Origin of the sequence: Nitrospira moscoviensis (assembly GCF_001273775.1) — a bacterium.
Lineage (GTDB): Bacteria > Nitrospirota > Nitrospiria > Nitrospirales > Nitrospiraceae > Nitrospira_D > Nitrospira_D moscoviensis.
Window position 1 is genome coordinate 2,508,693 of the sequence record NZ_CP011801.1, and the last position, 227,219, is coordinate 2,735,911.

210 protein-coding genes (2 of these 210 cut by a window edge) are annotated in these 227,219 nt (G+C 64.6%); 79 read left to right on the forward strand and 131 right to left on the reverse strand.

All coding sequences use genetic code 11. The annotated features are described in order from the left end of the window. Together NITMOv2_RS12320 and NITMOv2_RS12325 are read left to right on the forward strand one after the other, a co-directional pair. Positions 1–1,035, forward strand: partial view of a hypothetical protein gene (locus NITMOv2_RS12320; protein ID WP_053380153.1) — the 3' portion only. The gene continues 288 nt to the left of window position 1, outside the view; 1,035 of the gene's 1,323 nt are visible here — the last part of the coding sequence; its start codon lies beyond the left edge, outside the window; it ends in the stop codon at positions 1,033–1,035. 31 nt (positions 1,036–1,066) lie between these two features. Then, a complete protein-coding gene (locus NITMOv2_RS12325; RefSeq protein ID WP_053380154.1) occupies positions 1,067–2,605 on the forward strand; it encodes a hypothetical protein in 1,539 nt (512 codons plus the stop codon). A gap of 81 nt (positions 2,606–2,686) precedes the next feature. Here the strand turns inward: NITMOv2_RS12325 and NITMOv2_RS12330 are convergent, their stop codons facing one another. The 8 genes from NITMOv2_RS12330 to treZ all read right to left on the reverse strand — a co-directional run bounded on the left by NITMOv2_RS12330 (position 2,687) and on the right by treZ (position 14,326). Beyond that, positions 2,687–3,277: a Slp family lipoprotein gene (locus tag NITMOv2_RS12330; RefSeq protein ID WP_053380155.1), complete on the reverse strand. Its 591-nt coding sequence runs from the start codon at positions 3,275–3,277 to the stop codon at positions 2,687–2,689. Between the two features lie 46 nt (positions 3,278–3,323). Then, positions 3,324–3,971: an outer membrane protein gene (locus tag NITMOv2_RS12335; protein ID WP_053380156.1), complete on the reverse strand. Its 648-nt coding sequence runs from the start codon at positions 3,969–3,971 to the stop codon at positions 3,324–3,326. Positions 3,972–4,334: 363 nt separating this feature from the next. Next, positions 4,335–5,636: an MFS transporter gene (locus NITMOv2_RS12340; RefSeq protein ID WP_053380157.1), complete on the reverse strand. Its 1,302-nt coding sequence runs from the start codon at positions 5,634–5,636 to the stop codon at positions 4,335–4,337. A 151-nt stretch (positions 5,637–5,787) separates the two neighbouring features. Next, complete coding sequence (locus tag NITMOv2_RS12345) at positions 5,788–7,098, reverse strand: SAM-dependent methyltransferase (protein WP_053380158.1); 1,311 nt, start codon at positions 7,096–7,098, stop codon at positions 5,788–5,790. Between the two features lie 108 nt (positions 7,099–7,206). Next, positions 7,207–9,357, reverse strand: coding sequence for an amylo-alpha-1,6-glucosidase (locus NITMOv2_RS12350; protein ID WP_053380159.1), 2,151 nt, complete (start codon positions 9,355–9,357; stop codon positions 7,207–7,209). 83 nt (positions 9,358–9,440) lie between these two features. Further along, the gene (locus tag NITMOv2_RS12355) at positions 9,441–10,229 is read right to left on the reverse strand and encodes a DUF72 domain-containing protein (protein WP_053380160.1); all 789 of its coding nucleotides are present in this window, start codon (positions 10,227–10,229) and stop codon (positions 9,441–9,443) included. A 40-nt stretch (positions 10,230–10,269) separates the two neighbouring features. After that, positions 10,270–12,294 (reverse strand): amylo-alpha-1,6-glucosidase, encoded by a 2,025-nt coding sequence (locus NITMOv2_RS12360; RefSeq protein ID WP_053380161.1) that lies wholly within the window; start codon positions 12,292–12,294, stop codon positions 10,270–10,272. Positions 12,295–12,415: 121 nt separating this feature from the next. Further along, positions 12,416–14,326 carry a malto-oligosyltrehalose trehalohydrolase gene (gene treZ, locus NITMOv2_RS12365; protein WP_053380162.1) on the reverse strand — a complete coding sequence of 637 codons (1,911 nt, stop codon included), beginning with the start codon at positions 14,324–14,326 and terminating at the stop codon, positions 12,416–12,418. Between the two features lie 192 nt (positions 14,327–14,518). Between treZ and NITMOv2_RS12370 the strand changes: the two genes are divergently transcribed. Then, a complete protein-coding gene (locus NITMOv2_RS12370; RefSeq protein ID WP_053380163.1) occupies positions 14,519–14,980 on the forward strand; it encodes a DUF3015 family protein in 462 nt (153 codons plus the stop codon). A 48-nt stretch (positions 14,981–15,028) separates the two neighbouring features. Then, the gene (locus tag NITMOv2_RS12375) at positions 15,029–16,018 is read left to right on the forward strand and encodes a hypothetical protein (RefSeq protein WP_053380164.1); all 990 of its coding nucleotides are present in this window, start codon (positions 15,029–15,031) and stop codon (positions 16,016–16,018) included. Between the two features lie 93 nt (positions 16,019–16,111). On the opposite strand, the gene NITMOv2_RS12380 is transcribed toward NITMOv2_RS12375, so the two are convergent. Further along, on the reverse strand, positions 16,112–16,651 hold the full coding sequence (locus tag NITMOv2_RS12380) for an MEDS domain-containing protein (protein ID WP_053380165.1): 540 nt from the start codon (positions 16,649–16,651) through the stop codon (positions 16,112–16,114). 120 nt (positions 16,652–16,771) lie between these two features. On the opposite strand from NITMOv2_RS12380, the gene NITMOv2_RS12385 reads away from it, so the two are divergent. Beyond that, positions 16,772–17,392, forward strand: coding sequence for an MEDS domain-containing protein (locus tag NITMOv2_RS12385; RefSeq protein ID WP_053380166.1), 621 nt, complete (start codon positions 16,772–16,774; stop codon positions 17,390–17,392). Positions 17,393–17,436: 44 nt separating this feature from the next. Here NITMOv2_RS12385 and NITMOv2_RS25040 read toward each other — a convergent pair whose 3' ends face one another. From NITMOv2_RS25040 to NITMOv2_RS12450, 14 genes are all read right to left on the reverse strand, one after another. After that, a complete protein-coding gene (locus NITMOv2_RS25040; protein ID WP_420799874.1) occupies positions 17,437–17,529 on the reverse strand; it encodes a hypothetical protein in 93 nt (30 codons plus the stop codon). 185 nt (positions 17,530–17,714) lie between these two features. Beyond that, entirely contained in the window at positions 17,715–17,963 is a 249-nt protein-coding gene (locus NITMOv2_RS12390; RefSeq protein ID WP_145976310.1) for a ribbon-helix-helix domain-containing protein, read from the reverse strand. A 64-nt stretch (positions 17,964–18,027) separates the two neighbouring features. Further along, the gene (locus NITMOv2_RS12395; RefSeq protein ID WP_053380168.1) at positions 18,028–19,125 is read right to left on the reverse strand and encodes a hybrid sensor histidine kinase/response regulator; all 1,098 of its coding nucleotides are present in this window, start codon (positions 19,123–19,125) and stop codon (positions 18,028–18,030) included. Positions 19,126–19,150: 25 nt separating this feature from the next. Beyond that, a complete protein-coding gene (locus NITMOv2_RS12400) occupies positions 19,151–19,624 on the reverse strand; it encodes a response regulator (protein ID WP_053380169.1) in 474 nt (157 codons plus the stop codon). After that, entirely contained in the window at positions 19,621–21,573 is a 1,953-nt protein-coding gene (locus tag NITMOv2_RS12405) for a PAS domain-containing sensor histidine kinase (protein WP_053380170.1), read from the reverse strand. Before NITMOv2_RS12405 ends, NITMOv2_RS12400 begins: the two co-directional genes overlap by 4 nt. Before the next feature lie 3 nt (positions 21,574–21,576). Then, positions 21,577–22,119, reverse strand: a complete 543-nt coding sequence (locus tag NITMOv2_RS12410) for a methanogen output domain 1-containing protein (protein WP_053380171.1) — start codon at positions 22,117–22,119, stop codon at positions 21,577–21,579. A gap of 127 nt (positions 22,120–22,246) precedes the next feature. After that, positions 22,247–24,280, reverse strand: coding sequence for a response regulator (locus tag NITMOv2_RS12415; RefSeq protein ID WP_053380172.1), 2,034 nt, complete (start codon positions 24,278–24,280; stop codon positions 22,247–22,249). Between the two features lie 173 nt (positions 24,281–24,453). Beyond that, positions 24,454–26,625, reverse strand: a complete 2,172-nt coding sequence (locus tag NITMOv2_RS12420; protein WP_053380173.1) for a response regulator — start codon at positions 26,623–26,625, stop codon at positions 24,454–24,456. 113 nt (positions 26,626–26,738) lie between these two features. Continuing rightward, the gene (locus NITMOv2_RS12425) at positions 26,739–27,743 is read right to left on the reverse strand and encodes an ATP-binding SpoIIE family protein phosphatase (RefSeq protein ID WP_053380174.1); all 1,005 of its coding nucleotides are present in this window, start codon (positions 27,741–27,743) and stop codon (positions 26,739–26,741) included. An 87-nt stretch (positions 27,744–27,830) separates the two neighbouring features. After that, positions 27,831–28,235, reverse strand: a complete 405-nt coding sequence (locus NITMOv2_RS12430) for an anti-sigma regulatory factor (RefSeq protein WP_053380175.1) — start codon at positions 28,233–28,235, stop codon at positions 27,831–27,833. Next, positions 28,216–28,599, reverse strand: coding sequence for an STAS domain-containing protein (locus NITMOv2_RS12435; RefSeq protein WP_053380176.1), 384 nt, complete (start codon positions 28,597–28,599; stop codon positions 28,216–28,218). Before NITMOv2_RS12435 ends, NITMOv2_RS12430 begins: the two co-directional genes overlap by 20 nt. 133 nt (positions 28,600–28,732) lie before the next feature. Then, positions 28,733–29,587, reverse strand: a complete 855-nt coding sequence (locus tag NITMOv2_RS12440; protein WP_053380177.1) for an STAS domain-containing protein — start codon at positions 29,585–29,587, stop codon at positions 28,733–28,735. 168 nt (positions 29,588–29,755) lie between these two features. After that, entirely contained in the window at positions 29,756–32,575 is a 2,820-nt protein-coding gene (locus NITMOv2_RS12445) for a PAS domain-containing protein (RefSeq protein WP_053380178.1), read from the reverse strand. A 123-nt stretch (positions 32,576–32,698) separates the two neighbouring features. Further along, on the reverse strand, positions 32,699–33,121 hold the full coding sequence (locus tag NITMOv2_RS12450; RefSeq protein ID WP_053380179.1) for a response regulator: 423 nt from the start codon (positions 33,119–33,121) through the stop codon (positions 32,699–32,701). Between the two features lie 180 nt (positions 33,122–33,301). On the opposite strand from NITMOv2_RS12450, the gene NITMOv2_RS23940 reads away from it, so the two are divergent. The 4 genes from NITMOv2_RS23940 to NITMOv2_RS12460 all read left to right on the forward strand — a co-directional run bounded on the left by NITMOv2_RS23940 (position 33,302) and on the right by NITMOv2_RS12460 (position 34,427). Continuing rightward, entirely contained in the window at positions 33,302–33,478 is a 177-nt protein-coding gene (locus tag NITMOv2_RS23940; RefSeq protein WP_187299194.1) for a hypothetical protein, read from the forward strand. After that, positions 33,468–33,785 (forward strand): type II toxin-antitoxin system PemK/MazF family toxin, encoded by a 318-nt coding sequence (locus NITMOv2_RS22775; protein ID WP_083447978.1) that lies wholly within the window; start codon positions 33,468–33,470, stop codon positions 33,783–33,785. Before NITMOv2_RS23940 ends, NITMOv2_RS22775 begins: the two co-directional genes overlap by 11 nt. A 115-nt stretch (positions 33,786–33,900) precedes the next feature. Continuing rightward, a complete protein-coding gene (locus NITMOv2_RS12455) occupies positions 33,901–34,128 on the forward strand; it encodes a DUF433 domain-containing protein (RefSeq protein WP_053380180.1) in 228 nt (75 codons plus the stop codon). A gap of 2 nt (positions 34,129–34,130) precedes the next feature. Beyond that, entirely contained in the window at positions 34,131–34,427 is a 297-nt protein-coding gene (locus NITMOv2_RS12460; protein ID WP_238590347.1) for a DUF5615 family PIN-like protein, read from the forward strand. A gap of 23 nt (positions 34,428–34,450) precedes the next feature. Here the strand turns inward: NITMOv2_RS12460 and NITMOv2_RS12465 are convergent, their stop codons facing one another. The 11 genes from NITMOv2_RS12465 to NITMOv2_RS12515 form a co-directional block, all read right to left on the reverse strand. Next, positions 34,451–34,837, reverse strand: a complete 387-nt coding sequence (locus NITMOv2_RS12465) for a response regulator (RefSeq protein ID WP_053380182.1) — start codon at positions 34,835–34,837, stop codon at positions 34,451–34,453. 15 nt (positions 34,838–34,852) lie between these two features. Beyond that, positions 34,853–35,302 (reverse strand): response regulator, encoded by a 450-nt coding sequence (locus tag NITMOv2_RS12470; RefSeq protein WP_238590348.1) that lies wholly within the window; start codon positions 35,300–35,302, stop codon positions 34,853–34,855. 18 nt (positions 35,303–35,320) lie between these two features. After that, positions 35,321–37,627 (reverse strand): ATP-binding protein, encoded by a 2,307-nt coding sequence (locus tag NITMOv2_RS12475; protein WP_053380184.1) that lies wholly within the window; start codon positions 37,625–37,627, stop codon positions 35,321–35,323. Between the two features lie 14 nt (positions 37,628–37,641). Then, positions 37,642–38,283 carry a biliverdin-producing heme oxygenase gene (locus NITMOv2_RS12480; protein ID WP_053380185.1) on the reverse strand — a complete coding sequence of 214 codons (642 nt, stop codon included), beginning with the start codon at positions 38,281–38,283 and terminating at the stop codon, positions 37,642–37,644. 213 nt (positions 38,284–38,496) lie between these two features. Further along, positions 38,497–38,796: a DUF5985 family protein gene (locus tag NITMOv2_RS12485; protein WP_202967215.1), complete on the reverse strand. Its 300-nt coding sequence runs from the start codon at positions 38,794–38,796 to the stop codon at positions 38,497–38,499. A 10-nt stretch (positions 38,797–38,806) separates the two neighbouring features. Next, positions 38,807–39,064 carry a DUF5985 family protein gene (locus tag NITMOv2_RS12490; RefSeq protein ID WP_053380186.1) on the reverse strand — a complete coding sequence of 86 codons (258 nt, stop codon included), beginning with the start codon at positions 39,062–39,064 and terminating at the stop codon, positions 38,807–38,809. Positions 39,065–39,086: 22 nt separating this feature from the next. Continuing rightward, complete coding sequence (locus NITMOv2_RS12495; protein WP_053380187.1) at positions 39,087–39,467, reverse strand: hypothetical protein; 381 nt, start codon at positions 39,465–39,467, stop codon at positions 39,087–39,089. A gap of 8 nt (positions 39,468–39,475) precedes the next feature. Continuing rightward, the gene (locus NITMOv2_RS12500) at positions 39,476–41,533 is read right to left on the reverse strand and encodes a response regulator (RefSeq protein ID WP_053380188.1); all 2,058 of its coding nucleotides are present in this window, start codon (positions 41,531–41,533) and stop codon (positions 39,476–39,478) included. After that, positions 41,505–42,725, reverse strand: coding sequence for a sensor histidine kinase (locus NITMOv2_RS12505; protein WP_083447981.1), 1,221 nt, complete (start codon positions 42,723–42,725; stop codon positions 41,505–41,507). The genes NITMOv2_RS12500 and NITMOv2_RS12505 overlap by 29 nt, the downstream gene beginning before the upstream one ends. Positions 42,726–42,731: 6 nt before the next feature. Then, positions 42,732–48,926, reverse strand: a complete 6,195-nt coding sequence (locus NITMOv2_RS12510; protein WP_420799899.1) for a HAMP domain-containing protein — start codon at positions 48,924–48,926, stop codon at positions 42,732–42,734. 350 nt (positions 48,927–49,276) lie between these two features. Further along, complete coding sequence (locus NITMOv2_RS12515) at positions 49,277–50,482, reverse strand: hypothetical protein (protein ID WP_053380191.1); 1,206 nt, start codon at positions 50,480–50,482, stop codon at positions 49,277–49,279. A gap of 179 nt (positions 50,483–50,661) precedes the next feature. Here NITMOv2_RS12515 and NITMOv2_RS12520 point away from each other — a divergent pair, with 179 nt between their 5' ends. The 5 genes from NITMOv2_RS12520 (at position 50,662) to NITMOv2_RS12540 (ending at position 54,969) form a co-directional block, all read left to right on the forward strand. Continuing rightward, the gene (locus NITMOv2_RS12520) at positions 50,662–51,840 is read left to right on the forward strand and encodes a sensor histidine kinase (RefSeq protein WP_083447982.1); all 1,179 of its coding nucleotides are present in this window, start codon (positions 50,662–50,664) and stop codon (positions 51,838–51,840) included. Between the two features lie 190 nt (positions 51,841–52,030). Beyond that, positions 52,031–52,549 (forward strand): hypothetical protein, encoded by a 519-nt coding sequence (locus tag NITMOv2_RS12525; protein ID WP_053380193.1) that lies wholly within the window; start codon positions 52,031–52,033, stop codon positions 52,547–52,549. Beyond that, positions 52,546–53,151 (forward strand): hypothetical protein, encoded by a 606-nt coding sequence (locus tag NITMOv2_RS12530; RefSeq protein ID WP_053380194.1) that lies wholly within the window; start codon positions 52,546–52,548, stop codon positions 53,149–53,151. The genes NITMOv2_RS12525 and NITMOv2_RS12530 overlap by 4 nt, the downstream gene beginning before the upstream one ends. 92 nt (positions 53,152–53,243) lie before the next feature. Beyond that, complete coding sequence (locus NITMOv2_RS12535) at positions 53,244–54,590, forward strand: DUF2254 domain-containing protein (RefSeq protein WP_053380195.1); 1,347 nt, start codon at positions 53,244–53,246, stop codon at positions 54,588–54,590. A gap of 79 nt (positions 54,591–54,669) precedes the next feature. Then, entirely contained in the window at positions 54,670–54,969 is a 300-nt protein-coding gene (locus tag NITMOv2_RS12540) for an STAS domain-containing protein (protein WP_053380196.1), read from the forward strand. A gap of 51 nt (positions 54,970–55,020) precedes the next feature. Here NITMOv2_RS12540 and NITMOv2_RS12545 read toward each other — a convergent pair whose 3' ends face one another. The 9 genes from NITMOv2_RS12545 to NITMOv2_RS12585 form a co-directional block, all read right to left on the reverse strand. Further along, positions 55,021–55,578, reverse strand: coding sequence for a Slp family lipoprotein (locus tag NITMOv2_RS12545; protein WP_053380197.1), 558 nt, complete (start codon positions 55,576–55,578; stop codon positions 55,021–55,023). Between the two features lie 27 nt (positions 55,579–55,605). After that, positions 55,606–56,163, reverse strand: a complete 558-nt coding sequence (locus NITMOv2_RS12550; RefSeq protein WP_053380198.1) for a Slp family lipoprotein — start codon at positions 56,161–56,163, stop codon at positions 55,606–55,608. 122 nt (positions 56,164–56,285) lie between these two features. Then, a complete protein-coding gene (locus NITMOv2_RS12555; protein WP_053380199.1) occupies positions 56,286–56,609 on the reverse strand; it encodes a hypothetical protein in 324 nt (107 codons plus the stop codon). A gap of 387 nt (positions 56,610–56,996) precedes the next feature. Beyond that, complete coding sequence (locus tag NITMOv2_RS12560) at positions 56,997–58,046, reverse strand: opacity family porin (RefSeq protein ID WP_053380200.1); 1,050 nt, start codon at positions 58,044–58,046, stop codon at positions 56,997–56,999. Between the two features lie 284 nt (positions 58,047–58,330). Continuing rightward, positions 58,331–59,374: a YsnF/AvaK domain-containing protein gene (locus NITMOv2_RS12565; protein ID WP_053380201.1), complete on the reverse strand. Its 1,044-nt coding sequence runs from the start codon at positions 59,372–59,374 to the stop codon at positions 58,331–58,333. Between the two features lie 293 nt (positions 59,375–59,667). Then, positions 59,668–60,117, reverse strand: coding sequence for a DUF2382 domain-containing protein (locus tag NITMOv2_RS12570; RefSeq protein WP_053380202.1), 450 nt, complete (start codon positions 60,115–60,117; stop codon positions 59,668–59,670). Positions 60,118–60,174: 57 nt separating this feature from the next. Then, positions 60,175–61,989, reverse strand: a complete 1,815-nt coding sequence (locus tag NITMOv2_RS12575; protein WP_053380203.1) for a glycoside hydrolase family 15 protein — start codon at positions 61,987–61,989, stop codon at positions 60,175–60,177. 23 nt (positions 61,990–62,012) lie between these two features. Further along, the gene (locus NITMOv2_RS12580; protein ID WP_053380204.1) at positions 62,013–63,761 is read right to left on the reverse strand and encodes a glucosamine inositolphosphorylceramide transferase family protein; all 1,749 of its coding nucleotides are present in this window, start codon (positions 63,759–63,761) and stop codon (positions 62,013–62,015) included. A 163-nt stretch (positions 63,762–63,924) separates the two neighbouring features. Beyond that, positions 63,925–64,140 carry a hypothetical protein gene (locus tag NITMOv2_RS12585; protein ID WP_053380205.1) on the reverse strand — a complete coding sequence of 72 codons (216 nt, stop codon included), beginning with the start codon at positions 64,138–64,140 and terminating at the stop codon, positions 63,925–63,927. 194 nt (positions 64,141–64,334) lie between these two features. Between NITMOv2_RS12585 and NITMOv2_RS12590 the strand changes: the two genes are divergently transcribed. Beyond that, positions 64,335–65,633 carry a DUF389 domain-containing protein gene (locus NITMOv2_RS12590; protein ID WP_053380206.1) on the forward strand — a complete coding sequence of 433 codons (1,299 nt, stop codon included), beginning with the start codon at positions 64,335–64,337 and terminating at the stop codon, positions 65,631–65,633. 8 nt (positions 65,634–65,641) lie between these two features. On the opposite strand, the gene NITMOv2_RS12595 is transcribed toward NITMOv2_RS12590, so the two are convergent. After that, entirely contained in the window at positions 65,642–65,974 is a 333-nt protein-coding gene (locus tag NITMOv2_RS12595) for a hypothetical protein (protein WP_145976311.1), read from the reverse strand. Positions 65,975–66,040: 66 nt separating this feature from the next. On the opposite strand from NITMOv2_RS12595, the gene NITMOv2_RS24680 reads away from it, so the two are divergent. Beyond that, positions 66,041–66,169 carry a hypothetical protein gene (locus NITMOv2_RS24680; RefSeq protein ID WP_274519463.1) on the forward strand — a complete coding sequence of 43 codons (129 nt, stop codon included), beginning with the start codon at positions 66,041–66,043 and terminating at the stop codon, positions 66,167–66,169. A gap of 44 nt (positions 66,170–66,213) precedes the next feature. On the opposite strand, the gene NITMOv2_RS12600 is transcribed toward NITMOv2_RS24680, so the two are convergent. The 9 genes from NITMOv2_RS12600 to NITMOv2_RS12640 form a co-directional block, all read right to left on the reverse strand. Then, on the reverse strand, positions 66,214–66,960 hold the full coding sequence (locus NITMOv2_RS12600; protein WP_083447983.1) for a PRC-barrel domain-containing protein: 747 nt from the start codon (positions 66,958–66,960) through the stop codon (positions 66,214–66,216). A 51-nt stretch (positions 66,961–67,011) separates the two neighbouring features. Continuing rightward, positions 67,012–67,479, reverse strand: coding sequence for a hypothetical protein (locus NITMOv2_RS12605; RefSeq protein WP_053380208.1), 468 nt, complete (start codon positions 67,477–67,479; stop codon positions 67,012–67,014). A 94-nt stretch (positions 67,480–67,573) separates the two neighbouring features. Beyond that, entirely contained in the window at positions 67,574–68,716 is a 1,143-nt protein-coding gene (locus NITMOv2_RS12610) for a site-2 protease family protein (protein ID WP_053380209.1), read from the reverse strand. Between the two features lie 96 nt (positions 68,717–68,812). Beyond that, positions 68,813–69,271, reverse strand: a complete 459-nt coding sequence (locus tag NITMOv2_RS12615) for a PH domain-containing protein (RefSeq protein ID WP_053380210.1) — start codon at positions 69,269–69,271, stop codon at positions 68,813–68,815. Between the two features lie 133 nt (positions 69,272–69,404). Beyond that, a complete protein-coding gene (locus NITMOv2_RS12620; protein ID WP_053380211.1) occupies positions 69,405–70,568 on the reverse strand; it encodes an AI-2E family transporter in 1,164 nt (387 codons plus the stop codon). Between the two features lie 221 nt (positions 70,569–70,789). Further along, a complete protein-coding gene (locus NITMOv2_RS12625; RefSeq protein ID WP_053380212.1) occupies positions 70,790–71,095 on the reverse strand; it encodes a DUF3175 domain-containing protein in 306 nt (101 codons plus the stop codon). A gap of 41 nt (positions 71,096–71,136) precedes the next feature. Next, a complete protein-coding gene (locus NITMOv2_RS12630; RefSeq protein WP_053380213.1) occupies positions 71,137–71,358 on the reverse strand; it encodes a hypothetical protein in 222 nt (73 codons plus the stop codon). A gap of 26 nt (positions 71,359–71,384) precedes the next feature. Further along, positions 71,385–72,503: a BON domain-containing protein gene (locus NITMOv2_RS12635; protein WP_053380214.1), complete on the reverse strand. Its 1,119-nt coding sequence runs from the start codon at positions 72,501–72,503 to the stop codon at positions 71,385–71,387. A gap of 142 nt (positions 72,504–72,645) precedes the next feature. Then, a complete protein-coding gene (locus NITMOv2_RS12640) occupies positions 72,646–74,121 on the reverse strand; it encodes a BON domain-containing protein (protein WP_187299195.1) in 1,476 nt (491 codons plus the stop codon). Between the two features lie 314 nt (positions 74,122–74,435). Here NITMOv2_RS12640 and NITMOv2_RS23505 point away from each other — a divergent pair, with 314 nt between their 5' ends. From NITMOv2_RS23505 to NITMOv2_RS23950, 6 genes are all read left to right on the forward strand, one after another. Beyond that, positions 74,436–75,497, forward strand: coding sequence for a YsnF/AvaK domain-containing protein (locus NITMOv2_RS23505; RefSeq protein ID WP_053380216.1), 1,062 nt, complete (start codon positions 74,436–74,438; stop codon positions 75,495–75,497). A 251-nt stretch (positions 75,498–75,748) separates the two neighbouring features. After that, positions 75,749–76,702 (forward strand): universal stress protein, encoded by a 954-nt coding sequence (locus NITMOv2_RS12650; RefSeq protein ID WP_053380217.1) that lies wholly within the window; start codon positions 75,749–75,751, stop codon positions 76,700–76,702. Between the two features lie 113 nt (positions 76,703–76,815). Further along, entirely contained in the window at positions 76,816–76,938 is a 123-nt protein-coding gene (locus NITMOv2_RS24685; protein WP_274519464.1) for a hypothetical protein, read from the forward strand. Between the two features lie 95 nt (positions 76,939–77,033). Next, the gene (locus tag NITMOv2_RS12655) at positions 77,034–77,447 is read left to right on the forward strand and encodes a hypothetical protein (protein ID WP_053380218.1); all 414 of its coding nucleotides are present in this window, start codon (positions 77,034–77,036) and stop codon (positions 77,445–77,447) included. After that, positions 77,444–78,856 (forward strand): hypothetical protein, encoded by a 1,413-nt coding sequence (locus NITMOv2_RS23945; protein WP_053380219.1) that lies wholly within the window; start codon positions 77,444–77,446, stop codon positions 78,854–78,856. Before NITMOv2_RS12655 ends, NITMOv2_RS23945 begins: the two co-directional genes overlap by 4 nt. After that, the gene (locus NITMOv2_RS23950; RefSeq protein ID WP_187299196.1) at positions 78,853–79,737 is read left to right on the forward strand and encodes a mechanosensitive ion channel family protein; all 885 of its coding nucleotides are present in this window, start codon (positions 78,853–78,855) and stop codon (positions 79,735–79,737) included. The genes NITMOv2_RS23945 and NITMOv2_RS23950 overlap by 4 nt, the downstream gene beginning before the upstream one ends. A 44-nt stretch (positions 79,738–79,781) precedes the next feature. Here the strand turns inward: NITMOv2_RS23950 and NITMOv2_RS12670 are convergent, their stop codons facing one another. Together NITMOv2_RS12670 and NITMOv2_RS12675 are read right to left on the reverse strand one after the other, a co-directional pair. Beyond that, positions 79,782–83,240, reverse strand: coding sequence for a DUF3971 domain-containing protein (locus NITMOv2_RS12670; RefSeq protein WP_053380221.1), 3,459 nt, complete (start codon positions 83,238–83,240; stop codon positions 79,782–79,784). 152 nt (positions 83,241–83,392) lie between these two features. Further along, positions 83,393–83,641: a hypothetical protein gene (locus tag NITMOv2_RS12675; protein ID WP_053380222.1), complete on the reverse strand. Its 249-nt coding sequence runs from the start codon at positions 83,639–83,641 to the stop codon at positions 83,393–83,395. 157 nt (positions 83,642–83,798) lie between these two features. Between NITMOv2_RS12675 and mntA the strand changes: the two genes are divergently transcribed. Both mntA and hepT read left to right on the forward strand, forming a co-directional pair. Beyond that, positions 83,799–84,161, forward strand: coding sequence for a type VII toxin-antitoxin system MntA family adenylyltransferase antitoxin (mntA, locus tag NITMOv2_RS12680; RefSeq protein WP_145976312.1), 363 nt, complete (start codon positions 83,799–83,801; stop codon positions 84,159–84,161). Continuing rightward, positions 84,158–84,598, forward strand: coding sequence for a type VII toxin-antitoxin system HepT family RNase toxin (gene hepT, locus NITMOv2_RS12685; RefSeq protein WP_053380224.1), 441 nt, complete (start codon positions 84,158–84,160; stop codon positions 84,596–84,598). The genes mntA and hepT overlap by 4 nt, the downstream gene beginning before the upstream one ends. A gap of 121 nt (positions 84,599–84,719) precedes the next feature. Here the strand turns inward: hepT and NITMOv2_RS12690 are convergent, their stop codons facing one another. Together NITMOv2_RS12690 and NITMOv2_RS12695 are read right to left on the reverse strand one after the other, a co-directional pair. Then, positions 84,720–87,422: an AMP-binding protein gene (locus NITMOv2_RS12690; RefSeq protein WP_053380225.1), complete on the reverse strand. Its 2,703-nt coding sequence runs from the start codon at positions 87,420–87,422 to the stop codon at positions 84,720–84,722. 260 nt (positions 87,423–87,682) lie between these two features. Next, positions 87,683–88,063, reverse strand: a complete 381-nt coding sequence (locus NITMOv2_RS12695; RefSeq protein ID WP_053380226.1) for a hypothetical protein — start codon at positions 88,061–88,063, stop codon at positions 87,683–87,685. 200 nt (positions 88,064–88,263) lie between these two features. Between NITMOv2_RS12695 and NITMOv2_RS12700 the strand changes: the two genes are divergently transcribed. From NITMOv2_RS12700 to NITMOv2_RS23955, 3 genes are all read left to right on the forward strand, one after another. Next, entirely contained in the window at positions 88,264–89,082 is an 819-nt protein-coding gene (locus NITMOv2_RS12700; protein ID WP_053380227.1) for a hypothetical protein, read from the forward strand. Positions 89,083–89,248: 166 nt separating this feature from the next. After that, positions 89,249–89,581, forward strand: a complete 333-nt coding sequence (locus tag NITMOv2_RS12705; protein WP_053380228.1) for a hypothetical protein — start codon at positions 89,249–89,251, stop codon at positions 89,579–89,581. A 119-nt stretch (positions 89,582–89,700) separates the two neighbouring features. Continuing rightward, on the forward strand, positions 89,701–89,865 hold the full coding sequence (locus NITMOv2_RS23955) for a hypothetical protein (RefSeq protein WP_187299197.1): 165 nt from the start codon (positions 89,701–89,703) through the stop codon (positions 89,863–89,865). Positions 89,866–89,877: 12 nt separating this feature from the next. Here NITMOv2_RS23955 and NITMOv2_RS12710 read toward each other — a convergent pair whose 3' ends face one another. From NITMOv2_RS12710 to NITMOv2_RS12740, 8 genes are all read right to left on the reverse strand, one after another. After that, on the reverse strand, positions 89,878–90,261 hold the full coding sequence (locus NITMOv2_RS12710) for a response regulator (RefSeq protein ID WP_053380229.1): 384 nt from the start codon (positions 90,259–90,261) through the stop codon (positions 89,878–89,880). 100 nt (positions 90,262–90,361) lie between these two features. After that, positions 90,362–90,538: a hypothetical protein gene (locus NITMOv2_RS23960; RefSeq protein WP_187299198.1), complete on the reverse strand. Its 177-nt coding sequence runs from the start codon at positions 90,536–90,538 to the stop codon at positions 90,362–90,364. Positions 90,539–90,730: 192 nt separating this feature from the next. Further along, the gene (locus NITMOv2_RS12715; protein ID WP_053380230.1) at positions 90,731–93,661 is read right to left on the reverse strand and encodes a PAS domain S-box protein; all 2,931 of its coding nucleotides are present in this window, start codon (positions 93,659–93,661) and stop codon (positions 90,731–90,733) included. Positions 93,662–93,837: 176 nt separating this feature from the next. Then, on the reverse strand, positions 93,838–94,077 hold the full coding sequence (locus NITMOv2_RS12720; protein ID WP_053380231.1) for a hypothetical protein: 240 nt from the start codon (positions 94,075–94,077) through the stop codon (positions 93,838–93,840). Positions 94,078–94,261: 184 nt separating this feature from the next. Then, a complete protein-coding gene (locus NITMOv2_RS12725) occupies positions 94,262–94,786 on the reverse strand; it encodes a MamS/MamX family magnetosome protein (RefSeq protein ID WP_145976313.1) in 525 nt (174 codons plus the stop codon). A 30-nt stretch (positions 94,787–94,816) separates the two neighbouring features. Continuing rightward, the gene (locus NITMOv2_RS12730; RefSeq protein WP_053380233.1) at positions 94,817–95,113 is read right to left on the reverse strand and encodes a hypothetical protein; all 297 of its coding nucleotides are present in this window, start codon (positions 95,111–95,113) and stop codon (positions 94,817–94,819) included. Positions 95,114–95,159: 46 nt separating this feature from the next. Then, a complete protein-coding gene (locus tag NITMOv2_RS12735; protein ID WP_053380234.1) occupies positions 95,160–96,212 on the reverse strand; it encodes a hypothetical protein in 1,053 nt (350 codons plus the stop codon). Between the two features lie 66 nt (positions 96,213–96,278). Continuing rightward, positions 96,279–96,686 (reverse strand): BON domain-containing protein, encoded by a 408-nt coding sequence (locus NITMOv2_RS12740; RefSeq protein WP_053380235.1) that lies wholly within the window; start codon positions 96,684–96,686, stop codon positions 96,279–96,281. 595 nt (positions 96,687–97,281) lie between these two features. Here NITMOv2_RS12740 and NITMOv2_RS12745 point away from each other — a divergent pair. Next, positions 97,282–100,050 carry a PAS domain S-box protein gene (locus NITMOv2_RS12745; protein WP_053380236.1) on the forward strand — a complete coding sequence of 923 codons (2,769 nt, stop codon included), beginning with the start codon at positions 97,282–97,284 and terminating at the stop codon, positions 100,048–100,050. 48 nt (positions 100,051–100,098) lie between these two features. Here NITMOv2_RS12745 and NITMOv2_RS12750 read toward each other — a convergent pair whose 3' ends face one another. Beyond that, positions 100,099–100,548 (reverse strand): SRPBCC family protein, encoded by a 450-nt coding sequence (locus NITMOv2_RS12750; protein ID WP_053380237.1) that lies wholly within the window; start codon positions 100,546–100,548, stop codon positions 100,099–100,101. Positions 100,549–100,614: 66 nt separating this feature from the next. Next, positions 100,615–100,974, reverse strand: a complete 360-nt coding sequence (locus tag NITMOv2_RS12755; RefSeq protein WP_053380238.1) for a hypothetical protein — start codon at positions 100,972–100,974, stop codon at positions 100,615–100,617. 168 nt (positions 100,975–101,142) lie between these two features. Between NITMOv2_RS12755 and NITMOv2_RS12760 the strand changes: the two genes are divergently transcribed. After that, positions 101,143–101,709 carry an MSMEG_3727 family PQQ-associated protein gene (locus NITMOv2_RS12760; protein ID WP_202967216.1) on the forward strand — a complete coding sequence of 189 codons (567 nt, stop codon included), beginning with the start codon at positions 101,143–101,145 and terminating at the stop codon, positions 101,707–101,709. Positions 101,710–101,848: 139 nt separating this feature from the next. Next, entirely contained in the window at positions 101,849–103,468 is a 1,620-nt protein-coding gene (locus NITMOv2_RS12765) for a PQQ-dependent dehydrogenase, methanol/ethanol family (protein WP_053382078.1), read from the forward strand. A 122-nt stretch (positions 103,469–103,590) separates the two neighbouring features. Here NITMOv2_RS12765 and NITMOv2_RS12770 read toward each other — a convergent pair whose 3' ends face one another. Together NITMOv2_RS12770 and NITMOv2_RS12775 are read right to left on the reverse strand one after the other, a co-directional pair. Next, a complete protein-coding gene (locus NITMOv2_RS12770) occupies positions 103,591–103,848 on the reverse strand; it encodes a hypothetical protein (protein WP_145976314.1) in 258 nt (85 codons plus the stop codon). A 37-nt stretch (positions 103,849–103,885) separates the two neighbouring features. Further along, entirely contained in the window at positions 103,886–104,422 is a 537-nt protein-coding gene (locus NITMOv2_RS12775) for a hemerythrin domain-containing protein (protein WP_053380240.1), read from the reverse strand. A gap of 274 nt (positions 104,423–104,696) precedes the next feature. Here NITMOv2_RS12775 and NITMOv2_RS23510 point away from each other — a divergent pair, with 274 nt between their 5' ends. The 4 genes from NITMOv2_RS23510 to NITMOv2_RS12795 all read left to right on the forward strand — a co-directional run bounded on the left by NITMOv2_RS23510 (position 104,697) and on the right by NITMOv2_RS12795 (position 107,195). After that, the gene (locus NITMOv2_RS23510; RefSeq protein WP_053380241.1) at positions 104,697–105,035 is read left to right on the forward strand and encodes a hypothetical protein; all 339 of its coding nucleotides are present in this window, start codon (positions 104,697–104,699) and stop codon (positions 105,033–105,035) included. Continuing rightward, the gene (locus NITMOv2_RS12785; RefSeq protein ID WP_202967217.1) at positions 104,989–105,336 is read left to right on the forward strand and encodes a hypothetical protein; all 348 of its coding nucleotides are present in this window, start codon (positions 104,989–104,991) and stop codon (positions 105,334–105,336) included. The genes NITMOv2_RS23510 and NITMOv2_RS12785 overlap by 47 nt, the downstream gene beginning before the upstream one ends. Before the next feature lie 349 nt (positions 105,337–105,685). Next, positions 105,686–106,756: an AI-2E family transporter gene (locus NITMOv2_RS12790; RefSeq protein ID WP_053380243.1), complete on the forward strand. Its 1,071-nt coding sequence runs from the start codon at positions 105,686–105,688 to the stop codon at positions 106,754–106,756. Between the two features lie 103 nt (positions 106,757–106,859). Further along, complete coding sequence (locus tag NITMOv2_RS12795) at positions 106,860–107,195, forward strand: hypothetical protein (protein ID WP_053380244.1); 336 nt, start codon at positions 106,860–106,862, stop codon at positions 107,193–107,195. Between the two features lie 146 nt (positions 107,196–107,341). Here NITMOv2_RS12795 and NITMOv2_RS12800 read toward each other — a convergent pair whose 3' ends face one another. The 4 genes from NITMOv2_RS12800 to NITMOv2_RS12815 form a co-directional block, all read right to left on the reverse strand. Then, the gene (locus NITMOv2_RS12800) at positions 107,342–107,719 is read right to left on the reverse strand and encodes a type II toxin-antitoxin system VapC family toxin (protein WP_053380245.1); all 378 of its coding nucleotides are present in this window, start codon (positions 107,717–107,719) and stop codon (positions 107,342–107,344) included. Continuing rightward, a complete protein-coding gene (locus tag NITMOv2_RS12805; RefSeq protein ID WP_053380246.1) occupies positions 107,716–107,964 on the reverse strand; it encodes a type II toxin-antitoxin system Phd/YefM family antitoxin in 249 nt (82 codons plus the stop codon). The genes NITMOv2_RS12800 and NITMOv2_RS12805 overlap by 4 nt, the downstream gene beginning before the upstream one ends. Positions 107,965–108,095: 131 nt before the next feature. Next, a complete protein-coding gene (locus tag NITMOv2_RS12810; protein ID WP_145976315.1) occupies positions 108,096–109,142 on the reverse strand; it encodes a hypothetical protein in 1,047 nt (348 codons plus the stop codon). Between the two features lie 104 nt (positions 109,143–109,246). After that, positions 109,247–110,644: a glucose-6-phosphate dehydrogenase gene (locus NITMOv2_RS12815; protein WP_053380248.1), complete on the reverse strand. Its 1,398-nt coding sequence runs from the start codon at positions 110,642–110,644 to the stop codon at positions 109,247–109,249. A 292-nt stretch (positions 110,645–110,936) separates the two neighbouring features. Between NITMOv2_RS12815 and ndhC the strand changes: the two genes are divergently transcribed. The 15 genes from ndhC to NITMOv2_RS12895 all read left to right on the forward strand — a co-directional run bounded on the left by ndhC (position 110,937) and on the right by NITMOv2_RS12895 (position 127,177). Further along, positions 110,937–111,407 carry an NADH-quinone oxidoreductase subunit A gene (gene ndhC / locus NITMOv2_RS12820; RefSeq protein ID WP_238590349.1) on the forward strand — a complete coding sequence of 157 codons (471 nt, stop codon included), beginning with the start codon at positions 110,937–110,939 and terminating at the stop codon, positions 111,405–111,407. Then, positions 111,391–112,134: an NADH-quinone oxidoreductase subunit B gene (locus NITMOv2_RS24785; protein ID WP_083447989.1), complete on the forward strand. Its 744-nt coding sequence runs from the start codon at positions 111,391–111,393 to the stop codon at positions 112,132–112,134. Before ndhC ends, NITMOv2_RS24785 begins: the two co-directional genes overlap by 17 nt. Beyond that, positions 112,109–113,884, forward strand: coding sequence for an NADH-quinone oxidoreductase subunit C/D (gene nuoC, locus NITMOv2_RS12830; RefSeq protein ID WP_053380249.1), 1,776 nt, complete (start codon positions 112,109–112,111; stop codon positions 113,882–113,884). Before NITMOv2_RS24785 ends, nuoC begins: the two co-directional genes overlap by 26 nt. Before the next feature lie 100 nt (positions 113,885–113,984). Next, positions 113,985–114,449: an NADH-quinone oxidoreductase subunit NuoE gene (nuoE, locus tag NITMOv2_RS12835; RefSeq protein WP_053380250.1), complete on the forward strand. Its 465-nt coding sequence runs from the start codon at positions 113,985–113,987 to the stop codon at positions 114,447–114,449. Positions 114,450–114,533: 84 nt separating this feature from the next. After that, positions 114,534–115,853 (forward strand): NADH-quinone oxidoreductase subunit NuoF, encoded by a 1,320-nt coding sequence (gene nuoF, locus NITMOv2_RS12840; RefSeq protein ID WP_053380251.1) that lies wholly within the window; start codon positions 114,534–114,536, stop codon positions 115,851–115,853. Between the two features lie 40 nt (positions 115,854–115,893). After that, positions 115,894–118,641 (forward strand): NADH-quinone oxidoreductase subunit NuoG, encoded by a 2,748-nt coding sequence (gene nuoG, locus NITMOv2_RS12845; protein ID WP_053380252.1) that lies wholly within the window; start codon positions 115,894–115,896, stop codon positions 118,639–118,641. Further along, a complete protein-coding gene (gene nuoH, locus NITMOv2_RS12850; protein WP_053380253.1) occupies positions 118,641–119,594 on the forward strand; it encodes an NADH-quinone oxidoreductase subunit NuoH in 954 nt (317 codons plus the stop codon). Before nuoG ends, nuoH begins: the two co-directional genes overlap by 1 nt. A gap of 85 nt (positions 119,595–119,679) precedes the next feature. Next, complete coding sequence (nuoI, locus tag NITMOv2_RS12855) at positions 119,680–120,219, forward strand: NADH-quinone oxidoreductase subunit NuoI (protein ID WP_053380254.1); 540 nt, start codon at positions 119,680–119,682, stop codon at positions 120,217–120,219. A gap of 83 nt (positions 120,220–120,302) precedes the next feature. Next, positions 120,303–120,806, forward strand: coding sequence for an NADH-quinone oxidoreductase subunit J (gene nuoJ / locus NITMOv2_RS12860; protein WP_053380255.1), 504 nt, complete (start codon positions 120,303–120,305; stop codon positions 120,804–120,806). Beyond that, on the forward strand, positions 120,806–121,105 hold the full coding sequence (gene nuoK, locus NITMOv2_RS12865; RefSeq protein WP_053380256.1) for an NADH-quinone oxidoreductase subunit NuoK: 300 nt from the start codon (positions 120,806–120,808) through the stop codon (positions 121,103–121,105). Before nuoJ ends, nuoK begins: the two co-directional genes overlap by 1 nt. Before the next feature lie 101 nt (positions 121,106–121,206). Continuing rightward, the gene (nuoL, locus tag NITMOv2_RS12870) at positions 121,207–123,105 is read left to right on the forward strand and encodes an NADH-quinone oxidoreductase subunit L (RefSeq protein WP_053380257.1); all 1,899 of its coding nucleotides are present in this window, start codon (positions 121,207–121,209) and stop codon (positions 123,103–123,105) included. A gap of 71 nt (positions 123,106–123,176) precedes the next feature. Further along, on the forward strand, positions 123,177–124,736 hold the full coding sequence (gene nuoM / locus NITMOv2_RS12875; protein WP_083447990.1) for an NADH-quinone oxidoreductase subunit M: 1,560 nt from the start codon (positions 123,177–123,179) through the stop codon (positions 124,734–124,736). Beyond that, positions 124,733–126,208 carry an NADH-quinone oxidoreductase subunit N gene (locus NITMOv2_RS12880; protein ID WP_053380258.1) on the forward strand — a complete coding sequence of 492 codons (1,476 nt, stop codon included), beginning with the start codon at positions 124,733–124,735 and terminating at the stop codon, positions 126,206–126,208. The genes nuoM and NITMOv2_RS12880 overlap by 4 nt, the downstream gene beginning before the upstream one ends. 316 nt (positions 126,209–126,524) lie before the next feature. Continuing rightward, positions 126,525–126,761 (forward strand): FitA-like ribbon-helix-helix domain-containing protein, encoded by a 237-nt coding sequence (locus NITMOv2_RS12890; RefSeq protein ID WP_053380260.1) that lies wholly within the window; start codon positions 126,525–126,527, stop codon positions 126,759–126,761. After that, entirely contained in the window at positions 126,758–127,177 is a 420-nt protein-coding gene (locus tag NITMOv2_RS12895; RefSeq protein ID WP_053380261.1) for a type II toxin-antitoxin system VapC family toxin, read from the forward strand. The genes NITMOv2_RS12890 and NITMOv2_RS12895 overlap by 4 nt, the downstream gene beginning before the upstream one ends. A gap of 40 nt (positions 127,178–127,217) precedes the next feature. Here the strand turns inward: NITMOv2_RS12895 and NITMOv2_RS12900 are convergent, their stop codons facing one another. The 7 genes from NITMOv2_RS12900 to NITMOv2_RS12930 form a co-directional block, all read right to left on the reverse strand. Further along, a complete protein-coding gene (locus tag NITMOv2_RS12900) occupies positions 127,218–127,886 on the reverse strand; it encodes a S16 family serine protease (protein WP_053380262.1) in 669 nt (222 codons plus the stop codon). Between the two features lie 12 nt (positions 127,887–127,898). Then, the gene (ku, locus tag NITMOv2_RS12905; RefSeq protein ID WP_053380263.1) at positions 127,899–128,771 is read right to left on the reverse strand and encodes a non-homologous end joining protein Ku; all 873 of its coding nucleotides are present in this window, start codon (positions 128,769–128,771) and stop codon (positions 127,899–127,901) included. A gap of 102 nt (positions 128,772–128,873) precedes the next feature. Further along, complete coding sequence (locus NITMOv2_RS12910; RefSeq protein WP_083447991.1) at positions 128,874–129,803, reverse strand: YihY/virulence factor BrkB family protein; 930 nt, start codon at positions 129,801–129,803, stop codon at positions 128,874–128,876. Positions 129,804–129,806: 3 nt separating this feature from the next. Beyond that, positions 129,807–131,879: a DUF748 domain-containing protein gene (locus tag NITMOv2_RS12915; RefSeq protein WP_053380264.1), complete on the reverse strand. Its 2,073-nt coding sequence runs from the start codon at positions 131,877–131,879 to the stop codon at positions 129,807–129,809. 153 nt (positions 131,880–132,032) lie between these two features. Beyond that, positions 132,033–132,731 (reverse strand): hypothetical protein, encoded by a 699-nt coding sequence (locus tag NITMOv2_RS12920; protein WP_145976316.1) that lies wholly within the window; start codon positions 132,729–132,731, stop codon positions 132,033–132,035. Continuing rightward, positions 132,695–133,114: a phage holin family protein gene (locus NITMOv2_RS12925; protein WP_053380266.1), complete on the reverse strand. Its 420-nt coding sequence runs from the start codon at positions 133,112–133,114 to the stop codon at positions 132,695–132,697. Before NITMOv2_RS12925 ends, NITMOv2_RS12920 begins: the two co-directional genes overlap by 37 nt. A 3-nt stretch (positions 133,115–133,117) precedes the next feature. Further along, positions 133,118–133,369: a hypothetical protein gene (locus NITMOv2_RS12930; RefSeq protein WP_053380267.1), complete on the reverse strand. Its 252-nt coding sequence runs from the start codon at positions 133,367–133,369 to the stop codon at positions 133,118–133,120. Between NITMOv2_RS12930 and NITMOv2_RS12935 the strand changes: the two genes are divergently transcribed. Next, the gene (locus NITMOv2_RS12935; RefSeq protein WP_053380268.1) at positions 133,368–133,637 is read left to right on the forward strand and encodes a hypothetical protein; all 270 of its coding nucleotides are present in this window, start codon (positions 133,368–133,370) and stop codon (positions 133,635–133,637) included. The two genes, NITMOv2_RS12930 and NITMOv2_RS12935, sit on opposite strands and share 2 nt — an antisense overlap. Here NITMOv2_RS12935 and NITMOv2_RS12940 read toward each other — a convergent pair. From NITMOv2_RS12940 to glgC, 3 genes are all read right to left on the reverse strand, one after another. Continuing rightward, entirely contained in the window at positions 133,614–134,108 is a 495-nt protein-coding gene (locus NITMOv2_RS12940; RefSeq protein ID WP_053380269.1) for a hemerythrin domain-containing protein, read from the reverse strand. The two genes, NITMOv2_RS12935 and NITMOv2_RS12940, sit on opposite strands and share 24 nt — an antisense overlap. A 240-nt stretch (positions 134,109–134,348) precedes the next feature. Next, positions 134,349–137,249 (reverse strand): malto-oligosyltrehalose synthase, encoded by a 2,901-nt coding sequence (gene treY, locus NITMOv2_RS12945; protein ID WP_053380270.1) that lies wholly within the window; start codon positions 137,247–137,249, stop codon positions 134,349–134,351. A gap of 190 nt (positions 137,250–137,439) precedes the next feature. Then, a complete protein-coding gene (gene glgC, locus NITMOv2_RS12950) occupies positions 137,440–138,681 on the reverse strand; it encodes a glucose-1-phosphate adenylyltransferase (RefSeq protein WP_053380271.1) in 1,242 nt (413 codons plus the stop codon). A gap of 313 nt (positions 138,682–138,994) precedes the next feature. On the opposite strand from glgC, the gene NITMOv2_RS12955 reads away from it, so the two are divergent. From NITMOv2_RS12955 to NITMOv2_RS12965, 3 genes are all read left to right on the forward strand, one after another. Continuing rightward, complete coding sequence (locus tag NITMOv2_RS12955; RefSeq protein ID WP_053380272.1) at positions 138,995–139,699, forward strand: BON domain-containing protein; 705 nt, start codon at positions 138,995–138,997, stop codon at positions 139,697–139,699. A gap of 185 nt (positions 139,700–139,884) precedes the next feature. Next, the gene (locus NITMOv2_RS12960; RefSeq protein ID WP_053380273.1) at positions 139,885–141,153 is read left to right on the forward strand and encodes an MFS transporter; all 1,269 of its coding nucleotides are present in this window, start codon (positions 139,885–139,887) and stop codon (positions 141,151–141,153) included. Positions 141,154–141,419: 266 nt separating this feature from the next. Continuing rightward, entirely contained in the window at positions 141,420–142,736 is a 1,317-nt protein-coding gene (locus NITMOv2_RS12965; RefSeq protein WP_083447993.1) for an MFS transporter, read from the forward strand. Between the two features lie 31 nt (positions 142,737–142,767). On the opposite strand, the gene NITMOv2_RS12970 is transcribed toward NITMOv2_RS12965, so the two are convergent. The 3 genes from NITMOv2_RS12970 to NITMOv2_RS12980 all read right to left on the reverse strand — a co-directional run bounded on the left by NITMOv2_RS12970 (position 142,768) and on the right by NITMOv2_RS12980 (position 144,742). Next, complete coding sequence (locus tag NITMOv2_RS12970) at positions 142,768–143,403, reverse strand: superoxide dismutase (protein WP_053380275.1); 636 nt, start codon at positions 143,401–143,403, stop codon at positions 142,768–142,770. Between the two features lie 148 nt (positions 143,404–143,551). After that, complete coding sequence (locus NITMOv2_RS12975; RefSeq protein ID WP_053380276.1) at positions 143,552–144,055, reverse strand: FKBP-type peptidyl-prolyl cis-trans isomerase; 504 nt, start codon at positions 144,053–144,055, stop codon at positions 143,552–143,554. Positions 144,056–144,166: 111 nt separating this feature from the next. Further along, entirely contained in the window at positions 144,167–144,742 is a 576-nt protein-coding gene (locus tag NITMOv2_RS12980) for a Spy/CpxP family protein refolding chaperone (protein ID WP_053380277.1), read from the reverse strand. A gap of 334 nt (positions 144,743–145,076) precedes the next feature. Between NITMOv2_RS12980 and NITMOv2_RS12985 the strand changes: the two genes are divergently transcribed. Further along, positions 145,077–145,520, forward strand: coding sequence for a DUF4383 domain-containing protein (locus tag NITMOv2_RS12985; RefSeq protein WP_053380278.1), 444 nt, complete (start codon positions 145,077–145,079; stop codon positions 145,518–145,520). Between the two features lie 88 nt (positions 145,521–145,608). Here NITMOv2_RS12985 and NITMOv2_RS12990 read toward each other — a convergent pair whose 3' ends face one another. The 6 genes from NITMOv2_RS12990 to NITMOv2_RS13015 form a co-directional block, all read right to left on the reverse strand. Beyond that, the gene (locus NITMOv2_RS12990; protein ID WP_053380279.1) at positions 145,609–146,469 is read right to left on the reverse strand and encodes an MBL fold metallo-hydrolase; all 861 of its coding nucleotides are present in this window, start codon (positions 146,467–146,469) and stop codon (positions 145,609–145,611) included. Between the two features lie 88 nt (positions 146,470–146,557). Next, on the reverse strand, positions 146,558–147,229 hold the full coding sequence (locus NITMOv2_RS12995) for a phosphoribosyltransferase (protein WP_053380280.1): 672 nt from the start codon (positions 147,227–147,229) through the stop codon (positions 146,558–146,560). Positions 147,230–147,288: 59 nt separating this feature from the next. Next, positions 147,289–148,032: a BON domain-containing protein gene (locus NITMOv2_RS13000; RefSeq protein WP_053380281.1), complete on the reverse strand. Its 744-nt coding sequence runs from the start codon at positions 148,030–148,032 to the stop codon at positions 147,289–147,291. A 108-nt stretch (positions 148,033–148,140) separates the two neighbouring features. After that, positions 148,141–148,671, reverse strand: a complete 531-nt coding sequence (locus tag NITMOv2_RS13005; RefSeq protein ID WP_053380282.1) for a DsbA family protein — start codon at positions 148,669–148,671, stop codon at positions 148,141–148,143. Positions 148,672–148,705: 34 nt separating this feature from the next. Beyond that, positions 148,706–149,218: a DUF2231 domain-containing protein gene (locus tag NITMOv2_RS13010; RefSeq protein WP_053380283.1), complete on the reverse strand. Its 513-nt coding sequence runs from the start codon at positions 149,216–149,218 to the stop codon at positions 148,706–148,708. Positions 149,219–149,391: 173 nt separating this feature from the next. After that, positions 149,392–150,171: an SRPBCC family protein gene (locus NITMOv2_RS13015; RefSeq protein ID WP_202967218.1), complete on the reverse strand. Its 780-nt coding sequence runs from the start codon at positions 150,169–150,171 to the stop codon at positions 149,392–149,394. Positions 150,172–150,559: 388 nt separating this feature from the next. Here NITMOv2_RS13015 and NITMOv2_RS13020 point away from each other — a divergent pair, with 388 nt between their 5' ends. Beyond that, entirely contained in the window at positions 150,560–151,156 is a 597-nt protein-coding gene (locus tag NITMOv2_RS13020; RefSeq protein WP_053380284.1) for a hypothetical protein, read from the forward strand. A gap of 115 nt (positions 151,157–151,271) precedes the next feature. After that, positions 151,272–151,817 carry a DUF4142 domain-containing protein gene (locus NITMOv2_RS13025; RefSeq protein WP_187299201.1) on the forward strand — a complete coding sequence of 182 codons (546 nt, stop codon included), beginning with the start codon at positions 151,272–151,274 and terminating at the stop codon, positions 151,815–151,817. 90 nt (positions 151,818–151,907) lie between these two features. On the opposite strand, the gene galE is transcribed toward NITMOv2_RS13025, so the two are convergent. The 12 genes from galE to NITMOv2_RS13085 form a co-directional block, all read right to left on the reverse strand. After that, positions 151,908–152,894 carry a UDP-glucose 4-epimerase GalE gene (gene galE, locus NITMOv2_RS13030; RefSeq protein ID WP_053380286.1) on the reverse strand — a complete coding sequence of 329 codons (987 nt, stop codon included), beginning with the start codon at positions 152,892–152,894 and terminating at the stop codon, positions 151,908–151,910. 98 nt (positions 152,895–152,992) lie between these two features. Beyond that, complete coding sequence (locus tag NITMOv2_RS13035) at positions 152,993–155,221, reverse strand: family 1 glycosylhydrolase (RefSeq protein ID WP_053380287.1); 2,229 nt, start codon at positions 155,219–155,221, stop codon at positions 152,993–152,995. Then, positions 155,181–156,341, reverse strand: a complete 1,161-nt coding sequence (gene glf, locus NITMOv2_RS13040) for a UDP-galactopyranose mutase (RefSeq protein ID WP_053380288.1) — start codon at positions 156,339–156,341, stop codon at positions 155,181–155,183. Before glf ends, NITMOv2_RS13035 begins: the two co-directional genes overlap by 41 nt. A gap of 4 nt (positions 156,342–156,345) precedes the next feature. Beyond that, entirely contained in the window at positions 156,346–157,539 is a 1,194-nt protein-coding gene (locus tag NITMOv2_RS13045; protein WP_053380289.1) for a glycosyltransferase family 1 protein, read from the reverse strand. Positions 157,540–157,973: 434 nt separating this feature from the next. Further along, positions 157,974–158,255 carry a hypothetical protein gene (locus NITMOv2_RS13050; RefSeq protein WP_053380290.1) on the reverse strand — a complete coding sequence of 94 codons (282 nt, stop codon included), beginning with the start codon at positions 158,253–158,255 and terminating at the stop codon, positions 157,974–157,976. 72 nt (positions 158,256–158,327) lie between these two features. Further along, on the reverse strand, positions 158,328–158,909 hold the full coding sequence (locus tag NITMOv2_RS13055; protein WP_053380291.1) for an MEDS domain-containing protein: 582 nt from the start codon (positions 158,907–158,909) through the stop codon (positions 158,328–158,330). A 23-nt stretch (positions 158,910–158,932) separates the two neighbouring features. Then, on the reverse strand, positions 158,933–159,478 hold the full coding sequence (locus tag NITMOv2_RS13060; protein WP_053380292.1) for an MEDS domain-containing protein: 546 nt from the start codon (positions 159,476–159,478) through the stop codon (positions 158,933–158,935). Between the two features lie 209 nt (positions 159,479–159,687). Then, on the reverse strand, positions 159,688–160,830 hold the full coding sequence (gene galK, locus NITMOv2_RS13065) for a galactokinase (protein WP_053380293.1): 1,143 nt from the start codon (positions 160,828–160,830) through the stop codon (positions 159,688–159,690). 217 nt (positions 160,831–161,047) lie between these two features. Then, entirely contained in the window at positions 161,048–162,193 is a 1,146-nt protein-coding gene (gene galT, locus NITMOv2_RS13070; RefSeq protein ID WP_202967219.1) for a galactose-1-phosphate uridylyltransferase, read from the reverse strand. Next, the gene (locus NITMOv2_RS13075) at positions 162,190–164,025 is read right to left on the reverse strand and encodes a glycoside hydrolase family 2 protein (protein WP_053380294.1); all 1,836 of its coding nucleotides are present in this window, start codon (positions 164,023–164,025) and stop codon (positions 162,190–162,192) included. Before NITMOv2_RS13075 ends, galT begins: the two co-directional genes overlap by 4 nt. 26 nt (positions 164,026–164,051) lie before the next feature. Then, complete coding sequence (locus NITMOv2_RS13080) at positions 164,052–164,777, reverse strand: ferritin-like domain-containing protein (RefSeq protein WP_145976319.1); 726 nt, start codon at positions 164,775–164,777, stop codon at positions 164,052–164,054. 147 nt (positions 164,778–164,924) lie between these two features. Beyond that, on the reverse strand, positions 164,925–166,103 hold the full coding sequence (locus tag NITMOv2_RS13085; RefSeq protein ID WP_053380296.1) for a hypothetical protein: 1,179 nt from the start codon (positions 166,101–166,103) through the stop codon (positions 164,925–164,927). Here NITMOv2_RS13085 and NITMOv2_RS24690 point away from each other — a divergent pair. Next, positions 166,102–166,236 carry a hypothetical protein gene (locus NITMOv2_RS24690; protein WP_274519465.1) on the forward strand — a complete coding sequence of 45 codons (135 nt, stop codon included), beginning with the start codon at positions 166,102–166,104 and terminating at the stop codon, positions 166,234–166,236. The genes NITMOv2_RS13085 and NITMOv2_RS24690 overlap by 2 nt on opposite strands. Positions 166,237–166,243: 7 nt before the next feature. Here NITMOv2_RS24690 and NITMOv2_RS13090 read toward each other — a convergent pair whose 3' ends face one another. After that, positions 166,244–167,764 carry a RecQ family ATP-dependent DNA helicase gene (locus NITMOv2_RS13090; RefSeq protein ID WP_053380297.1) on the reverse strand — a complete coding sequence of 507 codons (1,521 nt, stop codon included), beginning with the start codon at positions 167,762–167,764 and terminating at the stop codon, positions 166,244–166,246. A gap of 338 nt (positions 167,765–168,102) precedes the next feature. Here NITMOv2_RS13090 and NITMOv2_RS13095 point away from each other — a divergent pair, with 338 nt between their 5' ends. Then, on the forward strand, positions 168,103–169,338 hold the full coding sequence (locus NITMOv2_RS13095) for a zinc-dependent alcohol dehydrogenase (protein WP_053380298.1): 1,236 nt from the start codon (positions 168,103–168,105) through the stop codon (positions 169,336–169,338). Between the two features lie 34 nt (positions 169,339–169,372). On the opposite strand, the gene NITMOv2_RS13100 is transcribed toward NITMOv2_RS13095, so the two are convergent. Beyond that, a complete protein-coding gene (locus NITMOv2_RS13100; protein WP_083447996.1) occupies positions 169,373–170,530 on the reverse strand; it encodes an alpha/beta hydrolase in 1,158 nt (385 codons plus the stop codon). 463 nt (positions 170,531–170,993) lie between these two features. On the opposite strand from NITMOv2_RS13100, the gene NITMOv2_RS13105 reads away from it, so the two are divergent. The 3 genes from NITMOv2_RS13105 to NITMOv2_RS13115 all read left to right on the forward strand — a co-directional run bounded on the left by NITMOv2_RS13105 (position 170,994) and on the right by NITMOv2_RS13115 (position 175,483). Next, entirely contained in the window at positions 170,994–171,794 is an 801-nt protein-coding gene (locus tag NITMOv2_RS13105) for a potassium channel family protein (RefSeq protein WP_053380299.1), read from the forward strand. A gap of 324 nt (positions 171,795–172,118) precedes the next feature. After that, positions 172,119–172,514 (forward strand): HPP family protein, encoded by a 396-nt coding sequence (locus tag NITMOv2_RS13110; protein ID WP_187299202.1) that lies wholly within the window; start codon positions 172,119–172,121, stop codon positions 172,512–172,514. Between the two features lie 92 nt (positions 172,515–172,606). Continuing rightward, positions 172,607–175,483 carry a molybdopterin oxidoreductase family protein gene (locus NITMOv2_RS13115; protein ID WP_053380301.1) on the forward strand — a complete coding sequence of 959 codons (2,877 nt, stop codon included), beginning with the start codon at positions 172,607–172,609 and terminating at the stop codon, positions 175,481–175,483. 53 nt (positions 175,484–175,536) lie between these two features. On the opposite strand, the gene NITMOv2_RS13120 is transcribed toward NITMOv2_RS13115, so the two are convergent. Beyond that, positions 175,537–175,791, reverse strand: coding sequence for a SemiSWEET family sugar transporter (locus tag NITMOv2_RS13120; protein ID WP_053380302.1), 255 nt, complete (start codon positions 175,789–175,791; stop codon positions 175,537–175,539). Positions 175,792–175,794: 3 nt separating this feature from the next. Continuing rightward, positions 175,795–178,074, reverse strand: a complete 2,280-nt coding sequence (locus NITMOv2_RS13125) for an amylo-alpha-1,6-glucosidase (RefSeq protein WP_083447997.1) — start codon at positions 178,072–178,074, stop codon at positions 175,795–175,797. A gap of 331 nt (positions 178,075–178,405) precedes the next feature. On the opposite strand from NITMOv2_RS13125, the gene NITMOv2_RS13130 reads away from it, so the two are divergent. Further along, positions 178,406–179,362, forward strand: coding sequence for a hypothetical protein (locus tag NITMOv2_RS13130; RefSeq protein WP_053380304.1), 957 nt, complete (start codon positions 178,406–178,408; stop codon positions 179,360–179,362). A gap of 90 nt (positions 179,363–179,452) precedes the next feature. Continuing rightward, complete coding sequence (locus tag NITMOv2_RS13135) at positions 179,453–180,808, forward strand: DUF2254 domain-containing protein (protein WP_053380305.1); 1,356 nt, start codon at positions 179,453–179,455, stop codon at positions 180,806–180,808. A 15-nt stretch (positions 180,809–180,823) separates the two neighbouring features. Here the strand turns inward: NITMOv2_RS13135 and NITMOv2_RS13140 are convergent, their stop codons facing one another. From NITMOv2_RS13140 to NITMOv2_RS13170, 7 genes are all read right to left on the reverse strand, one after another. Continuing rightward, entirely contained in the window at positions 180,824–183,451 is a 2,628-nt protein-coding gene (locus NITMOv2_RS13140) for a heavy metal translocating P-type ATPase (RefSeq protein ID WP_238590350.1), read from the reverse strand. A gap of 277 nt (positions 183,452–183,728) precedes the next feature. After that, positions 183,729–184,133: a coiled-coil domain-containing protein gene (locus NITMOv2_RS13145; protein WP_145976320.1), complete on the reverse strand. Its 405-nt coding sequence runs from the start codon at positions 184,131–184,133 to the stop codon at positions 183,729–183,731. Between the two features lie 117 nt (positions 184,134–184,250). After that, complete coding sequence (locus NITMOv2_RS13150; protein ID WP_053380307.1) at positions 184,251–184,553, reverse strand: YHS domain-containing protein; 303 nt, start codon at positions 184,551–184,553, stop codon at positions 184,251–184,253. Between the two features lie 67 nt (positions 184,554–184,620). After that, positions 184,621–185,400 (reverse strand): hypothetical protein, encoded by a 780-nt coding sequence (locus NITMOv2_RS13155; protein ID WP_053380308.1) that lies wholly within the window; start codon positions 185,398–185,400, stop codon positions 184,621–184,623. A gap of 33 nt (positions 185,401–185,433) precedes the next feature. Next, on the reverse strand, positions 185,434–186,831 hold the full coding sequence (locus NITMOv2_RS13160; RefSeq protein ID WP_202967220.1) for a hypothetical protein: 1,398 nt from the start codon (positions 186,829–186,831) through the stop codon (positions 185,434–185,436). Between the two features lie 167 nt (positions 186,832–186,998). Continuing rightward, positions 186,999–187,727 carry a hypothetical protein gene (locus NITMOv2_RS13165; protein WP_053380309.1) on the reverse strand — a complete coding sequence of 243 codons (729 nt, stop codon included), beginning with the start codon at positions 187,725–187,727 and terminating at the stop codon, positions 186,999–187,001. Between the two features lie 10 nt (positions 187,728–187,737). Further along, a complete protein-coding gene (locus NITMOv2_RS13170) occupies positions 187,738–187,956 on the reverse strand; it encodes a hypothetical protein (RefSeq protein ID WP_053380310.1) in 219 nt (72 codons plus the stop codon). Between the two features lie 279 nt (positions 187,957–188,235). Here NITMOv2_RS13170 and NITMOv2_RS13175 point away from each other — a divergent pair, with 279 nt between their 5' ends. Both NITMOv2_RS13175 and rfaE2 read left to right on the forward strand, forming a co-directional pair. Further along, the gene (locus NITMOv2_RS13175; RefSeq protein ID WP_053380311.1) at positions 188,236–188,754 is read left to right on the forward strand and encodes a DUF4142 domain-containing protein; all 519 of its coding nucleotides are present in this window, start codon (positions 188,236–188,238) and stop codon (positions 188,752–188,754) included. Between the two features lie 16 nt (positions 188,755–188,770). Continuing rightward, complete coding sequence (gene rfaE2 / locus NITMOv2_RS13180) at positions 188,771–190,270, forward strand: D-glycero-beta-D-manno-heptose 1-phosphate adenylyltransferase (protein ID WP_202967221.1); 1,500 nt, start codon at positions 188,771–188,773, stop codon at positions 190,268–190,270. A 151-nt stretch (positions 190,271–190,421) separates the two neighbouring features. Here rfaE2 and NITMOv2_RS13185 read toward each other — a convergent pair whose 3' ends face one another. Further along, positions 190,422–190,832: a N,N-dimethylformamidase beta subunit family domain-containing protein gene (locus tag NITMOv2_RS13185; RefSeq protein WP_145976321.1), complete on the reverse strand. Its 411-nt coding sequence runs from the start codon at positions 190,830–190,832 to the stop codon at positions 190,422–190,424. Between the two features lie 130 nt (positions 190,833–190,962). Between NITMOv2_RS13185 and NITMOv2_RS13190 the strand changes: the two genes are divergently transcribed. The 6 genes from NITMOv2_RS13190 to NITMOv2_RS13215 all read left to right on the forward strand — a co-directional run bounded on the left by NITMOv2_RS13190 (position 190,963) and on the right by NITMOv2_RS13215 (position 198,345). Beyond that, positions 190,963–191,784: a glycosyltransferase family 2 protein gene (locus tag NITMOv2_RS13190; RefSeq protein ID WP_053380314.1), complete on the forward strand. Its 822-nt coding sequence runs from the start codon at positions 190,963–190,965 to the stop codon at positions 191,782–191,784. Then, positions 191,781–192,818, forward strand: a complete 1,038-nt coding sequence (locus NITMOv2_RS13195) for a radical SAM protein (RefSeq protein WP_202967222.1) — start codon at positions 191,781–191,783, stop codon at positions 192,816–192,818. The genes NITMOv2_RS13190 and NITMOv2_RS13195 overlap by 4 nt, the downstream gene beginning before the upstream one ends. 95 nt (positions 192,819–192,913) lie before the next feature. After that, complete coding sequence (locus NITMOv2_RS13200) at positions 192,914–194,029, forward strand: glycosyltransferase family 9 protein (RefSeq protein WP_053380315.1); 1,116 nt, start codon at positions 192,914–192,916, stop codon at positions 194,027–194,029. A gap of 305 nt (positions 194,030–194,334) precedes the next feature. Beyond that, the gene (locus NITMOv2_RS13205) at positions 194,335–194,682 is read left to right on the forward strand and encodes an MTH1187 family thiamine-binding protein (protein ID WP_053380316.1); all 348 of its coding nucleotides are present in this window, start codon (positions 194,335–194,337) and stop codon (positions 194,680–194,682) included. Positions 194,683–195,116: 434 nt separating this feature from the next. Then, positions 195,117–196,721 (forward strand): alpha-amylase family protein, encoded by a 1,605-nt coding sequence (locus NITMOv2_RS13210; RefSeq protein ID WP_053382085.1) that lies wholly within the window; start codon positions 195,117–195,119, stop codon positions 196,719–196,721. Further along, a complete protein-coding gene (locus tag NITMOv2_RS13215) occupies positions 196,690–198,345 on the forward strand; it encodes an alpha-amylase family glycosyl hydrolase (RefSeq protein ID WP_083448000.1) in 1,656 nt (551 codons plus the stop codon). Before NITMOv2_RS13210 ends, NITMOv2_RS13215 begins: the two co-directional genes overlap by 32 nt. 73 nt (positions 198,346–198,418) lie before the next feature. Here NITMOv2_RS13215 and NITMOv2_RS24475 read toward each other — a convergent pair whose 3' ends face one another. The 13 genes from NITMOv2_RS24475 to NITMOv2_RS13280 all read right to left on the reverse strand — a co-directional run bounded on the left by NITMOv2_RS24475 (position 198,419) and on the right by NITMOv2_RS13280 (position 215,600). Then, entirely contained in the window at positions 198,419–199,516 is a 1,098-nt protein-coding gene (locus tag NITMOv2_RS24475) for a catalase family protein (RefSeq protein WP_053382087.1), read from the reverse strand. A 391-nt stretch (positions 199,517–199,907) separates the two neighbouring features. Next, the gene (locus NITMOv2_RS13225) at positions 199,908–204,710 is read right to left on the reverse strand and encodes a cupredoxin domain-containing protein (protein ID WP_053380317.1); all 4,803 of its coding nucleotides are present in this window, start codon (positions 204,708–204,710) and stop codon (positions 199,908–199,910) included. Positions 204,711–204,880: 170 nt separating this feature from the next. Further along, a complete protein-coding gene (locus NITMOv2_RS13230) occupies positions 204,881–205,576 on the reverse strand; it encodes a response regulator transcription factor (RefSeq protein ID WP_053380318.1) in 696 nt (231 codons plus the stop codon). A 30-nt stretch (positions 205,577–205,606) separates the two neighbouring features. Next, positions 205,607–206,464 carry a hypothetical protein gene (locus NITMOv2_RS13235; RefSeq protein WP_145976323.1) on the reverse strand — a complete coding sequence of 286 codons (858 nt, stop codon included), beginning with the start codon at positions 206,462–206,464 and terminating at the stop codon, positions 205,607–205,609. 400 nt (positions 206,465–206,864) lie between these two features. Then, on the reverse strand, positions 206,865–208,067 hold the full coding sequence (locus tag NITMOv2_RS13240) for a baeRF3 domain-containing protein (protein ID WP_053380320.1): 1,203 nt from the start codon (positions 208,065–208,067) through the stop codon (positions 206,865–206,867). A gap of 163 nt (positions 208,068–208,230) precedes the next feature. After that, the gene (locus NITMOv2_RS25045; RefSeq protein ID WP_053382088.1) at positions 208,231–208,659 is read right to left on the reverse strand and encodes a cupin domain-containing protein; all 429 of its coding nucleotides are present in this window, start codon (positions 208,657–208,659) and stop codon (positions 208,231–208,233) included. A 561-nt stretch (positions 208,660–209,220) separates the two neighbouring features. Then, positions 209,221–209,625, reverse strand: coding sequence for a glycine zipper family protein (locus NITMOv2_RS13250; protein WP_202967223.1), 405 nt, complete (start codon positions 209,623–209,625; stop codon positions 209,221–209,223). Between the two features lie 139 nt (positions 209,626–209,764). Continuing rightward, positions 209,765–210,931 (reverse strand): zinc-dependent alcohol dehydrogenase, encoded by a 1,167-nt coding sequence (locus NITMOv2_RS13255; protein WP_053382089.1) that lies wholly within the window; start codon positions 210,929–210,931, stop codon positions 209,765–209,767. 89 nt (positions 210,932–211,020) lie between these two features. Further along, positions 211,021–212,010 carry an SRPBCC family protein gene (locus tag NITMOv2_RS13260; protein WP_053380322.1) on the reverse strand — a complete coding sequence of 330 codons (990 nt, stop codon included), beginning with the start codon at positions 212,008–212,010 and terminating at the stop codon, positions 211,021–211,023. Between the two features lie 2 nt (positions 212,011–212,012). Beyond that, complete coding sequence (locus tag NITMOv2_RS13265; protein ID WP_053380323.1) at positions 212,013–212,474, reverse strand: TIGR03067 domain-containing protein; 462 nt, start codon at positions 212,472–212,474, stop codon at positions 212,013–212,015. Positions 212,475–212,641: 167 nt separating this feature from the next. Beyond that, a complete protein-coding gene (locus NITMOv2_RS13270) occupies positions 212,642–212,887 on the reverse strand; it encodes a DUF2630 family protein (protein ID WP_053380324.1) in 246 nt (81 codons plus the stop codon). A 95-nt stretch (positions 212,888–212,982) separates the two neighbouring features. Beyond that, positions 212,983–214,443, reverse strand: a complete 1,461-nt coding sequence (locus NITMOv2_RS13275) for a cytochrome B6 (protein ID WP_145976325.1) — start codon at positions 214,441–214,443, stop codon at positions 212,983–212,985. A gap of 137 nt (positions 214,444–214,580) precedes the next feature. Next, positions 214,581–215,600 carry an SDR family oxidoreductase gene (locus tag NITMOv2_RS13280; protein ID WP_053380326.1) on the reverse strand — a complete coding sequence of 340 codons (1,020 nt, stop codon included), beginning with the start codon at positions 215,598–215,600 and terminating at the stop codon, positions 214,581–214,583. A gap of 238 nt (positions 215,601–215,838) precedes the next feature. Here NITMOv2_RS13280 and NITMOv2_RS13285 point away from each other — a divergent pair, with 238 nt between their 5' ends. The 3 genes from NITMOv2_RS13285 to NITMOv2_RS24695 all read left to right on the forward strand — a co-directional run bounded on the left by NITMOv2_RS13285 (position 215,839) and on the right by NITMOv2_RS24695 (position 216,826). Next, a complete protein-coding gene (locus tag NITMOv2_RS13285) occupies positions 215,839–216,192 on the forward strand; it encodes a DUF6883 domain-containing protein (RefSeq protein ID WP_053380327.1) in 354 nt (117 codons plus the stop codon). A 36-nt stretch (positions 216,193–216,228) separates the two neighbouring features. Further along, positions 216,229–216,438: a DUF4926 domain-containing protein gene (locus NITMOv2_RS13290; protein WP_187299203.1), complete on the forward strand. Its 210-nt coding sequence runs from the start codon at positions 216,229–216,231 to the stop codon at positions 216,436–216,438. Between the two features lie 253 nt (positions 216,439–216,691). Then, positions 216,692–216,826, forward strand: coding sequence for a hypothetical protein (locus NITMOv2_RS24695; RefSeq protein ID WP_274519466.1), 135 nt, complete (start codon positions 216,692–216,694; stop codon positions 216,824–216,826). A gap of 410 nt (positions 216,827–217,236) precedes the next feature. On the opposite strand, the gene NITMOv2_RS13295 is transcribed toward NITMOv2_RS24695, so the two are convergent. Beyond that, positions 217,237–217,581, reverse strand: coding sequence for a hypothetical protein (locus NITMOv2_RS13295; protein WP_145976326.1), 345 nt, complete (start codon positions 217,579–217,581; stop codon positions 217,237–217,239). A gap of 381 nt (positions 217,582–217,962) precedes the next feature. Here NITMOv2_RS13295 and NITMOv2_RS13300 point away from each other — a divergent pair, with 381 nt between their 5' ends. The 4 genes from NITMOv2_RS13300 (at position 217,963) to NITMOv2_RS22815 (ending at position 225,789) form a co-directional block, all read left to right on the forward strand. After that, the gene (locus NITMOv2_RS13300; RefSeq protein ID WP_145976327.1) at positions 217,963–219,681 is read left to right on the forward strand and encodes a hypothetical protein; all 1,719 of its coding nucleotides are present in this window, start codon (positions 217,963–217,965) and stop codon (positions 219,679–219,681) included. Further along, the gene (locus tag NITMOv2_RS13305) at positions 219,678–220,217 is read left to right on the forward strand and encodes a hypothetical protein (protein ID WP_053380330.1); all 540 of its coding nucleotides are present in this window, start codon (positions 219,678–219,680) and stop codon (positions 220,215–220,217) included. The genes NITMOv2_RS13300 and NITMOv2_RS13305 overlap by 4 nt, the downstream gene beginning before the upstream one ends. Positions 220,218–220,355: 138 nt before the next feature. Beyond that, positions 220,356–221,435: a DUF3015 family protein gene (locus NITMOv2_RS22810; RefSeq protein ID WP_187299204.1), complete on the forward strand. Its 1,080-nt coding sequence runs from the start codon at positions 220,356–220,358 to the stop codon at positions 221,433–221,435. 118 nt (positions 221,436–221,553) lie between these two features. After that, the gene (locus tag NITMOv2_RS22815) at positions 221,554–225,789 is read left to right on the forward strand and encodes a beta strand repeat-containing protein (protein ID WP_187299205.1); all 4,236 of its coding nucleotides are present in this window, start codon (positions 221,554–221,556) and stop codon (positions 225,787–225,789) included. Positions 225,790–225,835: 46 nt separating this feature from the next. On the opposite strand, the gene NITMOv2_RS13330 is transcribed toward NITMOv2_RS22815, so the two are convergent. Then, positions 225,836–226,201: a PIN domain-containing protein gene (locus tag NITMOv2_RS13330; protein ID WP_083448004.1), complete on the reverse strand. Its 366-nt coding sequence runs from the start codon at positions 226,199–226,201 to the stop codon at positions 225,836–225,838. 209 nt (positions 226,202–226,410) lie between these two features. Here NITMOv2_RS13330 and NITMOv2_RS13335 point away from each other — a divergent pair, with 209 nt between their 5' ends. Continuing rightward, on the forward strand, positions 226,411–227,219 hold the 5' end (the start) of the coding sequence (locus NITMOv2_RS13335) for a ShlB/FhaC/HecB family hemolysin secretion/activation protein (RefSeq protein ID WP_053380335.1). 898 nt of this gene lie beyond the right edge of the window; the window shows 809 of its 1,707 coding nt (coding positions 1–809); the start codon lies at positions 226,411–226,413; the stop codon falls past the right edge of the window.

Genomic DNA, 227,219 nt, shown 5'->3' on the forward strand with positions numbered 1-227,219 from the left:
TGCCGCAACCTGTATTCGTATTGGGCGTCCATGAATCTGGACCATACAAAGATCCTGGTGTATTGCGATCACAAGCCCTACATCCTCGATTTCGATCCCCGGACGCTCACCGTGCGAGGCCCCAAGTATCCGGCCCTGCCGGCCGGAGTCGAAACTCAAGGTGAAATCCTATGGAGCTCCGTGCACGCCGATCTGATCTTCTATCAAGTCGGGCGCGTCCTCCACCGGCGGGACGTCGCGACGGGGCAGGGCGGCATGGAGACGGATTTCTCCGCGGTGCTGGCTCCGCATCAGATCGCCTGGCAACTGAGCAAGAGCGACGACGACGACGTCTTCGCCTTCACGAAGGCCGCCGGCTATTGCCGCTACGAGGGGTACGCCGTGTGGAGCCGATCGCAGCGGCGCTTCCTGGCGAACGAGGATCTCCAGCCGATGGATGAAGTCCACATCGACAAGACCGGACGCTATCTGGCGATCGACGCGATCCTGTCCGTCTGTGCGGGCGGAGCGGATCCGCCCGTCCACGACTCGCTCCAGTGGATCATCCTGGATCTGGTCACCGGGACCCGGACGCCGCTGTACGACAATCCTTCGGACCTGCCGCCGGGCCATTACGCCCTCGGACGCGAATCCATGGTCGGCTCCGGCTGGGCGGCCTCACCGCTTCAGTGGCGCTCGCTGGCGACCGCCTCGAGCACGCTCAGGCGGCCCCGCATTTTGTACGACTTCGGCGGCGTCCGGTCGGGCGCGCACCACTCCGCGCTGGCCGACAACGAGCATTGGGTGCTCACGAGCAGCTACAGCGGGACGGCGGCCTCGGCTTCCCGGCCGTTCGAAAACGAGATCTATCAGACGGCGACCGACGGATCCGGACGCATGAGACGGCTCGTCCATCATCGGTCCCATAACAACGACGGCTTTTGGGATACGCCGCGGGCCAACATCAGCAAGAACGGCCGGTTCGTCGTCTTCACCAGCAACTGGAACGGCCTCCGGCGCGACGCCTACATGGCGATCATTCCGCCCGCGCCGTGAGGCGCGTCATTCATGGGGAGAGGGCGCTCGTTTGGCGGTTCACGCGCATACGTCCGATTTCCGAGTCGGTGCCTGGGCCGTTGTCGGCATCGCGATCGCCTTCGTGCCGATCGTGATTGCGGCGATCCCGCCCCTCGCCGACTACCCGAATCACCTGGCGCGCGTCCACATCCTCTCCAACCTTCCTCGCGTTCCGGAACTGGCGGCCTACTATCGCGACGTCACGAGCGCGCAGCCGAATCTGGCCTTCGACTTCGTGGTGGGCCTGCTGTCCCGCGTCATGCCGTTGGAAACGGCGGGAAAGGCCTTCCTCGCCCTCACCATTCTCGCGATGGTCGGGGGAACGTACGCGCTTCACCGGGCGCTTCATGCGCGCGCCTCCGTCTGGCCGTTCCTGTCTCTCTTGTTTGTGTACAACCGGCTGTTCCTGTGGGGCTTCGTCGCCTATCTCTTCACGCTGGGCTGCGCGCTGGCGGCGTGTGCCGGATGGGTCGCCTTACGCGGGCAGCCCGTGATCCGTTTGATCGCCGCAACCGTCCTGGCCACGCTCCTCTATCTCGGGCATCTCTACGCGTTCGGCGTCTACGCGCTGTGCATCGCCGGTTACGAGCTCACCGTGCTGTGGGATCGACGCCGCGACCTGCGGCGGGCGCTCGCCGCGGCCGCGATGGCGGCGGTACAATTTGCTCCGGCCGTGTATCTGTTCTTGTTCGTGAGCCCTACATCCGGCGCAGCCGGGGCCACCGAGTGGGGGCCGATGTGGCGGAAGGTCGCCGCACCGCTGAATCTCCTGCACAACTATCACCTGGCATTCGACGCCGCGTGCCTGGCCCTCTTGGCGGCCGTGGTGCTGGTGGGGCTTCTCCGGCGCAACCTGACGTTCAACCGATTCATGGCCGCGCCGCTCGCGCTGCTGTCGATCACGTTTCTGCTCATGCCGGATGAGCTGTTCAGCAGTTACGGCGCGGACAAACGGCTCCCCATCGCCATCGCCCTGGTGGCGATCGCGGCCTCCGAGTGGCGCGCATGGAGCCGGCTCACGGCTGTTGCGCTGGCGGCCTTGTTCGTGGTGCGGGTGGCGCTGATCGCCGAGGTGTGGGCCCAATCGAACGGGGTCTATAGCAATTATCTGGCGGCGATCGACCGCGTGCCGTACGGCGCCAAACTCCTGGTCGTCGTCGCGCATCCATCACAGATCAGTTTACCGCCGATCCCGGCGTTCGAGATCGCCAACCTGGCCATCGTGTATCGCCGCGCATTCGTGCCGAGCCTCTTTACCTTCCCCCGAGAAGCCGGGCAGGCGGTGGCTTTTTCGCCGGACATGCAGAACCTTGTCAAGGCGACCCCCTACCATATCGTTCGCCCGGATGACCTCACGCTGTTGAACGACCCGGACTATGCCCGTCGCGCGGGACCATTCCGGCCGGAGTTAGTCTCTCAGTACGACTGCGTCTTGATCATCAACGGAAGGCACTTGCCGATCCCGCCTCCCGACGGCGAACCGCTGTATGAAGGACCCGACGTCGTACTACTGAAGGTGAACGGGGTTTATGCCGAACAGGCCTCATGATGCGCAGTCAGGACCTCATCCCTCTTTAGTGCTCCTTCGCCCATCAGATTCTCTCTTCACTTTTTACTTTTGACGTTCCCTTTAGAATCCCGTGCCGATGCCGACACCACCGAAGCTCCCGCCGCGCCCGCCGCCGAAGCCGAAGCCCAGCCCGCCGAAGAGGCCGACCACCGGCGACGCCCGCCGCCGGCGGTGGTACTCGCTCGCGTCCCACACATGTACGTGCTTCACGGCGACCGTCGGGTACCGATAATCGGAGTCATCCAGCGGTTGCACGCGCTCGCCGGTCACCTCGCCGACCACGGTCACCCGCGTGCCGGGCGGATACGAAGCCGGATCGAGCCCGCCGCGGTCGAATGCGAGAAAGCGGCCTTGGGATTCGCTGCGCCGCCAGGCCGGCGGATCGTCGCCGTCCTGCACCGGGAGTTGGAGGATTTCGAGCTGTGTGCCGTCCTGCAGCCGCTTGGCCGACAAGACCTCTCCCCCCAGCACCACCGTTTTGCCGTTGTAGGAAGCCGGTGAGGCCAGCAGCTGCGGAAAGGACACGGACGAATCGATTTGCGATTCCAGCTCCGGCGGGATGACGGCCGGGCCGCTCGAACAGGCGGCCGAAAGCAAAAGAAAAAGGCTGAGGTTAAGGTTAAGGAATGAGTCACAGCGGCGCTGTTCCATATTGCCCTCGCTCAACCTTAAACCTCAACCTTAGCCTTAACCTCTGTTAAAAATGGTAGCTGATTCCGAACACCACATGCTGCGCCCGGTAGTCGCCGCTGAATCCCCCGCCGGCGGGAAAGGCTTGATCGAAGACCAGATTGCCGCGCGTGTACTTGTATTCGGTGAAGACGGCGACATAGGGCGTGACGAAGGCCCGCAGGCCGGCGATCAGATTCATGCCGAACCCCACGTCGCTGTCGCTTCTGGTCGTGGGCGAATCGCCGAGGCGGGCGATCAACGCCGCCCCACCGATGCCGGCGTAGGGCTGGAACGTCTGCCCCGGATAGCGGAAGAGAATGTTCAGCCCCACGTTCGTGATGCCGAGATGCGCTCCCGGGATATGTTCTCCAGTAAACGGATTATTGAAGGCCTTGAGATGCGGCGAGCTGTGAAACGCATCCAGTTCGATGCCCACCGCGCCGTTGCCCGGATACACGCCGATTTTGCCTCCGTACACAAGGGCATTCTTGAGGTCGAAATCCGGCGCGGTCCCTCCCCGGAGAATGCCCGTTCCTTGAATATCGTCCAACCGGTCCGCGAAATTGACGCCCGCTTGGCCGGCGACGTACCACTCCGCCCCGCCGGGCTCGGCGGCGAGCAGGCCCAGACCGACCGCCAGAACGCATAGATAGCTCAGCCCTTTGGTCGCCATGGGTGGCTCCTTCTAAGCATGCCGGTGCAAGAGCAGCGCCATTGGTGCCGCGGGGCACCCCTGGCGGAAGAGCTGAGTTTCTCCGGGATACACCCCGCTTCATGGACGGGGTGCCATCCCCCCAACCGGCGCAACCTGTCTCGCGGGTCGGGCAGAATGTCCCCGCCGGGCCGGACTCCTGCGAGGGTTTACCCAGTAGCGTCCGTGGATCGCTGGAGCAAACTGGGTGGACGCCCAGTATCCCTCGTGCTGCTCGCGCGCTGCGCCACGGAGAATTGTCGTTATGGCGGACTCTCACCTCAACGCCATTCTGGCGGCCCTTCCTGAACAGAAGCGTGAGCGCATCGGGGCTCGTCAACGCGGTCACGAGGCCTTCCTCAGCAGGGCCGGCTGCTGAGCCGCTTGCTCCGTCAGACGGCGGCACCAGGGGATGACCGCCACCGTAATGGCCGCAGCCGCGAGTTGCACGCCGGCGATCCCGAGCAGGCTGATCGAGGGACCCAAGGCGTCGGCCGCCCAGCCGAACACCGTCATCCCGATCATGGCGAAGGCCATCGAGCCGGTGTTGAAGACCCCGAACACGCGCGCCAGCAGCTCTTTCGGCGTTCGCTCTTGCAGCGAGGCGGACACGAGCGGCGTGATGAGCCCGGAGCTGGCGCCGATCGCGGCGATCAACGCAGCCGCCGCCGCGACGGAATCGCTCGCCGGCAGGACGAGCACGGCCGCCCCGCCGGCCGCCGCCGCTCCGGCGACCAGCCAGAGACGGCGGCAAATCGGCGGCTGCTTGTTCCAGAACAGCCAGGCGGTCGCCGCCAGAATGCCGAGGCTCAGCGAGGACCAGAGCCAGCCGAGGGCGACCGCGCCGACGTGTAAAATGCGATCGCCGACCACCGGCAGCAAGTAGACGAATCCGGTGGACCCGAGCGAGAACACCGACGCGACGATCATCAGCAGAAACAGCAGCCGGTGCCGGATGAAGATGAACCGGATCCCCTCCGACAAATCCTTCACCGCCTGCCTCCACAAGCTGTCGCTCGTGCGCCGGAGTTCCACGTGCGGCACGCGGAGCGGAATCTTGCAGAGCGCCGCGATGAAAAACCCGCCTGCGTTGACGTAGAGCGCCCGCGGGGCGCCGATGGCGGCGATCAGCACGCCGCTCAGCGCCGGCCCGAACAGCTGCCCCATCGTCATGGCGCTCTGCATCAGCGCGTTGACGCGGGTGAGCTGCTCCTTGGCCACGATCAGCGGCACGGCGGCGTTCAGAGCCGGCCCAAAGGCCATCGAAAACACCGCCGTGATGAAAACCAGCGCGTACAACCGCGGCAGCGTCAGCCGGTCGAACGCGTAGAGGAGCGGAATCGCCGCGAGCAGTCCGGTACGCGCCAAGTCGATGACGATCATCGCCCGCCGCTTGCGCACGCGGTCCAGGTACACGCCGGCGAAGGGACCGAACACCAGCGGCGGGATGGTCTGCAAGACGCCGATCAGCGTCATATCGAGCGCGGATTCGGTCATCGCGTACACGAACCACAACAGCGCCACTTTGCTGACGCCGTCGCCGATCTGGGACACGACTTGGCCCGCGTACAACCACCGCACGTTCCGATCGCGCAGCAAGGCCTGCCATCCGGCCGTTTTCTCGCGTATGGCAGTGAGGGAGGCCATATGAAGATTGGTCTATCTGGTCCGAGGTCTCTCTGGTTTGTCTGGCGCAAGGGTTTTCTAGTTTATCTGGTACGAAAACCAGACAAACCAGACAAACCAAACAAACCAGACAGACCAAACAAACAAAATAGACCAGACAGACCGATCCCGCTCACGCCGCCTGCGGCGTTTCGTGACGGGCGGCGGGAACCTGCCGGTACCAATCCTCCCGCGTGAGCGGCAGGTCCGTCCGCCCGTCGACCGCCTTCACGCAGAGCGTCTGATAGAGACTGAGCCGCCCCCGCCTGAACAGATAGGCCGCCATCGCCATATAGATACGCCACACCCGATAGGTGACTTCGCCGACGATGCGCGCGGCTTCGTCGTGGCGCTCTTCGAGCCGGCGCCGCCAGGCGTCCAGCGTGAGGATATAGTGCTCGCGCAGACTCTCCACGTCCCGCACTTCGAGGCCGCTTCGCTCCGCGCCGCGGACGATCTCCTGAATCGGCAACACCTCCGCGTCGGGGAAGACGTAGCGGTCGGCGAACGGCCCCAGCCGGGGGTTGCCGTCCCGGGTGCCGATGCCCTGGTTGAGAAACACGCCGCCGGGCGTCAGGAGCTCCATCGCGCGCCGGTGGTAGACGTCGAGTTGCGCCCGGCCGACGTGCTCCACCATGCCGATGCTGACGATCTTGTCGTACAGCGCGTCGCCTTGCACGTCGCGATAGTCGCGCACATCGATGCGGCACCGGCGCGCGAGCCCGAGCTCCTCGACCCGCTGATTCGCCGCTTCCGCCTGGCGCCGGCTCAGGGTGATGCCGTGCACCGACGCGCCGTAGTTCTGCGCCGCGTACAGCGCGAAGCCGCCCCAGCCGCATCCGATGTCGAGCACACGGTCGCCCGGCTTGAGGCGCAGCTTGCGGCAGAGATAGTCGAGCTTCTGCGTCTGCGCGTCGTCCAGCGCGTCGTCCGGCCGGCGGTAGTAGGCGCAGGAATAGAGGAGCCGGCGGTCCAGCCACAAGCGGTAAAACTCCACCGGCACGTCGTAATGGTACCGCACGGCATGCCGGTCGCGGCGCTTGCCGTGCCGGCGGCCGTCCAGCACGAGCGCCCGCGTCTCTTCCGGCAGTCGTTTCAAATGCCGCTGGCTCCAGGCCGCGGCGCCGAAGCGCAGCCAGTCGGCGGGCGTCCAGCGCCGCTCGAGCAGGCGATCGGCCAGCGGAAGCAGCGCGGCGAGATCCCCTTCCACGTCGATATCGTCGTAGATGTACGCTTCGCCCACCGCCAACTGGATCGGCAGGCGCAGCATGCGGCTGATCGATTCGGGATGGCGGAACACGATCGTGGCGGCGGGCCGCTCATCGGACCGGAGCTCCCACGCCGATCCGTCCCAAAAACGCGCCGCCACGTTGCGTGAACCGGCCTCGCGGACCAGACGCTGCACCAGCGCAAGCCCGGAGCGGATGGCGAATGAGGAATCCATGGAATGAGATCGATTTTGTCTGTCTGGTCTGTCTCGTCTGTCTGGTCCGTGCGGACCCCTAGATAGACCGAATAGACCAGACAGACCGAACAGACCAGACAGACCGCCTTACTGTTTCTCCACTTCCACCGTCAGCGTGCCGGCGATGTTCAAGACCTCCACATCCACACGGCCGTCGGCCTTGCGCGAGAACCGGAGATCGGCGGCGCCCTTGCCGACCTGCAGATGGCGGAGATCCAAACGCCCGATGAAATCCGGCAAGAAGGGCCGGACCACCCGGAGCCGGTGCTCCAACGCCTCCGGCTCCAGCCCGAGCAGGGTTTCGATCATGAACGGGACCGAGCCGGCCGCCCACGCCTGCGGATGGCAGGCCACCGGATACCGCACCGGCACGCCGTACTCCTCCCGCCCGAAGCCGGTGAAGAGCTCGGGCAGCCGGAAGTCCTCGAACTCCCGCGCGGCGTCCACCAGGCCGGCGAAGATCCGGCCGGCCGCCTCGTCGAACCCGTACCGCCGGAACCCCGCCGCGATGAGCGAATTGTCGTGCGGCCACACCGTGCCCAGGTGATACCCCATCGGGTTGTACCGGCGTTCCTTGTAGGACAGCGTGCGGACGCCCCAGCCGCTGAACAGATCGGGCCTCATCAGCCGGTCCACGACGCGCCCCGCCTTCTCCTCGTCGACGATGCCGGTCCACAGCGCCTGGCCTGCATTCGACGACAGGACCCGGCAAGGCCGCCCCCCGGTTTCCAGCGCCAGCGCGTAACAGCCCTCGTCCTCCATCCAAAAGTCGCGGTTGAACCGCCGGCGCAGCTCGCGCGCCTCTTCGCGCAGCAGGGCCGCCCGATCGGGCTCGCCCACGCGCTCGTACAAGTCGGCGATGGACCGTTTCGCCAGATATACATACCCCTGCACTTCCACCAGCGCGATCGGCGGCTCCGCGAAACGCCCGTCCGCGGTGACGATGGCGTCGCCCGAATCTTTCCAGCCCTGGTGGAGGAGGCCCTTGTCGCTGTGGCCGAGATAGCTGACGTAGCCGTCGCCCGCCGCGTCGCCGTACCGGTCGATCCATTCCAGCGCGCGCTCGACGTGCGGGCGCAGCTCGGTGAACAGCGAGAGATCCCCCGTCCAATCGGCGTACCGGCTCATCAGGATGATGAACAGCGGGGTGGCGTCGATCGTGCCGTAATACGGCGTGTGCGGGATCTTGTTCATCCGCGCCAACTCACCCACGCGCAGCTCGTGCAGGATCTTGCCCGGCTCCTCATCGCGCCACTCGCTGACCCGGTCCCCCTGATACCGCGCCAGCAGGCGCAGCGAATCGGCGGCGGTCTCCGCGCCGTAGGCCAGCGTCTGGAGCGAGGTCACCAGAGAGTCGCGCCCGAACAGCGTCGCGTACCAGGGCACGCCGGCGGCGAAAAATTCGTCGCCGCCGATCGTCGTCCGCAGCATGACCAGGTCCATCAGCGACCGCTTCATGATCCGGTTCACCGCCTCGCTGTCCGTATGCACCTCGGTTTCCCGCATCATCCATTCTTCGCACTCGGAGCGCATCACCCGCACGACCGTCGGCAGATCGCGGCGGATGTTCACCTGCGCGCACACCGTAGCCGGCACCCGGTCGGATTCGGCGATGGCGAGGACGATGCGGATGACGTTGATCTCGTTCGGCTGCAGCCTCAGATGAAACTGCACCGCGCTGCCCTTCACGTCCGGGGGAAGCGGATCGAAATGCACGGCCAGACTGCGGGTCACGTGGTCGCCGCCCTCATAGGAGAAGCACAGACACTTGTCGCGCCACCCGGGGCGATACAACTTGCCTTTCACCTCGCGCAACAACCCGCGGATCTCGAACACGTCCTCGAACCCGGCGCGGAACCGCATGGCGAGCGGGAACTCGACCGGCTCGTGGCCGAAGTTCTGGATCTCCAGCCGCTCCTGCAGCAGGCACTGCTCGGAATCGATGACCCGCTCCCATTTCAGCCCCACGGTTTCGCGCGGCACCGCTCGCCCGTCCGCCATGCGGAAGTCCGGCGTCGTCAGCCGGAACATGGCCCGCGCGCCTTCGGATGCCCGCGCGCCCAGCGGTTCGGGATGGACGTCGCCCACCAACAGCTCGTAGCCGTTGAGGTACCGGCAATCGTGGTAGTAGAGTCCGAACCCGTGGCCGGAGGTGAACGGAATTTCCCCTTCTTCGGGGGCGAGAAAAAAGACGTTGCCGTGCTTGATCACCACGGCTCTCGCGATGCTGAACGCCACGGACGGTCCTCCTGTTTGGTCTGTCTGGTCTATCTGGTCTGTCCTGTCTATCTGGTCTGTCTGGTCTGTTTGGTCTATCTGGTCTATCTCGTCTGTCTGGTCTGTTCCACTAGGGCCTTGAGCTCCGCGGCATTCTTGGCGGCGTAGCCGGCTTGGTCGTTGTCGAAATACACGTACACCGCGGCCTGCGTGCGGCGCCAGCCGCGGATATGGGCGGCCCAGGCGGCCAGCGCGTGCGGAGCGTAATCTCCCTCGTACTTCTTCCCCGGCCCATGGAGGCGGACGTAGACGAAGTCGGCGGTCACCTCGACCGGGGAGACGAATCCATCCAATTCATAGATGCAAAAGGCCGCGTTGTGTTTATTGAGCAGCCGATAGACCGCCGCATCGTGCCAGCTCGGATCCCGGAATTCAAACGCATAGCGGCGGCGCGGCGGCAGCGCGTCGAGGAAGTCCGCCAGCCGCTCGATGTTGCGGGACCAGCGGGGCGGAAGTTGAAAGAGGATCGGTCCGAGCTTTCGGCCCAGCGCCTCGGCGGCGGGCAGGAGGCGTTCCAACGCCGGCTGCGGATCCTTCAAGCGTTTCCGATGGGTGATGTACCGGCTCCCTTTCACCGCGAAGCAGAACCGAGGAGGCGTGGCGCGGCGCCAGGCGGCAAAGGTCTCGGGCGTCGGCAGGCGGTAGAAGCTGTTGTTGATCTCGACGGTATCGAACCGTTCCATATACCACGCCAGCATGTCCGCGGCCCGCAAGTCCGGCGGATAAAACGGCCCCCGCCAATGTGTGTAATGCCAGCCCGATGTCCCGATGCGGATGTCGCACGGGGAGTGATGCGTGATGGGTGATGAGTGATGAGTTAAGGACTTATTCATAAGATTCGTCCTGCAGGCAAAGACCGGCGCTCATCACCCATCACCCATCACTTCTCGTCTTCAGATACGCTCTCAACACTTCCGCCACGCTCCAGGCCTGGGCGATGCAGCCGCGGGGATGATAGGGCGGCTCGGCGTCGAAGATTTCGCTGATCGTGCCGATGCCGGCCTCGCCGAGATGGGAGTGGAATGCCGCGAGCAGGCGGTGCGCGCCGGCGGGATCGCCGTCGATGCGCAGCCGCGCGTCCAGATAATGGCCGATCAGCCACGGCCACACGGTGCCTTGGTGATAGGCGGCGTCACGGGCGCGCAAGTCGCCCGAGTAAGTCGGCTTGTAGTCGGGGTGATCCGGTGTCAGCGTGCGCAGTCCGAAGGGGGTCAGCAGCTTGTCGGTCACCGCGGCGACGACCGGCGGCCAGCGCTCCTGCCGCAACACGGGAAATCGCAGCGACAGGGCGAAAATCTGGTTGGGCCGCAGCGCCGAATCGTCGCCGGTCTCGCCGTCCACCACGTCGTAGAGATAGCCGCCCGCGTCGTACCAAAACCGGCGATGGAACGAGGCCGCCGCCTGTTCCGCCATCTCACTCCACTGATCCGGCCGTTCTCCCAACTGCCCGCCCCACTCGGCCATCAGCCGCAACGCGTTGTACCACAGCGCTTGAATCTCGACCGGCTTGCCGCGGCGCGGCGTCACCACCCAGCCGTCCACCTTCGCGTCCATCCAGGTGAGGGCATAGCCGGGCGCACCGGCGTGCAGCAGCCCGTCGCGTGGATCGACGCGGATATTGAACCGCGTGCCGTTCCGATGGCGGCGCAGCACGTCTTTCAGGGTCGGGTACAGCATCATGAGGGTGTCCCGGTCCCCGGTCACGGCCAGATAACGCTCGAGCGCATGGAAATACCACAGCGTGGCGTCCGCCGTGTGGTACAGCCCTTGGTGCGCGCCTTCCGGGAAGAGGTTCGGCAGGAGGCCGTCCTTTATATAGCGGGCGAAGGTGTGGAGAATCGCCCTCGCTTCTCGGTAACGGCCGGTGCAGAGCGTCAGCCCTTCCAGGCTGATCATCGTGTCGCGTCCCCAATCGCCGAACCAATGGTAGCCCGCGATGATCGTCCGCGCCTCGTCGCCTGACGCCTGGGCCAGGGCCTGTTCCTCCGGACGGGCTCCCGGCAGCACGATGAACTGGTCCGCCGCCAGGTGCAGCTGCCTGGTCACCTCGTCCCGCGCCAAATCGGGCGCCAGCGCCGTCAGCCGGGCGAGGCGCCGCCGTTCGGCCTCGAGCATGCCGGCGCACTCGAGCTCCAACAGGTCCCACGGTTCCACGCTGGCGATGAGGCTGACGCCGCCCCCGGCCGACAGGTCCACGGTGAAATAGCCCGGACTGAACAGGTCTTCGACATGCTCGGAGCCGCGATCGCGATCCACACGATAGGAGACGCCCGCGCTCACCAGATCGCCGGCCACGAAGACGCCGCAGCGGGGTTGCAGCGACAGTTTCAGCGGCGGAAGGCCGTCCGGAAGCCCGACTTCATAGCGCCCGGCGCGAATGGTGACGGTGAAGGGGGCGGCAGGCCCCTCGGAAAGATGCGCGTCGTGCAGGCGGCAGCCGACGAACGGCCGCAGGTGCAGGCGAATCGGCGGTCCTTCGGTCAACGCGTAGTGGACATACACGGTGTTCTGTCCGTGCGGCGCGGCGATCCGCTTTTCCAGGGTGGAACCACCCAACTCGAAAGTCCAGACCGGCTGCTGGCGGTCACGCTGCACGTCTTTCAGATACCGGAACCCGTCGGCGTCGATCCGCCCGTCGGCATATTCCGCGCCGGACAACAGCACCATGTCGGCTCCCTGCTCGACCGTTTCATCTAAACGCGGCACGATTACCAGCCGCCCGCGCCCCGGGATATCCGGAACAAAGAGGCCGTGGTAGCGGCGCGTCGCGATGCCGAGCAGCGAGCCGGATCCATAGCCGCCGAGGCCGTTGGTGACGAGCCATTCCTTGGCCAACAACGAAGCCGGGTCGCCGACGGCCGCACCGGAGGGCTTCAGCTCGGGAAAAGTCGTCGTCATGGTCTGTCTGGTCTGTCTGGTCTGTTTGGTCTGTTTGGTCTATCTGGTCTGTTTGGTCTGTCCGGATCTTCGGCACTGGATAGACCAGATAGACCGCGCACCAGATAGACCGTCTTCTAGACTACCGTTTCACCGCCGCGAACAGCGTCGCGCTCCCGCCCTTCAGCCGCCATCCTGTGTCGCTCAAGGGATTGACGACGCCCGATCCGCCGTAGCGCGGGTCGTCGCTCGACCAGAGAAGCCGCCATTTCCCGCCGGACACCGGCGCGAGCAACGGCTCGGGCGCCGGTACGAAGGCGAGGTCCGGACCGAGATCCACGAGCAACAGGCGATCGTCGTCCGTCTCGGTGCAGTAGCGCAGCGCCAGGGCCTGCGGCCCGAGCACCGCGCCGTCGAGCGACGAACGATCCTGCCTGGCCAGCACCATGTCCTCCCGCCGGAGGCGCAGTAAATCCTTGTGCAGGCGGTACACGCCGGCATGCCGCACTCGTTCGGAGAGATCGAGCTTGGAGCGCTCGAACGTCGCGGGATCGCAGGGATCGGGAATCGCCGCCTGCGCCTCCGGCGTGGCGTAGGAGGGAAACTCCGACAGGAACCGTTTGCGCCCCTGGTAGACGGCCTCCGCCAACCGGGGATCGGCATGGTCGCAGAAGTACAGGAACGGACTCGAGGCGGCGAACTCCTGCCCCATGAAGAGCAGCGGCGTTTCGGGAGCCAGGAGGAACAGCGCCGTCAAGGCCCGGTACCGGTCCGGTCCGGCCAAGGCCGTCAGGCGGTCGCCGCGTACGTGATTGGCGATCTGATCGTGATTTTGCAGGAAGAACACGAACGCGCTCGCCCGCTCGTCCTTGACGGCGGTGCCGCGCGGCTTGTCCTGCCATTCGTAGCGCTGGCCCTGATACACGAATCCCCGTTTGACGATCGACACCAGCTCCTGCGCCGTGCCGCGATAGTCCGAATAGTAGGCGTCGCGGCGCCCCGTCAGGGCGACCCGGCCGATGTGGTGAAAGTCGTCGCTCCAGACGCCGTCGAGCCCCCACCCGCCGCGGTCGATCGGCCGCACCGTCTGGATGAGCTGGGATTCGCATTCGGCGGTCAGCAGTACGGTGCGGTCTCCGGCCGCGGCCCGCGCCTGCTGGGACAGCTCCGCCAGGATATGGACCGGGCTGTCGTCGTAGATCGCATGCACCGCGTCCAGCCGCAGCCCGTCCAGCCGATATTCGGCGAGCCAATAGCAGGCGTTTTGCACCACGAAGTCCCGCACGCCTTCGGCGCCGGGTCCGTCGAAGTTCACCGCCTGCCCCCATTCCGTGGGGTGGCGCGCGCTCGCGTACTGCTCGCTGTACAGCGGCAGATAATTGCCGTCCGGGCCGAAATGGTTGTAGACCACGTCGAGGATCACCCCCAGCCCCCGCGCGTGCGCCGCGTCGACGAACCGCTTCAACGCCTCGTGGTCTCCGTAGACATGCGACGGCGCGAAGAGATCCACGCCGTCATAGCCCCAATTCCACCGGCCGGGAAACTCGGCCAGCGGCATCAGCTCGATCACCGTCACGCCGGCGTCCCGGAGCTCGTCCAGCTCCGCCTGCGCCGCGTCGAGCGTGCCGGCCGGTGTAAAGGTCCCGACATGCAGTTCATAGATGACCTGTCCCGGCATCCGGAGGCCCGGCCACTCGTCGAGGCGCCAGCGATAGGCGCCCGGGTTCACGATGAGCGAGGGACCGTGCGGGCCCTGCGGCTGAAAGCGCGAGCAGGGATCGGGGTAGGCCTCGCCGTTGTCCAGTCGATACCGGTATGACATGCCGGCCGCCGCAATCGGCACATGGCCGGAGAAATACCCCCGATCGTCTTTGGTCAACGGAAAGCTTCGGCCGTCTTCTTCCAACACCACGTCCACGCGCACCCGCTTGGGCGCCCAGACCCGGAAGCGCACGCCCCCCGGCTCCACCTGCGCCCCCAGCGTCATGCGCCACTGCGGCTGAGCTATGGTCGGTGCCGTGATGTCGACGGATTGCGAGGTCGAGATAGGCATTCCTCACATCTAACATTCCGGGCTGGTCGTCAAAGCCTCGGGACTTCCCTGGTTCAAACGGAGGGTTCGAACCTCGAACTTCACCAGGGTCCTTCCCAGGGGTAACGGAGACGAAGAACCGGTATGTCTGATGGATAGAGGAAATAAGGTAGGGATCGAGCACGAACAAGAACCCATCAGAGGAGGAAGACTATGACCAACGGACGCTGGATCCTGATCGCGGGAATCGTTGGGGCGCTGACCGGGTGCGATGCCACAGTCGAGCTGACCAAAGCGCCGTTCGACGCCACGACTGCGCTGTCCGGCGGTGTCACCGACGCCACCCACGAACTTGTGCAGCCGACGACGGAGTTCACGTCGAGCACGACGCCGGGCGCCGACGGCCCCAACTCGCCGGCCCGGGCGCGCAAGAAACTGGAGCTCTTCGCGAAATATTCCGTGGAGAATTTACGCACCGACGTCGCGCGCGGCGACGGCGAATATCTCGCGTCCCTGGCCGCGTTGGCCGGCGTACCGCAGGACCGGCATGAGGACTTCCGACTGCAGATGCGCCACGCCTATTCGACGCTGTTCGATGACACGCTCAGCGGACCGGAATCGTCCGCCCGCCTCATCAACGCCGCTTGGGCGATGGGCCTGGGACAGGGCCGCTAGCCGACGCAAGAGTCGCCGCCGGGAGCATAGCGGCAAGAAAGCCGATCCATGGCCGCCGATCGCCGCCGCCTGGCGGCCGCCCTGTGCGTCGCCGTCGCGCTGAACGCCGGCTGCGCGCTCCTCAGGACCACGGTTCAGGATCAACCGGTCAACTTGTCCGAAGCCTGCGCGGCGGAGACCTCCCCGCGGCGCGATCTCCCTTCGCCGCCGCTACGTGAGCCGGGCGAACCGCCCCGGGAACCCGAACCCTCCGGTTATTCGCCGCAGGCGCTGCGCACCGCCGGCATCCTGGGCCTCACGCCGCTGCTCCGGCGGATGGCGGAGTTGGAAGCGGCCGAGCCGGACTCGGGCAACCGCGCCCTAAGACTGTTGGCGATCCGGCAGCGCCTCCTGAGCCGTCTCTTCCTCATCACCGAGGAAATCATCAGGGTGGAAGCCGAAGTCAGCTGCGAGCAGGGCCGCGTGCAGGAACTGACGGACCAGCTTCAGACGCTCAAATCCAATCGTTCCACGATTCAAACGCTCGCCACCATCATAGTGAGCGGCGTCGCGTCGATTACCGGCGGCGCCATCCTGCTCGGCGGCAGCACCGTCTCGGAAGACGTCATCGCCATCGTCGCCGGCTCCTTCGCCGCCGCTCTCGGCACGCTGACGATTCTCCAAACCGGCGAGCAGAAGTTGGACCATGAGCGGAATCTGCTGAAAGAGATCCGGGAGGGGCGCGGAGCAGGGCGCCAGCTCGTGCCCGAATCGGTGTGGCGCCTGTTGACGACCGCGCCGAAAGACGAGCGGAGCCTGCGGGATCAACTGCTCGATCACTGGAGCCTGACCCTAAGGGAACTCGGCAAGGGCCGGCCGGACGAACCCGAAGGCCTCGTCTATTTCGGAAGCGGAGGAACGTACGCCCTGGACCAGTTGCGCACGAGGAGCGCGCTTCTCCGAGCGCTGACCGGCACGCTGCGGCGCGCCCATGTCTACGTGGAATTCCTGTCGCGCGAGGTCTTCGATCGCGACATGGCGCCGGCGCGCGGCGAGTAAGCCGGCGTCTATTGGGTGCGGAGGTCTATCTTGTCTATCTGGTTCGACAAGACAGACCAGACAGACGAGATAGACCGTATAGACAAGACTGCCTCACGCCTCCATCGCGACCGGGCAGGAGTGAGACGCGGTCGTGAGGAGCCGGTCATGCGCGGCGCACACGTCCAGGAAGGCGTCCGTCCCGGCGCCCGGCGCGAAGACGCCGAGCGGATACGCGCACAGCAGCGAGAACGGGCGCGTCGCGCCCAAGCGGTTCCAGAGCTCTTCCAGGTGCAGGGCCGCGCCGATGCGGCCTTGTTCCGCCAGCACGGCGACCATTTCTCCGAAGATGCGGACCGGCCCCTCCTGCGACGCAGTGTCGACGAGCTCGCCGAACACGGTCAGAAATCGTGGCTCGCTCGGCCGGCTCTCGACCACAATCCGCGCCAGCATTTCATGGGCGTCGAGCAGGAGCAGCGTGCCTGCCGACGGCCGCACGCCGAAGGCCATCGCCTTGTCGAGTTCTTCCAGATGGCGGGCCGTGGCGATGACGACGACGCCGCCCCGGGCCTGGAGTCCGGTGAGAATGAACGCCGACACCGCTTCGATCAGGAAGGCGTCATCCTCGTAAAACTTGACGGCGTGGGACGGCATGATCCCCCTACCGGGCAATTTCATCGGCGGCGAGTGGTCGAGTGTACGCGTTACGACCGTCCAAATCAGCTGGGGTGCTCCCTAGTTGATGGCCCCGACGGCCCATGATACAGCCCCGGTATGCATCCATCCGCCCAGCCCTCGTGTCGCGACAGAGAGAGCACCCGCCGGCTCGGCGTACCGGGACTGCCGCAGGTGTCGTGGGGCGAACATCTCTGCGTGTTCTACCGCTCGAAGGTCGAATTGCTGGACCTTGTCGTGCCGTTCATCCGAGCGGGGCTCGAGGATCACGAGTTCTGCATGTGGGTCACGGGCGGCCCGATTCAAGAGGGGGATGCCTTCCGCGCGCTGGAGCGCGTCATGCCCGACGCGCATCGCTATCTGGCGGCGCGGCAGTTGGAAATCGTCCCCCATACGCAGTGGTACTTGACCAACGGACGCTTCGATACCGACAAGATTCTCCAGAACTGGGCATCGCGCGCCGACTACACCGCGCGCCGGGGATTCGCAGGGCTCCGGGTGACCGGCAATCCGTTCTGGCTGGCGCACAAGACCGAGTGGGCGGCCTTCGACCGGTACGAAGGGCAGGTTCAACAGGCCATCGCGCACCGGCCGATGATCGCCCTCTGCACCTACCCGACGGCGAACTGCGACCCCGCGCAGATGTTGACGACGCTCCGGCATCACGGCGCCACACTCATGCCGCGCGGCCGCGCGTGGAAACGGATCGACCTCGCCTGAGTAGCTCTCCTCACGACGTGCGCTTCAGAGAACGTTGATCGGCTTCAGCCGAGCCTCTGCATGACGTCTTCATAGACGGTTTTTCGGTGCCGGACAGCTAAAATGATAAGCTCTTCCTTCTCCATTTTATACACCACACGATAATCCCCGACTCGGAGCTTCCAATACCCTTTCAACGTTTTTCGAAGTGGATTCCGTACTGGTGAGGTTGAAGCGTGAGACGTGATTGGGTGGCGTCAGCGATCCGGCGACGCAGGTTTTGGGGAATTTTTGGAACATCTTCTTCGCCTACCAGAGGATGATAGCGAAGAGTGAACGGCACTCAGTGCCTCGACCGTTTGGGTAGTCCCCAAGTCTGCGTATGCGTCCGGGAGTTTTTCTTATCAAAGGTCGCCGATCGGCGATCGGCCAGTTGGCTGAGCAAGCGATCTTCTTCCGCTTCGAGCGCATCTTTCACGAGATCGCGGACTTTCAATGAAAGGGGAATTCCTTCACGCCTGGCCCAGCGCCTCAGACCTTCATAGATCGGCTCATCGAGAACCACGTGGACCCGAGGACTTGCTGCTGCCATAGAGTCTCCTCTGAGCGGTTGTGGGCGCAGTGTATCACCGGAAGTGGATCGCCTCAAGTCGCCCTCACCCTTCCAGCGGCAGCGTCAGCGTGACGGTCGTGCCTTGGCCGACGGCGCTGCGCACCGTGAACCACCCGCCCATGTCGTCCATGCGTTGGCGCACGCTGAACAGGCCGAAATGTTCGCCGCCGGACGCGGCTTCCAGAGCGGCCGGGTCGAATCCGCGGCCGGCGTCCTGCACGTCCACGTGGAGCCGTCCGGCCTCGTCGAGGCGCAGGGTCACCGTCGCGCGGTCTGTGCCGGCGTGTTTGGCGACGTTGATCAGCAGTTCGCGAACGGACTGGAAGAGCAGCACCGCCCGATCGTCGGGCAGCGGCACCTTCTCGACCGCCGACCGCACTTCGACCGCCAGCCCGTGCAGCGGCATCTGCTCGGCCAGCCATTTGAGGGCCGCCGGCAGCCCCAATTCCTCCAGCACCGGCGGACTCAACTTGGCCATCAGCGAGCGGGTATAGGTGATGGCGTTCCTGAACAGGTCGTCGATCTCCCGCAGCGGCGCGGCGGCCTCGAGAGCGGTCGCGAGCCGCGGGCGCAATTGCGCCACCTTCATCCGCCCCAACGCCAGCATCTGGGCCAGGTAGTCGTGAAGCTCCGCCGCCAGCTTCTTGCGCTCGCGCTGCTCGGCCAAGGTGAGCTCCGATGCCAACGCGCGCAGCCGGGTGTGAAACGCCTCCAGCTCCCGCGATCGCTGCTCGGTGGCCTGCCGGGCGGCGTCCCGCTCTCTCCGAAGGCGGCGCTGATCCAGCGCCCGCCGCACCGCTTCGCCGAGCCGGCCCAGCCGGTCTTTCATCAAAAAGTCGTCCGCCCCGTTGCGGATGAGCTGCACCGCTTCCTCCTCCCCGATCGCGTGCGACACGACGATGAACGGGACGTCCAGGCCGCTCTCGTGCAGGCATTCCAGCGCCGCAGCCGAACTGAACCGCGGCATGGCGGGATCCGAGATGATGAGATCGGGCGGATCGGCTTCGAGCCGGCCGCGGAATTCTTCGGCCGTCTCCACCCGCCGCCACTCGGTATCGTAGCCGCTTTTCTTCAGCTCCCGGACGACCAATTCGGCGTCCAGCGGTTCATCTTCGGCGATCAGCACGCGCAGGCTACCCATGGCTTCTCCTCCGTTCGCGGCGGAGTCATCCGCCTCCGCCCTGCCCGCCTTCGGCGCGCCATTCCGCCGGCACCTGATTCAGCAGCATCCAATAGAGCCCCAGTTGCCGGACCGCGTCGGTGAATTGCGGAAAATCGACGGGCTTGACCACGTAACTGTTCACGCCCAGATTGTAACTCTTGATCAAATCCTGTTCCTCGCGCGACGACGTCAGCACCACGACGGGGATGTTCCTGGTGCGGGGATCCGATTTGCACTTCTGCAAAATCTCCAGTCCGTCCACCTTCGGGAGCTTGAGATCGAGCAAGATGAGCCGCGTGTTCGCGCACTCACCGCTCCCCGCGTAGCGCCCGGTCGAGAAGAGGCATTCCAGCGCCTCTTCGCCGTCCCGCACCACCTGAATCCTGTTCGCCAGGTGGTACTTCCGGAACGCCCGCAGCGTCAACTCCACGTCCTCGGGATTGTCTTCGATCAACAAGATCTCCATGCCGTTCGTCATGCCGCCGCCTTTCGTAGCGAGAAATAAAAGGTTGCGCCCCCGTCCACTTTCCCTTCGCCCCACACCCGGCCGCCGTGGCGGTGGACGATGCGCTGCACGATCGCCAACCCGACGCCCGTTCCGTCGAAGTCCTCTTTGCGGTGCAGCCGCTGAAACACCCCGAACAGCTTGTGCGCGTATTTCATGTCGAACCCCACGCCGTTGTCCTTCACGTAGTAGACGGCCGCGTCGGCCTGGACGTCGTCCGGCAGCCACCCGACTTCGACGCGCGCCGCTTTGGCGTACCGGGTGTACTTGAACGCGTTTCCCAGCAGATTCGTCCAGACGAGCTTCAGCAGCCGCTGATCGCCGCGGCACGGCGGCAAGTCGGCCATCCGCAAATCGATCGTTCGGCTCTCGTTCAGCCGCTGCAGATCGTCCGCCGCGTCGCGGGCCAGCGCCGTCATGTCGATCGACCGGAGCTGCATGCTCTGACGGCTCAGCCGTGACAGTTCCAGCAAGTCGTCGATCAGCTCGCCGGCTTGGGCGGCTGCCTTGCGGACGATCGTCAAGCAGCGCTGGCCTTCGGCGTCCAATCGGGGCCCATTGTCCTCCTCTATGATGCGGCTGAAGGCGTCGATCGTGCGGAGCGGCGCCCGCAGATCGTGCGAGACGGAATAGGAAAAGCTTTCCAGTTCATTGTTGGCTTCGGCCAGCGCGATCGCTTGCTTCACCATCGCCTGGTTGGCCGCCGTCAAGGCCGCGTCCCGCTCCAGCAGCGTCTGCTCCCCGCGCTTCTGCGCGGTGATGTCGCGGGCGATCTTGGAGGCGCCGATGATCCGGCCCTGCGGGTCCACCACCGGCGAGACCGTGAGCGAAATGTGCAGATCCACGCCGTCTTTCCGCCGGCGGACGGTGTCGTAATGCTCGATCTTCTCCCCCCTGACGAGCCGCCCCAGAATGTGCGGACCTTCGTCGTGCCGGTCCGGCGGGATCAGCCGGCTCACGGGCTGTCCGATCATCTCTTCGGCGGTGTAACCGTACAGCCCCTCCGCGGCCCGGTTCCAACTCGTGATGACGCCGTGCAAGTCCATCCCGACGATGGCGTCGTCGGACGACGTCACGATGGCCGCTAAATTGGCGAGCGCCTGCTCCGCCTGTCTGTTCTCGGTGATGTCCATCAGCATGTTGACGGCGCCCGTTATGGTCCCGGCCGCGTCCCTGATCGGCTCCAAGTTCGGGATCACGTGGCGCCTCGTACCGTCCGGCCGTTCGACGATGACTTCTTCGCCGCGCACCGCGCGGCCTTCCCGCAAGCCGATGGCCATGGGACATTCCTCTAACGGCAGCGGCGTCCCGTCCGGCCGGTGGATCTTCCACGATCCGCACCACCGATCCTCGCCGACCTCCGGTTCCCGCCCCCACAGGGCGGCCGCCGCCTGATTGTAGAGCGTGATGCGGCCTTCCCGATCGCAGGTATACACCGCCGCCGGAAGCGCATGAATGAGCTGTCGATACCGGTCCTCGCTGTCGCGCAGGGTCGCCTCGGCCTGCTGGCGGGCCAGAATTTCGCGCTTGAGGCCCGTGATCTCCTCATTCAGCCGCAGGAACCCGCGCGCGGCTTCGCCGTAGGGCGCGACGCGCAGGCAGACCGTCGTCGCGCTCTTCGACGTCCCGCGCTCCAACAGCCCGCCGTACAGACGGCATCGCGCGAATGCGCCTTTGGCCTGCCGGATGTGTCCCGCAAACGGCAGCGGCGCCGCCGTGCGGCAGGAACGGTCGAGGAGCTCCCGCACCTCGGCGTCCGTCGTTCCCACGAACCGGTTCAGCGGCAGCCCGATGAGCCGCTCCGCGGCGGTGTCGACCAACGCGGCAAACGCCCTGTTGGCCCGGACGATGACGCCGTCGGCCGACACGATGACCAACGGATCAGGCACGCACTCCAGCAGCGCAACGATGGCTTTGGACATGGCTTAGATCCCTTTGAAATACTCCCGCCCATTCGTTTGTTCGGCGCCGGACGTCGGTTGCAGGTACACGACCACGCGGCAACCGGGATCGTGTCGCGCGATGGTGTGCTCCAGCGCCACTTTGGCATAGCCCAAGTTCTCCGCCGCGATCGAGCCGAACACATTGGAGGTCATCATACAGAGCGCCGGCCGGTCCAACACCTTGTCGCCGAACGGACATCGCCGGTTGCCCAGGACGATTTTCTCGTCGCTTTCCTCGATGACATAGAAATCGCCCTGGATCCGCCGCTTCAGATCGACCAGGACATCGCGCACTTGCTCGCGGCTCAGGTGGGACACCTGCAAGGCTTCTTTGTAGTCGGCGTTGATCTGGTCGCCGATCTTCTGTCCGACCACGCTGACGAAGCCGGAGGCCTCTTCGAGCCCGACGACGTCTTGCAGCGTCCCGCTCAATTCACGGATCAGCATGCGAGTGAACAGATCCCGCTCCAGCGGAATATGCAGCCCTGCGACAAGGGCTTCCGACTGATTATTGGTGGAAGACATCGGCACTCCTTTCTGGTCTTTCTGGTCTTTCTGGTCTGTTTGGTCTTTCTGGTCTGTTTGGTCTGTCTGGTCTGTTTGGTCTGTCTGGTCCTGGCACCAGATAGACCACGCACCAGATAGACCTTCTTCATTTTCCCGCCAGCACGCCTTGGATCGCCCGATGGAGCTCGTCCACCGCCGCTTCTTTCGTCAGCAGCACATGGGCGCCCGCGCGCCTCATCGCCTCTTGATTCTCGCCTTCGGCGTTCACGGACAACCCGATCACCGCCGTCTGCGGATGTTCGGCTCTCATCCGCGCCGTCGCCTGGATGCCGTTCATCCTCGGCATGTTGATGTCCATCACCACGACGTCCGGCGCCAGCCGTTCGGCGCCGGCGACCGCCTCTTCCCCGTCGGCCGCTTCTCCGACGATCTCCACGTCGGCATACGTCTCCAGCACGCTGCGCAGTCCCTGCCGGACCATGGCATGGTCGTCCACGAGCAGCACGCGGATCCTCGCAGTGTGGAGCTTTGAGTCAGAAAGCGTTGAGCGTTGAGGTACAGCCCTTAGAGCTCCTGAATGTCTTACTTCGTTCCCGAGCTCAATGCCCAATGCTTTCCCACTCAATGCTTCCTTGCCGCCGAGCGGCAGCGTGAGCGTCGCCGTCGTTCCCTGCCCGGGCCCGCTGTCGAGGTGGAATGAGCCGCCGAGCGCGCGCATGCGCTCGCGGATGCTGAACAGGCCGAACTTCGACGCGACGGTCATCGAAGGGCCATCCGCGGCCAGGGCCTCCGGATCGAACCCGACTCCCCGGTCCTGCACCTGAATGCAGAGCTCCCCGTTGCGCTGCGCCAGCGACACCGTCGTCTCCCGGCACTGCGCATGCTTCGCCGCATTCATCAACAGCTCGCGCACGGACTGAAAGAGCAGCATCTCTTGATCGCCCGGCAGCCGGTTCCAGGCGCCGTCCGGCGCGGACACCGCGACCGCGAGGCCGTGCCGGCCCATCTGCTCGCCCAGCCACTTGACCGCCGCCGGCAACCCGAAATCGTGGAGCACCGGCGGGCTCAGGTCCGCCACCAGCGTGCGGGTGTACCGGAGCGACTCGTCCAATACGTCTTCGGTCTGGGCGATCAGGCCGGCGCAGCGGGGCGGCACATCGGCGATCCGCTTGGTCTGCGACAGCTTCAGCCGCCCCAGCACCAGCATCTGCGCCAGATGATCGTGCAGCTCCGCCGCCAGCCGCTTCCGCTCGCGCTGCTCGGTCACGTTCAGCTCCGTCGCCAGCGCGCGCAGGCGCTCCTGCGACTGCATCAATTCCTGCGTGCGCTCATCCACCAGCTGCTCCAACTGCCCGGCGAACGACCGCAGTTGATCCTCCATCCGCCGGCGCGGGGTGATGTCGGTGGCGATAACGCACAGGGCGTAGGGCCGCTCGTCGGCGTCCCGCAGCAAGAACCTTTGCGATAAATACGTATGGAGGCCGTCCGGCTGCTTGAGCTGCTCTTCCGCCACCTGGAGCCGGCCGGTCTCCCACACCCGCTCGTCACGGGCGCGCATCGGCTCGGCCGCGGCGGGCGGATACAGGTCGCCTTCCATGCCGCCGACGACGTCCGCCCGCTCCACGCCCAGGACCCGGGCGCACTGCTCGTTCATGAAGAGGATGCGCCCGCTTCGATCCTTGATGACGATGGCGGACGGCGCGCGGTCCAGAATCGCGCGCAATTGTCCTTCGCTCTTGCGCATCCCGTTCAACGTCAGCTGCAGTTGCTGCTCGCTGCGATACAAGCGCACGAGCGCTTTCACCGTCGCCAGCAGCTCATCCGGCTCGACCGGCTCGACGAGATAGCCGTCCGCGCCCAGCTCCAGCCCGCTGACCTTGTCCTCGCGCCGCACGGCAAACGCGGAGATCAACAACACCATCGTCGACGCCGTGGCTTGGTCCCCTTTGAGCGAGCGGCAGACTTCCAATCCGTCGATATCGGGCAGCTTCACGTCCAGCAACACCAGTTGCGGCCGGACCTCCTGCGCCAGCCGCAGCGCCTCGGCACCGCCGGCCGCGTCGACGACCCGATAGCCCGCCCGGCGCAGAATGCGTCCCTTGGCGTACCGCGCCGCTTCGTCGTCATCGACGTTGAGAATCGTGACGGCGCCGGGGTCGTAGGGATTGCGCTCGTTCATACCGGCTGTTCCTGCATGGAGATCCCCCACACCTGCGCCTCCCCCCGCGCCTTGCTTCGTCTGTCGTATCACTTCATCAGCGGGTCGAAAATCTGGAACAACGAGTGCTCGCCATCGAACAACGGCTGGCATCACAGCCTAACCGGCGCTGCGCCTCGCTCCAAAACCGCACACTAGCTTTTCGCGGTCTGCATCCCGATCAACGCCTCCTCCAGCACCCGTCTGATCGCCGCCGCCGAGAGATCGTTCTTGCTCAGCACCGTGCGGGCGCGCGCGAGGCGAGCGTCCTGGTCCGGGATCGGCGCCAGCGAGGTCACCACCGCGACGGGAATGGCCGCCATCGTCTGATCGGCCTGCAGCTCCGCGAGCACCTGAAAGCCGTCGGCCCCCGGCATATTGAGATCCAGCACAATCAGCGCCGGCTTCAGCCGGCGCGCCAGCGCGAGCCCTTCTTCGCCGCCGGCCGCTTCGGCGACCACACAGCCCGTCCCGCCGAGATGGCGGCGCAGAATGTAGCGGTCCGCTTCCTGATCGTCGATGATGAGCACGAGCGGCGGGCCGTGAGCGGCGATCCGGGCGACGCCGGTCGCCCGTTCCAGCCGCTCCAACAGCCAGTCTCGACGCACGGGCTTGAGGCCGTAATCGTCGGCCCCGAGCGCCAGGCCTTTGCGTTGGTCTTCCACCGACGAGACGATGAACACCGGAATGCCCTTCGTCTCCTCCCGCCCCTTCAATTCGGCCAGCCACTGCCAGGCCGACTCGTCGGGCAGCAGAATGTCGAGCACGACGGCCGCCGGGCGGTGCCGCCGCAACTGTTCCCGGGCCTGGAGAATGCTGCCCGCCGGGATGATCTGGAAGACCGTGCGGCGCAAATATTTTTCATACAGCAGTCTCGTCTCCGGCTCGTCCTCCACCACCAGCACCGGGATACGGTCCGCCTCCGGCTCCACCACCGGCGGTTCGGACAGGTTGCCGTCATCTTCAGCGGCGGCCGCATAGGTCACGGGAATGACGGCGACGAACCTGGAGCCGGCGCCGAGGCGGCTGGTCACACGCACCGACCCGCCGAGCAGCTCCGCGAGCTTGCGGCAGAGCGGCAGCCCGAGTCCGGTGCCCTTCACCTTCCGCTGAATCGGATGGTCGATCTGGGAAAACTCCTCGAAGATGCGCTCTTGATCCGCTTCCGCGATCCCGATGCCCGTGTCCGCCACGGAAAACGCCACGGCGTGCCCGTCGTCGACCGACTCGGCGCGCACGCGCACCTCGCCCCGCTCCGTGAACTTGACGGCGTTCGAGATGAAGTTGCGGAGAATCTGCGAGACCTTGCCCTCGTCCGTCCGCATCGGCGGCAGCCCTTCGGCCTCCTCGAACACGAGGGCGACCTCGTTCGACACGAGCAGCGGACGGAGCATGCCGCGGAGCGCGCTGAACAGCGTCGCCACGTCGAACGGCGCCGGCCGCACCTCGATCTTGCCCGCTTCGATCTTGGCAAGATCCAGGAGGTCGTTCACCAGCTCCAGCAGGTCCTCGCCGCTTTTGCGGATGTAGCGGACTTGCTTCTCCTGCTCGGCCGTCAGCTCGCCGTCGGCGCGGTCCAGCAAGAGTTGGGATAGCGCCAGCACGGCGTTCAGCGGCGTGCGGAACTCGTGGCTCATGTTGGAGAGGAACCGCGATTTCATTTCATCGGCCCGGCGTAAATGGCCGGCCTTTTCGTCCAGCTCGGCGTAGAGCGCCACGACGCCGCGATTCGTGTCTTCCAATTCGCGGTTGAGCCGGACCAGCTCCTGCTGCCGCTCGTGCAGCTGCTCCAGCGCGTGCAGCAGCTCCTGGTTTTGCTGCCGCACTTCCTCGATGGGATTTTGCGGGACATGCGTCTCGATCTCCCGGCCGAGCCGTTCCACCGCCTTGGCGGTGAACAGAGCCGCGCGCTTCGGCAGGAGCTTGGCGAGCCGGATCGCCGGGCGGCCGCCGATCGGCTGCACCTCGCACTGATCCATTAGACGGCCCGCCGCCTGCAGCGCGACGGACCAATCCTCCGGCGGCGGGGGAGCCGCGGCCCGAGGCGCCGGGGATTTGGAGCCGGCCGGCTGTTTGCGGCCCTGGACCGGCTCCGCGATCCGCACGATGAGCACTTGCGGGACCGTCTCGCCCTCCAGGAGAAACTCGACCTGCGTCAGGGTCTTCTGATGCCGGAAGACGCGGACGATTTCCGAGACCGCGGTGGCGATGCGCGTCCGATCCTGCTCGTCGAACGAGAGCTCGGCGGCCACCCGTCGAGCCCGCTGCCGCGCCGTCACCACGTCGTCTTCGTACTTCACCGTCAGGCTGGTGATGAGATGAGGCATGGTCGATTATGGTCTGTCTCGTCTGCCTGGTCTGCCTGGTCTGTCTGGTCTGTCTGGTCCGGTCTTTCGACGAGATAGACAAAATAGACGAGATAGACCAGATAGACCGTTTGTCAGCCCTTCTCTTTGATCACCACCACCGTGGCATCGTCCCGGCCCCGCGTATGGTCGCGGTACAGCACGCCCGCCATGAGGCTGGGATCGCGCGCGAGCAGTCCCGGATACTGGTTCGCATCCCAATGCGTGCCGATCCCGTCGCTGTGCAGCACGAGGACGGACTGCGTGCGCCAGGGATGCGCAAATTCGGAGACCTTGCGGTGCTCATGGCCGAGGATGCCGTTATAGGACACCAGATGGCGCCGCTCGTCTCCGTTCAGTACCTGCGCGGCGATGTTGCCCACGCCCGCGAAGCGCACGACGCCGGCCGGCCCGTCCAGCACCGCGACGCCGAACGCCGCGCCCCGCGTCGGCCGCGCGGCCTCGTGGGCCGCCTGCACCAACTCGACCGGCCCCCGGCTCCCCTGCGCCGATCGGACCGCCTCGATGATCGACTGCGCGGCGGCCGACGCGAGCGGCCCATGCCCCAGCCCGTCGGCCACGGCGCAGACCCACCCGTCGGCGAACCAGCCCACGAACCAGCCGTCGCCGCAGACCGTCTCGCTCGGCTTCGGTTGCTGCACGACGCCGACGAGCTGGGCGTACGGCGTCGGGCTCCGCGTGCCGCGCGGCACGACCCGGGCGACGATCGCCGTCCCCTTCCCCGGCTGCGAATAGAGGTCGAACTCCGCAGCCGTCCGGAGCACGGCGCCCAGGCCGGTGCCGGGACTGCCGGCGGTGGAGTAGCCGTCGCCGAGCGCGCGCGCGACGTCGCCGATGCCCGGCCCCCGATCCAACGACAGCACTTCTACGCCTTCCTCGCCCGCGGCGCCGAGACGGCGCAGGAGCAATTCCCCGCCGCTCGCATGTTTGACCAGGTTGGTGGCCAGCTCGGTGACGACGAGCGCCAGGTCGCTCGCCGCCGTCTCATCCATGCCCGCTTCATGCGCCAGATTCGCCGCCGCCCGGCGGGCCGCGGCAGGCTGGCTCGCCTCTGTCACCTCGATCCGTAGTTGAGACATGCCTAAGTCTGATGTGGTGATTTCGTGATTTGGTGAAGTTTCGGAGTTCACTTCACTCAATCACCACATCACCACATCGTACTTTCTTCATTTCCATCTCACGATCATCACGGTCGTACCCTTGCCCGGTTCCGATCGGAGATCGAAGTCGTTGACCAAGCGCTTCGCCCCCCCGAGGCCCAGTCCCAGGCCGCCGCCGGTGGAAAACCCGTCTTTCATCGCCTGCTCGATGTCCGCGATGCCGGGTCCCCGATCGGCAAAGACGATCCGCACGCCGCGCCGCAGGCCGTCGTTGAAGGTTTCCAATTTCATCTCGCCGCCCCCGCCGTGCACGAGCGTGTTCCGCGCGAGCTCGCTCGCCGCCGTGACGAGTTTGGTCTGATCGACCAGGGACAGGCCTTGGGCGACCGCGCAGTCGCGGACCAGTTGCCGCGCCTTGATGATGTCGTCGACCGACTGGAGGGCGACCGACTCAGCGCGCAGGACGGCCATTGGTCGCGACCTTTCCGGCCGTCTTGAGCAGCGTCATGCCGGCGTCCACGTTCAGCGCCGTCCGGACGCCGGGCAACGCCATGCCCAGTTCGACCAGCGTGATCGCGACCGCCGGCCGCATGCCGACGACCACCGTTTCGGCGTCCAGCACCTTCGACATGGCGGCGATGTTGCCGATCATGCGGCCGATGAACGAATCGACCACCTCGACCGAAGAAATATCGAGCAGCACGCCCCGCGCCCGCTGCTTGACGATTTGTTCGGTCAATTCATCCTGCAGGGCCATCGCCACGCGGTCGTGCATGTCGACCTGAATGGTCACGAGCAGGTACGGGCCCATCTTCAAGATTGGAATGCGCTCCATCGTCGAACCTCTGTTAAGCCCCGTTTGTTTGGTTTATCTGGTTTGTTTGGTTTGTCTTGTTTGTTTGGTGCGTGCTTTCCGATCAACCAGACAAACGAGACAAACGTTCGGTCAACCAGACAAACCTCTCGCGTCACGCCGTGACGGCCTTCGTGACGCTCGCGCCGGTCCGCTGCAGCGCGACTTGAAACGCGTCGGCGAGCGTGGCTTTGGTGATGATGTCGTTCAGATTCACGCCCAGGTGCACGATGGTTTGGGCGATCTGCGGGCGGATGCCGCTGATGATGCAGTCGGCGCCCATCAACCGCGCGGCGGCCACCGTTTTCATCAGATGCTGGGCGACGAGCGTGTCAACGGTCGGCACGCCGGTGATGTCGATGATCGCCATGCGGGCGTTCGTCTCCACGATGCGCTGCAGCAGGCTTTCCATGACGACCTGCGTGCGGGCGCTGTCCAGCGTGCCGATCAACGGCAGCGCGAGGATGTCGTCCCAGAGCTGCACGACCGGCGTGGACAACTCCATCAATTCTTGTTGCTGCCGAAGAATCACCCCTTCGCGGCTCTGCTGATAGACCTCCGTCGTATAGAGGCCCAGGTTGTCCAACAAGACCGTCAGGTCCCACAGATCCTTGACCAACTGCTGCGCATCCTCCGCGCCCCGCTGCCGGATGGCGTCGAAGAGCGGCTGTTTGAGCGAAAACACGAAGGTGGCGGTTTCCGTGGGGTTGAAGCCCTGCTGCGCCCGCGACCGGGACACCTCGGCCAAAAACTCCTTGGCGGGCTTCCACACCGGAGCGGCGGTGTCCATCGTGTTCTGGATGGCCTCCGCAAAGAGGGTCAGGAATCGCCGGGACTGGTCACGGAGGTCCTGTTCCTTCAGCAGATCCCGCCGCAACGTGGCGGAGCTCAACTGGTAGGCGATCCATTCCTTCAGGATCTGATCCTCCCGCTGGCGAATATCCATGGCGATCGAAGTCTGCTGTTGCATGACAGTCCTCCCTCTCTGAGTAAATGTGATCTTAATGGGGGATCCCTCTCTGCCGAACCCGGTCCCACTGCGCAGTGAGCGCCGGGTGCCCACGCAGAAATTTCAAAGGGATGCGATAAGCTGCGGGATTGTAGAAGATTGCCGGTGGAGCCGCGCCTAGGAAGACCCCTAGTTTTGCGATCGTTGTGGAAATTGAAGGCTGAGTGTCGAGTTGCCGGAAGGGGCGCCTACCTGTTGCCTCAAGGGCAACAGGACGGCCGCCGTCGTACCCTTGCCCGGGGCCGATTGAATGTCGAACGAGCCGCCCATCGCGCGCATGCGCTCTTGGATACTGAAAAGCCCGAATTTGGAGGAGAGACCGCCGCTAGGTACAGCAGCAGCAGCAGCAGCAGCAGCAAGATCGAAGCCGGCGCCCTCATCACGCACCTCGATCCGTAGATATTGCTCGTCATAGTCCATGCTGACGGTGGCCTGGCCTGTGCCGGCATGTTTCCAGGAATTGATCAGCAGCTCACGCACCGACTGAAACAGGAGCACCGCTTGATCGTCGGGCAACTTCAGCCCCCTGCCGTCGCCATCCGGGACCAAGACCGTCACCGTGAGGTCGTGCTTCTTCATGGACTCGCCCAGCCACTTCAGGCCGGCGGCCAGCCCCTGGTCATGCAACACGGGCGGGCTCAGTTCCGCGACCAATGTGCGCGTATATTGGAGGGCCTCCGTCAGCACGTCGTCCACCTGTTTCATCAGGTCTACACAGGCCGGAAGCGGAAAGGCGAGGCGCTTGCCTTGTCCCAGTTTCATCTTCGCCAACACCAGCATCTGCTGCAAATGATCGTGCAGTTCCGTGGCGATCCGCTTGCGCTCCCGCTGCTCGGCGAGATTCAATTCCGTCGCCAGCGCGCGCAGCCGGTCCTGAGAGTGCGTCAGCTCCGCCGTCTTGTCGTTCACGGCCTGTTCGAGTTCGACGTTCCACCGCTGCAAGCGCTCCTGCGCCTCGCGCAGCGCCGCTTCAGTCCGCTTGCGCTCACTGATATCTCTCCACGTGATCATCCCGCCCACCAATCTGCCCTGCCGGTCCCGGATCGGACCCGCGTTGCACAATAGGATGAGTTTGCTTCCATCGGGGCGCGCCAACACCCATTCCTCATCGATGACGACCTCACCGTGCTTCGTCGCTCTGGTGAGCGGCAGATCCTCATTATGCGCAGGTGTGACGCCGTCCGCTTGAAAAATGCCCCATCGCTCGCTGTGCTGCTCGGCCGGAATCCCTTCGATGGCTTCGGCTGAACGTCCGGTCAACAGGCGACCGTAGTCGCTCACGTGGCGGATCGTGACATCCGGCGCGTCGGCGATCGTCAGCCCTTCGGGAATATATTGGAGAATCGCCTGGAGCAGCCGCCGGCCTTCTTCCGCCTCCGCTTCGGCCCGCTTGCGCTCCGTGATGTCCAGATTGACGCCGGTGAACCGTATCGGCTCCCCTACCTCGTTCCGCTCGATCCGGCCCAGCCCCGCCAGCCACCGAACGCCGCGACTGGGATGCAGGATGCGAAACTCCACATTGTAGTCCTGGCCGCCGTGTTGGAAAACCTCGCGACCGTACCGCTCCATCCGCTCGCGGTCATCGGGGTGCACCAGCGTGAGCCACTTCTCATAGCTCACCGGTTCATCCGCTGCCAATCCGTACAACGCGCGGTATTCCGGCGACACGAAGGCCGACGGGCCGGTCGTCATCTTCCAATCCCACACACCGGAACCGCTCGCCCGCTGCGCCAACGACAAACTCTCCGTCACTTGCTTCAATGCGTCCTCGGCCCGTTTGCGCTCGGTGATATCCAGCGACACGCCGCTGAACCGCACCGGCGCGCCGGCTTCGTCATAGATGAACCGGCCGTAGAGAGACAGCCACCGAGGCTCACTGCTTTGCGGCAGACAGACACGATGCTCGACGGCAAACGGCGTTCGGCCGCGTTTGGCCTCCTCGGCGGCGGCCAACACTCGATCTACATCGTCGGGGTGCACGCGGCTCCGCCATTGCTCTATCGTATGAGGCTCATCGCCCCCGCCATATCCCTGCAACGCCGCATGACGCCGGTTCCATATCGCCCGGCCGGTGCGCAGATCGACGTCCCAACTCCCCATGTCGGCGCCTTCCAGGGTGAGCCTCACCCGCTCCTCGCTCTCACGCAGCCGGTCTTCCGCCGCCTTGTGCTCGGTGATATCCTGCACCACGCCCGTCATGCGCACGGCCTTGCCGTCTTCATCGTAGAAAAACCGGCCCGTCGCGCTCATCCAGCACACGGTCCCGTCCGGATGGATGAAGCGGTACTCGTCCTCATAGTGCGTCTCGCGGCGGGTCATCAGGTCGTCCAGCTTCCGCCAGACGCGCCCGCGGTCGTCGGGATGCAGCACGTCGGTGAAGTCCTCGACTTTACCGCCGAAGCTTCCCGGCTTCATGCCGGCCAAACGTTCGTGGGCGCCGAACCAGTCGACTTGGCCGGTGAGGATGTCCCAATCCCAGATGCCGCAGTCCGCCGCCTCGGTCGCCTCACGAAGCTGCCGCTCCGTGCGTGTCAACTTCTGGATGAGCCGCCGGTTCTCCCGCTCCTGCTCGGCCAGCCGAACCAACGCCCCGACGGTGCTGACCAGTTCCTCTTCTTCCACCGGTTCGATGAGATAGGCGTCGGTTCCGCATTCCAATCCCTTGATTCGATCCGAAGCGGCGATGCGGACGGCGGAGGTGTGGAGGATCTTGATGTGCCGGGTCGCCGCGGCGCGCTTGAGCCGCCGGCAGACTTCGAAGCCGTCGATGTCGGGTAGATGGACGTCGAGCACGACCACGTCGGGCTGGGTCTCCGTCGCGACGGTCAGGGCTTCTTCGCCGGTGACCGCTTCAAGAACGCGGTAGCCCTTTCCGCCGAGCACCCTGCTCTTGACGTAGAGGGCGCCGGGATTGTCGTCGACAATCAAGACCGCCGCTATCTTGTCCATCTCCGAAATCGCGCCCCACCCGCCGGTAACACTGCGAGGAAAGGATGGAAAGTGTACTGCGCGGGCCAGTATAAGTAAACCCCATGAGCCAGGAACTAGGAAGCTCCCCAGGCTAAGGCCGTGTCATCCGGCCGGCATCGCGGGGAGCGCGCGCCGTTGGAGCGCCTCGCGAACGGCTTGATCCAGGCTCGCGGCGGTAATCTTCCCTTTGGCAAGATATTGACTGGCACCCAAAGACTTGGCGCCGTGTTGGAGTCCCGGCCAAGTCAACACCGACATCATGATGACGGGCCGCTTCGGCGGGCGCTTCTCGCCGATCAATTCGCGCAGGACGGCATAGCCCGACTGCTCGCGGCCCGACTCTTCCTTCAAGCGCAGGTCGAGCAACACGCAGTCGGGATTGAGGGATTCGGCAAGCGCCAGGCCGGCGGCGCGGTCGGGCGCTTCATGCACCTCGTAATCCGGCGAAGCCTGCTCAAGGTAACGCCGGTAGGTGTACCGGTCCGTCTCGCTGTCGTCGATGATCAAGATTTTGATGGATGGCATGGCTGACCTCACAGGCGGGATCACATTCTCATACAGGGAGCATGGGAGAATCGCCTACCCGTAAGAACCCGAGCAGGATCCCCTCACCTCGCTCTCCCCCACCCCACCGCCTCCCTGATCGTCCGGTCCAGCGCCGCCATGTCCGTTGCGCGACAGCGATAAAGCTGCTACCGTGTTGGCATGACACAGATTGCCAAGCAATTGGACCAAAAGCTGAGCACCTGGAGGCCGGAAGTGGCCGCTCAGGTCGAACAAATGGTGTCCGAGGTCATCGAATTGGCGGACACCGACACGCTGGACCTTCTGCCCTCCAAAACCGTCGTCCAAGAAGTGCTCGATACACTGGATGAAAGCTAAGCCGGGCGAAATCTGGCTGGCTGATCTCGGACTGAGTGCCAAACGCCGTTCTGTTCTCGTCGTTTCTCGTCACGATCCGGATGCCCCTCGCGCCCTCATTGTTTATGTTCCCTTGACGACTCAGCATCGCGGGAGCCGTTATGAGGTTCCTGTCGGCAGTCTTCCGTTCCTTGATGCCGCCTCGGTCGTGAACGTCCAAGGTATCGGCGCGATTGTCGAACCTCGATTGGAGCGGCGGCTTGGGATTCTCCCTACCGCGGTTCTTGCGCAGGTCCGAGACGCCATCCGCTTCGCGCTCGAACTATAGCCCTCACCGTTCCTCTTCCCTATGGGGAGAGGCGCCCCACCGCCGCCCTGATCGTCCGGTCCAGCGCCGCGGCCGGCGCTTGAAGTTTCAGTTTCGCTGCGTTACGCTTGCCCCCATGTCGTTAGAAGATCGCATTACGATCGATCCCGCCAAACGCGGCGGTAAGCCGTGCATACGAAATTTGCGTATCACCGTGTACGACGTCTTGGAGTATCTCGCCTCCGGCATGAGCGAGGCGGAAATCCTCGCGGACTTTCCCGATCTCACTTCAGAGGACATCCGAGCTTGCCTGACCTTCGCCGCTAACCGCGAGCGGAAGCTCGTTTCGCTGCCATCGCAGTGAAGTTGCTGTTCGATCAAAATCTTTCTCATCGGCTCGTGAAGGCCCTCTGCCATGATTACCCAGGCTCTGAACACGTTCGGAATATCGGCCTGGGTGAAGCCGCGGACGAAGCCGTCTGGCGCTACGCCGCTGAGAATGGCTTCATCCTGATCAGTAAAGATGCGGACTTTCATCAGAGAAGCTTTCTATTCGGCCATCCCCCGGAAATTGCTCAACCTCGCTTATCCAGCGGCGCCTCACACTTCGCCGTCCCGATGTCGCCAAATTTGCCGCCGATCCTGAAGGGTCCTTTCTCGTGATCGATTAGCGCGCGCTCACCAGCCTACCGTCCCACCGCCCGCCTGATCGTCTGGTCCAGCGCCGCCGCGTCGGTCCGGCCCTTGATCAGATAGCCGCTCGCATGGAGCATTTCGGCGCCGCGTTGGAGGGCATCGCCTCCCAGCGAGGTCAGCATCAACACCGGCACCTTCGGGGGCGGCTCGGGGCCGACCAGTTCGTACAGCACTTCGTAGCCGGACTCGCTCTGCAGCTTGAGGTCGAGCAACACGCAGTCGGGATGAATCGCCGCCGCCAGATCCAATCCGGTCTTGCCGTTCGCCGCTTCGTGCACTTCATAGTCGGCGGACGCCTGTTCGAGATAGCGGCGAAACGTGTACCGGTCCACTTCGTTGTCGTCGATAATGAGCACTTTGATCGGGCGTTCAGTCATGGCGCACGCTCTCTTTCACCGGACTTCCGCTCTGCCCCGGGGGGGTAACAACATGGCCTTCTCCCAATACTCGGTGAACGTGCGGAGCGCCGCTTCGAATTGCGAGAAGTTCACCGATTTGACCATGTAGCCGTTGGCGCCTTGCTCGTAGCAGTAGGTCACATCTTTCGGGCTGGACGACGTGCTGAAGACGACGACGGGGATCGACCGCAACAGCGGATCGCGTTTGATGTGGGCGAGCACTTCGCGCCCGTCCGTGCCGGGCAGGTTCAAGTCCAGCAAGATGACCGAGGGACGATTCTGTGCCGGCGCCGATGAGACGTCATGAGTGAGCCGATCCAAACAGGCCAGCACTTCCTCTCCGTCGCGGCACCGTATGAGCGCCGCCGCCGTGGCCCGGTTGAGCACGCGCGCGAGCGCGGTGAAATCTTCGTCGTTGTCTTCGACGACCAGAATGCGTTCCATGCGACGCGGTTCCATGCGTCACCTCTGCGCCGGAAGCGACAGAAAAAAGGTCGATCCCCGACCCGGTTCGGAATCGACCCACATGTATCCCCCGTGCCGCTCCAGAATTTTCTTCGCGATCGTCAAGCCGACCCCTGTGCCGCCCCCGTACTGATCGCGCGCATGCAGCCGGCGGAAAATCTGAAAGATGGTGTCGAAATGTTTCTTGGGAATGCCGATGCCGTTGTCCTTCACGTAGAGGATCACGTCGCCGTCACGCAGCTTTCTTCGGATCGATTCCGGCGCGCGGTCCGGCGCGGCGCTCCCGACCTCGATCCATTTCTCCGGCTTGTCGTTGTACTTCATGGCGTTGGTCATCAGATTGGCGAAGACTTCCTGCAGCATGACCGGATTCACCGACACGGGCGGAAGCGAGTCGGGCAAGCGGACCGCGACGCCCAGTTCCTGAAAGCGCGGCGTGAGCGACTGCGCCACCCGCTTGACCAGCGCCAGTAGATCCGTCGGCTCGGATTCCAACTCCTCCCGCCCCAGCCGGGAGTAATGCAGCAGCCCGTCGATGAGCTCGTCCATCCGCTCGGTCAGCTTCATCATCGTCTTCAGCTTGCCCTTGCCCTCCTCGTCGAGCTTGTCGCCGTAATCTTCCAGCACGAACCGGGCGTAGTTGTGGACGCCGCGGAGCGGCTCTTTCAGATCGTGCGAGGCGATGTAGGCGAAGGCGTCCAATTCGACGTTGCTGCGCGTCAGCTCCTCGTTGGCGCGGGCCAGCTCTTCGGCTTTGCGGAGGACCACGTCTACGATCGCGCGGCGCAAGTCGGCCGCCGCCACCAATTCGCTGTCGCGCCATGGTTTGGACACGCCTTTGACCGATTCTTTCCATAAGGCGAACGAGGTGCGCGGCATCAGCTGCGCCACGCCGTTGATCTGCGAGACATCGACCGGCTTCCGCGGATCGCCCGCCCAGTCGACCGTGCGCTCGACCTCCGGACGGAACCAGACGATGAAATGGGGCTTGTGCATGAACAGCCTCAGCGCCAGCAGCCCCGCCGCGTGAGCTTGATAGGCCGCCGCGGGCGGATAGAGCGACGGCAGCCGATCCGTCGCGAACTGGTCCTGCCCCATCGTCAGGGAGAGCCACTCGAACAGGTCGCGCAACCGGTCCTCCTCCGGCGCGTCGCCGAGCCGGTGCACATGGCCGTCGACGAACACCGCCGCGCCGGTGGCCCCGAAATACGACAACAGATTCGGCTGATGGCGCAGCAGGCCTTCCTGGAAATTGACGTGCTGAAGCATGGACTCCACCAGCTTGGCCTGCACGGTCTTCATCTCGCTAACGTACTCGCGGTCTTCCAACTCTTCCTTGGATGCCATGGTCAGCGACATCAAATGCGCCAGCACTTCCGCCGTGACGCGCGTCGGGTAGGCCACGTGTTTGGGCCCGCGATGGTGCATGCAGGAGATCAGTCCCCAGAGCTTGCCGTTTTTCAGCAGCGTCAAGACCATCGTGGACTGCACCCCCATGTTCTTGAGGTAGCCACTGTACATCACCGAGACGCTGCGCATGAGCGAATAGCTGAGGTCCAAGGGCTTCTCGGGTCGCTTCGCGGCGATCAGCGGAACCGGCTCGTAGCTCACATCGGGCAGATGGCTCACCCATTTTTTCGAAAAGAGCCGCCGCGCCGGCTCGGGAATATCCGTCGCGGGATAGTGCAGGCCGACGTAGCTGTCGAGCCCTTCCTCGCGATCCTCGGCCAGCACCCAGCCGCTGCTGTCGTCCAGAAACTTATAGGCCAGCACGCGGTCGTAGCCGGTGAACCGCCGGATGCGGGAGACGGCCAGATCGAAGAAGGCTTGCAGCGACTCGGTGCGTTGCAGCTCCGCGATGCTCGCCCGCACTTCGGTATACAGTTCTTGCAGCGAGACGGGGCCGTCGGGAGCGGCCGGCTCCAATTCCAGGATCAATTGGCCCTCGTCGTTGCGATGGACGAACACGTGCCACTCTTGCGTCCGACCGGCAGGCGGGGTGGTCAGGAGACAGACCGGCGGGCAGATCAGGGTCCGTTGGGTTGCCACGGCGTTGCGCAAGCGCCGCGTCTGCTCGCGGCCCAACACCCGTTCGACCGGCTGCCCCACGGCCGACTCCGGCGTGATACCCAGCCGTTCGTCGGCGTTCGCGCTGATCTGCGCCACGGTCCAGCTCGGCTCGTCCACCGCGATCAATACGCCGTGCGGCTGGATGGCCCCGCAAAACTGGATCTGCTCCTTGTCGCAGTTGCCGAGATCGACGTTCTGCGCCGTGATCATGCCGCCGCTCTTCTCCGTCTCCATCGCTCCTCCCGCAGTCAGCGTTGAGTCGGAACGCGTTGAGCATTGAGGTTCCGCTCAAGGCTTCGTGCGTCCAGCCATCGTTCGAAGCCCGTGAACGTCGCGCACGCCGCGTCGATGATGTCCCGCTCCTGCTGTTGGCTGTGCGCCACCTCCGCCAAGAGATCCAGGAAGGAAGCCCACATCGTCCGCACGTGGTCACCGTAGCTCTGGAAGAACCTCGTGCAGCGGCTTACCTCCGGCCCAAGCGATTGGCCGAGAAAGCGAAGGACCATCTGCCCGCCGAGCGTCGCGCCTTCGACGACATACAGCGCGCCGACGACCTGCGCCTCACCGGCGAGATTCGGCACCGCGGCGCACCGGGGCAGGGCCGCCAAGCCGACTTCCGTCTCCCCGAGCGCGATCAGATCCGCCGCGAGCCAGTGTGCTTTGCATCGGCGCGCGACTTCTTCGCGCAGGGCCCCGGCCGTCGCCAAGCGCATCGCCGCTTCCAGCGGCGCGTAAAAACCGTAGAACCGCCGGAGCAGCAGCCGGTAGTCCTGGAGGGTCAGCTGCGGATCGAGTAGAGGAAGGCGGGATTCCAACCTGTCATGGACGGACTTGGTCGCGGCCTTCAGCCGCCGATGTATGGTGGTGTCTTCTGAGGCGGCAATGGCCATCCAATCCCTCCCTCTCATGCAGCTGAAAAGATGTATATTGCAGGACCGGCATGCGGATAATGACCGGACAACAAGCCGGGAATCTACAAGCGAGTGAGGATAAACATGGGCATACGTGTCGTCGACTAGGGGGACCCCTAGTTCACCCAACTGCCGAACGTTGAGACGAGCTGTCAAGGCCGCGAATGGTGAGATTCAGATACCAGCCCGCACTCAGGCGCGTTGGAAGAGCGCCTTCCGGATGGATGCCCGGTTCTTGTCGATGATCGCCGCGATGATCACCACGTAGGAGAGAAGCCGGATGGCATAGATGAGGGGCTCGGACTCGGAGTCCACGAGATAGCTGGCAAGCAGGGCCCGCGTGAGAGCCGCCAAGGCGAACGAGCAGGCGAAGAAAACGAAGAAGCGATCCCCCGTCACCTTCCAATAGCGTAAAAAGAACGCCCCGACGACAAGGTCCCCCATCATGACGGCTCCGAGGAGGACTTCTTTCACGCTTTCTATTTCCATCATCGAACGAACCTCACTCCGCTTCGAACACCAGCCCGCGCAGCAGCACGCCGAGCGCCATCAGGGAGACGGCGTAGCGCATGACGCTGAAGTCGACCGCGGGATAGGCCAGCTTGTCCACCATCAGAAAGACGTTGTTCACGGTCGAGACGATGAAAAAGAGGCCGCTCCAGAACAACAGCCGGTAGCGGTTCCGCCCGTAGGCCTGCAAGAGCAACCAGGCGCAGAGGGCGGAGGTCAGCGCGCAGAGACCGTAGATGATCGAGGCCATGTGACTCCTCCCGATTCCTTGCTCACTCCTCCGAGGACAGCTTGAAGGCCCGCGCGAACCCTTCGATGCGGGTCCGCGCCTTCGCATGCACGAGATTCGACACGGGCACCAGGTGCTTCGTGTAGTAATAGGCGAGCCGGTCCACCATCTCGCGCAGATCGCCGGTCTCCGGCCGATAGCGATAGACCGCCTGCTTCGATTTCACCAGCAGCCCCTGCGCGCAGAGGCCCTCCAACACCGGGCGGCAGCTCTCCTCGGTGATATACAGCCGCTCCGCAACCTGCTTGCAGGCCCACCACGTGTCCGGGCTGGACCGCAGCAGGAGGACGGCTTCAAGCTGGGCGATGGAGTCGATCCGTTCGAGGATGAATCGGCCGACATCCGGTGGAATGACGGACTCCACGGTGCTCCTTACGGTTCGGCCATCGGCACGGCTCCGCCGGTCAGAGTCTGAGACACCCCGTTCCGTCCCTCTCCGCCGGACGCCCCATCCGCGGGACGGCAACGCAGAATCGTGCCGTGCAGGTGCTCGACGACCGCTTCCTTGCTCAAGTAGGCGGCGGCCCCCGCCTTCTTCATGGTCTGTTCATAATGTCCGCTGTTGTGCATCGACAGGCCGATGACGACGGCGGACGGATGCGCGGCGGTGATCCGGGCGGTGGCCTCCACCCCGTCCATCTGCGGCATATTGACGTCCATGATGATGACGTCGGGCCGCAGCCGGTCGGCCATCGCCAGGGCTTCGAAGCCGTTTCCCGCCTCGCCGACCACCTCCATGTCGGGGTAGCCCTCCAAGACACTCCGCAACCCCTGGCGCACGACGGTGTGGTCGTCCACCAACAAGACGCGAATCTTCGCGTCTTGAAGCTTTGAGCCGGAAAGCATTGAGCGTTGCGGTCCAGCGCTGAGAGTGCCGGTATTACTTGCTTCGTTCCCCAGCTCAATGCTCAACGCTTTCCCACTCAACGCTTCACTGCCGCCGAGCGGCAGCGTGAGCGTCACCCTCGTGCCGGCGCCGGGAGCGGAGTCTACGTCGCACCGTCCGCCCAACACGGCCATCCGTTCCCGCACGCTCAACAAGCCGAACTTGGACGACATCGGGGTGGGGCCATGATCGGCGGCCGCCACGTCGAAGCCCTTGCCGTCGTCCCGCACTTCGATGCAGAGATCGCCGGCGCGCCGGTCCACCGTCACGACCGCCCGGCCGCAGCCGGCATGTTTCGAGGCGTTCATCAACAGCTCGCGCACCGATTGGAACAGGAGCACGCTCTCCTGCTCCGGCAACCGCAGCTGCTCGTCTCCCGACCACTGCACGGTCACCGTCAGATCGTGCCGCTGCATGTGCTCCCCCAGCCATTTCAGCGCGGCCGGCAGGCCGAAATCGTGGAGCACCGGCGGGCTCAGATCCGCCACCAGCGTGCGCGTGTAGGTGAGGGACTCGTCCAGCACGGCCGCCGTCTGCGCGATCAAGTCGGCGCAGGCGGGGTTGGACTCGGTGAGCGGCTTCGCCTGCGAGAGTTTCATGCGGCCCAGCACGAGGAGCTGCGCCAGATGGTCGTGCAGCTCGGTCGCCAGCCGCTTCCGCTCGCGCTGCTCGGTCAGGTTCAACTCGGTGGCGAGCCCCCGCAGGCGCTCCTGCGACTGCACCAGCTCGCGCGTCCGCTCCTGCACCCGTTGCTCCAATTGAGCGGCCAGGCCCCGCAGCGCCTCGTGCGCGGCCTGCCGTTCGGTCACGTCCCGCACGATGCCGGTGAACAGAAACTGCCCGCCGACCGACACTTCGCTGACGGCGATTTCCACCGGAAACAGGCGCCCGTCCCGGCGGCGGCCTTTCAGCTCCCGCCAGACGCCCACCACACCGGGCTGGCCGGATGCGAATCCGTAGGCGGACGCCCAGTCCTCTCCCGCCTTCGGCACGGGGATCAGCGCGGAGACATGGCGCCCGAGGATGTCCTCCCGCCGATAGCCGAACATGCGCTCCGTGGCGGCGTTGCAGGAGCGGATCACGCCCGACCCGTCGATCGTGACGATGCTGTCGACCGCCGTCTCCACCAGGGACCGGTACCGGGCTTCGCTGTCGCGCAGGCGCCGCTCCGCCTGATGCTTGTAGAGCGCGATCTCGATCTGGGTGACGAGGTCGCGTTCGTCGAAGGGCTTCAGAATGTAGCCGAAGGGTTCCGTGAGGCTGGCCCGCTTCAGCGTGTCGCGGTCCGAATGGGCCGTCAGAAAGACGACCGGCATGTCGGCAAACGCCTTCAAGCACTCCGCCGTCGTGACCCCGTCCAGCGGACCGGCCAACCGGATATCCATCAGCACGAGATCGGGCGGGTTGGCTTTCGCCATGCGGACCGCCTGTTCCCCCCGCGAGGCGGCGCCGACGACTCCGTAGCCCGCCCGCTCCAGTTTGTCGGCCAGATCGGCCGCCACGACCGCTTCATCTTCAACGATCAGTATATTGGCCTGCGCCATCCAGCACCGCCTTGGCTTCAGGTGGATGTTCCGGCTCGCCGCCCGCGGCGAACCGCAGTTCGAAGGTGGTTCCCGGCCCTTCATGCAGCACCAGTTCCGCGTCCAGCTGGTCGCTCAGCATCCGGATCAGTCGCAGCCCCAGCGAAGACGTCGCCCGCCAATCCATCCCCGGCGGAAACCCGCGGCCGTCGTCCTGAAACACCAGGCGCGCGCGGCCGTCGTCCATGCGGGCCAGCTCGATGCGGATGGCGCCTCGGTCGCGCCCGACGAAGGCGTGCTTGAGGCTGTTGGTCGCCAGCTCGTTCAGAATCAATCCGCAGGGAATCGCCATGTCCACGGGCAGATGGAGGGGCTCCACCTCCAACCGCAGTGCGATGGATTCGGACTGCTCGCGATGGGCCTGAAACAGCTCCCGCATCAGATTCCTGGCGTAGGCGCCGAGCTCGGTCCGCGCGAGATCCTCCGATTGATACAACTTTTCGTGGACCAGCGCCATGGAGCGCACCCGATCCCGCGCGTCGCGGAAGAGGACCTGCACGCCGGGGTCCGGCTGCCGGGCCGCCTGCAAGTCGATCAAGCTCGAAATGACCTGCAGATTGTTTTTCACGCGGTGATGGATTTCCTTCAGGAGGATTTCCTTCTCCCGGAGCGACGCCTTCAATTGCTTGAGCCGGTCTTCGATCTCGGCCTCCATCGCGCGATTCATGGTGGCGAGCGTGCGGGTTTTGCGGAACAGGTCCACGAAAACCGCCACCTTGGAGCGGAGGATCAACGGATTCACCGGCTTGCTCAGGTAGTCCACCGCCCCGGCTCCGTAGCCCTGCAGGACATCCTGATCCTCCCGATAGTAGGCGGTGAGAAAAATGATCGGGACGTGCTGCGTCCGCTTGCGCTGCTTGATCATCTGCGCCAGGTCGATGCCGTTGATGTCCGGCATGCGGACGTCCAGGACGATGACGGCGAAGTCTTCCCGGACCAGCGCCAGCAGGGCCTCGTCGGCCGTCCGCGCGCGGAACAGGCGATAGTCGGGCGCGGAGAGCACGCTCTCCAGCACGTCGAGATTCCGCGCGTCGTCGTCGACGAGCAGGATGTTGGCGAGGTCTTTCATGGTCTGTTTGGTCTGTTTGGTCTGTCTGGTCTGTCTGGTCTGCGCACTAGATAGACCAGATAGACCTCGCACCAGATAGACCATCTTTTGTCATCTGTACAGCCACACCCGCAGCATCGACAGCAGCTGCTCCGTGTTCACCGGCTTGGCGACATAATCGGAGGCGCCGGCTTCGAGGCATTTCTCCCGATCGCCTTTCATGGCCTTGGCGGTCAGCGCCAAAATCGGCAGCGACCGGCGCTGCGGGTCCTTCCGGATCTCGCGGATCGTCTGGTAGCCGTCCATCTCCGGCATCATGATGTCCATGAGGACGACGCTCAGATCCGGCGTCTCCTGGATCAGCGCGATCGCCTGCCGCCCGTTGGTCGCGCTGATGACCTCCATCTCCTGATTCTCGAGCACGGTCGTCAATGCAAAAATATTCCGCGCGTCGTCGTCCACCACCAGAACTTTGTGCCCGCGCAGCACGTCGTTCGAATGGTGCAGCCGCGCCAGCAGCTGCTGTTTCGCCTCCGGCAGGTCGGCGACGACCCGGTGCAAGAACAACGCCGTCTCGTCGAACAGCCGTTCGGGCGACTGCACGTCCTTCAGCACGATGCTCTTGGCCACCGTCTTGAGCCGCCGTTCTTCGTCGGGGCTCAGGTCCTTGCCGGTGAACACGACGATCGGCACGTCGCCGAGCGCGGGGTCCGCTTCGATCTGGTCGAGCAGCTCGAAGCCCGTCATGTCCGGCAGCCGCAGATCGAGCACGCAGCAGTCGAACGACTCCTCCCGCAGCGCGCGCAGCGCGTCGGCGCCGGTGCCGGCGCTGACGATCTCGATGTCGTCGTGCAGCAGGAGCTCGGTGATGCTCCGGCGTTCGACTTCGTCGTCCTCCACGACGAGCAGCCGTTTGAGATGCGGCGTGATGAAGCTCCGGATGCGCTCGAAGCAGGATTCCAGCCCCTCGGTCGTCACCGGCTTGACCATGTAGGAAAAGGCGCCGTGCGCCAGCCCGTGCTGCCGCTCTTCCTCCAGCGAGATGATCTGCACCGGAATGTGGCGCGTCTTGGGGTTCAGCTTCAAATTGTTCAGGACGGTCCAGCCGAGCATGTCGGGCAGGAAGATGTCGAGCGTGATCGCGGCCGGCCGGTATTCGGCGGCCAGCTCCAGCGCCTGCGCGCCGCGCGTGGCGACGATGCCTTTGAAACCCTTGTCCCGCGCCAGGCCGAGCAGCACGCGGGCGTAGTGCGGATCGTCCTCCACGATCAGCAGCGTGAGATCGCCCGCGGCGATGCTCTCGCGATCGTCCGGGATTTTGTCTTCGGCGACCGGCAGCACCGGAATGGACGGCGTGGGTCCCGCGTGCACCGGCGCCGCCGTCGCCGGACGGATGTCGGCCGAGGCCGGTCCCGTGTACACGAGCGGCAAATAGAGCGTGAACGTGCTGCCCTGCTGCGGCTCGCTGGCGAGCCGGATTTCGCCGCCGAGCAGCGTCGCCAGCTCCCGGCTGATCGCCAGGCCCAGTCCCGTCCCGCCGTACTTGCGGCTCGTGCCCGCGTCGGCCTGCTGGAACGCTTCGAAGATGAGCTTCTGCTTTTCCGGAGCGATCCCGATGCCGGTGTCGGAGATCGACAGCGCCATGACCGTGTGGGCGCGGCTCAGTATCGGATGGTCCGCGCTCCATCCGTCCGCCGCGATCCGCACGTGCATCGCCACGTGGCCGTGCGCCGTGAACTTGAAGGCGTTCGACAGCAGATTCTTGAGGATCTGCTGAAGCCGTTTCGGGTCGGTGGTGAAGGCGCGCGGCAGCCCGGGGTCGAAATCCAGGAGGAACGGCAGGCTTTTCGATTCGGCGATGTGCCGGAAGTTCCGCTCCACGCTCTCGCGGAGGGCGCTGAAGGTCATTTCCTCCGCCTCGACCGTCACCGTGCCCGATTCGATCTTCGACAGGTCCAGGATGTCGTTGATCAAATTCAGGAGATCCGAGCCGGCGCTGTGGATGTTTCTCGCGAATTCCACCTGCTTCGGCGTCAGATTGCCCGCGGTGTTGTCGGCGAGCTGCTGCCCGAGGATCAGAATGCTGTTGAGCGGCGTGCGCAGCTCGTGCGACATGTTCGCCAGGAACTCGGACTTGTACTTGGAGGTGAGCGCCAGCTCCGCGGCTTTTTCCTCCAGCGCGCGGCGGGCCTGCTCCACCTCCTTGTTCTTGCGCTCGACTTCGGTGTTGCGCTCGGCCAGCTGCTTCGCCTTGCGCTCCAGCTCTTCGTTGGTCTGGGTCAATTCTTTCTGCTGCGACTGCAGCTCCGCCGTGAGCTGCTGCGACTGCTGCAGCAAATTCTCCGTGCGCATGGTGGCTTCGATCGTGTTCAGCACGACGCCGATGCTTTGGGTCAGCTGTTCGAGGAACGTCAAATGGGTGACCGTGAACGGCCGGAGCGACGCCAGCTCGATGACGGCCTTGGTCTGCCCCTCGAACAGCACCGGCATCACGACGATGTTGGCCGGCACCGACTCGCCCAGGCTGGAGTGGATCACGGCATAGTCGGGAGGCACGTTCGTCAACAAGATGCGCTGTTTTTCGACGGCGCACTGGCCGATGAGCCCTTCCCGGACGCCGAACCGATCCTTCGGCCGGCGGCGGCTGGCGTAGGAGGCGAGCAGGCGCAGCGACGGCTGCTCCCCCTCGACGATGTCCATCTGATAGATGGTGCCTTCCTGCGCGTCGACGAGCGGCGCCAATTCCGACAGCAGGGTCTGGCCGACCGTGAAGAGATCCCGCTGGCCCTGCAGCATGCGGGTGAACTTCGCCACGTTGGTCTTGAGCCAGTCCTGTTCCTGGTTGCGCTCCGTCGTCACCCGGAGGTTGTCGATCATCGTGTTGATGTTGTCCTTCAACTCGGCGACTTCGCCGCGCGTTTCGACCTGGATCGACCGGGTGAGGTCGCCTTTCGTCACGGCGGTGGCGACTTCGGCGATGGCGCGCACCTGGGTGGTGAGGTTCGCGGCCAAGAGATTCACGTTGCCGGTCAAGTCCTTCCACGTGCCCGCGGCGCCCGGCACGTTGGCCTGGCCGCCGAGCCGGCCTTCCACGCCGACCTCCCGCGCCACGTTGGTGACCTGCTCGGCGAACGTCGCCAGCGTGTCGGTCATGTTGTTGATCGTCTCGCCGAGCGCCGCGACCTCGCCTTTGGCTTCGACCGTGAGCTTCTGCCGCAGATTGCCGTTCGCCACCGCGGTGACGACCTTGACGATGCCGCGCACTTGATCCGTCAGGTTCGTCGCCATGACGTTGACCGAGTCGGTCAGGTCCTTCCACGTGCCGGCCACGCCCTGCACGACGGCCTGCCCGCCGAGCTTCCCTTCCGTACCCACCTCGCGCGCCACCCGCGTGACCTCCGCGGCGAAGGCGTTCAATTGGTCCACCATCGTGTTGATCGTGTTCTTCAATTCGAGAATCTCGCCCTTCACGTCCACGGTGATTTTGCGCGACAGGTCGCCGCGCGCCACCGCGGTGGTCACCTCGGCGATGTTGCGGACCTGCGCCGTCAAGTTGGCTCCCATGGCGTTGACCGAGTCGGTGAGGTCTTTCCACGTGCCGGCGACGCCCGGCACGACCGCCTGCACGCCGAGCCGGCCTTCCGTGCCGACTTCGCGCGCCACCCGCGTGACCTCGGAAGCGAACGACCGCAGCTGCTCCACCATCGTGTTGATCGCCTCTTTCAATTGGAGAATTTCCCCGCGCACGTCCACCGTGATCTTGCGCGACAGGTCCCCGTTGGCGACCGCGATCGTGACCTCGGCGATGTTCCGCACCTGCGCCGTGAGGTTGGAGGCCATCGAATTGACGTTGTCCGTGAGGTCCTTCCAGGTCCCGGCGACGCCCGGCACGACCGCCTGGCCGCCGAGCTTCCCCTCCGTGCCGACCTCGCGCGCGACGCGCGTGACCTCCGCGGCGAACGAGCGCAGCTGCTCCACCATCGTGTTGATGGCCTCCTTGAGCTGCGAGATTTCGCCCCGCACGTCGACGGTGATCTTCTTCGAGAGGTCGCCGTTCGCCACGGCGATCGTCACTTCGGCGATGTTCCGCACCTGGTCGGTGAGGTTGCCGGCCATTTGGTTGACCGAGTCGGTGAGCTCCTTCCAGACGCCGCTCGCGCCCTTCACCTGCGCCTGCCCGCCGAGCTTGCCGTCGGTCCCCACCTCGCGGGCCACACGCGTGACTTCCGACGCGAACGACCGCAACTGCTCCACCATGCTGTTCGCCGCCTCCTTGAGCTGCAAGATCTCGCCGCGCACGTCCACGATGATCTTCTTCGACAGGTCCCCGTTGGCGACCGCCACCGTGACTTCGGCGATGTTCCGCACCTGCGCGGTCAGATTGCCCGCCATTTCGTTCACGCTTTCGGTCAATTCCTTCCACACGCCGCTCACGCCCTTGACCTGCGCCTGGCCGCCCAGCTTGCCTTCCGTGCCCACCTCGCGCGCGACGCGCGTGACCTCCGACGCGAAGGAGCGCAACTGCTCCACCATCACGTTGATGGTTTCCTTCAATTGGAGGATTTCGCCGCTCACGTCCACGGTGATCTTGCGCGACAAGTCGCCGCGCGCGACGGACGTCGCCACTTCCGCGATGTTCCTGACCTGGGCGGTCAGGTTGTTCGCCATGGAATTCACGTTGTCGGTCAGGTCCTTCCACGTCCCGCCCACGCCCGGCACCACCGCCTGCACGCCCAGCTTCCCTTCCGTGCCGACTTCGCGGGCCACGCGGGTGACCTCCGCCGCGAAGGCGTTGAGCTGGTCCACCATCGTATTGATCGTGTTCTTCAACTCCAGAATCTCGCCCTTCACGTCCACGGTGATCTTGCGCGACAGGTCGCCCTTCGCCACGGCGGTCGCCACTTCGGCCAGGTTGCGCACCTGCGCCGTGAGGTTCGAGCCCATCGCGTTGACCGAATCGGTCAGGTCCTTCCACGTCCCGCCCACGCCCGGCACCACCGCCTGCACGCCCAGCTTGCCCTCCGTGCCCACGTCGCGCGCGACGCGCGTGACTTCCGCGGCGAAGGCGTTCAATTGGTCCACCATCGTGTTGATCGTGTTCTTCAACTCCAGAATCTCGCCCTTCACGTCCACGGTGATCTTGCGCGACAGGTCGCCGCGCGCCACGGCCGTGGTCACCTCGGCGATGTTCCGCACCTGCGCGGTCAGATTGTTCGCCATGGCGTTGACCGAGTCCGTGAGATCTTTCCAGGTCCCGCCGACGCCGGGCACCTGGGCGTTCACGCCCAGCTTCCCTTCCGTGCCGACTTCGCGCGCGACGCGGGTCACTTCCGAGGCGAACGACCGGAGCTGCTCGACCATCGTGTTGATGGTTTCCTTCAACTGGAGAATTTCGCCCCGCACGTCCACCGTGATTTTCCGCGACAGGTCGCCGCGCGCCACGGCGACGGTCACTTCGACGATGTTGCGGACCTGCGCCGTCAAGTTGGACGCCATCGAATTCACGTTGTCCGTCAGGTCCTTCCAGGTCCCGGCGACGCCCGGCACGACGGCCTGGCCGCCCAGCTTCCCTTCGGTGCCGACTTCGCGCGCGACGCGCGTGACTTCGGACGCGAAGGAGCGCAGCTGCTCCACCATCGTATTGATGGCTTCCTTCAACTGGAGAATCTCCCCGCGCACGTCGACGGTGATCTTTTTGGAGAGGTCGCCGTTCGCCACGGCGATCGTCACGTCGGCGATGTTCCGGACCTGCGCCGTCAGGTTGCCGGCCATTTGGTTGACCGAGTCGGTGAGCTCCTTCCAGACGCCGCTCACGCCCTTCACCTGCGCCTGGCCGCCCAACTTGCCCTCCGTCCCGACTTCGCGCGCGACGCGGGTGACTTCGGAGGTGAACACCGACAACTGCTCGATCATCTTGTTGACCAGCTTGGCGCTGCGCAGAAACTCGCCTTCCAGCGGCCGCCCGTCTTTTTCGAGCGCCATGGCCTGGCTGAGATCGCCCTTGGCGACCGCCCCGACCGCGCGGGTCACTTCCGTCGTCGGCGACACCAGGTCGTCGATGAGGGTATTCAGAGAGGCGATTTCGTCCGCCCAGCCGCCCGTGACGCCGGGGACGGAGAACCGCTGCCGGAGCCGCCCTTCTTTGCCGACGACCCGGCAGACCCGGACGGTCTCATCGGCGCGGCGCTCGCTGATGGTCAGAATATCGTTCATCGTATCGGCCATCTTCCCCAGCACGCCGGTCCAGGTCGACGGCAAGCGGACGGTGAAATCCCCGTTGCGGTACGCGGCCATGACGCTCAACATTTGTCCAAGCTGCGCCGATACCTCGGGGTCGTAATATCCGTTGGGGTCGCCGCCTTTGGGCGCGGCACGGCGGGCCTTTGTCCGTTCGACAGTCGACTGCTTCATGAAGCCCTCCGGGGATGCGTATGAGGTTCAGGAGACGAGAGGCAACGAGGCCGGCGGCCAAGGTACTCTCTAGAGCAGCCGGTGAGACACTAGGAAAGTCCCTAGTTTTGGGCTGCCCGGCCTTCGTCGGCTGACCATGGCCATGGTGGCCGATCAGCGCTTCGACCTCCCCTTCCCCCTCCTTACGAAGGAGGGGACTAGGTTGGATGCCGTGCCGCGCCCAAAGCGTGATTGTGAGATAGGTTCTACTTGGCGATGGCGATGCCCGGCACCGGCGCATTCAGCGGCTGCACCATCATTTGATAGACGTGGAACAGCATCGTAAACGCCTTGGCGTTCCAGAGGTCGGCGGGATGCTGCCCGACCGGACGTTTGATGCCGTAATAGCGGCCCTCGTACCGCACCGCCACCGCCGCCTCCGGCAGCGGACGGTCGGACTCGACAATGTCCAGCGTCAGCGCAGGATTGTGGCGGACGGCGCCGCTCCGGGGATCTTTCTCGACCGGAAATTCCACCGGCTCGACCGCGCTCCGCGCCAAAAACTCCAGAATCGAATTGAAGCTGCGCAGCGTGATTTCGCCCTGAAAGGGATAGTCCCCGCCCGGATACCCCGGCCGGATGTCGACCATGACGTCGTTCGGCGGCCACTCCCGCAGGTGCTCGCTCAATTTGCTCCGCTCGCCGGCGGACAGGTCGTCGGGATGGTAATTGGAGATCAACACCCGCATGCGGCTCAGGCGATAGCGGTCGCCGGCCGCGCGGCCCCAGGCGTAGCCCTTTTCCAGCGCCTGGAGCACATCCTCCGGGCGCAGGTCCTGCATCCGGCCGATCCATTTTTCCTCGAACATCACCTTGTCGATGTGGAGATGATTCGCTTCGTACATCGATGCGAGGTGCAGCACGCGCCGGCGAAACTCCTCGTACTGAGGCCGCCGCGCCGGATCGTTGTACAGCACGCGGGAGCGCCCGTCGATTTCCAGCCGCATGGAGGCGCCGACCATGCGCAGCGCCATGCCGAGATCCGTGCCGATCTCCAGCAGCTTGAGGAACCGCATCTCGTCCAGCGGCGTGAGCAGGCGCGTGGTGAACTCTTCTCCGTCGATCGGCACGATCGTGACGGTCGGGTTCTCCGCCACCGTCGCGTTGAAGAGCGGACCGGCCAGCCCCCGCGCATCGCCTTCGGGCGGAACGACGCCCGCCGTCACGCGAAAGTCGAACGTGGCGGCCACGCTCGCCACCTTCGTGAAATGCAGCGGCTGATAGAACCGCGCCCGCACGATGTTCAGCAGCAGTTGCTCGCTGCTCACCTGCTGGACCGTCTCGTCGTAGGCCAGCACGGCCCGATGCAGCGCAATGGGCGAGAGGCAGGCGGAGAGGAGACACGGCAACAAGAAACAGGCGACAGGCAACAGGGTGCGGCCTTTTCCCCTTGTGTTGTTCTCCTTCCCCACCGCTACCTCATACCGTCCGACTTTCCACCTGTGTACTTTTGAGTTTTTCCTTTCGCCAAAGCACTAGGTGAGCCCCTAGCCCGGGCTAGGGCGAAGAACCGGCGACAGGACAACGGCGCCGCTTCACTCAATCTTTACGTAGTCTGCCCTATCTTTTTCCTTCGGGTTCATTTATTTTTATGCCTCTCATGCCGCCCGACCCGCCACCGTCGTTGCGCGACCTGCTGCAGCGCGCCGAAGCGCTCCTGCACGAAACCGGCCTGTCCAAACTGTCGCTGCAGGCGGAAGCCGAAGGCCTGCGATACGACATCGCCGTGGAGCGCACGCAGCCGGCGTTCAAGACGACCGAGATGGACCTGCAGGCCGCGCTCGACGCCGCCCACATGACCGTCTGGGAATGGGATGTCGCCGGCGACAAGGTCCGCTGGTCGGCCGGGGTGGAGAAACTCTTCGGGGTAGCGCCGGGCGCCTTTCCCGGTGACTTCGACGCCTACCGGTCCTTGGTCTTCCCCGACGATCTCCCGGCCGTGCAATCCGCGCTGGATGCGGCGCTGGAGCACAACGCGCCCTACTCCGTCGAGCACCGGATCCGCTGGCCTGACGGTCACATCCGCTGGCTGCACTGCCACGGGATCGTCCTGCGCGACGATCGCGGGCGGCCCCGCCGGATGTTCGGCACCGTGGCCGACGTGACGGAGCGGGTCCGCGGCGAGCAGGCCTTACGCGACCGGCTCGCCGCGTCGAACGCCCGCCTCCTCTCCGCCCAAGAAGAAGAGCGCCGCCGCCTCGCCCGGGAGTTGCACGACCACCACTGCCAGCAGATCGTCTCCCTGCTTCTACAGTTGGAGATGCTGCGCAAGACCCACCCGCACCTCGACGCCCTCTCGCCGATCGTGCAGGACTTGAAAGACCTCTTGCAGGACATCCGCTATCTCGTCCAAGGACTCCATCCCCCGCTGCTGGAACGGCAAGGCCTCGCCGCCGCGCTGCAGCACCATATCGAGGCGTGGCGCGCCCGCACCGGCCTGTCGATCCGGCTCACCGTCGCGCCCGTCGACCGGCTCTCCGCCGACCAGGCGCTCTGCCTGTTCCGCGTCGTCCAGGAAGCGCTTCACAACGTGGTCAAACATGCGGAAGCGTCGGAGGTCGCCGTCGATCTCCGCACGACACCCACCGCCGTCCTGCTCACGATTCAGGACAATGGGCGCGGGTTCGACGTGGACCGGGTCCTCTCCACGGCCGCCGGACTCGGCCTGCTCGGCATGCGGGAGCGCGTGGAGCAGCAGCGCGGCACCCTTACCTTCACCTCCGCACCCGGCCACGGGACGACGGTGACGGCGCGGCTGCCGATCAATTAGTCTGTCTGGTCTATTCGGTCTATTCGGTCTATCTGGTCTCTTTCGTCTATTTGGTCTATCTCGTCTGTGGTATCTATCCCGTCTGTTTTTGAACGAGACAGACCGAACAGACCTCGCACAAGATAGACCGGCGACCCCTCGGCATCTCCCTAGTGCTGCTCCTACGGAGGACCTCTTATATCTGGATATCATGTCTCCGATCGGCCTGGTCACTCGATTCGCCTCCGGCTTGCTGGTGGGATTGGCTCTGCTCTCCGGATGCGGGCACGATCCGGCGACCTACGGTTCGCATCAGCGGCTCTCCGCCGCCCCGGATCGGGTGCTGGTGGTGGGCAACCAGCCCAGCGCGGTCAGCACCGCCCTCACCTGGCTCCAGTCGCGGGGACTGCTGGCGGTCGGAACGCCGATGCCCTGGGATCTGCCGGGGACGGAACAACTCATCGTCGATCAAGCGCATACCATCCGGGCGCAGGTCATCGTCTGGGTTCAGCAGACCGGCGACCTGCGCGCGCCGATGGTGTCCGTCCGCGGAATCGACGTCGAGACGCAAGCCGTGCTGTGGAGCGGCCAGGCCCGCGCCACCACGTACCGGTCGACCCCCGCGCCCCATCGCATCGCCTGGCTGACCTGCCACGCGTTGCACGCGGCCTGGGGCGAGCGCGCCTCCGACGACCGCCAACCCGGACTCGCCGGAGACCGTTGCGAATGATGGCCGGATTGCGGCGGCTCTTCCGTCTGACGATTGTGCCGGTCCTGGCCCTCGCGGTGCTGGGCTGCAACATGACGTCCGGTTTGGTCAGCAGCCCCCGCACGCCGACGGAGCAACTGTTGCTGACGCAGTCGCTGCTCCGCAGCCTCGACCAAATCTCGCTGCCGCTTTTTCCGGGAGCCACCGTCACCATCGATACCGCCTGGCCTCCGACACATGCCGACTTCGGGGGCGACCTGACGTTTGCCGCATCGGTCCTGACCTCCTGGTTCGCGCAGCAAGGCGCGGTCATCGGCGGAGCCGCCCCGACCTATCGCGTGCGGGTGCTCCTGCACGCGTTCGGGCTGGAGAAGCAGGACGTGTTTTTCGGCATCCCGCCGATTCAAAGTCTGCTGATCCCGTTCGCCTTACCCGAGCTGACGCTCTATCGGAACGTCCGGAACCGCGGCTATACCCGGCTGTCCATCGAGATCGCCGACGCCGCCAGCGGCCGTCTCGTCGGCGCGCCGTCGGTCGCCGAAGCCACGGTCTCCCATCAACGCTACACGTTGCTGTTCCTGCTGTCGTGGCAGACCACCGATCTGATGCCGCCGCCGCTGTAGCGTTGGTCTATTTGGTGCAAGGTCTCTCTGGTCTATCTGGACAGACGAGACGACAAGATAGACTAAACAGACGAGATCGACCTTCTAAGGAGATGTTCACCAAACTCTCTTCCCTCTGGGATCGCATCCGCGGCAGCCTGTGGTTCGTCCCGTCGTTGATGGCCGCCGCGGCGGTGGTCTTGGCGTTCACCTCGCTCTGGGCCGACCATCATCTCATCGGGAAGCACCCGAGCGGCCCCTTCGCCTGGTTGTACGGCGGCGGCGCGGACGGGGCGCGCGATGTGCTCTCCACGGTGGCCAGCTCGATGATCACCGTCGCCGGCGTCATCTTTTCCATCACGGTGGTCGCCCTCACCTTGGCCTCCCAACAGTTCGGTCCGCGCCTGCTGCGCAACTTCATGCGCGATCCGGGGAATCAGATCGTGCTGGGCACGTTCATTTCCGTTCACCTCTATTGTCTGATCATCCTGCGCGCGGTGAGGACCGAGGAGGCGGGCGGGTTCGTCCCGCACCTATCGGTCTCGGTCACGTTGCTGCTGGCCATGGTGAGCGCGGGCGTGCTGATTTACTTTTTCCACCACGCCACGTCCTCGATCCGCGCATCCAGCGTCATCGCGGCGGTCGCGGCGGACCTGGATGAGGCCATCGATCGGTTGTTTCCCGAGCGGGTGCAGCGCCCGGGACCGGAGCCGGTCCCGCCGCCGGACACGGCCGCGCCGATCCGGCCGGAGATCGACCGGGATGGACGGCGGATCGTTGCGCCGACCAGCGGCTATCTGCAGGCGTTGGACACGGACTGTCTCGGCACGGTCGCGCGGGCGGACGATCTGATCATCCGGGTGGACTGCCGGCCGGGCGATTTCCTGACCTGCGGGACCGCCGTAGCCCGGGCGCATCCGGCGGAGCGCGTCACGGAAGCGGCCGTGAGCCGCTTGCAGAGCGCCTTCATTCTCGGAGACGAACGGACCGTCGTGCAGGATGTCCGCTTTCCGGCGCACCAACTGACGGAGATGGCGGTGCGGGCGTTGTCGCCGGGCACCAACGATCCCTCGACGGCGCTGGCCTGCATCGACCGTCTCGGGGCGGCCTTCATCCGCTTCAGCCGGCGGCGCGTGCCGTCCCCCTATCGTTATGACGAGGATCACCGGCTGCGGCTGATCCTCGCGCCGGTCACCCTGGCGGAGCTCATCGAGGAGACGTTCAGCCCCATCAGGCAGTACGGCCGCACCAGCGCTCCGGTCACGATGCGGCTGCTCGACGCCGTCATCACCGCCGCCCCGCACGTGACCTCGCCGGACGCCCGCGCCGCGCTGCACGCCCAAGCCGTCATGGTTCACCGGGGCAGCCTGGAGGGGCTGCCGGAAGAGCGGGACCGCCGGGAGGTGCTGAAACGATACCAACAGGCCCAAGAGGCCCTAACAAATAGCATGGCAGCATAATATCCTAGGCATTAACACTAGAGTCTAAAGTCTTGTACGAAAGGACCGATAGAAATAGGGAAAAAAGGAAGGGGGCCGCGTGACGATTACCGCATACCCGCACAGAGAGGGGATCCGCCTCGCATTGGAAGGCAAGCTGAACTTCGACGCCCGGCGGGTGTTTCGGGAGGCCGTCGAATCCCGAACGGAGCCGCACCTCTACTTGGACTTTCGGGGCGTCACCTATTTGGACGGCTGCGGGCTGGGCCTCCTGGCGGTGCTGGCCAAGAAGGCCGCCGGCGCGCGCCAGATCCTCACCATCCTCGGGCCGCAGGATCTGGTCGCCGACATTCTCGGCCTGGCCAACTTCGGTCGCCTGTTCACGATCACCAGTTTCTAGCCTTCTTACTGTTACCCGTACTCTTACCTTTTTTACTTTTACCGTTCTGACTTACCAGTACAGCCCCCGTCCGTAATACGGCCCGTATCCCCAGGCGTAGGGCGCCCGATATCCATAATAGGGCCGCAGTTGGTCGCGATCCCAGACCGTAATGTGCTTGATCGCGAGCTTCGGGACCTGCTGCTCCACCTGGTCGATTTTGACCGTCGTAGTGCCCAGCACTTCTCCGACCACGGTGACGAGTTTCTCTTCCTCATCTTCTTTCTGAAGCACCGCCGGATCCACCACGTTCTTCCCGCCCATGTCGACAGCGACGAAACGACCCCTCGACCGCTCCCCTCGCGTTTCGGGGACGAGGTCGTCCGAGAGGGGATACTGGAGGATCTCGAGCCTGGTCCCCTCGTTCAGCCGTTTCGCCCCCAGCACCTTCCCGCCGGCCAACATCAGCTTGCCTCGATGGGCCTCCGGGTTATCCTTCACCTCGACGAACCGCAAGTCACGGTCGACCTGGCCTTCCAGGCGTTCCGGAATCACATCCTGCCCGCTGCACCCGCCGATCGCGAACAGCGCCGGCATACAAAAGAAGATCACACCCTGTTGCCATCTCATGCTTCACCTTCCTTGTCGCTCGTCGTTTCACCAATAATAGGGATAGCCATAGTACCCCCCATATCCCCACCGATAAGGTGGGTAATACCCATAGTACGGCCAGTAGCCTCTATTGTCCCGGTCCCAGACCGTAATGTGCTTGATGGCCAGCTCGGGAACCGGCTGCTGCACCTGGTCGATTTTGACGGTCGTAGTGCCCATGACTTCTCCGACGACGGTCACCAGTTTTTCTTCGTCGTCCTCTTTTTCGAGCACGACTGGATCTATGACATTCTTGTCCCCAAGATCGATTGCGACAAACCGACCTTTCGACGGCTCGTCTTCCGTTGCCGGAATCAAATCCTCCGAGAGTGGATATTGGAGAATCTCGATTCTGGTGCCTTCTTGAAGCCGTTTCGCCTTGAGCACCTTGCCGCCGGCCAACATCAGCTTGCCTCGATAGGCCTCGGGATTCTCTTTCACCTGCACATAGCGCAAGTCCTTCTCCACCCGGCCTTCCAGATGCTCGGGGATCACCTGTTCCCGCGAGCAGGCGGCGGGCGACAGGAGGACCAGCGACGCCATCAGCAGGACCGCGATATTCATGATGCCTCCTCGAATGGTCTGTCTATCTGGTCTATCTGGTCTGTCTGGTCTGTCTCGTCTATTTGGTCTGTCTCGTCACCAGATAGACAAGAGAGACCTCGCACTAGATAGACCTTCCGAGATCAGCACGGCGGCTTGTACGCGTCCATCAACTCGATATTGACGGTGGCCGGATAAAACTCACCGAAGCGGTTCAGGACCCACCCTTTGCGCTCGTTCATCTCTTCGATCAGAATCGGCTGCGCGACATATTCGGAACAGACGGGCGACACCACGACGAACCGATGCGAGGGCGTCGCGTCTCCCCGCCAGTAACAATCGTACTTCTGTATCTGCACCACCTGCTCGCCCTTCGTGGTCGACACGGTCGTTCTGTTCGGCGCCTCCGCCGGGCAGGTCGGATTGCCGTTCAGCACCAACATCAAAAACAACGCGATCGCATTCATCTAGAATAACCATCCTTCTCCCCGTGCAGTGCCGTGTTCCTGGGCATCTTCGCGTAGAGGAACCGCCCATCTGCCGATATCCGACTGGCAATGCAAGAGCGGTTCCGGGTTCGAGCCCCGCCGCTCGACTGGAAACCGGCTCTAGGACGGCGTTTCACCCTGAACGGCCTTGTCGGCTCCCGCGCGGGTTGTCCCGGCAGGATGACAACTTATCCGGCTGGCCCGCAGGATGCCCACAAAAGATTGTGCGCCGAGCCTTCGGCGGCCAGGCTCATGGCTAACCGCCTGGACGTACTGTCGGCATAGCCTCGGGAGCCCGAACGGCTCCCGAGGCGTGTCTTCACGCGACTTCGCGATTTTGAGACGGACCGTCGCGAATAATGCGGGCTAGAAGTGGACGGCTAATCCACCCACGACATGACTGATCAGCATCGTGCCGTTGAGGCCGGCCGTCGGCCCTGAAAATTGATCGAACTTGAGGTTCACGTAGTTGAATTTATACTCGGCGAACAGCGCGATGTGGTCGTTGAAGAAGTACTTGACGCCGGCCAAGGCATTCAGGCCCGCGCGCGCGTTCTCCGTGCTGCGCCCGAACTGATTGTTCGTCTCCGCGAAGAAGACGCCCAATCCCGCTCCGATATAAGGCTGCAGGGGACAGACCGAATTTTCATGCAGCGGCGAGTAGTCCGGGTCGTCCCGGTCTCTCTTCCGATCGCCGCAGCCCAGCTTGGTCCTCGCGATCGCGTTCAAGCCGAGCACGGTCAGGCGCAGATGGCTGCCCGGTGTGAGGCCCGATTGGATAAGATGAGGATTGGAATTGTAGCCTTCGATTTCCAACCCCAGCCAGTTCAGCCGCCCCGGGTGGAAGTAGCCGATCTTGAGACCGTAGACCGCCGAGTTCTGAAGATTCTGGTCCGGGTACCCCTGTCCTGCCAGCGCGCCGCTCCGTTCCATGTTGGCGCTGGTGGACACGTTGCCCAGCGTGGCGCCGCCGAAACCGCCGATATAGACCTCGCCCTCCCGATTACGCACCTCTCTCATCTCCTCTCGCATCCGCTCGCGCTCCTCGGCGCGCGCTTGCGCAATGAGCCGATCGGTGCGCGGCGTGCCGCCGCCCATCCGAGGATCTTCGCGCGGGAACGCCTCCTGGAGCTCGGCGGCCATCCGTTCGCGCTCCTCCGCAGTCATGCGCGCGCGCCCGCCCGCCTCACCCGGCTCCGCCGCCGGCCCTGACCCCGCCGCGCCCGACTCCGTCGGGCTGATGACGATCGGGTCGCGCTCGGGATCCCTGCTCGGCGACGGAGTGATGATGACCTGGTCGCCCTCGCGTTCCGTGCTGCGCTGCGCCTCGCTGACCGAGGGACAAAGCATGGTCCCCACAGTGATGAGGGCGGCGGCGCCGAAACACGACAGGGTGAAGCTGGTGTGGAACGTCATAGCCGGTGCTCCTTTTGTTGAGGGGTGTGTCGCGACAAGGAGGATGCAAAAGCAATTCCGAGTGCGGACCGGGCGGGAAACGTCACTCAACGGTGAGAAAACCGGGGGACCGCCGAACCGGTCTCATCCTTTCCCCTAGGGCTTCATCTGATCCTGCGAGAACGGCTTGTCCGAAGAAGAGACGACTTATCCACCGGGACTCGTCTGTTTGGTGCAGGGTCTATCTGGTCTATCCGGTGCGAAGACCAGACAGACCAGATGACCAGACGGACCAGCTAGACACGTCAGGCCGCGCGGCGTTCCTCGCCGGAGACCTTCCGCTTGCCGCGCTCCCAGGCATAGCGTACGGCATCCTTGAACTGGTCCCATGTGCCTTGATTCCGCTCTTCCCATCGCCGCCGAGCCTCGGGCTCAAGCTGCGTCCAATCGGACGATTCCAGGTTGCGGCCGCTTCCCAACGTCGATCCGAAGCGGTACGCGTACCCGTAGTGCTCATACGGAATGGCGCCGGCGCCGTAGTTCTGCGTCCAGTGCAGCCGGTAATCTTCTTCGTCCTCCGGCGATCCCGCTCCGGCCTGCGCCCCCGCGCCCTCCCGCTCGACGCGCACGTCGGCGCGCCGCACGGTGTCGCGGATCGTTTCATCACGCTCGCGCACGTCCTTGTGGATCGCCACTTCCTCGACGATGCGAGCCTGCTTGCTCACGACCGGCTCTTCGTCGGTCTCCGTCATTTCGATGGTCTCGTTCTGGAACAGTCCCGTCTCGGCCGTCACCGGCCGATCCATGGGACGGCGCTCGACGTTCACCGCTTCGTCGCGAAGCCGGACCGTCTCCTCCACTGGCCGTTCGGTCACCTCCCGATACACACGGACTTTGCCCCGGCGCACGTCACGCTTGCCCACGCGCAGCTCCTCTTCCGCCACCGGCACCGTGGCGCCTGTAGCCGTGGCCGCGCCGGCTCCCGCCGGCGCCGAGGCGGCCGTATCCGCCCGGCCGCTGCTGCGCCACTCGGCGGTCCGCTCGTCGATATCGACGGCGCCGTACTGCGACAGAATATCGACGATCTCCTCGGTGCGTGCATCGTCCGCCCGCACGCTGACCAGCGTGCCGCCGCGCCGGATGCCTTCTTCATAGGACCCGCGATCCTCGCCGAATCCGAAGGCTTCTTTCAGGGATTCCCAGAAGCCGCGGTCGGATTCCCCCGCGGACTCTTGCGCCGACTGGTCGTAGAGCTTGATGTCCGACACGGGGATATGGATGGTCCCCAAGGCCGACTGCGCCCGCAGCGCCTGCGTGCGATTCTCAAATAATCCGACAATAGTGTTCATGGTGTTCCTCCTTGTGAAGGATGTCGCAAACGCCCTCCAGCTTCGTTCTCGGACCCGTGCCTTCCTGCGACGTACCGCACCGGGAAGCGAGCCGTCTCGGCGGCTCGGGGGTCGGGCGGGTGAGAAAGGCACTGGAGGTAGCTATCCGTTCGCAAGATCCATACGAAGGCGAACGGATCACACGAAGTGCGGTATGTACCTCCTCGGTCGTCCCGGGTCCTGCGGCCTTGCTGGGCGAGCTTTTTCACCATCCTTCTGGTCATGTGTTGTTACAACGGCGAATCGAAAGGCGATCATTTATGTCTTGTCTCAGATTCTTGCAACTCCGCCGCGCCGACGCGCTCGACCGTCACCCGTTCGCGGCGCAGCGTCACGGGCATTCGCCGTTCTTCCGAGGCGGTGCGCCGCGTCACGCGAATTTCCTCTTTCAACTTCAGTTTCATCACCACCACCGGCACCTCTTCGAACACCGGAATCACCAACGTGTCGCCCTCTTGCCGCGCGCCCGCCGGCCGTTCGACGAATCGGTCGATCGCCACGCGCTCCACCAGGACCTCCTGCACGCGCGCCGTCCCGCTGACTTCCTGGTCTTCCGTCTCCACCGTCTTGGCGATCCGGACGCGCCCCCGCTCGCGGCGCCGCGTCTTCACGATCGCGTCCTCGATCGCCACCGGCACGATGATGGAGGCCCGGGAGGTCCGCGGCTGCTTGGCTTCCCCGGCAGGGCTGTCGCGTGCGCTCATGACAGCCGGTAAAAAGTGCAACGGATGTGCCGCGCGGGCGGTGGGATGTGCGACGACTCAGGCGGCGCGCGCCTGCTGCGCGCGGTGGAGCGTCACGCCGCTGGAGATGACGCCGATGTGGCTGAAGGCTTGCGGGTAGTTGCCCAGGAAGGCGCCGGTCGAGGGGTCGATCTGCTCGGGCAGCAGGCCCAGGGGATTCGCGCGGGCGCAGAGCGCATCGAACAACTCGCTCGCCTCGTCGATCCGTCCCTGCAAGGCCAAATTGTCCGCCAGCCAGAAGCTGCACAACAGAAAGGCGCCTTCCCGGCCTTCCAATCCATCGGGTGACTGGTCCTGGTGGTAGCGATAGAGCAGTCCATCGCCGGCGCCCAGACGGCGGACGATCGCCTCCGTCGTGGCCGCCATCCGCGGATGGTCGGCGGGAAGGACACGGCGCAGCGGCAGGGCCAGCAGGCTCGCGTCGAGCCCGCCGCCGCCGAGATGCTCGGTGAGCGACTCGAGCGCCGGATCCCAGGCCTCGGTCACAATGGCGTCCCGGATGGTCTCGGCCTCCCGGCGCCAGCGTTCCACGTCTCCGGGAAACCCCGCCTGCTCCGCCATCCGCGCCCCCCGATCCAACGCGACGTGACACAGCGCGGTGGAATAGGTGAACCGCCGGCCCGGCGTCCGGACCTCCCAGATGCCGTGGTCCGGCTCGCGCCAGAGTTTACCGGCCGCCTCGATCAACTCGCGCAGCTTGGCCCACAGGGCTTCGGTGATGGTGCCGTAGTGGCGGGACCATTGAAAGGCGCAGTCGATGATTTCGCCGAAGACGTCGTGCTGTCGCTGCTCCGCCGCGCCGTTCCCCCAGCGCACGGGCGCGGAGCGGCGGTAGCCGGCCAGCACCGGATCGATCGTTTCGGCGGGAGGGCAGCGGCCGTCGAGGTTGTAGAGGACCAGCGGACGGCCGTTCCGTTCCACGGCATCGAGCACCCATCCCAGAAAGCCCGCGGCCTCGTTCGGCAGCCCCACGCGCAGGAGCGCATAGACTGAAAAGGCGGCGTCGCGTGTCCAGGCGTAGCGATAATCCCAGTTGCGCACGCCGCCGATTTCTTCCGGCAACGACGAAGTCGGCGCGGCGACGATGGCGCCGTTTTCAAAATGATCGAGCAGCTTGAGCGTCAGGGCCGACCGCCGGACCATGTCCGCCTGCGGTCCCTCGTACTGGAGATGCGCCGACCAGCGGCGCCAGGCTTTGCGGGTCGCCGCCAGCAATTCCTCCGCGTCGATGGGATGATGGTGGTAGTGGCTCGCCCCCCAGCGCAACAGAATCGGCACCCGCTCCCCCGCCTTCAGATCGAGGACCGTCTCCAGTCCCGCGAGCTCGACGCCGGCCCATAAGTGAAGGCCCAGATCGGCCTGCCGGAGGCCGCGCAGCGCCAGGCCGTCGCTCCGCCGCTCGACCTCCGCGCCGCCCCAGGGGTCGAGAGAGATGCGCAGCCGCACGCGGCCGCGGACGACGTGCGCGTGCCGCAACAGCTCGCCGCGCGCGGCGGGCGCGTCCTCCGTCAAGTCGGCGCCCGTGCGGAACAGCATGGCGTCGGTCACCCGCACCAAGCCGGTCTTGCTGCGCATCTCCGTCACCAGCACGGCGCTGTCGCGTTCGTAATATTGCCTCGATTCCAGCAGGCCCTCCGGCGCCACCGTGAACGCGCCGCCGTTCGCCGCATCGAGGATGCGGCAACACAGCGGCGCCGAATCGAAGCGTGGCAGGCAGAGCCACGCGATCGCGCCGTCGCGGCCGACCAGCGCCGCCGTCGCGCCGTCGCCGATCAAGCCGTAGTCTTCCAGCGGCAGATAGCCGCCGAGGAGGTTCAGCGGTTTCCAGTTCACTTTTACTTTTTACTTTTTAATTTTTATTTCTTCACCGCCCAACATCCGTCGATCGCTTCCATGTCGCCCACCCGCGTATAGGTGTGCGCGCCCTTGAGTTGGAGCAGACCGGCCGGATCGATCGTGGCGATCGTCTTCTGCTCGTACCGCTCGCCGTCGAGCTGAGTGATCTCGTGCACCGAAAAGGAGGCGCCGTACGTCGGGCAGGCGCTTTGCGTCGGGCGAAGGAGACGGCCGCCCAGACGGAGGATCGGTCCGGCGCTCCGGGCGTCCGCCGCGCTGAAGCTGATCGGACTGGCGGGATGGAGCACCCAGTCCCCGGTCAAGGTCGCCGCGGTGAAGAGCAGTCCGAATGCGCTGCAGCCTTGCGGCTCCGTGATGGTCGTGAAGAACCACCATTGTCCGCCGTGGTACAGGGGCGTCGTATCGACCGCCCGGAGGGGCAGCAGCACTTTCTCCAGCGTCCACTCGGAGGGAAAGTTCTTCGCCCGGTAGAGCTCCACGCAGCCGTGGCTTCCGGTTTCAGGCAGCATGAAGATCTCCCCCTCGTGCGAGAAGACCAGCGGATACGAGAGGTGATAGGGCCGCGTGAGGCAGGGAGTCAACGCGCCGACATCGCCCGTCTCCGAGATCTCTCCCACCGAGATGCAGGCCTGTTTCCGGTCGTACTCGTAATCCTCCACGAAGATCCAGCGCCGTCCCTCCCGCTCGAAGAGGATGGGATCCGCATACGAGCGGCCGGCCGGCGCCTCGCACCAGCGAAAGGACGCAAGCGCGCCGGTCCCTTCCTCAAACAAGGGCGTCTTGGACAGGCGAACCCCGATGCGCCAGTGCAGGCGCGTCCGGGATTGCAAGGGATGCAGAACGGCCGCCGTGACCTTTCCGGCCAGCTCGCCGGAGAGCCACCTGGTCATCTCCCAATTGTCCGGCATGCGGTAGAGTTTCCGACGTCCCCGATAGGGCGCTTCCGGCAGCATGCGCGACCGCACGAAGTCCCAGCCGTGCCGATGCAGCTCATACAGTTTCTGGATCACGAAATGCGTCGTGCCCCAGTAGGGCCCGTAGCGATTCTTCGCCACGGAGAGCCCGTGCTCCGTCGCGAACAGTCCCTTCGCCAGCACCATCCCGCCGTCCAACTCTTCCGTCAGGACCTGCAGAATGACGCCCGTGTGGGGATGGCGCTCCACGAGCTCCCAAAAATGCGGCGCGCCGCCGCGGTAATACTCATTGTCCCCGTGATGGAACGACCAGACGCCGTACCGCGCGGCCTTGAGGATGTCGCCGCGGATGATGTTGAAGCCGAACCGGAGCAGGACGTCCGGCTCATGGCTCCGGATTGCGGCGACGGCGTCCTCCGGGAAGCGATGCGTGAATTTGTGCGTGATCGGCTCCACCGTCATGGAGGGCACCCCGGCCAAGACGTCGGAATAATCGCACAGCGCCAGCGGATCGTCCGAGATCCCGGCGTGCGCCTGATCCCACAACGTATAGCGGTAATAGAAGAGCTGCCGCCTGGCCGCCTTGTTCCTGGCGAGTCTCGCGAGGCGAGCCGCAATGGACCGCGGCCGCTGAGGCTCCGCGGGCTTGGATGCCGAGCCGTTATAGACGACGAGGCACAACTCGGCAAAGTTGCTGGACCGGATGTCGTCCACCACCCGCGCCATGCAGGCCAGCAGTCGAGGGGTATCGAGCAAGAGACCGATGCGGAGCTTCGGCCTGTCCGCCGGCGAGACACGATAGAGCCGGGCCAGCGGCGAATCGGCGATCCTCATACTTGTCCAATAGCCGACGGAGTCACGCCCGACCCACTGGGCGGTTCCCCAGGGAAGAAGCGCCTCGGCCCTGGCCGAGCAATTTGGTGATTGAGTGATTGGGCGAGTTTGCGAAGAGTTTTCGCTTCTCACTTCACCAAATCACTCAATCGCCAAATCGTACTTACTCGGCGCCCGTTTTCGCCTCTTCCGTTTGGTAGATCTCTCGGGTCTGCGGCAGGTAGCCCAGCAACAGCGTGAAGACGAACAGGGCGAAGAAGAGGACAAAGATGATCTTGAAGGTCCCCGTAAACCGGGAGGTGGTGACGCCGAAGGCGAAGATCGCCGCGACCCCGGCGATCAGCAGAAACAACGCATCGAGCAGATAGATCTTATTCATGGAGCTCTCGACTATCGGCCATCTGTTCGTAATCTTGCGATATCCGTACCGGCGGCGTTCCTGGCATATCCTCTGCTTTCATCGAGAGGTGCTCAATCCCAACTCTTGGCTTTTGGTGTGGCCCTTTCACTTCACCAGACAGCCTGTCCGTCCGCCGGACAACAAGTCTGACGAATCCAGCGCTCGGCGCCGGCATGAGACAACTGTTGATTCAGGTTCCCCGCGGCAGTGGATCGATCGTGTTGCAGGCGGCCCGGCGGCGCGAAGGAACGGACCTGCTCCTCGTTGAGGCCAGCGACGGCGGACAGGCGACCGACCTCGTGGTCGTGCACATCGCCAACAGCCGGGTGGACCAATTACTGGCCGACGTCCAAGAGGTCGACGGCTTGCGCATTTCCCTGATTCCCCGCGGCGTGATGACGCTTCAGCCGCCGGCCGAACGCGCCGCCCGGCAGGTCGTCGACGTCACGCCGCGCAGCGCGTTGGAGATTGTTCTCGGCGGACTGCAAAGCGTCGGCTCCTGGACCGGCTTCCTCGGCTACGCGGCGGCGGCCGGCGTCGTCGTGTGGATCGGCCTGTTCACCAACACCGTCTATCTGCTCACCGCCGCCATGCTGATCGCGCCCTATGCCGGTCCGGCGATGAACGCGGCGATCGCGACCGCGCGGGGCGACGCCGCGCTGCTCGGGCGCAGTCTGCTGCGCTATGGAGCGTCGCTTTCGCTGACGATCGCGGTCGCCGCCGCCCTGAGCCGGCTGTTTCGCCAACAGATCGCGACCGACCAGATGGTCGCCGTCAGCCAATTGTCCTCCGCCGCCGTGCTGCTCCCGCTCGCCGCCGGCGCGGCCGGCGCCTTGACCCTCGTGCAGTCCGACCGCAACAGCCTCGTGTCGGGCGCCGCGGTCGGCCTGCTGGTGGCGGCCTCGCTCGCGCCGCCGGCAGGGCTGATCGGCATGGCGGGCGCGGTCGGCGAATGGGACATGGCGATCAGCGGGGCGTTCCTGCTGGCGCTCCAGTTGATCGGCATCAACCTGTCCGGCGCCGCGGTGTTCCGGTGGTACGGCCTTTCCCCGACCGGCGTGCGCTATCGCCGAGGCCGGCCCTGGGTCGCCCGCGCCACGGCCGCCGTCAGTCTCGCGGCCCTGGCCGCGTTGGTGGTCTGGCAGTTGTGGGATCGCCCGCAATTGCAACGGTCGAGCCGCGCGGAGCGCGCGGCGGAAACCATCAAGCAGGTCGTGGACGACAGCGGCTTCGCCGCGCTGGCCGAAGCCGACGTCCGCTTTACCCGCGCCGACATCCGGGGTCAGCATACGTTGCTCGGCGTCCTCTACGTCCAGCGCACGGCCGGCGACTTATCCGACGGAGATATCCGGGAGCGCCTGCTGGCCTCCATCCACCGCCGCCTTCGGCAGGAAGACTTCGCCGCCACGCCGCTGATCGACGTCACCGTACTGCACGCTCCCGATCGGGGAGAGCGCTCGGCTCGGCCATAAAGCAGAGCCTATCCCCATTGATAGCCCCAGTCATCATCGTCGTCATCGTCATCGAAGCCCGAAGCGCCGGAGCGGTCGGAGTCCTCTTCCCATCCCCAGTCGTACCAGCCGTACCGGTCGTCATCCTCGTCCCGTTCCGAAAACATGCCGGGGCTGTCCGTGTCGTCGTCGAGAGCCTCATCCCGATTGTCATCGGCATACGGGCGCGCCTCCCCTCCTCTCCCTTCTCTGAGAGGAGGAGCAGACTCGGGGGCGAGCTGCACCCAGGCGGGCTGAGCGAAGAGGGACGCGAACGGTAGCGGCAGCAGGACGGTCATCAAGAGCACAGCATAGAGTTTCATTCTCTGCCCCCGTGATGGTCTGCGTTGGTATGCCGTGTGCTTACACTCTCCGTTCGGAGCTCCACGATGGCACTCGCTCAACTCGGCATCGCCGACTTGCTTGGACCGCTCTTGAGCGCTTATCTGGTCTATTTGGTCTATTTGGTCTATCTGGTCTATTTGGTCTGTCTGGTCTGTCTGGTCATGACCGAATAGACGAGACAGACCAGATAGACGAGATAGACCTTTTTACTTTCCAGTCACGCCGCGTCTTTGCTGTAGTGCTTGAAGAGCTGCACTTCGTACTCGGGCGTGATCACCTCGGACGGATCGTAGGCCGGCGCGGACTCGATGGCGAGGCGCGTGAGCCCCACCTTCACGTGGCGCGCGGCCCAGCTGATCTCTTCGATGCGCCCGGCCTGCATCAGCACCTTCTTGCCCGGCAGCCATTTCCGCGTATCCACCTCGACGTACCGCACCACCCAGTCCTCGTCGTCGACGACCACGTCTTCGAGATGGCCGATTTCGCCGTCACGTGCGCGGATCGCGTAGCCCGTAAGCTCTTTCGCGCTGCGGAGGTGGGGATGCTCGGGTTGCGCCGCCGCACCGGCCTTCTCGATCGTCGGCGGCACGGTTCCCGGATAGGGCACCGCGGTTCCCCAGGGCCCCGGCACCGTATCCCAATAGGGCGCGAGCCGAAAATGCCGGTAGTACGCCTGTTCGTACGCGCGCGATACCGGCTTCGCCCGGTCGATGGGCGGCGACTGTTCGATCTGCTCCCGGGTCAAATTGACGTGCAGCGTCCCCTCGGCGTCGTCGATCTCCCGCACGGAGACGGGCGCGATGAGCACGTAACGGCCCAACAGCCAGCCCCCGGTTTTGACGACCAGATAGCGCACCTGCCAATGACGGTCGTCGAGGTACAGATCTTCCACGGATCCGAGATCGCCGTCGGTGGCGTGCAATGCCAAATCCGCCAGTTCGCGAAACCGCCGCAGCTGCTTCACGGCCTTCGTCCCTCTTCCACTTCTAACCGTTCATTCCTCCCCGCTCATTCCTCACCGCGCCGCCGTCCAGAGGGTCCGGCCGTTCGGATCGAACAAGCGCAGCACCGGGCTTCCGTCCTTCAGCAGATGGAGCCGGGCGCGGGGAATGTCCCCCTCATCCCGGAACGTCAATTCGGGCTGGCCGTCGGGAATCAGGTCGAGCGCCGCCCGCCGCCGGCAGTCTTCGTCATACAAGACCATCGAGGGATGCCCGTCCTGCTCGCTGAGGCCCAACGTCACCCGCATCCGACAATGCGCATCGCCCAACACCAGCATCGGCCGCCGACCGTCCCACAGAAACAGTTGCCCTCGTGTCACGCCGTCCTGTCCCACCAGACGGAATTCCCCGGCCGTGACGACGGAGCCGGCCGCGGGCTCCGCCCCGGCCCAGGGACCGTCCGCGACAGACTGTACGAGCGCGCCACCCACCACTCCTCCGAGCAACGCCATCAGCATCGGCCAAGCCGCATGAGGTTTCATGATTCCTCCCTCGTGTTCTTATGATCGATTCCGGGCCGTCTGATTCTGCTTCACACCTCCACCTTTACTTTTACCGTTTCACTTTCCACTTGTTCTATGCCGCTTCTTCCATCTGTTCCAGATCCATCCGGAAGGCCACCAGTTTCATGAGGTCTTTCAGCACGAGGATGCCCACGAGTTTGTCGCCGTCCAGCACCATCAGCCGGCTGGAGCCGGTCCGATTCATCCGGGCCAGCGCCGCCATGGCATCGGTGCCGGCCTGCACGGTGTTCTCCGGCGAGCAGGTCCTCATGACATCCGCGACCGTCTTGCGCGCCCACTCGGCGCGCGGCAGCGCCCCCACGTCTTTCGTCGTCACACAGCCGACCACGGTGGACCCCCGCAGCACCGGAAACATGTCGTACAAGTAGCGGTACAGATAGTCGTCGACCAGCGATTGGACCGGCAGATCCGGCGAAACCGTGACGGGATCGCGCGACATGAACCGCCGCACCGGCTCGCCCTTCAACGCGCCGCGCACGAGCAGATGCGCGTAGGCCTGCCCCGCGGCGTTGTACAGGAAGAAGCCGATCAGCACGTACCAGAACCCGCCCACGAAGCGGCCGGTGAAGACGCTGAGCGCGCCCAGGACCATGAGCACGATGCCGAAGCCGCTTCCGAACCGGGAGGCCACTCGCGTGGCCCACTGGAGATTGCCCGTCCAAGCCCAGAGCGCCGAACGGAAGACCCGCCCGCCGTCCAAGGGAAAGGCGGGAACCAGATTGAAGACCGCCAAGAGGACGTTGATGAACGCCAGGTACCCGGTGATCCCCGCCAGGGGTTCCGGCCAGCCGATCGCCCGCCCGCCTTGCATGACGGCGTAGAATCCCGCTGCGAGGAGCAGGCTCGACAGCGGTCCGGCCACGGCCATCCAAAATTCCGACCGGGGACCCGGCGGCTCTTCATCCATGTGGGCTACGCCGCCGAAGATGAACAGCGTGATCCCTTTGATCGGGATGCCGAACCGCCGCGCGACCAGCGAATGGGCCAACTCATGGAAGATCAGCGACGCGAACAGACCCGCCGCGCCGACCAGCGCCATCCCCCAATAAAAGGAAGCCGGCAGATGCTCGTATTCGAATGGAAAATAGCCGGTCGCCAACGACCAGGTGATGAGCAAGGCCAGAAAGAGCCAGCTCATGTCCGCTTGGACGTGAAAGCCGAACAGCCGGAACAGCGTGGTCGTTCTTCCGAACATGTCCGATCCTACGAGCGCCTACGACAATTTCGCAAAAGCCGCGCCATTGGCTGGTCTGTCTGGTCTGTCTGGTGCGTGGTCCTTGCCGTCCGCCGACTAGAAAGACGAGACAGACTTCGCACCAGACGGACGGCTCTGCCGTCTCGCCGCATCGATCCGCTGCTTGGCGCCGTAGGGATCGCTCAGCCCGCGCAAGCGCAGCGCGGTCTCGCCTCGGGATCGCACCAGGACCGTGCCGATCGCCAGAAAGTCGGCGATCGGCCCTTGCCGAATGTCCACCTCCTCGATGTGCTCCAGCGCGACCGCTCCGATTTCCCGGCCGGTGTAGCCGTTGCGCATGATGAGGCGGGTCGGGGTCAGCTCATAGCGGGCCCATCGCCGGATGATCGCCGCCGTCGCGAGCAACACCAGCGCGCCGATCAGCCAAGCGCCCCATCCCGGCACGCCGAACCGCCAGAACAGGAACGCGCGCCACGCGACCATCGCCGCGATGAAATACAGCCAACTGAACTGGCGCCACGACGGATAACTGGACCAGAGGATCGGCTCGCTCATAGGTTGATGGGCTCAAGGTTGTCTGTCTGGTCTGTCCGGTCTGTCCGGTCTGTCCGGTCTGTCCGGTCTGTCCGGTCTGTCCGGACCATGGACCAGATAGACGAGACAGACCAAATAGACAAAATAGACCTCCTCACCGCCTCTCCGCCCAGGCTTCCCACCGGGGCAGCACCAATTCCTGAAACAGAATCTTCACGGAGGCCGCCGCGGGAATCGCCAGCAACAGGCCGAGAAATCCGCCCACCGCGCCGCCGATCAACACCACGATGATGACCGTGACCGCGCTCAGGTCGTTCGCGCGCCCCTGGATCCACGGCGTGAGCCACCAGCTTTCCAAAAACTGGACGGCGAGGTACGGGATGCTGGGCACGAGCGCGACGGACACCCAATCGACCGCCGCCCCGGCGTTCGCCGCGACATCCAGATACTTGAGCAGGATGGCGAGCGGCCACCCGACGACGGAGACGTACGGAATGATGGAGAGCAGGCCGGTCCCCGCGCCGAGCAGAAACCAATAGGGTACACCGGTCCAGGCCCATCCCACGGCGTACATCACCCCGGTGATCAGCGCAATGAGAACGCGGCCACGAAAAAATCCCGTCACCGCTTCGTCCATCTTCCGCAGAATATCCATGGTCGCCCCGCGTCGACTGGCCGGGATGAGCGGGGTGACCGATGCGGCAATCCGCTCGAACCGCCAGGCGAACACGAAAAAGTAGATCGGCATGAGCATCGCCGTGATGGCGAAGTAGGTCGTGGTCCCGATGACGGCGCCGATGAAACCCAGCGCCTGCCCCGTCCCGGCAAAGACCGGTTGAAACACGCGCTGCAGCAGGGTGATGGGATCGTCCTGAAACCCCGAGGCCCACGACATGATGGTGTCGGACAACCCGGTTGCCTCGATTCCGTACCGTTCCGCCAGCGTCTGGAGATACTGCGGCGCCTTGCGCGCCAACGTCTGCGTCTGGATGACGAGCAGCGGACCCAGCCAGGCCAGAAACGCCGCCGCCGCGAGCACAAGCAGGACCAGCAGCATCGTGATGGTGGCGGGCCGCGGCACCGACCAACGGTCCTCCAGCCGGGTGATAACCGGATTGACCAGATACGCCAGCGCCAGCGCCAGGAGCACCGGCATGAACACGCCGCGCAACTCGTACATGAACCAGACGAGCAGCGCGCCCGTCAGGATCACCAGCAGATCGAGGATCGCTTGCACTTCCCAGAGATGGGGACCCTGCGCGCCTGCCGTCCGCTCCGGCGGAGTCACCGGAACCAGCCGCCGTTCGTTGCTCGCCATGACAGAAGGCTCGCCCTGCGAGATTCATACCGGCCGGCATGCCTCTGGCCGTAAGGAAGTGCCGAGTGGCGAGTGCCGAGGTCCGAGTGCCGGGACCTCAACCCTGAAACCCGCCGCTCGAACACACGTCTGAAGCCATGGAAGCGGACGAAATGTCCCGCAGGCGGACAAGGTGGATCGACAGGATGGGGGAGTACTGTCCAACCGGCCCAGCGGCTGCGTTACGCATGGCCGAAGATTTTTCGGAGCTCAGGTTTGGCCCGTTCCAGAATCCGTTTGCGTGCGGGGCTCAGGGTCTTCCCGGCGCGATTGATATAGAAGGTCAGCATCGACATGGCCGACTGGTACGGCGTACCTTTGCGCCGGGTGCTTTGTTCGGAGGAGCGTTTGAGCGACTCGGCAATCTTCCGCGGGCTCTTCCTTTGAAAGACGCCGGGTTCCAGATCCAACGCATTGCTGCGCTTCATGACGTCGGCCGACCAGTATCGGCGTGTGCCGGCCCGGCTGCGGGAGCGCGCGGTTCTCATACCTTTGAGAAGGAACCTGAGAAGGACAGCGTGACTGCTATTTACCGGCCCGATCCAGGCCCGATGCCGCTCGGATGCGGAGCCCAACGGCCTTGGGAGGGCGCAGGACCTGCACCAGGGGGGCCGATCTCGCGCTCGCGCACCGTCTCCTCCTCGCCGTCGCGGTACGCGGTCGATTCCCGATCGTATCGATCGCCGGCGCACGAGGTCAGGACTCCGAGGGTCAGAACCAGCAGACTAGTGATCGCGATGACAGATCGCATGGCTCTCCTTTCTTTCCTCTTCACGTTTATGAACCGGCCTCGCGGTCTTCCGGCTGGTCCGGCTGTACGCGAAGCTCATTGTGGACCGACGTCACGCCCGGCGTCCACGCCATGATGGAGGCATGGCGCTTTTCGGCGGCCGAAGCCACGGCGCCGCGCAGGGTGACGTGGCCCTGCCGCACCTCCACGCGAATACGGCCCGCGTCCACGAAGGAGTCGGCCTCCAACGTCCGTTCGATCGTGCGCCGGATATTCCGATCCTGTCGCTCGTCGGGCACGGCGCGCGCCGCTTGCGGGCTTCCTGCGCGGCGCACCGCGAGCTCGTTCCGCACCGATTTCACGCCCTGCACCCACGAGAGCATCGCCGCCTGCTGTCGTTCGCGGTCCGACCGGGCCGTGCCCGACAGGGTGACATGCCCATCGTCCACCCGCACGTCGATGTCCGCCGCATCGACCAGGGTACTGCCGGCCAATGCTCGTTCGACGAACGCGGCGATCTCCGCGTCGGCCCACCCGCGCCGTTCGCCGCCCGGCGCCCGCGCGTTCTCCGGTGCATCCCACCACTGCACGTCGTCCCACATCAGATGGAGAGTCCCGGCGAGCTCCGGCATATCGGCGCCGCGGGGCCCGCGCGCGAGCAGGTGCAATTCCGTCCGGCCATCCGGCCCGTCGATGAGCAGAAACCGGCACCGTCCCTTGTCGTACACCATCTCGGAATCTTTCCACACGGTACAATCGGGCCCCCATCCGGCCAGATACGCTTCGGCGCGGCGGCGCGTCGAGCCCGGCGGCGCGTCGACTGTGACGCGCGCCGCGATGCCGCCGCTCATGAACGGCCGTTCGCCGCGGAACCGCTGCATCAGCACCGTATAGGTATGGCCCTCCGCGCGGACCGAGCCGGTGACGAGCCCGCTGTTGGCTCCCTCGCGCACCAGCACGGTGGCCGTGCCGAAACCGGACAGGCGGGCGCGGCCTGCTCCCGCCTCGGCGTCTGCTCCGCGAAGCAGATGGCCGTTCATCGCGGTCACCTGAAACAGATCCCCGCCCCCGGCGGAGCCGGCATGGGCGACGCCTACGCCGGCCAGGAGAATGAACGTTGCCAGGACCGAGCCGATCCTCGTTCCCTCACGCTCCTCGGCACTCATATCCCCATACTCAGCTGTCCCGCGCTCAGCTGTCCCACTCTCCCACAGTCCCGCTCTCCCCACGGCCGAACGGGAGGGCCGAGCGAGAAAGGGCCGAGGGCCGAGTTCTCGGCACTCGAATCTCGGCCCTGTCCTGTGAGGCCTACGCTTCTTCAGTCTCGAGATAACTCACCACCCGCTCGGCGCCCGCGTCGAACGCGTTGTCGATCGCCGCTTGCCGCGCATCCTGATCTTCCACGGTCCCGAAGAGATAGGCCACGCCGTCCAGGACGCTCACCTCCACCCGATCCGCATCGACATACGGGCTCCAGGTGAGTTGGCTTTCGATGTCCTGCTGCAATTCCCGATCAGCCCTGGAGATGCCCGGCTCCATGGGCTCGATGTCATAGAACACGATCGCGTCGATATCTTGCCGCTCTCCCTTCGGGAGGCTTTCGTCGGTCTTCAGGCGGTTCTTCACGTCCGACACGCCCTCGAACTGCATGGCGATCTCTTCGGCCGCGTTCTTCGCGTCATCATCCGCGACCGTTCCGCTCAGCGTGACGACGCCGTCCCTGACCTTGACCTTGGGACGGCTATGGACGATGCGCGGGTCAAGCCCGTACGCGTAGGTGATCGCCCGCTGGAGCTCCTTGTCGCTGAGCGGTTCCTGCCGGCGCACCTGAATGTCGTTGCGCACGGACGTGACGCCCGGCACCCAGGCGGAAAAATAGGCGTGGTTTTTCTCCGTGGGAGTTTGTGCCGTCCCGGTCAACGTCACCCGCCCGTTTTTGACCCGCACATCGATGTCCTCGGCCTCCACCAGCGTGTTCGCCCTCAGCTCGCGCTCGACCATCCTATTGATCTCCTTGTCGGACCACCGCCCGCCGGCCGGCTCGGGGCCGCCCCACCACTGCACGTCGTTCCACACGAAGTGCATCGTGGTCTCGTAAGGCGGAAGATTGGCCGTATCGCGTTCCGGTGAATGGGCGAAGAGATGCAGTTGCAGGCCTTTCAAACCGGCATCGCCGCTCTCGCGGATCTGTTGCCGGATGTCCTCGTTGCCCTCATAGTCGCCCTGCCACCGCTCGCCTCGGATGAGCTGCCGTACTTTCTCCTTGCCCGGAAAATCGCGGATCTCCCCCGTCTCCGGGTCCCGTACTTTTTCGGTCAACATGAAATGGCACCGGTAGCCGTCATAGAGGACTTCGGCATCCTTCCACACCGTGCAGGGACTCCCCCAGCCGGCCAGATAGGCGAACGTCTGCGGAAGGAACGGCCCGCCTTGTGCGGTCAGCCCGTGCAGCATCACGTTCCTGGCGATGCCGCCGCTTTGGAACGGACGATCGCCGTTGAATTCGTTCATCAGCACCGTATAAGTGCGGCCTTTGGCCCGGATGCTGCCCATCACCATGCCCGTGTTGCTCCGCTCCCGCACCAACACCGTCGCCGTCCCGGGGCCGGACCAGATGCGCCTCCCGCGATACCGCATGGAGTCGCCGGTCCGCCCCTCGCCGCCGATCAGCATGCCGTTGTGGGCCGTGATTTCATAGTACTCGCTGTAGCGGGACGGATAGGGCGACGAGGCGGCCTGCACCGCCGTTCCGGCCAGACACCCGACCGCCGCGAGAGTGACCATTGAGCTGATTCGCCTGCCATACGCATGCATAGGTCTGTCCCTCCTTTCCAGAATCCGAGAATGAAACAAATTTGCAATGCCTGTACCGCCTGGCTCGTCTTCCGGCTGGGAAAACGCCTCGGATGGAACGCGCCGGCACAGGCGGACGCTCGCCAAGCGGCGACATACTGTCACGCCGGAGATGAGCTGTCCTCGGCGCGGCGTCAGGAGCGACGCGCGTGTCATTGATAAATCGGCTCGCCGCAGAGGGCATATCGCTTGCAAATTTTTCACGGAGGGAGCCACACCATCATCACCAATGAGAGGAGACGAGCATGGAGCTGTCATACAAAACGGTCGTGTCGGTCACACTCATCGCCTTTGCCTGGGCCGGCTGCGAAAGCGCCTCCGCGTCCAGCCGCTCGGACGGAGGTTCACTGCGCCTGGCCTCGGCATCGGCATCGGAATCGCCGAAGGAGAAGCCGAGTCGCAAGACCCGCCAAGAGAAACACCGCGCGTCCGCCGCGCCGTCCGCGTCCGGCATCGACGGACAGTCCGTCAGTCTGCCGGCGCGGATCCCCATCGTCGAAGAAGAGCTGCACGTCGGCACCCGCCAGGTGGAAGGGAACAAGATGCGCATCACCATCAACCCGGTCGAAACCCCGGTGAAGGAGTCGGTCCGGGTGAAGCGCGAACAGATCGTCATCGATCGCGAGCAGGGCGGCGGCGGAGAGCCCTCCCTCGGCGAACAGGCGTTTCAGCCGAGAACGATTGAATTGGTCGAGATGGCCGAAGTGCCGACGGCCGGCATCCAGCCGGTCATCACCAATCTGATTACGATCCGCAAAGAAGAACAGGTGCGGAGCCAGACCGTGCAGGACAAACTTCGCGGCACCAAGGCGGAGGTCTCGCGCGAGCCGCAGCAGATGGCGTCGTCCGATCTGCCGGCTCCGGCCGGCATGGCGCAGGAGAGCGCGGCGGCCCGCGCCTCGGAGCCTTTGTCGCTGCCGTCCTCCCAATCGATGAGCTTCCCCGTCACCGTGGCGGAAGTGCGGCAGAGCCTGGTCATCGACAAGCGGGAAGTCCCGGCCGAGAAGGTGCGGATTTCCATTCAACCGACGGAACGGCCGGCCGAGCAGACGGTCCAGCTCCGGGAAGAGCGGATCGTGATCGAGCGCACGCCGATCAGCGAGACGATCAACCGCCTGCCGCGCGACATCTTCTCGCCGCAGAGCGTCGACATCACGCTGATGAAGGAGGAGCCGGTCGTGTCGAAACAGCCCAAGGTGAAGGAGTGGCTCACGGTCCGCAAGAACGTCGGCGAGCAGGAGCGCACGGTTGAGGCGAAGCTCAAAGAAACCAACGTGGCTCTCATCGCCCCGGAGGAATCCCGGTAACGATGATAGGGGACTGGCTCCGGCGCCGAGCCGGTGCCTGTCCCCTTTCCCCGCCCGCTGTCCCCTTTCCCCGCCCGCCCCTTCTGCATGTGAACGGTTGAAGTACAAGATGTCGCCATGGAGACAGTCTGTCCGCTCTCGATGCCCATCGGCACGACGAGCCCTACGGGGATAGCAAGCCCCATGGGGACAGGCACCGGCTTCCGCCGGAGCCAGTCCCCGTGGCACGGCCTGTGCCTTGTCGAAGCGGTATGGAACCGGACCCTCTCTCGTTGCGTCGCATCCTGCTCGCGACCGATTTCAGTCGCGGCGCAGGCCGGGCGAAGGACTACGCCCTGTTTCTGGCGCAAACCTACGGGGCAACCGTCCTCGTGCAGCACGTCTCGCAACCCTATCCCACCTTGTCGGCCGATGCCGTCGCGGACCCCTATCTCCTGGAACCGATCCGCGAACAGGTGTCGAGGGTCTTGCACGAGCTGACGGAACAGATGGGGCAAACCGGCGTACAGGCCACGGGCCAGCACACCGTCGGCATCGCCAGCGAAGAAATTATTCGCACGGCCCGCGAGAACGGAATCGACCTGATCGTGATGGGCACGCAAGGCCGCACCGGCCTCGACCACGTGCTGCTCGGCAGCACCGCCGAACGGGTGGTCAAGGGCGCGCCCTGTCCGGTCGTCACGGTCCGGCCGCCGGCCGCCGGGAGAGAACAGGACACGGTCTCCGTCCAGCGCCTCCTGGCGCCCCTCGATTTTTCCGATTCCTCCTTCGACGCGTTGGAAACGGCCCTGCTCCTCGCCCGCCGCTTCGCGGCGCCGATCACGTTGCTGCACGTCTTGGAATGGAGCTGGCTGCGGCTCAACTTCACCGTGGCGGAGTTGGCGGAAGACGCGCAGGTGCGCCGGGACATCGAGGCCCGCGCCGGACGGTACGCCGATCTGCTGCGCGCGCAGGGGGTGACGGTGGAGACCGTGATTCGCGGAGGCGGAGGGCCGGCCGATTTCATCGTCGACACCGCCGAGGCGCAGCGGTCGGACCTCATCGTCATGGGCACGCACGGACGGCGCGGGCTCCAGCGCGCATTGATCGGCAGCGTCGCGGAGAGCGTGCTGCGCCGCGCGCCCTGTCCGGTCTGGACGGTGAAGCAAGCGAAATTTTCGCCGGGGCACCGGCGGGTCTTCGGCCCCATAGAACAGGCGGCGTGACGTTGGGGAAGTTCGCGGTTCCGCGTTCGAGGTGCGAGGTTCCGGACAGCGTCGAACTTCGAACCTCGAACTTCGAACCCTGAGCTGCGAACCACGAACTCGGAGAGTGCACCATGTCGATGCCCACCTGGGCGCTCCTTCTCTTGGTGCTGCTGTTCGGCGCGGCGCTCTCCGGCTGCCCGCCGCCGCACAAGCCGACCCCGATCGCCGCCGATTGCCAGCCGTGCCGCCGGTGAACGTGCACCATGCGCGACGGGGCGGGACCGGCGAGAAAAGCGCGACGGGCAGCATCGCATTCCGATCTCACCTCGCACGTCACGCTCCTCTACCGATGAACGGCCGATTCTCCGCGCTCCTGCTCGGATTGCTTCTCGCCGCCGCTCCGCCCGCTCTTGCGCCGCACGGGGCGGCGGCTGCAGAATCGGTCGATCGACGCGGCGGCACGATGGATCGCAGAGACATCACGCTGCTGGTGATAGAGGCAAGCCGGCTCCGGACGGCGCTCTTAAACAGGATCAAAGCGACGGCGGATCAGAAGGCCGATGACCCGGATCTGATCCCGCTGCAACAAGTCTTGCTCCGATTGCAGATCGCCGAGGAGAACGTGGAGCTGAGCCTCGGCAGACTCGACACGATGCCGGAGCGTGTGGATGACCCGCACGCCCTGCCCCAGGCCGTCGAGACCTTGAAGGAAGCCATCGACGACGCGCAGGCCTTCGCGCAAGCGGAAAACGAGGGCCGATGACGGAACGAGTCCCCAGGCTCAAGCCGGCGTTGGAGCAGGAGCGGCTCGGGCTCTGGATGGGAGACGAGTTCCAGCTCGCGACCGGCGACGCCGCGGAACAACTTTCGCCGGTCCTGCGCTGGCACGTGGGCCATGAGGTCGTCGCCGTCCCGCGCCGCCCGGACCGCGGCGCCCCATTTATATGGACCGCCGCTCCCTCCATCCTCGAGCACGTCGTTCTGTCGGACGACGGCGCGGCCGTGACCGGCCCGCAGGGCGGCTCGCTCGAACTGACGCTGGTACCGCGGCTGCGGTCCAATCGGGCCTATTATGACGACTCCACGACGCGCTACTTCTCCGGCCGCCCGCTGCGCCTGCGCGGGACGATGCACCCGCGCGACGGCGCGCCCCGCTTCATCGCCCGCACGATCTGGCCGGAAGACAGCCTGATCCGCCCCGACCGGCTGCCGCTCCGCCCGTTGGACGCCGAGCGCCGGCTGGCGCAACTGATCGACGCCCAGATGGAGGCCGTGGCCGACCCACTGCCCGCGCGGCTGCTGTGGGCGCGTCAGCCCGGCACGGCTGTGCGTTGGGCCGACCGGCCGGTCCTGGCGTTCGTGCTGAACGGTGCGCAGGCCGACGACGACGAATCGCACGGCGGCCATCTCTCCATCGCCACCGGCCGGCTTGGGCCGCGCGGCGAATGGGCCGATTGGATCGTGAACAATTTCTATCCGTTGGACGTGGTCAGCGAGAAAGGCATTCTGGCCGGCTTGGTGCCGATGGACAATTATCTGAACGATCTCAACAGCGGGCAGGCGTACTACCGGCCGAGCTCTATGACGGTGCTGCTGCTGCGCGACGATCGCACCGCCGCCCGCGTTCAGTCGGCGATCCACGACGTCTTCCAGCGGTTCTATGCCGATCCCGGCCGGTACCACCACGCCGCCATGAACAGCACCGGCATGCCGATGGATGCGCTCCGTTCGGTGGGATGGCGGGTGCCGCCTCTCGGGCGGACGGGCCTCCTGCTCGCCTGGCCGGCCTGGCTCTACGTTATGCTCACCTCGCGGGATCGGGAGGCGGCCGGCTCGCTGTACCGGTATCTCATGGAAGAAAAGACGCGCGTGTTTCCCCGGGCCGCCTTCGAAGCGGCGACGCTGGATGTGTTGCGCCTGATGGAACGCCGCACCGATCCGGGACGGCGGCTCACCGAGTACGAGCGGCTGCTGCAGGAAGACGGGCTGGCGGTGCTCTTCGTCCGCATCCCGCAGATTCCGTCGAGCCGCGCCTTCGGGACCGCGCCGGTCGCCTCCTTCGAGCAGTACCGGCAGCGCGTGCCGGCCGACCGCGCGGCGTGGGAGACGGTCGCCCTCGAGCCCCGCCGGTTTCCCGAGCATCTGCGCGGGCGCCGGGGAGGAGGTGCATGATGGAAGCCGTCGGCGAGCATTCCGGGGCCGGCTTGGCCTGGAGAACCCTGGCAGGCCTGTGGGAAAGTTTCCTCGAGCGCCTGCCGCTGATCGTGATCGGCCTGCTCGTTCTGGCGCTCTTCGTCCTCGCCGGACGCGTCCTCAAACGGGCGATTGTCGCGGCCGGCCGGAGGACGCGGCTGCATGAAACGCTCGCGGATCTGCTCGGGCGCTTGGCCTCCGCGGCCATGGTCGTGCTCGGCCTGTTCGTCTCGGCGGTCGTGATCTTCCCCGCGTTCAAGCCGGGCGATTTGGTCGCGGGGCTCGGGATCACCTCCATTGCCGTCGGCTTTGCGTTCAAAGACATTTTGCAAAATTTTCTCGCCGGCCTGCTCCTGTTGTGGCGGCAGCCGTTTCGCATCGGCGACCAGGTCCGCACCGGCGAGACGGAAGGCACGGTGGAAGAGATCAACACCCGCTCGACCAGGATCAAAACCTATGACGGGGAATTGGTGACGGTGCCCAACATGGAGGTCTACTCGCGCGCGATTCTGGTGCGCACCGCCTACGGCATCCGGCGCTCCCGCTTCACCGTCGGCATCGGCTACACGGATTCCATCGAGCAGGCGCGCGAGACGATCGAACGCCTCCTCCATGACACAGAGGGGGTGCTGCCGGATCCTGCGCCCTGGGTGCACGTGACCGAATTGGCCCCTTCGTCAGTCAATTTCACCGTGTACTTCTGGACCGACGCCCGGCAGGACCGTGTGCTGCAGACCAGCGACCGCGTGGCGACGGGCATCAAGCTCGCACTGGACCGGGCGAAGATCGATATCCCCTATCCCCATCAGGTCGTGTTTTTCCACGACGCCACGGAGCAGCAGCAACGCAAGACGGCGTAAGACCCCAAAGGTCGACGCCTCATATGCGAACGACCCCGCGCTGCTCACCTCTCGCCTAACGCCTTCCGGCCCGAACCCGGTTCTTCCTCTTCAGCAGCGTCGGCCTGCGTAAACAGATCGGCCGGCAGCGTCACGGCGTTGAGCAGAATGTCGTAGGCCAGCTTGCCGAATCCCATCAGGCCGCTGGCGAGCGTCGCTGCGGGCAGGGTCTGGATCTCCGGCTCTCCCAGCGAGCCCTTGACCGCGAACAGAGTCGTCCCGAATCCCCGGCGCTCGCCGGCAAAGAGGCGGCCGATCAGCGGCAGGTTGCGGAGAAAGTTGGAATAGGATTGAAGCGGGCTCGCGGCCATGGCCAGATCCAGCTGATCGGCCGCCAGATCGTACTCGCCGGACGCGCTGATCTTGAGTGCGGGACCGTCGAGATAGAGCTGCTTCACGGTGACGATGCCCCGCTCCACCGACAGGACTCCCGTGATTCGATCGAACGGCAGCCCCTCCCGTTCCAGATTCACCCGGCCTTGCACGAGCGCCGGCAGGTTCACGATCTTGAGCAGACCCGCCACCAGCGGCAGGCCCTTGATGCGTCCATCCTCGATGGAGAATGGAATGTCGCCCTGGCTCTTCACGGTTTCAGGCGCCGGCGCAAGGTCCCGCAGCGTCGCGTGCGCCTGTCCACGCAGCGACAGCCGTCCGGTCACACCGTCGCGCCCTTCGCCCGTCAGGCCGAGGATCGATCTGATCGGAACGCCGCTGAGCCGCAACGATCCCTCCGCCGCCGCGGTCCGGCGTTCTTGCGGCTCGACGGCCAACCATCCACCGATCCGTCCCGGATCCGTCCCCGCCTTGAAGCGTTCGATCCGCACGATCCCGTGTTCGATACGGAGGCGGCAGGCCACATCGATCAGGCGCAAGCTTTCATAGGAGACGCGGACGATGGCGAGAGACGCCGTGAGGTCGAGGTCGTCGATCCACGACGGCAGCCGGCCGCTTTCGGATGTCTGCCTGTCGTGCTTGTCCTGGGCCATCAGCCCGCTCACGTCGAGCCCGGACGACGTCACGTCCACGGTGATGAGCGGGGTGCGCTTCCATGACCGGACGAGGCCCGACAGACGGAGATCGCTGGCGCCGAGGGTCCCGCCGGCGTGGTCGATGCGGATCCGGTCCTGGTCGAACGTCAATCCGACCGTCAGGGCCCGCACCGGCGCCGCCAATCGGTCGACGATCGCGACGCCGCCGTCCAAACGAAGCCCGCCGTTCATGCGCCACGTGGTCCAATCGGTTCCCCGTCCTTTGATATCCACCGCTGCGGACAGCCGGCCGTCCGTCAGCGGGCCCAGTGAGATCCAGGCCGGCAACCGGCCGACTGCGAGGGGGTGCGATCGGATCGACAGCGCAAACGTCGGCGCGCCGGCGAGATGGATCGAGCCGCGCGCCGACAGCCGGGCGGGCGGCAGCACGAGGTCGAACTTCTTCACGGCCAGACGCCGTTCGCGCGACAGGTCGGCGGCGACCTCCACCGAAGCCGGCGCGCCCTGCGGTTTGTGCACCACCCCGTCGATCGCGATCGCCGCTTCGTCGAGATCCAGCCGGCCGACGATCTGCGGCGCCGCCACCGGCCCGGAGAGCCGCGCCATAAGGCGCGCGGGCCCGTCGGCCAGCGGCGCGGCGCGGCCGCCCGGCAGGAATCGATCCACCAGCTCCTGCATCTCCGCCTCGGCCCTGACAACGACGTCGTGCCAGCGCGGCACGTCGCCCAGCGCAATCCGTCCCGCCATCTCCACCGGCATGGTTCCGAGTCGCCCGTGCAGCCGCTGCACCTCCATATGGTCCGGCATGATCACGACTCGCCCGTTCAGATGCCGCACCGGCAGCGGCAGGCCGCCGGCCCGAAAGCCGACGTCCCGCGCCGTCACGTCGGCCTCGACGAGCTGCACGCCGCCGCCGGAGAGCGGGCCGGCCAGGCGCAGGACGAAATCCAGATCGCCGTCGATCTCCTCCACGGCGCTCAGGACCCGGCCGACGGTCGGCGACGGCACGACGGCCGGGAGCAGCGCCGCCAGATCCATCGCGGCGGCTTCACCCGTCGCGGTGAAGTCCAGGCGCGGCGCGCGCCGTAAATCGGAGAGGACCAGCGCGCCGTTCATCACCTGGACCGGTCCATACGAACCAGTGAGGCCCTCCACCGAGACGCGGTCCGTGTCCAGCACGATGCGCGCCGACAGGTCCTGGACAGGGATCCGTTGCGGGCCCATCAGAAAGCGGCCCTCCAATAGCGCCAGCTCGCCGGTCCCTGCGACCACCGCCCCGTCGTTCGCCGGAGCGCGGATCGTCGCGCCGAGCAATTCCACCGTCCCGCCCGGCTCACCGGCCGCCACGAGCTCCTGCCAGCGCGGCGGCAGCCACTCCATCGGGATCACCGCGAGCAGCTGCTCGATCGTCACGGGAGACGACGCCACCGCCAGCTCGTAGCCCGGTTCCTCGCTGCCGAGTCCAGTCGCACGGCCGGACCCGCCCAGCGCCACGGCGCCGGCCTCCACCTCGAACCGGTGAAGCCGCGCGTCGTAGCCGGCCGGTCCCGGCGCCACGGTCCACTGCGCCGCGACGTGCGCGGTGCCTGTGAGCGCCTCCGCTTGGGACGGCGGGAGGAACCACGTCGCGATCCGCCGGAGATCGACCGCGGCGGCCTGCCCCGCCCCGTCGAACCGGAAGGACGGAAGTCCTTCGGCGAGACCGTCCGGCTCGACCGGCGCGAGCCGGCCCAGCAGGGTGAACGTCGAGAGCGGCCCGCCGGCAGGCAGCACCGCCGACACCCGGATCGCAGCCGTCTCATCGACCGAGTCGAACGAGAGCGACGCCTGGAGGTCGCTGATCGTGAACGGTGTTGACCCGTCGCTCCGTGATTCGTCCACCACCGTGACGGTTCCCTGCATCAGCCGTATCTCGTTCACCGGCAGGACCCGCGATTCGTCGGATGGCGGCTTCGGCGGCGTCCGGTCCATCGCGCCGGCGAACGGCACGCGCCATCGGCCGGCGCGGTCCCGCTGCACGAGCAGCCACGGACTTTCGATGACCACACGCTCGGCGTCGACATGCCGCCGGCGCAAGAGCGGCCAGAGAGGCAGCGCCAGCTCCACGCGGCCGGCGCGGAAGACGGGCTCAGACGAGCCGGGGTCGCGGACGGCCACCCCGGTGAATTCAAGACGGACCAGCGGAAACAGCGAGAGCCGCAGGCGCTCGGCCTCGACGTCGCGGTCCAGCCACTGTTCGAGTTGATCGAGGAGCACCGGCTTGAGCACGATATCCGAAACGAGCGGGAGCAGCAGCGCGAGCGCGGCGGCGACCAAGAGAGTCAGTCCGAACAACCACCGCAGCGCCGCGCCGAGGCGGCGGCGTGGGCGCGCGCCGGCGGGAGGAACGGCGGCGACCGGCGAGGCCGCTTCGGGATCGCCCCGCTCAGGCGGCCAACGGGGAGCGGGGCGGCGAGAAAGCGAGGAGGAAGGCATGGCGACTTTCAGCCTCCTTTTAACAAGCTTGGCGGAGCAACGACCATGCCGCGGAGAATGACCGGCAGGGACAACTTGTCCGAAGAATAGCGCGGGTCAGTTGTCGTACAGTGAAGAGACCGGAAAGGAAGCCTGCATGCGCCGTCTATTTCCTACTCTGTCGGCATCCTCGTTCTTGTTGGCGCTCTCCCTTCTCCTTCTTCGGCCGCCACCTGCTGCGTAAAATAGGGCGCAAAGACGAAGGTTTGGACGACCGTCCAGTAGGCGCTGTCCCCCCAGTCGTAGGAGGCCCAGGAGACGAGACCGAGCCGCGACGTCTGCGGGCGGTGCTCTTGAGATTCGGCGGCCTGGGCGGTGCGATCAGAGGGAACGCGCCGGTGCCTGTTCGTGGAGCGGGTCATGCGGTTCCTTCCCACTTAACGGGATCGAACGTCAGCCGCGGAGCATTGAGGACGTGTGCGGCGGCCGCTTGACCGCATCGCCGACGATTGATAGTCTCGGCTCGTGCAACCCTCGGACATCAGCGTCGACCAGATCCGTCACGCCTTGAGCCCTTTCATGGGCCGGACGGATATTCGGCTGATCATCCTGTTCGGCTCGGTGGCCGCCGGCGTCGCAGGCCGCGACAGCGACATCGACCTCGGTATTCTGGCGAGCGCGCCGTTCGACGTGACGGCGATGACGCAGGAGATCGCCGGCTATTTGGGCACCGCCCGCATCGACGTGGTCGACCTCCGCCGCGCCTCGCCGGTGCTTGCTATCCAGGCGTTGCGCGCAGGGCGCCTCCTCTACGAAGCGCATCCCGGCGACTACGCCACGTATTACTCGCTGGCGCTGCGACGCTATGTCGATACGGCCAAACTTCGGGCCGCCCAACAAGCGGTCATCGCAGACTTCCTCGCCGCTCGAGGGCTGGCGTGACGCCCGCCGATCCGGCCGTCGTCCGCCGCAAGCTCTCGCTCATCGTCAACAATCTACAATCGCTGGAATCGGTCCGACACATCGCTCCGGCGCGATACCGGGAAGACCTGTTTCTTCGGAAGGGGACGGAGCGTCTCCTGCAGGAGACGATCGAGGCCGCCATCGACATCAACACGCACCTGCTGGTACGCGGCGGGTACGCTCCGCCGGACGACTACTTTCGTGGGTTCTTGCTCCTGGCCGAACAGGGCATTCTCTCTCCCGAGTTGGCGGTGTCGCTCGCGCCGTCAGCCGGCCTGCGAAACCGCCTCGTCCACGAATATGACGATCTGGTTGACGCCATCGTGCTGGATGCCGTCACCAAACTCCTACACCTGTATCCCCAATATGTCGCCGCCATTGAACGTCATTGTCGGTCCCTGACACCGCCCATATAAAATGAACTGCAGGTATCGCGGCGGATCGGCTGATACAGCTCCTCGATAGTCGCTGAAAAGATCCGAAGAGACCCCGTCTCAAAGACGGCCTCCGACTGTAATCCAGGTGATATTTGGAACCTCAGTCAGGCGCGTCGATCGAGCCTGATCGGCTTGCCAGCGCGGCGACATGCGCATGGAGGGCATCGGTGATGCGGTCGTGCGGCCGACGTCCTGTCCCCTGCCGCTCCAACGCGGGCGGAGCGACCGGCGGTCCGAATCGGAGGCGCAGCGGACGGAAGCGCGGCCGGCGGGATCCCGGCGGCAGCGCCTCGTAGCCGCCTTCGATCCACACCGGCACGGCCGGCATGGGACGGGCTTGGAGCAACAGGCCGACACCGGGCTGAAAGGGTTTCAACCGGCCGTCCGGCGAACGCCCGCCCTCCGCGAACCACACGAGCGGATGGCCTCCATCCAAAATCGCCGCGCCGAACGCCAGGCTCGTCAACGCGCTGCGCCCCTGCTCGATCGGCACGACGCGCGTCGCCCGGCTCACGAAGCGCATCACGGCATTGCGGAACATGATGCCCGTCCAGCCGCTCCAGTAGGTGTGGTCGAGCACCGGCCTCGGCAACGCGGCGATGAGCGCCAACGGATCGAGCACGCTCGTATGGTTGGGCACGAGGACACACGGCCCGGTGCGCGGCACGTGCTGCACTCCTTGCATGGTGAGTCCGAAGGCCCGCGTCATCACCAGCCGCGCCAGGCTGAGCAGCGCCGCGCCGAACGTTCGCTGCATCGCCCCTGGCGGCGCGAGCCAGCGCCGCTGCCGTTCGTCCAGCAACTCCAGCGGCCGCCGGAGCCGGTCCAACAGATCCTCCCCGGCTCCCGCCGCTTCCCGCGCTTCGACCGCTTCGCGCAGCAGATCGCGCACCGTTTCGATTCGGCCGATTGCCTCGTCGGAGAGATCAAGGCCGGTCTGCTCGCGCAGCTCCAGCGTCAGGCTCAGCCATTCCAGCGAATCCACCCCCAGATCCAGATGCAGATGCGTATCGGGCGTGAGCCGGGCGTCCGGGAATCTTCGCGGCAGCCAGTCCCACACCCGTTGCCCCTCCGGTTGCTCCAGCACCTGCCGGTCTTCCGGCGCCATCTGTTCGACCGGCATGGGGCCCTTCTGCCGCACCACGCCGCCCTGCCGCTTGACCTGCGTGTAGAGCTCCCGCAGCTTGTGGCGGCGAATCTTGCCCAACCGCGTGCGGGGCAGCGGCTCCAACGTGATCGCGTAGTCGCCGAGACGGCGGTGCGACGGCAGCGTGGCGGACAGGCGTTGTACCTCCCGGCGGATGAGCGGCTCCAATTCCCATTCCCCGCCGCGCGTGGCGCTTGCCTCGGGGACGACGAGCGCGACCAGGCGGTGATGCTCCTCCAGCACGCCGGCCTCGCGGATCGACTCGCTGTGCTCGAGCACCGCTTCCACCGATTCGGGGTTGATGTTTTCGCCGCCCGGCAGCACGATCATCGAGGACACCCGGCCGCTCAAATAGAGGGCGCCGTCTTTGAGCGAGCCCAGATCGCCGGTCTTGAAATATCCGTCCTCGGTAAAGGCGTCGCGGGTTTGGTCGGGCAGATGCCGATAGCCGGCAAAGACGCTCGGCCCTTTCGCCTGCACCTCGCCGTGGGGCGACGCCGGATCGGACTTGGCGATCCGGAGGTCGATGTTCGGCAGCGGCACGCCGGCGCTCGCGAACTGTCTGGCGCCCGGAAGATTGAACGTGAGGATCGGCGACGTCTCGGTCAATCCGTAGCCGCTCGCGACTTGCCAGCCGAGACCTTCGAGCTTCCAGGCCACGTCCGGATCGAGGGCCGCGCCGCCGGACGCGACCATCCGGAGCCGCGGGGCGAACCGGCGGTGCAGCGGGGCGAACAACCGGCGGCCGACACGCCACCCGAACCGGCGGCGCAGCGCGGTCGACAGCGCGCGCGCCAAACGGAACAGCCCGTTCACCAGGCGACCGGACCGCTGCATGCGGGTCTCGATGGCGGTCACCAACGCGGTGTAAAACCGCGGCACCGCCACCACGACGGTGACCTGCCCTTCGGTGAGCGACCTGAGGATTTGCGGACCGACCAGCGAGTGCGGCAGCACCACCGGCACGCCGCTCGCCAGCGGCGTCAACAGCCCGACCGCGAAGGGATACACATGGTGCAACGGCAGCGGCAGCAGCAGGCGATCGTCCGCCGAGAGCAGGTGCTCGTTCAGCAGCGCCCGGAGATTCGACGTGATGTTCCCGTGCGTGAGCGGCACCCCCTTCGGCAGGCCCGTCGTCCCGGAGGTATAGAAGAGGACGGCCGGATCGTCACGATCGACCGCCGGGAACCTCCCGCCGGCGGCGATCGGATACCGCCGGATACTGCGCTCCTCCCCTTCGTCGGCGTCCAGGAGGATCAGACCGCACGCCGGACGCGTGACGGCTTTCGTCAGCCGTTCCGCCAGCGACGTCACGGTGAAGATCCGGCAGGCGTCGCTGTCGCGGAGGATGTGGCGCAGTTCCTCCTCGCCGGCCTGGGTATCGACGGGAACCGGCACCGCCCCCGCTTCGATCAACGCGAAACAGGCGACGATCCATTCGGGGCTGGCGGGCGCGCAAAGGATCGCGTGATCTCCGCGGGCGACTCCCTCCGCCGCCAAGCCGGCCGCCAGACGTGTCGCTGCATCGAGGAGATCCCGGAAGGACCAGGTGCGGCTCCCCTTGCGATCGAAGGCCACGACCGCCGGCCGCTGCTCATAGGCGACCAGAGAACGGATCAGGTCCTGAAGCGTCTCGCCGTGGAAGCCTGGATCCATCCCGTTTCCCTTCCTCCCGATCTGCTGAGGACCGGGCCGGAGCCGGATACGATCTTGCCCCTCGCGCCCGCTTCTTTCAAGGCCTCCTTCAGCCGGTGAGTGCGGCGCGGCCAGGGGCATCTTCTGGTGCGGCTCCGCTTAGATCACAGGGAGAAGGAAGTGATCCGAGGTAGAAAGAACAATGTGTGCCATGAAGCGGGCAGCTTTTCCATGGCCTCGTCACTATTGACCAATGACCAGTGACCAGCGACTTCTTGTATTCAGGCGGCGTAGCGGAGCGCGATCGTGAAGACGAGGGCGGCGATCAGCACCCAGAACGGCAATTGGAAGACCCGGTCCATTGCGGGCGCGTCGGGCGGTTGCCAGTCCGGTCGCTTGGGCACGTGCAGCGGATAGCCCACCAGCAGCAGCACGGCCGCCACGCCGAAGCCGAGCGCGGCAAAGACGGGAATCGAGAGGCCCCAATCCATCGGCTCCAGCGGCGTCAACCAGATCCCCGCGGCCCAGGCGGACAGGAACAGGAGCAGAAACACCGTCCAGAATTTCGCCCAGGGTCCCGTCGGACGCATGCCCCACCTCATCACCGCCCCCACCGCCGACGCCACGGCGAAGGCGATCGCGAATTTGAACAGCAGAATCATGTCTCGGCCCGAATGGTTGGTGCCATATCCATGCCCGCTCCATCTCGTCTTGCGCCGGGACGCTTTGTCCGCCGCCGCGCAGCCTGCTCGCGACCGGGGCGACACTGACCTCGGCGCGCCTACACGGAAAACGGAACGATTCTATGGCGGCACCTGCTTTGCAGCGTGCAACAGTATCCAACCACTCGAGGAGGTTCGTCATGAAGTTACTGACGTCATCGTTCGTCGGTGTCTCGGGCCTGTTCTCGGCACTGTTGCTCGTGCTGTCTCCGGCGCCCGCCGAAGCGGCCCCTTGGCTGGCGCCGGCGGCCGACGAGCGCATCTCGGCGGACTGGGTGAAAGACGTGGCGCAAGCCTTCAGGAAGAACCGGTTCAAAAACGTGTTCATGAACCAGCCGTTCGGCTGCGACCAATGCCGGATCATCCACTTCTTGAACAATGCGGCGGAAGCGCTGGACAACGACCGGCCGAAGCTGGCCAAGAGTTTCATCCATCGGGCGCTCGCTGTCCTGGAGGACGGCAAGGACGAAGGCTGGTACACCGACGCCGACGTCCGCCCCATCAAGCGCCTCATCATCGAGAAAGCGAATCAAGGACTCAAGGAAGCCGGCGCCGCGCAGCTCGCCCTGTCGCCTCCGCGTGAGCGCGGAAAAGACCCGCGGTACGAACGGGGCGACGATCCGTTGTTCAGCCGCTCGGATCGGTCCAACCAATATGGGGGCGGGCAGGAGCGGTGGAGCGGGTATACGGAAGAGCATACCTACGGCTTGACCGAGCGGCTGGATGTGGATCGTGATCGGCAGGCACAGCGGGACTCGCGCAGCGCGCGCAGCCGGCAGTCCGACGAAGGGCGTTTCGATCGGTATTACAGCGAGGATTTCTCGTTTGAAGAGCAGGACGCCGGTCAGCGGGCCGGCCGGGACCGGGCGTCCCATCGGCGAGGCATGACGCGCTTCCCGGAGGAAATGACGACTGAGGATGCACTGAATGCTCTGATGGAACAAGACCAACAGGGATAGCAGGCTGTTGATAAAGGCCGCCAGCGGTGTTCTCGACTTGCGCGAATCCTTAGCGTAGCGCGCACTGTCTGCGGCCTTGCCTGCGGAACGGCGCGTCTCGGCGCGCCGGGGCGGGCGAGAACTGCCGCCGCCTTTCTGAACAGCCTGAAAGAGAAAGGACGCTGCCATGCGAGTTCAATCCCACGCCGTGACGATCGCCGTCTTTCTCGCGGCCGGAACGGCCGGCGCCGCGTTCGCCGACGAGGTATCGTGCCGGTTCAAAGCGGAGACGGATCGCGCGGAGCTCACCATCGTCTGGGACGGGAAAACCGGCTGGAGCGGCACGATCGAACGGGGCGACAGTCAGACGGTGTCGATCCGCGAGGGGCCTTTTACCGTCCTCTCCAAGGTCTACAATCCCAACCTCAAAACCAAAGAAGACGTGCGCACGCAGGCCCACACGCGCATGTGCCGCGAACAGACGGCCCTTTCCGTTCCCTTGTTCCCCGAAAGCCCGTAAGCGTCGGCCGGCGGGGTGTCCCCCGCCGGCCCACTCCCGGCCCCTCCGTTACCGACTTTTTACCGGCCCCTTACATGGCTTCACCTCGCGGGAACCCGAGTTGTGGTACACCACGGGGCATGGAAAGACGTGCCGGCTTGCGCGAGGAAGTGATCGCCCGTCTGATGACGCGCCATGGGCTGACCGCCGAAGAAGCCGGCTTGGCTTGGGAGCGCTATCTTCTGTCTCTCCGGGCCAAACAGCGGGCCCGCGAGGGAGCGGCGGCGGATACCGAAGACAACTAGCGGGGCGCGCCGTCAATGGACGGCCCTGGACCGGTTGTTGACCGACTCCTTGATCTCTTCATAGAGCTGTTCCACCGCGGCTTCCTTCGTGATCAAGGTGGTGGCGCCGGCCGCCGTCATCGCCTGGCGATTCTGATCCGAGGCATTCACCGAGAGGCCGACCACGACGATGTGCGGATACATCTTCTTGATGCGCGCCGTCGCTTCGATCCCGTTGAGTTTCGGCATATTGATATCCATCACGACCACGGCGGGAGACAGCTCGCGCACCAGTTCGAGGGCCTCTTCTCCGTTCGACGCTTCGCCTGCCACCTCGAAATCCGGATACAGTTCCAGGAGACTCCGCAGGCCCTGCCGGACCATCGCATGATCGTCGACCAGTAAGACTCGTATCATGCCCTGCTCCCTCCCCGGTAAATCGGCTCCGGTCCATTTGTACTACAGTTCGTCCCGGAGAGAGACTCGGAATAGCCCGCATGCGCGGCGGCGGGGCGCGTCATGCTCGGCATTTGGCGTGCGGCTGCGGCTTCACCTCCCGGGGCCGCGACGGCGGGGACGCGACGACTTGAATGTTCCGAATGGCGCCGCAGTTGATGCAGCGGAACCCGGTATAGAGCAGCGATCCGTACATGTGTTCGAACACTTCGAACCCTCCACAGCGCGCACACGTCATGGGTCCTCCTCGATTGGGCATCGGTGCCCCGGCCCGGCGTCGCAACATTGGAGTCGTACACCAAGAGACAAGGCAGCGGGCCGCACCTTAGAGAAGAACCTCGCAATCAGCTACTGGGGACACCCCTAGGTATTGGACCATGGGGGTGGGGACGCTGTAGGAGCTACATGGCCCCCGGCTATGCGGACCTAGTCAATGAAAGGGTGCTCTCACCGCCTTTTGAATCGCCCCGTGCAGCTGCTCGACCGCCGCTTCTTTCGTGAGCAGCAGCGCGGCGCCGGCCCGGCTCATCGCTTCTTGATTCTCGCCGCCGGCGTTCACCGACAAGCCGATGACGACCGTGTCGGGCCGGTCCGCCTTGATGCGGATCGTGGCGTCGATGCCGTTCATCTTCGGCATGTTGATGTCCATCACCACCACCGTCGGACACAACTGCCTCGCCAAGCGCACCGCCTCCTGACCGTCGGCCGCCTCGCCCACCAGCTCGATATCGTGATAGCCGTCCAGCACCGCCCGCAGTCCTTGGCGGACCATGACGTGGTCGTCGACCAGCAGCACGCGAACTTTCGCGTCTTGGAGCTTTGAGTCAGAAAGCGTTGAGCGTTGAGGTCCAGCGCTTAGAGTTCCGGAGTCGTTCCCAAGCGCAATGCCCAATGCTTTCCCACTCAATGCTTCCTTGCCGCCGAGCGGCAGCGCGAGCGTCGCCGTCGTTCCCTTCCCCGGCGTCGAGTCAATCTCTAACGATCCGCCCAATGCCTTCATGCGTTCGCGGATGCTGAAGAGGCCGAACTTTGATGAGAGCCCTCCGCTAGGCGTCCCAGCAGCAGCAGCAGCAGCAGCAGCAGCAGCAAGATCGAAGCCCGGTCCTTCATCGCGCACTTCAATCTGCAACCGCCCATTCCACTGCTCCATCGTGATGGTCGCCTGCCCTGTGCCGGCATGCTTCCAACTGTTGATCAACAATTCGCGGACCGATTGGAACAACAGCATGGTCTGGTCTTCCGGCAGCTTCAGCTCGCGCTGTTCCGGGACGCGGACCGTCACGGTGAGATCGTGCTTCCTCATCGATTCGGCCAGCCATTTCAATCCCGCCGCCAAGCCATGGTCGCGCAAGACGGGCGGGCTCAGCTCCGCCACCAGCGTGCGGGTGTACTGGAGCGCCTCGGTCAATACGTCGTCCACCTGCTGCATCGCGTCGACCACGGCCGGCAGCGGAAACGCCAGGCGCTTCCCCGTCCCGATCTTGAGCTTGCCCAGCACCAGCATCTGTTGCAGGTGATCGTGCAATTCGACGGCGAGGCGCTGCCGCTCCCGCTGCTCCGCGAGGTTCAATTCCGTCGCGAGGGCGCGCAGCCGCTCCTGCGATTGCACCAATTCGGCGGTCTTCTCCTTGACCGCCTGCTCCAGCTCGACGTTCCAGCGCTGCAACCGATTCTTCGCTTCTTGGATGTCGGTGATGTCGAAACTTGCTCCGACGTAGCCGAGCAGCTCGCCGCTTGAAGAAAAGCGCGGTTTGCCGACCGAGCGCATGCGGCGATACTGCCCATCATGGCGAAGAAAACGGAACTCCCGGTCGAAGAGCTCGCGTTTCTCGACCGCCTGGAGATAGGCTTGCAGATAGTCTTCGCAATCTTCAGGATGGACAAAACGAGCCCAATCGAATCGTGCCACATCGACTTGTTGCGACACCCCTACGAACTCTAGATAGGCGCGGTTGACGAATTCCGCGCCCTCCTTGCCATTCATCCACACCAGCACCGGTGCACTGTCGGATAAAGCTCGGAACCGGCTTTCGCTCTCCCGTAGGGCACTCTCCGCTTTCACCCGTGCGGTGACTTCCTCCGCCGCGAGGAGAATGCCGCCGATCTCCCCGTCGGAAAGGCGCCATGGGCGGACTTCCCACTTGACGTATTGCATGCTTCCGTTCAAACCCTCGAACGGGTCCGCGTCCGCCTGCAAGACCTCCCCGGCTAATCCGCGACGATGAGCCTCCTTCCACCGCTCCGGCAAGTTCGGAAACAGCTCATAATGAGACCGTCCGATCGGATTCTCGGCAATGTGGTAGTCCGTCATGAATCGGCGACTCACGGCTAGATACCGCATAGAGCGGTCCAGCATGGCGATGGCCGCCGGCGCATGCTCGATAAACAGCTTCAGCCGTCCTTCGCTCGCGCGCAGGGCTTCCTCCGCCTGTTTGCGCTCGGTGATGTCCGTAAAGACGTTCACTGCGCCGGCGACGTCGCCCGCCTGGTCCCGGGTGGCCCTGATGCTGACCAGCACATGGCTGCGCGACCCGTCCGGCCGTTCGACGATGACTTCCTGGTTGCGACAACGGGCACCGGTGCGTAGCGCGTCGGCCATCGGCGTCCGCTCATGCGGCAGTGGCGATCCGTCGGGCAAGAACAGCTTGAAGGAGCCGCAGAACCGCGCTTCGTCGTCCCCGAGCCTCGGCGCGCGCCCCCAAATCCGCGCGGCTTGCCCGTTATAAAACGTGATGCGGCCGTCCCGATTACAGGCATACATCGCCGCCGGCATGATGCCCACCAGACCCCGGTAGCGCTCTTCGCTCTCGCGCAGCGCGTGTTCGCTGCGATGCCGCTCAATGAGAAGCGCCGTGGTCTGCGTGACCCGCTCGACCAACCGGCGGTCATGGGGCCGGGGCTCGGCAGGGATCGAATAGTAGGCGGCGAACGTCCCGAGAATCGATCCAAGCGAGGAGAGGATGGGGGTGGACCAGGACGCGCGGATGCCCAGGGAGACGAGCATGTCGGCGTAGTTCTGCCACAGCTCGCTCCGCGTGACGTCGGGGACCGACACCGGTTCTTTGGTGGCGACGGCCCGGCCGCAGGAGCCGGTGTCTCGTGTGAGGGCGGAGCCGTCGGCCGACTCGCGATAGGCTTGGGGGACGCGGGGGCCGGCGCAAAACTGAATCGTTCTGAGCCGGTCGTCGACCAGCCAGACGGACGCGATCAGCTCGGGGCCGGCCAGATCTTCGACGACCGTGAGTAACCCGTCCAGCGCCGCGCCGATTCCTTCGCCACGGGCCAGCCGCGCGAAGGCCTCCTTCTCGGCAGCGAGCAGGAGACCATCCTCTTGTCGCCCGGCATCCCCCTGCAGAGACATGATGTCCGATTGCTCCAGATGAGCACGCCAGGCCTGGGACAGCAGGTACCAGGCAAACCTCGCAGTTGCGTGTCGAGCACACAGACCACCCTGGTCTGCCTGCGAAAGGCGGGTACTATATAAGGAAGGAGGAGTGGAGGGGGACTAGGGAGCCCCCTAGGGGGGAGGAGTCCGGATCACCGCCGTCCCACCCCGGAACCGTCGTCGTTGGGATAGGCGTCGGTTGAGGCATAGGGCGCGTTGGGATTGGGACGATCCCTCTCGCGATACTCCTCTCCCGAGACGGACGGCCTTGCCTCGACGTTTTGGAAGCTGTACACCGGCCGCTGGCGGGCCGGCGGGTCGTCGTAGGCACAGCCGGGCAGCAGGGTCGCGCCTACCGCAAGACACGCATGGATGATGACGATGGTTCTCATCTGACGATCTCCTTCCCTGTGCGGGTCACTTGTTGTCCTTGACCCAGGCACCCTCGGAATTTTGTGACACTGCTTTTCCACCGCCATGCCACGCGGTGGGCCGGTTTCATACGGCAGGGCGCGCTTCCTTACGGAAGGGACACGGATGCCGTGTCCCTTCCGCTCAACCCGGCCCGCGCGCCGGTCAGTAGTCTTCCTCGGACCGGCGTTGCGCCTGACGCTCAAACTCTTCCGGTTGACCGCGGCTCCGTTGAGAATGGAATTGCCGGCTCCGGCGGCCGCCCATGTCTTCCTCCGACATCAGCTGCCGTTCGATGTGGACGGTTTCGTCGTTGGCCTTCAGCTTGTGCGCCATGAAGACCTGCTTGTCACCGATGTCGATCGTGCGTCCCCAGGCCGTGATCCTGTCGCCTTTTTGAATATCGAGATCTTCCAAATGTTCGACGTTGCCGAGATCGACGATCTTCTTGCGGCCCCGATCGGTTTCAAGCTGCACGACCAGATTTTCCTGATCCCGGCCCTGCAGGCCCACGGTCTTGGCGCGTTTGACCGTGCCGGAAATCTTTTGCCAATCCGACGACCGCCGGCTCTGCTGATCCTCCTGCATCGCGGACTGGCGATTCGACCGGGCATCGGCCGTCTGGGCGGCGCCGGCCAGGACCGCCGCCGCCGCGATCAGCCCCATGCCCCAACTCCACGTCTGTGTCATGGTGTGCCTCCTTTCCGGTGACCTTCGGCGTCAGACGTCGAAGAACCCGCTATCGCCCGCGTCGTCATACAATTGCGTCGCGTCGTATTGGTCGTCGTCATCGTAGGTCCGGGACAACTCAGGGTTCCCGGAGTACCCGGTCCCTTCATAGTAGCCGTACCCCGAATCGTAATAGTCGAAGTACCAGTCGTCGTCGTACAGCCCATCGTCATAGAATCCGCCGGAATAGGCCGACGCGGATGTGACGAAGAGCGGCGCGCCTAGGAGCGCGAGGACGAGCGCGACCGCCTGCGGACCGAACCCTGTAAAGCGTTGAAACAGATGCATCTGAGAGCTCCTTTCGCCTTCGTTCGTGATGGTTCTCACGAGTGCCCTATCTCTGGCTCGATTGCATCGATGAGCCGGAGGACTGGGTGGACCGGCTGGAGGACTGACCGCCGGAGGATTTGGAAATGGAGGTCACCGAGCCGTCCGGCTTGACCTGCGCTTCGATCTGATCCCCCACGGTGAAGCCCCGGTTCATGTTCTCCGCCACCAGGAAGTGGACCTCGCGCCCGGACGGGTCCCGCACGACATAGAATCCGTCCCGGTCCACCTTGAGCACCTCCCCTTTCACGATCACTTCGCCGCTGATCGACTGCGCGCCCCGTTGCGCGCGCTGCCCCTGGCTCCCCGGCATGGCGGACATGAACTGCCGGTCGATCTGCGCCGTCCGGCCGTCGGTGCTGACCTGCTCGGCGATGAGGAACGGCTTACCGCTCACGCGGAACATCGGCCCTTGCACCGTCAGTTGCTGCCCGCTCTTGATCGAGAGATCGCGCAGCTCCTTTTTGGCGCCCAGATCGGCGATGATCTGCCGGCCGTCCTGGGTCTTGAGCCGCACCACCTGGTGCTTCTTCTCCATGCCCTTGACCTTCAGCTCTTTGACGTCCTGCACCTGGCCGCTGACCTGTTGCGATTCATGCCGAGCCGGTTGGGACTGCTGCGACGATTCCTGCCGTTTGATGCGGATCGTCTGCCCGTCGGCTTGAATCTGCTGGGCAAACAGCACCTGCCGATCGTTCACCCGGACGACCGGGCCGCGGGCGGTGATCCAATCTCCGCTGCGCAGCTCCAGGTCCCGCAAGTCCTTGGACGGCCCCAAATCGGCGATGATGCGGCGGCCCCGCTCGGTGGCCAGCACCGCGGCAAGATGTTCCTGGCGCGCGCCGCGAAGATCGACCTTCTTGATTCGCTCGATTTCCCCGCTGATCTGCGCCCAGCGGGAGTGCGACGACGACCGTCCCGTCTGCGAGGATTCCTCGAAGCGCGACTGGCGGTCGCCGCCGGATTGGCGTTCGGATTGCTGCATGCGCGCCTCCGCCGTCGCCGCGCAGAGCGCGACGGCGACCAACGGCGCGGCCACGTGGAATAGGTGCATCTTCATCGGACATTCCTCCTTACATGAATGATACGGTGCGACCGGCGCCGGTCGCAGCGTGGTCTTTACCCGTCACTCGTCTTCCTGCGTCTTGAGCTTGCTGATGACTTCGACGGCGCCGGCGTCGAAGGCGTTTTCGATCGCATCCTCAACGGCGCTCCGATCCTCCACCGTTCCTCGGAGCGTCACCGTGCCGTCCTTGACCGACACGTCAATCCGGTCCGCATCGACGAACGGACTCCAGGCCAACTGGCTTTCGACATCTTGCTTCAGTTGCCGATCGGCCGCGGCCCGCCGGCCCGGATAACGCTCGTAGCCGCCGGGATCCGCATCGTACGTATAGTCGTAGCGGTCCTCGTACCAATCGTACCCCGGGCCGTCATCCGCCTCGTAATCCCAGTACTGTGCGGGGCTCGCCGGGGTCGGCACCAGCATCGCCGCGGCCAGCACCGCGGGCGGCACCGCTTTCCAGATGCCCATACAACCTCCTTTCCGAAGAACCGCGATGGGCCTGATTCACGCGGCCCTCTTGCGGACGTACGAGAACCGCTCGCTGCCGCGAGACGAGAGGGACGGACAGACGGTGTGGGCCTATCGCGCGATCGAGGCATTGGTCCGATGGGCGGGTAATGCGTCACGGTGAAGCATGAGAAGGAACTTCGCAACCGCCGTACCAATGCGCCACGCCCGTGCTCTTCGGGACAGCCAAGGCCGCCTCCGGACCATCCGCACGGCCCCGACCCCTGGTCCATACGGGGAATGCCGAGCCTCGCGCCGATCGGAGGACAAACTGTTCCATGGAATCCGGCATAGCGGGCATGTCCGGCCCGACAAAGTGTCTCCGACGGAACCGACTGTCCCGCAAAGCCCGGCGCCTCAACGGCACCGATGTTGCCTTTGGTCCCCTTTACCGAACGGTTGTCGCTTCGGTAGGATCTTGGGGTCCTACCTTGCTAGGAACAGCCCTAACATCTGTATGTTGCGCTCGGGCCCAAACCGGTCGGCGGAGCTGTCGTTTTCTACGAGAATATGAAACACCGTTGCGCACGTCGCTGCCGATAGAGGATAGCCACCGATGTCGAACGACCCTCATCGCCCCACCGTCTTGAACGTGGACGACCATGACGCCGCGCGCTATGTCCGGAGCCGGCTCTTGACGGACGCCGGCTGTCGCGTCTTCGAGGCCGGCACGGGAGAAGAAGCGCTGCTGCTCATTCCCACCCTCCGGCCTGCGCTCATCGTGCTCGACGTGAGACTCCCGGGCCCCGACGGGCTCGCGGTGTGCCGGGCCGTCAAAGGCGATCCCGCCACGGCGCACATCATGGTGCTGCTGGTCTCCGCCGTGAAGAGTGCGGCCACGGACCGCGCGGCGGGCCTGGACTCCGGCGCCGACGCGTATCTCGTCGAGCCGATCGAGCCGATCGAGTTGATCGCGACCGTCAAGGCGCTGCTGCGGTTGGCCGAGCGCGACGCGGACTACCGGCGGATGGAGCAGGCGCTGCGCGAGAGCGATGTGCGCTATGCGGCGATCGTGGACTCGGCCATGGACGGCATCATCACGATCGGCGAGGACCAGCGGATCGTGCTCTTCAACAAGGCGGCCGAGAACATGTTTCGCTGCCCCGCGGCCGAGGCGGTCGGCTCCCCCGTCGACCGGTTCATTCCCGAACGGTTCCGGCGCGACCACGAGCGGCATGTCCGGCAGTTCGGCTCGGGCGGCACCACGAGCCGGGCGATGGGGCGGCTCGGTTCCGTGCGGGGACTGCGGGCGGACGGCGAAGAATTTCCGATCGAAGCGTCGATCTCGTCCGTCCACACGGACACCGGCCGGTTGTCTACCGTCATCCTGCGCGACATCACCGCCCGCATGCAGACCGAGGAGACGCTGCGGGCGAGCGAGCAATTTCTGCGGCGGGTGCTCGACAACCTGTTCGCCTTCGTCGGCGTGATGACGCCCGACGGCACCCTCATCGAAGCCAATCGCGCCCCGCTCGACGCGGCCGGTATTCCGGCGACGGAGGTGCTCGGACGCAAGTTTTGGGATTGTTATTGGTGGAATTATTCGCCCGAGATCCAGGCGCAGCTGAAGGACGCTGTGGAGCAGGCGCTGCGCGGGCGGATCGTCCGATACGACGTGCCGGTCCGCATGGCGCAGGGCCGCCTGATGTGGATCGACTTTCAGTTGGCCCCGCTGCGGGACCCGGCGGGCCGCATCACGCATCTGATTCCCTCGGGCATGGATATCAGCGCGAGACGGGAGGCCGAGCAACGCCTGGGGGAGAGCGAATCGTTCCACCGACAGACGTTGGAATCGATTCCCGGCATGGTCTTTACCAACCGGCCCGACGGCTCCTGCGATTACGTAAGCCAGCAGTGGGTCGACTTCACCGGCGTCCCGGCGGCCGAGCAGCTCGGATCGGGCTGGGTGCAGATGCTGCATCCCGACGACCGCGAGCGGGCCATGGCGGCCTGGCGCGACGCGGTAGAGGGTCGCGGCCGATACGATCTCGAATACCGAGTGCGCCGCAGAGACGGCCGGTACAAGTGGTTTAAGATCAGCGGCCGTCCCATTCGAGATGAACAGGGCGGGATCGTCCGCTGGTTCGGCACCGGGATGAATGTGGACGACCTCAAGCAGACCCAGGAGGAATTGCACCGGTGGAAAGACGAGCTGGAGCTCCGCGTGCAGGAGCGAACGCGCCAGTTGATCGACTCGCAGCGACGGCTGCGCTCGCTCGCGTCGGAACTGACGGTCACCGAACAGCGGGCCCAGCGCAAGCTCGCCAAGGATCTCCACGACTATTTGGCGCAACTGCTCGTCGTGGGCCGGCTCAAAACGGGCCGGCTCAAGAAAGAGGCCGGGCTCCCGGCGAAGGCGGAGACCATGGCGGCCGAGCTCGATACGATCTTCGAGCAGGCGCTCACGTACACGCGCACGATGATCGCCGAACTGAGCCCGCCGTCGGTCCAGGAATCGGGATTACCCGCCGCCCTGGCGTGGCTCGCCGAGCGGATGCAGAAGGACGGACTCTGGGTCGAGGTCCAATCGGACGACCGGCCGACCGCGCTCTCGGAAGAGCAGGCGGTGCTGCTGTTCCAGTCGGCGCGGGAGTTGCTGATGAACGTCCTCAAGCACGCCGGCGTGGATCGCGCGACCGTGCGGCTCACCGTGCGGGAGAGCGAGGAGGTGCGTCTTTCGGTGGAGGACCGGGGCAAGGGGCTGGGGCCCCGCGCGCTGCAACGAGCGTCGGAACCCGGCCATCTGGGGCTCTTCGCGGTGCGGGAGCGCATGGAAGCGATGGGCGGCCGACTCGAAGTCGCCTCCTCGCCGGGCGAAGGGACGACGGCGACGCTGGTGCTGCCGCTGGGCGGCAAGGAAGCAGTGAGTGGGAAAGCATTGGGCATTGCGCTTGGGAACGACTCCGGAACTCTAAGCGCCGGACCTCAACGCTCAACGCTTTCTGACTCAAAGCTCCAAGACGCGAAAGTTCGCGTCCTGCTGGTCGACGACCATGCCCTTGTCCGCCAGGGCATCGGGACGCTGCTGGACACCTATACGGACGTGACGGTCGTCGGCGAAGCGGGGGACGGATTGGAGGCCGTCGCGATGACCGAGCGCCATGAGCCCGACGTGGTGGTGATGGACTTCACCATGCCGAAGATGAACGGGGCGGACGCCACCAGGCGGATCAAGCGCAGCCGCCCGCGCACGGTGGTCATCGGGCTGTCCGTCACCGATCAGGAGCACGTCCGGCGCGAGATGCTGGCGGCCGGCGCCGTCGCGTTCGTGTCCAAGGATTCCGCGCCCGACGAGCTGTACCGTGTGATCATGGCGGCGGTATAACGGGATTCGCGGAGAGCCGATGCCGCGCGGACGCTCCTCTGATAGCGATCACGAAATCGTGCCGCGCCAGGCGCCGGTCTCCCGGCCGCGCGACTCGATGAATTGTTTGAAGCGCTCCAGATCCCCCTCCACCCGCCGGCTCACCAAGCCCGCCGCGTCGCCCACATGTTCGAGGAAGCCCTGCGGCTCATACTCCAGCTGCACCATGACTTTGGACTTGTCGTCCGACAGGCGATGGAACGTCACCGCCCCGGCGTTCATCGCGCCTCCCCGGCTCGTCCAGGCGATGCGTCGATCCGGCACTTGCTCGGTGATCTCGGCGTGCCATTCCTCGTCCTTCCCGCCGACGTTGGCTTTCCACTTCAGATGCTTGTCGTCAAGCTGCGTCACCTCCTGCACGCCATCCATGAACTTTGGGAAGTCCTCGAACTGCGTCCATTGGTTGTAGGCGGTGCGGACCGGCACGTTGACTTCGATGGATTTTTCGACGACGGACATACGGCAGCTCCTTTCGCGAATGGGGTTGATGGCCGGAGTAACCGGATTAAAGAGGACGCCCGACCGTCACGCCGCACGGAGGGTGGAAGGCGAGGACTCTTTCCGCCCGCCGTCGCTCTCACGCGGGACGCTTCGCCGGCGCTCTTCCGACAAGAAATAGCCGGCGAGAAGGAGAATGCCGAGGACCATCCAGGGATGGTCGGCCATCTTCGCCTCAAGCCGCCGCCGCGTCTCGCCCCATGACTCCATGAGCCGCTCCAGGGTACGGTCCGCGGCCTCCTCCAACTGCGTTCTGATGTCGTGCACCGAACCCTTGGCGCGATCGATGGTGGAATCGATCTTCGCTTCGACTTGATCGAGGTCCTGATCGATGGCCTCGTGCACGCTTGTCCTGACTTCGTCCCGCCTCTCGGGCTGCTTCTCCATGGCGTCCTCCATGAATATTCGCTTTCGTCAATGCTAAGTCGGTTCGCCGGTCTCCACAACGAGGCGACTCCCTTGATCGGCTGACCGGAAGCCGGGGTCGCTCCCCGCAACCGAGCTTAGGGTCTCTCCTAGTATCCACTAAGCATTCTTGAGCATAAGGCTATTCGTATGGCTGTTCGAACACCGATACTGTTTTGCACCGCGATGATCGCTGCGGCGCTCATCGCCGGCTGCGACTACGTACGGCTGCTGCGCCCGAGCGTGCTCAAGCAGCTTGATCCCGACGTGGCCGCCTTGGTCAACGAGCTGCCGGAGGTGGACCGGCAGAACAAAGCCATCATCGGCCGGCTGTTTCCGCATGGCGGGCTGGCCCATGCCCGCGAAGCAACGGACGGCCCGATGTCCGTTGAAATCCGAATCCCCGAAGGGCAGTTCGTCTGGGAGCCGGCGATCATCGTCATGCCGCGCCCCGGCGACCTGCAATTGGACTTCCTCAACGAGGATTCGTTTTCCCACCATGCGGCGCTGCTGCCCAGCAACGGCGATCGCCAATACTTGCTGCTCCCGACCCATACGCGCGGGAGGGCCACGATTCGATTGGACGGCCCCGGGTATTACTGGTTCGGGTGTCCCGTGGCGAATCATGCCGGCCGGGGCATGCTTGGTTTGATCCTGGTCCGCGGCGATGTCCCGGATGGGGCCAGGCTCGATCGCCCGGTCCAACCCAGGCCGTAGCCGACGCCTGCTTATGTTCATGCGCTTGTCATGCTTTGCCCTGGCCATCCTGATCGCGGGGGCGACGGCGGATTGCGGCGGGTCGCGCCCCGACTATCCGTTGACGCAACACAGCCGGCCCCTCGGCTCATTGAGCGCCATGAAAGGGACCGCGCCGCCCGTGGCGGCCGGCGTGACGTTTCAGCGGCTGCTACAGGCCCGCTCGGAGCCGCACAACTGGCTCACGTATTACGGCGCCTACGACGGATGGCGGTACAGTCCGCTGGATCAGATTACCCGCGACAACGTCGCGCAGTTGCGGCCGGCCTGGACATTTCAATTCGGTCAGATCGGTCTCACGGCCACGCCGGCAACCTATGCCTTCGAGGCCGCCCCGCTCGTCGTGGACGGCGTGATGTTCGTCTCCGGATGGGACGGATACGTCTGGGCCCTCGATGCCGCCACCGGCGCGGAACTCTGGCGCTACAAGCACGAGATCCCCCTCGATACCCCCCTGTGCTGCGGAAACGTCAACCGCGGCGTTGCGGTCACCAACGGGAAGGTGTTCTTTGCGACGCAGAACGGCTACCTCGTCGCCCTCGACGGCGTTACGGGAAAACCGGTGTGGATCCAACCCTTCGCCGATGTGCGCGCGGGGGAGAGCGCCACGCTGGCCCCGCTCGTCGTGAAACACCTGGTGATCGTCGGCGATTCAGGAGCGGAGTACGGCGTACGCGGGCACATCGATGCCTTCGATGCCGACACAGGACGGCGCGTCTGGCGCCGCTACAACGTGCCGAAGCCCGGAGAGCCCGGTTCGGAAACGTGGCCGCGGAACGGGGACGCCTGGGCGCGGGGCGGGGGGACGGCATGGATCACCGGTACCTATGATCCTGAGCTGGACTTGCTCTATTGGGGAACCAGCAATCCCGGGCCGGACTTCGACGGGAGCGGGCGGCCGGGCGCCAACCTGTACACCGACAGCGTGCTGGCGCTCGATCCCGATACGGGCGCCTTGCGATGGCACTACCAGTGGACGCCGCACGACGTCTGGGATTACTCCGGCGTGAACGAGAATATTCTCTTCGACCGGGACGGCCGCAAACTGTTGGCCCATTTCGATCGGAACGGCTACCTGTTCATCCTCGACCGAACGAATGGCGCACTCGTCCGGGTTACCACGTTCGGCCGCGTCACCTGGGGCGAGATCGACGAGCGAGGAGCCGTGACGGTGAAGAACATTCCCACCGAGCAGGGAACCGACATCTGCCCCGGACCGGCGGGCGCCAAGGAGTGGACGCACGCCGCATACAGTCCTCGGACCGGCTGGCTCTATACGCCGGTCATCGATGCCTGCGCGACATTCAAGCTTGTGCCTGGAACATTCCGGGAAGGACTCCCCTACTGGGGCGGCGAAGTGACGACCGCCGGCCATCAACACGGCGGAGCGATCAAGGCCTATGACCCCTCGACGGGCCGGGAGGTGTGGTCCTGGAAACATGACAAACCGATGGTGAGCTCCGTGTTGGCGACCGCGGGCGATCTCGTGTTTGCGGGCGCTCCAACCGGCGAGTTCTTGGCGTTCGACGGACGGACCGGCAAGCTGCTCTGGCGCTATGCGACGGGAAGCGGGATACACAGCAGCCCCGTCGCCTACAGCGTCAACGGGAAGCAGTACATCGCCGTTCCGGCCGGCTGGGGCGGATGGTTGAAAGGCTTTGCGCCGGGGTTGCTCGGCGCCCCGCGCGGGGATGCGCTCTTCGTCTTCGCATTACCCTGACAGCCGGCAGGTCGATTGCACCGCCCCGGCGTACAAGCAGGAAAGTGCCGAACTGCGAGGGCCGAGAAAGCCCACTCGGCCCTCGGCACGTTCTTGCTCGGTCCTTTCTCAGGACGCTTGGCCTACTTCCCGCCTTCGTGTCCCGGCGCCTGCGCGTGCTGCCCGGAGCTCGGCCCGCTGGGGCCCGCGCCGCCGGTCTGTTGCTCGCCCATCGGTCCGGCTTGCTTGGACTGCTGTTGCTGCTGCCCGTTCGGCTTCTGCGACCGGCTCTGCTGCTGTTGCTGCTGCGGCTTCTGCTGTTCCTTGTGCTCCGCCGCGGCCATCGAGGCCGTCCCCGCGATGAACAACCCGATGATCACCGTTCCGATCGTCCGCTTCATGTTCATATCCTCCCTGTGACTGTGTGAGACAGCCGGTCTACGCCGCTTTTTTCCGCTGCTGCCCGCCGCCCATCTTGCGCATCAGCTTTTCCCGCATCTTCGTCGCCTCCCGGCCGACTTCGCTCCAGTCGATGTCCGCTTTTTCGGCCTGCGGGAAGGTTTCGTTTTCTTCTTCTTCGATGTGGTGCCGGACCATTTCGCTCAGCACCTTGAATTTGGCCGCGTACCGCTCGTCTTTCGGCTTCATCTTGTGCAGCTCTTTGATGAGCATCGTGGCGACGTGGTGCTCTTCGAGCGCCTCGTCGATCATCTCGTCGTCGCCGACGCCCTCCCGGATGGCGGGATAGACGACGTCCTCTTCCAGCTTCGCGTGGATCTCCAACATCATCAGCGCTTCGTCGGCGATCCGCTGCCGCGACCGATTATCGGCCTCTTCAAATCGGCTGAAGAGATCCTGCACCGCCTGATGGTCTTCCTTCAGCATCTCGATGGGATTCTCCGTCTCCATCTCCATGCCCTCGTCCATGCCGTCCTCTTCCTGCCGCTCCTGTCGCTGCTTTCTTCTCGTTGCCATCGGTAAGCCCTCCAAACGGTGGATAATCGGTTTCCCCTGGGGCGGTGCAAGAGCTTCGCCACTGATTCGCCGCTTGACGCGGTCATGAATCGCCGAGAATGGCCGTGCGCCGCGCAGGCTCTCGATCGATTCGGCAAGACAAGTTGTCTTGCGTCGGACAAAGCGCACCAGCCCCTTCGCGTGTCCACGAGCGGCCGCTCACCGGACACGCGCCCCTGCGCGCGAATAGTGTGTGCTGTGCCACCGGACCCGGCCTCGAACTTGCACCGGAGGTGTGCATACCAAGGAGGTTCCCTATGGCGAAAGCAGCGAAGCGGTCTCGATCCTCTCCTCGTTCATCCCGCTCGTCCCGTTCGTCCGGTTCCTCTCGCTCATCCCGGAACGGCGGTTCCGGCAAGCGGTCTTCGCCCGCGAAGCGCGGCGCGCGCGCCACCAGAAAACTCGCCAAGAAGTCTACGAAGAAGCCGTCGCGGGAGGCGGGCGCAACACGGCGCGGGCGCAAGTCCGCGGGGCGGTCCCGGCAGGGAATGCGGGCCGCGCGCGGCTCCCGGCCGGCCGGCGGCCGGGTGTCGAAGAGCCTGAAGTACTCCAAGTGGATCGAGTCTCCCGATGAGCACGAAGACCGGCCCGGACAGTCATTGGCGACCCGCAGTCATGAGGTCATTCGACAGTGGGCGGAGGGGCGGCAGGCGGTGCCGGCGACGGTGGAAGGCACGGAGCATGACGACCGGCCCGGTGTGCTTCGCTTGAATTTTCCCGGATACGGCGGACGGGACTTGAAAGAAGTGGGCTGGGAGGAGTGGTTCGGAACCTTCGATCAGCGCGGCCTGGTGTTCATCTTTCAAGAGCACAAGAGCGACGGCGCGATGAGCAACTTCTTCCGCCTGGACAATCCCGAGCGCGAAGACGGGTAGGAGAAAGAGGCAGCGGGAAGCAGGGCATGATGCTGTTGCAGGGGCCGTGATTTTTCTGGTGATCGCCTTGATCGCCGGCGCGCTCGGGCTCACCGGCGTCTACGCGGCGCGCCGCCGGCATCGCAAAGGTTCTGTTCCACATGTTCCTGTTTCTGTTCCTCGTCACGCTCATCGGCGGGCTGCTCATCGCGAAGAAGGTCTTTTACTGGGGGGGCACCGTTCTCGATCTGGGGAGGCTGGTCATGGGGCCAGACGCCTTCTCCTGCCGGGGTGTCAGAGCAGATGAAGAACCAATGCCTGATCGCGGGGCTTGTGGAGGCCCGGGGAGACGCGAGCACGCAGGCGTCGCATGTTGCGTAGGGCCGTCCCGCACCTGCCGGAATCCGCGCCGGGGAACTTTTCTCGGAAAGCGCTGACCGCCGCAGGCATCGGAGCGGCCTTTCTGGCCGGTCTCCTCGTCGGGTGGTACACGGTCCGGCTCCTCCTCCTGTTGTTCGCCGGCGTGCTGGCCGCGGTGCTGCTCGATGCTCTCACCCGCCTGGCGATGGCATGGACGCCGCTCCACAGGAGGACCGCGGCCTTCGGACTGACCGTGGTTCTCCTGATGACGCTGGCCGGGGCCCTGTTCTGGTTTGAATGGTCGCGGATCTCCGAACAGGTGGACCAGCTCATGCAACAAACATCGTCGGCGATCGAGCAGGTCGCAGGCTACCTGGAAGGCTCGGCGTGGGGACGCGCGGTCCTGAACCACGGATCGGAGCAGAAGGCGGTGGCGCAAGCGGGGCGTCTGATTCCGCAGATCACCCAGTTCTTTTCCTCGGCCTTCTCGGGGATTATGGATCTGGTCGTTATCGCGTTCGTCGGATTTTATCTGGCGGCCACCCCTCACGCCTATGTGGAAGGTTTGGTGCGCTTGGCGCCGCAACGGCAACGGAGCCATTTCCGGGACATCCTCGGCGAAGTGGGGGAACGGCTTCGCTGGTGGCTGGCCGCACGCTTCTTCACCATGGCGGTGGTGGCGCTCGTGGTCGGGGTCGGGCTCTGGTTCCTCGGCATCTCGCTGGCTCTCACGCTCGGACTCCTGGCCGGTCTGCTGGACTTCATTCCGGTCGTCGGCCCGCTGCTCGCCGCCGTGCCCGCGCTGCTCCTGGCCGTCTCGCAGGAGCCGACGCTCGCAATGTGGGTGGGCGCACTCTATGTGGGCTCTCAAATCGTGGAAGGCTATCTCATCATGCCGCTCATTCAACATCGGGCGATCTCGATCCCGCCGGCGCTCATCATTGCGATGGTGGTGCTGTTCGGCACGCTGTTCGGCATGCTGGGGGTTCTGCTCGCCGCGCCGTTGACCGCGGTCGGGATGGTTCTGATTCAGCGGTTGTACGTGGAAGACCTGCTCGGCGATCGACACGAGGCGGCATGAAAGTACGAAGGGGTGATGGTGATCGTGAGATTTGGTGAAGTGAATAGGCTTAAAAGTACGGAAGTCGAGATTTGGTGATTCGGCGAAGTGAACGGAGGCCTACATGGCGACACCGAAAAGACAACGCCGCCGGGCCGGAGCCGGCCCCAAAGGGCGGCGGGTCAAGCATCCGATCGAACAACGGAGCCCCAACCATCAAGCCACCGGCGGCTACGATCCCGACGACTATCACGGGTCCGGCCCCGTCCCCGTGGGTCACGCGCCCGTGCATGCCGAGCGCGAGGCCGCGCCGCGCATTCCAATGGGCGTCGACATGGAGGAGAATCCGGCCGGCAACCCGGGTGACGTGCCCAATACCCAGCCGCGCGGCTCCGATCTGGAGCGCGAGGCGCTGGGCGACAGCGCGAAACCGGACGAGACGCTCAAAAAAGCGTCCTGAGAAAGGGCCGAGCAAGAACGTCCCGAGGGCCGAGTCGGCCTTCTCGGCCCTCGCACCTCGGCACTTTCCTGCTTCTACGCCGCCGCCTGCTTCACATCCACGTACGGCTGCCGCACCGCCGCCGTCGTATAGCCGGAACTGACCCGTCACAGGAGGCGGACAAGTTTCGAGTACGGAGGCAAGCGCGTGTCGGCGGTCAACAGTTCGAATCTTTCGGAAATGGCTTGAGCGACCAACATCCGGTCAAACGGATCTCGGTGGTGAAGCGGGAGTTGCGATAGCGTTATTGAATGGTCTACCTGCATCGGGAGTTCGAGGAATCCACTTGCGGCGATTCCATCTTTCAGATCGCGTGGATCGGCTTCGAGTCTACCGATGCTGATTTTGATGACGGCTTCCCAGAGCGATACCGCGCTGACATAGACGCGGTGTGCTTTCTCAATTGCTTTTCGCCTTTCGGCGGTCAGCGCTTTGGATTCGGCGAGATACCAGAGATACATCTGGGTATCGAGCAGAATGTTCATTCACGTCCTTCGAATGTCTTTTGAACGGCCTCCGGTAAGGGAGCATCAAAATCCTTTTCAATGCGGAGTTTCCCTTTGAGATAGCCCGGCCTACGCTGCGGCACCTCTTCGCCGACGGGGACCAGTGTGACAATCGGCGTGCCGGCCCTGGCGATGACGACCGTCGTTCCCTGTGTCGCCTCCACAATCAATTGTGACAGGCGTGTCTTGGCCTCATGAATATTGACCACGTGAGCTTTCGGCATAGTGCAGTCCTCCGAGCTTAGCTAAGGTTAGCCATCATAGCACCTCCCGCTGGTCCGGCTCAAACATTTAGCTCTGGCTTGTTCGGTTGTGCCTCGGAACCAGACAAACCAGACAAACCGACGAACGTGCTTCATTGGTCATCTTCGAGCGCCTGCCGGATCAGGATCTCCCGCAACAGCGTTTCCAGGTCCTGATGCATCAATTGGATGCTGGATTCGAGTTGCTGCAGCATGGCTTCGCGGGCATAGAGATCCTCGCTGGAGTAGGTTCCGCCTTCGCCGAAAAACAGCTCGATTCGGGCTTTTTCTTGCGCGGAGCCGGGCTCGCCCAGCCGCCCTTCTTCCCGCCACGCTTGCAGCATCACATCCCGGAGACTATGGCCCTTCGTGTCCCGGATGCTCGGCTGGGTCAGGAAGCGCCACACCCGCTCGGAAAAGAACACATTCTCTTTGTCGCCTTGCCAGAAGGCTGCCAAGTGATTGTGCGGATGGCTGAACTCCTGCTGCGCCTTGGTAAAGTTGGCCGATGTGCCGAAGAACACTTCCAGCACGCCGCCGGCCACCGACGTGATGTTGCCCGCGTCTCCCGCCTGCACGGCCATGCCGATGCCGCCCGAGAGGATATTGGCCAACCCGCCGAAGATGACGCCGAGAATGGTTTGAAACATCGTTCGACTGGATTGACGCGCCTTCAGCCGATCCTGCACCTCGTCCGCCCGATGCACTTCGCATTCGATTTCGGCGACCAGGCTCGACACTTCAAGCGTCGCCAACTGGAGGCGAGCCAGCAGTTTTCGACGAATCCGCTCGATGTCGGCCGGCTCGGCCTGCTCCCGCTCAAGCCCGGCCAATCGGTTGAGCAGCGGGAGGAGGTCCATGACATCGGCGATGTGCACCGAGATGGGCGAGTAGAATTGCACGGCCGCGGTTCTGTCCGGCGGCTCGGCGGCCGACCGAGGTCGGTCCATGTCGCTCAAGGGCATCTTGCGCAGTTCCGACGAGGCCGGCAGACAACGGCGGTCGAACTCGGACGCCGCCTTGGGCGGCACAGTGGAAATACAGCCTGTGACGGCCAGATAGGTGGCACAGGCTATCGCCATCCGAGCCATCATGTACCGCCCGTAATCCGCGATCTGCCCGTCGCGGGACGTCGTCTTGCCGTTCCGCCCGTTTGTCACAACGACCCCCCGGAGGCGCACAGGCCCGAGGGCCTGTGCAATCCCGATTCCTACCGACAGCGTCGTGAAAACGGGACATCGAGATGAGGCGAGGGAAAGGATGGTCAGGCGGCGGACAATCTGTCCCGCTCGTCCGGCGCGGCGGAGACGGAGGGGCCCGCGCTGCCGGCGGGATATTCATGCAGCGGGCTTCTCCCCTCTTCCCACGCGCTCAGGATCGGCTCGACGATCCGCCAGGACTCTTCCGCTTCGTCGTCGCGGACGGAATGGCTGTGATCGCCGGCCAGCACGTCGAGGAGCAGCCGGCCATAGGCCGGAATCTGCTGCGGCGCCAAGTCCGTGTCGAGGACGATCGGACGCACGTCGCAGGGGGCGTTCGTTTCGTTGAGATTCAGGTGCAGGACCAATCGGTCGGTATCGAGCGGGAGGTGCAGGCGGTTCGGCTCCACCGGACCGTTCCTGTCGAACGTGGGATACGAGGAAGGCTTGAAGTGCAGCACCACTTCCCGGCGATCCCGCCCGAGGGCCTTGCCGCTGCGCAGGAAGAACGGCACGCCCGCCCAACGCCGATTGTCGAGGGACAGCACGACCTCCGCAAAGGTTTCGGTCGCGCGCGCCGGGTCGACGCCCGGCTCCTCCGTGTAGGCCGGGACCGCGCGCCCGCCGATCCGGCCGGGCCCATAGCGGGCCCGCACCGTGCGCCGGGCCGCCTCATCGGCGGACAGCCGTCGGACCGCGCGCAGCACCTCCACCTTCCGATCCCGCTGATCATGCTCGTCCAGGCTTGCGGGGGGCTCCATCGCCACCATGCAGAGCAGCTGCAGCAGATGGTTTTGGATCATGTCGCGCAGCGCCCCGGCGCGGTCGTAGTAGGAGGCGCGGCCTTCGAGCGCCAAGGTCTCGTCCCAGACCACCTCCACGCGATCGACATGATCGCGATGCCACAACGGCTCGAAGAGGCGGTTCGCGAAGCGAAGGCCCAACACGTGTTGCACCGGTTGCATCCCCAGAAAGTGATCGATCCGGAAGACGGCGTCCTCCGGGAACGACCGATGGAGCAGCCGGTTCAACGCCCGCGCCGATTCAAGACTGTCACCGAAGGGCTTCTCGACCACCACCCGGCTGCCGGAGGGCAGCGCCTGTGACAGCGCCTCGATGGCCGGCGCGAACAGCGCCGACGGCAGCGCGAGATAGGCCGCGACCGGCCCCTCGCAGTCCCGCACGGCCGCTATCACCGCCTGCCGGTCCGCCACATCCGCGCAGCGGTAGGCCAGAGAGCGCAGCAGGCGGGCTCGGACGTCCTCATCGGCGTCGCTGTATCGCTCCAACTGTTCGGCGGTATGTTCCCGGAACTGCTCCTCGGTCCAATCCTGATACGACAGGCCCAGGATTCTGAACGGCTGCGGCAATCGCCCCATGTCGAGCACGCGGGCGAGAGCCGGCATCAGGTAGCGGCCTGTGAGATCCCCGGTGGCTCCGAAAATGACGAGCGTGTGAATCATTCAACGCGACTCTCTGCAGGACGGGTTCAGACCGCCGTAGCCGCTCCTGCCATAACCATACCGGCCGAAGCGTTCTGTGGACTCCGTTTTTCACCGGACCCAGGGGGCCCGGAGACTTTAGGAGGGAGAACCGACCCAGACAATCTGTCTGAGGGAGGACAATCTGTCGCGCCTGCCGGGCGATTCAATACCCCACAGGAGCGAGAAACCGCAGCAACCGCGCCGCTCCTCGCCGCCGGGCCCCTCCCCGCCGGTGGCTCGCGGTTTGCCTTAACGGAAACAAGGAGAAAGGGTGTGCGCTGTGGCGATCGAGGGGAACGAACTCGGGCAGCTCGGATTGTACACGCTGGCCGTGCTGGCGGTGGTGGCCGTCATGCTGGGGCTGCCCGCCCTCCTCGGCGAGCGGCACTGGAACAAACCGGAACGCCGGCACGAGATCGCGACGGCCGTGCCCTATGAGTCGGGCATCCGCCCGACGGGGAGCGCGCAAATCCGCCTGCCGATCCAGTATTACCTGATCGCCATGTTCTTCGTGATTTTCGATCTCGAATCGGTCTTTCTCTATGCCTGGGCCGTCGCCGTGCCGGAAACGGCCTGGCTCGGCTTCATCGAGGCGGCGATCTTCGTCGGCATTCTCCTCGCCGCGCTGGCGTACCTGTGGCGCATCGGGGCGTTGGATTGGAGCGTGCGTTACCAGCGGCCGCCGATTCATCGGCTCCATCGGCTGAAGGCCCGAGAGGAGCGCGATGCCCTGGTGGCGTAACGGCCGGTTGCAGGGCGCCACGATCCGGGACGGCGGCGACGGCTCCTTGACCGACGTGGTGGGCCAATCGGTCCTCTTCGCGACGCTGCAAGACCTGCTGGCATGGGGGCGCAAGAATTCCCTGTGGCCGCTGAACTTCGGCCTGTCGTGCTGTTACGTGGAGATGGCCACGAGCATCACGAGCACCTACGACATCGCCCGCTTCGGCGCCGAAGTCGTCCGCGGCTCGCCGCGGCAGGCGGACGTGCTGGTCGTGTCCGGCACCGTGTTCGTGAAAGTCGCGCCCATCGTCAAACAGCTCTATGAACAAATGATGGAGCCCCGCTGGGTCATCTCGATGGGGTCCTGCGCCAATTCGGGCGGCATGTTCGACGCCTACTCGGTGGTGCAGGGGGTCGACAAGTTCCTCCCGGTGGATGTCTATATGCCGGGCTGCCCTCCGCCGCCCCATGCGTTCATGGAATGTCTGCTGCTGTTGCAGGAGAAGGTCGGACGGGAGCGGCGGCCGCTGAGCTGGGTGTTCGGCCCCCGCGAGGTGCAGCAACCGATCATGCCGTCGAGGCGGGATCTCAAGCACGAGGCGCGGACGACGCAGCGCACCTACCGGTCGATGGATGTCTTGCCGAAGCTCGATCTGCTCTCTCCGCAGTTCGCCGTCGCCCGGCCCCAGGACGCTCCCTTACAGGAACGGAAACCCGCCGATGACGAGCACAGCCCCGGCCGGTGAGCGGCCGACCATCGTCGAGGACGTCGGCGGCCGGTTCGGCGCGGACCACATTCTGGCCGTTCAGCCGACGCCGGACGGCATTCCCACGATCTGGGTGGCGCGAGACCGCCTGCGGGACACGCTTACGTATCTCAAATATGACGCGCCCCAACCCTATCGGATGCTGTTCGACCTGAGCGCGACGGACGAGCGCGCCCGCCGCCGTCTCGACGGCCTGCCGATCGGCGCCTTCACGGTCTTCTATCACCTCTTCTCGCTCGAGCGGAACGAGGCGGTCCGGGTAAAAGTGGCGCTCGACGGCGAGTACCCGACCATGCCGTCGATCATGGACCTTTGGCCGAACGCGGATTGGTACGAACGCGAAGCCTACGACATGTTCGGCATCCGGTTCGACGGGCATCCCTACCTGCGGCGTCTCCTGATGCCGCCGTGGTGGTCGGGCCACCCGCTGAGGAAGGAACATCCGGCGCGCGGCACCGAGATGGGGCGGTTCCAACTGCCGCCTGAGAAGCTCGCCATGGCCCAGGACGCCCTGCAATTCAAACCGGAAGACTGGGGCATGAAACGGACGCACGAGGATCCGGACTTCGATTACATGTTCATCAACCTCGGCCCCGCCCACACCGGCACGCACGGCGTGCTGCGCCTGGTCACCCAGTTGGCGGGCGAAGAGATCGTCGACATCGTGCCGGACATCGGCTTTCACCATCGCGCGAAGGAAAAGATCGCGGAGCGGCAGACCTGGCACACCTTCATCCCCTACACCGACCGCGTCGATTACCTCCAAGGCACCCTTAACGAGCTGCCCTACTGCCTGTCGGTCGAACGGCTGGCGGGCATCGACGTGCCGCCGCGCGCGCAGGTGATCCGCGTGATGATGTGCGAATTCTACCGCCTGGCGAGCCATCTGGTGTGGTACGGCACGTTCGCGCAGGACGTGGGCGCGCTCTCGCCGGTCTTCTACATGTTCAACGACCGCGAACGGATTCACATGATCACGGAATCGATTTGCGGCGGCCGCATGCATCCCAATTGGTTCCGGATCGGAGGCGTCGCGCAGGATCTGCCGGAGGGCTGGGACGACCTGGTGCGGCAGTTCGTGCAGTATCTGCCGGCCCGGCTCGACGAGTACGAGCGGCTGGTCATGGACAATCCGATCTTCAAGGAGCGGACGGTGGGCATCGGCGCCTTTTCCCTCGACGACGCGATCGAGTGGGGCGCCACCGGGCCGATGCTGCGGGCCTGCGGGCTGGCCTGGGATCTCCGCAAGGCGCAGCCCTACTCCGGCTACGACCAATTCGAGTTCGACGTGCCGGTCGCGTCCCACGGCGACTGCTACGACCGCGCGGTGGTCCACGTCCTCGAGATGCGGCAGTCGCTCAGGATCATCCGCCAGTGCCTGGACCACATGCCGGCCGGCCCGTACAAATCGCTCCATCCGCTGGCGACGCCGCCGCTCAAAGAGCGGACGATGCAGGACATCGAAACCTTGATCCACCATTTTCTCGACGTGAGCTGGGGTCCGGTGCTGCCCCCCGGTGAAGCCGCCGTGCCGACGGAATCGTCCAAAGGCCAGACCAGCTATTACCTGACCAGCGACGGCGCGCAGGTCTCGTATCGGACGCGCATCCGGACGCCGTCGTTCGCGCATATTCAGATGGTGCCGTTCATGTCGCGCGGCGAGCTGCTGCCCGACCTGCTCGCGATCCTCGGCAGCGTGGACTTCGTGCTCTCGGACGTGGACCGGTGAAGACGGTCTATCTGGTCTGTTTGTCTATCTGGTCTATCCGGTTCCCCGGGCCAGACAGACGAGACAGACCGAATAGACCAGACAGACCAAATAGACTCTTATGTTGTCCGACATCGAACGCCGTGAGATCGAGAACGAGCTCGCCCACTATCCCGACAAACGGGCGGCCTGTGTGGAGGCGCTGAAAGTCGTGCAGCAGCACCGCTCCTGGGTGTCGGACGAAAGCCTGCGGGACGTGGCGGCCTTGTTGGGCATGACGCCCGACGAGCTGGACGGGGTGGCGACCTTTTACAATCTGATTTTTCGGAAACCGGTGGGCCGCCACGTCATCCTGGTCTGCAACAGCGTGAGCTGCTGGCTCACGGGCTACGACCGGGTGCGCGGGCGCTTGGAAGAGCGCCTCGGGGTCCGGTTCGGCCAGACCACGAGCGACGGCCGGTTCACGCTGCTGCCGATCGTCTGCCTCGGCGCCTGCGACCATGCGCCGGTGATGATGATCGACCGGGACACGCACGGGAACCTCACGCCGGACGGCGTGGAGGAGATTCTGAAGAAGTATACATGAGACGTGATGCGTGACGGGTGAGGAGTGATCGGCAAGAAACCGTTCCTCACTCGTCACTCATCACTGATCACTCGTCACTGCTTTATGGAGCGCCCTCTCACGCAACGGTTTCGGAAGGACGGCGGGCCGCCGGGGATCTCGGACTACGAGAAGACCGGCGGCTATGAATCGGTCCGCCTGGCGCTGAAACGCCATGACCCGGCCGACGTTCAGCGGATGGTCACGGAGGCCGGCCTGCGCGGACGGGGCGGCGCCGGGTTTCCGACCGGGAAGAAATGGAGCTTCGTGCCGATGGGCGAAGACGCGCCGAGGCCCAAGTATCTCGTCGTCAACGCGGACGAGATGGAGCCCGGCACGTTCAAGGACCGCGTGCTGCTCGAAGGCGATCCACATCAGATGATCGAGGGCATGCTCGTGGCCGGCTACGCGATCGGCGCGGAGGTGGGCTACATCTTTCTCCGCGCGGAGTATCACGAGGCGGCCAAGCGGCTGGAACGGGCGATTCATGAAGCACGCGCAAAGGGCTACGTCGGCCGACGGATTCTCGGATCGGAATTCAGCTTCGACGTCTATCTGCACACGAGCGCCGGCCGTTACATCTGCGGCGAGGAAACCGCGCTGCTCAACGCCCTGGAAGGCAAGCGGGCCATCCCGCGGGCCAAGCCGCCCTTTCCGCAAACCGCCGGGCTGTGGGGGCAGCCGACCGTGGTGCAGAACGTCGAAACGCTCTACAACGTGCCGCACATCATCACTCACGGGACCGACTGGTACCGCGCCCTGGCGAAAGGCAAGGACGGCGGCACCAAAATTTATGGCGTCAGCGGCAAGGTGAAGCGGCCGGGCTGGTGGGAATTGCCGATGGGCACGACCGTGGAAGAACTGTTGTTCGACCATGCGGGCGGCATGCGGGAGGGACTGCGTTTTCGCGGGCTGCTGCCCGGCGGCGCCTCCACGGCGTTCCTCGTCGAAGAGCATCTGTCGCTGCCGATGGATTTCTCCTCGATCCCGATGTCCGTCAGCCGCATGGGTACCGGCACGATGATTGTCCTCGACGACCGCAGCTGCCCGGTCGGGCTCATGGCAAATCTTGAACGGTTCTTCGCGCAGGAATCCTGCGGCTGGTGCACCCCCTGCCGGGAAGGGCTGCCCTGGGTCTTCCGGGTTCTGGAGGCGATGGAAGCAGGCCGCGGCGTCCCGGCGGACATGGAAGTCCTGTCCGCCCATCCGGGGTTGCTGGCCTTCGGCCATACGTTTTGCGCGCTGGCCCCCGGCGCCATGGACCCGCTGTCGAGCGCCTTGAAATATTTCCGCGAGGATTTCGAGCAACACGTGAGCCAGGGGCGCTGCCCCTGGAATGCCAAATTACAAATGCACAATGTAAAAATTGGTGCCGGCACATTTTGAATTTTGAATTTTAAATTTGGCCTTTTGCATTCCGATCCCCATGGCCACGATTTTTATTGATAACAAACCCCATACCGTCGACGGCGGACAGAACTTGCTCGCCGCTTGCTTGAGCGCCGGGCTCAACCTGCCCTACTTCTGCTGGCACCCCGCCATGGGATCGGTCGGCGCCTGCCGGCAGTGCGCGGTGACACAATACAAAGACGAGCAGGACCGGGAGGGCAAGCTGGTGATGGCCTGCATGACGCCGGCGGCGGACGGCACGCGCCTCTCCATCGACGACCGCGCCGCGGCCGAGTTCCGCGCCGGCGTGATCGAATGGCTCATGATGAACCACCCGCACGACTGCCCGGTGTGCGACGAAGGCGGCGAATGTCATTTGCAGGACATGACGGTCATGACCGGCCACAACTACCGGCGCTATCGGTTTCCGAAGCGCACGTACCGCAACCAGTATTTGGGCCCCTTCATCAAGCACGACATGAACCGCTGCATCCAGTGCTACCGCTGCGTCCGGTTTTATCGCGACTACGCCGGGGGACGGGACTTCAACGTCTTCGCCTCGCACGACAACGTGTACTTCGGGCGGTACGAAGAAGGGCCGCTGGAAAACGAATTCAGCGGCAATCTGGTGGAGGTCTGCCCGACGGGCGTGTTCATCGACAACACGCTGTTCCAGCACTATACGAGAAAATGGGACCTGCAATCGGCCCAATCGATCTGCCCGCACTGCAGCCTCGGCTGCAACACGACCCCCGGCGAGCGCTACGGGATTCTTCGCCGGATCGCGAACCGCTTCAACCGTCATGTGAACGGATATTTTCTCTGCGACCGCGGGCGGTTCGGCTACGGCTATGTGAACGACGACGGCCGGATCAGGCGGCCGGCGGTCCGCGTGAAGGCCGGCGATCCGGCGAAGCCGGAGGGAACGCCGACCGTGGTGGCCTACGCGGCCGGCCTGCTGCGCCGCGCGCGGGGGCTCGTCGGCATCGGCTCGCCCCGCGCCTCGCTGGAAGCGAACGTGGCGCTCCGGTCGCTCGTCGGAGCCGAACGCTTCTCCCTCGGCCTGACCGAGCGCGACAGCCGGCTCCTGTCCACGATCCTCGACATTCTCCGCGCCGGCCCGGTTCCCGCCGCCTCGCTCCGTGAGGTCGAGGAATCCGACGCCGTGCTCGTCCTCGGCGAAGACGTGCTGAACAGCGCGCCGCGGCTCGCGCTCGCGCTGCTGCAATCCCTCCGCCAACAACCGATGGCGCGCGTCGATCGATTGAAGATCCCCCGCTGGGACGACGCCGCCGTGAGCAACGTGATTCAGGGCCGCAAGGGGCCGCTCTTTCTGGCGAGCCACCGGCGCACCTGGCTGCACGACTATGCGACCGGAGACTATCTCGCCGCGCCGGACGACGTGGCGCGCCTCGGTTTTGCGGCGGCGCATGCCGTCGACGAGCGGGCGCCCTCCGTGCCGGACCTGTCCGGCGCCGCCGGTTCGCTCGCCCCCCGCATCGCCGACGCCCTCATGGGCGCCGAGCGGCCCGTGATCGTGGCGGGCGCCGGGGGCGGATCGCGCGCCACGATCGAATCGGCGGCGAATCTCGCCTGGGCGCTGCACCGGAAAGGCAAGCCCGCGCGGCTCGCCTTCATCGTCCCGGAGTGCAACAGCCTGGGCCTCGCCATGCTGGGCGGCCGGAGCCTCGACTGGGCCTTCGATGCCATGCGCAAGGGAGAAGCGGACACGGCCATCGTGCTGGAGAACGATCTCTATCGCCGGGCGGACGAGCCGCAAGTCGGCCGGTTTCTGAGCGGCGCCCGCGGGCTGATCGCCGTCGACTCGCTCGACCATCGCACCGTCGCTCACGCCCACGTCATCCTGCCGGCCGCCACGGCGCCCGAGTCGGACGGGACGCTGGTCAACAATGAGGGCCGGGCCCAGCGGTTCTATCAGGTCTTCGTCCCGGAAGGAGACATCGCCGAAAGCTGGCGCTGGCTGCGCGAGCTGGCGCGCGCCGTCCACGCGCGGCACGATCACAACGGACCGGCCTCCTGGCGCGACTTCGACGATGCAGTGGCCGCCGTCGCCGAGACGGTCCCGGAATTCGCCGGCGTCAAGGCCGCCGCTCCACCGGCCGGCCTGCGCTTCGCGGGCGAGAAGATTCCCCGCCAGCCGGAACGGTACAGCGGGCGCACCGCCATGCTCGCCCACCTCACGGTGCACGAGCCGCCGCCGCCCGCGGATCCGGATACCGCGCTGGCGTTCTCGATGGAAGGCTATCGGGGCGGCCCCGTACCGTCTCCATTGATCCCGCAGTTTTGGGCGCCCGGCTGGAATTCGAATCAAGCCTTGCACAAGTACCAGGACGAAGTCGGAGGACCGCTGCGGGAGGAGCGGCCCGGCGTGCGGCTGATCGAGCCCGACGCGGCGGCGACGCCCCCCTGGTTCACCGGCGTCCCGAAGCCGTTCCAGCCGAAATCCCATCAATGGTTGGTCCTGCCCCTCCCGCAGATTTTCGGCGGCGAGGAGTTGAGCGCGCGATCGCCGGCCATTCAGGAGCGCATGCCGGCTCCCTTCCTACGGTTGCATCCCGCGGATGCGGCGAAGCTGGGGCTGCAGGACGGCGCGGCGATCATCCTGACCCTCGATGGACGCGCCCATCCGGCCACCGTGGCGATCGACGCCGTTACGCCAAGCGGGACGGCCGGCGTCCCGCCGCTGCCCGGCTTCTCGGCGGCCGGACTGCCCCGCTGGATCGACCTGCGCGAGGCGATTCGCGTGGAACGGAGGGCGGCGTGATGGATTGGGGCCGCACCCTGCCGACGATCGCGGCCATGCTCGGCGGCGTGCTGACGTTGAGCGCGCTGATGATCTGGGCCGAGCGCCGCCTGCTCGGCATCTGGCAGGAACGGTTCGGCCCGAACCGCGTCGGCCCCGGCGGGATTCTCCAGTCGCTCGCCGATATGATCAAGATCTTCACGAAGGAGGACTGGCTTCCCCCCTTCGCCGAGAAAGCGGTCTTCGTCTTGACGCCCGCCATCGTCGTGGTGACCACGCTCATGTCCTTTGCCGTCGTCCCGATCATGCCCGGCGTCGTCGTCGCCGACATCAACATGGGCATCCTGTTTTTCCTCGGCATGTCCGCCCTGGCGGCCTACAGCGTCATCGTCGGCGGCTGGGCGTCGAACAGCAAATTCGCGTTTCTCGGCAGCCTGCGCGCGACCGCGCAATTGTTGAGCTACGAAGTGTTCATGGGGTTGTCGCTGATGGGCTCCGTCCTGCTGACCGGCTCGTTCAACCTGACGGACATCGTGGAGGCGCAGCGTGACCTTTGGTTCATCGTCCCGCAGTTTTTCGGGTTCATCGGCTTCTTGATCGCCGGCCTGGCGGAAACGCATCGCACCCCGTTCGACGTGCCGGAGGCGGAAACGGAGCTCGTCGCCGGCTACCATGCCGAATATTCCGGGATGAAGTTCGGCATGTTTTTCGTCGGCGAATACGCCAGCGTCCTGTTGCTGTCCGCCATGATCGTGGTGCTGTATTTCGGCGGATGGCACGGCCCGCTGCTGCCCCCCGCCGTCTGGTTTCTCCTGAAGACCGCCGTGTTCGTCATCCTGATCTTTTTGATCCGCGCCACGCTGCCGCGGCTGCGCTTCGATCAGTTCCTGTCGTTCGGCTGGAAAGTCGTGATGCCGCTCGCGTTGATCAATCTGCTCGCGACGGGAGGGGTGGTGCTGTGGAGAACCAACTAATGTCTATCTCGTCTGTTTTGTCTATCTGGTCTGTCTCGTCCCACGCACCAGATAGACCAGATAGACCGAATAGACCGGACAGACCATGAAAGTCCTTCGTTCTATTTTAGATTTGCTCCTCGGTCTCTGGATCGTCTTCAAACGGACGTTCCGCAAGCCGATCACGGTGCAGTATCCCGACGAGCAACCCTACTTGCCGCCCCGCTGGCGGGGACGGATCGTGCTGACCCGCGATCCGGACGGCGAGGAGCGCTGCGTCGCCTGCTACCTTTGCGCCGTCGCCTGCCCGGTGGACTGTATCGCCCTGCAGGCGACGGAAGATCCGGCGGCGCACGACCGCCGCTATCCGGAATTCTTCCGTATCAATTTCTCGCGCTGCATCTATTGCGGCTACTGCGAAGAGGCCTGTCCGACGTACGCGATCCAGCTCACGCCTGACTTCGAGCAGAGCGAGTACGCGCGCCGGCACATGGTGTACGAAAAGGAAGATCTGTTGATCGCCGGAACGGGCAAATATCCGGGGTACAACTTTTATCGGGTGGCCGGCGTCAAGATCCGCGACAAGGACAAGGGCGAAGCGGAGAACGAATTGCCGCCGGTCGACGTGCGGAGCTTGATGCCGTGAAGAGTACCGAGACGCGAGCGCCGAGGTACGAGCGGACCGCGCATCCACTCGGTCCTCGGCCCACGAACCTTTCCTGCTGACCCATGGAACTGCTCTTCTACCTCGCCGCCGCGGTCTCGGTTCTGGCGACCGTTCGCGTCATCACGCATCTCCACGCGGTGCATGCACTGCTCTACCTCGTCGTGTCCCTGATGGCCTTGGCCGTGATCTTCTATTTGCTCGGAGCCCAGTTCGCCGCCGCGCTGGAAATCATCATCTACGCCGGTGCGATCATGGTGCTGTTCATCTTCGTGGTCATGCTGTTGAACCAAGGCCCGCGCACCATGGAGCAGGAGCGCCGCTGGCTCCGCCCCGGCATGTGGATCGGTCCCGGTCTGCTGGCTCTCGTCCTGTTGGCGGAAGTCGTCTTCATCATCGCGGCGGGAGCGGCCCCGCCGGAAGACCTGCACATGATCAGGCCGAAAGCCGTGGCGATCAGCCTCTACGGTCCCTATGTGATCGGCGTGGAGCTGGCCTCCATGCTGCTGCTGCCGGGGCTGATCGGCGCGTACCATCTCGGCCGGCGACTGACGAAGGACAGTCCCTGATGCTGACCACGCATGCGCTGATCCTCGCGATGATTCTGTTCTGCACGGGACTGGTCGGCCTGCTGGTCCGCCGCAACATTCTCTACATGCTGCTGTCCATCGAAGTCATGCTCAACGCGGCCAGCCTGGCTTTCATCGCCGCCGGCTCCCGCTGGGCGCAGCCGGACGGCCAGGTGATGTTCATGTTCATCCTGACGCTGGCGGCGGCGGAAGTCTCCGTGGCGCTCGGCATCGTGCTTCAGATTTCGTACCGGTTCAACACCCTGGACGCGGACGCCATCAGCGAGATGAAAGGGTAACGGGAAGGGTTGCTTTAGTTTCTTTGGTTTGTCTGGTTTGTCTTGTTGTGAACCAGAAAACCAAACAAACCAGATAAACCAAAGAACCAGACAAACCAGTCATGCTTCAACTACTTTCTCTCATCCCCGCCTTGCCGATGGCGGGCTTTCTGTTGCTGGCGCTTTTGGGCGGCCGCTTCTCGCGCCGCCAGATCGCCTGGACCGGTGCGGGGTCGGTCGGCATGTCGGCCTTGATCACCGGCCTCGTCGCCGTCGCCTTTCTGCGCGCGCTGCCCGAGACGATCTCCTACCGCCAAACATGGTGGACTTGGGTGGACACGTCAGGCCTGACGGCCGGCCTCTCCTGGCACCTCGACGCCTTGTCGCTCCTGATGGCGCTCGTCATCACCGGCGTCGGGTTGTTGATCCATCTCTACTCCACGGGATACATGATCGAGGAAACCCACCAGGACTATCGCCGCTTCTTCGCCTACATGAACCTGTTCGTCGCGAGCATGCTGACGCTGGTGCTCGCCGACAATCTCCTGCTGCTCTATCTCGGCTGGGAAGGCGTGGGGCTCTGCAGCTATCTGTTGATCGGCTTCTGGTATCGCCGGCCGGAGAACGGCGCGGCGGCGCAAAAGGCCTTCATCGTGACCCGCCTCGGCGACACGGCCTTCGCGATGGGGCTGTTCCTCCTGTTCACGGAGTTCAAGACCCTGTCGATCCAACAGGTCCAGACGCTCGCGGTCGAGGCCTGGCCGATCGGCTCCGGCCTGGCCATCGCCGTGGCCGCGCTGCTCCTCGGCGGGGCCGTCGGCAAATCGGCGCAGTTGCCGTTACAGGTGTGGCTGCCCGACGCCATGGCGGGCCCCACGCCGGTCAGCGCGCTGATCCACGCCGCCACGATGGTCACGGCGGGCGTCTATCTCATCGCGCGCATGCACAGCCTGTTTACGCTGGCGCCGCCGGTGCAATATGCGGTCGCGGTCATCGGGGTGCTCACGCTGCTCCTCGCCGCCTGCAGCGCGCTGGTGCAGCGGGACATCAAGCGCATTCTCGCCTATTCCACGATCAGCCAGCTCGGCTACATGTTCCTCGCGCTCGGCGTCGGCGCCTGGTCGGCCGCCCTGTTCCACTTCATGACCCACGCCTGCTTCAAGGCCCTCCTGTTCCTCGCGGCCGGCGCAGTGATCGTGAGCCTCCACCACGAACAGGATATTTTCCGCATGGGCGGCCTTCGCCGCCGCCTGCCGGTGACCTTCTGGACGTTCCTCATCGGCGCGGCGGCGCTCTCGGGCGTGCCGTTGATCACCTCGGGCTTTTACAGCAAAGACTGGATCTTGTGGTCCACCTTGTCCTCGCCGCTGGGCGGCCCGTGGCTCTGGGCCGGCGCGGCATTGGGCACGCTGTTGACCGGCCTCTATAGTTTCCGGCTGATCTTCCGCGTCTTCTTCGGCGAGGTCCGCACGGCTCCCCATGCGGCCCCCGGCACGGCCATGACGCTTCCATTGATCGTGCTGGCGGCGCTCTCGCTCGGTGTAGGGTTTTTGGAACTACCCACCACCCTCGGCGATGTGCCGTTGTTCAGCCGTTATCTCGCCCATGCATTGCCGACGATCGAAGCGCTGCCGGGCTCACAGGGCCCGAGCGAAGCGACCGAACAGGCCGCCGTCACGCTGGCGTCGCTGCTCGGCATCGGGCTCGCGGCCCTGTTCTTTCTGCGGCGCCCCGGCCTCACCGAGGCGATGGCCGGCAGCGCCTGGGGACGGACGGTGAGCGAGGTCTGGCTTCACGGATGGGGATTCGACCGATTCTACAATCTCGTCATCGTCCGGCCCTGGCAGCGGCTGACGCGCGGGCCGGGAGACGTCGTCGACCGCTTGTACGAGGCGCTGGCCGAGGCCCTCCGCTGGTCGCACGAGTCCTTCTCGCGCACGCAAACCGGCCGCGTGCGCTGGTATGCGATGACCGCGGCGGCCGGCGCATTGTTGTTGATGGGCCTCTTCGTCTTGAGATAAGGGACCTGCGCGGGACTAGAACAACCAAATAAACCAGACGAACCAAACAAACCGAACAGACCGGCTTCATCATGATCCTCTGGTCGCTCATTCTGATCCCGCTCCTCGCGGCGCCGCTCGCTTGGTTGGCCGAGAGCCGGTCGCGGGAGGCGCCCCGCCGGATCGCCGCCGGCGCCCTGGGACTCGAGCTGATCCTCTCGCTCGCGCTTTGGGGACAGGATCAATCCCTGCTCGCCGCCGGAGACGGGCGGTGGCTGCTCGCGAGCCGGGCGGAATGGATTCCCCGCTGGGGCATCGGCCTGCATCTGGCCCTCGACGGTCTGAGCGTCGTCCTCATAGTGCTGACGGCGTTTCTCGGGCTGATCGCCGTGGTCGCATCCTGGTCGGAGATCCAGGAGCGGGTGGGGTTTTTTCATTTCAATCTGCTCGTCGTCCTGAGCGGCGTGACGGGCGTCTTCGTCGCGCTCGACCTGTTCCTCTTCTTCCTGTTCTGGGAGCTCATGCTGGTCCCGATGTATCTGCTCATCGCCATCTGGGGACACGAAGGCCGGCGCTACGCCTCGTTCAAGTTCTTCCTGTTCACCCAGGCCGGCAGCCTGCTCCTGCTGATCGCCATCATCGCGCTGGCGTTGCTCCATCAACAGGCGACCGGGCGGCCCAGTTTCGACTATGCCGACCTCGCCGGCCTGGCGATTCCGCCGCGCACGGCCTGGTGGTTGATGTTGGGCTTCTTCGTTGGATTCGCCGTGAAACTCCCCGCGGTGCCGCTCCACACCTGGCTGCCGGACGCGCACACCGAGGCGCCGACGGGCGGCAGCGTCGTACTGGCGGGGCTGTTGTTGAAGACGGGCGCGTACGGCCTGCTCCGCTTCACGATTCCCCTGTTTCCCGACGCCGCGCGCGATTTCGCGCCGATTGCGATGGCGCTCGGCGCTGCGGGGATTCTCTACGGAGGGGCGCTGGCCTTCGCGCAGACGGACTTCAAGCGCCTGGTCGCCTACAGCAGCGTCAGCCACCTGGGCTTTGCGCTGCTGGGCATCTTCGCCATGACCGACCTGGCGCTCCAGGGCGCCGCCATGCAGTTGGTGGCGCACGGCGTGAGCACGGGCGCGCTCTTCCTGCTGGCGGGTGCGCTCCAAGAGCGATTGCACACGCGGGACATGCGCCGCATGGGCGGCTTATGGGCCTCGACGCCGCGGCTGGCGGCGCTCACCCTGTTTTTTGCGGTGGCGTCGTTGGGCTTACCCGGCCTGGCGAATTTCATCGGCGAATTCCTCGTGCTGTTCGGCTCCTTCGCGCGGCAGCCGATCTTCACCGTCATCGCGGCCGCCGGACTGGTGATCGCGGCGGTCTATTCGTTGGCGCTGCTGCAGCGCGCGTTTTTCGGCCCGCTGGGTGACGACCACCCCCTGCCCGATCTGTCGCGCCCGGCCTTCACCGCGCTGCTGGCGATGGCCGCCGTTCAGCTCTGGCTCGGATGGTATCCCGGCCCGGTGCTCTCGACGACCGAACCGGCGATCCGGTTTCTCATTCAGGCGCCAAACCGCTCGCTGATCCACACAACCTCCCGCGACTCTCCCTCAAACCTCGAACCTTCGAACCTCGAACTCGTTGAAGCGGAGCGCCCATGACCGCCGACGATCTCCTCGCGCTCCTGCCCATTCTCGTCCACGGAGGGCTCTGCATCGTGACGATGCTGGCCATCGCCGTCCGGAGGCACCATGCGACCATCGCCGTCCTGGCGGCCGTATCTTGTCTGCTCACGCTCGCCAGCCTGCCCGTGGCAGCCGCCGCAGCGCCGCACGCGGTCACCGCCCTCGTCATGATCGACGGCTACGCGCTGCTCTACATGGGACTGTTGCTCGCCGCGACGCTCGTCGTCATCGCCCTGTCTTATGGGTATCTGCAGCTCCATTTCGAAGCGCATGAAGAATTCGAGGAGTTCTATCTGCTGGTGCTGCTCGCCACCTTCGGCGGGCTCGTGCTGGTCTCGGCCCGGCACTTCGTGTCGCTCTTTCTCGGGCTGGAATTGATCGGCGTGTCCCTGTACAGCCTCATCGGCTACCTGCGGATCCGCCGCGGGCCGCTGGAGGCGGCGCTGAAATATCTGCTGCTGTCCGCCTCCGCCTCGGCCTTTCTGCTCTTCGGGATGGCGCTCATGTATTTCCAGACCGGAACGATGGCGTTCGGCCGGATGGGCGGCGCGCTCGGCGGAGAGGCGCCGGCGCTCTGGCTGGCCGGGTTCGTGCTGGCGCTCGTCGGCCTCGGATTCAAGCTCGGGCTCGTGCCGTTCCATCTGTGGATTCCCGACGTCTATCAAGGCGCCCCCGCCCCCATCACCGCCTATGTCGCGACGGTATCGAAGGGCGCGGTCTTCGCGCTGCTGCTCCGCTTCGTCGGCGACGTGCAGGCGCTGCAGCACGGCGCGCTCGGCGCGCTGTTCGGCCTGCTCGCCGCCGCGTCGATGATCGCCGGAAACGTCCTCGCGCTGCTGCAACACAACGTGAAGCGGCTGCTGGCCTACTCGTCGATCGCGCATCTCGGCTACCTGCTCGTCGCCCTGCTGGCCGGCGGCTCGCTGGCCCTCGAAGCCGTCACCTTCTATCTCATCGCCTACTTCATCATGACGCTGGGCGCCTTCGGCATCGTGGCGATCCTCTCCCGCGAGGACCGCGACGCCGATATGTTGGAGGATTATCGGGGCCTCTTCTGGTCCCGGCCGTGGCTCGCCGGCACGTTGACGTTGATGCTGTTGTCGCTGGCCGGCATTCCGGTGACGGTGGGGTTCGTCGGCAAGTTCTACGCGATCACGGCGGGCTTGGACGCCAGGCTGTGGTTCCTGGTGCTGCTGCTCGTCGCGAACAGCGCCATCGGCGTCTACTACTATTTGCGGCTCATCGTGGCGATGGTCGAACAGCCGGTGTGGATCGCGGGCCGGCCGGCGTCGCAATTGGAGATGGAGACTGGTTGGACGACGGTGCTCTCACTGGGATTGATGGTCTCACTCCTGCTCTGGCTGGGCCTCTATCCTGAACCGATGATCGACTTCATCCGCACCATGGTCGGCCCCCTCGCCAGCCCCGTCGCCGCCATCCCGTCTTAAGGCCGGCTCCCAGGTCTGTTCTTCTCTCTATATAATGGATAGTGGTATTGGACGTTTCCAACCTTCAATTGTTAATCCTTTACACTATCTTTGAATATCTAAGCCATTAAATCGGTGTGCTTAAATTCATGAAAAATCAGGATGGTGCAGGCTATTAGCAGGATTACCGGAATCTTAGAGAGATCGTGGCCGACACCGTTTTCAGGGAACATGCTTGAAATCTCGCGGAGGTAAAGATATAGCCGTTGCAGAGCATGAGTCTCAGTGCTAGCATTGTGCAAGCAGAAGTCCATCGAGGCTGGAAGGAGGCACACCGATGGCTCAGGTTCTTGTTCGCAATCTGACCGACACCGTCGTCGCGCGGCTCAAAAAGCGGGCCCGAAGCCGTGGCCGGTCGCTCCAGGCGGAGGTCAAAACGATTCTCGAGGAAGCCGCCAAAGAAGCCCCTGAGGATTTCTGGAAGGAAGCGGATCGAATCCGTGAACAGCTTCACCGATCAGGGCGGAAGTTCAGCGACAGCGCCGCGCTGATCCGTGAGGACCGGGACCGGTGACCGCATACGTACTCGATGCCAGCGTCGTCGTAAAATGGTTCGTTCCGGAAGATTACAGCGAGTCGGCACTGCGCTTGAAAGACGTCGATGTTCGACTCCATGCCCCCGCCTTCCTCGCATTGGAAATCGGCAACGTACTGGCCAAGAAGCGACGCCGTGGCGAGCTTTCCCTGGCAGAAGCGGAAGGTATCTGGCGGGCATTTCGTCGGGCGCCGATCCGCCGACATGCCGATGACGCGTTAGTGCTTGCCGCCTTCGATCTGACGCATCAAACTGGAACCAGCCTTTACGATAACTTGTATCTGGCTCTCGGGGTCAATCTGAACATTCCGTTCGTGACGGCCGATCGAAAATTCTATCAAGCTCTCCATACCTCGCCGCACCGCGACCGCCTCCGTTGGATCGAAGACTTATAGACGGACTTGTGCCGCCGGTGCCGCCGGCGGACTCAACATCTCAGTTCAACGCATTTCCCGTCAACGCCTGGTAGGCCTGCTGCACGGAGCCGACCGGGCTCACGTGCATCAGAAACGGGGTCTGCCAGTCCGCTTCGGCGGGATCGAACTCGTCGGGCACGAGGACGCGGCGGATGTGGGCTTCGTGGGCGGCGGCGAGCTTCAAGGAAAGGCCGCCGGCTTTGCTGATATGTCCGTCCGGCGCGATGCCGCCGGTGATGATGCGGTCCTCCAAAATCGGATCGTTCTTCGCGAAGGCGATGACCGATAAGCCGATCATCGCCGAGAGGCTGTCGCCATAGACGGTGACGTCGTGGGGCGCCGCCAAGCGGACGGTCCAGGAGTCCGGTGAAAGCCGGGCCGCCCGCGCGGCGCGATAGATCGCCTGCTGCACCGAGGTCTGGGCCTTTGGAGAAAACTTGCCGCCGCCGCTGGGAAACTGCACCATCAGCCCGCTCCGGTCGGCGCGCTCTTCGAAGCGCAGCGTGACCCGCGTGACCACGCCGACTGGTCCGGAATCCGACAACGTCACTCCAAGAATGGGGATCAAGCGTTCATGCCGGACGAGGGGCGCGCCGATCGATCCCTCCGCCACAGGCATCGGACCGAGCAGCGCGCCGCACAGCATCACGGCGGCGAGACTATTCCATCTGGGCACCTGCGCCGACATGCCGCACCCCCTTCACGCGGTCTTCCGCTTCGCTTCCCGCTCCGCTCGGCCTTTTTTGCCCTGCGCCCCGGTCCGCCGGTCTTTGGCTTTTTCCTCCACGCTGCGCTTCAGGAGCGCCATGAGGTCGACGACTTCGCCGCGGGCCGGCCGCTCCTCTTCGGCTTCCGCCGGCTCCGTGATCGTCTCCGTTTGGCCGGCCTCGATCCGCTTTTCGATCAGCGCCATCAGATCTTCGTGATAGGTGTCCCGATAGCGGTCGGGCTGCCAGGCTTCCGTCATCCCGTCGACCAGCTTCGTCGCCATTTCGATCTCCCGCGGCGAGACGCCCACGGCCGCGAGATCGCGGGACGGCAGGTCGAATTCGTCGGCCGCGCGGATTTCGCCGGCATACCGCAGCGTGTTCATGACGATGACGTCGTCCATCGGCAGCAGGGCCGCGACATATTGCCTGGTGCGGATGACGACGTTGGCGATGCCCACCTTCCCCGTCTCCCGCAGCGTCTCCCGCAGGAGGGCATAGCCCTTGTGCCCGCGCTTGTCGGGCGCGAGATAGTACGGCGTTTCGAAGTACAGCGGCGCGATCTCTTTCCCGTCGACGAAGCTGAGAATCTCCACCGTCTGCGTCGCCTCGACGTTGGCCCGCTTGAAATCCTCTTCGGTCAGCACCACGTAGCGGTCTTTTTCGTACTCGTAGCCTTTGACGATATCGTCCCACGACACGTCCTCGCCGGTCTCCTTGTTGTACCGCTTGAACCCCACCGGCTTCATCGCCCGGCGGTCCAGCATCGTGAGGTCGAAATTGTTCCGCTTCTCGGCCGAGTACAACCCGACCGGAATGTGGACCAGCCCGAAACTGATGGCGCCTTTCCACAATGTGCGAGGCATAGATCTCCTCGGAACGTGATCAGTGATGAGTGATGGGTGATGAACAGTCGAAACGACTCCCCACTTGTCACCGATCACTGATCACTCATCACTCATCACTGATCACGCCGCCTGCCGTTCCTCGCCGGCGCGTTGGCGCTCCGCCGCCGCGTGCTCGATTTCGGCGTTGATTTCTCCGCCGATGAGCAGCACCAGGCCGCTCCAGTAGAGCCAGAGCATCAGGACGATCACGCCGGCGATCGACCCGTACACCTTGTTATAGTCGCCGAAATTGTCGACGTACATCTTGAATCCGAGCGACACGACCAGCCACATGGCGACCGCGAACGCCGAACCGGGTGAGACCCACCGCCAGTCCTGTTCGATGTCCGGGCAGACATAGTAAACCACGGCCACCGCCAGCAGCATGAGCGCGACGACTACGGGCCACTGCAGCACCTTCCAGGCCCAGGTAAAGGCGGCCCCCAATCCGACGAAGTCGGCGATCCACTCCCCGATCGGCCCGCCGTAGAGAATGAGCGTCATCGATAGAATCACGAATCCCGCCAATCCGATCGTCAGGAGAATCGCCGTCAGTCTCACCCGCCAGAAAGGCCGGGAATCTTCTTTCACATCGTAGACGATGTTCAGCGCTTCCATGATGGCGGTCACTCCGCTGGAGGACGCCCACAGCGCGCCCACCCCCCCCAACGACAGGATGTTGGCTCCGCTGCCTTCGGCGACTTGGTGGAGAAACCGCTCGACCATCGACAAGGCGTCTTTCGGCAGCACGTTCTGAAGATAGCTCATCAGTTCGGGCATGTAGTTCTGCACCGAGAACAGTCCCATGGTCGCGGTCAGCACGATCAAGGCGGGAAACAGCGCCAGCAGGATGTAGTAGGAGAGCTGCGCGGCGCGGCCGAGCAACTCGTCCTTTTGACTTTCGCGCCACAGGCGCCGGCCCAGTTCCATGATCGACAGGCCGCCGAGCTTCCATGGATTGTAGGCGCCGGACCCGCTGGTCAACGAGGCGGTTTGGGACGTGCGGGTCATGCGTCACCCCACCGCGCCTTGCGCGAACCCCGGAAGAATCGCCTTGAAGAAGGCGTTCTGCACCAGGTTCCCGATAATCTGCCACGTGCTGGCCTGCGGATCTTCCAGTTCGCCGGAGACGTCGGTCTTGGTCGCCACTTCATCGCGCGGCCGATTTTCCAGCAGGCCGAGCACTCCGCCGACCACGGCTTGATACATCTTGTGCGTCAGGGCCTTGTCCTTGTCTTTCTCCGGATCGTACACCTCGACGTCCCGCAGGAGCGGCTTCACGTAGCCGTCGATCCGGTTGTCCCGCACCGACAGCTCGCTGAAGAACGCGAAGACGCCGCCGTGGGTATCGACGTTGCCGTAGGCTCTCAATACGTCGTTCAACGCCGTCACCTTGGTCTTGACGATCTTCACCTTGAGATCGAAATCCGGCGCCGGCTTTTCGGGCCGGAACGTGCCCATGACCACCGTCGGCCCGCTCCCCATGAACTTGCCGGTCACTTTGACCGCCCCGGTGCCTTGCTCCGGCCTCGTGTCGAAGTTGTCCATCTCGGCGTGCATCTCGGCCATGTAGACTCGGTAATCGGGAGACGCGGCTTTGTTCACGAAGCCCATCTCGCTGTTGAGCACTTGCCCGTGGCCGACCCGTATCTGAACCGTGGGATCCCGCTGCGCCTTCTTGGCCTGCTCGGCCACCTGTCCGGCGCGCGCCGCTTCCTCGGCCTTTGTCCCGGGCCGGTGCACATAGTCGATCTTGGCGTCTTCGAGGAGAAACCGATCGAGGAGAAGCTTGGCCTTGGCATGGGTGTAGGTCACGCGGCCGCTCAGATCCAACCGCCCTTGCCGGAGTTGCACGTTGAACGGCTCGGCCACGTCGCGCAGGCCGGCGAGGCGCAGATCTTCCACTTGCACCTGCGCGTCGACGCCCGGCAACGGTTGGGCGAAGAAATCGGCCCGTCCCTCCAGCGTAATCCTGGCCGACTTCTCCAGCCGGCCGACCGCGCGAATGTCCGAGGGAAATTCCGGAGATTCCGACGGTCTGTTGTGTATATTCGACGCGGTGACATCGAGATCGTGAATGCGGAGCGCATCGCCGTCGACCCTCGGCCGGTAAATCACCTCGCCGTCTTGAACGGACGCCTCTTTGATCGTGATGGGAAACAGCGCGGTGATGCGATCCTGCCACGCCTCGGCTTCGACGGCCGTCTCGCGGACATCCTTTCGGATCTTCCCGGACTCCGGGTGGGCCGCATAGTCGATCTTCGGCGCCTGGATCGCGATGCGCCGAACCGTCACCGCCTGGCGCGCCGGCCCATACTCCACATGGGCCTCCGCCTCCACCGTGCCGGCCTTCACCGGGGCGTCCGCTTGCCCGATAGCCTTCAAGGCCGGCCGCACGTCCAGGCCGGATAGCTGCACGTCGGCCTCGACGGCCGGCGTGGGCTTGGCCAAGGGATCGGCGCCTCCGTCGATCGACACCTGCGCCTGCTCCAGCGTGTTGGCGCGTACTTGCAGCTTCGCCGGGTAGCGTTCATCTTCGCCGGGACGGTTGGTGAGATTTTCCGCCGTCACGATCAGCCCGTGCACCCGCACCGGCTCCTCAACCGGAGGCCCTTCATAGGTGACCTCGCCGTCGTGCACGAACAATGCGAGGCGGAAGGGCGCCAGATCTCGAACTTGGTCCTGCCAGACGGCGGTTTGTTTCGGAGCGCCGCCTCCCAGCAGGGCGTCGACCTGTTGTTTCGTCGCCGACAGCGCCGGTCTCTCCAGATACACGTCAGCCCCCAGCTTGCCCGTGAATAACGGCAGCAGCCGCGCATCGGCCCGTACTTCCGGCACGTCCGCCAGCGGCGGCTCCGGATGCGCTTGCAGCCGCACGACCACGTCGCGCAACTCGGCGGCCAAGGTAAGCGGATGGAGATCCAGCTCGCCGATCGTGATCCGGTAATCCGGCAGCGCCTCGTTCGCCAATCCCTCGGCATAGCGGCGCAGGGGGTCCTCCGCAAGGCGGGCCCCGATCGCGACCAGCAGCACCAGCAACGCCGCGGCGATGCCGGCGATGATCCATCCCCGATGTCGTCTCGGCATCGTGCTTGTCCCTTCGCTCACACTCGCGCGCTGCTCGGGGAAAATCGGGGTAAAAGGGGTAACGGGATAGAGGGGTAGAGGTGGTGGGACGGAGGGTCAGAGCAAGAGTATCCCCTTATCCCGCTATCCCGTTACCCCTGAGCATGTCGGCGGTCAGCTCGCGAGTTTCATCCGCTCGCGAGCCGGCTCCTGGCGCGAGGGCGAGGAGGCCTGCGGCCGTCGGGTGATCGCGTCGATCAGGGACTGGGCGACAATGTGCGCCAGATCCTGGATGAACGACCGGCCGGTCTGGAGCGCCGCCTCTTGGAGACGAAGCCGCTCCTTCGCAAACTGCTCCGTGAAATCGCTCCACAAGGACGCCACCTGCCTCATCGCGTCCGTTCCCGGCGGCGAGCCCTGCCGCGGCCTTTCCGCCCGGCGCTCAGCCGCGTCTTGGTCCGATTCCGTCTGCGCGGGGTAATACGGATAGACGCCGCGCCGGTGTTCCCAATCTGCCTCCGACGGCATCACGTCGGCGCCCTTCGCGCGTTCCGGGTAGTAGGGATACACGCCGGAGTTCCTCCGGCGTGTATCCATCCAGCCGGCGAGAAATCCGATCGCAATGGCGCCGCCCACCAACAGCCAGGGCCGCCGGCCGGCCTGCACGGTCGGGTCCAATTGTTCCGACGTCGATTCCATGAAGTCCACCACGGTATTCTTGGCGTGAGTGATGACATCGATCGCCGCGGACCTCGTGCCCTGGACTTTTTCTTCGACCCGCTGCTCCAGCAGCTCCAGCTTCTCGGCCAACGCCATCCGCGTGCGGAGGATGTCCTTCACGTCTTCTTCGACATCACTTGCTCTTTGATCCATTGCGCATCTTCCTTAATGGCGTACAACGTTCGGCGCGGCATCGCATGCACGCTCCCCGCCAAAGAGCGCGCGCGCACGAGCAGGACGCCGCCGATCCCGGCCAGAATCAACCCGGCCAGGCCGTAGGAGGCCCACAGCGGCAGCCCCGTCCATTCATGCAGACCGTGCACCAACATCAACAGGAGAAACAGCCCGCCGATGGCGAGCAGCCCCGCGCCGATCCCGAAGCCCGACGCGGCGCGTCCCGCCTTGCTCACCTCGAGCTTGACTTCATCGCGCAACAACTGCGCCTCCTGGCGCATGAGGGTCCGGAGATCTTGCAGGATGCCGGTCACGATATGGACCAGCCCCGATTTGGGCGTGAACGGGGATTCGACCGCCATGCGTCACCTCATGCGTCTGGCCAAGAGAAAACCCGCCCCCATCCCGAGAAAGATCGTGGGCCAGGGATAGCGTTGAATGAGCGCTTCGATATCGTGCACGAACCGGCCGAGGGACCATTCGCCCCGCCCGTCCGCCGAAGGCCGCAGCGAACCGGCGTCGGAAGAGCCGGAGGCAGCGGGCGCGGCGACCGGGGCGGTGACGGGGTCCCAGGGACGATCGCGGGTGGCGCCGGAGCTGTCTTGCGTGTCCATCATGAAAGATCTCCTTGCCTCTGTCGCCGCCGCGCCGCCGAACAGCCGCGAAGATCGATCGACCGCCCAGACGACCTCGGCGGGGTCGCCGCGGGACGTCCGCTCAGGCGGGTCGCCCGTGACCGCCAGTGAGACCAACCCGGTGAGCAGCAGCAGACCGGACGCGGCTCGCCACGGCGCGTCCGCCCACGATCGTGAGCGGACGGCGGAACGGCGGCGGCGCGCCGGTCCGGCCGGCGCCCGTCGATCAGGCCGCCAATCGGTGTTGTAATTCTTCCTGCCACTCACGCGCGTCCTGTCTGAGCCGCATGAGACCCGCCGTGCCCAGCAGCGCCTGAGCCACGGGAAAGAGTTCCCGCTCTTCCGTCTCCACGTGGCGCTGGACCCGCTCCATCAAGGCGTCGATCTGCGCGGTCAACCGGTCGTCGTAAGCCCGGCTCTCTTTCACTTTGGCCAGATGATCCTTCAGGCCGCGGTGTTCCCGCAGCGCGGCGCGCACGAGCGCGGCGCCCTTCTTGTGCCCCTGCCGCTCCACGGCCCGCTCCACCGCCGGATAAAAGACCTCTTCCTCGATCCGGTTGTGCACTTCCAATTCGCGGATGATGCGATTGGCCAGGAAAAACCGGTCATCCCCTCCGGCGGTCTGAAATCCCTCGTACTGGCTCTGCAAATCTTCATGATCGTCCTGCAAAAACGCCAGCACGTCGCGATCCCTGCTCTTGACCGTCGCCCCCCCGTTCATCGGCGACCCCGTCTCCGGCGGACGACCCCGCCGTGCGGTCTCCGCGCCTTTCCTCTTCCCACCCGCGGCCCGTCCCATCTCTTAGACAGTACCACGCGACCGGGATACACCAACTGGATTGATCCCTAGTCAAGTCCGACGATTTGTTGATAAGGCGCAGTCGCCAGGAGGTTGTTGATGCGGTACGTCGCAGGGAGGCACAGGTCCGAGAACGAAGCTGGAGGGCTTTTGCGTCAACCGCTAAGAGATTCGCTCCAAGAGCGCCAGAGGACAGTCCTGAAACACCCGCGCAAGCGGCAGCACCCGGCGGCCGCTCACCGACTCGACTGTGAGGATGTCTCCGGTGAGCACGTGCCGGTACGAACCCAGCGTCGGCCAGGGAGGCACGGCGACCCAGCTGTCCTCCCAGAGGCCGGCGCCCACCGGCGGATTTTTCACATCGGCGGTCAATGTTGCGAGCAGGCGCGGCACGACCGTCACGACGGCCTGGTCGTCCAGCACGCGCGCAAAGGCACAGACATGCTGCTTCCGGCTTCCCCCGCTCTCCAGCGGCAGGTACTCGCCTTGCTGGAACAGCGCCGCCCGACGTCGCCGATAGTGGAGCCCCGCTGCGGCGACATACCACTTCAACCGGCCGTCTCTCGGATGCTGAGCCAGCGCGCGCACCTCTTCCGACCGCCCGGGTGCCGCATCCGACAGGAGCGGGGCCAGCTCTCCGGCCAGGGCCGTCCGCACACCGTACTCGACGGGCCGCCGGTTGTCGGGATCCACCAGACTCAAATCCCAGAGCTCCGTGCCCTGATAAAAATCCGGAATCCCCGGCGCCGTGACTTTGAGCAGCAATTGCGAGAGGCCGGTGAACAGCCCGTAATGCGCGATCCGCTCCTGGAACGGGAGAAAATCGTCGAAGAACGCCTGCGAGGCCGACCGGTCCAGCACGGCCCGGACGAACTCCCGCATCGCGGCATCGTAGCCGTGACTCGGATTCACCCAACTCGTATGCACCTTGGCTTCGTGGATCGCCTTTTCCATATACCGCTGGATCCGCTCGCAAAACGTCCGGTAGGCCTCTTCGCCCATCGCATGCAGCGGCCACGCGCCGACCAGCGTCTGATAGAAGAGATACTCGTCGTTGCGATCCGGCTGGCGTTCGCCCTCCGCGTCGCCGCGATGCTTGCGGTTGAGGCGGCGCCAGCGGGCGACGTGCGCCTTCCATTCCTGCGGCATTTCCGACAGCACGGCCAGCCGCGCCCGGACATCCTCGCTGCGTTTGGTGTCGTGCGTCGTCGACGCCGAGAGGGCGTGCGGCCACCGGGCCTGCCGCTCGCGCATGCGCTTGTGAAACTCATCGACCGACAGACCGAACTGCTCCGGCTCCCCGCCCACTTCGTTCAGCGACACCAGCCGGTTGTACCGGTAGAAGACGGTGTCTTCGATGCCTTTCGCCGTCACGGGACTGGTGGTCTGCTGGAACTTCATCACGAAGCGGATCTGCTCCTCGCGGTCGCGCGGGGTGCGGGCGTCGCTCTGCTTCAGCAGAATGGCTCGGATGAAGTCGAAGACCTGCCCGCTCAACGCCGGATTGCGCCGCTTGGCGCGGGCGACGGCCATGTGGATATAAGCGCGGTCGCGGTCGGCCACCGGCTCGGGCCCGTCCGTCGCATAGGTGCGGTACACGGGGAAGCAGGCGATGATCTCGCGGATGGCGTGCGTCAAGCTGTTGAGGGTGAAGTCGCGGGAGCGGCGGTCGCGCTCGGAGATGACATTGAGCTGATGTCCCAGCACGTTGATTTCGCTCGACATCGACACCCGCATGATCAGGCGTTTGCTGGCGTAGACGAGGTCGGCGTAGGACTCCTCGCGGCCGATGACGCGGTGGTAGAGCTCCGTAAAGGCGCGCTCGTTGGCGCTTTGCACGAACAGGTTGTTGACCACGTGAATGAAGTCGTAGCCCGTCGTGCCGTGCACCGGCCAGGTCTCCGGGAGCGCTTCGTCGCGCCCCAAAATCTTTTCGACGACGAGGAACAGGGGCCGCTCTTCGCCGGCGCGCTCCAGCTCCCGCTCCGCCCAGGCCTGGAGCTGCCCCAGATACCGGCCGGGGTCGTAGAGGCCGTCGACATGATCGATCCGCAGGCCGTTCACCGCCCCCTCGCGGATGAGCTGGAACACCAGCTGATGCGATTCGCGGAAGACGTCGGGATTTTCCATGCGGACCGCGGCGAGGTCGTTGATGTCGAAAAACCGCCGATAATTGATTTCCTCGGACGCCACCTTCCACGACGCCAACCGGTAGGCTTGTTCGTTCAACAGGGCGTCGAGCAGGTCGAAACTCTCCGAGCGGCCGCGCTCGCCGTTGAAGCGGCGCACGTTCTCGAGCACCAGGTCGCGGATCTTCCCGCTCCCCTCCATTAAGGCGGCCAGCCGTTTCTTGATGATCTCCTTCTCGCGATACCGTTCGGCGATCCGCTCGGGATCGCGCTCCTCGCGGCCCGGCAAGTTCCGGATCGCCGTCAGGATGCTTTGCAGCTCCATGACGTCGGCTTGGGCGGCGTCCTCTTCCGTGCCGACGAGCGTGTCCAGACGATGCGACAGAATCCGGATCCACGACTTGGGCGCGACCGGCAGCTCGTGCTCGCCGTAGCGGAGGAGGAACTGCCCGTCCTCGTAGACCACCGCGATCTCCTGATCTTCCAGCACGGCCCCGTACTGGTCGGCCAGGATCGGCAGCAGGACTTTGTCGTCGAGCTCCCGCTTGATCGGATGCCAGTCGATGTCGAACGCTTCGGCATACCGGGAGCTGGGGCCGTTTTCCAGTACGTCGCGCCACCAGCGGTTCAGCGCCTTGCCGATGCCCATGTGGTTGGGCACGACGTCGAGGACGACGCCCATGTCGCGCTCGTGCAGCGCGTCCACGAAGCGGCGGAACTCCGCCTCCGTCCCGATCTCCGGATTCAGCGCGGTCGGATCGATGATGTCGTAGCCGTGCGTGCTCCCGGGCATCGCCGTCAGAAGCGACGAGGCGTAACAATGCGTGATGCCCAGATCGTGCAGATACGGCACGATCGCCGTCGCATCGGCGAAGGTAAACCCGCCGTTGAATTGCAGCCGGTAGGTGGCGATTGGAATCCGGGGCGGCGGCATGATGATGTCGAAGCGGCCTTCTCTTTCTCTTATGAGGTGTTCTGTGTCTGATACTGCGATTGACCGGAACGCTCAAACACGCCGAAGGCAAGGCCGCAGCCGATGTCCGAGCCGAGGCGTAGCCTTGCGCTACGTCGCAGGCTCTGGACGAGGCGAGAACGCCGCCATCGGCGTGTTTCAGCGTTCCACTTCATGAGACCTGGCGGAGGCGCGCCCTCTCCCCCGCCACCGCCTCCTTCGGAATCACCACCAGCCCGGACGGCGAGACATGACAGGACCCGTCGGCCGCGCCCGTGTCCGAGCCGATGTCCCGGTCGGCCGGCACCGAGCTGAATCGGTCGGCGATGACGCGCCGCAGCCGGCTGTTCGCGCCGATGTGCACCCCGTCGAGAATCACCGAATCCTCCACGAGCGCGCCGGGCTCGATGTGCACGCCGCGCCCGATGACGGATCGCCGCACCTGCGCCTCGACGATCCGGCAGCCCTGGCCCACCATGGCCTCGTCCAGCTCGCTCCGCACGACCGACGCCATCGGTCCGTCGTAGGTGCCGGCCAGGATCGGCCACTCGGCGTTCCGCAGATCGAAGACCGGCCGCTCGCCCAACAGATCCATGTTGGCCCGCCAATAGGCGTCCAGCGTCCCGACATCGCGCCAATAGCCCGGCTCTTCATGCGGTTTCACGCCGGGCACGCGGTTCCGGAGAAAATCGTAGGCGAAGACGCGATGGGTGCCGATCAGCTCCGGGATGATATTGCGGCCGAAGTCGTGGGACCCGGGCCGTGATGCGTCCCGTTCCAGCAGCCGGATCAACAGATCCGTGCGGAACAGATAATTGCCCATGGACGAGAAGGCGCGCGACGGGTCCTGCGGCATGGGTTTCGGCCGCTTCGGCTTTTCCTCGAAACCCACCACCCGCTGCGATCGATCCACCTCGACGATGCCGAACCCGCTCGCCTCCTCGACCGGCACCGGGAGCGCCGCCACCGTCACGTCGGCCTCCGTCTCCAGATGAAAGTCGATCATGTGAGTCAGATCCATGCGGTAGATGTGGTCCGCGCCGAACACGGCCACCAGCCCGGGCCCGAAGTCTTCGATCAAATTGAGATTCTGATACACCGCGTCGGCGGTCCCTTCATACCACCCTTCCCGCGACCGCATCTGCGGGGGAACCACCGTGATGAAGTGCTGCCGGAGCCGTCCGCCGATGCGCCAGGACTCGCGCAGATGTTCGATGAGGGACTGAGACTTGTATTGCACCAGCACGTACATCGCGGAAAGACCGGAGTTCACGAAGTTGCTCAGCACAAAATCGACGATCCGGTATTTCCCGCCGAACGGCACGGCCGGTTTACTCCGGACGGCCGTGAGCGGCATCAGCCGCTCCCCCTTCCCTCCGGCCATGATCATGCCTAGGACCCGTACCGATTTCATGCCGTCCGTTGCGCCCTACACCGCCGGTCCTCCGCCGCCGATCGCGCCCTACGCAGTGTCGAAGCACGCGTGACGATAGCAAACGCCCTCCAGGGAGCTAACTAGGCGCACCCCTGGACCGCCGGCGCGGCGGCCCGAGAGGGCAATCGACGGGGGCCGAGCGGGAAAGGACCGAGGGCCGAGGCATCCGCTCGGGCCCTTTCTCGCTCGGCCCTTTCCTGCTTGTCCCTTTCTTGCCCGCCTCCTTCCCAGGGAACCCCCTAGTGTGATTCGTCCCAGGGATTGGCGACGATGAGACACCGCGGGGGCTCCCATGCTCGGATGGCTCATCGGTGGAATGCTGGTCGTCTGTTTATCCACCGGGGCATCGGCCGCCGAAAACGGAGAGCGCCAAGACCGCAGCCAGAAAGAGCCGGCCGCCGCCCCGGATTCCAAAAAGAAGACCGAGCACGAAGGAAAGCCGGCGGAGGCGCCCGCCCCCAAACCGCCGTCCGACGAGAAGAGTCAGAAAACGGAGCCGCCGCCGCAGAAACAGGAACCGAAACCGGACGAGACCGGGAAGAAACCGGTCACGTCGATGCCCTTGACCATCAAGCTGGCGATGATGGCGGATCCCGTGCTGTTTCCGTTCGAGATCGAAGTAGAAATGGACGGCCCAAAAGCCGTTCTTTCCGGCGCCGTGTCCTCGGAGGACGAGAAAGCGCGGGCCGGGGAGGTCGCGCGGAAGGTGGAGGGGGTGGAATCCGCCGTCAACAAGTTGTCGGTGTCCCCCGGACTGCGCGCATCGCTGATGAAGCGGCAGGATGAGGCGATCGCTCAGTTGGTGAAAGAACGGCTGAACAGGAGCGAAACCTTGAAGGCCGTCGGGTTCGACGTCAAATCGGAGAGCGGCGTCGTGACGCTGAGCGGCAAGACGCGGTTCCAGGTCATCGCATTGGAGGCGGCGGAAGCGGCCCGTCACGTGCCGGGCGTCCGCGCCGTGAACACGGCGGCGGTGCAGCTCACGGCGGAACGATGACGCTGGTCCATCTGATGCGCGGTCTTTCTGGTTTTTTTGGTGCGTGGTTTATCTGGTGCGACAACCAGACGAACCAAATGAACCAGACAAACCAAACAAACCCTAACTAGACAGACCAAAGAGACCAGACAGACCAGGCAGAGAGAAGAGAGGAGGACAGCGTTACACGTGACGCTCGATTGGCGATGGTGCCGCAGAGTGGTGCGCGGCGCACGCGCCGGTGGCTGCTCACCGGCGACTTCACCCTGGTGTGGTGGGGCCAGGTGGTGTCCCAGATCGGCGACGGCGTGTCGAAACTCGCGCTACTCTGGTTCGTGTACTCCATCACCGGCTCTCCCCTCAAGACGAGCGTCATCGGATTGCTGCAGACCGTGCCGGCCATCGTGCTCGCCCCGGTCATCGGGGTGGCGGTGGATCGCCTGCCGAAGAAGCTCCTCTTGATCGTGTCCGATCTGGTGCGCGCCTTCGTGCTCGGCCTCATCCCTTGCTGGATGGCGGCCGAAACGTTCACCGTCTCGCATCTCTACATCCTCGTCACGCTGCATGCCGTCGCGACGGCGGTGTTCGGACCGGCGCTCACGGCGGCGGTGCCGTCCCTCGTCGCTCCGTCGCAGTACACGTCGGCGAACGCGCTGCTCCAGAGCACCACGAGCCTGGGCATCATCATGGGGCCGGCCTTGAGCGGCATCGGCATCGCGGCGCTCAGCTCTCAGAATGTGCTCTGCCTGAACGCGGCGACCTACGTGGTGGCCGCCGCCTGCTTCGTGCCCATCCGCTTCGTGCGGCCCACGCTGCGCCTGGTCAAGGAGCCGGCGGTCACGTCGATGCTGCACGATTTGGCCGACGGCGTCCGCTATGTGATGGCGGGCCAGCCGGTCTTCGTCCTGCTGACGGCGACCGCCGCGCTGTACACGTTCGCCACCAGCGCGTTCACCACGCTCTTTCCCGTATTCGGCCGGAAGCTGCTGGACCTCGGCCCGGTCGAAGTCGGCTACCTCTGGTCGATGCTCGGCGTCGGCCTGCTGATCACGTCGCTCGCGCTCACCGCCATCAGCGCGTGGAGCATCAAGCGGCGCGCCGCGATGATCATCGTCTCCAGCGCCCTCAGCGGCGCGGCCCTCATGGCGATCGTCGGCGCGAAGCAGCAGGCGACCGCCGCGCTGCTGCTGGGCCTCGTCGGCGCCGGCATCGGAGTGCTCACGCCGGTCGCCTGGAGCGTGCTCCAGGAAATGACGCCGCCGCACTTGCTCGGGCGCGCCCTCGCCTTCTACACCATGGGGGCCATGACGTCCGCGATGGGGGGGATTTCGTTCTTCGGATGGATGACCGGACGGCTCGGCGAAGCGCCGGCCCTCCTGGCGATCGGCGCCGTGATGTTCGCGACGGCGATGACGGCGGCGCGGCTCGCCGCGCGGCTTCCCGAGGATCGTGACGGCGACGGCGGACTGCCGTAAAAAGAGAACGACCGTGGGATATAGCCCACGGCGCTGCAGGAGCCGAGAACTAGCGGCTTCCCCAGCGGACAGCGCGCGCTGCGCGTGCGACAATGCCGGTCGACGGACAACTTGTCCCTGATGAAAAAACCCTTACAACTATGACGGGTTGGAGGAGCATTCCACCGGACAATATGGCGCGCCGTTGCGCCTGAACCCGGACCGATCAAGGCAAGCTCTGTGCATTGTGTACCGGCACCACTCTGAACCAAGGAGACCCGCGACACATGGCACCTAGCGTTTCGTTGGACGTGACAGCCTCTCCCGCGCCCGCTTCGCGCGCCCCCGGGTGGGAATTGCTCCGCACCCGCGACTTCGGATGGCTCTTCTGGGGCCAGTTGACCTCGCAAATCGGCGACAGCCTCAACCGCGTCGCGCTGCTCTGGTTCGTCTATCAACTGACCGGCTCGGCGCTGAAGATGGTCGTGATCGGATTGCTGCAGACGATCCCCCCGCTCGTCCTGAGTCCCTTCATCGGCGTCTATCTGGACCGGGTGAGCAAGAAGCGGGTGATGCTGTGGGTGGACGCCGCGCGCACCGTGCTCGTGCTGTTGATCCCGCTGCTCTACGCGGCGGGCGAGTTGACGCTCGAGCGGCTCTACGCGTCCGTCTTTCTGCTCGCCCTGGCGTCCACGTTCTTCGGGCCGGCGCTCTCGTCGGCGGTCCCGCAGATCGTCCGGCGCGATCAGTTGACCGCCGCCAACGCTCTGCTGCAAACCACGACGAACGTAGGCATCCTGGTCGGCCCGCTGGTCAGCGGCATCGGCATCGCGCTGATCGGCTCCCAGAACGTGTTGTATGTGGATGCCGCGACGTTTTTCATTTCCGCCCTCTGTCTGCTGCCGATCCACATGCGTCCGCCGCGGCCCGCCTCCGAGGAAGCCGGCCGGCCGGCGTGGGGCCGGGAGCTGCTGGCGGGGCTGCGCTTCGTGTGCGTGGAGCAGCCGACCATCCTCAATCTGATGCTCGCCGCCGCCCTCTACAGCCTCGCGGCGAGCGCCTTCGCCTTCATGCTGCCGGTCTTCGCCGAACAGAATTTGAGCGCCGGCGCGATGGAGGTCGGCGTCTTGTGGTCCGCGCTCGGCGCCGGCATGCTGGCCGCCACGACGTGGCTGGCGTCGCTGTCGCAAGGGGATCTGGCCGGGCGCTTCACGATGATTTTCCGGTCGATGGTCGTGGGGGGGTTCGCCATGTGCGGGCTCAGTCTGTTGACCGCGCCCGTCGTCGCCGGAGCCTTCATCCTCATCATCGGCGGGAGCACGGCGCTGTTCATGCCGATCGTCTGGGGCGTGCTGCAGGAAGTGACGCCCGAACATCTGCTGGGGCGGGTGTTCACCACGTTCAGCACCGGCTCCATGGCGTCCGCGATGGCGGGCATGGCCGGGTTCGGGTGGGCGGCGGACGCGATGGGCCCGCATGTCAGCCTGCTCGGGATCGGCCTCGTGCTCCTCAGCACCGCTTGCGTCGCGGCGTTTTCCAGCCGGCAGTTCCGAGGGCTGACGGTGGGAAAGGTACGAGAGATGGGTTCGCACAGCGTTGAGTAAGACAGCATTGAGCGGCTTTCCGGCTCAACGCTTACGCCGCTTGCGCTTGCCTGGCCTGTTCGCCGGTGAGGCGGCGATCCACCGCTTTCCAGTCGATGTTGGTGAAGAAGGCCTCGATATAGTCTCCGCGCTTCGACGGCGGGTAATCGAGGAGAAAGGCGTGCTCCCACACGTCCATGATGAGGATGGGAATGAAGCCCGCGACGTTGCCGTGCTCGTGGAGCGTCGTCCACTGGTTCGAGAGCCGGCCGCCGGCCGGATGCTGCCAGCAGATCGCCCAGCCCACGCCCCGCATCTTGCCCACGCTGACGAAATCGGTTTTCCAGCGGTCGTAAGAGCCGAAGGATTCTTCGGCGGCGCGCAGAAAGGCGGAATCGCTCGGCGGCTTCGCCGCGGCCTCTTTGGTCAAGTTGCCGAAATAATATTCATGCAGCACCATGCCGTTGTATTCGAAACCCAACCGGCGCGTCAGCTCCGAGTAGGCCGGCATCTCTTCCTGGTCCACGCGGCCGTCCTTGAGGAACTCGCCGATGTCGTTCGTGAGCGCATTCGCCGCCTTGACATATCCTTCGTACAGGGAGAAATGCATCTCGAGTGTGCGGTCCGAAATGCCCTGCAGCCCGTGCAGATTGAAGGATTTCACTTTGTATGGCTTGTCGCGTTGCATGGGTCCTCACAAAAGCAGTCATCAGTCATTGGTCACCGGTCATTGGAAAAGAGAGGAACGGCAGAACAGTCATCGGTTCTTAGTCATCAGTCACTGGACGCCCCCACACCTCTTCACCAATGACCAATGACCGGTGACCAATGACCATTCATCCCATTCCCCCTGGCGGCTGCACTTCGAGGATTTTCACGTCGATGATGACGTGCTTGCCGGCGAGCGGGTGATTGAAATCCACCTCCGCTTCGGGCCCCGACATGTCGACGACGACGAACGGGACGCCTTCGGAGGTCGTCAGCACGCTCCCCGGTTTCGTGTCGGCCGGCAGCTTGTCCCTGCTGATCGTGGCTTTCTTCGATTCATCGTACGGCCCGAACGCTTCATCCGACGACAGATCCACCCGCTTTTCCTGGCCCGGCTTCAACCCGGTGAGCGCCTTCTCCAGATTCGGGAGCATTTGTTGCCGGCCCGGCACGTACTGGCTCACGTTCTTGGGGATGATGATCCGCGACTCCGGCACCGTAATGGTGTATTCGATCAATACCGTCGCCCCTTCGGCGACGGGAGTGTCGGCGGCAGCCCGCACGAGCAGCGGCATGGCCGCAAGCCCCCCCACGAGCACCGCCATGGCGCCGACGATCGTCATCTGTCGCATATGGGCTCCTTTCCTCCAAAGATCGAAGTTCGACGTTCGATGTTTTCCGGATTCGAACTCGAACGTCGAACGTCGAACCTCGGACTTTCCCCCAACCTCGAACTTCCCAATTCAATGCGGCGCCATCCGTTCGGGTTCCGGCTGCGGGCCCGAATCGTCCGGCCGGCCGGACTGGGCGACCTGGCCGGCCGCGTGGGTTTGGCGCCACTGCGCGTATTGCTCCGGGCGCAGCACGTCGGTCGCTTCGCGAAGCGCCGCGATGCCGGCCATGCGCAACTTGCTGTGCTCTTGATCGGCGCGTTGCACGGCGGCCTCCACGGCGGACAACGAGCTGTGCCGGTCGTGAATCAGCTTGAGCGCGTCCATCTCGGACTGTTGGTAGGCCGCTTCCCGCTTGGACTTGGTCTCCGCGTAGCGCTGTTGGATCGCCTTGATCTTCTCCGTTTGCTCCTGGGTCAGCTGCAGCGGTTTCGCTTGGTCCAGCACGCTGCGGATGGAATTGCCGGCAAAATCGTGGTCCGGCCGGTCCGTGGCCTGCGCCGCCGATTCCAGCAGTTTCTGGATCTGCTGCTCGCTCGGCGGATCCGCCGCGATCGCCGGGCTTCCGGTGAACAGTCCGGCGGCGATTCCCACAGCCGCCAGCGTTGGCAGCCCCGCGCATTTGCCTTGTGTGCCGGTCCTCGTCATGGCTTGGATCCTCCTTCGCGGATGGACGGACAAAACGTCTTTCTCCTGCAGAGCAGCAAACGATATGCCCCGCGAAGGTTCCATGGACCTTTCATAACCCCCGCGTATTGCTCGACCCGGAGCCGGTCCTGCTCATCCACCGCCGCCGGCTCCCGCGTCGCCCCAGCCAATCTGTCCACCGGGAGACAGGTTGTCTTAAGGCGCGACGACACGGCTCTCGTCCTTTCAGGATTCCTCCCCGCGCTGTCGGTGCGGCGCTTGACCGCCCGGCGGCAGTGGCGCAACGCTTGCATTTTTTTGGGCCGTGACCACCTAACACACATGGAGGTGCAGGATGACGGTGCAACGGTTCGCCGCAGTGATCGGGACCCTCTTTCTCGCGGTGGGCATCCTGGGTTTCATTCCGGCCTTCCGGAGTCCGGGCCCCGGTGAAGGCATCGGCGCCACGGTCCAGACCGGGTACGGCTACCTGCTGGGACTGTTTGCGGTCAACGTGCTTCACAACTTCGTCCACCTGGGCGTCGGCATCTGGGGACTGGTCGCCTCCGGGACGATGCTGAGCGCCATCCGCTTCGCCCGCGGGCTGGCGATCTTTTACGGCGTCCTGGCGGTCATGGGGCTGATCCCGGGACTCAACACCTTGTTCGGGCTCGCCCCCCTGTTCGGCCACGATGTCTGGCTCCATGCGGGCACGGCGCTGCTCTCGGCTTACTACGGCTACTACTGGACGCCGGCCGCCGTCGAAGTCGACCGGCGAGAGACGAGGCGGGCGGCGTGAAACAGTCTGTCTGGTCGTCTGGTCTGTCTTGTCTGTCTGGTCGCTCCCCTCTACAACCAGATAGACCTCCGCACCAGATAGACCAATCTCACGCCGCCGCTTGGCGGGAGAGGCGGAACGTATAGGTCTCGCCGTGCCGCAGATAGTGGAGGCGGTCCTGGAATCCCGCGGCGTCGATGGCCTGCTGAAAGTCCGTCAGCGGCGACTTGAAGACGTCGTAATCGTTGTAATGGATGGGGATGGCCCGCAGCGGCCTGACGAGCTTCATCATCCCGACGCCCTGCTCGGCGTCCATCGTCACCAGGATGCCGAGCACCCGCGTCCCGCCCAGATGGAGCAGCGCGAGGTCGATCGCCGGATACCGCCGGGGGATTTCTTTCAGATCGTCGAAGAGGAGCGTGTCGCCCGTGATGTACAGGCGGAACGGCTGCGCCTGCGGAGAGTGGAATTCGAGGAGACTGCCCATCACGTCCGGCAGCAGGAGATCGGCGAACGGCGGCCCATGCCGTCCCGGCAGCGCGGTGATGCGCAGCCGCGCCTCTCCCTTCTCGACCGCCACCGACGCCCAGGTGTCGAGCGGCTTGCTCTGCCGAAACCCCCGGCGCTGCAGCGCCGTCGCCGCCTCGCGCGTCGTGACGATGGGCAGCGACTTGTCCAGCTCGCGCTCCGCCACCTGATCGAAGTGGTCGCCGTGGAAATGCGACAGCACGACCAGGTCCAACGGCGGCAACTCGCCGATCTCCATGGCAGGATCGGTCAGCCGCGTGCTGTGCAGGCCGTAGCCGATCGACACCCGCTCATGGCGATGGATGAACGTGGGATCCGTGAGGATCGTCACGCCGCCGAAACGAATGAGCACGGTCGCGTTGCCGATGAATTGGAGGGACCCGGTTTCCAGATTCGCCGACCGCTCCTTCGACGGCAGGATCAGCAAGGTCTCGGTCTTCATACAGACACTGCTCCTCCCATGTGCATAGCCGGACGTCAGACGCCCGCCGCGTGAAGAAGCCGCTCGGCGGCGGCGGACGGCGCCTGCGTCATGCCGCGTCCTCCTTCCATGGGGGGAGCGCCGCCGCGTCGGCCAACAGACGGCGCACTTCCTCGTCGGTGGTCTGCTCGAACCGTTCGTACCATTGCCCGACGCCGAAGAAGAGCGCCGGCGTCCTGGCGCAGATCACCTCGTCCGCCTCCGCGCGCAATTCGTCGCAGGCCTCCGCCGACGCGACGGGCACGGCGACGATCACGCGCGCCGCGCCCCGCTGCCGGGCGGCGGCGACGGCGGCCCGCATGGTGGATCCGGTCGCCAATCCGTCGTCGACCAGGATCACGGTGCGGCCGCGGATTTCGACCTCCGGTCGCCCTCCGGCGAACACCCGCTCCCGCCGGGCCAACTCCTGCTGCTCCCGCGCCGAGACTGCGGCCAGCATGTCGGGCGTGATCCCCGCCTGCCGGACCACCTCCTCGTGAAGCACCCGTACACCGCCGGTGGCGATGGCGCCCATGGCCAGTTCCTCATAGCCCGGGACGCCCAGCTTCCGGACGACCATCACGTCGAGGGGAACCGCCAGAGCCTTGGCGATGTCGAATGCGACCGGCACCCCGCCGCGAGGCAACCCGAGCACCACGACATCGCGGCGGCCGCGATAGCCGGCCAATAACGAGGCCACTTGGACGCCGGCTTCCCGCCGATCGCGAAATACCTCGTCCATGGGGTGTCTCTATCTCGCAGCGCCCGAAAGCGGTCCGGATGCGTCACGGGTCCCGGCGTCTACGCGACGGCTTCGCGCGGCCTCCCGGCCTCAGGACGCGCCGATCCGCGGCCTGCGCCGTTTGATCCGGTCCCGCCGAACAGGCGAGCCAGCTCGCGGTTCGTGATGCTCCTCGCCAGCAGTCCTATGCCGGCGGCCGCCAGCGCTACGGCCGGGAACGTCCTCCGGCTGACACCGTAGAACAGCGCTGCGGTTCCCGCGACGCCGGTGAGCAACCGGGCAGCCGGAGACCAGTTGGCTTGCAGCAGTTCGAAGCGCGGACCGCCGGCTCGGCGCCCGACTCCTCCTTGCAAATCGGGAATGCGGCCCGGCTCCTCGTGCGGCTCCAATTGATTGTCGACGCGCGTCACGCCCTCGACGCGGTCCACCGCGGCAAGGATCGGCGCGACTTCCTCCGCCAAGACCGGGCCGCGGAGCCGCACGACACCGCCGGCCGCGCTCACGTCGATGGAAGCCGGATGCCGCATCGCCATCCCGAGCGTCGACCGCACCCGTTCCTCTAAGACCCGGTCCGCCACCGGTCCGCTCCGCTTGATTCGGGACATCACGGACGCCGCCACGCCCCGCGATCGATTGCGCAGGTCGCGTCCTGCCGTCTCCGCCGCGTCCCGGGTTTTCTTCGACCAGTGCACCGCCTTGTCTCGCAGCAGCGCGCGGCGGCGGCGCCCGCGATCCGGGTCGAATAAATACATGAGGCCGGCCCCCAAGCCGGCCCCGCCCAGCAACGAGAATCCCCGATTCATCGCCTCCTCCTTTGAGCACCGGGTCACTGGTCATCAATCACCGGTTTTCGGTCACTGTCGCCAGTGACGGATGGCTATTGACGAATGACCATCCGACTCACGCGCAACTCACGCGGCGCGCCGCACCGCGCGCGCGACCTCATCTTCGTCCTGATAGCGCATGTCGTTCAAAAAAAAGGTCGGCGTCCCGGTCACTCCCAGCCGCCGGCCGCCGTCGAGATCCCGCTGGACGCGGGCCGCATACGCGCGCCGCGCCATCTCCTCCTCGATGCGCTTCACGTCCAGTCCGAGTTTTCCGGCGTAAGTGAACAGATCGCCGAGATCGAGCGTCTCCTGATAGGTGAACAGAAAGTCATGGATCGGCCAGAATCGGCCCTGTGCTGCGGCGGCTTCCGCGAATTCGGCGGCCTGCTCCGCGAGCGGATGCTTGTGCACCAGCGGGAAATGCCGGAACACGTACCGCACGCGGCCTTCGTGGCGGACCAGCAGGCGGGACATCACCTGCTGCGCCCGCGCGCAATAGGGGCATTCGAAATCACAATAACCCACGACCGTGATCGGCGCCGTGCCGGCCCCCGCCACGTGATCGTCCGGCTGGATCGCGAGCAACCGGCTGTCCACCCGGTTTGACACGCTCATGCCGCCCTCAGCCGGCGCAGCCTTCCCGGCCGGATCATTCTCCCACCGCCGAGGCGAAGGCGTGTTCCAGACGCTTGTCCCCCGGCGGCCGGATCTCGTCGGGCGTGCCGGACAACTCCGTGCCGCGCACCCGCATGCCGTGGTGATAGACGAGATGTCCGCCGTACCAGGCTGAGGCGAACAGCCCGACATTCCCGATCAACGACAACAACAGGGGCAGCGGCCCCGGCGCCCGCCGGTTCCGGCGCATCAGCAAGTTCAACCCGGTGAGCGCCAGCAGGCCGAGGTTCATCGCGCCGTGTACGGTTCCGATTTTTTTGGCCGTGCTGTCGCGCGGGATGGTGCTGTAATCGGCCGCCCCGGCGGCGCCGGCGGCGAGGCCTCCCAGCAACCCGCCCATCATCGTGTAATATGCGGCGTCGGCATACGAATGGTCGCCCGTCCCCGCATGCATCAGGTCCAGCAGGAAACTGAACGGCAGCAGACCGGCCGGCATGACGATCAATTGGGGATGCAACGGATGTCCCGCGAAAGTCGCTTGCGGCATAGACTGGTCCTTTCGTCTGTCTGGTCTGTCTGGTCTGTCTGGTCTGTTTGGTCTGTCTCGTCTATTTCGTCTGTCTGGTCTATTCGGTCTGTTTAGTCTTTCTGGTTTATTTGGTTTGTTTGGTTTGCCGCACCAGATAGACCAGACAGACCGCGCACCAGATAGACTGTTTTTCACCCTTGATAGACTCCCGCCTCCATGCTTTCCTTGAAGCGCTGCAGGTCCTGCGCGATCTTGCTCTCCGGATCTTCCCCCAGTAATTTGGCAAGCGCCGCGCCCAGGCGGCCGGCCGGAGGTGCGTACTGCAGCGTCACGGTAAGCTTGGTGCGCCGGCCGTCGCCCGTCGGCTCGAACTCCACGGAACCCGCATGGTCCACGTCGGCGCCGTGCAGCGAGCGCCAGCCGATCCGCTCGTTTTCGATGTCGTTGATGATCTCGGCGTCCCACTCCACCGCCGGTCCGCCCGGGATCGTGCGCACCTTCCAATGCGACATCCGGTCGTTGACCGCCTCCACGGACTCCAGATGGCTCATGATCCTCGGGAGGTTCGCGAGTCGGCGCCAGAACCGATACAGCTCCGCCGGCGGCCGGTTGATCTCGATGACGCGCCGGATCTTGGTGGCGCGATCCGTCTCCACCTTGCGCCGGCCCAGCCGGTTGGTCGGACGGCCGTCCCCGCCGGTGTCGAGCCCCATCGCGTCGAAGATGGCGCAGTAGCCGCTGATCCCGCGGTGCAACAGCGCCGCGCCGATCAGTGACAGGCCTGCTCCGGCCCAGGACCGCCTGGGCAGGCCGCCGGCCAAAAGACCGCCGCCGAGCAGCGCGGAGACGATCCGCTGCGTGTCGCCGATATTCTGCCGCGATGCCGAAGAGGCGCGCTCCTCGCTCCACCCCATATCCTGCGTGTTCGTCCGGTATCGTTCTTTTCCCGTCTCCGTGAATGTGATGGCCATGTCCCCTCCCTCGTCCTTCCTCCGGTTCTTTTCGGACAATCGTGCAAGAGGCGGACCGAGCTGGGAAAGTACGACTTGGTGATTTGGTGATCCGGTGAAGTGAAACCGAGGAGATTCTGAACTGGGAACGTACGATTTGGTGATTTGGTGAAGTAAGAAGTTCGGTGAGGTAAAAACCACGGACCTTTCTGACTTTCACGAAATCACTCAATCACCACATACTTTCCGTCAGGTGCACTTGGTACTTCACCAAATCATACTTGCTTGCGAACGGGACATTCTGTCTCCGCGCGGACATCTCTTCCGCCGCCGTCGCCGAGGCTGCTCAGGGAGTTTCCCAGTGCAGCGATGGCCTGCGCCTCCCGTACAACCAAAGGAAGGAGCCACGATGCCGGATCCCGTCACCCTTGTTCGGAGCTATCTGTTGTATTTCGTCCTGCCGCTGTGGCTGCTTGCCGGTCTGACCGACTACATCCTGCACAAGCGCACCAAGATCGAGCACAACGCCGGCACGAAGGAATCGGTGCTGCATCTGCTGCAATTGGGCGAAGCCGGCGTGCCCGTCGTCCTCGGCTTGTTGCTGGAGATCAATGCGCTGATCCTCCTGGTGATGCTGATTGCGCTGATCCTCCACGAGGCGACGGCCTTGTGGGACGTCACCTACGCCCATACGCGCCGGTATATCGGTCCCCTGGAGCAACACGCTCACAGTTTCATGGAGGTCTTGCCGATCATGGCGGTGTCCTTCGTCACGGTGCTCTACTGGAGCCAGTTCCTGGCGCTCTTCGGCCTCGGCCCTGAGACCGCGCGTTTTGAAATCAGGATGAAGTCGGATCCGTTGCCGCTCGGCTATTTGGTTGCGCTGTTCGCGAGCATCGGCCTCTTCATTGTGCTTCCCTACGGAGAAGAACTATGGCGGTGCATCGCCGCCGCGCGCCGGGCCCGGACCCGCGAGTTGGGCCCCCGGACGCGAAGGGCCGCATGAGCAACCGGTCCGTAACTTGCAGTGCCGAGCGTTGCCGATGATCGGGGCGTTACAGGAGACACTCCCACGCCGCGCGCGTGGGAGGTGGTTTAATCTGTCACCACGGAGGGACACGATGAGAGTACCGGCTGGTATCGCAGTGATGATGGCTGGAAGCGTGATATGGGGCTGCGCCGCCGCCCAACGCGCCATGCCGAGCACAATGTCGAACGAGAACGTCATGGCGGTGTTCAACACGATCGACAGGAGCGAGATCGAAGCGGCGCAGTTGGCGAAGCAGAAGTCGTCGTCGCCGGCCGTTCGCGACTTCGCCGAACGCATGATCGCCGAACACACCACCATGCTGGAGCGGCGGCGGGAGTTGGCCGGCCGACTGAACATCAGTCCGCAGCCCCCTCAACTCGCTTCGGCGCTGAAGGAAACCCACCAGGAAACGATGGAAGAACTGCGGAAGCAATCCGGGCGCGACTTCGACCGGGCCTACCTGGAGTACCAGGTGAAGATGCACGATCAGGCTGAGAAGCTGGCGCAGGAGACCGGCGAATCCGCCGAGAACTCGCGCATCAGGCAGCACTTGATGGAGGCGCGGGCCAACATCGAGAGCCACCTCGCGCAGGCGAAAAGCGTCCAGCGCCAGGCGGTCGCGCAGCAACAGCAGTAGGGATAAAAACGGGGTAACGGGATAGCGGGGTACCGGGGTAATGGAAAAAAGACGGGGGTAAGGGGATAGAGTCCTATCCCGTTACCCCTCTTACCCGTTCTCTCTTACCTCGCGGTGCTGCATCCAGCGCCAGGCGGAATCGATGATCCCGTCCAGCCGCTGGCGCGTCGGGCTCCAGCCGAGTTCCTTCTTGATGCGGTCGGATGAGGCGATCAGCACGGCCGGGTCGCCGGGACGGCGCGGCGCCACCTCGGTGGGAATCAACCGGCCGGTGACCAGTTGCGCCGTATCGATCACCTCACGCACGCTGTACCCCCCGCCTCCGCCCAAATTGTAGACCGGACTCGGCGGCGCGCCGGTCTGCAGGGCTCGCAGCGCCAGCACGTGCGCATCGGCCAGATCCTCGACGTGAATGTAATCGCGCACGCAGGTGCCGTCCTTCGTCGGATAATCGGTCCCGAACAGCCGGACGACGGGCGCGCGCCCGGCCGCCACGTTGAGCACGCACGGAATCAGATGGGTCTCCGGCTCATGCCGCTCGCCGTTGAGCAGGCTCGCGCCGGCCGCGTTGAAATACCTGAGACTGACCGAACGGAACCCATACGCACGCCCGTACCATTGCAGCGCCCGCTCGAACGCGAGCTTGGTCTCCCCGTAGGGATTCGCCGGCTGCAGCGGATCCCGTTCCTCGATCGGCTGCTTGGCCGGCTCGCCGTAGACCGCGGCGGTGGACGAAAAGACGAGGCGGCGGACGCCGCACAGCTGCATCATATCGAGGAGCGACAGGCCGGCCTGCACGTTGCTGCGGTAATACTTCGAGGGGTCCTGCATGGACTCCCCGACGAGGGAATCGGCCGCCATGTGAATGACCGCCTCGATACGGCGCTCCTCGAGCACGCCGCGGAGCGCCCGCGCATCGAGCAGATCGGCTTCGACGAACACGGCGTGAGACGGAACGGCGTCGCGATGGCCTTTCGACAAATTGTCGTAGACCACCACCGAATAGCCGTCGCGCAGCAGCGCTTCCGTGACGATGCTGCCGATGTAGCCCGCTCCGCCGGTGACCAGTACGCGCATGAAGCTTCTCCTGTTTTACGATGAGCGTTGAGTACGCACGCGTCGGGCGCTGAGGTCCGGAGCTGGAGCTTACTGCTGAATGCTCTTTGGCTCAACGCTTATTTGCTCGTTCTCTCGCGCGAGGCGCAGGCCGACCGCCCGTTCGCCTCGTCCCGCCGCTCGTGCAGATACCGCTCTAGCGACTCTTCCCATGCCCGCAGCAGCAACCCGCGCTCGCTGCCCAGCGCGCTGTACCGCGGCCTGGTCGCGGCCCACCCGAGCGCCGACGCGTCGCATTCCTCGACCAGCGACGGGTCCAAGCCGGCCATCGTCGCCGTAGTCTGCGCGAGCCGGCACCAGGACACGGCGCCCTGGTTGGCCACGTGCCAGATCCCCTGTTCGCCGTCGATCACAAGATCCAGGCTGGCATGCACGAGATCGGGCACGTAGGTCGGCGACACGACGGCCGCGCCGGCGCGCACGCTCCGGCCTTCCATCAACTCGTCCAGGACGTTCGCCACGAAGTTGTACGAATCCCACGGACCGAAGAAGGCGCTGGTGCGGATGATGAGCGCCGACGGCATGGCGCGCGACACCAGCCGCTCGGCTTCGGCCTTGCTGCGCCCATACATGTTGAGCGGTCCGACCGGATGGCTTTCCAGATAGGGCTCGGCGCGCGCGCCGTTGAACACGAGGTCGGACGAATAGGTCAGATAGCGGATGCCGGCCCACTCGCAGGCGGCGGCCAGCCGCTCCGCTCCGATGGTATTGTCCCGCAGGCAGCGGTCGCAATCGGCTTCGGCGTCATCGACCCGCACATAGCCCGCCGCATTGATCACCGCCCACGGGCGCAAGCCCTCGATCAGCCGGCGGACGTCCTCGGCGTCCGCGATATCGAGATCTCTGCGGGACAAACCGACGCAGTCGATGGCCCGCTCCCCGCAGAGGCGGGTCAAGGCCCGCCCGAGCGTGCCGTTCGCGCCGACGACGAGCAACGGCCGGTTCTGCGCGGGCGAAGAGGAAACGGCCTCGCGATGAGGTGCGCGGTTCGTGCCTGCGTCGGTGCCGCCGACGGAGGGAAAATGAAAACGCGAAGGCCGGCGCCACCATCCGGGCGCCGCCATCAGCGGATGGTCGAACGTCCCGTTCGCGCTCAACGCTTCCATCATGCCGGCCAAGGCCGTGCGCCGCGGCTCGCCGCCCCGCACGTCGAAGACGCCGGGCTCGTAAAACCCTGCGTCCACCGTGACGAGGCTGTTCCAATCGAAGGCGCCCAGGAGGGACCAGACCGTCACGGCGCGGACGGTCGCGCCGCGGCGCGCCGCCGATGCCGCGTCGTTCCAGGCCTCGAGCAACCACCGCAACTGGTCTTCACGCGTGCAGCCGAGATGCGCTTCCGTCACGGCGACCGGAATGCCATAGCGCCGCCAGGCGTCGGTCAGCACGGCTTCAAAGCCCGTGATGCCCCCCTGCCAGGCATGGACGGCCGAGATGTCGGCGTAACGATGGCGGCCGTTTCCCCCGTGCGACCAACCGGGATAGCGTTCCATCCGTTCATCGAGCAACCGATCGCTCGTCAGATAATAATTGAGTCCAATGACGTCCGGCGGGCAGCCGGCCTGCGCGAACCAGGCCAAGTCGGCATCGGTCGCACCGTGGCGGGCAAGATACCCGGCCAGCGGATGAGCGGGTCCGATAACACCGGTCAGCAGATCGAGACTGAGATAGCGCCGGTGATTTTCCAGCTCGGCCTGGTAGGCCAAGAGCGGCGTACTGTACGTGCGGCCCGCGTCTTCTGTTTGAATCAGCTGCGCGCCCGGCGTCTCGGCGCGGATGGCGCGCATGGCGAGAATGACGGCCCGGCATTGCACCGCGAGGGCCTGGACGAACGAGCGATCGTCCGTGCCGTGGGGATACCAATGGCCGTAGAGACCGCTGAAGCGCGCCGTGGTCAGCGGCTCGTTCACCGGCGTATAGGCGGAGACCCAGGGATAGCGGCGCGCCACGGTGCCGGCGAATTCAGCCAGCCGGGCGGGAAAGTCGGGATCGACCAGCGACGTGTCCCGCGGCCCGCTGCCGTGATGGACGAGGCCGACGATGGGCCGGATGCCGAGCTCACGCAGGCGGTCGAGCCGCCGATCGGCCCAGTCCCACGACGCGCGGGACAGACCGTCGGGCGCGGTCAGCTCCCACAGCACCGGATACCGGATCGCCGTGATGCCCAGCGCCGCGAATCGATCGAGATCGCCGATGCGGCTCTTATGTCCGTTCCTCGTCAGCTGCTCGAAATACCGGTCGCCGACGCGGTTAACCGTGCACTCGACGCCCGCCCACAGTTCCATGGCCATTGTGCGGCACCTCCACCAGTTCCTGGCGTCGCTTGCCGGTCAGCTTGCTGCACAAGGACAACGACTGCGCGACGACTTGATCCATGTTGTAGTACTTGTACGTCGCCAGCCGGCCCACGAAGTGGACGCCGGGCGTGACCGCCGCCAACGCTTCATAGTGCTTGTACCGCTCCGCGTTCTCGGGGCGCGGCACCGGATAATAGGGGTCGCCCTCCGCCTGCGGATACTCGTACACCAGGCTGGTCGAGCCATGTTCCTGGCCGGTGAGGTATTTGAACTCGGTCACTCGGGTGTACGGATACTCGTTCGGGTAGTTGATGACCGCCGCCGGCTGATAGACCGGCTGCCGGATCGTCTCGAACCGGAATTCCAGCGACCGATAGGGCAGGCGCCCGAACCGATAGTCGAAATACTCGTCGACCGGTCCGGTGTAGATCATCTCCCCGTACTGCACCTCCCGTTGAATGTCCCGATAGTCGGTGTTGAGCACGATGGTGATGTTGGGGTGAGACAACATCCGCTGAAACATGCGGGTGTAGCCCTGCCGGGGCATCACCTGGTAGGTGTCGGTGAAGTACCGATCATCCCGATTCGTGCGCACCGGGACGCGCGCCGTCACCTGGGCGTCCAGCTCGGAGGGATCGAGCGCCCATTGTTTCCGGGTGTAGTTCCGGAAGAACTTCTCGTACAGCTCGCGGCCGACTTTGCCGACGATCACGTCTTCCGACGTGCGGGGCTCGGGAATCGCTTCCGCCTTGGAGGCGAACCACGCCTCCAACTCGAACGACGTGAGGCTCAAGCCGTACAGCCGGTTGACGGTATCCAGGTTGATGGGAATCGGGAACAACTGCCCGTCCACCGAGGCCAGCACGCGATGTTGATACGGACGCCAGGCGGTGAAGCGGGACAGATAGTCGAACACGTCCTTGCTGTTCGTGTGAAAGATATGCGGCCCGTATTTGTGGATGAGCAGTCCCTGGTCGTCATACTCGTCGTACGCGTTGCCGCCGATGTGCGGCCGCTTGTCCACGATGAGCACGCGCTTGCCGAATCCGGCCGCCAACCGTTCCGCCGCGACGCTGCCCGCGAAGCCCGCTCCGACGATGAGATAGTCGTACATGGCGTTACGCGGCCTCCGCCGTCAGGCCGGGCGCCACCGTCACGCCGTCGATCAGACACTGCATGCGGCTCCAGGTTTTGTCCCAGGAACGCTGACGCAGCACGGCGTCCACCCTGCGCAGACGGAGTAGCGGATCGTCCAGCAGGCTCTCCTCCACCGCCGCCACGAACGCCTCCGGCTCGTCGGCGATGCGGACCAAGCCGGGCTCCCCGTAAGTCCGCACCACGTCCCTGATCGATGTAGAGACCACCGGCTTTCCCGCCGCCAAATATTCCGGCGTTTTCGTCGGGCTGATATAGCGCGTGGACTCGTTGCGCGCGAAGGGCATCAACGCCACGTCCCACCCGCCGATGTACGCCGGCAGGTCTTCGTACCGCTTCGGGCCGAGATAGTGGATGTTCGCCGCGCGGGGCAGCGCTGCTTCATCGACCTTGGTGACCGGTCCCACCAGGACCACCTGCCAGCGCGGGCGCGCCTGGGCCAACGAAGCGAGGAGCGGCAGATCCAGCCGCTCGTCGATGACGCCGCAATAACCCAACCGCGGACCGGGCACCGCCTGCTGGTCGTCCGGCTGCCGGAGTCCCGCGCGCGCCGCGGCGAAATGCTCGACGTCCACACCGCTGGGAAAGCAATGCACGTCGTCATGCAACTCGCGCTTGGCTTCGTACAAGCTCAGGCCGCCGGTGAAGACGAGATCGCTGGAGTCGAGCAACTCGCGCTCCAGGTCTATGAGCTCGGGCGGCGCTCCCGCGAAGGCGGAGAGCTGGTCCATACAGTCATAGATTCGTGCGACCGGCTGCAGATGCCGCGAAAACGGCAGCGCCATGGGCGTGTAGTACCAGCTGAGATAGTCTTCCAGCCCTGCGCTCTCGATCAGGCCGTTCAGCAGATCCCGCAACAGCGCGTCCCGGGACCCGTTCACCAGACCGGCGGGCAGATGGGGCGTCGCCACCCAGACGTTGGGATGCGGCTGCGCGATCGCCAGCCGCGCCGCGCCGCCGTCCTGCGCGCAGCCATTTTGCGCGCAGCCGTTTTGATAGACCGGCTCTTCGAAGAAGAACACTCGCCGCTGTTTGGCCGCCCGGGTCAACAAATGCTGCGGGCGTTGATAGACCCAGTTCCATCGCAAGTGCGAGAGACACAGCACATCGGAATGCGACGAGACGCGCGCGCGGAGATACGTCGGTGGACAGTCCATGGTCAGGGCTCCCTTTCGTGACGAATGAGGATTGAGGTCGTGCCCGCACGCGACCACACCCCGGCCTCCCCGCGAGTGGAGGGGCGCTGACGGCGATGTCGTATGCGGGCCTTGGAACGTGCGTGCGACGCGGGCTCAGGGGGGCCGGTCGCTCGCTATGAGAGAGGTGGTATCAGGCTATACACATCCTAAGAAGCGGTCCTCGATACGCTCCCAATTGTCAGGATACTCAAGCACAAGCCGGACCATTCTCTTCCCTTACACACTCATCGATACAAAGGACGGAGGATAAGATTTCTATCGCCTACCCGTATTATCGCGTGATTGCGCGGCTGCGTTAACTGCCGAGGTCCCTAGACTGACCCTTTTCATGGGTAGGTTGACAGAAAGGATTGCGCTCAGGCGCTGGACCTCTCCCCCGGCACCTGCTCTGCTCAGCGGAGGCTGATGACGACCAACCGGACAAACACCGCGGCCCACGCCAGCATGAATAAAATCGGCAACCCGATGGGGGAGAGTTGAGCGATCTTCCGAATCCGCTCGGGGGCTTGAATAGGTGGAAAAAGCTGAGCCATCCTGTCGCCGCTATGGACGCGGGCGTACTCCTCATAGAGCCGGCGCAGGTGGTTGACGTTCGCCAAGGAGGTAAACACGCTGAGGGAGGTGAAGACGCCGGGCCAGTAGCGCGGCGACTGGAACCAGCCAGAGCAAGACATCCTGCCCCTGGTCGTACAAGTGGTTTTTGGACTGCCCGGTGACCGTCAATCCAGAAGAACACGAATGCCGCCCTAGACCCCGGTTGTGACGGTCTTCCAGCCTGCGGCGGAGGGGACCAGCGCGGAGGGATGAGCCGCCATGATGTCGAACATATCGGTCGGTGAACAGCGGGACGCGGCATAGGTGCACAGGGCGACGACGCGGCTCCGCGCCAGCAGGTCGGTCGCGTCCCGTTCATACTCCATGAAAGCGCGGCGCTCCTCTTCCGAATTCAGCCACGCCGGATCGCCAGTAATCCGCAAGCCGGCATAACCTTCCGATTCGGCTCTGCGCATGGGGACTTCCCACTTCGCGAGCATGCGCGCCTTGTCGAACCGGCCGTTCTCCAAGTACCACGCCTCGTGCGGCACCAGTTGGAGTTGGCCGCTCCGCACATAGCGGGCTGCATCGCATCCCAGGCGCGCCAGGGCTTCCTGGGCCGACGCCGGCGTCACCGGCGCCGTAGTGACCCAGACGCAGAGTTCGCGCGCCTGCAGTCCGGCATGCACATACGCCGCCGTCACCTGGGCAAGCTGAGCGGGGAACCGATAAAACAGGCACCGATGCGAGCCCCACCCAATTTCTCCGGCACGGTCAAGACCACAGTACGGCATTGGCTTGCCTTCCTTTCCTCGCGTTATCCGGTCCGCTCGATCGCCTCGCCGAGGCAGACGTGGCTGTGCATGGCTAGGACGTCCACCAATTCTTCCGCCGTCTGGGCCTCAACGCCATACCCGCACAACACCGTGGAGAACCGATACTGCCGGATCAGCTCATTCCACCACTGCTCTAATTCGAGCGCCGCTTGCCGAAAACCCCGATTCCAGAGCACCGTAACACCTTCCCCGTACAGCCGAATCGGGCGTCCCGATTCTTGGACCTGCGTGAGGAACGGCGTCACCACCGCGAGATAGCGGTCTTTGTCCAAGACGCCGCCGGCACAAAAGCCGGAGAGATACTCCTCCGCGTCCATGTCGAGGTAAGCCGTCTTTTGGATGGCGGAGCCCTGTACCAGGGCCCGGCGCAGAGCCTTGCGGTGCTCTTCCGTCGCGACCACGACGACCGTTTCGCCGAGCGCCACCCCCTCGAGGACGAAGTCGTGGACTCGCTTGGTCAAGAAATCGCTGTGCTGATAGAAGTACACACCATGTCTGCGCATCGCCGGGGCCGTCAGGGCGTTCATCGAAATGTCCTCACTCAACTGTGTAGGCATCTGGGTAAGGGAGCAGTCTACTCGACGGGTTCCGCTCCGTAAATGGCGCTGGACTAAAACTAGGGCATTTCCCAGTCATGCCACGCCGGCGCATGACCGTCTTCTCTCCAGACCCTTACCACGTTACCCCCTTGTCCCGTTACCTCGCGTCTTATCCGGTTACCCCGCTCCCCCTTCCCCTACGGCAGCAGCACGGCGGCCTCCCGCCCGCAATGTCCTCGGTATCGTTCGGCGATGCGGCCGGCGACCTGCCGGCCGGCTCCCGCCTGGGCGGCAATGACGACGGACCCGCCGAAGCCGCCGCCGGTGAGCCGGGCGCCGTACACCGCCTCCTCCGCATCGGCCAACTCGACCAGCAGATCCGTCTCCGGAACGGACACCGCGTAATCATGACGCAGGGACTCGTGCGAGGCCTTCATCAGGGCGCCGAATCCGCGCATGTTGCCGTCCTGCAACAGTTCGACGCCCGCCAACACGCGGTCGTTCTCCGTCACGACGTGGCGCGCGCGGGCGTCCAGGGGCGGCGGCAGCTCGGCGATGCGCGACAACACCTCCTGCCGCCCCGCGCCTTCCAAATCCCGCATGGAACGGAGTCCCAACAGCGCGCAGGCGGCTTCACACTCCCGCCGGCGCTCTGGATAGGATCCGGTCTGGTGGCTGTGCCGGACGCCCGAATGGATGACGATCCATTCCGCCGAGGGAGGCAGCGGCACGTGCTCGTACGCGAGCGTCGCCGTATCGAGAAAGAACGCGGAGCCGGGCCGCCCCAGCGCGCAGACCATCTGGTCCATGATGCCGACCGGCGCACCGACGAATTCGGTTTCGGCGAGATGCGCGAGCCGCGCGACGTCCGCGTCCGACACATCGAGACGCAGTGCATTGCGCATGGCGTGCAGCAGGGCCACGAGCAACGCGGCGCTCGACGCCAGGCCGGCCCCCGGCGGTACCGAGGAGACCACGCGTACGTCCATGCCGGACAGCGCGTGCGTCCCGCGCGCCAAGGCCGCCGTGGCCGCCTGGACGTAATCGACCCAGTCCTGCCTCCGCCGCTCCTCGCCGAGCCGATAGTCGCGATGGGCCTGCGCCGGCTCGACGTTGCCGCTCCATACGCGCACCGTCCGGTCCTGCCGCAGAGCCACTTCCACGTGAGTCTCCTGTGGTAACGGCATCGGCAGCACGTAGCCGCCGTTGTAATCGGTATGGTCCCCCATCAGATTGACCCGCCCCGGCGCATAGGCCAATGCGTCGGGCAGACGGTGAAACAGCTGCGTGAAATCGGGATACGCTGCGATGTCATGTGCGGTGGTGGCGTGGTGGCTCATGGTTGTCTCGTGTGTTGGTCTATTTGGTCTGTCTGGTCTATCTCGTCTGTCTCGTTTGTCTGGTCTATCTGGTTTGTTTGGTTTATCTGGTTGTCGAACCTACCCCGCTACCCCCTACCCCTCTACCCCTTCCCTATCCCTGTCTCGTTTGTCTGGTCTATCTGGTTTGTTTGGTTTATGTGGTTGTCGAACCTACCCCGCTACCCCCTTACCCCCTCTACCCCGTCCCTACCCCCTCTACCCCCGACACCCCTTCTCCAAGATCCACCTGCACCGCCTGCAGGTCCGCCGCTTTGGCTTCCGGTAAGGTGTCGGAGGTAAAGACCCCGGCGCCCAATTCGCTCCCGGCCAGATACTTGAGCCGGCCGGGCATGCGATAGGCTGGATAGCATTCAATGTGGAGGTGGGCTTCCGGATGAGCCTTCCCGTCGGTCGGCGCCTGATGGAAGACCATCACGTAGGGCATCGGCTTGTTCCACAGCCCGTCGTACTTCAGCAAGACGGTTTTGAGCGCCCGGGCGACGTCCCGGCGCTCGCCGGCGGCGAGCGCCGCCAGCGACGGCGCCGCGCGGCGCGGCGCGATCCAGGCTTCGTACGCATAGCGGGCGAACGACGGGACGAAGCCCACCGCCTCGTTGCCGGCGAAGAGCATCCGGCGTCCATCGCGCAGCTCGGCGTCGATGTGGGCCTGCAGCAGGCCGGCGCCGTGATCGCGGTAATAGTCGGCCTGCCGCCCGAGCTCGACCGCCGCCACGGGAGGGATGAACGGAAACGCGTAGAGCTGGCCGTGCGGATGGTGGAGTGTGACGCCGACTTCGACACCGCGATTTTCGAACGGCATCACATAGGCGATGTCCGGACGGCCGCCCAATTCCCGGTAGCGATCGGCCAACGCCTCGAGCACCACGTCGATATGGTCGACGGGCAGGGCCCCGAGCGAAGTCGAGGGGTCCTGCGTGTAGACGACGACTTCACACACGCCGAGCGCGGGCCGTGTCGGGGTGAGGGACGCCGGCGCCTCGGACGCCTCCGGGTGCATCGTCGGGAAGCGATTCTCGAACACCGCCACGTCGTAATTCCCCGCGGGCACTTCGGTCGGTTGGGCGGGATCGGCCGTCGGCGCCAGAGGATTGTAATCGGGCGGCGGCAGAAACGTCCGATGCTGGCGGTGGGCGGCGTAGGCCACCCACTCGCCCCGGAACGGATGCCAGCGGAAGTGGGCGGCGCTGTCGATGCGGTCCGGCGACGGGCTCGGCGCCCCGTCCGCCGTGACGGGCTCGCGGCCGTAGAGGATGAGCCGCCGCCCGTCGGCCTTCGTCCGGACTTCCTTGTGGAGCATGCGCTCCGCGCTCCGCATTCTCATGCCGCCGGCCCTCCGGGCGTCAGCTCCTGCGCCGCGCGCCACTGGCGCCCGCGCGTCGCTTCCGCGATCCGCTCGATCGGAAACTTCGGCCGGCGGTCCGCGTACAGCAGCCCGTTCGCCTCCTGATAGGTGTCGGCGAACTGCGTGTAGCAAAAGCCCGCGAGCAACTGGAGGTCGTGCACGACGTGCAGCAAGTCGACATAGCGCCGCTCGAGATCGTCCGCCGTCTCGCTCCGGGAATAGCCCCAGGTCCGCTCGTCGCCCTGAATCGCGATGCCGCCGAACTCCGACAGGACGATGGGATGGTCGGCGTGCGGCGATCCGCCCTGGAGCAGCAGGATGCGGCCGCCCGGCCGCTCGTGCTGAAAGAGTCGCACCCGCATGTCGGTGGTTTCGTAGCGCCGCGCCATGCGGTGCGGATCGTCGTCATAGTCGTGAATGCCGATGATATCGGTCGCGACGCTTTCCCAGCCGTCGTTGCCGACGACCGGTCTGGTCGGATCGAGCGTTTTGGTCAAATGGTAGAGCGCCTGCACATAGTGCCGTTCGGGCTCGTTGTCCGGCAGGTTCGGCACCCCCCACGATTCGTTGAAGGGCACCCAAGCCATGATGCAGGGATGGTTGTAATCGCGGCGGAGGATCTCTTCCCATTGAAGCTTCACCCGTTCGACCGACTTTCTCGTAAAGCGATAGGCGCTGGGCATCTCCTCCCACACCAAGAGGCCGAGCCGATCGGCCCAATAGAGATAGCGCGGGTCTTCGATCTTCTGGTGTTTGCGGACGCCGTTGAATCCCATCAGCTTGGCCAACTCCACGTCGCGCCTGAGCGCCGCGTCGTCGGGCGGCGTCATGCCGGTGTCCGGCCAATAGCCCTGGTCGAGCACCATCCGCAGCTGCACCGCCCGCCCGTTCAACGTGACGCGGTCGCCCTGGATCGCCACCTCGCGCAGAGCCGCATAACTGTCGACGGTATCGATCACGTCGCCGTGCTTGCTCAACAACTCCAGCCGCACGTCGATCAAGGTGGGCGAGCCGGGGCTCCACAGCAATTGATTGCGGGAGTCGTCGATGCCGGGATCGGAGAGGGCGATGCGCCGGTGCACCTCCCCGATGGACACGCTGTACACGTCCTCGGCGAGCAGCCGGCCGCCGACCTTCAAGGTGGCGCGGATCTTGGCTCCCTCGGCCTCCCGGCCCGCCGTGCCCACATAGAGGCCGATTTCCCAGCGGCTCAGATTGGGGGTGTACCGGACGTCGGCGATGTACGTCGCCGGGAGCCGCTCCAACCACACCGTCTGCCAGATGCCGGTGGTCCGGGGATACCAGATCAGATGCGGCTCGCGCTGCCAGTCCTGCTTGCCGCGCGGCTGCTGCAGGTCGTCCGGCAGATCGACGGCGCGCACCACGAGATCGCGCGACTCGGTCCCCCGCCCCGGTCCCTGCAGCAGGTCGGTCACGTCGAAGGAAAACGGCGTATAGCCGCCTTCATGCGAGCCGAGGCACCGTCCCCCGAGCCACACGGTGGCCAGATAGTCCACCGCGCCGAAATGCAACATCCACCGTTCGCCCGGACGCAGCTTCGGAGGCGCGATCGAGCGGCGGTACCAGCAGGCCCGGAAAAAGCCTTGCTCCTCGATCCCGCTCGCCGGGGTTTCCGGTGCGAACGGCACGGCGATCGTCCGCCGCCACACGACCTCCGAGGGGTGCTCCCATACGCCGTACGGGTCGATGGAAAAGTCCCATTCGCCGTTGAGGCACAGCCAGTCCGTTCGGCGGAGCTCCGGCCGAGGATACCCGATTCGCCCTTCTTCGCAATCCTCTTCCCGCGTCACACGTCACTCATCACCCATCACTCTCTTCATGTCGCTTCGCTCACGCACATCTGCTCCATCCACTGCCGCAAGGCGGCGAGATGCCGGTCTTCCTCCTCGAGCGCCTGACGGAACCGGGCCGCCATGTCGTCCTGACCCAGCTCCTTGGCGACCTTGATCAGCAGCACCCACCCGTCGTTGTCGGCCAACTCGGCCACATGGATCGCATGGAGGCTCTGCGCGATCGTCATCCGGGGATCACTGATGATCTGGAACAGTCCGATGGAGGCGACGGCATTGGTATCCGCCATCGGCGTCACGCAGGTCGGGTCGGCGCCCAGTTGGCGTAGCGCGTCCCAGCAGAGACCGAGGTGCGCGGCCTCTTCGGCGCGGAACTGTTGCAGCTGGTCGATCGACAGCATCGTGGCTTCGTCTTTCCGGATCATGAACTTGCCGATCAGCGCGTCATAGAGGCGGGTTCCGGTCCGCTCGAAGGCCAGCCGGCCGCCGAGCTTGTCGATGAGCACCTCCGCGTGCCGCCCCATGAGTTTTTGCATCCCCGCCTTCGCCGCCCCCTTCAGGGTGCCCGGCACCGGTACCGTGCCGATCGGGTCGGCCGCCGACAGATAGGATGTCCGGTACTCGGCGAGCGTCTGCTCGCTGCCCGGCGAGCTCGGCAGAAACTCGCGCGTCGCCTCCGCCATGGCTTCGGCGCCCTCCGGCGCCATGTCGATGCCGGTCTTATTCATGCCCATGGATTGTGGACTGTCCATTGCCGTCTCCTCCTCTCTTGAGTGAGGTCGTCTGGTCTGTCTGGTCTATCTGGTCTATTTGGTCTATCTCGTCTATCTGGTCTGTCTGTCTCGTCATCGGACGAGATAGACAAGATAGACGGAACAGACGAGATAGACCTTTTCTGGTTACGCCGCTTCTTTCAATCCTCGCCGAGTCGTCAGTTCGCCGCCCGGGGCCCAGCTCCATCCGGCCGCGACGGTTTGCGTGGGCGAGCCGTCCTGGTTCAGCTGCAGCCGGTACTGAAGCGAGCGGTCCGGCTCCTGGCTCTTGTCGACGAAGCGCGTCCCGTCGGCGCGCAGGTTCAGCTCATCGCGCAGCACTTGCCGGACGTACTCCCGGTTGCTCTTGTACGCGATCGGCTCCGGCAACGTTTCGGGAAGGATCTCCGCCGGATCGCGCCGCTCGATCTGCTTGCAGACCTCCATCGCGTATTGAAGATGACCCAGCTCGTAGTCCAGGAACCGTTCCCAGATCGCCTTGACGTGCGGATGCTCTTCCTGCGTCACGCAGCTGTAGTAGTTGTAGACTTCGTTCGCTTCGTGCAAAAGCCACTTCTCGATCCAGCTTTCCGTCGGATCGATGATCGACTCGTACTGCGTGACGTGCTGCTCTTCGATCGACGCGATCTCCGCATAGAGCTGCCGGGCCAGCGGGTCCGCGAACCAGGGCCCGTAGTGCATGTAGTAATCGTGGGTCTGATGCTCGCCGGCCATGATGGTATAGGCGTGGAACTTCGTGAGCGGCTGCGCACGTTTCTTGTCGTAATGCTCCCGCAGATCGTCCAGGGGATCCCGATGTTCGTCCGCCGTCGGCCGGCCCGGCACGATGTCGGTGTACCCCTGCGTGATCGTGTTCGCGTCGATCCCTTGCAACCGGTCGAGCAGCGCCGAGTACCGGTACAGGTGGTCGAAGTCCTCCAGGAGGCCGAAGCGGAGGACCTGCGCGATGTAGGGGTCCGGTTCCACACGCGCCAGCGAGGCCGTGACTTCGATCGCCACCTGCTCGTAGCCGATGGTGGTTTCCAGCGGCGATTGGTCGGCCGGCAGCAGCCAGTTGACCATCGTCTGCTGGTGCTGCTCTTTCCGCCGGATCTTGGCCAACGAGGCTTGCAGCTCTTTGTTCATCCTGGCGCAGGAATGCCCGAAGCGGATGGATTCGGACTCGATGCCGTTCATCAGGATGATGCGGACGCGCGTGAAGGCGTCGACGTTCATCTTGCTGATCGGCTTTTGCACCAGATCCTTCCACGTGAATTTCTGCTGATCGATCGGCGTGCCTTTGTCGCTTAACAGATTGACGGCCATGGAGCCTCCTCAGTGGTTGGTCTGTCTGGTCTATCTCGTCTATCTGGTCTGTTTCGTCTATCTCGTCTATTTGGTCTGTTTGTCTGTCTCGTCTTTGGACCAGATAGACCAGACAGACCACGGCACCAGATAGACCGACGTTAGACGGCTATCGCCGTGCCCGTTTGCAACTCCCGCACATCCACCGTCCGATGCGCGGCGCCGGTACGGCAGTTGTCGCAGCGCCCGCAATCCTCCGGCAACTCGTGGCCGAAATACCGGGTGAGAAACCGCACACGGCATTCGGTGGTCTGCCCGTATTTCATCATCGCATCCAGCCGGTCGCGGTCCGACTGATAGCGCCCCTCATACTCGGTCAAGTACCGGACGAACTCCTCGTCATCGGCGAAGCGCCGCACCGGCTTCAGACGCCGCCCCCGTTCGATGAGGCCGCTGGATTCCAGCAGCGCGGCGATGACTTTCACTTTGTTCTGCGGCAGCCCCGTCGCCGCCGTCAATTCCTTGAGGCTCATGCCGGCGGGCTTTCCTTCGGTCTCGCCGGCGCGCAGCAACGCGCGATAGGCGGCGGCGGAATCCTCCCGCCGCGGATACTTGCCGCCGAGAAAATACGCTTGCACCCGCCGGTCTTCCAGGCGGTAGAGCAGCACGGCCCAAGCCGGCTTGCCGTCGCGCCCGGCCCGCCCCGTCTCCTGCACGTAGCTCTCCGGCGAATCGGGCAGGGAATAATGAACCACCATCCGGAGGTTCGGCTTGTCGATGCCGAGCCCGAAGGCTTTCGTCGCAACCACCAGCCGATACCGATCCTCCATGAACGCCTGTTGCGTCCGGTGCCGGTCCTTCGCGCTCAGTTTTCCGTGATACAGTCCGGCGGCCACGCCGGCCTGCTTGAGCCGGCCGAACAACGCGACCGCCTCGCGGATCGTCGCGACGTAGACGAGGCCGGGCCCGTCGCGGGGACCGCCGCGCAGCAGTTCCATCAGACGCTCGTCCTTCTCCGCTTCGTTGACCGTCCGGCGAACCTCATACATCAGATTCTCGCGATAGCTCCCGACGTTGACGACCACGGCATCGGGAATGTCCAATTGCCGGAGGATGTCGGCGGCGACGGCGGGCGTGGCCGTGGCGGTCAGGGCCAGGACCGGCGGCCGGCCGATCTCCCGCACCGCGCGCCGGATCGCCAGATAGGCCGGACGGAAATCGTGTCCCCATTGCGAGACACAGTGGGCCTCGTCCACCACCATCAGCGACACCCCCGTCCGGCGGAGCATCGCGAGCGAGTCCTCCTGTTCCAACCGTTCCGGCGTCACGTAGATCAACTCCGGCTCGCCTTCCCAGATATCGTCCACCGTGTTCCGTTCGTCCCGAGCCGAGAGCGTGCTGTCCAGCTTGGCGACCGGGATCGCGCGGCCTTCGAGCTTGTCCTGCTGATCCTTCATCAATGAAATCAACGGCGACACCACCACCACGGCATGCGGCAAGAACAACGCGGGGAGCTGGTAGCAGAGCGACTTGCCGCCGCCGGTAGGTAGAATCCCGAGCGCATCCCGCCCCTGCATGACGGCGTCGATCAACGCTTCCTGGCCGGGCCGGTAGGCCGTCACGCCGAGGCGCCGTTTGGCCTTGCGCACGTTCTCAGGAGTCCAGGGGAGCGCTTGATTCATGCGAGACGACCAGATGACGACACTTCACGGCGTGGGCGCGGATGAGGTGGTGCAAGACTGCCGCCACCGAACCGCGGCGCCGAGCCCGCGAAATTCCCGCTCGGCGCCCTTCGGAGTCGCCGCAAGGAGTGCTCCGGCCCCGACAGTCTGTCCAGTCGGAGACAAACCGCGCGGATACGTGAACATCCACGCCCGTGTCGAACGATACGCGCATGGGGCGACCGGTGCGAACTGGTAGAACCGATGGTCTTTCGGCGGTTGGTCTATAGTCTTCACGCCTCATCGCAAGGCACGGATTCTGCTCCACACCTTCTCATGCAATTGCACTGGAGGAACATATGAAAGCGGTGGTGTTTCACGGCATCGGCGATATTCGCCTTGACGACGTTCCTGAACCGCGGATCCAAGGCCCCACCGATGCGGTGGTGCGGATCACTGCGAGCGCCATCTGCGGCACGGACCTGCACATGATCCGCGGGACGCTGCCGGGGATGAAACCGGGCACCATCCTCGGCCACGAAGCCGTCGGGGTCGTCGAAGAAGTGGGGCACGACGTGCGCAATCTCCAACCGGGCGACCGCTGCGTGATTCCCTCGACCATCGCCTGCGGCTCCTGCTCCTACTGCCGGGCCGGCTACTATGCGCAGTGCGATCATGCGAACCCGAACGGCCCGCGGGCCGGCACCTGCTTTTTCGGCGGGCCGGCGTCATCGGGACCCGTGCAGGGCCTCCAGGCCGACTACGCGCGCATCCCTTTCGCCAACGTGGGATTGGTCAAGCTGCCGGACGCGATCGACGACGACCGTGCGATCATGCTCTCGGACATTTTCCCGACCGGCTACTTTGGCGCGGACATCGCCGAAATCGAGCCGGGCGACACCGTGGCCGTCTTCGGATGCGGACCCGTCGGGTTGTTTACGATCGCGAGCGCCAAACTTTTGGACGCCGGGCGCATCTTCGCGGTGGACTGCATTCCGTCCCGCCTGGACATGGCGCGGGCGCAGGGCGCCGAAGTGATCGACTTCAACGCGGAGGATCCGGTCGAGGCCGTCACACGATTGACGGGCGGCATCGGCGTGGACCGCGCCGTCGATGCGGTGGGGGTGGATGCGATGAGCGCGGAACGGGGCCCGGCGGCCGAACAGGCGCGCCGGCAGGCGCAACAGTTCCAGCAGGAAGTCCAGCAGATCACCTCCGACACGAATCCCAAAGGCGACAACTGGCACCCGGGCGACGCGCCGTCCCAGGCGATCAGCTGGGCCGTGAAGGCGCTGGCCAAGGCCGGCACCCTCTCGGTCATCGGAGTCTATCCCGAGACCGACCGCTTCTTCCCGCTGGGGACGGCGATGAACAAGAACCTCTCCATCAACATGGGCAACTGCCATCACCGCCGGTATATCCCCATCCTGGTGGAGCTCGTCCGAAGCGGGAGCATCGACCCGGCGGACGTGCTCACGCAGGTCGAGCCGTTGACGTCGGCCGTCGACGCGTACAAGGCGTTCGACCGCCGGCAGCCGGGATGGATCAAAGTCGAGCTGAAGCCGGGGGCTTCGGCGGAACCCCGGGCGGCTTAGCTACCGCTGCCGGTGCCGGTCTGCCCGACACTCTCTATTCCCGCCGGTACCCCGAAGCCGACGAGGAACGCAGAGGCTGTTCCACTTCATCGAAGCTCTGATTGAGGTCCTTCGCCGCCAGTTGCACGGCTTGCCGGGCATCGGGCACGACGGCTCCCATGCCGAAAAATTCGTGCGTGACGCCTTCGAAGTTCCGGTACGTCACCGGCACGCCGGCTCGCCGCAGCCGCTCCGCATACCGCCGGCCGTCCGAACGCAGCGGATCGATCCCGGCGGTAATCACCGTGGTCGGCGGCAGGCCGGCCGGATCGGCCTCCACCAGCGAAATGCGCGGATCGCCGGCGTCGGACGGGCTCTGCAGATACTTCTCGAAGAACCACTGCATCATGGCTTTGTTGAGCGGCCTGGCATCGGCGTTTTCTTCGTACGACGGAGTGGAGAAGTCGTACCCGGTGACGGGATAAATCAGCACCTGATGCACCGGGAGCGGCAGGCGGCGCTGGCGGGCCATCAGTGAGACGCCCGCGGCCAAATTGCCGCCGGCGCTCTCTCCCGCCACGGCCACGAGCCGGGGATCGCCGTCGATCTCCTGCGCATTGCGCAGGGCCCATTTGTACGCGGCGTAGGCGTCCTCGTGGGCGGCGGGGAAGCGATGCTCCGGCGCCTTGCGGTACTCGACGGACATGACGATGGCGTTGGTCGCGTTGGCCAGCGCCCGGGCCGAGGCGTCATAGGTGTCGACCGTCGCGATCACCCACCCGCCGCCGTGGTAGTAGACGATGACGGGAAATGGCCCGTAGCCGCTCGGCGTATAGATGCGAACCGGGATCGGCCCGCCGGGGCCGGGGATCGTCCGGTTTTCGATGCGGGCGATCGGCTGCGGATCGGTGCTCTTGTCCTGCTCCTTCAACACTTCTTTCACCGCCTGCGCGACCGTCGGCTGCCGGCGCGCCTCTTCCGCCGAGAGCGACGTCAGCGGCTTGGGATCCAGCTCCTGATATTCCCGGAGCACCGCCGCCATCTCGGGATCGGCCCGCTCCTTGGTGGCGGCCACCGCTTGCTTGGTGTGCTCTTGGGGAGGCTCGACGGCCGTCCGTTCCCGGCCGCCGTAGGTTTCCGTCGAGGATTGGCACGCGGCCAGGGTCAGGACCGCGACCACGGCGCCGGCTATCCCGCATATTGTGTTCGTCATACGCGTTCCTTTCGTGCGTAGCGGCGCAATCCTCAGGCGGTCTTCTTGGGCCATGTGCGTCGGCGGCTGACACCCGCCGTGAGAGGACCTTCCGCAATTGTTCGGCCATTTTCCACTCGCGCTGGCGATCGATTCTTCCATGAGCCTTCACTGTAAGGAATATCCGGCAGCCTCGTTGCCTGGATTCACCACTGGCGCCGAGGGGAAACCGCCCTAGAGAAGACGCGTCCGACCGTTCCCACGACGGACCGCATGCAGGCAAGGGATTCCGCAGTGATGCGGCGGCGGTTCACTACGCGAAACTAGCGTCGAAGACAGGCGCGCGTGAGCATGAGACATGAGCCATCTTTGGCCGGAAGCATGCGAGGTTCCACTAGGCAAGCCCCTGGCGTGGCAGAGATGAGGAAGACATTATGATGGCACAACAGCATGCACCGCGCACCCTTAGCGATGAGGTTGAGTCATGACACCCCCTGTGAAAGAACCAGCGCCGGCGTCCCCTTATCGGATCGTCAAAGAACGACTCCGCGCGTTGAGCGAATTGGAAGACTGGCTGGAGCGGCCGATGCAATGGCTGGGGGTTCTTTGGCTGGCCCTCGTCATTCTCGATCTCGTCGGCCCGCCCAACCGCCTGCTGCAATGGCTGGCCGGCGGACTATGGGCGCTGTTTGTCTTCGACTTCGCCCTCCGCTTCGCCCTCGCGCCCCGCAAATCAGACTATCTGAAGCGTAATGGGCTCACGGCGGTGTCGCTGATCATCCCGGCTTTGAGGATTTTTCGCCTGCCGGCCGCCGTGTCGGCCTTCCGCGTGGCGCGCGGACTGCGCCTTGCCCGCATGGTCGGCAGCGTTAACCGTGCCATGTTCGCCTTGCGGCGGATAGCCGGACACGGCGGATTCCGTTACGTGTTCCTGCTCACGCTGGCTGTCCTCCTGCTTGGTTCGGCGGGGATCTACACCTTCGAACGCGAGGGCGGCGGCCTCCCCGACTTCAGCGCGGCGCTGTGGTGGACCAGTATGATGCTGACCACGATGGGGTCCGATTATTGGCCCAAGACGCCGGAGGGACGTGTCCTGGCCGTGCTGCTGGCGCTGTACGCGTTCGCCGTGTTCGGGTACGTGACGGCCACGATCGCGTCTTTTCTCATCGGATCTGACGCCGGACGGCACGCTGAAACCGAGGATGAACTGCGCAAGCTCCGTGGAGAACTGGCTCAGTTGCGAGCCAGTCTGACCGGAATGAATCGGACTCCGGGCCCTGGGTGATGGGTGTGAGGTCTTTCTCGACCGAAACTTTCAGCTTCGAGCAACGGCATGTCACTTGCCCCACTGCGACGACAGCAGAATCTCCTTCGGCTGCTCAACCAAGCCGTGTAGCCTCTCGGGATCTCATCCAGACATGCGGCCACAACAACGATCAACCCCATCGCCAGATCGCATGGCTGGAGACCAGATCCAAACAAGCCCCGCCGCAGACGCTCGTCGCGGCACAGCGTGGGCCTCGGCAGTTCCCGATCCGCTCTGGATTCCGGCGGTGGTCGGGGGGTTGATCCTCGCCGTCGGCGGCCTCGGATGGCTGGTCGGCCGGCCGTGGCTCTCGCTAGTCTCGGGCCGACGGCCTACTTGCTGGCGCATTCGCCGTCGCAAGAGTCCGCCCGCGCCTATAACGTCATCGCCGGTCATCTGATCGGTCTGTGCGCGACCTTCTCGGCGGTCACCGTCCTCGGCGCCGGTGAGACGCCGTCCGTTTTCACCACGCATGAGCTAGCCGGCGCCCGTGTACTGGCGTCCGGGCTCGCTTTGATCGTCGCCGTCGCCGTCGAGTTGTGGCTCGGCGCCTCCCATCCGCCGGCCGCGGCGACTGTCTTGCTGATCACGCTCGGCGGCCTTCCCGTCTCTCTGCAGAGCGCGAGCACCGTCGTCATCGGCGTGCTGCTGATCGCGCTTCTCGGTGAACCGCTCAGGCGACTGAGAGCCACGGCGTGACGGGGCCATGAGAGCATCGGCACCAGGCTTGCACTATTCCGTCATCCATCAACCGACTATGCATTCCCCTGGCCGACACCACGGAGGCGACGATGAAAGAGACGCGCGACAGCATTGCCGATGTCTGGGGTCCCCGCACGCCTTATCGCGATCAGTGGCCCGTGCGGGTCGATGAACGGACGGTGGCGCAACCGGACCGGTGGGTGCCGTCGGCCTGCCTCCTCTGCTCCTACGGCTGCGGCATCGACATCGGCGTGAAGGACGGCCGCATCGTCGGCGTACGCGGCCGTGAATCCGACCGGACCAACCACGGCCGGCTGGGCCCCAAAGGTCTGCACGGCTGGGCGGCCAACCATTCCGCCGATCGCCTCACGACGCCGTTGATCCGCCGCAAAGGCGAGTTGCAACCGGCGAGCTGGGATGAGGCGATGGACCTGATCGTGCGCCGCTCCAAAGAATTGATCGACCGGCACACGGGCAACTCCATCGCCTTTTACACCAGCGGGCAATTGTATTTGGAGGAATATTACACGCTCGGCATCATCGGCAAAGCCGGGATCGGCACGCCGCACATGGACGGCAACACCAGGCTGTGTACCGCCACGGCGGATTTTTCGCTGAAAGAATCCTTCGGCACCGACGGCCAGCCCGGGTCATACGAAGATGTGGACCTGGCCGATGCGCTCATGCTCGTCGGGCACAATGTCGCCTCGCAACAGACCGTCATGTGGATGCGCATCTTGGACCGGCGCGCCGGACCGAATCCACCCAAGCTCGTCGTCATCGATCCGCGACGGACGGACACCGCCAAGGAAGCCGACGTCCATTTGGCGCTGCGCCTCGGCACCAACGTGGCGCTGCTCAACGGGCTCCAGCATCTGCTGATCAAGCACGGCTGGATCGACCGCTCCTTCATCGAGACCCACACCGTGGGATTCGAGAAGCTGGCGCACCTGGTCTCGACCTGGACGTCCGATCGCGTAGAGCGGGTCACCGGCGTGCCGCAACGGGAGTTGATGAAGGCCGCGGAGATCATCGGCCGGACGCCGCGGCTCATGTCCACCGTGCTGCAGGGCGTCTATCAATCGATGCAGGCGACGGCCGCGGCGGTGCAGATCAACAACATCCAGTTGCTGCGCGGCATGATCGGCAAGCCCGGCTGCACGGTGCTTCAAATGAACGGCCAGCCGACGGCGGAGAACACCCGCGAGTGCGGCGCCGACGGCGATTTCCCCGCCTTCCGCAATTGGGAGAACGAAGACCATATGCAGGAGATGGCCCGCATCTGGAACGTCGAGCGCGCCAAGCTGCCGACCTACGCGCCGCCGACGCATGCCATGCAGATCTTCCGCTACGCCGAAGAGGGCACCGTCAAGATGCTCTGGATCAGCGGGACCAATCCCGCCGTGTCGCTGCCCGAGCTGGCCCGCATCCGGCGCATCCTGAACCTGCGCAGCCTCTTCGTCGTCGTGCAGGACGCCTTCCGCACCGAGACGACCGAACACGCCGACGTGGTGCTGCCGGCGGCGCTCTGGGGCGAGAAAACCGGCTGCTACACGAACGTGGACCGGACGGTGCATCTTTCGGAGAAGGCGATCGAGCCGCCCGGTCAGGCCACATCGGACTTCGATATTTTCGTGGACTATGCGCGCCGTATGAACTTCAGCGACAAGGACGGGGCGCCGCTGGTGAAGTGGGCCACGCCGGAAGACTGTTTCGAAGCCTGGAAGCTCTGCTCGAAAGGCCGGCCTTGTGACTACAGCGGCATGAGCTACGCGAAGCTCCGCGGCTCGGCGGGCATTCAATGGCCCTGCACCGAGCAGGCGCCGAACGGCACGCCCCGTCTCTACAACGATCATCGGTTCAATACGCAGGCGGACTACTGCGAGACATACGGCCATGATTTGACCACGGGCGCCGTCAATACGCCGGAGAAATATCGCGCGCGCGATCCGCAGGGGAAGGCGTTCCTCCATGCCGTCGAGTATCAGCCGCCGCACGAGGAGCCGGACGAGGACTATCCCTTCCGGGTCACGACCGGCCGCATCGTCTATCACTGGCACACGCGAACGAAGACGGGCCGCTCCAGGGAACTGAACGAGGCGGCGCCGGACGCCTTCATCCAGATGCACGAAGATGATGCGGCTCGGCTCGGGGTCCGGGACGGCGACTGGGTCGAAGTGGCGTCGCGGCGCGGCCACGTGACGGCCCGCGCGAAGCTCGGCGACATCCTGCCCGGCCATCTGTTCATTCCCTTTCACTACGGCTATTGGGACGACCCGGATCGGGCGCGCGCGGCGAACGAGCTCACGCTCACCGAATGGGACCCGGTGAGCAAGCAGCCCTACTTCAAGTTCTCGGCCGCAAGAGCCAAGAAGGTCTCGGGCGCCCCCATCGTCGAGAAAGTCGCGCAGGTCGCGGAATCGGTCACGGGCAAGCTCAAGAACACGGCGACGGAGCTCATGGATATGCCCGGCAAGATCGCCAAAGCCGTTTCGACGGCGGACGACGAGCGGCCGGTCAACGTGTTCCTCGGGATGGCGTTCCAGGGCGAGCGCCACCTGGTCGAGGCGTTCAAACAGGTGGCGCAGCAACACATGGCCGAGCCGGATATCCACGCCACCTGCAGGCTCATGGCGTCGTGGAGCCAGGAACAGGCCGAAGGCCTGAAGCCGTTCATCGCGGCCTATCACAAGGACCGGAGCAAGGACCCCGAGGGGTCCGTCAAGAGCTTATTCGAGGGACCGCGGAGCGGGGGACTCGGGCTACTGCGCGATCTGCATGATTTGTGGCTGGCGGCGAACGAAGTTCACCTCGACTACGAGGCGGTCAAGCAAGCGGCCAAGGCGCTGCACGATCAGGCCCTCGTAGAGACGTGCGAGCGGCACCTGAATCAGACCGATCGGCAATTGGCCTGGCTGCGGACCCGCATCGACCAAGCGTCGCCGCAGACGTTGGTGGTGTCGTAACCAGCGACCGACGGCGGTTGACCAGTGACGAGTGATGAGTGCCGGCCGCCGGCTCAGCCGTATTTCAGCTTGAGGATCAGGTTGGTTGCCGCCAACACGAAGGTGATGCCGTTGGTGAGCATGATCGGCAACGAGTCGATCCAGAGACCGTAGAAAAACCAACAGGCGACGCCGGTCGTGAACGACGCCAGCATCGGCAGCGACAAGTCTTTCGCCGACTTCGTCTTCCAAGTGCGGACGACCTGCGGCAGGAACGCGACGGTCGTCAACGTGCCGGCCACGAGACCCAATGCGGTGGTCATGTTCATACCTCAACTCCCCTTCTCCACCTGCACGTCCAGCTCGCCGTCGAGCTTGACCACATCGACGTGGACGCCTTGCGCCCCCCGCTGGAAATGGAGATCCACGGCCGCCTGCCCGACGCGCAGCTTGCGCAGCTCGAGGCGGTCGAGAAAATCGGGCAAGAGCGGCCGGACGATGCGGAGCCGTTTGCCGAAGCCGTCCGGCGCCAAGCCGAGCAGGGTCGTCAAAAGGAACGGCATCGCGCCGGAGGCCCAGGCCTGCGGATGGCAGGCGACGGGATAGTTGATCGGAATTTCATACTCCGCCCGGCCGAAGCCGCAAAAGACTTCCGGCAGCTGGTGCGTGCGGAAATGGAAGGCGGCGTCGAACAGGCCGTGGAAAATGCGCAGGGCGTCGCCGTCCCGTCCGTAGCGGCGGCAGCCCGCCGCGATGATGGAGTTGTCGTGCGGCCAGACCGTGCCGAGATGGTAGCCGATCGGATTGTAGGCGCGTTCTTCGGACGACAACGTGCGCACGCCCCATCCGCTGAACATGTCCTCGGCCATGAGCCGCCCGATCGTCCGCTCCGCTTTGTCGGTGTCCGCGATCCCGGTCCACAGCGCCTGTCCGGGGTTGGACGAGATGACGGCGGCGGGCCGCCCGTCCGCCTGCAGCGCGAGGGCGTAACAGCCCCGATCCTCCATCCAAAAGTCCCGGTTGAACCGCTCCCGCAATCGGCGCGCTTCGCGTCTCACGCGTTCGGCCCGTTCCGGATCCCCGTCCCGCTCCAACAATCCCGCGATGCCCAGTTTGGCCGCATAGGCATACCCCTGCACTTCGACGAGGGCGATCGGCGGCTGCGCCAGGCTTCCGTCGGCGTTGACGATGGCATCGCCCGAATCCTTCCATCCCTTGTTGATGAGCCGCTCTTTCGCGCGGCTCACATACGCAAGGTACCCCTCGCCGTGTCGGTCGCCGTACCGATCCATCCAAGCCAGAGCCCGTTCGACGTGCGTCCGCAAGGCGTCGAACAGGCGCAGCGACCCGGTCCAGGCCGCGTGCTCCGCGATCAGCATCAGGAAGAGAGGCGTGGCGTCGACTGTGCCGTAGAACGGAGTATGGGGAATCACGCCGATGTTGGCCATTTCGCCGACACGCAGCTCGTGGAGAATCTTCCCGGGCTGCTCGTCGCGCCAGGGATCGTCTTGCGTGCCTTGATATTGCGCCAGCAATCGAAGCGTCTGCTCGGCGACGCCCGGATGGTACGCCAGCATTTGCCAGGCGGTGATCAGGCTGTCGCGGCCGAAGAGGGTGACGAACCACGGCACGCCCGCCGCAAAATAGGTCTCGTCTTTCAAATGGCTGCGCAGGACGCGCAAACCGCGGAACGATCGCTCCATCAGCTGATCCAGGGACGATCCGTTGCTCGACACGTCGGTGACGTCCCGCATCCAGGCCTGCGTTTCCCGCTCAAGATCGGCTTCCAGCGCCGCCAGATCCGCCGGATCGGGTTTCCGCCGGCGGGCAAGGCCGTCTTGCGACTCTTCGATCACGAGCGCGAGATCCAGCTGGTGCCGGCCCCGGGGACCCATGCGCACCAGAAATTCCGCGGTCGTCCCGTGGCGGCGCTCGGGGGTCTGCATGTAGTGGACCGTCAGCGCGCGAACGACACCGTCCTTGCCGTCATAGGACAGCCTCAACCGCTCGCCTTCCCAGGAAGGCGGATGCAGCGTGCCGAATCGCTTGGGAAGCAGGCCCCGCACGGCGAAGAGGTCCTCGAAGGCCGACCGGATCGTCAGCGTGATCGAGAACTCGATCGCGCGGAGCGTGAAGTTCCGGAAGACCAGACGGTCGCGCAGCGCCGGGATCTCGCTGTCGACGAGGCGCCGCCAGGTGATGCCGATCTCCTCCTTGTCGACGATGGCCCCGTCGGGCCGCTCGATGCGGGGGTTCGTCAGGGTGAAGATTCCGACGGCCCCTTGCGCGGCCGACGCCGAGAGGTGGGCCGGCTGCTGCCCGGCCAGCGTGAGCTCATAGCCGTTCACATAGCGGCAGTCGTGATAGTAGAGCCCCAGACCGTGCTCGTTCTGCAGCGGCACGTTGCCGTCCCGCTGCGCGACGAAGAACACGTTCTCGTTCTTGACGACGACCGCGTCCGCCAGGCTTTCGACGTCCGTGGGACGCCCTTTCGTCAGTGTCTCGTCCCGCCGGTCGCTTCGGTCGGCCGCCTGCACCAGCGCGGCCGGGGCCGCGGGAAGCGCAAACGGCCACGCCATAGACCAGCGCAGAAATGTACGTCGCGGAATCATCGGCCTCACCGCCTTTGTCGAATGGTCCGAGGTCGGTCATCCTCTCAGAAGCTGAGCGAGTGCTTCCCCGTACTGGCCGGTCTCTTGCAAACAACCATCGATCGCCCTGTGCGAGATTCGTACCGCTTGCCGAGCCGTCGCACGATCGAAATGTACCCCGGTCAAGGGCCTGTGGTGAGCATTCAAACTGCTGTGGCGAGCCAGTCGAACCACTCGTTCGCCCTGAGCCTGTCGAAGGGGGCCTCTTGAAAGAGGTCGATCAGGAAGGCGGGACAGTTTGTCCGTTTGCAGGGACAGGATGCATCCACGATCCAGTTTGCCATGGGGCTTTGTGACTTGTGCGGTACTCTGGACCGCTTGCACACCGGTCAACGGAACGCTCATCAAGGAGCGCGACAAACGCTATGCCCAGCGATGCCAGGCCGCCCCCCGCGTCATGGCTTCCACTCAAGCTCCCCGACGCGACCGGCCGGCGCTCATAGAAACCGCCGTGGAGGGGTTCTCGCGCGAATCCCTCGTCCTCGCCGAAATACTCGACATTTCGTCGCTGCTCGAACGGATGCCGACTGCCGAAGCGGACGCGGAGCAGAAGAGCGCCGGCGCGGCCCTGCGCTTGATGAGCCTGCGCCAGGAAGTGATGCAGGCCCTCTTGCTGGCCTCGCTCGAAGCCTCAAGCGCATCCGCCGAAGTGCGATGCGAACAGGACCGCGCCGACCGACTGGCCGATGAGATGGAAGAGAGACGGAGCCGCCGCTACACCCGGCTCACCCTCACGGCGGTCATTCTCACCGCCCTCACCTCGGTCGTGACCGGAGCGTTCACCTTGTCGGGCGACGCGGTGGCCGACGGAGTCGTCGCCGTCACGGGGGGCGCGTTGGGAGGACTGTTCGGAGGTCTCGCGCTCCTCGATGCCGACGAACGCCCGTTTCATCATCCTCGCAACCATCTCAAGGAGATTTGGGAAGGACCGGACGAGTCCGAGGTATTCCCCGGGTCGATCTGGCGATTCCTCAATCGTCGCGGCGCCGATCCTGACGCCAAGAGCCTGCGCGAGCAACTGGTGAAGGATTGGCGGGGAAAAGGCCGCCTCGGCGATCGGAATTCCGACGACGAACAGAAACGGCTGGCGCTGTTGTTCGGCGAGGGCGGCTCGTACGGCATCGAGGAATTGCGCGCGCGCACCGAGATGCTGAACGAGCTGGGCACGACGATCGACCTCTTCTATGAGGAACTGGAACGGTTCGCGCACGAGGCGCTGGGCCGCCGGCCGATTGCACTCGACGAGTAGCGCCTTCTTCTCCCGATGCCTCGCGATGTTTTTCCACTGCGCGGGATTGCGAGGAAGCAGAGAGACAACTTGTCGTGGAAAGAGGACAGGATGTTCGGCGACGAGACAGTACCATCTCCATCACGGCGTTGGGACCGCCTGCTGGACTCCGTGCGGACGCACGATTGGATCGTGCCGGCCGTGATGGTGGCGGCGGCGACCGCCCTGGCCTTCACGATGGACGCCTTGGACCAGGTGGTCCAAGGCCGTCTGGAGCCGGTGTGGTGGCTGTTCAGCGGCGAGCAGAAGACCGCGCGCCAACTCCTCTCGGCCATCGCGGCCGCCATGGTGGCCGTCGTCACCATGGCCTTCTCCGTCACCGTGACGGCCTTGACGTTGGTCGCGCAACATTACGGCACGCAGGTCATCCGCACGTTCATGCGGAATCTCACCACCCAGGTCGTGATAGGCGCGTTTCCCGCGACCTTCGTCTATGCCTTGATGATTCTCCGCAGCGTGCACAACGCCTCGAACGACGAGTCGCTCCCGCGCATCGCGATCACCGTCGGCATCCTGCTGGCGCTGGCGTCATTCGGGCTGTTGCTCTATTTCCTCTATCACGTGTCCGAGAGCCTGGACGCGCCGAACGTCGTGGCCTCCGTCGCCCACGATCTCGAACGCGTCATTGAGCGGACGACGCGGCGCACCGACGGCCGGCCCGTTTCCGAGCCGGCGGAGGCGCCGGGGACGGCGGCAGAGCGGGCGAGAGTTATCGAGGCCGCGACGAGCGGCTACCTCCAAACGATTGACTGCGCCGAGCTCGTCGCGACGGCGCAAAGACATGACGCGATCATCCGTCTGCAGTGCCGCATCGGACGGTTTGTCCTCCGCGGCGATCGCCTGGCGACGGTGGACGGAGCCGGCGCCGCCCGGCTCCCGGCCGGCTGCGTTCACAACGCGCTCTCTCTCGGGGCCAAACGCACGCTGGAGCAGGATGTCGAGTTCGGCATCGATCAGCTCGTGCAAGTGGCGATTCGCGGCCTCTCGCCGGGACGGAACGACACCTTTACCACGATGCTCTGCCTCGACCGGCTCGGGGCCGCGCTGAGCCTGCTGGCGGATCGGCGGTTTCCCCCGTCCGTCCTCCGGGACGGCGACGGCCGGCCGCGCTTGGTGATGCACCCGCCGACGTTCGCCGAGCTGGTGGATCGGGCCTTCGAACAAATCCATTCGTTCGGGGGCGAGACCACGGTCGTCGCAATCCGGCTCCTGCGCACACTCAAAGCGATCGCGCTGCGGGCGCAACGGCCCGGCGATCGCGCGGCGCTGCGCCGGCACGCCGTGCAAGTCCACGAGGCAAGCCGCCAGCAACTCGGCGAGCGGCTCGGGATCGAGGCCATCGAAGCCGAGTTCCGGGAAACCATGGCGGCCTTGGAAGAAGACCACCGCCGCTCCGCCGCGGCGTGAGACCGCCCGAGGCCCTTACAGCTCCAACCGGCGCAGCCGGAGCGCATTGCCGATGACCGAGACGGAGCTGAACGTCATGGCGGCGCTGGCGATCATCGGGCTGAGCAACAATCCGAAGAGCGGATACAGCACACCCGCCGCGATCGGGACGCCCAGCGTGTTGTAGACGAAGGCGAAGAACAGATTTTGCCGGATGTTGCGCATCGTGCCGAGGCTCAGCCGGCGCGCCCGCGCGATGGCCCGCAGGTCTCCCTTCACCAAGGTCACGCCGGCGCTTTCCATCGCCACATCGGTCCCGGTGCCCATCGCCAGTCCCACGTGCGCCTGCGCCAAAGCCGGGGCGTCGTTGATCCCGTCGCCGGCCATCGCGACCACGTGACCCTCCGCCTGCAAGCGTTTGATCGCGGCGGTCTTTTGCTCGGGCAGCACCTCGGCCTGCACCTCGTCGATGCGCAGCCGCCGCGCCACCGCCTCCGCCGTCGTCCGGCTGTCGCCGGTCAGCATGACGATCCGCAGCCCTTCCCGATGCAGCAGGTCGATGGCGTCCGGTGTAGATCGTTTGATCGGGTCGGCCACGCCGAGCAGACCCGCCGGCTTGCCGTCGATCGCGACGAACATGACCGTCTGGCCCTGCTGTCGGAGCGTCTCGGCCTGTTGCAACAGTGGCTTCGTCTCGACGGAGAGATCGTTGAGGAATGACACCGTGCCGACGGTTACGGATCGGCCCTCGACCGTGCCTGTGACTCCCTTTCCGGTGACGGAACGAAAGTCCTGCGCCTTGGGCGGCGCAACGCCCTTGTCACGGGCGCCGGACACGATGGCCGCCGCCAACGGATGCTCGCTGCTCTGCTCCAAGCCGGCTGCGAGGCGGAGGAGATCGGACTCGGCGAAGCCGGGCGCCGGCGCGGCGGTCATCAGACGCGGCTTGCCTTCCGTGAGCGTGCCGGTCTTGTCGACGACCAGCACGTCGACCTTCGCCAACGTTTCCAGCGCCTCGGCATTGCGGATCAGCACGCCCGCCGTCGCGCCACGCCCGGTGCCGACCATGATCGACATAGGGGTGGCGAGCCCCAGCGCGCAGGGGCAGGCGATGATCAACACCGCGACGGCGTTGAGCAGCGCATAGGCCATGCGGGGCTCCGGGCCGTACCAGGCCCAGATCACGAACGTGATCGCGGCGACCAGGATGACGATCGGCACGAAGTACGCCGCGACGAGATCCGCCAGCCGCTGGATCGGCGCGCGGGTCCGTTGGGCCTCGCTCACCATGCGCACGATCTGCGACAAGAGCGTCTCGCGGCCGACCCGCTCGGCCCGCATCACGAAGCTCCCCGTGCCGTTCACCGTCGCGCCCACCACGTTCTGGCCCGGCTCTTTTTCCACCGGGATCGGCTCACCGGTGACCATCGACTCATCGACCGAGCTGCTCCCTTCCAACACCACGCCGTCGACGGGGATCTTTTCACCGGGCCGCACGCGCAGATGGTCGCCGACCTGCACCTGCTCCAGCGGCACGTCTTCTTCGCGCCCGTCGGCTCGCACGATGCGGGCGGTTCTCGGCGCGAGCCCGAGCAGGGATTTCAACGCGCTGCTGGTCCGGCTGCGTGCCCGCAACTCCAGCACTTGTCCCAACAGCACCAACGCCACGATGGCGACCGCCGGCTCGAAGTAGACCGCCAGTTCCCCACCGTGGACGCGGAACGAGTCCGGGAACAACCCGGGAACGACCGTCGCAGCCACGCTGTAGAGGTACGCCGCGCCGGTGCCCAGGCCGATCAGGGTAAACATATTGAGATGGCGATTGACGATCGACGCCCAGGCTCGCTGGAACAACGGCCGGCCGGCCCAGAGCACCACCGGTGTGGCCAGCACGAATTGGAACCAGATCAACGCCCGCCCCGAAAACAACTGTTGCAACGGTCGGCCCGGCATCATCTCGGAAATCATGAGCGCCAAAATAGGAGCGCCGAGGAGCACGCTGTGCCAGAACCGGCGCGTCATATCGACCAGCTCCGGGTTCACTTCTTCCCCGGTGACCGTGCGCGGCTCCAGCGCCATGCCGCAGATCGGGCAGGTGCCCGGCTCGGACCGGACTATTTCGGGGTGCATCGAACAGGTGTATTCGGTGCGCGTGATCGGTGCCGTCACGTCGGCCGGCTCCAACGCCATCCCGCACTTCGGGCAGGCCCCCGGTCCTTTCTGGCGCACCTCCGGATCCATCGGGCAGGTGTAGTCCATCTCCGCTGCGCCTGCGGGAGCAGGCGCATGTGCATGGGACGGCTGTGCGGCCGTGCGAGTGAGGTAGCGTTCCGGCTCGGCTTGGAATTTCTTCAAGCAGGACGGGCTGCAGAAGTAGTACGTCCGGCCCTTGTGCTCGGCCATGCCGGCCGCCTGGTCCGGCTCCACCGTCATGCCGCAGACCGGATCGATGTGCGGGCCGGCGGCGGCAGGATGGGCCGGTTTCAGATAGCGTTCCGGGTCAGCCTTGAACCGGTTCAAGCAGGATGGATTGCAGAAATAGTAGGTCCGCCCACCATACTGATAGGAACCGGCGGCGTGCTCGGGATCGACCGTCATGCCGCAGACCGGATCGATCTCCGATCCGGCCCGGGTGGATGGCTGAACCATTTGGAGTGGCTTCATCGTCTTGCTCCTTCCCTCACCCTGTGCATGTCGACCGCCGCAACACTCTTTCACCGTCGTCTGCATGGCCCACCTCCATCTTATCCGTAACTGGTCCGTATCTCACGCCCGCTGTCCCTCCAGCAAGCGCGGTTCACTCTGACAGACGGAGGAAGGGGTCAAATATTACAGTGCGGCTGATCTCAATGTACAAGAGAGCGGTCCAGGAGGAGGAGAGCACCGGGCTGGGACGGCTGTTCGGCAACCGCCACGATGATCCAAGGGCGTCGGTCTCCGGTCAGGGGGGATTTCCGTTCTCGTACAGATCCGCAACTTGTTCTTGCGAGCCGGAAGAGAGCCTGCGGGAATCGGCCTGCAGCCTTGCCGTCTCCTGTATGGTGGCCTTCTCCTCCTGGACAAGAGCCAGCTCTGCTTGCACCGCCTTCACCTGAGCGATCAGTTTCCGGTGTTTCTCGTCCAATTCCGCCAATTCCCGCCTGGCCTGTTTGAGCTCGCTGTCCAGGTGACTCACTCGCCTTTCGTCCCGCGCGATCAGCCGCTCGAAATTGAGGCAGCGCGTTTTCTCCGCCTCATAGTCTTCCAGCAGGGCGCAGCCGCCGGCAAACAGCGCCCAGCCGATGAAGGCGAGCCTCATGGCGCCGCGCATCGGGAAACATCGGGCTTCGCCCGTTTGCCGTGTCATGGTTTTCTCCATGCTCGCTACTCGTCTGGATCCGCCTCGCGGCCTGGTGCGCGTGATGGGACGACGGTCATTTGAGCGGCGCTGATTCAGCCTCAGCGGTCTCCGGCTATCGATCAATCAGGACGGACGCCCGCGCACTTCTTTGATCCACTTGCTCGCGTAGCGTTCCGGCTCGCGCTCGAACTGCTCTTTGCAGCGAGGCGCGCAGAAATAGTACGTGATGCCGCGATACTCCCTCGTGGCGGCCGCCTCTTCTGGCTTCAACGCCATCCCGCAGACCACGTCGTTGACGGTGGCCTCGGTGTCCGTTTGCTTCTCCCCGGTGGCTCGGCTCTGATCCGCCTGCGACGCGTGCAGGGGAAGATGTGAGGCGGCCTCTTCCGTGATGAGGTTGTCGCCGGGCTGCCGAGCCGTTTGCATCACTTAGCAAGATGCCTACCAGGCTCCCCAATGGCCATGCCCAGTCTCATTCCGCCCATCGCGGGCTTTAGAAGGAATACTGCAATCCGATGGTTACCCGCATCTCGGGAGAGTCCTCGGCAATGCCGGCGCCGACACCGAGCGCCAATACGGTCAGGGGATTGATGATCTGCCGAAGCCCGAGTTCGAGGATGTTCGAGTCATAGCCTTTGCGCCGCTGCTGCTCGCGCACGTAATCCGTGATGAACACGGTGGCCCGCGCGACCCGAGCGCTATATCCCACGATTGCGATATAGCGATTTTGCCGTTCGTCACTCATGGGATCCGAGTTGCGCACCCAACTGACATTCACGTGCACACGCTGGAAGAGCGAGGTGTACGGAATGGTCTTCGTCGCCAAAAAGCGGACGTGGGTGTCGAGGCCGGTGCTGCTGAGCCCCGTGGGTACGTCGAGCCGGCCTGAGAGGGCGATGGCGGGCAGGAGCCGCGATTCCTGATTGAAGTTGTACATGGCTTCGGCGATGAGATTGCGGCTGCCGGTTCTGTCCCCGTTGCCCAAGAGAAACGGCGTACCGATCCGGGCTTGCCAGTTGCGGGCAAATCCGAACTCCATGCGCGGTTCCAGCCGGAAGAGATCACGCCCCTCCCGATCCTGCTCGTACCGCCCGAAGGCCTGAATTTCTCGGTTCAAATAGGGCAAGGGATAGGCATCCTCGATCTGCGTCGGGATATTTTCTTCCAAATTGGTGTGGTCGGCGGCGAATACAACCGTCGGCATCAGAACGGCGCGCAACTGTACGCCAAGCAGCAAGACCAATCTCAGCCAGGAGAAGGGTAGTCTAATCATCACAGGCTCCTCACTCGGTGAGAGGAGAAAAGGTCAACGGACACCGACCGGGACCGGCTGAGCGGGCAGCGGCGGGGCGGTCGGCTCCTGCTCCATCGGCAGGGTAGAGACATCGGGCACCGAACCATACTTCTTGTCCCATCCTTGCAGCATGGCGTCGACCATCTTCTGTGGGGTCCCGCCCGGCTCCATCGCCTCGGACATCATCTGCATCTGCGGCATCAACGGCTTGAGCGCCTCCATGAGGGAACCGGGCAATTCACCTTCCTCGAGTCCGGGTCGCATTTTCATCTTGAGCTGTCCCATGACCTTTTCCCTCATCTCCGGCGTCATGCCTTGCGGCATCATGAGGGGCATCATCTCCTCTAGCATCTCCTGCATGATCCGGTTCATGCCGCCATCGGTGCCCTTCATCCAGTCATAATAAATGCGAGGATCCATGTCCGGATACGGCAGCTGGAATTTCCGCGCCAGCCGCTCATCGCCGGGGCGGTATTTCATGGCCTCGATCACCCGATACAGCTCGGCACGCTTCTGGTCGATGGTCCACCCGTCATAGGCCAAAATGTCATAGGCAATGCCGTGCAGCATGTGGAGGTTATCGAAGATATTGGCGGACTCGGGCGAGAAGCGTGAGTACCGCGGCATGACTTCCCGACTCAGCAGCATCCTAAGGGGCCGATCGACCAGCACTCGGAGATAGCCAGTCTGATTCGTCTGGCGGATCATCGACTCTTGTTCCTGATCGTTGCCCGCCAGCATGAAGGCTTCGTAGATGGCCGGATGCCACCAGTGCGCGTAGTAGAAGAAATTGTTGGAGAGCGGGTAGTAGTTCCGGAAGCGCGTGAAGTAGGGCTTCATCATAACGCCGGCCCGCCGCATCGTGACATCCAGCGGCGCCGGGCTGCGGGGAATGTTCATGTAGTGGAGGTAGTACTCGACGGCTCGGTCCGTCCACTCCTTCTTGTTCTGCCAGGGAATACTCCTGTCCGACAGAATGTCATAGGTCTGCTCATGGTGCAGATGCGTCCAATCGATGGCACGATAGAGCTGCCACGCCACCTGCGAGGTATATGGCCCGAAGATCTGCATCTGCGGTTCGACCGGCGGTGGATGGTAGAGATAGGCCAGGCATTCGAGGTTGAAGTCATAATCCGTCTGGGCGTGCCGGTCGAACGGGTTCAGCAGCAGGACGTCGTGCTGCTTGCCATGGGAGAAATGAATGCCGGAGCTGACCAGATAAGCCGGTCGGTGGCGCTGGAAGAAGTCGATGTTATAACTGAAGAGGGTCGTATGCCGTTGCCCGCGCAGATGGGTGACCTCCGTCCGCTGCTCTATGAGCGGAGGAGGGAAAATCGGATGACTGCCTGGGTCCACTTGGCAGCCGAAGAGGAGGAAAAGGACGAGAGCCCGCGAGAGCATCCGATTCATGTTAAACGCGGAAGCGTGAAGTCTCCGGGTCACCTTGGGCGAATTCCCCATGCTAAGTGCTAACAGATCCACTCCAAGAGACTAGCGGAAAGGACCGCTCGCGCTGGCTTTGAAAGGCCCTAGTCAACAGATGAATTGACCCTATGCGGCGGCTTGCGCCTCCTGCACTACTGCGCCAGCACCAGGATGGCGTATACCACGATGCCGGCGGCGAAGGCGCCGAAGCGGCTTTGGCGTTCGTCCGGCAGTTCTTCCTTGAGCGTCGTGAGAATGATGGCCCCGCCCAAGAAAGCCGTGAGCGCGGCGAAGAGCACCGGCGGCAGGGGCGCCCGGTCGCCCACGGCATAGCCGGCGATGACGGCCGCGGCCAGGACCCAGCGCCCGATTCGGTCGTAATTATGCCGATGCGCTTCGTGCAGCGCTCGGTCGCTCAAGACGAATTCCAGCAGAATCGCCGGCAGAAACAGCAGGAGGCCGCGGAGGCTCCACTCCTCGCTCGCCAGCAGATAGCCGACGATCGTGTTCTTGAGCGTGAACACCGCCATGCTGAGCCAGAAGGCGCCTTGACCCGCCATGTCCTCCAACCCCGCCTCTCTCCGCTGCTTGCGCGAGGTCTTGACGACGCGATCGGCCCCGTAGAAGGTCGCCAAGCCGAGGATCGCGACGAGGTAGATATGATGCTCGAGAAACGACGGCGCCTCCCCCAGGACTCGCTCCACCACCCGCTGCTGCTCCGCCAGCTCCGGCATGATATCCAGAAACACCAATCCCACCGCGACGCCGCCGCTGAACGAGAGCAGGCGGCTCCGCGGCACTTGATCGAGGAACGCGAGCCACGGCGAGACGACGTGCACCAGAATGAGGGGCAGGGCTGCAAGCAAACCGACCTCGCCCATACGCTCGTTCCTATTCCCGCTCCAAAGTTCTCAGCTTGCCGAATCCCGGCATCCCTTCATAACAGTCGCGCCGCTGCTGCACGTCCCGCGCTCCTTCTTCGACCGGGAGGCCTTCCGTCTCCGCCCGCCGCCGGTAATCGTACTCGTCTTCCAGCCACCGCCGGCGAATGCGCTCCAGCGTTCCCGATTCCTTCAGACGGAACAGCAGGTTGTTGATGAACCAGCGCATGGACAATTTCTCATCGGCGAAGAGAGAACACCATGTCCGGATCTCAGAACAAACTGTCCGAAGGCGGTCGAGCCGACCTCCCGATACGACGGCGGTGACCGAACGATGCGACGCCCGCGTTCCTCTTCATCCCCCTAGTCACCGGCGGTCCTGAACCGTGACGCCGCCGGTTCTCTCCCTATGGTCCCTTCGGTGTATGAATTGCAGCGGAGGCATGGAAGAGCGGCGGTGTGTCATAAGCAAGTTGTCCACCTAACGAAGAAGGAAGGAGACGGATCTATGAAACAGGCGTGGCTGGCAGTCGTGGCGGCGACCGGAGTGTTGTGCGGCTCAGCGGTCTTCGCGGATCAAGGCAAAGATCAGCCCAAAGAAAAACTCTTCCTCATGAAGGCCGCCCAATCGCAGCAGGGCGAAATCGAGCTCGGCAAGATGGCGAAGGAACGGGCCGCCAGCGACCAGGTCAAGCAGTTCGGCCAGCGCATGATCGAAGACCATACGAAGGCCAACCAGCAGGTGACCCAACTGGCGAAGCAAGAGGGGGTCGAATTGCCGGAGGGCATGACGGCCATGCAGAAAGAGAAGGCGCAGAAGTTTTCGCAACTTTCCGGAAAGGAGTTCGACAAAGCGTACATCCGGTACATGACGAAGGACCACCGCCAGGACGTGATCGAGTTCGAGCAGAGCGCGAAGGAGATCAAGGACCAGGACGTGCAGCAGTGGGCGCAGCAGACGCTCCCGAAGTTGAAGGAGCATCTCGAGATCGCCAAGACCATCGGCGCGACGCTCGGCGTCGAATAAGACCCTCGGCGCGAGCATGAACCGGCATCCCGACTCGGCGATGGACACCGACCTCTCCTCCCTATTGGATCGGGCGGCGGGGCTGCGCGTGCTCGTCGTCGGAGACGCCATTCTGGACCGCTATCTCGACGGCACGACGCGCCGGCTCTGCCGGGAAGCGCCGGTCCCGGTCGTGTCGTTGACCGGATGCACCGAGTCGCCGGGCGGCGCGGCCAATGCCGCCGCGAACGCCGCCGGCTTAGGGGCGCAGGTATCTTTCTTGTCCCTCGTCGGCCGCGACCCGGAAGGAACGCAGCTCTGCCGCCTGCTGATCGACCACGGCGTCGTGGTCGAGCGGGTGGTGCGGGCGTCCGACCGCCTCACGCTCACCAAGTCGCGCGTCCTTGCCGACAAACGGATATTGCTGCGCTTCGACGAAGGCACGGGCGGGCCTCCCGCGCCGGAAGACGACTATCGCCTGATCCAGGGATTGCAGGCGCTCGTGCCGGTCCACGACGCCGTCATCGTGTCGGACTACGGTTACGGGACCGTTTCACAGAAGGTGATCGATGCGCTGGCCGCTCTCCAGCGCCGGTCGCCGCGCGTGCTGGTCGTCGACTCGCGCCGCCAACTCAGCCGCTTCCGTTCCATGCAGGTGACGGCCGTCAAGCCGAACTATGCCGAAGCGCTGGCGCTCCTGAAGGTGGAGGAAGAAGAACCGGCCCGCCGCGTCGACGCGCTGGCGCAGTCCGGCCGGCGCATCTTGGAGGTGACGGGCGCCCACGTTGCGGCGGTGACGTTGGACCAGGAAGGAGCCATGATTTTCGAGCGGTCGGGCCCGCCCTACCGCGCCTATCCCAAACCGACGCGGTTCGCCGGCGCGACGGGAGCGGGCGACACCTTCACCAGCGCGCTCACCCTCGCGCTCGCTGCCGGCGCGCACGCGCCCGTAGCGGCGGAGCTGGCGTCGGCGGCAGCCGCGGTGGTCATCGGCAAAGAGGGCACCGCCGTCTGCACGGCGCAGGAAGTGCGCGAATATGCCGCGCGTGAGAGCAAAGTGATCGACAGCGACCGCCTGGCGATGAAAGTCCGCTTCTATCGTGAGCAAGGACGGCGCATCGTCTTCACAAACGGATGCTTCGACCTGCTGCACCGCGGGCACATCACCTATTTGAGCCACGCCAAGGCCCTGGGCGACCTGCTCATCGTGGCGGTCAATTCGGACCGCAGCGTGCAGGCGCTGAAAGGAGCTGGCCGGCCGATCAACCCGCTGAGCGATCGGTTGGCCGTGCTCGGCGCCCTGAGCTGCGTGGATTATCTGATCGGATTCGACGGCGCCTCTCCGACCGACCTGCTGCGCCTGCTCAGGCCCGACGTCTATGTGAAGGGGGCCGATTACACGCGGGAGACGCTGCCGGAAACGTCGTTAGTGGAGTCGCTCGGCGGCGCCATCCACTTCCTGCCCTACGTCGACGACCGCTCGACCAGCAACATCATCCGCCGCATCCAGGAGGCCGAGGTGAACCGGGCGGCGTAACGCCGGCTCGGCCGCCCGCGCGAGGAGGTTGGTGATCCGCTGAGCGGCGGCGTTGAGCCGGCTCGACCGCCACCCGGGCGCCCCGTAGTCGTCGAGTCCCCAGCTCCATTGAATCGTGCCGGCGGCGAAGACGAAGCGTCCCTGCTCGGTTTCATAGCGCGTCATGTCGGCGACACACAGTCCTCCGCGACAACCAGGCTTGACGTCCGTCGGGCAACGTGGCGCTCGCGTGGGTATCGAGATTGGTTGAGTAGGTGACGTCATAGCCTTCCCGCTCCAGCCAGCGCACCATGTTGTATTCCCATCCGGCCGGCGAGGCCGGGTCGCGCGGCGGGACGGACAGACAGCCCATCCGATAGATGTCGGGGCGATACGCGGGATCGGCGGCGTTGACGAACAGATCGAGGGCCTCCCCGCGGTTGATGCTCGTGGCGGACGCATAGCCTTCGATTTCCTGCCCCCGCGCCGGCTGGATCAATTGCCACTCGGTCGTGCCCGAGCGGCGTTTTCGTCGGCGATCAAACCGGCCGGCGAGGAAGGAGGGACTGCGAGCAGGAGCCAAACAAGGACGAGGAGCGGTGCAAGCATGGAAGGAGCGGGAACCCGAGTATGACAAGAAATCGCGAGCGCCTGCACTAGGTATATCCCGGTTGTTGAAGTCACGGGTGCTTGCGGTAGCTTAATTCACAACGATGGCGGCGATCGACGTGCTCATACCGACCTACCGGCGCCCGGCGGCGCTGGCGATCACGCTGGCCGGCCTGGCCTCACAGACTTGCCGCGACTTCCGCGTCATCGTGTCCGACCAGACCGACGACGACGAATGGAGTCTGCCCGGCGAACTGCAGGCCGTGCTGCGCCTGCTGCGGGCTCATGGCCACGCGATCGATGTCCTGCGCCATCTCCCCCGTCTGGGGATGGCGGAGCAGCGGCAATTTCTCCTCGACCAGGCGGAGGCGCCCTACTGCCTGTTTCTCGACGACGATCTCATCCTGGAGCCGGACGTGGTGGGGCGCCTGTCGACGGCGATGCGGGAGCAACAATGCGGCTTCGTCGGCATGGGACTCATCGGGTTGAGCCATCTCGACGACGAACGGCCGGAGGAACAGGCCGTCGAGTTTTGGGACGGCCGTGTGCAGCCGGAATCCGTGCTCCCCGACAGTCCTGCCTGGCAGCGGCATCGCCTGCACAACGCCGCGAACCTGCTTCACGTACAGAACCGCCTGAACCTCGCGCCCGGCCGCCAACGGCTGTATCGCGTGGCCTGGATCGGGGGCTGCGTGTTGTACGACGCACAGAAGCTCCGGGCGGCCGGCGGGTTTTCGTTTTGGAAAGAGCTGCCGCCTCAACATTGCGGAGAAGACGTGCTGGCGCAGCTCCTCGTCATGGCGCGCTACGGAGGCTGCGGCGTCCTGCCGTCCGGCGTCTATCATCAGCAGCTGCCGACGACCGTGCCGGATCGGCGGGTGAACGCGCCGGTGTATTTCTTTTCGCATCGGATGAGTGCGGCATGAAGATGGCCCAAGAGGCGTCGGGTCCGGCGATCGGCATCGCGCCCCCGGCGTTCCTGCAGATCGAGCCGGTCGGACAGTGCAACCTCCGCTGCCGGATGTGTCCGATCCAGTTCCGGACCGACGGGCCGCCGTACGGCCCGCCGGCCTTTCTCGACTTCGACACGTTCGCCCGGCTTCTCGCGCAGGCGCCGCACGTCACCGAGCTCCATCTCCAGGGACTGGGCGAGCCGCTGATGCACCCGCGCTTCTTCGATCTCGTGGCGTACGCCGCGCAGAAAGGCATCCGGGTCACGACCAACAGCAATCTCACGCTCCTGACCCCCCGCCTGGCCGAGCGCTGTCTCGCGAGCGGCCTCGCCTATCTCCACGTTTCGCTCGACGGCGCCACCGCCGCCACCTACGAGCACATCCGCGTCGGCGCGCGCTTTGATCGCGTCGTGCGCCGGCTGGAAGCGCTGCTCGCCGCCCGCCGCCGGCTGGGCCTGGCCCAGCCCGGGATCGGGCTGGTCATGGTCGTGATGCGCCGCAATCTGCAGGAGCTGCCCGCGATGGTCGAGCAAGCGCACCGCTGGGGCGTGGACGATCTCTTCGTCCAGCATCTGTGCCATGAGTACCGGGAAACCGCGCTGCCCGCTCGTTATGAGAGTATGCGGGCCTTCGTAGAGGCCGAATCGCTGGAGGATGAAGCAGCCGGAGCGGTGGACCGGTATTTCGGCGAAGCGCGAGCGCTGGCCGCGCGTCTGAGCGTCAGGCTGCGGTTGCCGGGCGCGAACCGCGCTCCTCATCCCCCCGGGACGCCGGGCAGGCAACGGTGCGGCTGGCCCTGGAGCGGCATGTACTTGAGCTATCGCGGCGAGGCGATGCCCTGCTGCATGGTCGGCACACCGGACCGCATCAATTTCGGCAACGCGGCCGAACAAGGAGCGGAAACCATATGGCGGGGGGCGGAGTACGAAGTCTTTCGCCGGCGGCTTGAATCCGACGAACCGCCGGATATTTGCCGGTCGTGTGCCGTCTACAAGGGAACCATGTAGAGAAGAAAGTCTGATTTGGTGATGGCGTGATTTGGTGAAGTGAGCTCCCGCTTCACCCAATCACCGAATCGTACGTCAGACTTCACCTTTCAGCCATGCGCCTCGTCGATCGGCCTCACGAACCGGACCTGCGCAAAATCGCCGTTCTCCGCGCGAACAAGATCGGCGATCTGATCTTTTCGCTTCCCGCTCTTGACGGCCTCCGGCGGAGCTATCCCCGTGGCGAAATCGTGTGGCTCGGTACGCCGCTGCACGCCGAATTTTTCGGCGGACGCCCGAGTCCGGTCGATCGGGTCGTCGTCGTGCCTCCGTCGCGCGGCGTGCGGGAGGAGGGGCCGAATGACGATCCGATCGCATTAGACCACTTCTTCGCGGCGATGCAGAAGGAACGGTTCGATCTGGCGATCCAGTTGCACGGCGGAGGACGTTACTCCAATCCATTCGTCCGCCGGCTGGGGGCTCGTCTCACCGTCGGATTGAAAACGCCGGATGCCGCCCCGCTGGACCGGTGGGTGCCCTATACGTATTTCCAACATGAAGTCATCCGCTATCTGGAAGTGATGGCGTTGGTCGGAGCCGCGCGCGCGGACTTGGAGCCGCGGGTCGCGGTCACGGCCAAAGATCGCGATGAAGCCGAACGGGTTTCGCCCTCCACGACCGCTCCGCTGGTGGTCATCCATCCGGGCGCCAGCGACCCGCGCCGCCGGTGGAGCCCGGAGAAGTTCGCCGAAGTCGCCGACCGCCTCATGCGGGACGGCGCCACCGTCGCGATCATTGGAACCGACGCGGACCGCCCCTTGGCGGATGCCGTGCTGGCCGCCATGAAATCGACGGCGCTGGATCTCGTCGGCCGGCTGTCGCTCGGCGGACTGATCGGATTGCTCTCCCGTGCCCGGCTCATCGTCGCGAACGATTCGGGTCCGCTGCACCTGGCCCCCACCGTGGGCTGTGCCAGCGTGGGCATCTATTGGTGCGGCAACATGATCAACGGCGGCCCGCTGACGAGAACGCGCCATCGCGCGGCGGTCTCCTGGCAGCTCGACTGCAGCGAGTGCGGCGCGCGCTGCATGGAGGAGGGATGCGCGCACCCCTCCTCGTTCGTCGCCGGCGTGCCGGTCGCCGAAGTGCTGGAAGCGGCGCTCGAGCTGCTCGGCGCGGAGGGGCTCGCAGCGTCTAAGGGCGGGGTTACCGCTCAAGCTGTTCGGCCTTGAGCATCGGAGGGGGCTCCGAACCGTGCCGCTGCACGTCGCGTGGGATCTTTCCCTCTTCGAGCACCGTTTTGATCCGGACGAGATCCTCGTCGAGCAGCGTGCAAAGACTGAACCTCCAGACATGCGGCCGAGAGGTCTTGCCGATCTGAGCGCCACATGGAGTCGGCGACACCGGGGAACGATCTGTCCCCATCTAGATGACTGATGGACCCCTTCAAAGGAACGGCACATGCATAAAAATATAGATTCAACGCGCGCCGACAAAACAACGAAGGACGGCTATGGACAACTAGAGGAGGTGCCGAATGTTAGTCGATCTCACGGTCATTCCGTTACGGGGCGGCCGGCACACTAGCGACGAAGTGGCCGAAGTCATCAAGCTCGTCGATGCCTCGGGACTTCCCTATCAGCTCACGCCTTCCGGGACCTGCATTGAAGGCGACTGGGACGCTGTGGTGCCGTTGATTCAACGTTGCCATAACATGGTTCGCAGTCTGTCCTCCCACGTCGTCACCTTGATCAAGATCGAGGATGAGGTGGGGAAGGACAATAAACTCAGCACCAATATCGAGTCGGTGGAGCATCGCATCGGTCGGGCCGTCGGTCGAACGTCAAAATTGATCACCGCCGACACCGCTCCATCCGGCAACTAAGAACGCATCCTCATCTCACCCGCTGGCTGTTCCGCTAGAGGAACGAGGCACCGAAAGGCCGGGATCACGAAGTGGGGACAGTGTCGAGGACAGCATCCTTGGCCGGCATGGAGGCGGGTTCAGAATCGGAGCTCATCGTGGCTGACCAGTTTGCGGTCCTCTTCAGGCAGAAAGGCCGGCATGCGTTCGGATGTCCTGCGGCTCCGCTCGCGCGCCGGCGCGCGCGGACCCTCACCATGGCCCGGGACGGACGGCTTCCATGAAAGGGCAGCCGCCACGCCGCGCCTCGGCCGCGCTCTGAGCGTCGGGCAGGAGAGGAGCTTTCAACGCACGCAACCGTAAGTTTGCCGGTTACTCCGGCATGAGGCGATCGGTTCACGATTCAGGGATTCGTCCAGTGTCCTGCCATGCGCCGCCGCATCAGAATCAGTCTGATGACGACGACCTGGTACTCCAACGCCCTCTTCTATGCCGTCGATGTGCCTGCCTTTCAGGATTCCAACGGCGACGGCATCGGGGATTTCCGCGGCTTGATCGGGCGCCTGCCCTATCTCGCCGATCTCGGCGTCACCTGTCTCTGGCTCCTGCCCTTCTATCCGTCGCCCGGGCGGGACAACGGCTACGACGTGTCCAACTATTATGAAATCCACCCGGATGTCGGCAGCCTGGACGACTTTACGGAATGCGTGCACCGCGCAGGCGAACTGGGGATGCGCATCCTCCTCGACCTCGTGATCGACCATACCTCGGATCGGCACCCGTGGTTTCAAGCGGCGCGCCGGGACCGGCAATCCCGCTACCGCGCCTATTATATTTGGGCCGATGCCCCCTCCCCGCCCGAGCCGGACCATGGACCGATCTTTCCCGATACAGAGCCGACGGTCTGGACCCATGATGAGGTGGCCGGGCAGTACTTCTATCACCGCTTCTACCGGTTCGAGCCGGATCTGAACGCCTTCAACCCCGAGGTGCGGGAGGAATTCCTGCGCATCATCGACTTCTGGCTGTCCTTCGGCGTGGCGGGGTTCCGCATCGACGCCGCCTCGCACCTCATCGAGGGGCCGGGCTCGCAGGACGACCACGGAATCTTGAAGGAACTCCGCACGTATGCGGACCGCCGCCGGCCCGGGACGGCGCTGCTCGGTGAAAGCGACGTCGAGCCGGACCGGTTGGCGGCCTACTTCGGGGCCGGCGATGAACTGCACCTGCTCTACAATTTTTATCTCGACAACTATCTCTTTCTGGCGCTCGCCGAGGAACGCGCCGACCCGCTCGTGCACGCCCTGGGGAAGCTCCCCGCGATTCCGGAGTCCTGCCGGTGGGTGAACTTCCTGCGCAACCTCGACGAGCTGGACCTGGAACGGCTCGGCGAGCCGGAGCGGGAGGCGGTCTATCGGGCCTTCGCGCCTGATGACGAGATGCGGATCTTCGGACGCGGCATCCGCCGGCGGCTCGCCCCGATGCTGAACGACCGGCGCAAGCGCGAGATGGCGCTCAGTCTCCTCTTCACCCTCCCCGGCGTGCCGCTCGTCGTGTACGGAGATGAAATCGGCATGGGCGAGGACCTGTCGCTGCCGGGGCGCCACGCCGTGCGGACCGCGATGCAATGGGCCCCGTCCCCCAACGGCGGGTTTTCCGACGCGCCGAAGGAACGGCTGCGCCGGCCGCTCCTCACAGACGGCCCCTTCGGGTACGAGCGGGTGAACATCACCGACCAGCAGGCCGATCCCGGATCCTTTCTCAATTGGATGAAACGGCTGATCGCCGCACGGAGAGACTGCCCGCTCTGGGGATCGGGCTCCCATCGGATCATCGACGCGGGAGGACCGGCCGTCCTCGCCCACGAATGCGCGGGACACGGCGACCGGCTCATCGCGCTGCATAATTTGACCGGCAAGGATCAGCCGGTCTCGCTGCCCGCATTTCAAACGGACACGTTCGTTCCGATTTTCCACAGCGCCGGCGACGCCCGCGAGGACGCGCACCCCCCGCGCGAACTGGAGCCGTATGGATACCGCTGGTATCGTCTCGCCGGCTGACCGATTCCCGCAGAGCGCCGGCGGCGCCACGCCGGCCCGCTGGTGGCAACGGGGCGTGATCTACCAGATTTATCCCCGCTCGTTCGCCGACGGCGACGGCGACGGCATCGGGGATCTGCGCGGCATCATCGGTAAGGTGGACTACCTCGCCTGGCTCGGCGTCGACGCGGTGTGGCTCTCGCCCATTTATCCTTCTCCCATGGCCGACTTCGGCTACGACGTCGCGGACTACACCAGCATCCATCCCCTCTTCGGCACCTGGCGGGATTTCGACGAGCTGTCGGACGCGCTGCACCGGCGCGGCATCAAGCTGATCTTGGATTTCGTGCCCAACCACACCTCCGATCAACATCCCTGGTTCCTGGAGTCGCGGGCGTCCCGGGCCAATCCGAAGCGGGACTGGTACATCTGGCGGGATCCGGCTCCGGACGGCGGGCCGCCGAACAATTGGATGAGCACGTTCGGCGGCAGCGCCTGGGAATGGGACGCGCGCACCGGGCAGTACTACTACCATGCCTATTTGAAACAGCAGCCGGACGTGAATTGGCGGAATCCGGCCCTCCGGGACGCCATGCACCAAGCCATGCGGTTCTGGCTGGACCGCGGCGTCGACGGCTTTCGCATGGACGTAATCTGGCATCTGGTGAAAGACGAGCAGTTCCGCTGCAACCCGCCGAACCCCGATTATCATCCCGGACTCTGGCCGTCCCGGCGGTTTCTGTCGACCTATACCGCCGACCGGCCGGAGGTCCACGACATCATCGCGGAGATGCGGCGCGTCGTCGATGAATACGACGACCGGCTGCTGATCGGGGAGATTTATCTGCCGGTCGACCGGCTCGTCGCGTACTACGGCACCGGCGGCACCGGCCTGCATCTCCCGTTCAACTTCCAGCTCGTGGAGCTGCCCTGGCGGGCGGAGGCGATCGCCGCCGCGGTCGACCAGTACGAAAAGGCGCTGCCCCCGCACGGCTGGCCGAATTGGGTCTTGGGGAACCACGACAAACCGCGCATCGCCTCCCGGGCGGGCGGCGCGCAAGCCGGCGTCGCGGCCGTCTTGCTGCTCACGCTGCGCGGCACGCCGACCCTCTACTATGGAGACGAGATCGGGATGAGCAACGTCCCCATTCCGGAAGACCGCGTTCAGGATCCCTGGGAGCGGACCATGCCGGGATTCGGCGTCGGCCGCGATCCGGCGCGGACGCCGATGCAGTGGGACGCCTCCCTCCACGCCGGCTTCACCAGCGGAGAGCCGTGGCTCCCGGTCGGGGAGGACTCCGCGCGAATCAACGTCGCGTTGCAGCGCGAAGACCCGGCCTCGTTGCTCCGGCTCTATCGCCGCCTGATCCAGTTGCGCCGCGCGGAGCCGGTCTTGGTGCTGGGCGACTATCGCCGGCTTCCCTCTTCACCGGAGGTGTTTTTGTTTCTCCGCCGTTTGGGCGACCGCCGATGCTTGGTGGCGTTGAACTTCAGCGCGGACCGGCAGCCGCTCTCGGTGCCGCCGGAGCTGGCGTCCGCGCGCATCACCGTCTCGACCAGGCTTGAGCGGGAGGGCGCGGTCGTCGGCTCTTCCGCCCGTCTGGAACCCAATGAAGGGTTCATTTCGATCGGCACGGCGGCGTGACGACCGGGAGCAGACGAGCCTGGATGGAAGAGAACCGCGGATCTCCGCGCGGGTGTTCCAAGCCGGTGCCGGGTCACCGCCCGGCAGGCTGGAGGCCCGGCATCGCGCCGGTCCGGAGCACGTCGTCGAGGCTGCGGGGTTCATGGATGGGCTGCCGGTTGTGCTCCGCCCGGAAGCGCGCCGATTCCTCGTACACCACCCTGCGCGCCCGCATGATCGAACCCAGCGGCCGGTGCGCCGCCAATCCATGCCATGGAGTGAACGATAAGCCGTCGTCGATGGCGCGCGAGCGCGCCTCGCTCCAGGCTTCCTGCGGCGGAACGGTGAGGCGGGCGACGGGGATGTAGGGACTGAGGCGCTCCGGCCACCGGACCGACGCGTCTTCGACCGGCATCCGGGCCGTGTCGGTGCACAACTGCGCGCGCACCTCCCAGACGCCTCCGCGCGCCCGGAAAAACTCCACCACCGCATCGCGCAAGCCATTCGGCCGTCCGGTGAGGTCCAGCTCCCGCCCGATCAACCGTTGGAGCCCGCCGGACACGGGCACGACGGAGAGCTTGGCCATATAGGAACCGTAGAGCAGCGGCGCCTGCGTGTAAAACGTTTCGCTGAGGATGTGCGTGATGGGATGGCCGCCCAGCGCGCGCAGGGTCGGGCTCAATCCGCCCGCCCGCTCGACCAGCGCTTCGACGCCGCGCATCACCGCCGAAAACGCTTTTTTCCACTCCTGCCCCGTATCCGCCGTCGCGGCCAGCAGCCGGAAGCGCCGCAGGAAACTCCCGGCGTCGGCGGCCTGGAAGGCCGGCGTATCTTGCATGACAAAATCCTGGGTCACGTCCTGCTCGCTCCCCGCCAACCGTTCGCCGTCGACGCCGATCACTTTGACGGCGAGGCCGCGCGTGGAGGACACGCGGTCGTCCAGGATGTCGCCCGGCTGCGTCGAGAAGCGCAGCACGGCCGGGTAGCAGCGCGGCTCGGCAAACAAGCCCTGCGCATAGTGGTGCGGCAGGCCGTCGAGCACGCGGAACGTCCCGAGCAAGAGGCCGTGGCTCTTCGCATGGGTGGCGCGCACCGCATGGCCGTAATCGTGGAACGTCGTCTGATGGATCTTGCGCATCGTCTCCACCAGCGCATCGACGGTCGCGCGCTCATCCTCATGAGCGGTTTCCATCGCGGGATCGTAGCGGATCGGCCGCAGCGACCAGGCCCGCGCGGTCACGCGCGCCGCCGCGGCCTGCGGCGACGGCGTTCGCCGACCCGCCCGCATCCGCCGGAGCGTCAGAGCCAAACCGCCCCCGAGCACCGCCACCGCCGCCAACGCCTGATAGAAGGCCAGCCGCGCCTGCTGCCTCTGGTTTTCATGCGGATGTTCCATGTCACTCTCTTGGACTGTTTCTTACGACCGCAGGCTGTTCACAATGGCCGATTAATCTCACCCGCCCACCCCGGCGCGCCAAGGCCGCAGGGGCTGCCACCTTTCCGCATGGTGGCTGTCCCCGTCCTCGCATCCGGGCAGATCGAGCAGCGGGACAGGCACCGGCGTTGCCGGAGCCAGTCCCCTGCTACCGCGACTCGGCTATGCGCGACGCCTGCCGATCGCCCAACGCCATGATCCGCTGATCGCCCGCCGGCAACACGCGGAAATAACCCCATTGCCCGGACTGCGCGTAGGGCAGCCGCTGGTTGCTCCAGAGGTAATCGCCCGGCAGCCGCCCCGGCCCTCCGGCGGAGGGGATCAGCAGGTCCAGCGTCTCCGACGAGGCGAACTCCACCACGTTGAGCATGTCGGCGCCCTGCATGAAGGGTTCGATCGGCCACTCGTGCTGCTCCACGCTGAACATCCCGTTCTGCTCGCTCGCCGCGCCGAACAGGTGGATGCGCACGGCGTCGCCGGCATGTGCCTCGATGATCGGCGTCGCCGGATCCTCCGGCTGATCCACCGCGCAAGGCTGGAAAATCTTGCCCAGCGAGCAGCCTTTGTCCTCACGGTACTTATACGGCTCCGAGCGGTAATTCACGCCCGTCAGTCCGGCGACGTTCTGCACATACGGCATGAAGCTCGTGCCGATGATATTGTCCTCGTCCTGGAAGAACAGCGCGACGTCCCGATAGTCACGCCGGGTTTCATAGCCCGGGATCGTCCGATCGATCAGCACGTCGGCCGTCCAACTGTTTTTGCCGGACAGATCGGCCCCGGTCTTCGGATCGCGATACTGCGCGTCCTTCGGCCCGATGATGATCGCGCCGAACAGGCCGTTGCGGGGATTGATCAGCGGGCGGCCCCAGTCCCACACGAGCGAGGCGATCTCGCCGTTGGCCGGGTCCGCATAGTACGTGTACGTCCGGCTCTCGCCCGGCGCGATCGTCTGATCGCCGGGATTGCGGCCGACGTTGGCGCCCTGGCTGTCTTTGGGATCGAAGGCCAGGCTGATCGCGCTGAACGACGCGCGGCTCTCCTTCATCCGGTTGGTCAGGTGGATTTTGAGACAGTCGCCGACGTTCGCTCTGAGCGTGAGCGGCATCGGCGTGAGGCCGCCCGCGACCTTCGACGCCTCGTCGTCCAGCACGTAGATCTTGGCCTCCTGATTGCGCAGCAGGATCTTCCGTTCGAAATCGACTTCAATCGCCTCCGGCGCCTTGGGATTGAACGTCATCCCGGGATAATCCATCGCCGAGACGTTGAACGTCTTCACCGGAGCATCGGCCGGACAGACCGGCAGGGGCTTGGGCAATTCCATTTGTCCCGACAACCCGGCCGGCAGCGGCTGCAGGTCCGGCACGCGTTCGTCGAGCACGCGCACGACGCCCCATCCGCCTTCCGAGAATTTCGACAGCCGTCCGTTGAAGTGGATGTAATCGCCCGGCTGCAGGCGCGGCCCGCCCGCCTGCGGCACGACCAGGTCGTACCGCTCGGCGATGCCGACGTGGATGGCATTCTTGCGGTTGGCCGTCCCCGCATAGCGCTCGGTCGTGAACGTGTGCCCGGAGAGCGTCCAGACCATCGTTTCGTTCATCAAGGTATGGATGAGCCGGAACACGAGCGGGTCGCCGAGATAGGCGCGCAAGAGCGGCGTGCTCGGATCGCCGTGGACCGCGCTGCTGAAGATCTGCGCCCAATCGGGGTTGCTCGCCAGCCGCTGCGCCATCGGTTCGGCGCGGAAGTTGAGCCCGCTTCCGGTGGTATGCGTCCCCCCGTTCAGGAACGGGAGCGGCGTCATATAAATGTGCTCGGGCATCATGAACGAGATGGTCTTGCCCGCCTCCAGCGCCACTTCCACCGGTTGGCCCGGCGGATTGCCGGCGGTGACGACGTTCACCGTGTGCGGCACCGTATCGTGGACCTGCACCATCAGCTCCCGGAAACTGCCGCTGACCTGATGCCCCACCGGCTCGATGGTATGGATGTCGGCGATCGGGCCGCTGCGAATCGGCTTCCCGGTGACGGGATCGTGATAGGTGGAGCCGGCCGGTTCCACGAGCAAGGTGCCGAAGCCGCCGTGCGGCCAGGTGGTCGCGCCGAAGGCGTGGTCGTGCCAGAACACCGCGCCCACGTCGGCGTCGGCCCAGAGCCGCTGCCGGACGAATTCAACGGTCACCATGTCCTTCGCGGGATGGTCGTGCGCGAGCGGCCGGTCGAACGTGATCGTCCTCTCCTTGATCGAGGCGATGCGGAGGATCTCATTGCCCTGCACGTTGTCGGCGCCCACGAGCAACAGCGTGCCGACATGGTACTGCGCGGCATTGGTGACGCTGATGCTCTTCGCGCCCTTCTTCGCCGGCGCGGTGAGCGCGGCGTTCATCGGGACCGGCAGGCCTCGTTTTTCCTTCTTCTCCAGCATGGTGAAGGGCCGCACCGACTGCTCGTAGGAAAAGCCGGTGATCACGCCGTCGGACGCCTGGTTGTCGAACTGGAGAAAATGCGGATGGATGTTGATCTTCGACGACTGGAAGTTGGTGAAGTCGTCGTCCTCCCATTCGCTCGTCAGGATCCAGTCGAGGCAGTCGTAGATGTTCATACGATAGACGAGCGGATAGCGGCGGTCTTCGTTCCGCCGCACGTCCGCTTCTTCTTCGTGCAGGACGTACAGGAGCCCGTTCGGATCCACGATCGGCGGCTCCTTGCCCTGCGCCTTCGCCAGCGTGATCGGCAGGCGGATGAAGTGGATGTTGTAGGGCTGGCGCGGCGCGTTCTCAGGACAGAGGCTCCACCGGCCGTTTTCGCCGGGCTTCGCCGGATCGACGCTCGGCTTGCCGCGTTCGTCCCGATGGATCATGTCGAGCCAGGGAGCGGGATTCTTGTCGGGCGAAAAGGGCGGCCGCTTGCCGAAGTGCGGCGTGGAGTGCGGCCAAGCCACCTTGCCGGTCCGGGCGTCGAAGAGGATCGGCGGCCGCTTCCCCGGCGACGGCGAGGTGTACTTGGGGTTGACGACGGCGCTCTCCCGTTCACCGACAGCTCGGTTGCCCTCCCACGCCCAGTCCCATACGCTCGCGTCGTAGGCGAGGATCTGGCTCTTCTCATCTTGCTTGTGGCCCGGCTTCCCCATCGTGGGGAGCTGCATCTCGACCCAGTCCTTGATCGTCACGACGGCGGGGTCCGCTTTCCAGTCGCTCCTCCCCTTCTCTACGATGCGGAACCGCTTGCCGAACCAGTCGAGCGACTTTCCGACGAGCTGCTCCGACGTCACGCCCGGCCGCAGCGCGCCGCCCGCGCGGTCCGGCAGCTCCCGCAGATCCGGCATCAGATCCGTGCGCGCGTCGCCCTGCTGCAGCGTGTTGTAGACCCGCCAGTAGGACCACATGCCGGCGACATAGTGATGCGCCACGTGGCAATGGAAGAGAAAATCGCCGGCCAAATGCTGGCACAGGCCCGAGCCGCATTCCGTTTCGAGATCCAGCGCCTCCGCCGGACCGATCACTTCGACATCGACCCGGTCGGTCGTTTGCCGGATCACCGGATATTTCAGCGGCCCGTTTTTCGCGGCGCTCCAGAGCGGCATCGCTTCCGCGGTGCGCGGGCTGCGCGGCCAGCGGATGGAGCCTCCGTGCGGATGGTGCGAATGAAACACTTCCGAGCCGCCGTGCACGATGCGGTACTTGGCCGGGTCGCCCAGATAGCTGCGCGGAATCGGCGTCGGCGCATCGCCGAACGTGTAGGAGCTGTAGCCCATCGACTCGTCCTCGAAGCCGAAGTACTCGTGCTGGAGATGCATCTGATTGATGCCGAAGGGCTCGCTCCGGTAGTTCAAGGCGCGGGAGCCGGGCCGGTAGACGTCGGTGAGCGGATCGCGCTGCGGGAGGAAATCGCCCTTCTTGTTCAGCGGCCGGAACGCCTCGTCGCCCACCTCGTGATAGATCACGACGAATTCGCGGAAGTCCGGCCCGCTTCCGTTCTTGATCATCGCCTGCCAGCCGCTCGCCATCGGCGTCGGCGCGCCCTGCCCCACCGGCTCCAGATACGCGGAGCCGCGCGGCTCCACGATGAAGGCGCCGAAGAGGCCCATCACGGTCAACTCCCGGTCGTTGCTGAAGGTGTGGAACTGCCGCGCGCCCTCCTGCGTGCCGGGCGCGATGTACCATTCGAATTCCCCGGCCTTGCCCTGCTCCACGATCGCGTCGCGGTTCGTCGTGGCGGCCGGCGCCCCGGTCGCGCTCACGATCATGTTCGATCCGAGAATGTGGAGGCTGACCTCTTCTCCGCCTTCCAATTCGTTGCGCAATGTCAGCTTGATGCACTCGCCGGGGTTGCCGCGCAGCACCAACGGCTGGATCGCCTGGGCCTGCAGCCCGTGCGTGACGGCGCCGGTGTCGAAGCCCTCGCTGTCCCGCGCCTTGCGGTTGCGCTCTTCTTCCTCCCGGATCGCGGGAATGCGCTCCGTCAGCGCGTACATGTAGCCGGGGTAAAAGTCCATCCACTGATTGAGCGTGATCTCGACGTTGATCGCGGAGACGTCGAACGGCCGCACCGGCGCGGCGGCCGGACAGCGCCCGCCTTGCGCGGACACCGGCTCGGTCCCGGGGTAAGACATGAGCAGCGCGTCCTGGCCGCCGGCGCCGTACTGGTGGAGCATCGACAGGTGGTTGAACCGGCCGCCCGTCTGCTGCGCGTGGGCATCGTCAGCGAATTGCCGGCCGATCTGCTCCATGGCGCGCTCGTGCTGCCGCGCCACCATGGCCGTGCGCTCGGCGCGGCCCTCGATGGCGTCTTCCATGATCGTCTGCCCCTTGAGCTGCTCCGCCCACCCCGGCAGCGCCTCCGCGGCAGGATGGTGACCGGCGGCGGCTCTCGGCGCCTCGGCTGCCGAGGCGGCGGCCCCGAACGCCGAGAGGGCTAGACCTATGGTGAGAGGAAGGAGTCGGTGCAACATGATCCACCTCCGTCGGACAGTTCAAAAGTTCCGTCTAGCCGATCTTTTGAGGATGTTCAAAATGCCCGCCAGCAAGGCCGCAGCGATGTGAGAAGGCGAGGCGTACCCTTGCGGTACGTTGAGCCTTTGAACGAGCGAGAACGCAGCTCGCGGGCATTTTCAACATCCTGTCAATGCAGCGCGATGAGGCCGTGGCTCAGCGCATACGCCGCCAAGTCGTCGGTGCTGCACAGACCGAGACGCTGCTTGATCCGCTTGGTCTGGTGCTCGACTGTCGTGAGCGATAAATCCAAGGTCTCCGCAATGTCCTTGCTCGTCTTGCCCTGAGCCAGGAGCTGGACGATCTGGCGCTGCCGCGGGCTGAGCTCCGGCGCGCCGTTCTTGGCCACGGGATGCAGCGGCGCCGCCGCCCGGTGCGCCATCGAGCGGGCCACGGTGGGAGACAGATAGGTCCCCCCGCGCAGCACTTCCGTGAGGGCCCGCACCAGCTCCCCGCTCATATCCTGCTTCACGACGTAGGCCGCGCATCCGATCTGAAAGGCCGCCCGGACGAATCGTTCGTCCGCATGCATCGTCAAGGCGATCAGTTTCAGATCGGGTGCGAGCTGTTTCAAGACACGGCAGGCGTCCAGGCCGTTGAGCAACGGCAGCGTGATATCCACGATGGCGACGTCGGGCTTCAGCCGCTCGGCTTCCGCGACCAACGCGCGGCCGTCGGCCACCAGGCCCACGATCTCGCAGTCCGCCTCGGCTTCGAGCATCTGCTGGACGCACTGCGCCACCAGCACATGGTCGTCGGCCAAGAGGACGCGCGGCTTCTGCGGCGTGCTTTGGTCCTTCACCGGTCCCGTCATCCCGCCGCCCATGGCTCGCCGCGGCGCGCGAGCGCGCCCTGCTTACTGGACCTTGACGTCAGGTGTCGCGATTTCCAGCACGTAGCCTTGGTCGTCCATGAGCAACACGACATCTTGCCCCTTCTTGAGGTGCTCCAACTTGGCCAACGGCGGGCGGAACTTCAGCTCGCGTTCCTGCCCCTGCTCCAATACTGTGAGTCGGCCTTCTCCGCCCTCCGGACCGCTCGCCGACGGCCGCTCGGCTCCCTGGAACACCGCGCGCAGTTGTTGATGCGCGCCTTTGATGCGCGCCTTGTTGTTTTCCGCGGATTCCTGCACCGCCCGCCCGCTCGCCAACTGCGCGTCCACCAGATGCCCGGTCTCGTCGGCCATGAACAGCAGCTCCGGCCCCACCGGCATGGCGGTGAGCTTGCCCCGGGCCCGGTCGGCGACGATGAAGGTCTTGGTGCCCTGCTCCGTTTCGATCACGGCCTTATCCAATCCCACGGTCAGCGGGGTCTTCAGCCGGCCGCGCAGGACCTGGTGATGAGAGGCCTCGTCCGGATGGTGATAATCCACCACCGCGTTATGGTCGTTCAGGGTCACGACGATCGCATCCCCCGGCTTGAACGTCTGGCCTTTGAGCGCCGCCGGCTTCTGCGGCACGAACAGCGGCTGCGGGTTGCCGATGTCGATTTCCATCTGATTGCCTCTCATCTCGTTGACGCGTCCGAGCACCAGCCGGTTGCCGGGAAGCAGATTCTCCGTCGGCTCGCTGACGACCCGCTCGCCGCCCGCGTCCTGCACCGTCCCTTTCGACGTCGGCGCCGACTGCCGCTGAGATGATTCCGCCGAGAGAGAGACTCCCGCCTCTCCCAGCACGATGGCCAGCGCCGCGATCACGATGGTGTGTCTCTGCATCAGATCCATAGGTTCCCCCTTTGCTTGTGACGCGGTGAGGAGCACCGCGTTGAGCGGTGAGTTGATCCCCAACGCTCAAGGCTCTCCCCCTCAAAGCTCACATAAAGAGTGAGCAAGGGTCGGACCAAGGGAAACGGCGGGGCGGCTCCATGAAAGCGCCGGTTCTCATGCTGTTCCAGAAACGCAAGGGCTCGGACCCGAACCAAATTCCATAGACAGGCTGTCTTACCGGGGACAGGATGTCCTCGAATGTGTCTGTCCAAACCCAAAATCGTGCAGGCTGTTCAAAAAGGCCGTCCAGCAAGGCCGCAGGTTTGCGCGGACCGGAGACGTACCTCCGGGGTACGTTGAGGATTCGCGCGAGCCGAGAACGCCGCTGGCGGGCTTTTTCAACAGCCTGCTAATACCGGAACCTCGCCGCCGGCCTATCACCCTGTACGTGGTACACCTGCCCTCCGTGCAGAAAGGTTTGCATCGCGCTGAGCTCGTACAGATCCTCGTCGCCCGGCCGCTGTTCTTCGTGCACTTCCGCCCGCTGGGTGTCCGGATCGAAGCGCCCCCAGATATGGCGATCGAGCGGCGCGAGGAGAACATCCACCCGTCCTTGGACCGCGGCGGGGACCACATCGGTCAATCGATCGGACCCCTGTCCGGTATTGAGCGCCTCCTGAATGCGGGCCATGGCCCGCCGGCGCGCCTCCGCCAACCGCGACTCCATCAGCCCCCAGGCCTCCCGGTGCAGCTCTTCGTCCCGCTTGTCTTTCGGATTGCCCGTGATCTGTTCCGCGGCGATGGCGCCGTACCGGCTCAGATTCCGGTAGAGGGGCAGGAGATAATCGACCCCGGCCAGGACCAGCGGCTCCCGCCGGTCGCGCAACACGTCGCACAGGGCGCGGTCGACCGCGCGAAAATATCGTTCCACGTCGGCGGTGGAGGCGTCGCTGCTCGAGCCATGGCCGTGAAACAGCGCGGTGCCGCCGCCGCTGCCCGTTCCTCTGCCGCCCTTGGGGGCGATGGCCTCGAATTGCAATTGTGTTTCCCGCCGCTCGTAGCCGGGCGTCTCCGTCATGCTTGCCGGCGCACCAGGAAGATCGAGCCGGGCCACCGCATGCTTCGTACAGCGCAGCAGGCGGCACCCCTGCTGGCTCAGCGCCAGCAGATAAAACCGCTCGTCCTCGATGAAGTAGGGCAAGAGCGGCGCGATATGGAACCGCTCGGTCACGATCACCGACTCGTCGAAGCGGAGCGGCAGGCGGTACAGGCGGAAGAAGGCGGGCGAAAGAAACAGCGCCAGGCCGTCGCTTTGGAAGCGCCAGAATTGCGCGTCCTCGATCAAGGCGTCGAGCGGCGCCAACCAAGAACGGACGTCCGCCGCCCGGTGCCCGCGATCGACGAGACTCTGCTCCGCCGTCCGGTGCAGATTCTTCAGCCGGATGGGATCCTGCCGGGTCTGCGGGCCGGCCCGGTGCGTGGGCATGAAGATGGAGACGCAGGGACCGTCGCGATAGCACACCAGCGCGCGGAAGTCCTCGTGGTTGAGCGGATCCTCCGAGCGCACGTGCCAAGGCTCGCGTTCCGCCGGCGATGAAGTCGTGTCGGCCATAGGTTTTCTGGTCTGTCTGGTCTGTCTGGTCTGTCTGGTCTGTCTGGTCTGTCTGGTCTGTCTGGTCTATCTGGTCTGTCTGGTCTGTCTGGTTTGTCTGGTTTGTTTGGTCTATTTGGTTTGTTTGGTCACTCGCCCCGCATCACGCATCACGCCTCACGGGTCACTTTCCGCTCGCCGCCGCGTCCGCCAGCATCGCCGTCGTCTTGCCGTCGAAGTGGTCGTCCTTGTCCGCTTCCGCCTCCTGCTTGGTGCGATGCACCGTGCCGTCTTTGTGCTCGGGCGGGCTATAAAGGGTATAGAGCTTCAACGGTTCGTCCTTGCCGGTATTGATGACGTTGTGTCTCGTGCCGGCCGGAATGACGAGCGCGCTGCCGTCTCGGACCGGATAGTCCTTGCCGTTCAGGCGCGCGGCGCCGCGTCCCGCTTCCACGCGAATGAATTGATCCAGCCCGTGCGTCTCTTCGCCGATTTCCTCGCCGGGCTTCAGGCTCATGAGCACGAGTTGGCTGTGCTCGGCCGTAAACAGCACTTTGCGGAAGTTGTCGTTCTTGACCGTGGCCTCTTCGATGTCCGTGAGGTAATGATCCATCGTCGCCTCCTTCGTGGTCTGAGATCCGCTCCGGCGCGCCTGCGCCCCCTCCGGCTCTCCCGGCCTCCAGTCGGCCGACGGGGCGGTGGCCGGATAGCCGGCGGCGCGGCTCAACCAGACGATGGCCGACTGCACGTCTTCCCGCGCCTCGCCGAGGCGGCCCTCGCGGCCTTGCACGGCCGCTTCCCGCAGCGCATGGATCCCTTGCGCGACGCGATGGCCGGGATTCCCGCCACCGGCTTGGACCGCCGCCTGCAGCGCGCGATCGGCCTGCTCCAGGAAACGCCGGCCGTCCCCGGTCGCGCCCGCCGCCTCCGCCTGTTTGGCGAACCGCAGCGCTTCCATGATACTCGCGGAACCCTCCCCCCGTTCTTGCGCGGCCCGGAGGTCTTGAGGCGACGACAACGCGACCGCCGCCAGAAGCGCCAGCAGGCCATATGTCAGGCTGGCCATGAGATCCTCATGCAGACGTTGTTCATCATCACTGATCACCCTTCACCCGCCATCCTTCCCCCTCACCTTCGCCTCTCCCCCGTGATGTGGGGAGGGCAGAGTGAGGGACTACTGCCATCCCGCGACTTCGTACCCGCGCTCGTGCAGGCAACGCGTGACGATGTTGACATGCGTCTGGCTGGGTCCCGACGAACCCCAGCTGAAGAGGCTCGAGATGAGGCCCCACACGGCGCCGCTGGCTGCGCCGATCGCCGAGCCGATGCCCGCGGAACCGGTGATCGCTCCCCCGACGGCGCCGCTCGCCGCGCCGGCTCCGGCGCCGACCGCCGTGCCCGTTGCGACTCGTCCGGCCCGGCCCGTCCCCTCCTCCGCTCCCGCCTCCTCGGCAAACTCCCGGCAGGCTTCGATGTCGTGCTTCGCCGTCTCCTTGCCCACCGACTGCAAATGCGCGTTGGGATACAACACCGGCTCGGCGGTGGAACAGGCGGCGAGCAGTGACAACACAATAATCATGTACGACTTTGTCGGCATTTGTTGGGTCTGTCTGGTCTGTCTGGTCTATTTGGTCTGTCTCGTCTATCTGGTCTGTCTGGTTTCTTTTGTTTATCGCACCAGATAGACCAGAGAGACCACGCACCAGATAGACCTTCTGTTACGGCGTCATCACCACTTTGATGCAGTCATCCTGCTTGTGCACGAACAGGTCGAACCCCTCGGGAGCGTCTTCAAGCTTCATGCGATGCGTCACGACGAAGCTCGGGTCGATGTCGCCGTTGCGGATGCGATCGAGCAGCGGCTGAAAGTACCGCTGCACGTGCGTCTGGCCGGTCTTGATCGTGAGCGACCGATTCATCACCGCGCCCACCGGAAATTTGTCGATCACGCCGCCGTACACGCCGGGCACCGACACGGTGCCGCCGTTGCGGCAGGCCATGATGGCTTGGCGCAGTGCGATGGGCCGGTCCGACTCCAGCATCATCGCCTGCTTGAGCCGGTCGTAGTAGTAGAGAGGACCCGGCATGTGGGCCTCCAAGCCGACCGCGTCCATGCAGGAGTCGGGACCGCGCCCGCCCGTGAGCTGCATCAGGGTGTCGTACACGTCGGTCTCTTCGTAATGGATCGTGTCCGCGCCGCCGTCGCGCGCCATCTGCAGGCGTTCCGGCACGCGGTCGATGGCGATCACCCGCTCGGCGCCGAGCAGGAAGGCGCTCCGGATCGCGAATTGCCCCACCGGGCCGCAGCCCCAGACGGCCACCGTATCGCCGGACTTGATGTCGCACTGTTCGGCCGCCATGTATCCGGTGGGGAAAATGTCGGAGAGAAACAGCACTTGTTCGTCCGTAAAGCCGTTGTCGATCTTGATCGTCCCGACATCGGCGAACGGCACCCGCGCGTACTCCGCCTGACCGCCGGCGAAGCCGCCGGTCAGATGGGAATAGCCGAAGATGCCGGCCGGCGAGTGGCCGAACAGCTTTTCCGCCATCCAGGCGTTGGGATTGGAGTTCTCGCAGAGCGAGTACAGCTCTTTCTTGCAGAAGAAACAGCGGCCGCACGAGATGGGAAAGGCGACGACGACGCGGTCGCCGACGCGGCGGTTCTTGACATCGGGGCCGACTTCGACGATTTCGCCCATGAACTCGTGCCCCATGATGTCGCCCGGCTCCATCGTCGGCACGAAGCCGTTGTATAAATGGAGATCCGATCCGCAGATCGCCGTGGAGCTGATTTTGACGATCGCGTCCCGTTTGTTGAGGATCTTGGGATCCGGCACATCCACGACCCGCACGTCTTGTGTGCCGTACCAGCAGTTGGCTTTCATTATTCCTCCGGTCTGGTCTGTCTCGTCTGTCTGGTCTGTCTGGTCTAAGACGAAATAGACCAGATAGACGAAATAGACGAGATAGACCTTCAGCGCCTTACGGCGCTGTCGTACTTCCACGACGTGCTCTCGGTCCGGCCGGCCGGCTGGCCTTCGGTGGTGATGATTTCGCCGGCCTCCATGACTTGCTTGAAGCGGCGCAGATCCATCTTCACCGTTTGGGTCGGATCTTGGCCGAACCAGGCGGCGACGGCGGCACCGACCGTCCCGAAGGGCGGGCGGTACTCCATTTCGACCGTGACGAACGTGCCGCGATCGCCCGGCGCCGATTCGAACCGCACCGACCCGGCATGGTCCACGTCGGCTCCTTCCACCGACCGCCAGGCGATGGCTTCATTCGGCCGGTCGTCGGTGATCTCGGCGTCCCATGCGACGGTGGAGCCGGCCGGTCCCTTCGCCGTCCAATGCGATCGGCGGTCTCCGGTCACCTCGACCGATTCCAGATGCGGCATGAATCGCGGCAGATTCGAGAAGTCCCGCCAAAAGCGGTACAGGTCTTCGGGTGCGCGGTTGACGGCCAGCGTCGCCGTGATCGGAATCACGCCGTTTCTCGTCCGGACGCCGCGGCTCAGCTGCTGCGCGCCGACGACGTCCAACAGCGCCGCGCCGGCCACGGCGGCGGCGGCGGCCGACAGGCGGCGGCGGTCCGCCTCGCGGGAAAAGAAGGCGGCGCCCAGGCACGCGAGGTCGAGCGCATCGCCGCCCGCGCGGGCCCACATGCCCGCTGCCGGTTTGCCCGGCGCGAGGATGCCGATGCCGCTCGCAATCTCGCGCAGACCCATGAGGCGGATCACCGTCCGGTATTCCGGACTCACGCCGAGCATCGCCGCCACACGCCGGGGCGCCATCAGCTCCGCCAGCCCCAGCCCGATCCCAAACCATCCCATGCCGGTGGCCAGCCGCTCCTCTTGCGCCGGACGGCCGTTCGACGACGCGCCGTTGCGCTCCGGATAGCTGCGGGGCTCGTGACTCGACGGGCGGCGGGCGGACGAGGCCCGGACGGCTGTGTGGGGCCTCATCCCTACCCTCGCTGCGCCGGCTCGGTTTTCGCCAGCACGAACATCTGTTGCTGTTCGCCGGTCTTGAACTCCGTCGGCGGCTTGCCGTCCGGCAGGGCGTAGACCAGCTTGACCTTATCTTTGTCGGCCTCGATCAATCCTTTCGTGACCACCCCGGTTTGGGGCGCTTGGGTGCTCGTCATCGTGATCTCCCAGGGCTTCCGCTTCGTCTCGAGGGTATAGGTCGCCGCGAAGGTTTCCTTCCGCTCCTTATCATACGCGGTGATCGTGCTCTCGCCGATGGTAATGACGGCGTCGTCCAGTTCTTTCGGATCGATCGCGGCTCCGTTGCGCTCGCCGCTGACGATGCGATATTCGCCGGTCAGCTTGGCCTTCGGTTGCTCACTCGATTGATTGGTGCACGCCGGGACGCCGATCAGAACGAGCGCCAAGGCGAGACGGGCGTATATATGTGTACGAATCATGTGGCTCCTCTCCGGTCTAGTCTGGTCTGTCTGGTCGGTCTGGTCGGTTTGGTCTGTCTGGTCAGTTCGGTCTCTGGTCTGTCTGGTCTTCGGACAAGAAAGACTAGATAGACCACGCACTAGACAGACTAGACAGACATCGCACCAGATAGACGCTTCTGACGCCTCTATTGTTCATACTTCTCCACGATCTCCGCCGGCCTCACCTGCGCCCTATCCGGGTCCTGGCCCACCGTGCGCAGCGCGCGCCGCTGGCGCAGGAGATCCCAGCATTGGTCGAGCTCGACCTGCACGTGGCGCAGCCTGGCGCGGTCTTCCTCGGACAGCGCCTCCTTGTGCTGGAGGGCATGCTCGTGCGACACCAGCTCTTGAATGCGGTTGAGGACCGATTGATCGGTCGTCGGTTCGGTCATGGGTCTGTCTAGTCTGTCCGGTCTATTTGGTCTATCTCGTCTATCTGGTCGTCCACACAAGATAGACCAGACAGACATCGCACCAGATAGACCTGTTAAAGAGCGCGCATGAATGCGGCCAAGGCTTTTTTCTCCTCCTGGTCCAACTTCAGCCCGCCGACGATGTTGAAAAATTCGACCGTGTCTTCCAACGTCGGCAACCGCCCATCGTGGAAGTACGGCGGTGAATCTTTGATGCCGCGCAGGGCAAAGGTCTTGATCGGCCCATCCGCCGCCGCGCCGAACCGTTCGAGATGCAAGTCGTGCATCTGATGGTCGGTGTAGGAGGGCGGCAGGTGGCAGGCGGCGCACCGGCCCTTGCCGAAGAACACGTCCTCGCCGCGGACTTCGAGCGGCGTGGCTTTCGTCCGGTCCAGCCGGCCCGTCATCGGATCGAGGTGCGGCGCAGGCGGGAAATCGATCATGTTCTGCATCTGCCCCATGTGCGCGACGAGCACACGATCGATGAGGTTCATCCCTTTTTTCATCGCGCGGATCGGATCGCCGTTGAAATAGGCCGTGCGCTGCTCGAATTCCGTAAAGTCCTCCACCGAGCGGATCGACCGTTTGGATCCGTGGATCTGCTGGTTGAACATGCCCCGCAGGCTCGGCGTGTCGAGCCGAAGCCGTTCCAACTGCGGCCGCGTGTCGGGGTTCAAATGGAACTGCGCGGTCGTATGGAAATTCACGTGGCAGTCGAGGCAGGTGACGCCGAGACTCGGCTTGGCCGATTTGCGGTCGTGCGTCGCGTTGAACTCCTCCTGGGCGAATTGGGTCACCAACATCCGCAGCCCGTCCAGTTGCGCCGGCGTGACCAATCCGCGAAACAGCCGGTCGAAATTGTCCGCGTGTAGGACTTCGCCCTGCGACACGTCGCCCAGCTCCGGGTGGATGGTCAGGAAAATCGGCGGCGGAAATTCGGGGAGCAGGCATTCGGGCAGATCGAAATCCACGTCAAACCGCTCCAGCCGGGGAAACTGCTTGATCTGGATCTGCGGGAAGACCTGTCCGCCGACGGCGTGCTTGGGGTGCGGCAGCCGATCGAAGCCCGCCGGGAACGCGCGCTTCTTTCGGATGTCGTCCGGACCCATCTGGGCCAACTGCTCCCACGTCATCCCCGCCGGCAGCCGGACGGCCGGCCCGACGGGCTGCGGCTTGCCCTTGGTCATCGTGACGCCCGGCGACTGTTTGCACGACAGATCGTACCGCTCCTCCAGGAGCTTCCGCTGTTTCGCCATCACCTCCGGTTTCTCCGCCTGATCCTTCTTCATCACCTGCTCGAACGACTTCTGCGGATCTTGTCCGGGCGGGGCTCCGAAGACGTCATAGTAAAAATCCACGCCCTCGAAGCCCTTCTGTTTCGCCTGCTCGATGGAATTCGGCTGGCTCGTCTGCTGCCGGCCCTCGCTCGTCGGCTGCGCATGGCCGGAGCGGCCCACGGACAGCGCCGCCGCCAGCACGGTCGACATCCCGACCATGGCTAAGAGCCACATCAGTCGCTTGCGTGGTCTACTCATGATTCTCCTGGTCTGTCTGGTCTGTGTGGTCTGTCTGGTCTATTTGGTCTATCTCGTCTATCTGGTTTGTTTGGTTTGTCTGGTGTGTTTGGTTTTCGCACAAGATAGACCAGATAGACCGCGCACCAGATAGACCGCTATCCCGACCACCGTCGCGGCTGTCCGCGCAGCACGGAGACGAGGGTCAACCCGAAGAACGCCATGACCGCGCCGGTCAACAGTGGATGCAGCGAAGCCTGCGTATAGACACTCGATTCGGACACGTAGGGAGCGCGGCCGCCCCGCTCCTTCAGGCCTGCTCCGGGCCTGTAGAGGCCGTTGTCTTGGGGCGCCTGCTCCGGCTGATCGCTCTGCTGCATCCTGAACATGGTTTTTTCCATGATCTTGTCGGCGAGCCGGGGGGCGAAGTGGCTGAACATCGCCACCATCTTGCCGGTCCCGCCGGCAAAGACGTCGCGCACCGGATGTTCGGCGCAATAGAGAATCGTCGCGGCCGCCACCTCCGGCGCATAGGTGGGCGGGGGAAACATCGGCTCATTGGGAAGATAATTCTTGGCATGCTCCGCATAGGGGGTATCGATCGAGTACGGCTTGATCAGCGTGACGGAAATCGGCAGCCCGTCGTGCTCCACTTCCATGCGCAGCGCATCCGTGTAAGCCTTCACGGCGTGTTTGCTCGCGCTGTAGATGCCCTGGAGCGGGATGGCGCGGTCCGACAGCGTGCTGCCGATATTGATGAGTGCGCCGCCTTCCTTCCGGAGATGCTCGACCGCGATGCGGGAGCCGTTCACCACGCCCCAGAAATTGGTGTCGAACAAACGGCGCTGATCCTCGATCGACACGTCGACCAACCGCCCATAGATGGAGACGCCGGCGCAGTTCACCCAGGTATCGATCCGGCCGAACCGGCGGATCGCCTCGTCGGCCACGCGGCGCAGGGCTGCCTCTTCGCCCACGTCCCCGGCGACAAACGCCGCCTCGCCGTCGGATCCATGGCCTTTGATTTCCTCCGCCAACCGGCGGAGCGCCTCTTGATTGCGCGCCGTCAACACCACGCGGGCCCCCTGCTTCGCCGCCATACGAGCCGTGACCAGCCCGATGCCGCTCGACGCGCCGGTGATGACGATGACTTGATCCTTGAGGGGTTTGAGATGCATGTCTGCTGGTCTGTCTGGTCTATTTGGTCTGTCTGGTCTATTTGGTCTGTCTGGTCTATTTGGTCGTCTTGTCTTCGGACCAGATAGACAAGACAGACTGCGCACCAGACAGACCCTTGTCTTAGACAGACTCCTACTATTGCTCGTCGCTCGGTCAGCGGGCGACTGGCAAGAGCCCGAGTTTGATGGGCCCGGTCTGGCTGGTTTGTTTGGTTGGTCTGGTTGATTTGGTAGGGAGATGGCTTTCCAAATAGTCGAAGCCAATGTATCCTTGCGCCGCATGAAGCTCCCAAATGGCGAGCAGGCTTTTGTGGATGTGCGAAAGCTTCGCAACTACTGCTTCAACACCGAACATCCACGCGGTCAACACAAAGCCCGTGTTTTTAAGAGTGCACTGGGGTGGACGGCAGAACAGGCAGAAGACGTGCGGCGCCGACTTCTAGCCGCCGTGCTGCAAGAAGGGGCCGGTTTCCTCGGCGCAGATGACTATGGACAGCGCTATGCGGTAGACTTCCCGGTACAAGGCCTCGATGCCATCGTGACCGTACGAAGTCTCTGGATCATTCGCGCGGTGAAAATTTTCCACGATTGACGTCTTGCTTCATCCTTTAACTCGGAAGTATCGATTATGAATGAAGACATTCATCTCCTCGACGTAGTCGCGTTAACGGAGAATATTCCCGATCGGGGCTTATTGCGCGGGCAAGTGGGAACGGTCGTAGAATCACTCGGCCCCGACGTGTTTGAAGTGGAGTTTGTGGATAATGACGGTCGAACGTACGCGACGGTCCCCTTGAAGAAGCATCAGCTGCTCGTCTTGCATTACCAGCCGGCGTAACGCCGAGTTAGGCTCGCTTTACCCCTTTCTCGCCAGTCTCACCCGTTTGCATGTCTCGCCGCTGCCTGAATCCAATTCGATCCAGCCCGCATTGTTTTGGGTTCTTTCCGTGCTTATCCCGCCGGCCTGCCACTGCTGATTCCGAACACTGAACGATCTCACCATCCTCGCTCCGGCACAGGCGTTTTCATTCTTCGATCGTTCCTGGCCTGGCACGAAAAACCCTTGGCCCGTGCCTTGCTAAATCTTCTGTGTGAGAGGAGAGCGTGATCGAGAAACAGGGGCGGGAAAGGGAGCAGCCATGGATTTCGGAGTCATCTTGATCGTGGCCAATACGCTGATGGCCGTCTTCCTCTACATCGTCGTCAAGCTGATCTGGCAGGAGTGACGGAAGACATGACGACGAGAGCGGAAGAGAGCGGTTTGTCTGATGCCGGGGGTTGTCCGGCTATCGGTGCCCAGAGCCCTCAACCAAACAAACTCGACAAACCACACAACCGACTAAACCGCTCTCGAAGAGACATGGCGCGGCGCGGAGCCGATCGAACAGCCGGCGGCGTCACGCAGCCGGGTCGTCACGACGTTCTGGAATTCTGCCCATCCAGACCAGAGCCGTCGCCTCCACGCCGGCGCCGCGGGAGCTGCCTCTCCACCCATCACTGGAGACGCAGCTCCCTCTTCTTAAAGACTGTCTATTTGGTGCGAGGTCTCTCTGGTCTATCTAGTGCGTAGTCTTTCTGGTCTGTCTCGTCAGAAGACCAGATAGACCAGACAGACCGAATAGACAAGACAGACCGTTCAGTGGATCGTTTCGCACGCGGGCAGCAGGAAGGGCAGCAGGGCATCGTGGAGTTGATCGAGCATGGCGTGGTCGGGGCTTGGGTCGTGGTGTGCCCACTTCTCGGAGGTCGCAGAGGAACTTTGGACCCGGAGGGTGCCGTCGGTGTCGCGAGCCAAGGTCATACGCGGAGCGGAGAAGAAGAGGCCGTGAGGACGGACGATGACATGTCGGGCCGATTCGGCAACCTCAAGCCGCGGCTGCTGCGGCACCGTCCACCCGGCACAACCGACCGCGACCAGGCCGAGGACCCCCAAGACGATACATATAATGGTACGCAGCATGGCGACCAGCAGACGGTTCACTGAGCTAAGTGACGGTTATGACGACGTTTATTTGGTTCATCTGGTTTTTCTTGTTTATTTGGTTTGTTTCGTTTGTTTGGTTTTTGAACCAGACAAACCCACCCAACCAGACAAACACTCGTCTTATCGGCATTCATAGACTAGGGCTGAACGGGCATAAGCGGAAGCGGGGCAACCACTAGGAATCAAGCGCTCATCACCTGGGGGCACAAGATCAAGTAGCAAATACATGTATCGCTCCGCTCCGAAATGAGCGGAATCCTGATCCGTATGCCTCCAAAGGGTTATTGCGGAAAATACTGGGAAAGAATAGCTAGGGGCCGGACAGCGGTGGGAGACGGATGGCCTACGCATAAAGGCTTGATGCGAGGGCGGAAAATAATGAAATGTAAATTTCTGCATTCCTGGCCCAGTTTTTTTGGAGCACAAGGGTGGTTACGCGCAGCATCTTTCTTACTCCTATATTCGGCGATACCTCTTGTGGGTGATGTTTTCGCAGAGACTGTCCGTGCCACCGCTGAAAATCAGTCCGTTGGTTCCATCGGCCTAGGTTTAGGAGAACACGCCAGAAAGGAAGCGTCTTCGCAATTTGGCCTGCCATCGAACATAATCACGAGACCAGACGGCATACTCATAGAGATCTTTCTGCCGTGTGGTTCGGGTGAAGACGGCTTTGAAATGCTCCGTCGAGCCCCAGTCAGCGTTCCAATTCAGGCCGGAGATCCGGTGGTGATAGGTTGCCGAGGGATGACTTGCGGACAAGGAACCAATGGAGAGCCGGCAATTGATCTTCAGATGACGCTCCGAGGCGATGTGGTGAATGCAGCTGGCGTTCAATTCCAACGTATTTCACAGGACACATTCAAAAGGCTCAAATTCAGTCGTCAGGTGTCGAATAAGTCAGACAGAGCCTTTGCGTTTCAAGCTTCCAAGGGCGTGACCACCGTAAGAGGTGTCGCGCCGATCAAAGGGGACCGACCGCCGGCATTGAGCGTTCAATTTCAACTCAACAGAGCCGTATTGGAAAAGCTATACAAGCAGGCGCTGACTGATCATGGTCGTATACGAGAGGCGGTGGGTGAGCTCAGTATCGAACAGATCCTCAATGGAATTACCTTCTATAAAAGTATGCTGAAAATTCGAATCAACATCGTTTCCTGTAAGGCCCCAAATGTGAAGGAGTTTTTTGACGACAAGATACAACTCAAGAACATGACAAACGGCGCTGATGTCCTCGTCACCTGGCCTGGACGCGATACTCCGACGTCCTGTGCCGACTACAACGCCAAGAAGCATCGATCAAACGTCTCCACGCTCGAAGTCGGCAACATGCTAAAAGACAACGGGTGTAACTCCGAAGTCGCGACCTTCGCGCGAGATCACCGTGTCGAGGTCGTCAGACCGTCGTCCTGGACAGATCGGAGTGGCGATCTCGTAACCGTAGACTTAAATGGCCTCTTGCCGATCCCAATCATTGCATGGGTACTCTACGATCCAAACGGGAACGCACGCGATGAAGTAGTTAATGGAGTAATAGAAGCCAACACAGATTACGGCAATGCGTTCTGCGGAGTGCAGTTTGCAGATCCCATCGTAGAGATCAAAGTGCCACCTCCGGGCTCCACCGATTTTCCCGACGTGAGGACCGCCGTCGAACAGGCTAAAGCGTGGGGGTTTCATGATAGTAAGAAAGTGAACCTCTACATCGTTAAAGAAGTCGGGACGGCTATCGCAGAGGCCTCATGGCCAAACAGTGGCGTTCCAAACGATAATTTCGGCAATGAAGTAGTAATTAATCTGAACATAATTCAGACAAAGACTATTGCTCATGAACTAGGCCATGTGCTTGCTCTTAACCATAGTCCGGATTCGTTTGACAATAATTTGATGCAGAGGCTCGCCTCAAATGTGGGACCTACCATAACTAAAGGCCAATGTTACAGAACGAACGTCGATGGCGGATCTTACGTCAATACCGACAACGTCAGAACAAATGCCACAGGGGCGGTGCCCGTCAAACTAAACTATTGTCCAAGGGACAACGCCGTTCCAGGTTCCGGTGGCACTGACTGGTGCCCCATTTTAGACTTCAATCCATGAATAAGAAATCCGCCATACCGGTTGTATTGCTCTGTGTATGCCTCGCCGAGGCTTCGCCGGCGCAAACATCGTCGCCTACGGTCAAGCCGGCCACGGCGGCGAAAGAAACGGCAGCCGTACGGAATGCAGTGCATGCTTGGCTCGAATGTATTGAGTGCCGAGACGAGGAACTCAAGTCGGTCGTGGCCCTCGGCGATGCTGCCGTGCCACATCTTGTGGCGGCGCTCCTCCTAGGGCCTTCACCGGCGAGCCGCGAGGTCATGCGTCAGAATTTGTTCGAGTCCTTCCAGTCGTTGCAACAATATGCGGCCAGCCATACCAGCTTTCAGTTCAAGAGCACTCAGATCGAATATATAAAACACTACATGGACAACTACATCGCCTTGTATAGAACCAGAGCGTCTGTTGCATTAGCGGAGATTGGGGGAGTGGAAGCCGAGGAAGCCTTACACGCTGTCGCGGGCTTTTTCCGACCCGATGTGGAACGGGAAATAAAACGGTCGGTGGACACCATTCAAAGAAAGGCTGTGCCTTAGATTAACAATAGTCCGCAAGGATCTGCTGTTCACCTTAACGAGGAGCTGAGTATGAGAAGTGGGCGTCTCGTACTGGGAGTAGTAGGACTGTTCTGGTTGTGCAGTGCGGCGTCATACGCGTACGCGGCAGCTGGAGATTTGACCATCGATTTCGGCGGTCTCTGTCCTCAATTCGTCCAACCGAACCAGGCTCTACCGTTTAATTTTGTCGATGATTTAGGGAGTGGCACGCCGAAAGAGATTGTGTGCCAAGCAGGAGGGACAACGTATTTCAAGCTCAAGAACTGGGACGATACTAACGCAAAAGCGAAGATTCTGATCGATGTCGACAGCAGCAAAGATACCTTACGCATGGAAAATACCAGAGTCGAGATCGTCACTACGACCCCTTCAAGTATGCCGCAAGGCTACGTGATTCAGGTCTGGCGCGAGCACACATACGATCCCCACACAGACGATTCTACACCGCCGGCTTGGTACAAGACCGTGCTCTCGGGCACGATGTGGAAAGGACCGTCGAGTCCATCAGGTAACTGGGTGAAAATGGACCCGGGTTACGTTACGAACCCGATAGGTTCTGCTGAACGAACACTTGGCACGGCCAAAACATGGAACTATCCCTGCGTACCGTCGTGTCCGGCAAGCAGCAACTTCAACTTATCGACATCGGGAAAGTGGTTGCGCCCCAGCGAAGGTGGAGCCAATGAATTGGGTATGGATGACAGAAATCTCCGAATGAAAATGAGTGTAAAAGGCAAAGCCGGCGACTGGCTGAAGGTGCATCCGTTGCAGATCAATAGTCAAGAAAACGCCTCCCAAGACGACGATGACAGCGACGAGTGTACCGACCAGACCTGTCGCTGCACGTCTTTTATCAAGGTCATTACCGTCACGACATCCAAAGCCGGTCGCTGGATTACCGATATCACCACCACCGATAGTAAGTCGGCCAAGCTCGATGCGTTTGCGGAGGCAACTTGGCCGTCTCTTTCTCAGGATATTGCTCGGGGAGAAGGAGAACACCTCTCCTCGCTGGCTGCGCTTCTCGATATTCCGGTCGAGGGGCAGTCAGCGTTTTTTGCCTTTGCCCAAGATGAATACGCCAAGCAGGCTGAGAAAGGAAAAGTGAAACGGAAAGAGTTTGTCGCACAATTACAACAGGCCACGGCGAGGTATGGTAAGGATGGCGAGTGGATTGAGATGGCTCAGGCCAAATGAATGTAGCGGCCGGCGAACTGAAGAGTTCGCCGGCTTAGTTAGTAGCACGTCTCTCTAAGCCAGCAGAGAGCGGAGGATTGCCATGCGAAGCTCTATTGACAGGGTCAGGCAGCCGAGCATGTCGATCCTCCGAACCGGTCCGACTCTAGCCGTCTTGTTGTTTGTTTTCGCCGGCCAACTTAATCCGAGCCATGCGCAAATTGTACGGGACGGAACAATAGGCCCGCCGGGTGGGCCGTTGACCGGCCCAAACTACCGCATCGATTCGACATTGGGCACTCTCAAGGGCAGCAATCTGTTTCATAGCTTCAGCGAGTTCAACGTTCGTACCTTGCCTAGCGGCGTGATCGAAAGCGCGACTTTCACCAACTCCCTACCCATTACCATCACAAACGTACTTAGTCGCGTCACAGGTGGAGTCCCGTCAGAGATAAATGGCCTGCTTGCGTCTGAGATTCCCGGAGCGAACCTCTTTTTTATGAATCCATCGGGCATCGTATTTGGGTGGAACGCCAGCTTGAATGTTGCAGGCTCCGTACATTTCACAACGGCTGATTACATTCGGCTTTTCGACGGCACAAACAACGCAATGTTTTACGCGAATGCCGCCAATGATGCGATCACGACACCGACTCGCACGAGCATTCTTTCTTCCGCGCCATTGGTGGATTTCGGTTTTGTGACTCCGGCGGCGGTAGGATTTCTCACTCCCAGTCCCGCTTCTATTACGGTCCAGGGCAGCGTCTTGTCGGTTCCCAACGGCCAATCGCTCACGATGATCGGCGGCAATATTGATATCAGATCGGCGCTTCTAGAGGACGGGTCGATCCAGACTGCCAGCATGTCGGCGCCTGGAGGGCAGGTGAAGTTAGGCAGCATCGCCACGCCAGGTGAAATGGTGCCGTCATCTTTGCAGCCGGCAAACAATATCGACGGAGCGTTCCCAACACTTGGCAATATCACTATAGCCGAAGGTTCCTTCATCGACGTCAGTGATACACAGGGGGGCACCATCTCGATTCGCGGGGGCCAATTTGTCTTAGACGGTTCCTTCCTCGTGGCTTCGACGGCTGGTGATGATCCTGGAGCTTCGACTGCTGTGAAGATCCATACCGACGGCGATGTGACGCTCAGCAATAGCAGTTTTATTCTTTCTGAAGCTCAAGGCGCGGGACAGCCCGGCGACATCGAAATCATGGCTAAGAATGTCTGGCTGACTGAAGGGTCTATCGTGGAAGCGCGCAGTCTCGGGAGCGCCTCGGCAGGGAACATTTCAGTAAATGCGGAGGACGGATCTGTCTCATTGTCCGGAACGAACAGCTTCTTCGGAACTGGTGCCGCCATCAGGATTGACGCGGGACCTTGCACCGACTGTGGAGGAAGTTCCGGCAATCTATCCGTGAAGGCGAAGAACGTAAGTCTCGACGACTTGGCCCATCTCGAAACCCTGACATTTGGAAAGAAGAAAGCCGGATCGATATGGCTGGATGTCGACAATCTCACCGTGCGAGGGGGCAGCGCCGTCCAGACCATCGGAAGCGATGCGTCATCCGGTGAGATCAGCATTATCGCGCGCGGGCTCGTCTCGCTTTCCGGCCAATTCGACAGCGACAATCGCAGCCAAATTTCCAACGAAAACAACAATCCGGGAGGCACTGGATCGATCTTTGTCCAGGCCAAACAATTGGAAATGGGTCTGAACGCAAGGATGTTGAACAAATCAACCGCTGAGCCGGTGACTTCCGACACATCGAAGATCGACATTAAAACTGTTGAAGACATTCGATTGTCGAGTGGGAGCGAGATCATCGTGCAAAGCGAGCTTTCAGTTTCAAGTATCGGTGGCATCACAATGTCCGGTCGGGACATCTCCCTCACTGGAAACTCTGTTGTCCAAACTGCAACTTCAGGGTCGGGCGATGCAGGATCTCTTGACATTACTGCAAGTAACGTAACCTTATCGGGCATGAGCCAATTTAGGAGTGGCACTTCATTTGGCAGCGGAAAAGGCGGAAATCTTGGCATCAAGGCTAACACTGTAAGCGTTACTGAGGGCTCAACTATCACTGCCAGTTCACTAGGCCCGGGCAAGGCCGGCAACGTGACCATAGAAGGCACCGCGAGCCCGGCAGAGTCCGTCATGATTTCCGGGGGTGAGAGCGGCATCTTCACCACCACTTCCGGCACCGGCGTGGGCGGCGACATTCTTCTCATCGCAGACTCTGTTCGAGTAAAGGACGGAGGAACACTGTCCGCGAAAACCGCTGGGACAGCCACTGCCGCTACCGGCGGCACGATTACCGTTCAGGGTGAAGACATTCGTATTGAAAGCGGTGCGACGATCACGGCTGCCTCGACCGGACCGGGCAAGGCCGGGAATATCTTGATCGAAGGCACGGCCAGCCCGGCGCAACTTCTTAAGATTCAAGATCCCAGCAGCGGGCTCTTCACCGAAACTTCCGGCACGGGTGCAGGTGGGAATATCACCACCTGGTCGAATCAGCTCCAAGTCACGAACGGCGCCACGATTTCCTCCAAGACCACCGGGCAGATGCCGAACGCCGGCGACGCCGGTGACATTCTGATCAAGGCCGACGGCATCACGATCAGCGGTGGAGCAACCATTACCGCTGCGTCCACCGGGACGGGCAAAGCCGGGACGCTGACCATTCAAGGCACGCAGAGCCCGGCTCAGTCGCTGCTCGTCACAGGATCTGGCAGTGGGCTGTTCTCCAACACCTCGGGCACCGGCACTGGCGGCAACATTCTCGTCGTAGCCGATGACGTGGAACTGACCAACGGCGGAACACTCTCGGCCAAGACGACCGGGACGGCCTCGACCGCGACGGGCGGCACAATTACCGTTCAGGGAGACGATATCCGCATCGAAAGCGGTGCGACGATCACGGCTGCCTCCACCGGACCGGGCAAGGCCGGGAATATCCTGATCGAAGGCACGGCCAGCCCGGCGCAATCCATCCTGATCACCGGTCCTGGTAGCAGCGTTCTCACGGAAACATCGGGAACGGGGACCGGTGGTGACATTACGACATGGTCGGAACAGCTCCAGCTTACTAATAGCGCGACGATCTCCTCCAGAACGACCGGACAGATGCCGAACGCAGGCGACGCCGGCGATATTCTCATCAAGGCCGACGACATCACCATCAGCGGCGGCGCGACGATCACGGCGGCGTCCACCGGGACGGGCAATGCCGGGACCGTGACCATTCAAGGGACGAATAGCCCGGGTCGATCGTTGCTCATCACGGGACCAGGCAGCGGGCTGTTCTCCAACACATCGGGCACGGGTGCGGGCGGCGACATCCTGGCGATGTCTGATTCCGTGCTATTGACCAATGGCGGCACGCTTTCCGCAGCCACTTCGGGCACGAGCGCATCGGCCGTCGGCGGCACGATCGGCATTGAAGCCGCGGAGGTGCGGATCGAGAACGGCGCGCTGGTCACCGCCGCTTCGACGGGGCGGGGAAAGGGCGGCAACATCGGCGTGACGGCGTCGCGCACGTTTGAAAGCAACGGCGGCACGATCAGCACGGCGGCGTCCCTCGCCGATGCCGGCAGCATTGCGATTTCCGCCGGCCAGTCGGCGCGGTTGGATAATGGCGCGACGATCTCCACACGCAGCACCGGGCCCGGCAATGCCGGCGGCATCTTCATCAACGGAGGACGGCGGTTCGAGATGCGCAACAGCGCCGTCACGGCGCAGGCGGCTCAGGCGGCGGGCGGCTTCATCGACATCCGGGCGGTCGAGCGCGTCAAGCTGGAGAACAGCCTCATCAGCACGTCGGTGCTCGGCGGCTCCGGGAGCGGCGGGAACATCTTTATCGATCCGCAGCTCATCTCGCTGGAGAATAGCGCAATCCTCGCGCAGGCCGTGTTCGGCAACGGGGGCAACATCACGCTCGTCACGCCGCTGCTCTTGCTCGATAGCACGAGCCTCATCAACGCCTCGTCGCAGTTCGGGCAGAGCGGGCAAATCCAGGCGCCCACCTCGAATCTCGCCGGCACCGTCTCCTCCCTCCCCTCGTCGATACGGCAGGCGCCGAGCCTGCAAACCGGCCGCTGTGCGGCGCTGGCGAACAGCCAGTCGAGCAGTTTTCTGATCGCCGGGCGCGATGCGATCCCGAACGAGCCGGGCGGATGGCAGCCGCGCCCGTTTGCGGTGAGCGGCGACGGCTCGGGCCTCGCGGCAAGGGACGATGGGCACGAGAATCTGAAAGCGGCTCCGTTGATGGCGATGGCCGAAGGGACGGTGTCCTTGCGCAGGCTGACCCCTGCAGGCTTCTTGACGCACAGCTTCGCGGAGAGCGGGTCAACCGGATGCCGGGCTTGAGGCGCCGGGCGAGAGGCAATGGGCGAGGCGTGCCGGACGAACCGCGCTACGTCTGATCAACGTAGCGGACAAGTACCTGCGCGACGTGCTTAAAATGCGCATCCGTCGTCAGAACGGTCAGTCCATATTGCATCGCGATGGCGGCGATCCAGAGATCGTTAGTGGGAATGGGCCGGATCGCTCGTTGCTTGCTGAGCGCCCGCTCGAACTCGGCGGCATCGGCTGCGGTCCACGATCCGGAGAGGTGGTCGAGATCATGATGGCGCTCGGCCCGCTTGAGCTTTCCGGGAGTCAGGTGCTCTTCCAACAGTCCGATCACGGCCTTGTTCACGCTCACGCGCGCGCGCTTCGCCCGCTTGCGGATGGCTTTGTCCACTTCTGCCGGAAGATTCCGAAGCGTGATGGCTTTCATGGCTGCTCCTCTCTGCATCACCCACTGCATCAGAGTGCTGCACAGAGTGTAGCGAAGGAGCCACAGGCGCGCAACTCAATGCCTGTCGGAGAAGTTCGGAGCGCGTGGGATAGCCGGCGGATTGCCGCATCATGACGGAGCGCGCGGGAAGCATTGCGCGGACAGGTCCTGCACGGTTTGCACGAGGGTATTTCTTCTTTGGGTGTGTCATGCTCACGGGTCTTGTAGCCACCTCTTCCTTCGCCCAAGTGCTCCCGCCCGTCTTCGATCCGACCTTGCGATCGGGCGAGCCGCCGTTGAAGAAGATCCCGCCTCCGCCCGTCGCGCCGCCGGGCACGGTGCTGCCTCCGGCGCCCCGTCCGCCGGAGACCGATACCAGGCAACAGCTCGGCCAGGTCCGTGTCTTCGTGCACGATATTCACGTCGTCGGCAGCACGGTCTTCACCGACGCCGAGATCGACGAGGTGACGAAGCCGTACAAGGGCCGGACGCTCACCACGGAAGACTTGGAGCGGCTGCGCGTCGCGCTGACGCTGCTGTACGTGAACCGCGGCTACATCACGTCCGGAGCCGTGATTCCCGATCAGGACGTGACGCTCGGCACGATCACGATTCAGATCATCGAAGGCACGTTGGCGCGCCTCGACGTGGAAGGGACCGACTGGTTCCAGGACAGCTATCTGCGAGATCGCGTCGAGTTGGGCGTCCGGAAGCCGCTGGCGATCGCGCCCTTACAGGAACGGCTGCAACTCTTGCAGCAGGACAGCCGGCTCGAACGGATCAACGCGGAATTGCGCCCGGGGGAGCGCCGGGGGGAGAGCACGCTGAATCTCCGCGTCAAAGAGGCCAGTCCTTGGAAGGCCTGGATCGACCTGAACAACCACCAGCCGCCGGTCGTCGGGGCGGAGCGCGGCCTGGCGACGATCGCGCATCAGAATCTCACCGGCCACGGCGATCCCTTCAGCTTCACCTACGGCCGCTCGCGCGGCGTGACGCCGATTATCGATACGGCCTACAC

Excerpts from the sequence above, each read along its gene's own strand:
- NITMOv2_RS12330 (WP_053380155.1), bottom strand. The coding sequence starts at position 3,277 with ATGGAACAGCGCCGCTGTGACTCATTCCTTAACCTTAACCTCAGCCTT.
- NITMOv2_RS12335 (WP_053380156.1), bottom strand. The coding sequence starts at position 3,971 with ATGGCGACCAAAGGGCTGAGCTATCTATGCGTTCTGGCGGTCGGTCTG.
- NITMOv2_RS12340 (WP_053380157.1), bottom strand. The coding sequence starts at position 5,636 with ATGGCCTCCCTCACTGCCATACGCGAGAAAACGGCCGGATGGCAGGCC.
- NITMOv2_RS12345 (WP_053380158.1), bottom strand. The coding sequence starts at position 7,098 with ATGGATTCCTCATTCGCCATCCGCTCCGGGCTTGCGCTGGTGCAGCGT.
- NITMOv2_RS12355 (WP_053380160.1), bottom strand. The coding sequence starts at position 10,229 with ATGAATAAGTCCTTAACTCATCACTCATCACCCATCACGCATCACTCC.
- NITMOv2_RS12360 (WP_053380161.1), bottom strand. The coding sequence starts at position 12,294 with ATGACGACGACTTTTCCCGAGCTGAAGCCCTCCGGTGCGGCCGTCGGC.
- treZ (WP_053380162.1), bottom strand. The coding sequence starts at position 14,326 with ATGCCTATCTCGACCTCGCAATCCGTCGACATCACGGCACCGACCATA.
- NITMOv2_RS12370 (WP_053380163.1), top strand. The coding sequence starts at position 14,519 with ATGACCAACGGACGCTGGATCCTGATCGCGGGAATCGTTGGGGCGCTG.
- NITMOv2_RS12375 (WP_053380164.1), top strand. The coding sequence starts at position 15,029 with ATGGCCGCCGATCGCCGCCGCCTGGCGGCCGCCCTGTGCGTCGCCGTC.
- NITMOv2_RS12380 (WP_053380165.1), bottom strand. The coding sequence starts at position 16,651 with ATGCCGTCCCACGCCGTCAAGTTTTACGAGGATGACGCCTTCCTGATC.
- NITMOv2_RS12385 (WP_053380166.1), top strand. The coding sequence starts at position 16,772 with ATGCATCCATCCGCCCAGCCCTCGTGTCGCGACAGAGAGAGCACCCGC.
- NITMOv2_RS12390 (WP_145976310.1), bottom strand. The coding sequence starts at position 17,963 with ATGGCAGCAGCAAGTCCTCGGGTCCACGTGGTTCTCGATGAGCCGATC.
- NITMOv2_RS12395 (WP_053380168.1), bottom strand. The coding sequence starts at position 19,125 with ATGGGTAGCCTGCGCGTGCTGATCGCCGAAGATGAACCGCTGGACGCC.
- NITMOv2_RS12400 (WP_053380169.1), bottom strand. The coding sequence starts at position 19,624 with ATGACGAACGGCATGGAGATCTTGTTGATCGAAGACAATCCCGAGGAC.
- NITMOv2_RS12405 (WP_053380170.1), bottom strand. The coding sequence starts at position 21,573 with ATGTCCAAAGCCATCGTTGCGCTGCTGGAGTGCGTGCCTGATCCGTTG.
- NITMOv2_RS12410 (WP_053380171.1), bottom strand. The coding sequence starts at position 22,119 with ATGTCTTCCACCAATAATCAGTCGGAAGCCCTTGTCGCAGGGCTGCAT.
- NITMOv2_RS12415 (WP_053380172.1), bottom strand. The coding sequence starts at position 24,280 with ATGAACGAGCGCAATCCCTACGACCCCGGCGCCGTCACGATTCTCAAC.
- NITMOv2_RS12420 (WP_053380173.1), bottom strand. The coding sequence starts at position 26,625 with ATGCCTCATCTCATCACCAGCCTGACGGTGAAGTACGAAGACGACGTG.
- NITMOv2_RS12425 (WP_053380174.1), bottom strand. The coding sequence starts at position 27,743 with ATGTCTCAACTACGGATCGAGGTGACAGAGGCGAGCCAGCCTGCCGCG.
- NITMOv2_RS12430 (WP_053380175.1), bottom strand. The coding sequence starts at position 28,235 with ATGGCCGTCCTGCGCGCTGAGTCGGTCGCCCTCCAGTCGGTCGACGAC.
- NITMOv2_RS12435 (WP_053380176.1), bottom strand. The coding sequence starts at position 28,599 with ATGGAGCGCATTCCAATCTTGAAGATGGGCCCGTACCTGCTCGTGACC.
- NITMOv2_RS12440 (WP_053380177.1), bottom strand. The coding sequence starts at position 29,587 with ATGCAACAGCAGACTTCGATCGCCATGGATATTCGCCAGCGGGAGGAT.
- NITMOv2_RS12445 (WP_053380178.1), bottom strand. The coding sequence starts at position 32,575 with ATGGACAAGATAGCGGCGGTCTTGATTGTCGACGACAATCCCGGCGCC.
- NITMOv2_RS12450 (WP_053380179.1), bottom strand. The coding sequence starts at position 33,121 with ATGCCATCCATCAAAATCTTGATCATCGACGACAGCGAGACGGACCGG.
- NITMOv2_RS23940 (WP_187299194.1), top strand. The coding sequence starts at position 33,302 with ATGACACAGATTGCCAAGCAATTGGACCAAAAGCTGAGCACCTGGAGG.
- NITMOv2_RS22775 (WP_083447978.1), top strand. The coding sequence starts at position 33,468 with ATGAAAGCTAAGCCGGGCGAAATCTGGCTGGCTGATCTCGGACTGAGT.
- NITMOv2_RS12455 (WP_053380180.1), top strand. The coding sequence starts at position 33,901 with ATGTCGTTAGAAGATCGCATTACGATCGATCCCGCCAAACGCGGCGGT.
- NITMOv2_RS12465 (WP_053380182.1), bottom strand. The coding sequence starts at position 34,837 with ATGACTGAACGCCCGATCAAAGTGCTCATTATCGACGACAACGAAGTG.
- NITMOv2_RS12470 (WP_238590348.1), bottom strand. The coding sequence starts at position 35,302 with ATGGAACGCATTCTGGTCGTCGAAGACAACGACGAAGATTTCACCGCG.
- NITMOv2_RS12475 (WP_053380184.1), bottom strand. The coding sequence starts at position 37,627 with ATGGAGACGGAGAAGAGCGGCGGCATGATCACGGCGCAGAACGTCGAT.
- NITMOv2_RS12480 (WP_053380185.1), bottom strand. The coding sequence starts at position 38,283 with ATGGCCATTGCCGCCTCAGAAGACACCACCATACATCGGCGGCTGAAG.
- NITMOv2_RS12485 (WP_202967215.1), bottom strand. The coding sequence starts at position 38,796 with ATGATGGAAATAGAAAGCGTGAAAGAAGTCCTCCTCGGAGCCGTCATG.
- NITMOv2_RS12490 (WP_053380186.1), bottom strand. The coding sequence starts at position 39,064 with ATGGCCTCGATCATCTACGGTCTCTGCGCGCTGACCTCCGCCCTCTGC.
- NITMOv2_RS12500 (WP_053380188.1), bottom strand. The coding sequence starts at position 41,533 with ATGGCGCAGGCCAATATACTGATCGTTGAAGATGAAGCGGTCGTGGCG.
- NITMOv2_RS12505 (WP_083447981.1), bottom strand. The coding sequence starts at position 42,725 with ATGGTCTATCTGGTGCGAGGTCTATCTGGTCTATCTAGTGCGCAGACC.
- NITMOv2_RS12510 (WP_420799899.1), bottom strand. The coding sequence starts at position 48,926 with ATGTTGAGCGTCATGGCCGCGTACCGCAACGGGGATTTCACCGTCCGC.
- NITMOv2_RS12520 (WP_083447982.1), top strand. The coding sequence starts at position 50,662 with ATGCCTCTCATGCCGCCCGACCCGCCACCGTCGTTGCGCGACCTGCTG.
- NITMOv2_RS12525 (WP_053380193.1), top strand. The coding sequence starts at position 52,031 with ATGTCTCCGATCGGCCTGGTCACTCGATTCGCCTCCGGCTTGCTGGTG.
- NITMOv2_RS12530 (WP_053380194.1), top strand. The coding sequence starts at position 52,546 with ATGATGGCCGGATTGCGGCGGCTCTTCCGTCTGACGATTGTGCCGGTC.
- NITMOv2_RS12535 (WP_053380195.1), top strand. The coding sequence starts at position 53,244 with ATGTTCACCAAACTCTCTTCCCTCTGGGATCGCATCCGCGGCAGCCTG.
- NITMOv2_RS12545 (WP_053380197.1), bottom strand. The coding sequence starts at position 55,578 with ATGAGATGGCAACAGGGTGTGATCTTCTTTTGTATGCCGGCGCTGTTC.
- NITMOv2_RS12550 (WP_053380198.1), bottom strand. The coding sequence starts at position 56,163 with ATGAATATCGCGGTCCTGCTGATGGCGTCGCTGGTCCTCCTGTCGCCC.
- NITMOv2_RS12555 (WP_053380199.1), bottom strand. The coding sequence starts at position 56,609 with ATGAATGCGATCGCGTTGTTTTTGATGTTGGTGCTGAACGGCAATCCG.
- NITMOv2_RS12560 (WP_053380200.1), bottom strand. The coding sequence starts at position 58,046 with ATGACGTTCCACACCAGCTTCACCCTGTCGTGTTTCGGCGCCGCCGCC.
- NITMOv2_RS12565 (WP_053380201.1), bottom strand. The coding sequence starts at position 59,374 with ATGAACACTATTGTCGGATTATTTGAGAATCGCACGCAGGCGCTGCGG.
- NITMOv2_RS12570 (WP_053380202.1), bottom strand. The coding sequence starts at position 60,117 with ATGAGCGCACGCGACAGCCCTGCCGGGGAAGCCAAGCAGCCGCGGACC.
- NITMOv2_RS12580 (WP_053380204.1), bottom strand. The coding sequence starts at position 63,761 with ATGAGGATCGCCGATTCGCCGCTGGCCCGGCTCTATCGTGTCTCGCCG.
- NITMOv2_RS12585 (WP_053380205.1), bottom strand. The coding sequence starts at position 64,140 with ATGAATAAGATCTATCTGCTCGATGCGTTGTTTCTGCTGATCGCCGGG.
- NITMOv2_RS12590 (WP_053380206.1), top strand. The coding sequence starts at position 64,335 with ATGAGACAACTGTTGATTCAGGTTCCCCGCGGCAGTGGATCGATCGTG.
- NITMOv2_RS12595 (WP_145976311.1), bottom strand. The coding sequence starts at position 65,974 with ATGAAACTCTATGCTGTGCTCTTGATGACCGTCCTGCTGCCGCTACCG.
- NITMOv2_RS24680 (WP_274519463.1), top strand. The coding sequence starts at position 66,041 with ATGGCACTCGCTCAACTCGGCATCGCCGACTTGCTTGGACCGCTCTTG.
- NITMOv2_RS12605 (WP_053380208.1), bottom strand. The coding sequence starts at position 67,479 with ATGAAACCTCATGCGGCTTGGCCGATGCTGATGGCGTTGCTCGGAGGA.
- NITMOv2_RS12610 (WP_053380209.1), bottom strand. The coding sequence starts at position 68,716 with ATGTTCGGAAGAACGACCACGCTGTTCCGGCTGTTCGGCTTTCACGTC.
- NITMOv2_RS12615 (WP_053380210.1), bottom strand. The coding sequence starts at position 69,271 with ATGAGCGAGCCGATCCTCTGGTCCAGTTATCCGTCGTGGCGCCAGTTC.
- NITMOv2_RS12620 (WP_053380211.1), bottom strand. The coding sequence starts at position 70,568 with ATGGCGAGCAACGAACGGCGGCTGGTTCCGGTGACTCCGCCGGAGCGG.
- NITMOv2_RS12625 (WP_053380212.1), bottom strand. The coding sequence starts at position 71,095 with ATGAGAACCGCGCGCTCCCGCAGCCGGGCCGGCACACGCCGATACTGG.
- NITMOv2_RS12630 (WP_053380213.1), bottom strand. The coding sequence starts at position 71,358 with ATGCGATCTGTCATCGCGATCACTAGTCTGCTGGTTCTGACCCTCGGA.
- NITMOv2_RS12635 (WP_053380214.1), bottom strand. The coding sequence starts at position 72,503 with ATGAGTGCCGAGGAGCGTGAGGGAACGAGGATCGGCTCGGTCCTGGCA.
- NITMOv2_RS12640 (WP_187299195.1), bottom strand. The coding sequence starts at position 74,121 with ATGGTCACTCTCGCGGCGGTCGGGTGTCTGGCCGGAACGGCGGTGCAG.
- NITMOv2_RS23505 (WP_053380216.1), top strand. The coding sequence starts at position 74,436 with ATGGAGCTGTCATACAAAACGGTCGTGTCGGTCACACTCATCGCCTTT.
- NITMOv2_RS12650 (WP_053380217.1), top strand. The coding sequence starts at position 75,749 with ATGGAACCGGACCCTCTCTCGTTGCGTCGCATCCTGCTCGCGACCGAT.
- NITMOv2_RS24685 (WP_274519464.1), top strand. The coding sequence starts at position 76,816 with ATGTCGATGCCCACCTGGGCGCTCCTTCTCTTGGTGCTGCTGTTCGGC.
- NITMOv2_RS12655 (WP_053380218.1), top strand. The coding sequence starts at position 77,034 with ATGAACGGCCGATTCTCCGCGCTCCTGCTCGGATTGCTTCTCGCCGCC.
- NITMOv2_RS23945 (WP_053380219.1), top strand. The coding sequence starts at position 77,444 with ATGACGGAACGAGTCCCCAGGCTCAAGCCGGCGTTGGAGCAGGAGCGG.
- NITMOv2_RS23950 (WP_187299196.1), top strand. The coding sequence starts at position 78,853 with ATGATGGAAGCCGTCGGCGAGCATTCCGGGGCCGGCTTGGCCTGGAGA.
- NITMOv2_RS12670 (WP_053380221.1), bottom strand. The coding sequence starts at position 83,240 with ATGCCTTCCTCCTCGCTTTCTCGCCGCCCCGCTCCCCGTTGGCCGCCT.
- NITMOv2_RS12675 (WP_053380222.1), bottom strand. The coding sequence starts at position 83,641 with ATGACCCGCTCCACGAACAGGCACCGGCGCGTTCCCTCTGATCGCACC.
- mntA (WP_145976312.1), top strand. The coding sequence starts at position 83,799 with ATGGGCCGGACGGATATTCGGCTGATCATCCTGTTCGGCTCGGTGGCC.
- NITMOv2_RS12690 (WP_053380225.1), bottom strand. The coding sequence starts at position 87,422 with ATGGATCCAGGCTTCCACGGCGAGACGCTTCAGGACCTGATCCGTTCT.
- NITMOv2_RS12695 (WP_053380226.1), bottom strand. The coding sequence starts at position 88,063 with ATGATTCTGCTGTTCAAATTCGCGATCGCCTTCGCCGTGGCGTCGGCG.
- NITMOv2_RS12700 (WP_053380227.1), top strand. The coding sequence starts at position 88,264 with ATGAAGTTACTGACGTCATCGTTCGTCGGTGTCTCGGGCCTGTTCTCG.
- NITMOv2_RS12705 (WP_053380228.1), top strand. The coding sequence starts at position 89,249 with ATGCGAGTTCAATCCCACGCCGTGACGATCGCCGTCTTTCTCGCGGCC.
- NITMOv2_RS23955 (WP_187299197.1), top strand. The coding sequence starts at position 89,701 with ATGGAAAGACGTGCCGGCTTGCGCGAGGAAGTGATCGCCCGTCTGATG.
- NITMOv2_RS12710 (WP_053380229.1), bottom strand. The coding sequence starts at position 90,261 with ATGATACGAGTCTTACTGGTCGACGATCATGCGATGGTCCGGCAGGGC.
- NITMOv2_RS23960 (WP_187299198.1), bottom strand. The coding sequence starts at position 90,538 with ATGACGTGTGCGCGCTGTGGAGGGTTCGAAGTGTTCGAACACATGTAC.
- NITMOv2_RS12715 (WP_053380230.1), bottom strand. The coding sequence starts at position 93,661 with ATGTCTCTGCAGGGGGATGCCGGGCGACAAGAGGATGGTCTCCTGCTC.
- NITMOv2_RS12720 (WP_053380231.1), bottom strand. The coding sequence starts at position 94,077 with ATGAGAACCATCGTCATCATCCATGCGTGTCTTGCGGTAGGCGCGACC.
- NITMOv2_RS12725 (WP_145976313.1), bottom strand. The coding sequence starts at position 94,786 with ATGACACAGACGTGGAGTTGGGGCATGGGGCTGATCGCGGCGGCGGCG.
- NITMOv2_RS12730 (WP_053380233.1), bottom strand. The coding sequence starts at position 95,113 with ATGCATCTGTTTCAACGCTTTACAGGGTTCGGTCCGCAGGCGGTCGCG.
- NITMOv2_RS12735 (WP_053380234.1), bottom strand. The coding sequence starts at position 96,212 with ATGAAGATGCACCTATTCCACGTGGCCGCGCCGTTGGTCGCCGTCGCG.
- NITMOv2_RS12740 (WP_053380235.1), bottom strand. The coding sequence starts at position 96,686 with ATGGGCATCTGGAAAGCGGTGCCGCCCGCGGTGCTGGCCGCGGCGATG.
- NITMOv2_RS12745 (WP_053380236.1), top strand. The coding sequence starts at position 97,282 with ATGTCGAACGACCCTCATCGCCCCACCGTCTTGAACGTGGACGACCAT.
- NITMOv2_RS12750 (WP_053380237.1), bottom strand. The coding sequence starts at position 100,548 with ATGTCCGTCGTCGAAAAATCCATCGAAGTCAACGTGCCGGTCCGCACC.
- NITMOv2_RS12755 (WP_053380238.1), bottom strand. The coding sequence starts at position 100,974 with ATGGAGAAGCAGCCCGAGAGGCGGGACGAAGTCAGGACAAGCGTGCAC.
- NITMOv2_RS12760 (WP_202967216.1), top strand. The coding sequence starts at position 101,143 with ATGGCTGTTCGAACACCGATACTGTTTTGCACCGCGATGATCGCTGCG.
- NITMOv2_RS12765 (WP_053382078.1), top strand. The coding sequence starts at position 101,849 with ATGAAAGGGACCGCGCCGCCCGTGGCGGCCGGCGTGACGTTTCAGCGG.
- NITMOv2_RS12770 (WP_145976314.1), bottom strand. The coding sequence starts at position 103,848 with ATGAAGCGGACGATCGGAACGGTGATCATCGGGTTGTTCATCGCGGGG.
- NITMOv2_RS12775 (WP_053380240.1), bottom strand. The coding sequence starts at position 104,422 with ATGGCAACGAGAAGAAAGCAGCGACAGGAGCGGCAGGAAGAGGACGGC.
- NITMOv2_RS12790 (WP_053380243.1), top strand. The coding sequence starts at position 105,686 with ATGTTGCGTAGGGCCGTCCCGCACCTGCCGGAATCCGCGCCGGGGAAC.
- NITMOv2_RS12795 (WP_053380244.1), top strand. The coding sequence starts at position 106,860 with ATGGCGACACCGAAAAGACAACGCCGCCGGGCCGGAGCCGGCCCCAAA.
- NITMOv2_RS12800 (WP_053380245.1), bottom strand. The coding sequence starts at position 107,719 with ATGAACATTCTGCTCGATACCCAGATGTATCTCTGGTATCTCGCCGAA.
- NITMOv2_RS12805 (WP_053380246.1), bottom strand. The coding sequence starts at position 107,964 with ATGCCGAAAGCTCACGTGGTCAATATTCATGAGGCCAAGACACGCCTG.
- NITMOv2_RS12815 (WP_053380248.1), bottom strand. The coding sequence starts at position 110,644 with ATGATTCACACGCTCGTCATTTTCGGAGCCACCGGGGATCTCACAGGC.
- NITMOv2_RS24785 (WP_083447989.1), top strand. The coding sequence starts at position 111,391 with ATGCCCTGGTGGCGTAACGGCCGGTTGCAGGGCGCCACGATCCGGGAC.
- nuoC (WP_053380249.1), top strand. The coding sequence starts at position 112,109 with ATGACGAGCACAGCCCCGGCCGGTGAGCGGCCGACCATCGTCGAGGAC.
- nuoE (WP_053380250.1), top strand. The coding sequence starts at position 113,985 with ATGTTGTCCGACATCGAACGCCGTGAGATCGAGAACGAGCTCGCCCAC.
- nuoF (WP_053380251.1), top strand. The coding sequence starts at position 114,534 with ATGGAGCGCCCTCTCACGCAACGGTTTCGGAAGGACGGCGGGCCGCCG.
- nuoG (WP_053380252.1), top strand. The coding sequence starts at position 115,894 with ATGGCCACGATTTTTATTGATAACAAACCCCATACCGTCGACGGCGGA.
- nuoH (WP_053380253.1), top strand. The coding sequence starts at position 118,641 with ATGGATTGGGGCCGCACCCTGCCGACGATCGCGGCCATGCTCGGCGGC.
- nuoI (WP_053380254.1), top strand. The coding sequence starts at position 119,680 with ATGAAAGTCCTTCGTTCTATTTTAGATTTGCTCCTCGGTCTCTGGATC.
- nuoJ (WP_053380255.1), top strand. The coding sequence starts at position 120,303 with ATGGAACTGCTCTTCTACCTCGCCGCCGCGGTCTCGGTTCTGGCGACC.
- nuoK (WP_053380256.1), top strand. The coding sequence starts at position 120,806 with ATGCTGACCACGCATGCGCTGATCCTCGCGATGATTCTGTTCTGCACG.
- nuoL (WP_053380257.1), top strand. The coding sequence starts at position 121,207 with ATGCTTCAACTACTTTCTCTCATCCCCGCCTTGCCGATGGCGGGCTTT.
- nuoM (WP_083447990.1), top strand. The coding sequence starts at position 123,177 with ATGATCCTCTGGTCGCTCATTCTGATCCCGCTCCTCGCGGCGCCGCTC.
- NITMOv2_RS12880 (WP_053380258.1), top strand. The coding sequence starts at position 124,733 with ATGACCGCCGACGATCTCCTCGCGCTCCTGCCCATTCTCGTCCACGGA.
- NITMOv2_RS12890 (WP_053380260.1), top strand. The coding sequence starts at position 126,525 with ATGGCTCAGGTTCTTGTTCGCAATCTGACCGACACCGTCGTCGCGCGG.
- NITMOv2_RS12900 (WP_053380262.1), bottom strand. The coding sequence starts at position 127,886 with ATGTCGGCGCAGGTGCCCAGATGGAATAGTCTCGCCGCCGTGATGCTG.
- ku (WP_053380263.1), bottom strand. The coding sequence starts at position 128,771 with ATGCCTCGCACATTGTGGAAAGGCGCCATCAGTTTCGGGCTGGTCCAC.
- NITMOv2_RS12910 (WP_083447991.1), bottom strand. The coding sequence starts at position 129,803 with ATGACCCGCACGTCCCAAACCGCCTCGTTGACCAGCGGGTCCGGCGCC.
- NITMOv2_RS12915 (WP_053380264.1), bottom strand. The coding sequence starts at position 131,879 with ATGCCGAGACGACATCGGGGATGGATCATCGCCGGCATCGCCGCGGCG.
- NITMOv2_RS12920 (WP_145976316.1), bottom strand. The coding sequence starts at position 132,731 with ATGGATCAAAGAGCAAGTGATGTCGAAGAAGACGTGAAGGACATCCTC.
- NITMOv2_RS12925 (WP_053380266.1), bottom strand. The coding sequence starts at position 133,114 with ATGGCGGTCGAATCCCCGTTCACGCCCAAATCGGGGCTGGTCCATATC.
- NITMOv2_RS12935 (WP_053380268.1), top strand. The coding sequence starts at position 133,368 with ATGAAAGATCTCCTTGCCTCTGTCGCCGCCGCGCCGCCGAACAGCCGC.
- NITMOv2_RS12930 (WP_053380267.1), bottom strand. The coding sequence starts at position 133,369 with ATGATGGACACGCAAGACAGCTCCGGCGCCACCCGCGATCGTCCCTGG.
- NITMOv2_RS12940 (WP_053380269.1), bottom strand. The coding sequence starts at position 134,108 with ATGAACGGGGGGGCGACGGTCAAGAGCAGGGATCGCGACGTGCTGGCG.
- treY (WP_053380270.1), bottom strand. The coding sequence starts at position 137,249 with ATGCCGCCGCCCCGGATTCCAATCGCCACCTACCGGCTGCAATTCAAC.
- glgC (WP_053380271.1), bottom strand. The coding sequence starts at position 138,681 with ATGAAATCGGTACGGGTCCTAGGCATGATCATGGCCGGAGGGAAGGGG.
- NITMOv2_RS12955 (WP_053380272.1), top strand. The coding sequence starts at position 138,995 with ATGCTCGGATGGCTCATCGGTGGAATGCTGGTCGTCTGTTTATCCACC.
- NITMOv2_RS12960 (WP_053380273.1), top strand. The coding sequence starts at position 139,885 with ATGGTGCCGCAGAGTGGTGCGCGGCGCACGCGCCGGTGGCTGCTCACC.
- NITMOv2_RS12965 (WP_083447993.1), top strand. The coding sequence starts at position 141,420 with ATGGCACCTAGCGTTTCGTTGGACGTGACAGCCTCTCCCGCGCCCGCT.
- NITMOv2_RS12970 (WP_053380275.1), bottom strand. The coding sequence starts at position 143,403 with ATGCAACGCGACAAGCCATACAAAGTGAAATCCTTCAATCTGCACGGG.
- NITMOv2_RS12975 (WP_053380276.1), bottom strand. The coding sequence starts at position 144,055 with ATGCGACAGATGACGATCGTCGGCGCCATGGCGGTGCTCGTGGGGGGG.
- NITMOv2_RS12980 (WP_053380277.1), bottom strand. The coding sequence starts at position 144,742 with ATGACGAGGACCGGCACACAAGGCAAATGCGCGGGGCTGCCAACGCTG.
- NITMOv2_RS12985 (WP_053380278.1), top strand. The coding sequence starts at position 145,077 with ATGACGGTGCAACGGTTCGCCGCAGTGATCGGGACCCTCTTTCTCGCG.
- NITMOv2_RS12990 (WP_053380279.1), bottom strand. The coding sequence starts at position 146,469 with ATGAAGACCGAGACCTTGCTGATCCTGCCGTCGAAGGAGCGGTCGGCG.
- NITMOv2_RS12995 (WP_053380280.1), bottom strand. The coding sequence starts at position 147,229 with ATGGACGAGGTATTTCGCGATCGGCGGGAAGCCGGCGTCCAAGTGGCC.
- NITMOv2_RS13000 (WP_053380281.1), bottom strand. The coding sequence starts at position 148,032 with ATGAATCGGGGATTCTCGTTGCTGGGCGGGGCCGGCTTGGGGGCCGGC.
- NITMOv2_RS13005 (WP_053380282.1), bottom strand. The coding sequence starts at position 148,671 with ATGAGCGTGTCAAACCGGGTGGACAGCCGGTTGCTCGCGATCCAGCCG.
- NITMOv2_RS13010 (WP_053380283.1), bottom strand. The coding sequence starts at position 149,218 with ATGCCGCAAGCGACTTTCGCGGGACATCCGTTGCATCCCCAATTGATC.
- NITMOv2_RS13015 (WP_202967218.1), bottom strand. The coding sequence starts at position 150,171 with ATGGCCATCACATTCACGGAGACGGGAAAAGAACGATACCGGACGAAC.
- NITMOv2_RS13020 (WP_053380284.1), top strand. The coding sequence starts at position 150,560 with ATGCCGGATCCCGTCACCCTTGTTCGGAGCTATCTGTTGTATTTCGTC.
- NITMOv2_RS13025 (WP_187299201.1), top strand. The coding sequence starts at position 151,272 with ATGAGAGTACCGGCTGGTATCGCAGTGATGATGGCTGGAAGCGTGATA.
- galE (WP_053380286.1), bottom strand. The coding sequence starts at position 152,894 with ATGCGCGTACTGGTCACCGGCGGAGCGGGCTACATCGGCAGCATCGTC.
- NITMOv2_RS13035 (WP_053380287.1), bottom strand. The coding sequence starts at position 155,221 with ATGGCCATGGAACTGTGGGCGGGCGTCGAGTGCACGGTTAACCGCGTC.
- glf (WP_053380288.1), bottom strand. The coding sequence starts at position 156,341 with ATGTACGACTATCTCATCGTCGGAGCGGGCTTCGCGGGCAGCGTCGCG.
- NITMOv2_RS13045 (WP_053380289.1), bottom strand. The coding sequence starts at position 157,539 with ATGGACTGTCCACCGACGTATCTCCGCGCGCGCGTCTCGTCGCATTCC.
- NITMOv2_RS13050 (WP_053380290.1), bottom strand. The coding sequence starts at position 158,255 with ATGTCTTGCTCTGGCTGGTTCCAGTCGCCGCGCTACTGGCCCGGCGTC.
- NITMOv2_RS13055 (WP_053380291.1), bottom strand. The coding sequence starts at position 158,909 with ATGCCGTACTGTGGTCTTGACCGTGCCGGAGAAATTGGGTGGGGCTCG.
- NITMOv2_RS13060 (WP_053380292.1), bottom strand. The coding sequence starts at position 159,478 with ATGAACGCCCTGACGGCCCCGGCGATGCGCAGACATGGTGTGTACTTC.
- galK (WP_053380293.1), bottom strand. The coding sequence starts at position 160,830 with ATGAGCCACCACGCCACCACCGCACATGACATCGCAGCGTATCCCGAT.
- galT (WP_202967219.1), bottom strand. The coding sequence starts at position 162,193 with ATGAGAATGCGGAGCGCGGAGCGCATGCTCCACAAGGAAGTCCGGACG.
- NITMOv2_RS13080 (WP_145976319.1), bottom strand. The coding sequence starts at position 164,777 with ATGGACAGTCCACAATCCATGGGCATGAATAAGACCGGCATCGACATG.
- NITMOv2_RS24690 (WP_274519465.1), top strand. The coding sequence starts at position 166,102 with ATGGAGCCTCCTCAGTGGTTGGTCTGTCTGGTCTATCTCGTCTATCTG.
- NITMOv2_RS13085 (WP_053380296.1), bottom strand. The coding sequence starts at position 166,103 with ATGGCCGTCAATCTGTTAAGCGACAAAGGCACGCCGATCGATCAGCAG.
- NITMOv2_RS13090 (WP_053380297.1), bottom strand. The coding sequence starts at position 167,764 with ATGAATCAAGCGCTCCCCTGGACTCCTGAGAACGTGCGCAAGGCCAAA.
- NITMOv2_RS13095 (WP_053380298.1), top strand. The coding sequence starts at position 168,103 with ATGAAAGCGGTGGTGTTTCACGGCATCGGCGATATTCGCCTTGACGAC.
- NITMOv2_RS13100 (WP_083447996.1), bottom strand. The coding sequence starts at position 170,530 with ATGACGAACACAATATGCGGGATAGCCGGCGCCGTGGTCGCGGTCCTG.
- NITMOv2_RS13105 (WP_053380299.1), top strand. The coding sequence starts at position 170,994 with ATGACACCCCCTGTGAAAGAACCAGCGCCGGCGTCCCCTTATCGGATC.
- NITMOv2_RS13115 (WP_053380301.1), top strand. The coding sequence starts at position 172,607 with ATGAAAGAGACGCGCGACAGCATTGCCGATGTCTGGGGTCCCCGCACG.
- NITMOv2_RS13120 (WP_053380302.1), bottom strand. The coding sequence starts at position 175,791 with ATGAACATGACCACCGCATTGGGTCTCGTGGCCGGCACGTTGACGACC.
- NITMOv2_RS13125 (WP_083447997.1), bottom strand. The coding sequence starts at position 178,074 with ATGATTCCGCGACGTACATTTCTGCGCTGGTCTATGGCGTGGCCGTTT.
- NITMOv2_RS13135 (WP_053380305.1), top strand. The coding sequence starts at position 179,453 with ATGTTCGGCGACGAGACAGTACCATCTCCATCACGGCGTTGGGACCGC.
- NITMOv2_RS13140 (WP_238590350.1), bottom strand. The coding sequence starts at position 183,451 with ATGAAGCCACTCCAAATGGTTCAGCCATCCACCCGGGCCGGATCGGAG.
- NITMOv2_RS13145 (WP_145976320.1), bottom strand. The coding sequence starts at position 184,133 with ATGACACGGCAAACGGGCGAAGCCCGATGTTTCCCGATGCGCGGCGCC.
- NITMOv2_RS13150 (WP_053380307.1), bottom strand. The coding sequence starts at position 184,553 with ATGCAAACGGCTCGGCAGCCCGGCGACAACCTCATCACGGAAGAGGCC.
- NITMOv2_RS13155 (WP_053380308.1), bottom strand. The coding sequence starts at position 185,400 with ATGATTAGACTACCCTTCTCCTGGCTGAGATTGGTCTTGCTGCTTGGC.
- NITMOv2_RS13160 (WP_202967220.1), bottom strand. The coding sequence starts at position 186,831 with ATGAATCGGATGCTCTCGCGGGCTCTCGTCCTTTTCCTCCTCTTCGGC.
- NITMOv2_RS13165 (WP_053380309.1), bottom strand. The coding sequence starts at position 187,727 with ATGGGCGAGGTCGGTTTGCTTGCAGCCCTGCCCCTCATTCTGGTGCAC.
- NITMOv2_RS13170 (WP_053380310.1), bottom strand. The coding sequence starts at position 187,956 with ATGCGCTGGTTCATCAACAACCTGCTGTTCCGTCTGAAGGAATCGGGA.
- NITMOv2_RS13175 (WP_053380311.1), top strand. The coding sequence starts at position 188,236 with ATGAAACAGGCGTGGCTGGCAGTCGTGGCGGCGACCGGAGTGTTGTGC.
- rfaE2 (WP_202967221.1), top strand. The coding sequence starts at position 188,771 with ATGAACCGGCATCCCGACTCGGCGATGGACACCGACCTCTCCTCCCTA.
- NITMOv2_RS13190 (WP_053380314.1), top strand. The coding sequence starts at position 190,963 with ATGGCGGCGATCGACGTGCTCATACCGACCTACCGGCGCCCGGCGGCG.
- NITMOv2_RS13195 (WP_202967222.1), top strand. The coding sequence starts at position 191,781 with ATGAAGATGGCCCAAGAGGCGTCGGGTCCGGCGATCGGCATCGCGCCC.
- NITMOv2_RS13200 (WP_053380315.1), top strand. The coding sequence starts at position 192,914 with ATGCGCCTCGTCGATCGGCCTCACGAACCGGACCTGCGCAAAATCGCC.
- NITMOv2_RS13205 (WP_053380316.1), top strand. The coding sequence starts at position 194,335 with ATGTTAGTCGATCTCACGGTCATTCCGTTACGGGGCGGCCGGCACACT.
- NITMOv2_RS13210 (WP_053382085.1), top strand. The coding sequence starts at position 195,117 with ATGACGACGACCTGGTACTCCAACGCCCTCTTCTATGCCGTCGATGTG.
- NITMOv2_RS13215 (WP_083448000.1), top strand. The coding sequence starts at position 196,690 with ATGGATACCGCTGGTATCGTCTCGCCGGCTGACCGATTCCCGCAGAGC.
- NITMOv2_RS24475 (WP_053382087.1), bottom strand. The coding sequence starts at position 199,516 with ATGGAAACCGCTCATGAGGATGAGCGCGCGACCGTCGATGCGCTGGTG.
- NITMOv2_RS13225 (WP_053380317.1), bottom strand. The coding sequence starts at position 204,710 with ATGTTGCACCGACTCCTTCCTCTCACCATAGGTCTAGCCCTCTCGGCG.
- NITMOv2_RS13230 (WP_053380318.1), bottom strand. The coding sequence starts at position 205,576 with ATGGGCGGCGGGATGACGGGACCGGTGAAGGACCAAAGCACGCCGCAG.
- NITMOv2_RS13235 (WP_145976323.1), bottom strand. The coding sequence starts at position 206,464 with ATGCAGAGACACACCATCGTGATCGCGGCGCTGGCCATCGTGCTGGGA.
- NITMOv2_RS13240 (WP_053380320.1), bottom strand. The coding sequence starts at position 208,067 with ATGGCCGACACGACTTCATCGCCGGCGGAACGCGAGCCTTGGCACGTG.
- NITMOv2_RS25045 (WP_053382088.1), bottom strand. The coding sequence starts at position 208,659 with ATGGATCATTACCTCACGGACATCGAAGAGGCCACGGTCAAGAACGAC.
- NITMOv2_RS13250 (WP_202967223.1), bottom strand. The coding sequence starts at position 209,625 with ATGATTATTGTGTTGTCACTGCTCGCCGCCTGTTCCACCGCCGAGCCG.
- NITMOv2_RS13255 (WP_053382089.1), bottom strand. The coding sequence starts at position 210,931 with ATGAAAGCCAACTGCTGGTACGGCACACAAGACGTGCGGGTCGTGGAT.
- NITMOv2_RS13260 (WP_053380322.1), bottom strand. The coding sequence starts at position 212,010 with ATGAGGCCCCACACAGCCGTCCGGGCCTCGTCCGCCCGCCGCCCGTCG.
- NITMOv2_RS13265 (WP_053380323.1), bottom strand. The coding sequence starts at position 212,474 with ATGATTCGTACACATATATACGCCCGTCTCGCCTTGGCGCTCGTTCTG.
- NITMOv2_RS13270 (WP_053380324.1), bottom strand. The coding sequence starts at position 212,887 with ATGACCGAACCGACGACCGATCAATCGGTCCTCAACCGCATTCAAGAG.
- NITMOv2_RS13275 (WP_145976325.1), bottom strand. The coding sequence starts at position 214,443 with ATGAGTAGACCACGCAAGCGACTGATGTGGCTCTTAGCCATGGTCGGG.
- NITMOv2_RS13280 (WP_053380326.1), bottom strand. The coding sequence starts at position 215,600 with ATGCATCTCAAACCCCTCAAGGATCAAGTCATCGTCATCACCGGCGCG.
- NITMOv2_RS13285 (WP_053380327.1), top strand. The coding sequence starts at position 215,839 with ATGGCTTTCCAAATAGTCGAAGCCAATGTATCCTTGCGCCGCATGAAG.
- NITMOv2_RS13290 (WP_187299203.1), top strand. The coding sequence starts at position 216,229 with ATGAATGAAGACATTCATCTCCTCGACGTAGTCGCGTTAACGGAGAAT.
- NITMOv2_RS13300 (WP_145976327.1), top strand. The coding sequence starts at position 217,963 with ATGAAATGTAAATTTCTGCATTCCTGGCCCAGTTTTTTTGGAGCACAA.
- NITMOv2_RS13305 (WP_053380330.1), top strand. The coding sequence starts at position 219,678 with ATGAATAAGAAATCCGCCATACCGGTTGTATTGCTCTGTGTATGCCTC.
- NITMOv2_RS22815 (WP_187299205.1), top strand. The coding sequence starts at position 221,554 with ATGTCGATCCTCCGAACCGGTCCGACTCTAGCCGTCTTGTTGTTTGTT.
- NITMOv2_RS13330 (WP_083448004.1), bottom strand. The coding sequence starts at position 226,201 with ATGAAAGCCATCACGCTTCGGAATCTTCCGGCAGAAGTGGACAAAGCC.